The sequence below is a fragment of the Paraburkholderia sp. Ac-20342 genome (assembly GCF_017104985.1).
Lineage (GTDB): Bacteria > Pseudomonadota > Gammaproteobacteria > Burkholderiales > Burkholderiaceae > Paraburkholderia.
In genome coordinates, this window is the sequence record NZ_JAAGPQ010000001.1 from 1 (window position 1) to 199,184 (window position 199,184).

At 64.1% G+C, this 199,184-nt stretch carries 161 protein-coding genes, 1 other RNA gene, 1 pseudogene and 1 riboswitch; of the genes and pseudogenes, 89 read left to right on the forward strand and 74 right to left on the reverse strand.

What is annotated here, in order from left to right; genetic code table 11:
• Window positions 1-206: pseudogene (locus G3N58_RS33935) on the reverse strand (enoyl-CoA hydratase); the annotation flags it as partial.
• An 89-nt stretch (window positions 207-295) separates the two neighbouring features.
• Here G3N58_RS33935 and G3N58_RS00005 point away from each other — a divergent pair.
• A complete protein-coding gene (locus G3N58_RS00005; RefSeq protein WP_167036181.1) occupies window positions 296-919 on the forward strand; it encodes a hypothetical protein in 624 nt (207 codons plus the stop codon).
• Between the two features lie 93 nt (window positions 920-1,012).
• On the opposite strand, the gene G3N58_RS00010 is transcribed toward G3N58_RS00005, so the two are convergent.
• Window positions 1,013-2,011, reverse strand: a complete 999-nt coding sequence (locus G3N58_RS00010) for a 2-hydroxyacid dehydrogenase (RefSeq protein ID WP_205998191.1) — start codon at window positions 2,009-2,011, stop codon at window positions 1,013-1,015.
• A 609-nt stretch (window positions 2,012-2,620) separates the two neighbouring features.
• Here G3N58_RS00010 and G3N58_RS00015 point away from each other — a divergent pair.
• Complete coding sequence (locus G3N58_RS00015; protein ID WP_167036187.1) at window positions 2,621-3,844, forward strand: alanine--glyoxylate aminotransferase family protein; 1,224 nt, start codon at window positions 2,621-2,623, stop codon at window positions 3,842-3,844.
• 123 nt (window positions 3,845-3,967) lie between these two features.
• Here the strand turns inward: G3N58_RS00015 and G3N58_RS00020 are convergent, their stop codons facing one another.
• The 5 genes from G3N58_RS00020 to G3N58_RS00040 form a co-directional block, all read right to left on the reverse strand.
• A complete protein-coding gene (locus G3N58_RS00020; protein ID WP_167036190.1) occupies window positions 3,968-5,185 on the reverse strand; it encodes a glycosyltransferase family 4 protein in 1,218 nt (405 codons plus the stop codon).
• A gap of 51 nt (window positions 5,186-5,236) precedes the next feature.
• Window positions 5,237-6,505, reverse strand: coding sequence for a hypothetical protein (locus tag G3N58_RS00025; RefSeq protein ID WP_205998192.1), 1,269 nt, complete (start codon window positions 6,503-6,505; stop codon window positions 5,237-5,239).
• Window positions 6,502-7,455 carry a glycosyltransferase family A protein gene (locus G3N58_RS00030; RefSeq protein WP_205998193.1) on the reverse strand — a complete coding sequence of 318 codons (954 nt, stop codon included), beginning with the start codon at window positions 7,453-7,455 and terminating at the stop codon, window positions 6,502-6,504. The genes G3N58_RS00025 and G3N58_RS00030 overlap by 4 nt, the downstream gene beginning before the upstream one ends.
• Window positions 7,456-7,494: 39 nt before the next feature.
• On the reverse strand, window positions 7,495-8,628 hold the full coding sequence (locus G3N58_RS00035) for a GNAT family N-acetyltransferase (protein ID WP_167036199.1): 1,134 nt from the start codon (window positions 8,626-8,628) through the stop codon (window positions 7,495-7,497).
• 114 nt (window positions 8,629-8,742) lie between these two features.
• Entirely contained in the window at window positions 8,743-10,926 is a 2,184-nt protein-coding gene (locus G3N58_RS00040; RefSeq protein WP_205998194.1) for a polysaccharide biosynthesis tyrosine autokinase, read from the reverse strand.
• Between the two features lie 809 nt (window positions 10,927-11,735).
• Between G3N58_RS00040 and G3N58_RS00045 the strand changes: the two genes are divergently transcribed.
• A complete protein-coding gene (locus G3N58_RS00045) occupies window positions 11,736-13,019 on the forward strand; it encodes a DUF1972 domain-containing protein (RefSeq protein ID WP_240158604.1) in 1,284 nt (427 codons plus the stop codon).
• 13 nt (window positions 13,020-13,032) lie between these two features.
• Here the strand turns inward: G3N58_RS00045 and G3N58_RS00050 are convergent, their stop codons facing one another.
• Window positions 13,033-14,118: a GNAT family N-acetyltransferase gene (locus tag G3N58_RS00050; protein ID WP_167282185.1), complete on the reverse strand. Its 1,086-nt coding sequence runs from the start codon at window positions 14,116-14,118 to the stop codon at window positions 13,033-13,035.
• 466 nt (window positions 14,119-14,584) lie between these two features.
• On the opposite strand from G3N58_RS00050, the gene G3N58_RS00055 reads away from it, so the two are divergent.
• Window positions 14,585-15,355 carry a hypothetical protein gene (locus tag G3N58_RS00055; protein ID WP_167036209.1) on the forward strand — a complete coding sequence of 257 codons (771 nt, stop codon included), beginning with the start codon at window positions 14,585-14,587 and terminating at the stop codon, window positions 15,353-15,355.
• Window positions 15,356-15,377: 22 nt separating this feature from the next.
• Here G3N58_RS00055 and G3N58_RS00060 read toward each other — a convergent pair whose 3' ends face one another.
• Window positions 15,378-16,595 carry a hypothetical protein gene (locus G3N58_RS00060; RefSeq protein WP_167036212.1) on the reverse strand — a complete coding sequence of 406 codons (1,218 nt, stop codon included), beginning with the start codon at window positions 16,593-16,595 and terminating at the stop codon, window positions 15,378-15,380.
• A gap of 853 nt (window positions 16,596-17,448) precedes the next feature.
• Window positions 17,449-18,660, reverse strand: a complete 1,212-nt coding sequence (locus tag G3N58_RS00065) for an MFS transporter (protein ID WP_167036215.1) — start codon at window positions 18,658-18,660, stop codon at window positions 17,449-17,451.
• A gap of 389 nt (window positions 18,661-19,049) precedes the next feature.
• On the opposite strand from G3N58_RS00065, the gene xdhA reads away from it, so the two are divergent.
• From xdhA to xdhC, 3 genes are read left to right on the forward strand one after another with little or no spacing between them, the layout of a single operon-like run.
• Window positions 19,050-20,567 carry a xanthine dehydrogenase small subunit gene (xdhA, locus tag G3N58_RS00070; protein WP_167036218.1) on the forward strand — a complete coding sequence of 506 codons (1,518 nt, stop codon included), beginning with the start codon at window positions 19,050-19,052 and terminating at the stop codon, window positions 20,565-20,567.
• A gap of 55 nt (window positions 20,568-20,622) precedes the next feature.
• Complete coding sequence (xdhB, locus tag G3N58_RS00075; RefSeq protein ID WP_205998195.1) at window positions 20,623-22,998, forward strand: xanthine dehydrogenase molybdopterin binding subunit; 2,376 nt, start codon at window positions 20,623-20,625, stop codon at window positions 22,996-22,998.
• 23 nt (window positions 22,999-23,021) lie between these two features.
• Window positions 23,022-23,675 (forward strand): xanthine dehydrogenase accessory protein XdhC, encoded by a 654-nt coding sequence (gene xdhC, locus G3N58_RS00080; protein WP_241016478.1) that lies wholly within the window; start codon window positions 23,022-23,024, stop codon window positions 23,673-23,675.
• A gap of 89 nt (window positions 23,676-23,764) precedes the next feature.
• Here the strand turns inward: xdhC and G3N58_RS00085 are convergent, their stop codons facing one another.
• From G3N58_RS00085 to G3N58_RS00095, 3 genes are all read right to left on the reverse strand, one after another.
• Window positions 23,765-24,844 carry a LysR substrate-binding domain-containing protein gene (locus G3N58_RS00085; protein WP_240158606.1) on the reverse strand — a complete coding sequence of 360 codons (1,080 nt, stop codon included), beginning with the start codon at window positions 24,842-24,844 and terminating at the stop codon, window positions 23,765-23,767.
• Between the two features lie 335 nt (window positions 24,845-25,179).
• Window positions 25,180-25,839 carry a 2-hydroxychromene-2-carboxylate isomerase gene (locus G3N58_RS00090; protein WP_205998196.1) on the reverse strand — a complete coding sequence of 220 codons (660 nt, stop codon included), beginning with the start codon at window positions 25,837-25,839 and terminating at the stop codon, window positions 25,180-25,182.
• Between the two features lie 221 nt (window positions 25,840-26,060).
• Window positions 26,061-27,629 (reverse strand): TAXI family TRAP transporter solute-binding subunit, encoded by a 1,569-nt coding sequence (locus G3N58_RS00095; protein WP_205998197.1) that lies wholly within the window; start codon window positions 27,627-27,629, stop codon window positions 26,061-26,063.
• Window positions 27,630-28,296: 667 nt separating this feature from the next.
• Between G3N58_RS00095 and G3N58_RS00100 the strand changes: the two genes are divergently transcribed.
• A complete protein-coding gene (locus G3N58_RS00100) occupies window positions 28,297-28,647 on the forward strand; it encodes a BON domain-containing protein (RefSeq protein WP_167036230.1) in 351 nt (116 codons plus the stop codon).
• Window positions 28,648-28,996: 349 nt separating this feature from the next.
• Entirely contained in the window at window positions 28,997-29,245 is a 249-nt protein-coding gene (locus G3N58_RS00105) for a hypothetical protein (protein WP_167036233.1), read from the forward strand.
• Between the two features lie 21 nt (window positions 29,246-29,266).
• On the opposite strand, the gene G3N58_RS00110 is transcribed toward G3N58_RS00105, so the two are convergent.
• The 3 genes from G3N58_RS00110 to G3N58_RS00120 form a co-directional block, all read right to left on the reverse strand.
• Window positions 29,267-30,055 (reverse strand): sulfite exporter TauE/SafE family protein, encoded by a 789-nt coding sequence (locus G3N58_RS00110; RefSeq protein WP_205998198.1) that lies wholly within the window; start codon window positions 30,053-30,055, stop codon window positions 29,267-29,269.
• Between the two features lie 588 nt (window positions 30,056-30,643).
• On the reverse strand, window positions 30,644-31,300 hold the full coding sequence (locus G3N58_RS00115; RefSeq protein WP_167036239.1) for a LysE family transporter: 657 nt from the start codon (window positions 31,298-31,300) through the stop codon (window positions 30,644-30,646).
• A gap of 380 nt (window positions 31,301-31,680) precedes the next feature.
• Window positions 31,681-31,830, reverse strand: a complete 150-nt coding sequence (locus G3N58_RS00120; protein WP_167036242.1) for a hypothetical protein — start codon at window positions 31,828-31,830, stop codon at window positions 31,681-31,683.
• Window positions 31,831-32,675: 845 nt separating this feature from the next.
• On the opposite strand from G3N58_RS00120, the gene G3N58_RS00125 reads away from it, so the two are divergent.
• The 6 genes from G3N58_RS00125 to gmd all read left to right on the forward strand — a co-directional run bounded on the left by G3N58_RS00125 (window position 32,676) and on the right by gmd (window position 41,610).
• Entirely contained in the window at window positions 32,676-33,701 is a 1,026-nt protein-coding gene (locus G3N58_RS00125; protein WP_205998199.1) for a helix-turn-helix domain-containing protein, read from the forward strand.
• Window positions 33,702-33,788: 87 nt separating this feature from the next.
• Complete coding sequence (locus tag G3N58_RS00130; RefSeq protein ID WP_167036248.1) at window positions 33,789-35,393, forward strand: sugar phosphate nucleotidyltransferase; 1,605 nt, start codon at window positions 33,789-33,791, stop codon at window positions 35,391-35,393.
• Window positions 35,394-35,448: 55 nt separating this feature from the next.
• A complete protein-coding gene (locus G3N58_RS00135; RefSeq protein WP_167036252.1) occupies window positions 35,449-36,834 on the forward strand; it encodes an undecaprenyl-phosphate glucose phosphotransferase in 1,386 nt (461 codons plus the stop codon).
• Between the two features lie 41 nt (window positions 36,835-36,875).
• Entirely contained in the window at window positions 36,876-38,018 is a 1,143-nt protein-coding gene (locus G3N58_RS00140; RefSeq protein WP_205990310.1) for a polysaccharide biosynthesis/export family protein, read from the forward strand.
• A 53-nt stretch (window positions 38,019-38,071) separates the two neighbouring features.
• Complete coding sequence (locus G3N58_RS00145; protein ID WP_205998200.1) at window positions 38,072-40,375, forward strand: polysaccharide biosynthesis tyrosine autokinase; 2,304 nt, start codon at window positions 38,072-38,074, stop codon at window positions 40,373-40,375.
• Window positions 40,376-40,491: 116 nt separating this feature from the next.
• Window positions 40,492-41,610 carry a GDP-mannose 4,6-dehydratase gene (gene gmd / locus G3N58_RS00150; protein WP_167036258.1) on the forward strand — a complete coding sequence of 373 codons (1,119 nt, stop codon included), beginning with the start codon at window positions 40,492-40,494 and terminating at the stop codon, window positions 41,608-41,610.
• 256 nt (window positions 41,611-41,866) lie between these two features.
• On the opposite strand, the gene G3N58_RS00155 is transcribed toward gmd, so the two are convergent.
• Both G3N58_RS00155 and G3N58_RS00160 read right to left on the reverse strand, forming a co-directional pair.
• Entirely contained in the window at window positions 41,867-43,246 is a 1,380-nt protein-coding gene (locus G3N58_RS00155; RefSeq protein WP_205998201.1) for a hypothetical protein, read from the reverse strand.
• A gap of 229 nt (window positions 43,247-43,475) precedes the next feature.
• Window positions 43,476-44,153, reverse strand: a complete 678-nt coding sequence (locus G3N58_RS00160; RefSeq protein WP_205998202.1) for a hypothetical protein — start codon at window positions 44,151-44,153, stop codon at window positions 43,476-43,478.
• Between the two features lie 236 nt (window positions 44,154-44,389).
• Here G3N58_RS00160 and G3N58_RS00165 point away from each other — a divergent pair, with 236 nt between their 5' ends.
• From G3N58_RS00165 to G3N58_RS00175, 3 genes are all read left to right on the forward strand, one after another.
• Window positions 44,390-44,827: a hypothetical protein gene (locus G3N58_RS00165; RefSeq protein ID WP_346778221.1), complete on the forward strand. Its 438-nt coding sequence runs from the start codon at window positions 44,390-44,392 to the stop codon at window positions 44,825-44,827.
• A gap of 295 nt (window positions 44,828-45,122) precedes the next feature.
• Complete coding sequence (locus G3N58_RS00170; RefSeq protein ID WP_205998203.1) at window positions 45,123-48,056, forward strand: hybrid sensor histidine kinase/response regulator; 2,934 nt, start codon at window positions 45,123-45,125, stop codon at window positions 48,054-48,056.
• A 578-nt stretch (window positions 48,057-48,634) separates the two neighbouring features.
• Complete coding sequence (locus G3N58_RS00175) at window positions 48,635-49,396, forward strand: response regulator transcription factor (RefSeq protein ID WP_167036270.1); 762 nt, start codon at window positions 48,635-48,637, stop codon at window positions 49,394-49,396.
• A gap of 14 nt (window positions 49,397-49,410) precedes the next feature.
• Here G3N58_RS00175 and G3N58_RS00180 read toward each other — a convergent pair whose 3' ends face one another.
• Window positions 49,411-50,133 carry a response regulator gene (locus G3N58_RS00180; RefSeq protein ID WP_167036922.1) on the reverse strand — a complete coding sequence of 241 codons (723 nt, stop codon included), beginning with the start codon at window positions 50,131-50,133 and terminating at the stop codon, window positions 49,411-49,413.
• A gap of 1,702 nt (window positions 50,134-51,835) precedes the next feature.
• On the opposite strand from G3N58_RS00180, the gene G3N58_RS00185 reads away from it, so the two are divergent.
• From G3N58_RS00185 to groL, 3 genes are all read left to right on the forward strand, one after another.
• Window positions 51,836-58,006 (forward strand): YadA-like family protein, encoded by a 6,171-nt coding sequence (locus G3N58_RS00185; protein WP_346778222.1) that lies wholly within the window; start codon window positions 51,836-51,838, stop codon window positions 58,004-58,006.
• 385 nt (window positions 58,007-58,391) lie between these two features.
• The gene (groES, locus tag G3N58_RS00190; RefSeq protein WP_008923887.1) at window positions 58,392-58,682 is read left to right on the forward strand and encodes a co-chaperone GroES; all 291 of its coding nucleotides are present in this window, start codon (window positions 58,392-58,394) and stop codon (window positions 58,680-58,682) included.
• A gap of 53 nt (window positions 58,683-58,735) precedes the next feature.
• The gene (gene groL / locus G3N58_RS00195; protein ID WP_167036275.1) at window positions 58,736-60,376 is read left to right on the forward strand and encodes a chaperonin GroEL; all 1,641 of its coding nucleotides are present in this window, start codon (window positions 58,736-58,738) and stop codon (window positions 60,374-60,376) included.
• Window positions 60,377-60,542: 166 nt separating this feature from the next.
• Here the strand turns inward: groL and cysC are convergent, their stop codons facing one another.
• From cysC to G3N58_RS00210, 3 genes are all read right to left on the reverse strand, one after another.
• Window positions 60,543-61,181: an adenylyl-sulfate kinase gene (gene cysC, locus G3N58_RS00200; protein ID WP_205990315.1), complete on the reverse strand. Its 639-nt coding sequence runs from the start codon at window positions 61,179-61,181 to the stop codon at window positions 60,543-60,545.
• Window positions 61,182-61,209: 28 nt separating this feature from the next.
• Complete coding sequence (locus G3N58_RS00205; RefSeq protein WP_345890989.1) at window positions 61,210-62,394, reverse strand: chondroitin 4-O-sulfotransferase; 1,185 nt, start codon at window positions 62,392-62,394, stop codon at window positions 61,210-61,212.
• A gap of 351 nt (window positions 62,395-62,745) precedes the next feature.
• Complete coding sequence (locus G3N58_RS00210; RefSeq protein WP_167036283.1) at window positions 62,746-63,606, reverse strand: hydroxymethylpyrimidine/phosphomethylpyrimidine kinase; 861 nt, start codon at window positions 63,604-63,606, stop codon at window positions 62,746-62,748.
• A 374-nt stretch (window positions 63,607-63,980) separates the two neighbouring features.
• Here G3N58_RS00210 and G3N58_RS00215 point away from each other — a divergent pair, with 374 nt between their 5' ends.
• The 8 genes from G3N58_RS00215 (at window position 63,981) to G3N58_RS00250 (ending at window position 71,622) form a co-directional block, all read left to right on the forward strand.
• On the forward strand, window positions 63,981-64,151 hold the full coding sequence (locus tag G3N58_RS00215) for a rubredoxin (RefSeq protein ID WP_006047743.1): 171 nt from the start codon (window positions 63,981-63,983) through the stop codon (window positions 64,149-64,151).
• A gap of 483 nt (window positions 64,152-64,634) precedes the next feature.
• Window positions 64,635-66,068 carry a hypothetical protein gene (locus tag G3N58_RS00220; RefSeq protein ID WP_205998205.1) on the forward strand — a complete coding sequence of 478 codons (1,434 nt, stop codon included), beginning with the start codon at window positions 64,635-64,637 and terminating at the stop codon, window positions 66,066-66,068.
• Window positions 66,069-66,537: 469 nt separating this feature from the next.
• Window positions 66,538-67,116: a YqgE/AlgH family protein gene (locus G3N58_RS00225; RefSeq protein WP_167036289.1), complete on the forward strand. Its 579-nt coding sequence runs from the start codon at window positions 66,538-66,540 to the stop codon at window positions 67,114-67,116.
• Between the two features lie 10 nt (window positions 67,117-67,126).
• Window positions 67,127-67,567 carry a Holliday junction resolvase RuvX gene (gene ruvX, locus G3N58_RS00230; RefSeq protein ID WP_205990155.1) on the forward strand — a complete coding sequence of 147 codons (441 nt, stop codon included), beginning with the start codon at window positions 67,127-67,129 and terminating at the stop codon, window positions 67,565-67,567.
• Window positions 67,554-68,081, forward strand: coding sequence for a bifunctional pyr operon transcriptional regulator/uracil phosphoribosyltransferase PyrR (gene pyrR, locus G3N58_RS00235; RefSeq protein WP_167036295.1), 528 nt, complete (start codon window positions 67,554-67,556; stop codon window positions 68,079-68,081). The genes ruvX and pyrR overlap by 14 nt, the downstream gene beginning before the upstream one ends.
• Before the next feature lie 271 nt (window positions 68,082-68,352).
• The gene (locus G3N58_RS00240; protein ID WP_205998206.1) at window positions 68,353-69,378 is read left to right on the forward strand and encodes an aspartate carbamoyltransferase catalytic subunit; all 1,026 of its coding nucleotides are present in this window, start codon (window positions 68,353-68,355) and stop codon (window positions 69,376-69,378) included.
• Between the two features lie 70 nt (window positions 69,379-69,448).
• Complete coding sequence (locus G3N58_RS00245; RefSeq protein ID WP_167036301.1) at window positions 69,449-70,729, forward strand: dihydroorotase; 1,281 nt, start codon at window positions 69,449-69,451, stop codon at window positions 70,727-70,729.
• Between the two features lie 56 nt (window positions 70,730-70,785).
• Entirely contained in the window at window positions 70,786-71,622 is an 837-nt protein-coding gene (locus G3N58_RS00250; protein ID WP_205998207.1) for a lysophospholipid acyltransferase family protein, read from the forward strand.
• 87 nt (window positions 71,623-71,709) lie between these two features.
• Here G3N58_RS00250 and G3N58_RS00255 read toward each other — a convergent pair whose 3' ends face one another.
• Window positions 71,710-72,579 (reverse strand): symmetrical bis(5'-nucleosyl)-tetraphosphatase, encoded by an 870-nt coding sequence (locus tag G3N58_RS00255; RefSeq protein WP_167036307.1) that lies wholly within the window; start codon window positions 72,577-72,579, stop codon window positions 71,710-71,712.
• Window positions 72,580-72,775: 196 nt separating this feature from the next.
• On the opposite strand from G3N58_RS00255, the gene G3N58_RS00260 reads away from it, so the two are divergent.
• The 13 genes from G3N58_RS00260 to G3N58_RS00320 all read left to right on the forward strand — a co-directional run bounded on the left by G3N58_RS00260 (window position 72,776) and on the right by G3N58_RS00320 (window position 87,592).
• On the forward strand, window positions 72,776-73,687 hold the full coding sequence (locus G3N58_RS00260; protein WP_167036310.1) for a GDP-mannose 4,6-dehydratase: 912 nt from the start codon (window positions 72,776-72,778) through the stop codon (window positions 73,685-73,687).
• Window positions 73,688-74,046: 359 nt separating this feature from the next.
• On the forward strand, window positions 74,047-75,108 hold the full coding sequence (gene rfbB, locus G3N58_RS00265; RefSeq protein WP_205998208.1) for a dTDP-glucose 4,6-dehydratase: 1,062 nt from the start codon (window positions 74,047-74,049) through the stop codon (window positions 75,106-75,108).
• 20 nt (window positions 75,109-75,128) lie between these two features.
• Window positions 75,129-76,022 carry a glucose-1-phosphate thymidylyltransferase RfbA gene (gene rfbA / locus G3N58_RS00270; RefSeq protein ID WP_167282205.1) on the forward strand — a complete coding sequence of 298 codons (894 nt, stop codon included), beginning with the start codon at window positions 75,129-75,131 and terminating at the stop codon, window positions 76,020-76,022.
• Window positions 76,007-76,558 (forward strand): dTDP-4-dehydrorhamnose 3,5-epimerase, encoded by a 552-nt coding sequence (gene rfbC / locus G3N58_RS00275; RefSeq protein ID WP_167036316.1) that lies wholly within the window; start codon window positions 76,007-76,009, stop codon window positions 76,556-76,558. Before rfbA ends, rfbC begins: the two co-directional genes overlap by 16 nt.
• An 11-nt stretch (window positions 76,559-76,569) precedes the next feature.
• A complete protein-coding gene (gene rfbD, locus G3N58_RS00280; RefSeq protein ID WP_205998209.1) occupies window positions 76,570-77,496 on the forward strand; it encodes a dTDP-4-dehydrorhamnose reductase in 927 nt (308 codons plus the stop codon).
• A gap of 332 nt (window positions 77,497-77,828) precedes the next feature.
• Window positions 77,829-79,244 carry a mannose-1-phosphate guanylyltransferase/mannose-6-phosphate isomerase gene (locus G3N58_RS00285; RefSeq protein ID WP_167036322.1) on the forward strand — a complete coding sequence of 472 codons (1,416 nt, stop codon included), beginning with the start codon at window positions 77,829-77,831 and terminating at the stop codon, window positions 79,242-79,244.
• 1 nt (window position 79,245) lies between these two features.
• Window positions 79,246-80,064, forward strand: coding sequence for an ABC transporter permease (locus G3N58_RS00290; protein ID WP_167036325.1), 819 nt, complete (start codon window positions 79,246-79,248; stop codon window positions 80,062-80,064).
• Between the two features lie 4 nt (window positions 80,065-80,068).
• Window positions 80,069-80,845, forward strand: a complete 777-nt coding sequence (locus G3N58_RS00295) for an ABC transporter ATP-binding protein (RefSeq protein WP_167036328.1) — start codon at window positions 80,069-80,071, stop codon at window positions 80,843-80,845.
• A gap of 257 nt (window positions 80,846-81,102) precedes the next feature.
• The gene (locus tag G3N58_RS00300; RefSeq protein WP_167036331.1) at window positions 81,103-82,485 is read left to right on the forward strand and encodes a phenylacetate--CoA ligase family protein; all 1,383 of its coding nucleotides are present in this window, start codon (window positions 81,103-81,105) and stop codon (window positions 82,483-82,485) included.
• A complete protein-coding gene (locus tag G3N58_RS00305) occupies window positions 82,482-84,059 on the forward strand; it encodes a polysaccharide deacetylase (RefSeq protein ID WP_205998210.1) in 1,578 nt (525 codons plus the stop codon). The genes G3N58_RS00300 and G3N58_RS00305 overlap by 4 nt, the downstream gene beginning before the upstream one ends.
• Window positions 84,056-85,174 carry a UDP-N-acetylglucosamine 2-epimerase (non-hydrolyzing) gene (gene wecB / locus G3N58_RS00310; protein ID WP_205998211.1) on the forward strand — a complete coding sequence of 373 codons (1,119 nt, stop codon included), beginning with the start codon at window positions 84,056-84,058 and terminating at the stop codon, window positions 85,172-85,174. The genes G3N58_RS00305 and wecB overlap by 4 nt, the downstream gene beginning before the upstream one ends.
• Before the next feature lie 61 nt (window positions 85,175-85,235).
• Complete coding sequence (locus G3N58_RS00315) at window positions 85,236-86,456, forward strand: glycosyltransferase (protein ID WP_346778225.1); 1,221 nt, start codon at window positions 85,236-85,238, stop codon at window positions 86,454-86,456.
• Window positions 86,453-87,592, forward strand: a complete 1,140-nt coding sequence (locus G3N58_RS00320) for a glycosyltransferase (RefSeq protein ID WP_205998213.1) — start codon at window positions 86,453-86,455, stop codon at window positions 87,590-87,592. Before G3N58_RS00315 ends, G3N58_RS00320 begins: the two co-directional genes overlap by 4 nt.
• A 5-nt stretch (window positions 87,593-87,597) precedes the next feature.
• Here G3N58_RS00320 and G3N58_RS00325 read toward each other — a convergent pair whose 3' ends face one another.
• The 4 genes from G3N58_RS00325 to G3N58_RS00340 form a co-directional block, all read right to left on the reverse strand.
• The gene (locus G3N58_RS00325) at window positions 87,598-88,011 is read right to left on the reverse strand and encodes a GtrA family protein (protein ID WP_345890990.1); all 414 of its coding nucleotides are present in this window, start codon (window positions 88,009-88,011) and stop codon (window positions 87,598-87,600) included.
• Window positions 88,004-88,954 carry a glycosyltransferase family 2 protein gene (locus tag G3N58_RS00330; protein ID WP_167036341.1) on the reverse strand — a complete coding sequence of 317 codons (951 nt, stop codon included), beginning with the start codon at window positions 88,952-88,954 and terminating at the stop codon, window positions 88,004-88,006. The genes G3N58_RS00325 and G3N58_RS00330 overlap by 8 nt, the downstream gene beginning before the upstream one ends.
• Before the next feature lie 186 nt (window positions 88,955-89,140).
• Complete coding sequence (locus G3N58_RS00335) at window positions 89,141-91,378, reverse strand: hypothetical protein (protein WP_205998214.1); 2,238 nt, start codon at window positions 91,376-91,378, stop codon at window positions 89,141-89,143.
• A gap of 143 nt (window positions 91,379-91,521) precedes the next feature.
• A complete protein-coding gene (locus G3N58_RS00340) occupies window positions 91,522-91,815 on the reverse strand; it encodes a hypothetical protein (protein ID WP_241016446.1) in 294 nt (97 codons plus the stop codon).
• Window positions 91,816-92,106: 291 nt separating this feature from the next.
• Here G3N58_RS00340 and G3N58_RS00345 point away from each other — a divergent pair, with 291 nt between their 5' ends.
• Genes G3N58_RS00345 through G3N58_RS00360 form a run of 4 tightly spaced genes read left to right on the forward strand, consistent with a single transcriptional unit; the run spans window position 92,107 to window position 95,657 of the window.
• Window positions 92,107-93,096 (forward strand): glycosyltransferase family 4 protein, encoded by a 990-nt coding sequence (locus tag G3N58_RS00345; protein WP_167036347.1) that lies wholly within the window; start codon window positions 92,107-92,109, stop codon window positions 93,094-93,096.
• Window positions 93,097-93,145: 49 nt separating this feature from the next.
• Entirely contained in the window at window positions 93,146-94,174 is a 1,029-nt protein-coding gene (locus tag G3N58_RS00350; protein WP_241016937.1) for a glycosyltransferase, read from the forward strand.
• A 5-nt stretch (window positions 94,175-94,179) separates the two neighbouring features.
• Window positions 94,180-94,770: a histidine phosphatase family protein gene (locus G3N58_RS00355; RefSeq protein WP_205998216.1), complete on the forward strand. Its 591-nt coding sequence runs from the start codon at window positions 94,180-94,182 to the stop codon at window positions 94,768-94,770.
• The gene (locus tag G3N58_RS00360) at window positions 94,767-95,657 is read left to right on the forward strand and encodes a hypothetical protein (protein WP_167036356.1); all 891 of its coding nucleotides are present in this window, start codon (window positions 94,767-94,769) and stop codon (window positions 95,655-95,657) included. Before G3N58_RS00355 ends, G3N58_RS00360 begins: the two co-directional genes overlap by 4 nt.
• Window positions 95,658-95,741: 84 nt before the next feature.
• On the opposite strand, the gene G3N58_RS00365 is transcribed toward G3N58_RS00360, so the two are convergent.
• The 4 genes from G3N58_RS00365 to G3N58_RS00380 form a co-directional block, all read right to left on the reverse strand.
• Window positions 95,742-96,791 (reverse strand): glycosyltransferase family 4 protein, encoded by a 1,050-nt coding sequence (locus G3N58_RS00365; RefSeq protein WP_345890991.1) that lies wholly within the window; start codon window positions 96,789-96,791, stop codon window positions 95,742-95,744.
• A gap of 71 nt (window positions 96,792-96,862) precedes the next feature.
• Complete coding sequence (locus G3N58_RS00370) at window positions 96,863-99,553, reverse strand: glycosyltransferase family 4 protein (protein WP_241016444.1); 2,691 nt, start codon at window positions 99,551-99,553, stop codon at window positions 96,863-96,865.
• A gap of 97 nt (window positions 99,554-99,650) precedes the next feature.
• Complete coding sequence (locus G3N58_RS00375; protein ID WP_205998217.1) at window positions 99,651-101,822, reverse strand: glycosyltransferase family 2 protein; 2,172 nt, start codon at window positions 101,820-101,822, stop codon at window positions 99,651-99,653.
• Window positions 101,819-102,799, reverse strand: coding sequence for a glycosyltransferase (locus G3N58_RS00380; protein WP_205998218.1), 981 nt, complete (start codon window positions 102,797-102,799; stop codon window positions 101,819-101,821). Before G3N58_RS00380 ends, G3N58_RS00375 begins: the two co-directional genes overlap by 4 nt.
• A 537-nt stretch (window positions 102,800-103,336) precedes the next feature.
• On the opposite strand from G3N58_RS00380, the gene G3N58_RS00385 reads away from it, so the two are divergent.
• From G3N58_RS00385 to G3N58_RS00395, 3 genes are read left to right on the forward strand one after another with little or no spacing between them, the layout of a single operon-like run.
• Window positions 103,337-104,296, forward strand: coding sequence for an NAD-dependent epimerase/dehydratase family protein (locus G3N58_RS00385; protein WP_167036371.1), 960 nt, complete (start codon window positions 103,337-103,339; stop codon window positions 104,294-104,296).
• Window positions 104,297-104,344: 48 nt separating this feature from the next.
• Complete coding sequence (locus G3N58_RS00390) at window positions 104,345-105,367, forward strand: glycosyltransferase family 4 protein (protein ID WP_205998219.1); 1,023 nt, start codon at window positions 104,345-104,347, stop codon at window positions 105,365-105,367.
• Window positions 105,368-105,378: 11 nt separating this feature from the next.
• On the forward strand, window positions 105,379-107,259 hold the full coding sequence (locus tag G3N58_RS00395) for a nucleoside-diphosphate sugar epimerase/dehydratase (protein WP_167036376.1): 1,881 nt from the start codon (window positions 105,379-105,381) through the stop codon (window positions 107,257-107,259).
• 158 nt (window positions 107,260-107,417) lie between these two features.
• On the opposite strand, the gene G3N58_RS00400 is transcribed toward G3N58_RS00395, so the two are convergent.
• Window positions 107,418-108,518 (reverse strand): glycosyltransferase, encoded by a 1,101-nt coding sequence (locus G3N58_RS00400; protein ID WP_205998220.1) that lies wholly within the window; start codon window positions 108,516-108,518, stop codon window positions 107,418-107,420.
• A gap of 344 nt (window positions 108,519-108,862) precedes the next feature.
• Between G3N58_RS00400 and G3N58_RS00405 the strand changes: the two genes are divergently transcribed.
• From G3N58_RS00405 to gmhB, 6 genes are all read left to right on the forward strand, one after another.
• A complete protein-coding gene (locus tag G3N58_RS00405) occupies window positions 108,863-110,443 on the forward strand; it encodes a methyl-accepting chemotaxis protein (protein WP_167282118.1) in 1,581 nt (526 codons plus the stop codon).
• Between the two features lie 796 nt (window positions 110,444-111,239).
• The gene (locus G3N58_RS00410) at window positions 111,240-112,376 is read left to right on the forward strand and encodes a DegT/DnrJ/EryC1/StrS family aminotransferase (RefSeq protein ID WP_205192457.1); all 1,137 of its coding nucleotides are present in this window, start codon (window positions 111,240-111,242) and stop codon (window positions 112,374-112,376) included.
• Window positions 112,318-113,754 (forward strand): dehydrogenase, encoded by a 1,437-nt coding sequence (locus tag G3N58_RS00415; RefSeq protein WP_346778223.1) that lies wholly within the window; start codon window positions 112,318-112,320, stop codon window positions 113,752-113,754. Before G3N58_RS00410 ends, G3N58_RS00415 begins: the two co-directional genes overlap by 59 nt.
• Window positions 113,751-114,338, forward strand: coding sequence for an SIS domain-containing protein (locus G3N58_RS00420; protein WP_205998221.1), 588 nt, complete (start codon window positions 113,751-113,753; stop codon window positions 114,336-114,338). Before G3N58_RS00415 ends, G3N58_RS00420 begins: the two co-directional genes overlap by 4 nt.
• Window positions 114,335-115,072: a nucleotidyltransferase family protein gene (locus G3N58_RS00425; RefSeq protein ID WP_167036388.1), complete on the forward strand. Its 738-nt coding sequence runs from the start codon at window positions 114,335-114,337 to the stop codon at window positions 115,070-115,072. Before G3N58_RS00420 ends, G3N58_RS00425 begins: the two co-directional genes overlap by 4 nt.
• Window positions 115,062-115,691, forward strand: a complete 630-nt coding sequence (gmhB, locus tag G3N58_RS00430; RefSeq protein ID WP_205998222.1) for a D-glycero-beta-D-manno-heptose 1,7-bisphosphate 7-phosphatase — start codon at window positions 115,062-115,064, stop codon at window positions 115,689-115,691. Before G3N58_RS00425 ends, gmhB begins: the two co-directional genes overlap by 11 nt.
• On the opposite strand, the gene G3N58_RS00435 is transcribed toward gmhB, so the two are convergent.
• On the reverse strand, window positions 115,669-116,973 hold the full coding sequence (locus G3N58_RS00435) for a hypothetical protein (protein WP_205998223.1): 1,305 nt from the start codon (window positions 116,971-116,973) through the stop codon (window positions 115,669-115,671). The two genes, gmhB and G3N58_RS00435, sit on opposite strands and share 23 nt — an antisense overlap.
• 176 nt (window positions 116,974-117,149) lie before the next feature.
• Between G3N58_RS00435 and G3N58_RS00440 the strand changes: the two genes are divergently transcribed.
• The 5 genes from G3N58_RS00440 (at window position 117,150) to G3N58_RS00460 (ending at window position 124,914) form a co-directional block, all read left to right on the forward strand.
• Window positions 117,150-119,357 (forward strand): polysaccharide biosynthesis tyrosine autokinase, encoded by a 2,208-nt coding sequence (locus tag G3N58_RS00440; protein WP_205989461.1) that lies wholly within the window; start codon window positions 117,150-117,152, stop codon window positions 119,355-119,357.
• 93 nt (window positions 119,358-119,450) lie between these two features.
• Window positions 119,451-120,887: a DUF6418 domain-containing protein gene (locus G3N58_RS00445; RefSeq protein WP_240158617.1), complete on the forward strand. Its 1,437-nt coding sequence runs from the start codon at window positions 119,451-119,453 to the stop codon at window positions 120,885-120,887.
• Window positions 120,884-122,119, forward strand: coding sequence for a hypothetical protein (locus G3N58_RS00450; protein ID WP_167036401.1), 1,236 nt, complete (start codon window positions 120,884-120,886; stop codon window positions 122,117-122,119). The genes G3N58_RS00445 and G3N58_RS00450 overlap by 4 nt, the downstream gene beginning before the upstream one ends.
• Window positions 122,116-123,357, forward strand: coding sequence for a glycosyltransferase (locus G3N58_RS00455; RefSeq protein WP_205998224.1), 1,242 nt, complete (start codon window positions 122,116-122,118; stop codon window positions 123,355-123,357). Before G3N58_RS00450 ends, G3N58_RS00455 begins: the two co-directional genes overlap by 4 nt.
• Before the next feature lie 276 nt (window positions 123,358-123,633).
• Window positions 123,634-124,914, forward strand: a complete 1,281-nt coding sequence (locus tag G3N58_RS00460) for a glycosyltransferase (protein WP_205998225.1) — start codon at window positions 123,634-123,636, stop codon at window positions 124,912-124,914.
• A 150-nt stretch (window positions 124,915-125,064) separates the two neighbouring features.
• Here the strand turns inward: G3N58_RS00460 and G3N58_RS00465 are convergent, their stop codons facing one another.
• The 8 genes from G3N58_RS00465 to G3N58_RS00500 form a co-directional block, all read right to left on the reverse strand.
• A complete protein-coding gene (locus G3N58_RS00465) occupies window positions 125,065-125,994 on the reverse strand; it encodes a phytanoyl-CoA dioxygenase family protein (RefSeq protein ID WP_205989463.1) in 930 nt (309 codons plus the stop codon).
• Window positions 125,995-126,610: 616 nt separating this feature from the next.
• Window positions 126,611-127,819 carry a glycosyltransferase gene (locus G3N58_RS00470; RefSeq protein ID WP_205998226.1) on the reverse strand — a complete coding sequence of 403 codons (1,209 nt, stop codon included), beginning with the start codon at window positions 127,817-127,819 and terminating at the stop codon, window positions 126,611-126,613.
• Window positions 127,820-128,497: 678 nt separating this feature from the next.
• A complete protein-coding gene (locus tag G3N58_RS00475; RefSeq protein WP_167036416.1) occupies window positions 128,498-129,880 on the reverse strand; it encodes a hypothetical protein in 1,383 nt (460 codons plus the stop codon).
• 634 nt (window positions 129,881-130,514) lie between these two features.
• Window positions 130,515-131,705: a hypothetical protein gene (locus G3N58_RS00480; protein ID WP_205998227.1), complete on the reverse strand. Its 1,191-nt coding sequence runs from the start codon at window positions 131,703-131,705 to the stop codon at window positions 130,515-130,517.
• A 1,844-nt stretch (window positions 131,706-133,549) separates the two neighbouring features.
• Window positions 133,550-134,572, reverse strand: coding sequence for a UDP-glucose 4-epimerase GalE (galE, locus tag G3N58_RS00485; RefSeq protein WP_167036422.1), 1,023 nt, complete (start codon window positions 134,570-134,572; stop codon window positions 133,550-133,552).
• A gap of 12 nt (window positions 134,573-134,584) precedes the next feature.
• Entirely contained in the window at window positions 134,585-135,733 is a 1,149-nt protein-coding gene (locus G3N58_RS00490; RefSeq protein ID WP_205989467.1) for a glycosyltransferase family 4 protein, read from the reverse strand.
• An 87-nt stretch (window positions 135,734-135,820) separates the two neighbouring features.
• Window positions 135,821-136,651 carry a glycosyltransferase gene (locus G3N58_RS00495; RefSeq protein WP_205998228.1) on the reverse strand — a complete coding sequence of 277 codons (831 nt, stop codon included), beginning with the start codon at window positions 136,649-136,651 and terminating at the stop codon, window positions 135,821-135,823.
• Window positions 136,648-137,910, reverse strand: coding sequence for an oligosaccharide flippase family protein (locus tag G3N58_RS00500; protein WP_205998229.1), 1,263 nt, complete (start codon window positions 137,908-137,910; stop codon window positions 136,648-136,650). Before G3N58_RS00500 ends, G3N58_RS00495 begins: the two co-directional genes overlap by 4 nt.
• 293 nt (window positions 137,911-138,203) lie before the next feature.
• Between G3N58_RS00500 and G3N58_RS00505 the strand changes: the two genes are divergently transcribed.
• The 5 genes from G3N58_RS00505 (at window position 138,204) to G3N58_RS00525 (ending at window position 143,753) form a co-directional block, all read left to right on the forward strand.
• Window positions 138,204-139,598, forward strand: coding sequence for a phosphomannomutase/phosphoglucomutase (locus G3N58_RS00505; RefSeq protein WP_205998230.1), 1,395 nt, complete (start codon window positions 138,204-138,206; stop codon window positions 139,596-139,598).
• 266 nt (window positions 139,599-139,864) lie between these two features.
• Entirely contained in the window at window positions 139,865-140,866 is a 1,002-nt protein-coding gene (gene waaC / locus G3N58_RS00510; RefSeq protein ID WP_167036437.1) for a lipopolysaccharide heptosyltransferase I, read from the forward strand.
• 88 nt (window positions 140,867-140,954) lie between these two features.
• Window positions 140,955-141,839 carry a Kdo hydroxylase family protein gene (locus tag G3N58_RS00515; protein WP_167036439.1) on the forward strand — a complete coding sequence of 295 codons (885 nt, stop codon included), beginning with the start codon at window positions 140,955-140,957 and terminating at the stop codon, window positions 141,837-141,839.
• Window positions 141,840-142,071: 232 nt separating this feature from the next.
• Window positions 142,072-143,385: a lipid IV(A) 3-deoxy-D-manno-octulosonic acid transferase gene (gene waaA / locus G3N58_RS00520; RefSeq protein ID WP_205998231.1), complete on the forward strand. Its 1,314-nt coding sequence runs from the start codon at window positions 142,072-142,074 to the stop codon at window positions 143,383-143,385.
• Window positions 143,382-143,753: a hypothetical protein gene (locus G3N58_RS00525; protein WP_167036444.1), complete on the forward strand. Its 372-nt coding sequence runs from the start codon at window positions 143,382-143,384 to the stop codon at window positions 143,751-143,753. Before waaA ends, G3N58_RS00525 begins: the two co-directional genes overlap by 4 nt.
• A gap of 2 nt (window positions 143,754-143,755) precedes the next feature.
• Here the strand turns inward: G3N58_RS00525 and ureG are convergent, their stop codons facing one another.
• The 14 genes from ureG to G3N58_RS00595 form a co-directional block, all read right to left on the reverse strand.
• A complete protein-coding gene (gene ureG, locus G3N58_RS00530; RefSeq protein ID WP_167036447.1) occupies window positions 143,756-144,412 on the reverse strand; it encodes an urease accessory protein UreG in 657 nt (218 codons plus the stop codon).
• Between the two features lie 19 nt (window positions 144,413-144,431).
• Window positions 144,432-145,112, reverse strand: coding sequence for an urease accessory UreF family protein (locus G3N58_RS00535; RefSeq protein ID WP_205998232.1), 681 nt, complete (start codon window positions 145,110-145,112; stop codon window positions 144,432-144,434).
• Window positions 145,099-145,842, reverse strand: a complete 744-nt coding sequence (gene ureE, locus G3N58_RS00540) for an urease accessory protein UreE (protein WP_205998233.1) — start codon at window positions 145,840-145,842, stop codon at window positions 145,099-145,101. Before ureE ends, G3N58_RS00535 begins: the two co-directional genes overlap by 14 nt.
• Before the next feature lie 2 nt (window positions 145,843-145,844).
• The gene (gene ureC, locus G3N58_RS00545; protein ID WP_205998234.1) at window positions 145,845-147,551 is read right to left on the reverse strand and encodes an urease subunit alpha; all 1,707 of its coding nucleotides are present in this window, start codon (window positions 147,549-147,551) and stop codon (window positions 145,845-145,847) included.
• Between the two features lie 151 nt (window positions 147,552-147,702).
• Window positions 147,703-148,008, reverse strand: a complete 306-nt coding sequence (locus G3N58_RS00550) for an urease subunit beta (protein ID WP_167036942.1) — start codon at window positions 148,006-148,008, stop codon at window positions 147,703-147,705.
• Window positions 148,009-148,045: 37 nt separating this feature from the next.
• Window positions 148,046-148,348, reverse strand: a complete 303-nt coding sequence (gene ureA / locus G3N58_RS00555) for an urease subunit gamma (RefSeq protein WP_167036458.1) — start codon at window positions 148,346-148,348, stop codon at window positions 148,046-148,048.
• A 388-nt stretch (window positions 148,349-148,736) separates the two neighbouring features.
• The gene (locus G3N58_RS00560; protein WP_205998235.1) at window positions 148,737-149,630 is read right to left on the reverse strand and encodes an urease accessory protein UreD; all 894 of its coding nucleotides are present in this window, start codon (window positions 149,628-149,630) and stop codon (window positions 148,737-148,739) included.
• 55 nt (window positions 149,631-149,685) lie between these two features.
• Window positions 149,686-150,378: an urea ABC transporter ATP-binding subunit UrtE gene (urtE, locus tag G3N58_RS00565; RefSeq protein WP_205998236.1), complete on the reverse strand. Its 693-nt coding sequence runs from the start codon at window positions 150,376-150,378 to the stop codon at window positions 149,686-149,688.
• Window positions 150,379-150,405: 27 nt separating this feature from the next.
• Complete coding sequence (gene urtD / locus G3N58_RS00570) at window positions 150,406-151,269, reverse strand: urea ABC transporter ATP-binding protein UrtD (protein ID WP_205998262.1); 864 nt, start codon at window positions 151,267-151,269, stop codon at window positions 150,406-150,408.
• On the reverse strand, window positions 151,269-152,549 hold the full coding sequence (urtC, locus tag G3N58_RS00575) for an urea ABC transporter permease subunit UrtC (RefSeq protein ID WP_205998237.1): 1,281 nt from the start codon (window positions 152,547-152,549) through the stop codon (window positions 151,269-151,271). Before urtC ends, urtD begins: the two co-directional genes overlap by 1 nt.
• Window position 152,550: 1 nt before the next feature.
• On the reverse strand, window positions 152,551-154,230 hold the full coding sequence (gene urtB / locus G3N58_RS00580; RefSeq protein ID WP_205998263.1) for an urea ABC transporter permease subunit UrtB: 1,680 nt from the start codon (window positions 154,228-154,230) through the stop codon (window positions 152,551-152,553).
• Window positions 154,231-154,377: 147 nt separating this feature from the next.
• On the reverse strand, window positions 154,378-155,676 hold the full coding sequence (gene urtA, locus G3N58_RS00585; RefSeq protein ID WP_167282096.1) for an urea ABC transporter substrate-binding protein: 1,299 nt from the start codon (window positions 155,674-155,676) through the stop codon (window positions 154,378-154,380).
• 607 nt (window positions 155,677-156,283) lie between these two features.
• Complete coding sequence (locus G3N58_RS00590) at window positions 156,284-156,607, reverse strand: rhodanese-like domain-containing protein (RefSeq protein ID WP_013088667.1); 324 nt, start codon at window positions 156,605-156,607, stop codon at window positions 156,284-156,286.
• 75 nt (window positions 156,608-156,682) lie between these two features.
• Entirely contained in the window at window positions 156,683-157,336 is a 654-nt protein-coding gene (locus G3N58_RS00595; RefSeq protein WP_167036472.1) for a protein-L-isoaspartate O-methyltransferase, read from the reverse strand.
• Between the two features lie 359 nt (window positions 157,337-157,695).
• Between G3N58_RS00595 and G3N58_RS00600 the strand changes: the two genes are divergently transcribed.
• The 6 genes from G3N58_RS00600 (at window position 157,696) to G3N58_RS00625 (ending at window position 165,098) form a co-directional block, all read left to right on the forward strand.
• Entirely contained in the window at window positions 157,696-158,781 is a 1,086-nt protein-coding gene (locus G3N58_RS00600) for a LacI family DNA-binding transcriptional regulator (RefSeq protein ID WP_205998238.1), read from the forward strand.
• 3 nt (window positions 158,782-158,784) lie between these two features.
• On the forward strand, window positions 158,785-160,272 hold the full coding sequence (locus tag G3N58_RS00605; RefSeq protein ID WP_167036478.1) for a sugar ABC transporter ATP-binding protein: 1,488 nt from the start codon (window positions 158,785-158,787) through the stop codon (window positions 160,270-160,272).
• Window positions 160,253-161,266 (forward strand): ABC transporter permease, encoded by a 1,014-nt coding sequence (locus tag G3N58_RS00610; protein WP_205998239.1) that lies wholly within the window; start codon window positions 160,253-160,255, stop codon window positions 161,264-161,266. Before G3N58_RS00605 ends, G3N58_RS00610 begins: the two co-directional genes overlap by 20 nt.
• A 262-nt stretch (window positions 161,267-161,528) precedes the next feature.
• Window positions 161,529-162,491 (forward strand): substrate-binding domain-containing protein, encoded by a 963-nt coding sequence (locus tag G3N58_RS00615; RefSeq protein ID WP_205998240.1) that lies wholly within the window; start codon window positions 161,529-161,531, stop codon window positions 162,489-162,491.
• A 158-nt stretch (window positions 162,492-162,649) separates the two neighbouring features.
• Window positions 162,650-163,699, forward strand: coding sequence for a sugar phosphate isomerase/epimerase family protein (locus G3N58_RS00620; RefSeq protein ID WP_205998241.1), 1,050 nt, complete (start codon window positions 162,650-162,652; stop codon window positions 163,697-163,699).
• 247 nt (window positions 163,700-163,946) lie between these two features.
• Window positions 163,947-165,098 carry a Gfo/Idh/MocA family oxidoreductase gene (locus G3N58_RS00625; RefSeq protein ID WP_205998242.1) on the forward strand — a complete coding sequence of 384 codons (1,152 nt, stop codon included), beginning with the start codon at window positions 163,947-163,949 and terminating at the stop codon, window positions 165,096-165,098.
• Window positions 165,099-165,248: 150 nt separating this feature from the next.
• Here G3N58_RS00625 and G3N58_RS00630 read toward each other — a convergent pair whose 3' ends face one another.
• The 5 genes from G3N58_RS00630 to G3N58_RS00650 all read right to left on the reverse strand — a co-directional run bounded on the left by G3N58_RS00630 (window position 165,249) and on the right by G3N58_RS00650 (window position 167,609).
• Window positions 165,249-165,509 (reverse strand): hypothetical protein, encoded by a 261-nt coding sequence (locus tag G3N58_RS00630; RefSeq protein ID WP_167036493.1) that lies wholly within the window; start codon window positions 165,507-165,509, stop codon window positions 165,249-165,251.
• Window positions 165,510-165,620: 111 nt separating this feature from the next.
• Window positions 165,621-165,986 carry a hypothetical protein gene (locus G3N58_RS00635; protein ID WP_205998243.1) on the reverse strand — a complete coding sequence of 122 codons (366 nt, stop codon included), beginning with the start codon at window positions 165,984-165,986 and terminating at the stop codon, window positions 165,621-165,623.
• A 152-nt stretch (window positions 165,987-166,138) separates the two neighbouring features.
• Window positions 166,139-166,414, reverse strand: coding sequence for a hypothetical protein (locus G3N58_RS00640; RefSeq protein ID WP_205998244.1), 276 nt, complete (start codon window positions 166,412-166,414; stop codon window positions 166,139-166,141).
• Window positions 166,415-166,543: 129 nt separating this feature from the next.
• Window positions 166,544-166,861, reverse strand: a complete 318-nt coding sequence (locus G3N58_RS00645) for a hypothetical protein (protein WP_167036499.1) — start codon at window positions 166,859-166,861, stop codon at window positions 166,544-166,546.
• A 409-nt stretch (window positions 166,862-167,270) separates the two neighbouring features.
• Complete coding sequence (locus tag G3N58_RS00650; protein ID WP_205998245.1) at window positions 167,271-167,609, reverse strand: hypothetical protein; 339 nt, start codon at window positions 167,607-167,609, stop codon at window positions 167,271-167,273.
• 302 nt (window positions 167,610-167,911) lie between these two features.
• Here G3N58_RS00650 and G3N58_RS00655 point away from each other — a divergent pair, with 302 nt between their 5' ends.
• Window positions 167,912-168,595: a methyltransferase domain-containing protein gene (locus tag G3N58_RS00655; RefSeq protein WP_205998246.1), complete on the forward strand. Its 684-nt coding sequence runs from the start codon at window positions 167,912-167,914 to the stop codon at window positions 168,593-168,595.
• Window positions 168,596-168,796: 201 nt separating this feature from the next.
• Here the strand turns inward: G3N58_RS00655 and G3N58_RS00660 are convergent, their stop codons facing one another.
• Window positions 168,797-169,969, reverse strand: coding sequence for an ABC transporter substrate-binding protein (locus tag G3N58_RS00660; protein WP_205998247.1), 1,173 nt, complete (start codon window positions 169,967-169,969; stop codon window positions 168,797-168,799).
• Between the two features lie 124 nt (window positions 169,970-170,093).
• Complete coding sequence (locus tag G3N58_RS00665; protein ID WP_167036511.1) at window positions 170,094-171,035, reverse strand: CysB family HTH-type transcriptional regulator; 942 nt, start codon at window positions 171,033-171,035, stop codon at window positions 170,094-170,096.
• 228 nt (window positions 171,036-171,263) lie between these two features.
• Here G3N58_RS00665 and G3N58_RS00670 point away from each other — a divergent pair, with 228 nt between their 5' ends.
• From G3N58_RS00670 to cobA, 6 genes are all read left to right on the forward strand, one after another.
• Window positions 171,264-172,943 (forward strand): nitrite/sulfite reductase, encoded by a 1,680-nt coding sequence (locus G3N58_RS00670; protein ID WP_205998248.1) that lies wholly within the window; start codon window positions 171,264-171,266, stop codon window positions 172,941-172,943.
• A 21-nt stretch (window positions 172,944-172,964) separates the two neighbouring features.
• Window positions 172,965-173,510, forward strand: coding sequence for a DUF934 domain-containing protein (locus G3N58_RS00675; protein WP_205998249.1), 546 nt, complete (start codon window positions 172,965-172,967; stop codon window positions 173,508-173,510).
• A complete protein-coding gene (locus G3N58_RS00680; protein WP_167282071.1) occupies window positions 173,507-174,256 on the forward strand; it encodes a phosphoadenylyl-sulfate reductase in 750 nt (249 codons plus the stop codon). The genes G3N58_RS00675 and G3N58_RS00680 overlap by 4 nt, the downstream gene beginning before the upstream one ends.
• Before the next feature lie 112 nt (window positions 174,257-174,368).
• Window positions 174,369-175,331 (forward strand): sulfate adenylyltransferase subunit CysD, encoded by a 963-nt coding sequence (gene cysD, locus G3N58_RS00685; protein ID WP_167036522.1) that lies wholly within the window; start codon window positions 174,369-174,371, stop codon window positions 175,329-175,331.
• Between the two features lie 66 nt (window positions 175,332-175,397).
• A complete protein-coding gene (locus tag G3N58_RS00690; protein WP_167036525.1) occupies window positions 175,398-176,714 on the forward strand; it encodes a GTP-binding protein in 1,317 nt (438 codons plus the stop codon).
• A 114-nt stretch (window positions 176,715-176,828) separates the two neighbouring features.
• Window positions 176,829-177,590, forward strand: coding sequence for a uroporphyrinogen-III C-methyltransferase (cobA, locus tag G3N58_RS00695; protein WP_167036952.1), 762 nt, complete (start codon window positions 176,829-176,831; stop codon window positions 177,588-177,590).
• Between the two features lie 177 nt (window positions 177,591-177,767).
• Here the strand turns inward: cobA and G3N58_RS00700 are convergent, their stop codons facing one another.
• From G3N58_RS00700 to lptF, 3 genes are read right to left on the reverse strand one after another with little or no spacing between them, the layout of a single operon-like run.
• A complete protein-coding gene (locus G3N58_RS00700) occupies window positions 177,768-178,148 on the reverse strand; it encodes a CbiX/SirB N-terminal domain-containing protein (protein WP_205998250.1) in 381 nt (126 codons plus the stop codon).
• 47 nt (window positions 178,149-178,195) lie between these two features.
• A complete protein-coding gene (lptG, locus tag G3N58_RS00705) occupies window positions 178,196-179,344 on the reverse strand; it encodes an LPS export ABC transporter permease LptG (protein ID WP_167282067.1) in 1,149 nt (382 codons plus the stop codon).
• A 3-nt stretch (window positions 179,345-179,347) separates the two neighbouring features.
• Window positions 179,348-180,445, reverse strand: a complete 1,098-nt coding sequence (gene lptF, locus G3N58_RS00710; RefSeq protein ID WP_167036534.1) for an LPS export ABC transporter permease LptF — start codon at window positions 180,443-180,445, stop codon at window positions 179,348-179,350.
• 136 nt (window positions 180,446-180,581) lie between these two features.
• Here lptF and G3N58_RS00715 point away from each other — a divergent pair, with 136 nt between their 5' ends.
• The 3 genes from G3N58_RS00715 to G3N58_RS00725 all read left to right on the forward strand — a co-directional run bounded on the left by G3N58_RS00715 (window position 180,582) and on the right by G3N58_RS00725 (window position 183,074).
• Entirely contained in the window at window positions 180,582-182,093 is a 1,512-nt protein-coding gene (locus G3N58_RS00715) for a leucyl aminopeptidase (RefSeq protein WP_167036537.1), read from the forward strand.
• A gap of 52 nt (window positions 182,094-182,145) precedes the next feature.
• The gene (locus G3N58_RS00720) at window positions 182,146-182,562 is read left to right on the forward strand and encodes a DNA polymerase III subunit chi (RefSeq protein ID WP_167036539.1); all 417 of its coding nucleotides are present in this window, start codon (window positions 182,146-182,148) and stop codon (window positions 182,560-182,562) included.
• A gap of 68 nt (window positions 182,563-182,630) precedes the next feature.
• The gene (locus tag G3N58_RS00725) at window positions 182,631-183,074 is read left to right on the forward strand and encodes a DUF2486 family protein (RefSeq protein ID WP_346778224.1); all 444 of its coding nucleotides are present in this window, start codon (window positions 182,631-182,633) and stop codon (window positions 183,072-183,074) included.
• 87 nt (window positions 183,075-183,161) lie between these two features.
• Here the strand turns inward: G3N58_RS00725 and G3N58_RS00730 are convergent, their stop codons facing one another.
• Both G3N58_RS00730 and ilvD read right to left on the reverse strand, forming a co-directional pair.
• Entirely contained in the window at window positions 183,162-183,542 is a 381-nt protein-coding gene (locus G3N58_RS00730) for a c-type cytochrome (protein WP_205998251.1), read from the reverse strand.
• A gap of 243 nt (window positions 183,543-183,785) precedes the next feature.
• On the reverse strand, window positions 183,786-185,459 hold the full coding sequence (gene ilvD, locus G3N58_RS00735) for a dihydroxy-acid dehydratase (RefSeq protein ID WP_205998252.1): 1,674 nt from the start codon (window positions 185,457-185,459) through the stop codon (window positions 183,786-183,788).
• A 235-nt stretch (window positions 185,460-185,694) separates the two neighbouring features.
• Here ilvD and G3N58_RS00740 point away from each other — a divergent pair, with 235 nt between their 5' ends.
• Together G3N58_RS00740 and lgt are read left to right on the forward strand one after the other, a co-directional pair.
• The gene (locus G3N58_RS00740; RefSeq protein ID WP_205998253.1) at window positions 185,695-186,786 is read left to right on the forward strand and encodes a LysR family transcriptional regulator; all 1,092 of its coding nucleotides are present in this window, start codon (window positions 185,695-185,697) and stop codon (window positions 186,784-186,786) included.
• A 36-nt stretch (window positions 186,787-186,822) separates the two neighbouring features.
• Window positions 186,823-187,728 (forward strand): prolipoprotein diacylglyceryl transferase, encoded by a 906-nt coding sequence (gene lgt, locus G3N58_RS00745; protein ID WP_167036551.1) that lies wholly within the window; start codon window positions 186,823-186,825, stop codon window positions 187,726-187,728.
• Window positions 187,729-187,933: 205 nt separating this feature from the next.
• On the opposite strand, the gene G3N58_RS00750 is transcribed toward lgt, so the two are convergent.
• The 5 genes from G3N58_RS00750 to G3N58_RS00770 all read right to left on the reverse strand — a co-directional run bounded on the left by G3N58_RS00750 (window position 187,934) and on the right by G3N58_RS00770 (window position 190,544).
• Window positions 187,934-188,662, reverse strand: a complete 729-nt coding sequence (locus G3N58_RS00750) for an SIMPL domain-containing protein (protein ID WP_167036554.1) — start codon at window positions 188,660-188,662, stop codon at window positions 187,934-187,936.
• Window positions 188,663-188,924: 262 nt separating this feature from the next.
• Window positions 188,925-189,383: an EVE domain-containing protein gene (locus G3N58_RS00755; RefSeq protein ID WP_167036557.1), complete on the reverse strand. Its 459-nt coding sequence runs from the start codon at window positions 189,381-189,383 to the stop codon at window positions 188,925-188,927.
• Between the two features lie 131 nt (window positions 189,384-189,514).
• Window positions 189,515-189,696, reverse strand: a non-coding RNA gene (gene ssrS, locus G3N58_RS00760) — 6S RNA.
• Window positions 189,697-189,873: 177 nt separating this feature from the next.
• On the reverse strand, window positions 189,874-190,188 hold the full coding sequence (locus G3N58_RS00765) for a cell division protein ZapA (protein ID WP_167036560.1): 315 nt from the start codon (window positions 190,186-190,188) through the stop codon (window positions 189,874-189,876).
• Entirely contained in the window at window positions 190,185-190,544 is a 360-nt protein-coding gene (locus G3N58_RS00770) for an ATPase (protein WP_167036563.1), read from the reverse strand. Before G3N58_RS00770 ends, G3N58_RS00765 begins: the two co-directional genes overlap by 4 nt.
• A gap of 208 nt (window positions 190,545-190,752) precedes the next feature.
• Window positions 190,753-191,013, forward strand: a riboswitch (cobalamin riboswitch).
• An 89-nt stretch (window positions 191,014-191,102) separates the two neighbouring features.
• On the opposite strand from G3N58_RS00770, the gene G3N58_RS00775 reads away from it, so the two are divergent.
• Genes G3N58_RS00775 through cobC form a run of 6 tightly spaced genes read left to right on the forward strand, consistent with a single transcriptional unit; the run spans window position 191,103 to window position 197,554 of the window.
• Window positions 191,103-193,103 carry a TonB-dependent receptor gene (locus G3N58_RS00775; RefSeq protein ID WP_205998254.1) on the forward strand — a complete coding sequence of 667 codons (2,001 nt, stop codon included), beginning with the start codon at window positions 191,103-191,105 and terminating at the stop codon, window positions 193,101-193,103.
• Window positions 193,104-193,130: 27 nt separating this feature from the next.
• Window positions 193,131-194,201: an iron ABC transporter permease gene (locus G3N58_RS00780; RefSeq protein ID WP_205998255.1), complete on the forward strand. Its 1,071-nt coding sequence runs from the start codon at window positions 193,131-193,133 to the stop codon at window positions 194,199-194,201.
• Window positions 194,198-195,040 (forward strand): ABC transporter ATP-binding protein, encoded by an 843-nt coding sequence (locus G3N58_RS00785; protein ID WP_205998256.1) that lies wholly within the window; start codon window positions 194,198-194,200, stop codon window positions 195,038-195,040. The genes G3N58_RS00780 and G3N58_RS00785 overlap by 4 nt, the downstream gene beginning before the upstream one ends.
• A 45-nt stretch (window positions 195,041-195,085) precedes the next feature.
• Window positions 195,086-196,147 carry a nicotinate-nucleotide--dimethylbenzimidazole phosphoribosyltransferase gene (gene cobT / locus G3N58_RS00790; RefSeq protein WP_205998257.1) on the forward strand — a complete coding sequence of 354 codons (1,062 nt, stop codon included), beginning with the start codon at window positions 195,086-195,088 and terminating at the stop codon, window positions 196,145-196,147.
• A gap of 55 nt (window positions 196,148-196,202) precedes the next feature.
• Window positions 196,203-196,979, forward strand: coding sequence for an adenosylcobinamide-GDP ribazoletransferase (locus G3N58_RS00795; protein ID WP_167036578.1), 777 nt, complete (start codon window positions 196,203-196,205; stop codon window positions 196,977-196,979).
• Complete coding sequence (gene cobC, locus G3N58_RS00800) at window positions 196,964-197,554, forward strand: alpha-ribazole phosphatase (RefSeq protein WP_205998258.1); 591 nt, start codon at window positions 196,964-196,966, stop codon at window positions 197,552-197,554. Before G3N58_RS00795 ends, cobC begins: the two co-directional genes overlap by 16 nt.
• A 6-nt stretch (window positions 197,555-197,560) precedes the next feature.
• Here the strand turns inward: cobC and G3N58_RS00805 are convergent, their stop codons facing one another.
• Window positions 197,561-198,511: a cobalamin-binding protein gene (locus G3N58_RS00805; RefSeq protein ID WP_241016939.1), complete on the reverse strand. Its 951-nt coding sequence runs from the start codon at window positions 198,509-198,511 to the stop codon at window positions 197,561-197,563.
• A gap of 216 nt (window positions 198,512-198,727) precedes the next feature.
• Window positions 198,728-199,184, reverse strand: a 457-nt coding sequence (locus tag G3N58_RS00810; protein ID WP_205998260.1) for an aminotransferase class I/II-fold pyridoxal phosphate-dependent enzyme, incomplete at its 5' end; no start/stop codon positions are given.

Genomic DNA, 199,184 nt, shown 5'->3' on the forward strand with positions numbered 1-199,184 from the left:
TGTGCTGTGCCGCCCGCGCCGAACAGCACCGCCGCGCGCCATGCGGGCTCGGCCTCGAAGCACGCGAACGCGGCGCCGAGCGCCTGTGCGATCGGGCGGTCGACCGCGTTGCGCCGCGCGGGCCGGTCGAGCACGATCGTAGCGAGGCCTTTGTCCTCATTTGTCTCGATTCTCACGTGTTCATTGAAATGCCGAGTGGCTATCATCGTTATGTACCTTGTAGGTCGGGGCTTGCCCGTTGGTATGGGCGGCGTGGCGGCATGCTTATGCAGCGCGATTAATCCGGTAGGCTGTCATGTTTCTTTCACATCCGGCTCGTAGCGTGAGCGCTCTATTTATGCGCTGGCGGCCTTCCGCCAGCTTGCCGAGCCCGCCTTTGTCCTTGCCTTTGCCCACTTCATCATCAACTGATGCGCCGATCTCCGCCGAAACGGTCTGGATCGTGCCGCTAAGCGCGCATTCATGGTACGACCATGTGCGACTCAAACGCGTGTTCGTCACCGACGGCACCCGCCACCAGGTGGTGCTCGTCGATCTTCGCAAGCTGCTTGTCTGCGCCGATCGCGACAACACCGACTATGTGCTCAAGCCGGTCGCCGAATGGCATACGGGCAAGGTGCGCGGGATTCGCGAGTTTCTCGATCCCGAGAGCCCGCGTATTCCGCAGATGCCCTACGTGACGATCACCACGCGCCGCGCGCCGGGGCTGCTCGGCTGGTTCGGTCTCGAACGCGAGGGCGTGGTGGCGTTCCGCAACGGCCAGCACCGCGCGCGCTATCTGGCCGAGGCCGGGGCGCGCTGGTGTCCGGTGGAAGTGCACGAGCGCGAGGCGGCGCTGCTGCGCGAGCTGTGCGGTGCGGCCGACGACGCCCGCACCGCGATTCGCGCGACCGGGCCGGACCGCGACCAAGGCGAGTAGCCCGGACGACCGGTTCGGGCGGGCCTGAAGTTCGCGTCTGAAGTTCCCACCTGACGTTTGCACCTGAAGTTCGCGCTTGCCTCTACTTCGCTGCTACCCCGCCGCTTGCACGACATTGCACGGCGTGCCGGCCTGCCATGCCGCGATATTCGCGAGCGTGGTCTGCGCGATCTCGTTCATCGCCTCGCGCGTGAAGAACGCCTGGTGCGCGGTGACGATCACGTTCGGGAACATCAGCAGACGCGCGAGCACGTCGTCCTGCAGCGGCAGATTCGAGTGGTCCTCGAAGAAGATGCCGCCTTCCTCTTCGTAGACGTCGAGCCCGAGATGGCCGAGCTGGCCGTCCTTCAACGCGCCGACCAGCGCGTTCGCCTCGACGAGCCCGCCGCGCCCGGTGTTGATCAGCATCGCGCCGCGCTTCATCTTCGCCAGCGCGGCGCCGTCGATCAGATGGTAGGTGGCCGGCAGCAGCGGGCAATGCAGACTGACGACGTCGGATTCGGCCAGCAGCGTGTCGAGCGGCACGTAGCGCGCGCCGAGCGCGAGCAGGTCGGCAGCGGGCGTGCCCGGATCGTGCGCGAGCACCTGCATGCCGAAGCCCGCCATGATGCGCCCGAATACGCGGCCGATGATGCCCGTGCCGATCACGCCGACCGTTTTGCCGTGCAGATCGAAGCCGAGCAGCCCGTGCAGCGAGAAGTCGCCCTCGCGGGTGCGAGCGACCGCGCGCGGCAGGCGCCGGTTCAGCGCGAGGATCAGCCCGACCGCATGTTCGGCGACCGCATGCGGCGAGTAGGCCGGCACGCGCGCGACCAGCATGCCGAGCCGTTCGGCCGCCGCGAGGTCGACGTGATTGAAGCCCGCCGAGCGCAGCGCGATCATGCGCGTGCCGCCGGCATGAAGCCGTTCGAGCGTGGCGGCGTCGACCGTGTCGTTGACGAACGGGCAGACCACTTCGTAGCCCGCGGCGAGGACCGCGGTTTCGCGATCGAGATGGGATTCCTGGAAATGCAGCTCGTAGCCGTGCGCGGCATTGGCTTCGGTGAACGTGTCGCTATCGTATTGACGGCAGCTGAACAGGATCATGCGCATATCGGACTCCGAAGAAGACATGTTCAGGCGTTTGTTTTCGCGAAATCGGCCCGCGTCAACAATAAGACTGACGGGGCTGCGGAACTGCAATATTGCTTGAAAAGCATTCCGGACGAGGCCTGTTCAATCAGGCCGAAAGAACTCCGCCAATAGCGGATTATCTGTTTCACGATATTAGGCGACTTCGCGAGGAAAGAGCGACTGTCCGGCGTGCGGGAGATCGTTTCGGCTTGCCACACCGCAACGACGCTGCGCGATCTGGCAATTTTGCCGAGTCGTCGGCTATTCGCATCGCGACGACGTGCTCGACCGGCTGCTCGGCGAATTGCCGGGTGGTGTGAAGAAGGAACTGCACTAGCACGACGAGTCGGTCACGACCTAGCCCGGCAGGCTCAAGTTCATCGACCGGCTCGTCGCCGACAGCCGCATGATCGCGCTCAAGATGAAGTAACTGTACCGGCGCGCGGGCCGATACAGCACTGCCCAGGCATGCGTGCCGAAAAACTTGCGCAATCGCGCGGTTCGGTGAATGATCGGACGAACGGCCTCGCTGGCTTAACCGCCACGAGGCCGTTCGTTCCCTTGCGCCTGAATATTCACGTACCGATCATGCCGATTTCCTCATCCTCTACCGTTGCTTCGTCCGTCCCCTGTCCGGTTGTCGAATCGCTCGACGCCATCCTTCCCGAAGAACCGCTGCTGATGATGGGCGCCGGCCCCGTGCCGATTCCCGCCGCCGTCGCCAAGGCCAATGCGATCGTCATCAATCACCTCGGCGGCACGATGGCGAAGGTCGTGAACCAGGTGAAGACGATGGCGCGCTATGTGTTCCAGACGCAGTCGAAGTGGGTGCTCGGCGTCGCGGGACCGGGATCGGGCGCGATGGAGATGGCGATCTCCAATCTCGCGTGGGAAGGCACGCGCATGCTGTGCATCAAGAACGGCTTCTTCAGCGATCGCATGGCCGACATGGGCCGGCGCGTCGGCGCGCGCGTGAGCGTGCTCGAGGTCGCGGACCGCACGGTCGCGAGTCTCGAACAGGTGGCCGAGGCGATCCGCCGCGAGCGTCCCGAGGTCGTGACGGTCGTGCAGGGGGAAACCTCGAACACGGTGTGGAACCATCATCTGAAGGACATCGCCGCCATTGCGAAGGAAGCGGGCGCGCTCGTGATCGTCGACGCGGTTTGCACCTTGAGCACGATGCCGCTCGAAATGGACGCGTGGGGTATCGACGCGGTGATTACGGGCGGGCAGAAGGGGCTGTCGTCGATTCCGGGCGTCTCGCTGATCGCGTTTTCCGATGCGGCCTGGGCGCGCGTGAAAGGCCGCACGGTGCCGAATACGCACTGGTGCCTCGACGCGTCGCTCGCGGAAAACTTCTGGCACAACGCCGGTTATCACTACACGGCGCCGGTGTCGGGCGTGCTCGCCTTGCACGAGGCGTTGCGGCTCGTGTGCGCCGAGACGCTCGAAAAGCGCTTCGCGCGCCATCTGAAATGCTCGCTCGCGTTGCAGCAAGGCGTGACGGCAATGGGCCTGCAACTGTATGCGCCGGAAAATTGCCGGCTCAATTCGGTGGTCGGCATCGAGGTGCCAGACGGCCTGAGTCCCGCCGACGTGTGCGCGCATATCTCGCGGCAGCATCAGGTGGAAATCTCCGGCTCGTTCGGTTTGCCGATCGTGCGCATCGGGCAGATGGGCGAGCAGTGCCGCGAACACAATCTGTTCCGCACGGTGCATGCGCTCGGCCGCACGATGGTCGATCTCGGCGTCAAGGTCGATTTGCCGGCGGGCGTGGCGGCGTTGGAGCGGGGGGTGTCGGGGGGACGCTAGGGGGCGCTAAAGGAGCGTCACGGTCGGCCGGGTTTCTCCCGGCTGTATCGCGGGCGCTTGCCGATGCGGCGTGCGCGGCGATGGCGGCCTTCGTGTTCCGCAGGTCCTTCGCATTCGAGAGGCTTATGCGCGCCCTCTCGAAGGCAGCGACTCGTACACGTCGCGAATGCGCCGATAGTGAACGTCGGCGGAGAATTGCTGCTCGGCTTTACGGCGCGCGGCGCGGCCCATATCGTTGCGGCCGCGCTGTGCCCAGATTTTTTCCACGTAGTGCTTGAGCGACGGCACGTCGCGCGGCTCGAATACGTAGCCGTCTTCACCGTGTTCGATCAGTTCCGGTATGCCGCCGATGTTCGACCCGATGACCGGCCGGCCGCATGAAAAACTTTCGAGGATCGAGATCGGGCAATTCTCGTAGGCTTCGGCCGGCAGAATGGCCGCGGCGCTTCCGCCGACGAGCGAGTACAGTTCGCTCCCGCTTTTGAATCCGGTGAAACGGATGTTGGGGCTGGCCGCCGCGAGTGCTCGCGCGTCGGCAAGAAAACTGCCTTCCCCGACGATGACGAGAGGCACGTCCGGCAATTGCCGGAATGCTTCGATCAGCGTGCCGATGCCTTTCGAGCGCTCGATTCTGCCGAAATAAACCATATAGCGTCCGGCTTCGGACTGCGGTACGAATTGTTCGAGATGAACGAAATTCGGCACGACCGTGATCCTGTTCGCATCGATTCCGTTGGCCTGCATTTTCGCGGCGAAGAATCGGCTCACCGCGACGAAGCGATCGATCGCATCCACGCTGCCGAGCCAGCGCGAAACGTAGGCTTCGGATGTCGAGATCGCGCTGCGCAGATAGGAGCCGCGATTGCACCGATGTACCAGCGCATGCCAGTAGTCGCGCCCATGGCAAAGCTCGCATGGCTTGCCGTCGCGGCTGCACGTATAGACCGGGCAGATCAGCTTGTAGTCATGGACCGTTTGCACGATGGGAATGCCGGCGTCCTTCAACACGGGAAGAATCGATCCCGTGAGCTTTCCATAATAGATATGCAGATGGGCTACGTCGAATTGCCGCACCGAAAGAAGCGAGCGGAGATTGCGCTTCGCCGCCTGCGAATAATGGAAACGGGCGACATCCATCACCGACGGCGCTTCGAAATCCGCTGCTGCCGGAAAGAACTTCGACCACTCGGAAGGCAGGTCCTTTTCGCTACGCGCGCAGAAGGGCACAACCCCATGGCCGCGCTGCGCGAGCAGTTCGCCGAGGGACAGAAAGTAGCTGTCCGAGCCGCCTTTGATAAAGAAATTCTGCGAGACGTTCAGGATGGTCGAGGGTATCGTCATGGTCGAAGCGTTTTCTGGTGCGGGCGAGGTATTGCGGTAGCGCGCCGGTCCTCAGTCGGATAGATAGCGCTCCGAACTCTCGATATGCCGCGAAAACATGCCGGCCAGAAAGTAGAAAAGCGACATCACGAGGAAGTTGTTCACGATGTTGTCGGAAAAGAAATAGATGAACAGGAAGATCGCGGGTATGGACAGGAAGCGGATTCCCATCCGCCTGACGATCAGAACGTTCATCGCGATGAAGCAGGCCAGCATGCCCGGTCCGAGTTCGAAGAAGAACCGGATGTAGTCGTTGTGCGGAAGCAGCTTGAGATCGGTCAAACGCAAACTGCTCGTGACGCCAAAGCCGAACAGTTGCTGCGTGAGCGAGCCGTCGGCGTAGAGCGTGAACAGATTGATCCAGTGCTTGAGCCGGAAGATCAGCGAAATGTCGCTGGTGCCGACCGCTTCGTAGATCTCTTCGTAGCTCATCGCGCCGAGTCCCCAGAGTCCTCCTGCCTGATCCATCACACGGGACAGCGACGTGAAAGCGACGGTGGCGCGCGTCACGACCTCCAGCTCGCTGCCGAACAGCATCACGAACGCAGCGGCAAGCGAGCCCAGCAAGACAATCCGCAGCACGTTGAAGCCGAGATAGACCAGGTAGAGCGCGAGCAGAATCGCCAGCATCGCGCCCAGCGTCTTGAAGGCGATCGCGCAGGCGAGCAGATAGAGCGTGACGATCCAGTGGCGGGCGCCGCCTAGCATCAGCGTCCACGAACTGACGACGGCAAACAGAATGGCGTTGTTGCGATTGGCGAAGAACGAGAGCGAGATTTCGTCGAGCGGATCGAAGCTCGAACCGCCGTACAGATCCCGCAACGAGAACGCGACGGGCAGTGCGACGAACAGCACGACCATCAGCCTGCCGGGTGCGCGTTCGAGAAAGTCCGCTTCGGTCGTGGTGCCGGCGAGGAAGAACAGGAAAATCGCCAATATTTTCAGGCTTTCGCCGATGTTTTCCTGCCCCGCGTTCAACGTCAGGTTTCCTAGTGAAAAGAACGCGGTGAATCCCAGCAGAATCGTGCAGGTGCGATCGAGCTGATGGATTCTTGTCGCCAGCAGTATGCCGATGTACAGCACGAAGGCGATCGCATAAGCGTCGGAGGCGAGCTTGAGCGCGTCGCTGCCGCCCGAGAGCGACCATATCAGCAGGATGAGGATGTAGCCGAACTCCCAGCGCAGCAGCGACAGATATGAAAAACGCTGGCTCGAATGAGTCAGCCCGGCGGCCGCGTGCAGATCCATCCGGTTTTCGCTGGAATCGTAGGGCGTCGTCATGCCGGCCGGCCTGTCAGGATGTGCCGGCCGGCATTGCGCGAAAAGGCGCGCAAGGCGAACCAGAGATGATCGAGCCGGCTACGATGGCGCACATTGAGTACACAGGCGGCGACCTGGAAGAACAGCAACGTGTAGCGGCAGAGGTCGGCGCGCCGTTCGAGACGTGGCCACAGGAAGTTCCTCAGCCGCTCGGGATCGATCGCCGCCCCCGCCTCCGACCAGTTGAGAAGGGCGACGGCCAGATGGGCGCGCCGTTGCGGCTCGCGCGACGCACGACCGATCTGCGCATCGTGAATCCGGTAGCGAACGAGCGGCTGGGCGATATTGCAGAGCTTGCCGTGCTGCGCGAGCACCGACCACAGGCGGTAGTCCTCGGCGAATTGATACCGTGCGTCATAGCGCAGATCGTGATCGCGAAGCGTGCTGGCGCGCAGCATGACGCTAGGGTGTCCGAAGCAGGTGCCGAACAGCAGGGACGCTTTGCACATGGCGTCGTGGCGAGGAAATTGCAGCGATCCGGTGACGGCGCCGAACTTGAGCAGGTCGCTGCCGCAGGCGACCACCGCGGGGTCGCGCTTCAGCACGGCCAACTGGATTTCGAAGCGCCGCGGCAAGGCAATGTCGTCTGCGTCCATGCGGGCGATGAATTCCGCGCTGGCGAGTTCGAGCCCGAAGTTCAAGGCGGCAACGATGCCGCGGTTCAGCGTATTGAAGAGCGCAATGCGCGCGTCGCGTGCAGCGTAGGACTCGACGATCGCGCGGGTGCCGTCACTCGATCCGTCGTTGATGACGAGGAGTTCGAAGTCGGGCATCGATTGAGCGAGAATCGAGTCGATGGCTTCCGCAATGTGCGTTTCGCCGTTGAACACCGGCAGAACGACGGACACGGCCGGCCGCTGCGCTCTCGCCATGTTCCGGTTGCACGCCACGTCGACCATCGCGTGATTCATCTGTTTCCTCCTGGGCTCGCGCGAAACCGGAGCCGTGATTCACGTGTTCGGTGATGGCTGGGACGGCTTGCGGGATGTCTGGCCGCGAACCCATGTCCGGGTCGTGCCGAGCAGATGTTTGATACGAAACGCGAGTAATCCGAGCGGGCTCGTCGCGATTTCGAAGCTCTCGTTCGGCGAGACGTTATTGCTGCTCCAATAGACCTTGAACCGCTCGGTGCCGACGCCGAGATCGACGTCGAATCCCCGTTCGAATGCACGCTCCATTTCTATTTCCCTCACGAGCAGGCCGGGCTCGAATTTGGCGTACCGTTTGTCGAAGGCGCCGATCAGGTTGGTCTGGCTCGTTTTGCCCATGCCGATGAGGTTGGCGGCAATCGGCTCTCCGTCGAGCGTGACGATGAACAGGTGAGCTTTCGAGAGCTCGTCGGCTGAATTCAGCAACGCGATGAGATAGCGCTGATACGTGGGCGATGCGAGCCATGTCGAGGCTTTTCCCCGGCTCGATGCCCAGTCGCGCTTGGTCGTGAGGATCCACTCGATCCACTTTTCGAAAGAGTCCGAGTCTTCCATGCCGAGTTGCCGGATGACCAGATTGCCTTCTTTGGCGAGCCGGCGATAGCGTGCGCCGGGCAGTTTTTTCTCCAGTCTGCCAAGGCCGGTGCAAAAGGTATTCCAGTCCATGGAACGCGGGAAGACCACTTTCATCGAAATGTCGTTCGACATCGCCATGATCCGCGCATGCCGCGATGCATGTTCATGCAAGGGCGTGCCGGTGTCGACATAGGGCACGATGAAGAGGTCGGCGCTGCAACGCTTGCACGCTGCTTCCCAGGCGCTCGCAATCGCGCGCGATTTATGCGGGCCTTCCGTGACCAGCATGCTGGTGTGCTCGATCGTTCCAGGGGTGAGCGGATCGAGTACGTTCCAGAACAGACGCCGATGGCTGACCAGCGGCCAGACAAGCAGGAGTTTTCCGTTCTCGCGGTAGACGACGCAGTGTAACCGTCTGCCGAGCGGCTGCGCGACCTGGGTCCAGCACAGGAGGCAAACGGTGAAGGCCTGAAAGTGAAGCCCATTGGCCTCGCTCCACAATGCGTCCCATTCGGCTTGCAGCGACTGGAAGACCGCAGGATCGGTCACGACGACGATTTCAGAAGTACTTGCGCCCATGCGCTCTCCTCGCGACGACGCCAGCCTGTCGAGGCTGGCTTCATGTGTTCGTGAACCGGTTTGAGTTGCGCGTCGATCCGGGATCGAATGCCGCGCGGGAATGTCAGCGAGCGCTTATTGATGGTCCTGGCCGTAGTCCTGTACGTATGCGTGAGTGCCGTAACGGCGCGCCAGTTCATAGTTGGCCGCGTGGACCTTGACCGCATTGAGCAGAATGCCGCTGACTTTCGCACCCGATTGCGCGAGGCGCTTGACCGCCGCGTCGATCTCTCCCTTCAGCGTTTCGCCGAAACGCGCGACCAGAAAGATCGTTCCCGCGACGGGCACCATCATGCCGATGTCCGACACGGCGAGAATCGCGGGCGCGTCGATCAGCACCATGTCGTAGTGCCGCGATGCGTACTCGACCGTTTCCGCGAAGCGTCCGCTCGTCAGCAGATCCGCGGCGTTCGGCGGGTAGATGCCGGTCTGCAGCAGATCGAGATTGCGCTGGACGTTTTTGACGACGACGTCCTGCAGCGAGCAGCGGTTCGACAGCACGTCCGCGAGGCCGTCCCCGCGGGCGACGCCCAGATGCTGTTCGAGGCGGCCCTTGCGCAGGTCGCCGTCGATCAGCAGCACGCGCTTGCCGCCTGCGCCAAGCACCGTCGCCAGGTTGACGGACAGGAAGGACTTGCCGATGCCGGGCAGCGGGCCGGCCAGCATGACGACGTTGTTGCGCGCGCCGACGGCGGCGAACTGCAACGCGGAGCGCAACATGCGCAGACTTTCGATCGCGGGATCGTGCGGGTGGCAAGTCGCGAGGGGCAACTGCTGCGGCAAGCCGGCTGCGGCGCGCCGCATGATCGCCGCCTGTTTTTCGCTGAACGGAATTGTCGCGTAGACGCTCAAGCCGGTGGACGATTCGATGTCCTCCGTATCGGTCACACCGCGAAACAGCCGGTCGCGAGCCAAGGCCACACCGGCGCCGAGCAGCAGCCCGCCCATCAGTCCGGCCGCGAGAACGAGCAGTTTCACGGGCTTGACCGGGCGCAGCGGCACCTCGGCTGAATCGACGAGTTGCACGGAGCCCGCGGTGCCCGCGCTGAGCACCTGCATCTCCTGAATCTTGCTGCGCATCGCGGAGTAGAGTTCCTCGCTGATGCGCAGGTCCCGCAGCCGCCGGAGCGCATCCTGCTCGGTGAGCGGCATCTGTCTGATCTTGCCGTTCAGCCGGTTGATGGCCTGCTGCGTCGTAGTGATCTGCTGGTCGATTGCGGTGACGTCGGCGGACGAGGCCGAAAACGTCGCGAGTTTCTGTTCGCGCGTGCGCTGCAGTCCCACGAGTTGCGCCGTTTCGTCCGCGAGCTGTTTGGCGAGCAGATGGCTTTCCTCGCTGATGTCGATGATGCCGTGCTGATTGCGATAGGTGTTATAGGCCGTCTCGGCCTCGTTGACCTGTGCCTTCATCTGCGGCAGTTGTTCGTTCAGACGGGTGAGCGATGCCTTGGCGATATCCGACTTGAGCTTGATGTTCCATTGCAGGTATTGCTCGCCGATTTCGCCGATGGTCTGCGCGATCCTTTGCGGATCGTTGCCTCTGAGCGAGGCCATCAGAATGCCTGATTTATTGCCTTGCTCCGTGACCTTGACAGCTTTCTGCAATTCGTCGACCACCAGTTGCTCCGGCCGGCGCTGAATCATGAACTCTCCACCCGGCGCGCTATGGATTGCCTCGACGAGCAGGGTGATCGGTCCCGCATGCGAGACGAACTGCTCAGCTACGCCGATTTTGCCTGTTACCGCCGCGGGCAGGCCCGGGCCTGTCAGTTCGTACTGGTTGTTTGCGAGCGTCCGCAGACGGAACGTTTTTCCCCGGAATTGCTCGGGCACCTCGAAATTGCTTACCTCGATGGTTTCGTTGCCCCATACGAAACCGCCCAGACCCAATATTCCCGGCGTCGAAAGATCATTGGCCTGCCGTGCGATGGCCGCTCCGATAAGAGGGAAATAGTGGGGTGACGCCTCGATATAGAGCTTCGACTGCGTGACCGCCTTCCATAGAATATTTCGCGAATCGAGTAGTTGAGCTTCGCGTTCGGCGGAGGATTTTTCGTTGAAAGGTCGCGACACATAATTGAGCAGATCTTTTTGAGCGGCCGATGCGGTGTCGCCGGTTTCGTCGATCTTGACCAGAATGTGTGACTCGTACACCGGAGGACTCAGGAACGCGTAGCCGCAGGCGAGCAAAAACACGATGGCCGCGATGGCGCCAATCATGGTTTTGTGACGAAGCAGCGTTTCGAGCAGCGTCGTCATATTTATTTCATCCGGACGCGCGCGAGGTTTGCCGCGTGTCTGCTCTGCCTGCCTCATAGTCACCTCATGGAGAAATGCTGTGCCGCTTCCTGCGGGAAATACACGCGAGGCCCAGCGGATTGAACCGGCGATTGCGCCGGGACTGGCCTCGCAGCATGGATACGGCGTAGTGGGAAGAGCGGATTCCACCACGGCGCAACACTAGCATTGGTATCCGGCCCGCTGTGCGTGCCAAGCCACATTGAACCATCGTTTATGTCGAGCCTGAATCCTTTTAATCCGACAAATTATCTGGCTTTATACGCCATGGCGGAATTTAATATCCTGGATTATTCGTGTGAAAATATGAATGATTTTCCGGGTGGAATGATGATTTGTAATGAAAAATTGACACCTTAATTTTGAGATATAAATTTCATATGAATCAAGGTTAACCCGCCGGGTTGAAATTTGCCGAGGGAAAAGTTCGCTAGCGCACATAGCCGGAAAATGCCGAGGTTCTATGATCGTTCCCGTTTGTTTTGAAGCGGACCGGATAGTAAAAATTAAATCGGCGAGCGGATATCAACGAATGGGTGGCGTAATTCGCATAAGAGTATGAAAATCCCCGGTCTTCCGGTGTTGGGTCCGCCGTATATGGAGTAACGCCGTCTGAAATATCTCTTAAATCAGTCTTCATAATTCCGTGCGGCATATTTCGATTCGCACACGCCGTTCACGAATCGACGCAGGCGCAAATCAAAACTGAAAACGAGACGATCTATCGATCGGGTCGACGCACGTCTGTCGATCCGCTCGGGAAGAAGCAGATGCCGCTCTTCGCTGCTTCCGGCGAACTCGATTCGAGCCGCGCCGGTAGGCGCGCGAGTGGGATCGTCTGCGTGAAAAACAGACGTTGCGCCGCCGCGCGGTCATTTGCGCCCGGAGCTAAATGTATGACAGGCAACAAAACGATCGCCATTCTTGGTACGCGTGGAATACCGGCACGTCATGGAGGATTCGAAACGTTTGCGGAACGGCTTGCGTTTCATTTGCGCGATCATGGCTGGACCGTGACTGTGTATTGTCAGGGCACGAGAGGAATGCGGCAGCCTGTCGACGACACATGGCAGGGCATTCACCGCATCACGTTTCCGGTGAGCCGCGAGGGCGCGGCCGCGACGCTGGAGTTCGACTGGACCTGTGTTCGCGACGTGGTCAGGAGCCGGCCCGGTGTTGCATTGACGCTCGGCTATAACACCGCGCTCTTCTGCTTATGGATGCGGCTGCGCGGCGTAAAAAATATCATCAACATGGACGGCCTCGAATGGCGGCGCGACAAGTGGCGCAAACACGAGCGTGCGTGGCTATGGCTCAATGAGCGCATTGGTTGCTGGGTCGGGGATCATCTGGTCGCCGATCACCCGGTGATTGCAGATCATCTGTCGACGCGCGTGTCTCGCAGCAAGATCACGACCATTACTTATGGCGCGGATCGTATCGAGCATGCCAGTCCGGACCGGCTGAGGGAGTTATCCCTGACTGCGGACAGGTACGGCATTCTGATCGGCAGACCCGAGCCCGAGAACTCCATACTCGAAGTAGTCCGGGCGTTTTCGCACAAACGGCGCGGCGCCAAACTGGTGGTGCTCGGCAATTATGAGCCGGGCAAGCGGCCTTATCACCGTCGCGTGATGGAGGCGGCAAGCGACGAAGTGGTCTTTCCCGGCGCGGTTTATGAAACCGAGATGATACGGTCACTCAGGTATTACGCGAGGTTCTATCTTCACGGACACAAGGTGGGGGGAACCAACCCGTCGCTGGTCGAGGCGTTGGGTGCCGGAAGTGCCATCATCGCGCACGATAACCCGTTCAACAGATGGGTCGCGGGCTCGGAGAACCGCTACTTTTCATCGACGAGCCAGTGCGAACGTCATATCGAAGATCTGTTGCGGGACGATTCGGCGGTCGCGAAAATGCGCGCGGTCAGCCGGGAACGCTTCGCGAGCATGTTTCAATGGTCCGGCATTCTCGACGAGTACGAGACGTTACTGGAGCGCTATTGCGACAATGCCAGCGAGCCGCTGGCATTCAAGCCGCAGAAGCGGCTTTGATTGACGCCGGGTGTCAGTTCTCGGGCGCCGCGCCGGCGCCTTTTGCCCGTTGCAGCCGGTTTGCCGTCGTTTCGACCATTGACTGCGTGTTTCGATAAAGGCGGCGAAACGTCGCGTAGCCGGGTTGCAGCCGGCGTATCTCGAAGCGGCGCACCAGCTTTCCGCCAAATCCGGACAGGAAGGTGAGGATTCCCTGGCTTGAGACCCCATCGAAATCGAATACCAGCTGCCGTTCATGCGCCAGCCGGATGGCTGACCAGATGAGAAGGCTGACCGCACCGCCATGCGTATCCTGTCTGCGGGAGCACAGCAAATAATAGAGCGCGGTGTCGTCGAACACGACGGCAATCGCGGCCTGCAATACGCCGTCCTTGCTGTAGCAGCCCAGCATCTTGCCCGCGTCGCGCCCGACGGCCTGAGCAAGCAGCGCTCTCATGACCGCCGAGCCGTAAATATTGCGTTGTTGACGCGCCGCGAGATTGGCGTCGTAGAAGCGGACGAATTCATCGGCGTCGAGTATTTCCTTGACGCTCAACTGTTCCGAAGCGCGGCGAATCACATTACGCGTATTCGCGCGCATGCGAGCCCAAACCTCCGGCTCGGTTTGTTGCGGAAAAATTCTCAGCGTGAAGTTGACGAGTACCGTGAAGCGGTTAAAGGTAAAGGCAATCGCTTCCGCTTCCGAAACATCCGGGTCCAGCAACTGCTCGAACAGATCGCAGCCAGGTAGCTGCCGTATCAGCTTGTCGCAGACGTTGAAGCGGTGCCGCCATTCATCTTCGGCATGACCGGTTGACGATCTGATGACGGGGCCGAGGCAGCGAGTGAGCGGTGGCATTTCGGAGACTTTCCAGAACCCCTTTTTAACGAGCGTATAGGGCATTTCGCCGATGACCTCGTTATTCTCCACGACTTTGACGAGATGCCAATTGCCGCCTGTGGCGATGTCGAGCCACCACGGTTCGTGAAAGATCGAGTGTCCAATGAAGCTGGGCCGGGATTTCTGAGCGGGCCGGACGATATCGGCTCCGCTTTGCGCGATCCCGGGGTTCATGAAATGCTCAGTTGAGTTGATTAGCGGAAAGCGATCGATAGCCATTGGGTGCTGTGCTCACTTGTGCGGTTTACGAACAGCGAATCCAATACATGTCTGGAAGTTCACACGCGCCACGCCAGGCTTCGGACATGGATTCTATTTGTCGTGCTCCTCATTTCTTCTTGTCGGAGACGTAGCGGAATGACTGCGTGAATTCTATTACGTTTGCCTGTCATAAAGAGTGCGGAATCGCACGATGGAATGGAGGAATAGCGCACTGGGAAGCGACACCTTATTTAAGCATTCCAGATGGAAATGCGGCGCGTGGATTCATTTCACGCGTACACCTCAGCTAGTTCGCCTGCGAGCGGGCAGGCGCCGTGCAACAACCCAATAAAAGGTGGCGGTCCGGTAGTTATTGATCTAACGTCTGATCGAGGCAGGTTGGCCGTACGCTCATGCGGCGGTGGAGGGCGTCCTTGTGAGTTCGCGTTGGAAGATGTCTGCTGTTCGATTCGGGTAAATCGACATGAAAAAGAGTCTGAAGTTTGCCGCCTGTGTGCTTCTGCTCGTCGTGGTGAGAGCATCGGGGCAGTCGGCAGTTGCGTTGCAGTCGAGCATTGTCGACGCGGTCCAGCAGATGCACATGCCGAACGAGGGTAGGCCAAGCGGTGTGCCGCCGTCGTACAGCTGGCAGACTCAACCGGTCGTCCAGGCCGGTAACAGCCCTCCGGCCGGATTCCATGCGATCACAGGATGGGGGCAGATATTTCTCGTTGCCGGAGCCGCGCCGGTGTCGCTAAACGTGTCGCTGAGAAATTTTCGCACCTATCTGCTCAGCACATCCGGCAAGCTGCAGTTGATTCAGTCCACCAATACGCTGGATGGCGCGCAATTCAATCCGGACTACCAGGGCAACATCAATATCCCGGCGGATATCCGTCTGGATTCGGGCGGTTACACGTCGGTCATGACGAATCCCAAGGCGGCATTCCATTTCTGGCCAACGGCCGGCAAGGTGAATTTCGATTCGAGCAATCTCGCGGGCATCCTGGTGGCGGTCGAGGCTCGAATCAATCCGGCGACAGGACAAACCGCCGCGGAGGTCGACAATCGATACGTGCTGTCGGTCGGCGCGGATTACTGGGCGGGCGTCAATTCCGTGTGGGACAACTATCGCAGCAGTGCCGGCGTTGCCGTGGGACGGTTCCAGTTTCTGACCACCGAATGGCAATGCTTCACGATGACGACGATTTTCGCGCGCAATCGGACGGCACAGACAACGCTTTTCTCGTGTTAGCAGGCCTCGAAGCCGGGCCGCATCAAAGGTTCGGGCCGGAGAGCGAATTCGACGAGGACGTCTTGCCTATTTTGCCGGTGCGATAGGCGTTCTGGCCATAAATGACACACCAGAAGACGAGAAGCGCCACCGCGTTTGCCGTGAACGGCGCATACATGATCCAGATTCTGGGCATGATGAATGGCGACACCGCAATGGCAAGCAGCGTCATGGCCTGCTTGATCAGAATCAGCCGATACCGGCGCGCGGCAATGAACCAGGTGTTCAGCCCGTCGTCGGCGAACATCACGATCGAGCAACCGGCGGCGTAGATCATCACAGGCGCGCCGGCCACGAATTTCGGGCCGTAGATCAGAAGAAACACCGCCGGTCCCACGAACAGGCTGCATACGAAAGCGACGGCCGCGAGCGCGCTCAGATAAACCCCGAGCCGGAGCGCTTTCTGGCGAAGCTGTGCTTCATTTCTCGCGATGAACACCATGCTGGGTGCGAGCGCGAGAGAGAGCGCCGCGCCGACGGAATTCCACTGCTCGACGAGCGAGGCTGCTGCCGCGTAGATACCCAGATCGGCTTTCGACATCAGCATGCCGAGCAGAACGCGGTCTATTCTCAGGATCAGGATGCCCGCGGCGACGGCCGGCCAGAATTTGAGCCCGCGCGTTACCAATGTTTTCGTCACGACTGTATCGCCGAGAAGCGACTTCGGTGTACTGAGCGCTAACTTGCGATAGCGGCGAAATGGCCCGGCCGCGGCCACGATGGCCTCGATGGGCCACGCGATCGAGGCAAACAGCGCGCCGGCCGAAAGGTGAGCGGCGAGAAACAGCCACAGTACCCGGACGCCGCTTGCCAGCGTCTTGGCGCGGGTGATGATCCATGGGCTTTTTTCGGCGTAGGCCATCAGCGAGCCGAGTGCGATCGGTTCCACGATGAGCAGGAAGCTTGCCACGATGGCGAGTTCGGCGCCGGCCCGCGCCATCAGGAACCATGCGCCCACGCAAAAGATCAGCATGACGCCGAGTGTCGAAAAGAGGCGCAGACGGAACGCGCGATAAAACACGATATGGCGCAGCCGCGGATGTTTGCCGAAGATCGGCGCGACGGATTGCGCGCTGAACAGAAGGGCGGTGCTTCCGACCACCGCCGCTAGCGACAACGCGAATTGCAATTCGCCGAACAGGCGCGCGCCGTAGATATTGGCAAAAAGATGATTGCTGGCGATCGCCGCGAGTGTTCCCACGACTTTTTCGCACAATACGCCTGTAAGCGACGAGAAAAGGAGGCGACCTAATGGTTTCACGATACCTCTTCAACCTGTACGTCGTGAAAGCGTGTTGCGTGAAATGAGCCGGACGCGATCGGAGGGAATCCGGCGCAAGGAAGCGAAATCACGTCATCCGTTTTCATTCTTCGTACCGGTTGAGTTTGACCTTCGCGCTCTGTGTATCGGAGGAGCGGGGGTGTGTTAAATCCGATGAGTCGGTCTTCTGACTGGTGAGTGCTCGTGTTGCTCGATACTTCCTTTCAGGAAGCGAGTAGAGATAGGCCGCCAATGAAATGTGGTCCTGTCCGAATTGCGCGATTGTTCCGGACAGGCAAGCGGATTGCGCAACGTTGAATGTGTCTCGTGTTTCAGTCAGTTTCGTGCGGGAACCGGTGCGCAATAGTTCATGACGGTCCGGGCAGGGCCCGTGTCACGCAAACGCAATCGGGAGATACAGACAGCCAGGGGAACTGCCCGTTCGATCCTGCACGGGCAGATACGCGAGACCTATGGCTTTATAGCGTGAGAGTTTGAACGGGAACGTGTCCTGTCGCACATTCCGCCATGACATTCAAAATCTCTAAATTACGCTGTATTGGGCAGACCTGAGAAATGACGCGAATCGGCAGATCGACCGGAGCTTTGACTCTTATGTCGTGGTAACGCGTCGGTCTGGAAATTTCTGCTGGTTTGCGCTGCGGGCGCTATGAGCGGGTTGGAGGTGCTGTGCGAAGCCGGGAGGAACTACTGATCCTGGAGCGCCGGCGGGACGAATACGAACGTCCTGGCCGGCTCGATCGAAACGCATCGATAGCGGGGGAGCGAGGACTCACTGCACTGCGGACAGATTCCCCACCTTCGCATTCCGCAAATACAGCACCGTCGACAACACCACCGCCGCGGCCGCGGCCGCCGCCGCGAACAGAAATACCGAGCCATAGCCGAACTCGCCCGCGATATACCCGGCCAACGGCCCGGTAATGCCGAGCGACAGATCGAGAAACACCGAATACGCCGACAGCGCCGCGCCGCGGCTCGCGGGCGGCACGAGTCCGACCGCCTCGACGCCGAGCGCCGGGAACACGAGCGCGAAGCCGAAGCCGGTCAGCGCGGCGCCCGCGAGCGCGACGTGCGGCTCGGGCGCGAGCCACAGCATCAGGAGACCCGCGCACTCGAACACGAACGACGCAATCGCGACGCGGAACCCGCCGTAGGTCTTGATCGTGTTCGCGAACAGCAGGCGCGCGCCGATAAACAGCGTGCCGAACAGCGTCAGCGAGAGTGCCGCATTCGGCCAGTGCCGCGCCGCATAGAACAGCGTGATGAAAGTCGCGATCGAGCCGAAGCCGGCCGAGCCGAGCGCGAGGCCGATGCCGTGCGGCAGCACGCGCGTGAACACGCTGCGGTACGACATCCGCTCGCCGTGGACCAGCGGCACCGGCGCGATCAGCCGCGCGACGTAGTAGCCGAGCGCCGCGAGCGCGATCACCAGAATGCCGAGCGTGGTAAAGCCGATGGCATGCGAAATCGCCACGCCGAGCGGCGCGCCGATCGCGAGCGCGCCGTAGGTCGCAATGCCGTTCCACGAAATCACGCGCGCGTTGTTGGCCGTGCCCACCCGGCCGATGCCCCACAGAATCGCGCCGGTGCCGCACAGGCTCTCGCCGAAACCGAGCACGAGGCGGCCGCAGACGAGCAGCGCGAGGCTCAGCACCGGCCAGTGGCTCGTCAGCGCCGCGAGCAGCAGGAACACGCCGCTTGCGCCACAGCCGAGCAGCCCGATCGACACCGTGCGCTTCGGCCCGAGCGTGTCGGCCGAGCGGCCCGCGAGCGGCCGCGAGGCGAGCGTCGCGATGTATTGCACGCTGATCGCCGCGCCCGCCAGCACCGCGCTATAGCCGAGGTCGTCGTGCACGTAGCCGGGCAGCACCGCGAGCGGAATGCCGATCGTCAGATAGCAAAGGAAGGTGAAAAAAACGACCGGAATGATCTGCAGGGTCGTCGCAAATTCGCTGCGGTTGGGCGCGGAGTCGGTGGACATCGGGAAAACGAGACTTGAAATCGGCGGGAAGGCGTGATTCTCCCATGGAACCGATCCCCTTGCAGAGTTTGCTCAAAAATCGGTCAGATCGACCGGCCTGCCGGATTCATATAAAGGTCCGTTTTGCCGTGCCGGCGTGGGCTTGCAGGGGCTGGGAGCCGGCACCTGTCGTTGCCCTGAGTGGCAATAAATCAATAAAAAATATACAAAAGTGGCAAAAATACATTGCCAACATAAGCACGGTACCACGCAAATTCATCCCGATATCGTCTTGCGGATATGTCCCGCATGCGAATCGCGCTATGGGTTGCCTTTATTGACGGTGATAGTTTTCGAATCATCGCCGTGGCGCGTGCGCGCGGGCACCCAACAGAAGAGAGCAACGAGACATGACTGAGCCGATCCGCTTCTATCACCGCAACGCGATCCGCGAGATCAAAGACGCGCCCGTCACCCGCACGGTGTTGCAGTATCTGCGCGAGGACGCGCATTGCACCGGCACCAAGGAAGGCTGCGCGGAGGGCGACTGCGGCGCCTGCACGGTCGTGATCGGCGAGCGCAACGCGGCGGGCGGCGTCGACTTCAAGGCGGTCAACGCCTGCATCCAGTTCGTGCCGACGCTCGACGGCCGCGCGCTTTTCACGGTCGAAGACCTGCGTCAGCCGGACGGCGCGCTGCATCCGGTCCAGCAGGCGATGGTCGATTGCCACGGCTCGCAGTGCGGCTTCTGCACGCCGGGCTTCATCATGTCGATGTGGGCGCTCTACGAGAAGCACGGCCACGAACAGGGCTGCGCGAATCGCTCCGTGCCGTCGCGCGAGGCGATCGGCAATGCGCTCACGGGCAATCTGTGCCGCTGCACCGGCTACCGGCCGATCGTCGATGCGGCCGAGCGCATGTTCGAGGCGCCTGCGCCGAAAGCGCCGGTCGACGTGAAGGCGCTGGCCGCCGCGCTGGCATCGATCGAGCGCAGCGAGACGTTCCGCTACGAGCACGCCGGCCAGCAATTCGCCGCGCCGCGCACGGTTGCGGCGCTCGCGCAGATCAAGGAACAGGCGCCGGCCGCGCGCATTCTCGCGGGCAGCACCGACATCGGCCTGTGGGTCACCAAGCAGATGCGCGAGCTCGGCAACCTCGTCTATGTCGGGCAGATCGCCGAGCTGCAAAAGCTCGCAACCGGCGACGACTGGATCGAAATCGGCGCGGGTGTCAGCGTCGAAAAAGCGTATGCGGAGATCGCGAAGCAGTATCCGGAGCTGACCGAAATGTGGCAGCGCTTCGCCTCGCTGCCGATCCGCAATGCCGGCACGCTCGGCGGCAATATCGCCAACGGCTCGCCGATCGGCGATTCGATGCCGGGCCTGATCGCGCTCGGCGCACGCGTGATCGTGCGCGGCGGCGAGATCGAGCGCGAGATGCCGCTCGAAGACCTGTACCTCGCCTATCAGAAGAAGGACATGGCCGAGCACGAGTTCGTGGTCGGCCTGAAGGTGCCGACGCGCGGCGGCGCGCGCGCGAACCTGCGCTTTCGCACCTACAAGCTCTCGAAGCGTTTCGATTCGGATATCTCGGCTGTCTGCGCGGCGTTCTCGTTCATCGCCGATGGCGACGTGATCCGCGAGCCGCGCATCGCGTTCGGCGGCATGGCCGCGACGCCGAAGCGCGCGCTCCATGCCGAAGCCGTGCTGCGCGATGCCGAATGGCACGAGGCGACCGCGCAGGCCGCGATGCTCGCGCTCGGCAACGACTATGCGCCGCTCACCGATATGCGCGCGACCAGCGACTATCGCCTCGAAGCGGCGAAGAACACGCTGTACCGCTTCTGGCTCGAAACGCGCACGAATCGTCCGCTGCCGAAGAACGCGCTCGACGTGCGCGCGGTCGCGCCGGCCGGCGCGAGCGCTTGAGCCCGGCGAGCCCCGCGAGCCCAACGCGCGCTTAAGAAATACGGAGAACACCACAATGAACCAGCAAGCCGAACCGTTCCTGAACGAGCTTCAGGACCTCGACGACTTCACCCAGGTCCACGTCTCGCGTCCGCATGAATCGGCGCATCTGCACGTGAGCGGCCGCGCGACCTATACCGACGATATCCCCGAACTGGCCGGCACGCTGCACGCGGCGCTCGGGCTCTCGGCGAAGGCGCACGCGAAGCTCGTATCGATCTCGCTCGACAAGGTGCGCGCGACGCCCGGCGTGGTCGCGGTCTTTACCGCCGACGACATCCCCGGCGTCAACGACGTCGGCCCGATCGTCCATGGCGACGATCCGATTCTCGCCAACGGTGTCGTGCAATACGTCGGCCAGCCGATCTTTATCGTGGTCGCGACCTCGCACGAGGCGGCGCGGCTCGGCGCGCGCCGCGCCGAGGTGGTCTACGAGGAGCTGCCGGCGGTGCTGACCGCGCAGCAGGCGCGTGCCGCGAACCAGTTCGTGCTGCCGCCGATGAAGCTCGCGCGCGGCGATGCCGGCACGAGGATCGCGCGCGCCGCGCGTCGCGAGGCCGGCGAGATGCTGCTCGGCGGCCAGGAGCAGTTCTATCTCGAAGGGCAGATTTCGTACGCGGTGCCGAAGGACGACGACGGCATGCACGTCTACTGCTCGACGCAGCATCCGACCGAAATGCAGCACCTCGTCGCGCATGCGCTCGGCGTTGCTTCGCATAACGTATTGATCGAATGCCGGCGCATGGGCGGCGGCTTCGGCGGCAAGGAATCGCAGTCGGCGCTGTTCGCCTGCTGCGCGGCACTCGCCGCGTGGAAGCTGCTGTGCCCGGTCAAACTGCGCCCGGACCGCGACGACGACATGATGGTCACCGGCAAGCGCCACGATTTCCACTACACATACGAAGTGGGCTACGACGAAGAAGGCGTGATCGACGGCGTCGCGGTCGACATGACTTCGCGCTGCGGCTTTTCCGCCGATCTGTCCGGCCCGGTGATGACGCGCGCGCTGTGCCACTTCGACAATGCGTACTGGCTCTCCGACGTGTCGATCGACGGCTTCTGCGGCAAGACCAACACGCAGTCGAACACGGCGTTTCGCGGCTTCGGCGGCCCGCAGGGCGCGTTCGCGATCGAGTACATCATCGACAACGTCGCGCGCTCGGTCGGCCTCGATGCGCTCGACGTGCGCCGCCGCAATCTGTACGGCAAGACCGAGCGCAACCAGACGCCGTACGGCCAGGTGGTCGAAGACAACGTGATTCACGAGTTGATCGACGAGCTCGAAGCGACGAGCGATTACCGCGCGCGCCGCAAGGAGATCGACGAGTTCAACGCGAACAACGAGGTCCTGAAGAAAGGGCTTGCGCTGACGCCGGTCAAGTTCGGCATCGCGTTCAACGTCACGCACTTCAACCAGGCCGGCGCACTCGTACACATCTATACCGATGGCTCGGTGCTCGTGAATCACGGCGGCACCGAAATGGGCCAGGGACTCAACACGAAGGTCGCGCAGGTCGTCGCGCATGAACTAGGCGTGGGCTTCAACCGCATTCGCGTGACCGCGACCGATACGAGCAAGGTCGCCAATACGTCGGCGACGGCGGCTTCGACCGGTTCCGATCTGAACGGCAAGGCCGCCCAGGACGCCGCGCGCCAGCTGCGCGAACGGCTTGCTGCGTTCGCCGCCGACCGCTACGGCGCGGGCCGCGTCAACGCATCGGACGTGCGCTTCGTGCACGACCGCCTGGTGGTGGGCGACGTGGCCGTGCCGTTCGAGGAAGTGGTCGCGAAGGCTTACCTCGCGCGCATTCAGTTGTGGTCCGACGGTTTCTACGCGACGCCCAAGCTCTACTGGGATCAGTCGAAACTGCAGGGCCGGCCGTTCTATTACTACTCGTACGGCGCGGCGGTGTCGGAAGTCGTGATCGACACGCTGACCGGCGAGATGCGTGTGCTGCGCGCCGATGCGCTGCACGACGTGGGCGCGTCGCTGAATCCGGCGCTCGACGTGGGCCAGGTGGAAGGCGCGTTCATTCAGGGCATGGGCTGGCTCACCACTGAGGAGTTGTGGTGGAACGCGGGCGGCAAGCTGATGACGCATGCGCCGTCGACCTACAAGATTCCGACCGTCAACGACGTGCCGCCGGTTTTCAACGTTCGGCTCTTCAAGAACCGTAATGTCGAGGACAGCATCCATCGTTCGAAGGCGACCGGCGAGCCCCCGTTGCTGCTGCCGTTCTCGGTGTTCTTCGCGGTGCGCGACGCGGTCTCGGCGGTCGGCGGCCACCAGGTCAATCCGCCGCTCAACGCGCCCGCGACCAGCGAGGAAATCCTCAAGGCGGTCGGCGCGGTGCGTGCCGCCACCACGGCCGCGCGGCAGGTGTCACGGTGAGTGTCGAGTTGCGGGAGCGCAGTATGGAAGCATGCCTCACTCATCTCGTGCGCGGCACGAGCGCACCGGGCGACGGCTCGGCAGTGCGGATCGGCCGCCGCCGCGTCGCGTCAGAGCTTGAACCGCGACCGGCGCCGATGCATATCGTGCTGTTCGGCGCGGGGCACGTCGGGCATGCGCTCGTGAAGCTGCTCGGCAGTCTGCCGTGCGTGGTGCAGTGGGTCGATGAACGCGACGAACTGTTCCCCGACGAAACGCCGCCCAACGTGCAGATCGAGGCGACCGACACGCCCGAGGCGATCGTCGACGCGGCGCCGCCCGGTGCCTGGTTTCTCGTGATGACGCACAACCATGCGCTCGATTTTTCGCTCGCGGCGCGCATCATGCGGCGGCGCGATTTCAGCTACTTCGGCATGATCGGCTCGAAGACGAAGCGCGTGAAATTCGAGCGGCGTCTGCTCGATCGCGGCGTCGAGCTCGAGCGGCTCGTGGAGATGACGTGTCCGATCGGCGTCGAGGGGATCGTCGATAAAGCGCCGGCGGCGATTGCGATTGCCGTGTGCGCGCAGTTGCTGCGGTTGAGGACGCAGCGGGCTACCGCGGCACCGGTTGACGGGCAGGTGCGGATTCGCGACGCGGATGTTAGCGAGCGGGCCGTCGTGCCGGCCACGGCGTAACGCAGGGCACCGTTACGGCAAGACCACGGCACAGTAGCGGCACGATGACGGCGCAAGGAGTTTGCGCGAGCGTTCGACGAGGCCGGCGTTTATGCGCCGGCCTCATCGCTTTTTTGCGGCGGCGTTTTCGCCTGGGCTGTGGCGCGGCCTTTCGTCTCGGCTTCCGTGCGTGCTTCTGTCCGCACTTCCGTCGCCACGGCCGTGCGCACCCTCGGCGACCCCGGCTTCGCGCGCGGCATTTTCCGCGCGACCAGTTCATCCGATACCCCGGACATCAACGTTCTCAGCCAGCCGACGTCGCTCGGCCGATCCGGCTGCGGATGCCAGAGCTGATAGCACCGGATGCGCGGAAACGCGATCGGCACCTCGACGACCGCGAGCGGCAGCATGCTCGCGTAGTGCATCGCGAAGCGGCGCGTCGTCGTGAAGATCAGGTCCGATTGCAGCAGCGTTTGCGGCACGAGCCCGAAGTAGGGCAGCGTCGCGACGATGCGCCGCTCGGCGCGTGCTCGCGCGAAGCCGGTGTCGATCGCGCCGCCGCGCGCGCCGCTATACGGCGTCGGCGCGAGATGCGGCGCGGCCAGATACGCTTCGCGCGTGAGCGGCGCGCGCGTCAACGGATGATCGGCGCGCATCATGCACACGACGGTATCGGCGAACAGGTCGCTGCGCTCGAAGCGCGGATCGGGCTTCGGCCAGTTGCCGATCACGAGATCGAGTTCGCCGGCGTCGAGCGCGGCCGCATGATCGAGCAGCGGTCCCAGCGATTCGATTTCGAGCCGCGCGTGCGGGGCCGCTTCGCGAAACCGCGCGATCACGGTCGGCATGAAGAAGTCGTTCAGATAATCGGGCGCGGCGACGCGAAAGGTGCGGCGCGAGCGGCCCGGATCGAAGTCGCCGTGCGGCGTGGCGACGAAATCGACATCGCGCAGCACGCGTTGCGCGGCCGCGAGCAGCGACTCCCCGTATTCGGTCGGCACCATGCCCGACTTGCCGCGCACCAGAATCGGATCGCCGAGCGTTTCGCGCAGCTTGCGCAGCGCGGTGCTGATCGCGGGCTGGGTCTGGTTCAGACGCTGCGCGGTCTGCGTGACGCTGCGCTCGACGAGCAGCGTGCGCAGCACGCGCACGAGCCAGATATCGAGTGAGGCGGCGGCGGTGTCGTCCATGATGAAAGCGTGGCGCGGGCGGTCCGGGGCGGCGTGAAGCATGATGCGGGGGCCGTCCGCCGCGCGGCGCGTGCGTGAATGCGAAGGTTATAACCTTAGGCCCGTTTGCGGGTGAGCGGCATAGCGGGCGCGGTATGGCGGGCATCAGCGCGGCGGGTTGCCGTGGTGGCTTCGCGGGAGCGGAGGCAGGCAGCGCAGCCGCGATGCCGCGACGCCGGCGGGAAAGCGGAAAGCCGGCACTCGAACCGCCCACCGCGTGCAACGCGACTCACCCCATGCCGCCCGCCGGCCGCGCACATGCGTTCATGCCGGCTCATAGGCACACTCGTGCTCGTCTACGTCTTCTCGACCGGCTTGTCCGGCAGCCCCCACGGTAGCGAACTGATCCGCTTCACCTCGCGCGACTCGAGCCAGTTCGGCGTGCGCGCGCAGTACAGCACCATCGGCAGCGCGTCCTCGCCCCAGAACAACTGATCGTTCAGACGAAACGTCGGCACGCCGTACACGCCGAGGCTGATCGCGTCGGCGGTATTGCGCTGCAACTGCGCCTTCGCGGCCTCGCTCCGGATCAGTTCGGGGCCGTCCGGCTGGCCGACGCGTGCGCATAGTTCGGCGAAGGCTTCGTCGCTCGACGGATCGCGTCCCTCGCGCCAGATGAAGCGGAAAATCTCGCGCACGAACTGGACGTCGCCGTTCGCGGCCGTGGCGAGCAGCAGCGGTTTCATCGAATCGAACGGATGCGCGGGCGGCATCCTGTACGGAATGCCGAGCTGTTCCGCGCGAAACAGCGCGTGCCGGTACATGAACGTGCGCTTGGCGGGCACGCTGTACGCCGAGCGCTGGCCCCAGTGGCGATACAGATCGTTCAGCACGACCGGCGTGAACGCGAAGTCGAAGCCGGGCCATTTGTCGTGTTGCTCGAGCAACAGGTAGGTGAACGGCGAGACGAAATCGTAGAACCACAGCGGCTGTTGGGCGTCGATGCCAACGCTCATAAATGTCTCCCGGGTACCTGCTTCAGGACGGCGCGGACGGTGCGTCTGCTATTCCGTCGAAATCGTAACGATCTTACGCGGTGCGGCCCGCGCTTGCACCGGTCGATATCCCCTGGTGCAAGCGGGGCGCCGGTTTGCGCGGCTGCGTGCGGTGAACGAGGGGCAAGCCGCGCTGGTGCGAAAGGCATTCGAGGCGCGGGTGGCGCCGGCCTGCCGTGTGTTCAGTCTTTAAGGTCGCCGTCCGCTTCGCCGCTGCCGCGCGGATCTGCGCCGCTCTCCGCGTTCCGGCTCGTGCGGCCGCTGGTGTCGCCGCTGGTGTCGCCGTTTGCGGCACGGCTTGCGCGCTCGTCCGCGGCAACCGTCGGTCCCGTCGCCGGCTCCGTCGCGGCTTGCGCTGTCCGGCCGTCCGCTTCATCCGTGTCGTCGACCTCGTCCAGCACGCCTTGCGTGTCGCGGCTCGCCATGAGCCGCCGCCGCACGAAGCCGATGTGCTCGCGCAGCACGTAGAACTGGTCCGCGTAGGCGAGCGGCATTTTCATGCCGTTGACCGAGTCCTCGATCGTGTCGAGCCGCTCGATCAGCGAGGTGCGCTCGGCGGCCGAATGCTCGCTGAGCGCGCTGCGCTCGATCGCGATCAGCGAGCCGTACCAGCGATAGATGCGCGACTTGACCCGCCATGCGTAAAGCCCCGGCACGACGCGCAGCGCCGGCACGAGCAGCACGATCAGCGGCACCACGACCACGAGCAGCCGGTCGGCGAGGCTTGCGATCCAGAACGGCAGCGTCCGGTACAGGAAGCTCTTGCCCGACTTGTAGTAGCGCGCGGCGTCGTCGGAGAGCGGGAAGTCGTGCGCGATCGGCGCGGGGAATTCGCCGGCGTGCTGCATGACCGTCGCGTGGCCGTGCACCTCGCGCGCGGCTTCGATCAGCAGATCGGAGAGAGCGGGATGCAGCGAGTCGCGCGCGACGAGCTCGGCGGTCGGCGCGACGATGTTGATCGAGTTCGCCGGCAGGTTTTGGCCGAGGTCCAGCGAACCCATCGGTATCTTCAGCTGGGTCAGATACGGAAAGCGGCGTGTGTACGCGTCGGCCTGCGTGAAATCGTAGAAGCGGATGTTCTGCGTGCGGTAAAGCTTGCCCATCACGGCGGGCTGTGCCGAGTCGCCGGCGAGAAAGGCCGCGTCGATCTTGCCGTCGATCAGCGCGTTGGCGGCTTCGTCGCCCGAGAGCGGCAGCAGCCTGGTCGCCCCGCCCGGCACGATGCCGTTGGCCTTGAGCAGCGCGAGCGCGAGTTCGCGCGTGCCACTGCCTTCGGCGCCGATCGCGAGCCGCTGGCCCTTGAACTCGGAGAGCCACTGCACGGGCGCGCCGCGATAGAAGATCGCGAGCGGCACGTAGGCGACGCTGCCGAGCGACATCAGATCCTTGCCCGCCGTGCCGGGCGTGACGCCGCTCTGCACGAAGCCGACGTCGACGTTCGAATTCGGGTCCGAGAGCCGCTTGAGGTTTTCGAGCGAGCCCTGCGAGTCCAGCACGTTCAGCGTGATGCGGTTGCGCGCGAGGATCGTCTTGTACTTCTGCGCGGCGTTCCAGAACGTGCTGCCGACGGGGCCGGCGCTGATCGTCAGCGTGCTCGGCGGTGCGGGCTGGATGAGCCGCACGGCGGCCCAGATCGCGACGATGGCGAGCAGCACGAGTGGCCCGAACGACACCGCGAGGTCGCGCCACGAGATCGCGACGAAACGGGCGACGAGACGAGGGGGACGGGTGCGGCCGGTGGCTGGCTTCATCGGATCAGGTGGCGGCGGTGGTCGTGAGGGCGAACGTGCGACGGTGTTGCGAAACGGCGAAACGGTGCGGCATCCGGAGGCCGGAGCGGGCGGGCTGCGGGTCGCCGTCACCACGCGTCGCGCCGATGGTACCTGAGATTCGCGCGACGGCGAAACACGCGGCGCGGCGGTGCGCGGACAAAGGCGTAACAAATCGTGAACTCCACATGCGCTGGATGTGAGCGGCGTCTGAATCGCAATTGAGCCGCAAATCAGCCGCCTGCGGGCCGTCCGCGCATGGCCTCGCCCGTTCACTTTGCATTCCGGCATCCGCTGTCGCCGCGCCACGCCCGCCACTAAACCCTTTGCGCTTCTGTCCCGGCTAGATTAAATTGTGGATCGCTACCGCGAGCCAACGTTTGCGCGGCGCGATCCCGGCATGGCGGACAAGAACCGGGGGCGCCGGCGAATTTCGCGGTTTGCGGGTTCCCGTTCCGGGTCCGCGCGCCGTCCTGACCGGGCGGCACACGACGGACAGGGCGGCAACTGGCCTCTCTCGCCTCTTGCGCACCGTGTCGTAGCCTTAACCGGTCGTCGCCGAAGCTCGCTTCGCGCCACGCCGGTTGCCCGTAGTCGTAACGAAACCGCTTGAGATGCGGTCCAATGTGAAATCAAGGAGAAGAGAGCTATGAAAACGGTCGGTGTTCTGAAAACGCTGGGTTCGGTGGTGGCAATGGTGGTGGCGTGCAACGTGTACGCTCAGGCAAGCGCTCCGGCAACGGATTCGACCGCGGCCACAGCCGCCAGCGTCAAGGCCGGCAAGCGCGCGAACCACCAGCTCGGCCGCAAGGTGCGTGCCGCGCTCACGAAGACCCAGGGTCTCGACGTGTCGAACATCGCCGTGCGCGCACGCGGCGGCGCGGTGACGCTGACCGGCTCGGTACCGAGCCAGGGCCAGATCGATGCGGCCGGTACGGCCGCGAAGGGTGTCGCCGGCGTGACGTCGGTCTCGAACAAGCTGACCGTCATGCAGCAGTAAGATGCAGCAGTAAGCGCCACGGCGCACGCGCGGCGGCTCGCAAGGCCGCGCGTCGCCGGGGGCGGATTCGCGGACTGCCGCGAACGATCAACGCAGAACATGGCTCCGGCTCATCGCCGGAGCTTTTTTTTCGCCTGCGCCTTTGCCTGCACCCTCGCTTTTGCCCTCGTCGTGACCGGCCGGTTGCCGATTGTGCGGAAGCGTCGCGAGAACCGGGCGACCGGGCTGCCGACCCCGGCGAGCCGCGCGCTCGCGCCGCCGTTCTGGCAGCGTTCCGGATTGGTGCGCTGCGACACAGTGCTGACGCACGCCGAGGCGTACTGTGACGTCTGGAACGGGAGCCGACGTCATGAAAACCACGCTGTTTCGCTATATCGATCTGCCGATCGGCGATCGGGCCGCTTTCGAGCTCGTGTGCGCGCGCCATGGCTTCGCACCCGCGCATTTCGACATCAGCGCCAGCGTGAGCGCGGACGAGCCCGCGCCCGAGCGTCTCGTCACCGTGCGGCGCGGCGGCTGGGCGCAGTCGTATCCCGATCGTCACGGGCAGTGGATCAGGCAGTTCGACGCCGATCTGACCTGCCGCTATTTCAAGTAGACGCCGCGCCGGCGCCCGCCGTCAGGACAGCACGAGCCTGACGCCGACCAGCGTCAGCGTGGCCGCCAGCAGATTGCGCAGCAGCGCATCCGGCGCCCGCGACGACAGATAGCTGCCGATCGCGATCCCCGGCAGCGAACCCACCAGCAGCGACAGCAGCATCGACCAGTCGACCGAGCCGAGCAGCCAATGGCCCGCGCCCGCGAGCAGCGTCAGCGGCACCGCGTGCGCGATGTCCGAGCCGACGATGCGCGTGGTCGGCAGCAGCGGATACAGCAGCAGCAACACCGTCACGCCGATCGCGCCCGCGCCGACCGAGGTCAGCGACACCAGCACGCCGAGAACCGCGCCCGTTAGCATCGTCAACGCGAGCGTGCGCCCCTGGCTCGGGGCGCGCTGCTTGCGTGCGCCGAGTGCCGCGAGCTGCGGGCGGAACACGAGCGCGATCGCCGTGATCAGCAGCGCCGCGCCGAGCACGACCTGAATCAGCCGGCTCGCGCCGGGCGTGTCCATGCCGTGCCGATGCAGCAGGATCAGCGTGATCGTGGCCGCCGGCACGCTGCCGGCGGCGAGGCGCAGCGTGATCTGCCAGTCGACGGAGCCCTTCAGTCCGTGCACGAGCGTGCCGGTTGCCTTGGTGGCGGCCGCGTAAAGCAGGTCGGTGCCGACGGCGGTGGCCGGATGCACGTTGAACAGCAGGACGAGGATCGGCGTCATCAGCGAGCCGCCGCCGACGCCCGTCAGCCCGACCAGGAAGCCGACGAACAGGCCGGAGAAAGAGTACAGCAGATCGATGTGGGGAAGTGCCATTGAACGGACAGCTGACTGATCGGTGGTGAAGGGTTGGGCGGCAAGGCCGGCGGGTTCGCCGGGGCGGGGGGGCGCGGCTTGCCGCATGGCCGCTGCCGGATGCGGTCGCGCTGGCGGTCCCGCCGCCGGCTGATGGCCGGCCGGTGGCTGCCGCACGGCGCCGCGGACCGTGAAGTCGAGGGGGCCGTACCGGTTGCCCGGGCCGCCGCCTGCGCGACGAAAGGCGCTATTGTCGCAAAACTGCCGCTCCCGCGTGCGGGATGTGAGTCCGGGTGTGGGCGGCATGCTGGAGCGGGCGCTGTGCGGCGTGCGGCATGAGGGCGTTGCGAGTTGCGTTCGATGGCGCGCGCAGCGTGCAACGCAGGGGTGTTGCATGCTGCATTGGGTCTGCCCGGAGTGCGGCGCCAAGCGAGTGCGCCTCATGTCGAGCCGGGACCCGCTACCTGCTCGGAGCGCAAGGCGGGTGCCGCGTTGTTGCATGGCGCGCTGCGTGGAGCGGTAAAGCGAGAGCACCGGGCACACCGGGCGCACCGAGAGCGTGCCCAGCGCGGGCAGTCCGATTTTCCCACATGCCGCCTCAGCCGCCGCTCAAAGCGCCCGGCGAATCTCGACCACGCCGAACACCGCGAGCATCAAGCCGACCATCCGGTCGATTGCGCCGCGCAGCTTCGTGCCGATCGCATGGCGCGCGAGCGATACCACGGTCACGAGAAAACACCACCACGCGATCGAACCGGCGAATACGCCGCCGACCGTCGTCAGCGCGATGGCCGGCGAGAACGCACCGCGTGGCGCGAGCGTCGTGAACAGCGCGGCGAACATGATGACGGTCTGCGGGTTGGTCAGCGTCAGCAGCAAGGCGCTCGCGTATGCGCGCAGCGCGCCGGCGCGGCCGATCTGGGCGAGCCGGCCGTCGCCATGGCCATGGCCGGCGGCGCCGTTGGCGAGGGCGGCGGAAGGCTTCTGCAGCAGCGCGCGCACGCCGAGGTACAACAGAAACAGGCCCGCGAGCAGATGCAGCGGACGGTCGTAGGCGAGCATGAATTGCGAAATGCCGACGAGGCCGAGTGCCGCGATCAGCCCGTAGGCGGCGTCGCCGCTCGCGATACCGAAGCCGATCGCGAGCCCGGCGCGCGGGCCGCCAGTCAGCGTGCGGCGGATACACAGCATGCCCATCGGACCGATCGGCGCGGCGATCGCGAGGCCGACGCCCGCGGCGGTGAAGAAGAGACTCGTGGTGGACATGGACGGGTTCCCGGACGGTTGTTCTGATGGGGCGTGTCGATTGCGCCGACGAGGGGGCTCGTCGTTGCGTGCCGATATCGAGGTGGTTCCTTGAGCTCGGCGCCGCTCGTGTCGTCAACGGTGTTTGTACGTTCTACGGCTTGTGCGGCGGTTCGACGAGCGGCGCGAGACGACTTGCCGCCGGCCGCGCGCCTCGCAGTCGGCGCATTCGCGAGCATAGCGACACCGAAAATAGCGGGCAAGCGCGACGAACGCGATGTGCGGGCTCATCGCGTGTATTGAGCCCGTCATGGGAGACGCGGCGAAACAGCCTCGGCGGCGTGCGTTCCATTCAGCGTTGCACGGTTCCGCCAGGCTCGTGCGGACGCCGCGAAAAAAAGCTAGGCGTCGCGACGGGTTTCATCGGCGTGCTCGAGCCGTCCCGATACGTTCGCGAGCAGCAGCGCGAACAGTACCGCGCCGATCGTCGCGAACAGGAGCGCGCCAATCAACGCGGCCAGTATCAGCATGGTCCATGTCAGGCCACTCATCTATACGGCTCCAGCGTGTCTTTGCGGCATCGTAACCCGTACTCGCCTGACGCTTATGTGCGCTTGCCCGCTGGAAAACCGTGGTCGCACGTATGCCGTGCTCACGGAAAGCCGCAAGACCGCGGCGGTTTGCCTTGACTTGCCGCGCCGGCGCGTGCGGAAAAGACCTAGTCCGTTTCCGCAATTCCATGGCGGAATCGAACCGGGTTCCGCTCGACACAATCCGCCACCGGTCCTTCGATTGTCGGCGGGCTAACGCCATCCGATTTTAATGTTTCATGTCTGAAACATTAATTGTTGTTTTGTGTATTCAAGGCTTTCATTGGAGAATAATTAAATAATCTATTCACCTTCCAATGCATTTAAATTGGATGAGGAATTGGCTTCGTTGCGCCGCCTGGCCGGTATCTTCAGGAGAACGCAGGCGTTCCGGCGGCACGGCGGCTTCGGAAGCCGGTCGAGGGAATTGCACTCTCAGACAATGTTTTCCGGCAAGGATAAACCTGGATAAGACGAAATAAAGGTCGGATAAAATTAAAATAGGCCTCTTTTCGAGCAGGCGCGCAGTGTGCGCTGGCGTACGCAATCAATTTTCGAATTGCCCTAACATTTGCGAATGCATATTCGGCCATATGCAGAATTCCGCATTAATTCATTGATATGGCGGTTGCTTCGGCAAGGTGCTGAATCGCACAGACCGGCCACCCATTAATGCGCCAACATGTCCGCATTTTCGGTCATGGCGGCTAAATGCTGGAAGCCGTCGCTATGATCCAGTGCACCGAGTGGGTATTCCCGGTGGCGATAGAAGATGAAGTCGATCGTTTTCCGTTGAGAGGATGGCTATGACCTGCGCAAGTCTCGAGTCCGCAATGCTGCGCTGGGTGCATGCGCCGAACAAAGGCGTGCGCCGCATTGCAATTCTGCTGTTCAACGATTGCTCGCTGCAAGGCGCGGGTGTCATTGCCGAGGTTTTCCAGGCCGCGAACGAACTCTCCACGTCGGGCTCGGGTGCGTGGCTCTACGACGTGTCGTTTCTGTCCGTCGACGGCGGCATGGTGGCCGCGTCGTCCGGCTTGCGGGTGTGGACCGACGGGCTCGATGCGCGTCATTACCGCGGCTTCGATGCGCTGTATGTCGCGGGCGGCAAGGGCGCGGCGATGGCGGCGCGCGACGAGCGGCTGATCGGCTGGCTGCGCCGCGTACGCCGCAACACGTCGATGATGCGCTCGATCGCCGAAGGACGCGCGGTGCTCGACGCGGCTTACGTGCCCGACGGCGCGGAGGCGGGCGAGCCGCATCAGCCGGCCCATGACGCGGGCGAACCGAACGGCGTGAACGGCGCGAGCGCGGCAAGCCCGGAGAGCGCCACGCATGGCACGGCGGAACTCGGCGACCGGCTGGAGTCGATGCGTAGCGCGCTCGCGCTGATCAAGCGCGACCTCGGCAACGCGACCGCGCGCATGGCGGCCGAGCGGCTGCTGGCGGATTCGTCGAACCTCGCGCCGCTGCTCGGCGAGGACGGCGCGCTGAGTCCCGGCGACAAGGTGCGCGCGGCCGCGCGCTGGCTCCAGGAAAACTGCCAGCAGTCGATTTCGATTGCCGACGCCGCGCAGTTCGCGGCCATGAGCGAACGCAATTTCCTGCGCCGCTTCAAGATGGAAATGGGTATTACGCCCTCGAGTTTTCTGCTGCATGAGCGCCTCGCGGTGACATGCAGCCTGCTGACCGAATCCGAATTGCCGGTCGACAAGATTGCGCGCCGCACCGGCATGGGCAATGGCGACCGTCTCGCGAAGGTGTTCCGCAAGCGCATGCGGATTTCCCCGACCGAGTTCAGGATTCAGAGCCGTCGCATGAGCGGCGAGTAGCAGCGCAGGACGCAACCCGGCGAGCGCGCGAAACGGCGCACAGGAGTCTTCTCCTTCGTACCTTGCAGGACTATAAGGAATCCGAATATGTTGAGGCATGGCATCGTGAGCGCAGGATCTGTCGAGCCGGCTGGCGCCGGCGCGCATTGCGCGCATATCGTGCCGGTCATTCTGGCGGGCGGCTCGGGCACCCGGCTGTGGCCGGTGTCGCGAGAAAACTTTCCGAAGCAACTGATCGACGTGGTCGGCTCCGACTCGCTGCTGCAGGCGACCGCGCGGCGCCTCGACGGCTTTCCCGCGAGCTGGCATGTCGATGCCTCGCCGATCGTCGTGTGCGGCGACGAGCATCGCTTCGTGATTGCCGAGCAGTTGCGCGAGAACGGTATCGACGCGCGGCTGATCGTCGAGCCCGCGCGGCGCGACACGGCCCCCGCGCTGACGCTGGCGGCATCGCTCGCGTGCGCGGAGGACCGCGACGCGATCCTGATCGTGATGCCGGCCGATCATGCGATTGCCGACGTGGCCGCATTGCAGCGCGCGCTCGATTGCGCGGCGCGCCACGCGGCAGCGGGCGCGATCGCGACGCTCGGGGTGCCGCCGACGCGGCCCGACACCGGCTTCGGCTATATCCGCATCGGCGCGGCGCTGGCCGAGGGCGGTCATGCGATCGACGGTTTCGTCGAGAAGCCCGCCGAGGAACTCGCAGCCCAATACCTCGCGGCCGGCACGTACTGGTGGAACAGCGGCATCTTCATCATGCGCGCGAGCGTGTGGCTCGATACGCTCGCGCGTTTGCGCCCCGACATGCATGCGCCCTGCGAAAGCGCGTTCGCGAACGGCCGCCAGGACGGCGCGGTGTTCCGGCCGGCGCCGGAGGCCTTCCTCGAAGTGCCCGCCGATTCGATCGACTACGCAGTGATGGAGCGTCTGACGGAGTCGCCGGCGGGCGCGCCGCGCGGCGCCAGCACGATCGATGCGGGCCAGGCCGGCAACGCAGGCCGCGGTCCGATCGACAACACCGCAAGCACAGCCGCAACCACCGGCATTCCCGCCGGCGTCGTGATTCCGCTCGAAGCCGGCTGGTCCGACCTCGGCTCGTGGGACGCGGTATGGGCCGCGATGGAAAAGGATGCGAACGGCAACGCCGGGCGCGGCCGCGTCACCTTCGAAGGCGCGGTGTCGTGCTACGCGCATTCGGAAGGGCGGCTCGTCGCCTGCGTCGGCACCGCCAACGTGGTGGTGGTCGAGACGGCCGACGCGGTGCTGGTGGTGGACCGCTCGCACGTGCAGGACGTGAAGGGTCTCGTGTCGCGCATCAAGGCGCAGAACGCGCCCGAAGCCGACGCGCATCGCAAGGTGCGGCGCCCGTGGGGCTTTTACGATTCGATCGATCACGGCGAGCGCTTTCAGGTCAAGCGCATCGTCGTCACGCCCGGCGCGCAGTTGTCGCTGCAACTGCATCATCACCGCGCCGAACACTGGGTGGTGGTGCGCGGCACCGCGCTCGTCACGCGCGGCGAAGAGCAGTTCCTGCTCACCGAAAACCAGTCGACCTACATTCCGCTCGGCACGCGTCACCGGCTCGAAAACCCCGGCAAGGTGCCGCTCGAAATCATCGAAATCCAGTCCGGCACCTATCTCGGCGAGGACGACATCGTGAGGTTCAACGACAACTACGGCCGCTGCCCGTAAGCAGCATGGATACGCCCCGTTGGCGAACATAAAAGGCAATACGAGGGAAGCAAACATGCGCAAGTTTCAGGATCTGCTCGCGCGAATTTTCGATGTCGCGCTGGTGTTGGCGGGTGCGGCCGTGGCGTCGCAAATCCGCTTCGACTATCTCGGCCAGTCGGGCTTCTACTGGGCGCTGGCGATGTTTTCCGCCGCCTTCGCGCTGGCGATCTTTCCCGCCTTCGGCGTGTACGAATCGTGGCGCGGCCGCTCGAAGCTCGGGCTCGCGGGCCAGGTGTCGCTCGCGTGGCTGATCGTGCAGGCCTGCGCGCTGGCGCTGATGTATTCGCTGCATCGGATCGACATCGTCTCGCGGCTGTGGTTTTCGTACTGGACCGCGACGACCGGCGGCCTGCTGATCGCCTACCGGCTCGTCACGCATGCGGTGCTCGCGCGGGCGCGCGGCGCCGGCATGAACCTGCATCAGGTCGCGATTGTCGGCAGCGGTTCGCAGTGCGATGCGATCCTGCGCCGTATCGAGTCGGCGCCGACCGCGGGCTTTCGTGCCACGGCCGTCTACAACACGCGGCCGGACGATTCCGCGGTGACGAATTCGCGCGTGCCGGTGTTCGAGCGCGTCGACGCGCTCGCCGACTACATCCGCACCAACGACGTCCACGAACTCTGGCTGATGCTGTCGCTCTCCGAGGAGCCGCTCATCTGCGCGCTGATCGACGAGTTCCGCGACGACCTCGTCAACATCCGCTTCATGCCGGACGTGCGCAGTCACGCGTTGTTCGAAGGCAGCGGCGTCGTCGATCTGCTCGGCGTGCCGGCGATCAACCTGGTCGCCTCGCCGCTGTCGGCCAACGCGATGCTGAAGAAAGAGATTTTCGACCGGCTGTTCGCGGCGAGCGCGCTGCTCGGGCTCATGCCGCTGCTGCTCGGCATCGCGATCGCGGTGAAGCTGTCCTCGCGCGGGCCGGTGCTGTTCAAACAGAAGCGCAAGGGCGCGGACGGGCGCGTGTTCACGATCTACAAGTTTCGCTCGATGCGGCTGCATACCGAAGCGAAAGGCACCTTGAGCCAGGCGACGCGCAACGACAAGCGCGTGACGAAAGTGGGCGCGTTCCTGCGCCGCACGAGCCTCGACGAGCTGCCGCAATTTTTCAACGTGCTGCGTGGCGACATGTCGGTCGTAGGACCGCGCCCCCATGCGCTCGAGCACGACGACCTCTACCAGAAGGTGGTCGCGGGCTACATCAATCGCTACCGGATCAAACCGGGAATCACGGGCTGGGCGCAGATCAACGGCTTCCGTGGCGAAACCGACCGCATCGAGAAGATGGAACGTCGCGTCGAACATGACCTGTACTACCTCGGTCACTGGTCGTTCGCGCTCGACATGCGGATCATCGGCGCGACGATCGTCGCAGGACTGGTTCATCGAAACGCTTACTAAGCAGTCGATAAAAAACGCCTCGGGGCGAAGGAGGAAGGATCATGAACTCACTGGGTTTTCGTGCGGGAACGATGGTGGTTTTCGCGAGTGCCGCACTGCTCGCCGGCTGCGGCAGTGTACCGGGCCAACGGATGATTACGCCGGCCACGGTGCAGGACACGGGAGGGGATTTCAGTCCCACCGAAGCTTCGCAGCAGCAGCAGATTCCGATCACCGACATTAACCTGGCGCTGCTGAAGAAGATGAACGCCGACCAGCAGGCCATGACGATGCCGCCCGATATCGCAGCGCTGTTCGGCAAGCCGACCGCGTACAAGGTCGGCCCCGGCGACGTGCTGCAGATCGTCGTGTGGGATCACCCGGAACTCGCGGCCGCGCTCGGGCAGCCGACGCAGACCTCGCGGCCCTCGGATGCGATTCCGGGCTTTCTGATCGACGAAAGCGGCGACGTGCAGTTTCCGTATGCGGGCACCCTGCACGTGGCGGGCAGGGACGTCGCGTCGATCCAGCGCGAACTGCATCAGCGTCTGAGCAAGGTGTACCAGAAGCCCGAAGTGACGGTGCGGGTCGCGTCGTTCCGTAACGCGCAGGTGATGATCGACGGCGAAGTGCGCACGCCCGGCAGCCAGTCGGTCAACGACATTCCGATGTCGCTGACCAACGCGATCGGCCTGAGCGGCGGCTTCACGACGACCGCGGACCGCAGCCGCGTCGACCTGATCCGCAACGGCCATACGTATTCGCTGAACATCGACGACCTCATCAAGCACGGCCACAATCCGTCGGACATCTATCTGCAGGCGGGCGACATGGTGCGGGTCAACGCGCGCGAGGACAGCGGCGTGTACGTGATGGGCGAGGTCAACAAGCCGGCCACGGTGCTGCCGCTGCGCAACGGCTCGCTGACGCTCTCGCAGGCGATCTCCGACGGCGGCAGCTTCGACTCGAACACGGCCGCCGCGCAACAGCTGTTCGTGATCCGCAATTCGACCAGCGACTCGCCGCAGATCTATCACCTCGACGCTCGCTCGCCGGTGGCGATGCTGCTCGCGAACCAGTTCCAATTGCAGCCGAAGGACATCGTGTACGTCGGCCAGGGCGGCCTGGTTCGCTTCAACCGCGTGCTGAACCTGCTGTTGCCGGCGATCAACGCGGCGGTGACGGGGGTCATCGTCGGGAAGTGACGTAAGAGCGGTGCGCGTAACGCGCACCGCCAGGTCTTGTCGGGGTGAACAACATGGCAATCCACTTTGACGGCCGTTATGAAGGCCGCTACGAGAACCGCTTTGAGAACCGGTTCGAAGCCCGCTTCGAACCCGGTTACGCGGACGTGCCCGGTCCGGGCCGTCTGCGTCCGTCGGACTACCTGCGCACGATCGTGCGCGGTCGGCGCACGATTCTCACGGTGACGCTGATCGCGCTCGCGCTCGGCAGTGCCTACGCGTTGCTCGCGCCGCCGACGTACCGCGCGGATGTGCTGTTTCACGTCGAGGACCGGACGGCCAACCCGACCGGCGTCGCTAACGGCGCGTCGCCGCCGGTCGGCGGCGGCGCCGATTCGAAGCCGTCGACAGCCGCGCAGATCGAGTTGTTGAAGTCGCGGCTCGTCGTCGAGGAGGCGGTGCGCACGCTGCACCTCGACATCACGGCGACGCCGCGTTATCTGCCGCTCGTCGGTGCGAGGATCGCGGGTCTCGCGAATGGACGATGGGGCCGATGGGGTCTCAGGCTGCCGTCGTTCATGAAGCTGTCGGGCTTCGCGTGGGGCAACGAGAGCATCGCGGTGTCGCGTTTCGATACCGCGAAGCCGATGTACGACGCGAGCTTCACGCTGGTGGCGGGGGCCGACAACACCTTTGTGCTGCGCGACCCGAACGGCAGCGCGATCCTGTCGGGCCGGGTCGGCGAGACGGTGCAGACCGATACCGCCGACGGCCCGATCGTGCTGCACGTCGACCGGCTCGTCGGCGCGCCCGGCACGCGCTTCACGCTCGCGCGCGCCTCGACGCTCGGCACGGTCGACCGCCTGCAGAACACCATGCTCGTGCAGGAGACCGCGCCGCAATCCGGCGTGATCCGGATGAGCCTCGAAGGCGGCGATCCGGCGTTGGCCGCGGCGATCGTCAACAACATGGCGCAGCAGTTCGTGCGTCAGGACATGGCGAGCCGCTCGACCGAAACGCGCCACACGCTCGCATTTCTTGAGCAGCAACTGCCCGCCCTGCGCAAGGATCTGGACGACGCCGAGCAGCGCTACAGCAAGTTCCGCAACGAGCACGGCACGGTCGATCCCGGCGAGGAGAGCCGGCTGATGCTGCAACAGTCCGCCGACAACAAGGCGCGCCTGCTCGACCTGCAGCAGCAGCGCGTGGAGCTGTTGCAGCGCTTCACGCCGAGCCATCCGTCGGTGGCCGCGCTCGACGCGCAGATCGCCGCGTTGCAGGGCGCGCAGGCCACCATGAAGCGCAGTGCGACGGCGATGCCCGACACCGAGCAGACCGCGCAGCGGCTCAAGCACGACGTGGACGAGAAGACCACGCAATACAACAGTCTGCTGAACAACGTGCAGCAACTGCGCACGACGCAGGCGGGGCAGGTGGCCGGCGTGCGGGTCGTCGACTTCGCCGAAACGCCCGACGATCCGGTGCGGCCGAGGCGCATGCTGGCGGTCCTGGTTTCGCTCGGCGGCGGCCTCGGGCTCGGCATCCTGCTGATTCTGCTCAAACGTGCGATGTACGGCGGCGTCGAGCGGCCCGACGACCTCGAAGGCATGCTCGGCGTGCCGGTGTTCGCGGCCGTGCCGCGCAGTCAGACCCAGCTGCGCCTGCAGCAAAGCGTGGCGCAGCGCCGCCGCGGCCAGCATGTGCTCGCGCACCAGGCACCCGGGGATCTCGCGGTGGAAGGCGTGCGCAACCTGCGCACGTCGCTGCAGCTGTCGCTCGATCACGCGGCCAACAACGTCGTGATGATTACCGGCTCGCGGCCCGACGCGGGCAAGTCGTTCCTGTCGGTGAACCTGTCGGCGCTGGTCGCGTCGGCGAACAAACGGGTGCTGATCATCGACGCCGACATGCGGCGCGGGGACGTGCATTCGCACTTCGGCATCTCCCATCAGCCGGGCCTGTCCGATGTGCTGAGCGGCGGCGATCTGCACTCGATGATCCAGCGCGAGGTGCTGCCCGGTCTGGACGTGCTCGCCAAGGGCTCGTTGCCCACGCATCCGGCCGAGCTGCTGATGAGCAAACGCTTCGAAATGTTGCTTGACGAACTGAAGCCGCAGTACGACCTCGTTATTGTCGATACACCGCCGGTGCTGGCGGTGACTGACTCGACGCTGATCGGCCGATATGCGGGCACCACGCTGCTGGTGGTGCGCCATGGCCGCCAGCCGCTGCACGAGATCATCGAAACCGCGAAACGGTTGCGCAACGGCGGTGTGGCCATGCGCGGCGTGCTGCTGACCGATGTGCCGCAGGAAGCCGCGTTTCTCGGTTCGGGATATCAGGGCGGCTATTACGGCTACGACAGCATTGCCGGTTGACGGCGCGGCCCGCGGCGCAATGCCGTGTGCCGCGGCCGTGTGCGGTTTCGCCTTGGGATCAGCGCGGGCTCGAGGTTCGGATAGGCATCGCCAAACACTATTTGGGGGAAGGTTCCATGAAACGCAAGGTTGCGCTGATCACCGGCATTACTGGACAGGACGGCTCATACCTGGCTGAGTTGCTGCTCGCCAAGGATTACATCGTACACGGCATCAAACGCAGGGTGTCCCTGTTCAACACGGACCGGATCGATCATCTCTACCGCGATCCTCACGAACCGGAGCAACGGCTCTTTCTACACCATGCCGATCTGACCGACTCGACCAGCCTGCTGCGCGTGATCCAGCGCGTCGAGCCGGACGAAATCTACAACCTCGCCGCGCAGAGCCATGTCGCGGTGTCGTTCGAGGAACCGGAATACACGGCCAATGCCGACGGTCTCGGTACGTTGCGCATTCTCGAAGCCATCCGCATTCTCGGCATGCAGGAGAAAACGCGCTTTTATCAGGCATCCACGTCGGAACTCTACGGGCTCGTGCAGCAGGTGCCGCAAAGCGAGACCACGCCGTTCTATCCGCGCAGCCCGTATGCGGTCGCCAAGCTGTTCGCCTACTGGACCACGGTCAATTATCGCGAGGCCTATGGGTTCTTCGCGTGCAACGGGATTCTGTTCAATCACGAATCGCCGGTGCGCGGCGAGACCTTCGTGACGCGCAAGATCACGCGCGCGATCGCGCGCATCGCAGTGGGCACGCAGAAGATGCTGTATCTCGGCAATCTGGCAGCGCTGCGCGACTGGGGCCACGCCCGCGATTACGTGGAAATGCAGTGGATGATGCTGCAGCAGGACCAGCCTGAAGATTTCGTGATCGCGACCGGCGAGCAATACAGCGTGCGTCAGTTCGTGCAGAATGCGGCCGCTGAGCTGGGCATTACCGTGCGTTTCGAGGGCACGGGCGTGGATGAGGTCGGCATCGTCGAAAAGGTGGAAGGACGCGAGATCAAGGTGTCGCCCGGCGATGTGATCGTGCGGGTCGATCCGCGCTATTTCCGGCCGGCCGAAGTCGAAACGCTGCTCGGCGATCCGTCGAAGGCGCACGCGCGGCTCGGCTGGAAGCCGACCACGTCGTTTGCGCAACTGGTCAAGGAAATGGTGCGCTCGGACTACCAGATCGCACGCCGCGACGCGCTTGTCACGCTGGCGGGCTTTACGGCATTGGAGCATCACGAATAGTCATGACGCGTGTGCCGGTCACGGTGTGCGAGTTATCGTGATGGGTTAGCGATCCGCAGTTTCCTGGCGGATCGACGTGCTGTTGATGTGCTTCGTTTCGCGCCCGTAGTGATCGGCTCGCTGCCGATGGCTGCGGGCGCTTGTCTTTTATGGGCCGTTGGTGAGCGGGTGAGTTGGTGAACCGAACCGGTGCCGCGGCTCGGGGCGTTGCGAGGCGCGGTTTCGCGCGTTGCAACGCCCCTGCGCTAGCGCAACGTCAATGATGCGTGTTGACGTTGCGCACGTCGGGCAGCGGTTCGGTCGCGGTGTCGGCTGACGGCGCGATCTGCAGTTCGGATTCGCGCGTGGCCTGTGTCGACAGACGCCGTGCCGTCTTGCTGCTCGAATCGATTTGCAGCGCGATGCCGGCGTCGCGCGACGCACAAGCCAGGTGTCCGATAGAACCGCAGCTGCGCGCGAGGCTGAGCAGCGCATCGCGTTGCTGTTCGAGCGTATGCACCGTCGCGCGCAGGCGCTGTGCCTCGCGGTTGTCGGGCTGCGCGGCGAGGGCCGCGGCAATGCGCGATTTCGTCGCTGACAGATTGTTCGCCTTCAGATTGATACGTGCCGCTCGCAGATATCGCGCGGCTTCGGCGCGACGTTTCTCTTCCGCGCTGATTGGCGGATTTGCGGCGAGGCGTGTGAGATCTGGCTTCGCCAACGAAACGCGGTGCTGTTGAGGCTGCGATGCGGTGGGTGGTGTGGCTGTTGAGGGGTGGACTGATGCCAGATGTTGCGCGGCGACGGCGGGTTGCGGCTGTTGTTGCTGTTGTGCGGTGACGCGGCTCGGCGCAGCATCGGTGCGTGGTTTATCTTTCGCGGCAATCGGCTGAGCGGCAATGGTGTGCGTGGCATCCGGCGTTGCCGATACGACCTGGCGTTGCTCGGGTGTCGCCGCGACCTGTGGTGTGACCGCTGCGGGCTGGGCCGATGCGAGGTGTTGCGCAGCGATGGCGGGCTGTGGCCGTTGTTGCTGTTGCAGCGCGATGACGCTCGGCGAAGCATCGGCATGCGGTTTATCTTTCGCGGCAATCGGCTGAGCGGCCGTGACGTGCGTGGCATCCGACGTTGCCGACACGACCTGGTGCTGCTCGGGTGTCGATGCGATGGGCTGAGCGGCAGCGACGCGCGCGGCGTCCGGCGCTGCCGGCGCGACACGGCGCGGTTCGGGCAGCGACGCCGCCGCCGGTGTGACCGCCGAAGGCCGGGCCGCGGCGACGCGTTGCGCGTCACTCCCAGGCTGCAACGATCCGGCATTCGCCTTGGCTTTCCCGGCACCATCGACAGCAACGGACGCCTTGCCGTTCTGCGCGGACACCGTGGACACATTGCCGCTCGCCACAACCGGCGGCGCCACGCGCAAGTCGCCGTCATGGATGCAGATCAGGTACACGGCGGAACTCACCGCCAGCACCGACGCAGCCAGCACGATGCGGTTGCGCGTGCGCCGTCCTGCTTGCGCGGCTAACTCGGCTTCGTCGATTGAATCGTAGGGGTAGACGAGCGTGTCCGGCGAACGGTGCCAGATGCTGCGCGCCGGCAGCCTGGCGGGCCCCGTCCGCGGCGGATTCTCCGGCTCGACGTACAAACCCGGCACTGAGGCAGCATGCGCACCAGACCCCTCCAGCGCGAGCGAATGACACGAAAGACAAGGCGAGAAGCGGCCGACGATCGGTGCACCGCAGTTGTTGCAGCGTCGGGGCTCTGGCTGATTGGCAGCGGGATATGTAGACATGGCCGGTCGCTCGCGGGCGTTCAATTACGACGCCTCTGTCAAAGGAACACGTAACGGCAACGAGGCTCGCAAGCCTCACCGATCACTGCGATTACTGCACCACGTAGCCGCGCGCCTGCATGCATGCGCCGTAGGCGGCCCAATAGCGCGTCATCGGCGGCTCGGGCGCGGGTAGCGGCGGCAGTTTGACGTCCGATGCCGCGCTCGCTTGCAACGATGCGTCCGCTGTGCCCAATGCGCCTGATGCGCCCAACGGGCCGATTCCCGCTGCCGATGCCCCGATTCCCTCGCCTAACGTGCCGATTCCCGCGCTCGTGCCCGCAGCCGCCGTGGTCGTAGTCGCGGTGGCCGAAGCACCCGCGGCCGCGGCGGCGCCGCCGGGTGCACCGCCGGCACCTGTCAAGGCATCGTTGGCCGGTTTCGCCGACGATGCCCCACCAGGCGCGGCCGCGATCGGCAAGCTCGCGGCGTCCGGCATGCTGGCGGCATACGGCAGCGGCGTGGCGGAGAAGGAACTGGGCGGCAGCGGCGGCTTGGCCGGCGCGCCCGTCGACGAGCCCTTTGCGACCGGTGCCGGGCGCGGTGGAATCTGCGACTCGTGGACGATGTTGACCTTGCTCACGCGGGTTGCTTCCGCGTAACACAGCGCGGTGTCGACGCCGCGCGCATAGGGACTCTGACTGCGGATCGGATAGGTAAGCGGCTGCCATGCAAATGCAGCGCTGCTGGTCGCAATTAGCGTCAGTACGGTATATGTTCTAAATTTCATCGCAATGACTCCCCCCAGCGATGTTTGGCGTTTTTATCGGAAAAAGCGCTTCGCACGGTGATCTGTTGGCTTCGGGTTCCGTCGTGGCATGACGGCGCACGTTGCGAAGACTGCTTTTCCGAGCGTAGCACCGGATGGCGCCAATGCAATGCTTCGGATAGCGCGCGAAAACGCCAAGCTGCTGTCCAATCAGGACACATCCGTGTAACGCGGCAGGCGAGCTTTGCGAAAGCCCGGTGAATTCTCTGAACATGATGACGAGCCGTCAGGAGACGATGATGCAAAAACTGCGGGACTGTTCTGGCGTGCTGATCGTCGCCGTATCGGTTCTGACGCTGTCGCTGGCCGCGCCTGTGGCGGGCAGGGCGAGCGAGGAAAGCGACAACATGAAAGTCGAGACGGCGGGCGAGCGCGCGAATTTCGCGCAGACGTTCTGCCAGATATCGCCGCAGCGCGTCGATGCGTATAAGGAAAAGCTCAGAAAGAGGCTGCCCGAAGCCGATCACTTCGATCAGCACTGGCAGACGGGTTGGCAGCGCGCGCAGAGCAACATCGGCAGCATGAACGGACTGCGCGAGCGCGATCCTCAGGAGTTCGACGCACGAATCAAAGTGAATTGTGAACGGCTCAAATGGCTCGCCGGAAATTCGCTGCGGACGCCGGCGCAGAAGTGAGAAGAGCGGTGGGTCTATCGAAGGCGCGGCACTAACGTAGTGTCACGCGTTGTCGTTGTGCTCTTGTACGGCTCGTTCGTTTCGACGGCATGGCAAGCGATATCTATCGCCGCTCAGGTGCAGGACGCCGTAAATGGTCATATGATTCCGACGTCACTTCGAATCCGCAGACTGGGGCGCGATGCAAGCACGGAACAAAGATTTCGACGACGGTGAGGAAGGCCAAATATCGCATCGCGTGCCAGCCGTCCTGAAACGCTATCAGCGAGCGTTGCTGTACGGGGCCGGCGTTGCGATGACGGTCGTTCTATTGGTGCTGGGCGGCACCGTGATCTACCTGATGGTGCGTGACTACATCGACAATCGCTATATCGGTTTCGCTGTCAGGAAGACGCAGCTCGAATTGGAACTGCTCCAGTTCGAGAGCATTCTGCGGTACACCGTTCTGCACGAAGAGTCGGCATGGGAGCGCCGCGAGCCGCTGCCATCCAGTGTCGTTGAGCAGTTTGCGGCGCAGCACGGGCATATTCTTCTGCAGCAGCATCCCGACTTTCCACCCGTGCTGGCGTTGGGCGACGTCACGAACGAGCGGCCAGCCCAGACATTCGCGCCGTATCTGGCGATGACCCGTGAATTCGACTATCGCGTCGGCCCTTATGCTGTGTTGAAAGGTCCTGATGCGGTGACGGGATATTTCTACACGCCCGACTACAGTTTCATGTCGATTTATCCGGCACCCGCATCGGGCAACCCGCTCGATGCAGGCGATGCCCCAAGCGTGCGGGCGCTGCTCGATCAGATCAGGCCGGATATCGGCGACCTGAGCAAGAAAAAAACGCTGAGGCGTCTGGAAACCGAGCGGGAGTTGATCCTGCTGCCGCCGATTACCGACCGGCTTACCGGAGAGCAGGTCATTCGCATGGTGCTGCCCGCGTTTGCCGACGGTACGCCGTTCCTTATCTTTGTCCGCACCATTCCAGTCAGACTGCTGTTCGATCATCCGGCGCAGGAGCCGCTCGACGACGAAATCTCGCTGATCGTCGACGCATCCGGCAAGGTGGTGCTCGATGCCGGGCCGGCAGGCCGCGATAGTGCGCTGAAGGCTCGCGTACTGCGGACGAAGCCTTGGGCGCCGGGCCGGCAGGGAATCGAGCGGCGTCGTCTTGGCGGTCTCTTTATCGCGAGTGCGCCGGTTTCGCATGTCGGCTGGACACTGGTCTATGCATTTACGTGGCGTACGGTTCTCGCCGAGTTCTGGCCGCGCATCACGCTTCTGACGTTGGCCGTCCTGCTGGTGATCGGATTTCTCTGGACGATCCTGCTGTTGCTCGACCGCAAGATATTCAAGCCGGGTTTCGAGTACTCGCGGCGGATTTTCGAAAGCGAGCGCCTGAATCGCATGATGGTCGCGGCGGCTCCCGAGGGATTCGCGCTGTTGCTATTCGAAAGCGGAGACATTCTGCTCGAGAGCGACGCGATGCGCAGCTATGGAGCAAACGCTCATCCCGATGAGCGGCCATTGCGTTTTCAGCTACTCGAGCTTTACGACCGTTCGCCCGATGCCCCTGCGTGGCAATCGGGCTTGCAACTGCCGTGCAGACTCGCGAATGGCGGCGTTGAAGATCTGCTCGTGAGTCTCGTCCGCACGCAGTATCGGAGCGTAGACGTATTGCTGTGCAGCTTCTCGAATGTGACGAAGCTCAAGAACACCGAGCGCAAACTCGAAGAGGCGCGGGCGGCGGCCGATGCGGCCAACCATGCGAAGTCCGCGTTTCTCGCGATGATGAGCCACGAGATACGCACGCCGCTCAATGCGATTCTCGGCAATCTCGAACTACTCGGCCGTTCGTCGTTGTCGCCCGCGCAAAGCGAGCGGCTCCATGTCGTGACATCGTCGTCGACGGCGCTGCTCGACATCATCAACGACATTCTCGACTTTTCGAAGGTCGAGTCCGGACAGATGACGATCGAGGCGATCCGTTTCGATCTTGCAGAAACGATTCGCCAGGTCGGTGCGATCTTCGCGCCGATGGCGCATGCGAAGGGGCTCGAATTCGAATGCATGATCGACGATTCGATCGCGCCGTACTATCTCGGCGACCCGACCAGGATTCGGCAGATTGTGGCGAACTTCGTCAGTAATGCGATCAAGTTCACCGAGACCGGCAACGTGCTGCTCGAGGTGTATCACAAGGACGAGACCGTCGAAGGCTCGCCGGTCATGATCGGCGTGATCGATTCCGGCATTGGCATGATGCCCGCCCAGCAGGAGACGCTATTTCAGGCATTCGTGCAGGCGGATTCGTCGATCGCGCGCCGCTATGGCGGTACCGGACTCGGGTTGGCGCTGTGCTCGCGCCTCACGCGGCTGATGAATGGCTCGATCATCGTCAAGAGCTCGCCCGAACTCGGCAGTACGTTCGTGGTGTCGCTGCCGCTGCGGGTCGATACGAGCGCCTCCGCGCCGGCCGCCGACAGCGGGGAGAAGCGTGTCGAACGGGACGCAGCGCCTGCCGGTACGGCGGCTCTGCGCATCCTCGTCGTCGACGATCAACCCGCCAACCGTGAACTGATCGTTGCGCAACTCGATCTGCTCGGATACCGGGCCGACATGGCCGACAGCGGCGCAACCGCACTGCGGTGCTTTAACGAGCAGCACTACGACGTGGTAATGACGGATCTGAACATGCCTGGCATGGATGGCTACACGCTGGCGCGATGTCTGCGCGGGCAGGGCGCGACGACGCCGATCATCGCGGCGACGGCGCATGTCGGTGCCGAAGAGCAGAGACGATGCGAGGACGCGGGAATCGATGCCACGCTGCTCAAGCCGATTTTGCTCGACGCGATGGAGCAGGTTCTGCGTCGCTCGATCGGAGCGGAGGCGTCCGGGACGCTTCCGCCCGGCGACAGGACGGCGAAGCGCGACATTTCGCAGGGACCACTGCCGCCGGGCGTGCATGCGGCATTGAAGCAGTCGCTGGGGGAGTCGCTGGCAAAGCTGCAGAAGGCTATGAGCACGCATGACACGCAAGCGGCGCTCGATACGCTTCATGCCATGCGCGGTTCGTTTGCGTTGATCCACGAGGCGGCGTTGGCGAATGCGTGCGCGCAGATGGAGCAACTCGCACGCGACGACGACCTCGCCGGGGTCGAAGAGATGCTGGGCCGTTTCGAGACGCTTGCCTATGAGACGCTGGTGCTCCGCCAAGGGGCGGTGAGTGCGTAGCCACGATGTCCTGATGCGGCAGATTGCGGAAGTGGCATGGCTGCCGGGTGGGCCTGGGCGGTGGCTATGTTGAGCGGTTTGTGTGCGGCCGATGGTTCCAGATATGAAGCGTGATCTCACAAAAATGAGACAAGTCCTATTTGTCACAATTTAATGGTTTCTAGGACTGAGCCTATTATCGGGTCTGGCTGCATTCAATAAAGTGCTTATACCGAAATCTTTGGATAGACATCCATTCCGAAATGTAGATCCTCCGATGCCGCCGCGGTCAACCAGATATCCCCACAGTCAGTATGCGGTGACAAAAAGCGGCGGGTAAGCATTTCGACCCGTTTTTATCGAATCTATCCATGCGTTCAGGGCCGTCTGGGAGGGCGGACTACGACGCCTGGTACTGAAGTTCTCGCGTATCTCCCATCGATGCCCGGTCGTATCCCCTGACCCGGATGCGTCATTCCTCCACGGAAGAGGGAGAAGAATCCGGTCACGCAATTGCAAACCGATATACCTGCACTTTTCAGGCGTATTCGGTGTTGTCAGCCCGCTCCTTGTTGCATCACCATGTTAGGAAAACAATCATGAATCCAAACGCGATTCGCGTCGTAATTGCAGACGATCACCCCGTGATTCTCGAAGGTATTCGGCATGAACTGACGAAGAGCGCGACCGTTTCGGTGGTCGGGACCGCTCGCAGTTCGAGCGAGCTGATTCCGCTTTTGAGCCGCACCGCCTGCGACGTGCTGGTATCCGATTACGTGATGCCGGGCGGTGAATATGGCGATGGCATTACGCTGTTTTCCCTCATTCGCCGACGGTATCCGAAAGTGCAGACGGTGATACTGACCATGATGGAAAGCGCGATTCTGCTCCGTTCGCTCATCGACATCGGCAATCGCTGTCTGTTGAGCAAGGTGGACAAAATGGAACATCTGCATCTGGCCGTGCGCGCTGCCTATGTGAATGGCCGTTACCTCTCGCCGCGCATATCGGAAATCATCATGCCGTCGGAACGACCCACGCGAGGCGTGTGGGCGAATGCGCCGTTGAGCAGCCGCGAGCTGGAAGTGGTGCGCTTTTATGTTTCCGGGCTGACCGTCAACGAAATCGCCGATCGTTTGAGCCGCAGTAAAAAGACCATCAGTTCGCAAAAAGTATCGGCAATGACAAAGCTTGGAATCAAACGGGACGCTGATCTTGTGCGCTATGGACTCGAGAACGGCCTCGTGCCGCCGACGAAATCAGAAGGCATCCGAAATAGTATCGCGAACTTCGAGTCTGGCGCCGCAAGCCCGGAGGTGGGCCTCGAACGCGCCGGGCCTCCCGGAATGCTTGATTCCTGAGCGCGCTCACTCTTTCAATCGGATGGGCGGCCGTTGTTCTGCCGTGGACTGTCGGACGGTTCGAGGCCCGATGCTCCCTGAGACGATGCCACCATGCCATTTTCCATGGCATACCGCAGTAGATCGACGTCGCGATCTATACCGAGCTTTTCCATCGCCTTCGACTTCTGTGTGCTGATGGTCTTCTTGCTGCGGCTGACCCGCTCGGCAATTTCATCGACGGTCAGGCCTGTTGCAAACAGGCGCACGACTTCGCATTCGCGCTGGCTAAGAAGATCGGTCGAGCCGCGGCCACGGCGGTTCCAGTCGATCGACTGGACGATTTCATTGATAGTCGGCGAATAGTAAGCCGAACCGTTATGAGCGGCATGGACGGCGGGAACGAGATGCGCCACCGCATCCGATTTGCTGACGATGCATCGCACTTCTTGCGTCACGAGGGCGCGTACGACGGCCGGGTTGTCGAGCATCGTGAGCACAACGAGTTTGATGCCGGGATAGCGGCGGCCGATCAGGGAGAAGAGTGCGATGCCGTCGCCGTAGTCGCCTGCGGGCATGGCGTAGTCGGAGACGAGAACGTCACAGGGCCGGGTATTTAAAAGCTCGATCAGTTCTGTCGAATTGCGGGCGGAACCTGTCACTTCGATGGCACTCATTTCCGACAACTCATGCTCGATGCCTTTGAGCATGACCGGATGATCGTCGGCAAGGATGACACGAATCGGCTGGTTAGCCATGGTGATCTCCTGTTTATCGCGCAGGCAAGGCATGTCGTGAAGGACACTGAAGTGGCCGGCGACTTTATTGTTCACAAGTTATTTACATCGTCACGTGGACCTTCGGTGTCGAAGATCGGATGCGGCGCTCGTTTAACTAAGCATTACTCAGCTATTGGCTTGAAGATGGTCCGATGCACAGGTCTCATCCTACATCATAGTGGTCGGATGAAACGGCCTAACGATGAGGTGTACTGCTATCGGGTCGTAAAAGTGACCCGTATGCGATTCCCGCTTGTGCGTATTGCATCCCGATAGAACCATGGGTCATTGCGGACTCTGGAATTGCTGCCGGAAATAAGCAGGACGCATCGTGGTGGCGCCGCGATCGCGCTAGTCGGTGTGCTTGTTTTTGTTGCGTGACCTGCCTCGCAGGGGGCCGAGGTTTCATGGGCAGCCGTTACATGTGAATTCGACGACAACGTTTTCCCGTCGAAGGTATGCGAGGCGCTGCGGTGTTCGTTAATTCCAGCGCAAAAAGGCGGCGTTTGGAACTGACCGGTTTATCGACCCGGCGGCACATATCCTTATTGCTGCGCGGCGAGAAGCAGTTCGCTCTCCGGTCGAGGTCGATTTGTATCTTTTTGAACATTTGTAGGACTGAGCCTATTACCTGCGCTTTATTGCTTCAATAACATGGCTGTCGATGAATGGGGCTTCAATAGAGGCGAGATAAGCGGTTCTCCATTTTTAATCAATTCTCTTCTGATGTATTTGATCGTGACATTTTCGAGATTAGGGGGTCCCGAGAAGTTCAGGCTTCTTGCGTATGGCGAAAAGGGTTGTACATCGTGAAAAGCGTGGGGCCTGGCGGTCGAGTCATGTTTCGCTGTCAGCGGGGTAGATAGCGTTCTTATCAGTTCATCTTGTTGATCCAGATTGTTCCGATTTTCTTTCGGATGTTTTGTCGCGGCTGTTTCAAGGTGGAGAACTTCGAATGTCTCCCTATCAGACTGCGCCTATTTTAACGGCGATTGAAAAATATAAACTGAAATAAATTTGGATAATTTCTCGTTTTTATAAGTGATAAATCGATATTGATGGATTTCCGAGTATCGATTTTGTGAATTTGTGCGGCGGTTTGTTGCGAAAAACTGGCTGGATTTCGGGTTTGCGGAAATAACGTTTTTTAAATTAAATCTATAAGGGTCGTGCTATGAACAAGTCATATAAAAGTGTGTGGAACGAAGCGCTTGGGGCATGGGTCGCGGCATCGGAGCATACCGTTGCGCGGGGTAAGCGAAGCAAGTCGACAGTTTCGTCGGTTCTGGCGAGCGCCGTTGTGGCAGTTGCAGGGGTGAGCGCGGCGAGTGGTGTCTTTGCAGCCCCTTACACGGTGGGCGGCGGCGTGACGGATCAGAATACCATTGGTGGCGCTGTTGCAATCGGCACCGGGGCCGCCACAAAGCTTGAGGCCTCAGCCGGAACCACAGGTTTAGGTGGATGGGATCTGAGCGGAGCAGGGGCTCGTCGCATCGACGGCCTGGGTGTCGACGTCAGTCAGTTCGCGGGTAGCGCCAAGGCCTTACAAGCCGTGGCGGTGGGCAGCAATTCTCTCGCCTCCACCGTCGGTGGTACGGCACTGGGCGGCAATGCATCGGCCGCCGTTACTGGTGCAACCGCGGTGGGCGCTGCTGCGACAGCCACAGCCCGTGAAGCCTCCGTGTTCGGAGCGGCAGCCTACGCCGGCGCCATTCAGGCCATGGCGCTCGGCACGTTCTCCGCAGCCACCCAGGCGCGCGCCAATGCGATCGGCACTAACTCGACTGCTACCGGCGTGGACTCGAATGCAATCGGTACCTCGGCCGCGGCGAGCGGGCAGCGTGCCATCGCGCTTGGTTCGTCGGCTTCGCAAAGCAGCAATACCACCACCGACGCGACTCAGGATACGACGACCAACACCCGGGCCTCGGGCACGGATTCGATCGCCATCGGCACCGCCTCGTCCGCTACACAAGCGAGCTCTGTTGCGATTGGCACCAGCGCGGTTTCTTCGGGTTCGGGCGCGGTCGCACTCGGCCAGACAACGAAGGCGAGCGGCACGAACAGCATCGCGCTCGGCCAGAACGCGGCGGCTTCGGCGAACAACTCGGTCGCGCTGGGCGCGGGGGCGACCACGACGGCGAATCTGGGCGCGGCGGCGTACAACCCGGGCAGTAGCTCGCTTTCCGGAACTGCTTCGGCGGCGAACGGCGAAGTGTCGGTGGGTTCGGTCGGCTACGAGCGCCGCGTGACGAATGTAGCGGCGGGTGCCGCCGCGACCGATGCGGTGAACGTGAGCCAGTTGCAGTCCGAGGCGGTGAAGTCGAACGAGATCGGCAACTCCGTCGCGGCGAGCCTGGGCGGTGGTGCGGCCTATAACTCGACGACGGGTACGGTGTCGGCGCCGAGCTACAGCGTGGGCGGTACCACGGTGGGTAGCATCGGCGACGCGCTTGGCAACATCGATGGGCGCACGACGCAGAACGCGGCGGACATTGCAAAGAACGCGGATGACATCGCGAAGAATGCGGACGACATTGCGCAGAACTCGACCAGTATCACGAACGTGCAGAACCAGCTCGCCAGCGGCACGGTGGGACTGGTGCAGCAGGATGAAACCACGCGTGATCTGACGGTAGGCAAGGATACGGACGGCACGGTGGTGAACATGGCGGGTACGGCAGGCAGCCGCACGGTGACGGGTGTGGCAGCAGGCGTAGTGAACGCATCAAGCGTGGATGCGATCAACGGCAGCCAGCTGTATGCGAACTCGGCGAGCGTTGCTTCGGCACTGGGTGGTGGCTCAATCGTGAACGAGGACGGCACGATCTCGGCGCCGAGCTACAGCGTGGGCGGTACCACGGTGGGCAGCATCGGTGATGCGCTTGGCAACATCGATGGGCGCACGACACAGAACACGGCGGACATTGCAAAGAACGCGGATGACATCGCGAAGAATGCGGATGACATTGCACAGAACTCGACCAGTATCACGAACGTGCAGAACCAGCTCGCCAGCGGCACGGTGGGTCTGGTGCAGCAGGATGAAACCTCGCGTGATCTGACGGTGGGCAAGGACACGGACGGCACGGTGGTGAACATGGCGGGTACGGCGGGCAACCGCACGGTGACGGGTGTTGCAGCAGGTGCAGTGAACGCATCGAGCGTGGACGCGATCAACGGCAGCCAGCTGTATGCAAATTCGGCGAGCGTTGCTTCGGCACTGGGCGGTGGCTCGACCGTGAGCGAGGACGGCACGGTGTCGGCGCCGAGCTACAGCGTGGACGGCACCACGGTGAACAGCATCGGTGATGCGCTTGGCAACATCGATGGCCGCACGACGCAGAACACGGCGGACATCACCAGGAACGCAGACGACATCGCGAAGAACGCAACGGATCTGACGAACGTACAAAACTCGGTGACGGATCTGTCGACGCAACTTGCCAGCGGCACAGTGGGACTCGTGCAACAGGATGAAACCTCGCGTGATCTGACGGTGGGCAAGGACACGGACGGCACGGTGGTGAACATGGCGGGTACGGCGGGCAACCGTACGGTGACGGGTGTTGCAGCAGGTGCAGTGAACGCATCGAGTGTGGACGCAATCAATGGCAGCCAGCTGTATGCCAACTCGGCGAGCGTTGCCGAGGCACTGGGTGGCGGCTCGACCGTGAGCGAGGACGGCACGATCTCGGCTCCGAGCTATAGCGTGGGCGGTACCACGGTGGGCAACATCGGTGATGCGCTTGGCAACATCGATGGCCGCACGACGCAGAACGCTGCGGACATTGCATCTGTCCAGGACAAGCTCGCTGATGGTTCGTTCGGTCTTGTTCAGCAGGACGCCACAACGCGTGATCTGACGGTGGGCAAGGATACGGACGGCACGGTGGTGAACATGGCCGGCACGGCAGGCAACCGCACGGTGACGGGAGTGGCCGCAGGCGTAGTGAACGCATCGAGCGTGGATGCGATCAACGGCAGCCAGCTGTATGCGAACTCGGCGAGCGTTGCCGAGGCACTGGGCGGTGGCTCGACCGTGAGCGAGGACGGCACGGTGTCGGCGCCGAGCTACAGCGTGGGCGGCACCACGGTGAACAGCATCGGCGACGCGCTCGGCAACATCGACGGTCGCACGACGCAGAACACCGCGGACATCACCAGGAACGCAGACGACATCGCGAAGAACGCAACGGATCTGACGAACGTACAAAACTCGGTGACGGATCTGTCGACGCAACTTGCCAGCGGCACAGCGGGACTCGTGCAACAGGACGCAACCACACGTGATCTGACGGTGGGCAAGGACACGGACGGCACGGTGGTGAACATGGCGGGTACGGCGGGCAACCGTACGGTGACGGGAGTGGCAGCAGGCGTAGTGAACGCATCGAGCGTGGACGCGATCAACGGCAGCCAGCTGTATGCAAATTCGGTGAGCGTTGCCGAGGCACTGGGTGGTGGCTCGACCGTGAGTGAGGACGGCACGGTGTCGGCGCCGAGCTACAGCGTGGACGGCACCACGGTGAACAGCATCGGCGACGCGCTCGGCAACATCGACGGTCGCACGACGCAGAACACCGCGGACATTGCCAAGAACGCAGACGATATCGCGAAGAACACAACGGACCTGACGAACGTGCAGAACTCGGTTACGGATCTGTCGACGCAACTTGCCAGCGGCACGGTGGGTCTGGTGCAGCAGGATGCTACGACGCGTGAGCTGACGGTAGGTAAGGACACGGACGGCACGGTGGTGAACGTGGCCGGAACGGCGGGCAACCGCACGGTGACGGGTGTCGCAGCAGGCGTAGTGAACGCATCGAGCGTGGATGCGATCAACGGCAGCCAGCTGTACGCCAACTCGGCGAGCGTTGCCGAGGCACTGGGTGGCGGCTCGACCGTGAGCGAGGACGGCACGATCTCGGCGCCGAGCTACAGCGTGGGCGGTACCACGGTGGGCAGCATCGGCGATGCACTCGGCAACATCGATGGCCGCACGACACAGAACGCTGCGGACATTGCAAAGAATGCGGACGACATTGCACAGAACTCGACCAGTATCACGAACGTGCAGAACCAGCTTGCCAGCGGCACGGTGGGTCTGGTGCAGCAGGATGAAACCACGCGTGAGCTGACGGTGGGCAAGGACACGGACGGTGCGGTGGTGAACATGGCGGGTACGGCAGGCAACCGCACGGTGACAGGTGTGGCCGCAGGCGTAGTGAACGCATCGAGCGTGGACGCGATCAACGGCAGCCAGCTGTATGCGAACTCGGCGAGCGTTGCCGAGGCACTGGGTGGGGGCTCAACCGTGAACGATGACGGCACGGTGTCGGCGCCGAGCTACAGCGTGGGCGGTACCACGGTGGGCAGCATCGGCGACGCGCTCGGCAACATCGATGGCCGCACGACGCAGAACACGGCGGACATCGCCAGGAACGCAGACGACATCACGAAGAATGCGGACGACATCGCCAGGAACGCAACGGACCTGACGAACGTGCAGAACTCGGTGACGGATCTGTCGACGCAACTGAACAGCGGCACGGTGGGGCTTGTTCAGCAGGACGCAACCACACGCGACCTGACGGTAGGCAAGGATACGGACGGCACGGTGGTGAACATGGCCGGTGCGGCAGGCAACCGCACGGTGACGGGTGTGGCAGCCGGCGTAGTGAACGCATCGAGCACGGATGCGATCAACGGCAGCCAGCTGTACGCAAATTCGGCAAGCGTTGCCTCGGCACTGGGTGGGGGCTCAACCGTGAACGATGACGGCACGGTGTCGGCGCCGAGCTACAGCGTAGGTGGTACCACGGTGGGCAGCATCGGCGACGCCCTCGGCAACATCGATGGCCGCACGACGCAGAACACGGCGGACATCGCCAGGAACGCAGACGACATCACGAAGAATGCGGACGACATCGCCAGGAACGCAACGGACCTGACGAACGTGCAGAACTCGGTGACGGATCTGTCGACGCAACTGAACAGCGGCACGGTGGGGCTTGTTCAGCAGGACGCAACCACACGCGACCTGACGGTAGGCAAGGATACGGACGGCACGGTGGTGAACATGGCCGGTGCGGCAGGCAACCGCACGGTGACGGGTGTGGCAGCCGGCGTAGTGAACGCATCGAGCACGGATGCGATCAACGGCAGCCAGCTGTACGCAAATTCGGCAAGCGTTGCCTCGGCACTGGGTGGGGGCTCAACCGTGAACGATGACGGCACGGTGTCGGCGCCGAGCTACAGCGTAGGTGGTACCACGGTGGGCAGCATCGGCGACGCCCTCGGCAACATCGATGGCCGCACGACGCAGAACACCGCGGACATTGCCAAGAACGCAACGGAGCTGACGAACGTACAAAACTCGGTGACGGACCTGTCGACACAACTGAACAGCGGCACGGTGGGTCTGGTGCAGCAGGACGCAACCACACGTGATCTGACGGTAGGCAAGGACACGGACGGTACGGTGGTGAACATGGCCGGTACGGCAGGCGACCGCACGGTGACGGGCGTAGCAGCCGGCACAGTGAACGCATCGAGCACGGATGCGATCAACGGCAGCCAGCTGTACGCCAACTCGGCAAGCGTTGCCGAAGCACTGGGCGGCGGCTCGACCGTGAACACAGACGGCACGGTATCGGCCCCGACCTACAGCGTGGACGGTACGACGATGAGCAACATCGGTGACGCACTCACCAACATCGACGGCCGCACGACGCAGAACGCGGACCAGATCAGCGCGCTCAACACGATGCTGGGTGGTATCAACAGCGGTAGCGGCATCATGTACTTCCACTCGAATTCGTCGCTGCCGGATTCGGTGGCGAGCGGTGCGAACTCGGTGGCGATCGGCGGCAATGCGCAGTCGTCCGCGGCCGGCTCGGTTGCGCTGGGTGCGAACTCGGTGGCCGATCGGGACAACACGGTGTCGGTGGGCTCGGCGGGCAACGAGCGCCAGATCACCAACGTCGCGGCGGGTACGGCCGACACGGACGCGGTGAACGTCGCCCAGCTGAAGAGCGCGGGGATCGTCGATGCCAACGGCAACGTGAACGCGGCGGCGACGTACGACCACAATGCCGACGGCTCGACGAACTACAACAGCATGACGCTGGGTAACGGCTCGGACGACGGCACGGTGATCCACAACGTGGCCGACGGCGTGGCGCCGACCGATGCGGTGAACGTCAGCCAGCTCAATGCGGTGGTCAACAATGCGGCGGCCGCGGCGAACAACCCGATGTTCAGCGCGGACGGCGATCGTACGACGCAGAGCGCGACGGCAAGCGGCACGCTGTCGGTGGCGGCGGGCGCGGGTGCCTCGGCATCGGGCTCGCAGGCTGTGGCGATGGGCGCGAACGCGAGTGCGACGGGCCAGAACTCGGTCGCTCTGGGTTCGGGTTCGGTGGCGGACCGCGACAATTCCGTGTCGATGGGCTCGGCGGGCAACGAACGCCAGGTCACCAACGTCGCGGCGGGGACTGCGCCGACCGATGCGGTCAACGTGAGCCAGATGAACAACTCGGTGGCACAAGGCGTGCAGCAGGCCAAGGGCTACACCGATCAGCGCATCAACGACACGAACAACGCGATCAACGGCGTTGCGCGTGGGGCTTATTCGGGCATCGCCGCGGCGACGGCACTGACGATGATTCCGGAAGTCGATCCGGGCAAGACACTGTCGTTCGGCATCGGCGCGGGAACCTACAAGGGTTACCAGGCTGTGGCGCTGGGCGGTACCGCACGCATCACCGAGAACATCAAGGTGAAGGCGGGCGTCGGTCTGAGCCCGGGCGGCACCACCGCCGGCATCGGCGCCTCGATGCAGTGGTAAGCGATGTGGCGGATGCAACTCCGGTTGCGTCCGTTACGCCGGTCTGAGTCGTATCGACGAAGCCCCCGACGGATCGAAAGGTCCCGAGGGGGCTTCGTCGTTGTGAGCGCGGGGGCGGCGGAAATATACCTGGACCAGGAGTTTCCCTGGTCAGTGTTGGCAGTCGCGCTGCGTGAAGCTGCTCCCGCTGCGATCCGTCCCCGGTAGCCGGGGGTTCCGCGCCGAGCGGCGGCCGACGACGCCCATTCCCCCCACTTCTTGAATTTGTCACCACCCATCCATATAATTAGCACTCACTGCACGAGAGTGCTAACAACATCGCCGGTTGGCTCGGCCAGCCGGGTTTTCTCAGCGTTCTTCAGTCTCAATCAAGAGAGGAGTATGTATGAACCTTCGTCCTTTGCATGATCGCGTGATCGTCAAGCGTCTGGATCAGGAAACCAAGACCGCGTCGGGCATCGTGATCCCCGAAGCCGCAGCGGAAAAGCCGGATCAAGGCGAAATCCTCGCAGTCGGCCCGGGCAAGCGCGACGACAAGGGTGCAGCCATTGCGCTCGACGTGAAAGTGGGCGACCGCGTCCTGTTCGGCAAGTACGCAGGCCAGACCGTCAAGGTCGACGGCAACGAACTGCTCGTGATGCGCGAAGAAGACATCATGGCCGTGGTGCAGAAGTAAGCGCAAGGTCGCTACTTCCCCGGTTATATCCAAAGAATTCAAGGAGTTAGAAGATGGCAGCTAAAGAGGTCGTATTCGGTGATTCCGCCCGTGCCAAGATGGTCGAAGGCGTGAACATTCTCGCCAACGCCGTGAAGGTCACGCTGGGTCCGAAGGGCCGCAACGTGGTCCTCGAGCGCAGCTTCGGCGGCCCGACGGTCACCAAGGACGGTGTGTCGGTCGCTAAAGAGATCGAACTGAAAGACAAGCTCCAGAACATGGGCGCGCAAATGGTCAAGGAAGTCGCTTCCAAGACCAGCGACAACGCCGGCGACGGCACGACGACCGCTACGGTTCTCGCGCAATCGATCGTCCGCGAAGGCATGAAGTACGTTGCATCGGGCATGAACCCGATGGACCTGAAGCGCGGCATCGACAAGGCTGTTGCAGCCGCAATCGAAGAACTGCGCAAGATCAGCAAGCCGTGCACGACCAACAAGGAAATCGCCCAGGTCGGCGCGATCTCGGCAAACAGCGACACGTCGATCGGCGAGCGCATCGCTGAAGCGATGGACAAGGTCGGCAAGGAAGGCGTCATCACCGTCGAAGACGGCAAGTCGCTGCAAGACGAGCTGGACGTCGTCGAAGGTATGCAATTCGACCGCGGCTACCTGTCGCCGTACTTCATCAACAACCCGGACAAGCAGGTTGCCGTGCTCGACAACCCGTTCGTGCTGCTGCACGACAAGAAGGTGTCGAACATCCGTGATCTGCTGCCGGTGCTCGAGCAGGTCGCGAAGGCTGGCCGTCCGCTGCTCATCATCGCTGAAGACGTCGAAGGCGAAGCGCTCGCAACGCTGGTCGTCAACAACATCCGCGGCATCCTGAAGACCGTCGCCGTCAAGGCTCCGGGCTTCGGCGACCGTCGTAAGGCCATGCTGGAAGACATCGCGATCCTGACCGGCGGCCAGGTCATCGCTGAAGAAACCGGCCTCACGCTCGAGAAGGCAACGTTGGCTGAACTGGGCCAGGCGAAGCGCATCGAAGTGGGCAAGGAAAACACCACGATCATCGACGGCGCTGGCGAAGCAGCGAACATCGAAGCTCGCGTCAAGCAAGTGCGCAAGCAGATCGAAGAAGCGACCTCGGACTACGACCGTGAAAAGCTGCAAGAGCGCGTTGCCAAGCTGGCAGGCGGTGTTGCTGTGATCAAGGTCGGCGCTGCGACCGAAGTCGAAATGAAGGAAAAGAAGGCACGTGTCGAAGACGCACTGCACGCAACGCGCGCAGCTGTGGAAGAAGGCATCGTTGCTGGCGGCGGCGTCGCGCTGATCCGTGCACGTACGGCAATCACCGGCCTGAAGGGCGCTAACGCCGATCAGGACGCAGGTATCAAGATCGTCCTGCGCGCCATGGAAGAGCCGCTGCGCCAGATCGTCACCAACGGTGGCGAAGAAGCGAGCGTCGTCGTGGCAGCGGTTGCTGCCGGCAAGGGCAACTACGGCTACAACGCAGCAACCGGCGAGTACGTCGACCTGGTTGACGCAGGTGTCGTGGACCCGACGAAGGTGACGCGCACGGCGCTGCAAAACGCAGCTTCGGTTGCGGGTCTCCTGCTGACGACCGATGCAGCTGTCTGCGAACTGCCGAAGGAAGACGCACCGATGCCTGGCGGCATGCCCGGCGGCATGGGCGGCATGGGCATGGACATGTAATACCGCTCGGGTCTCGTGGTTCGGCATCATGCCCGGACCACGTTATGAGACCCGGTTGGTGTTCATGGGGGAAGCATGTCGTGAGACGTGCTTCCCAAAAGACAAAACCCGCATTTTTGCGGGTTTTGTCTTTTGGGGAAGAGGATTTTGGCGCGATGTACCGGAATCACGCTCCTGTTTCGTGAGCCGCACGGCGGCTAGCCGTTTCGAGACATTTCTCGCGCAGGTGACTGAAGATCTGCGCGACGCTTTCGGCCGGCGACAACGTTCCCGTGTCGACGTGAAGCTCGGGCTTGGCGGGCGGTTCATAGGGCGCCGATACGCCGGTGAACGAAGTGATTTCGCCGGATCGCGCTTTCGCATAGAGGCCTTTCGGGTCGCGGCTCGCGCAGGTGGCAAGCGGTGCGCACACATAGGTCTCGACGAATTTGTCGCTCCCGATGATCTCGCGCGCCATCGCCCGGTCTTCGCGCATCGGCGAGATCAGCGCGGTAATCACGATGAGGCCCGCGTCGTTCATCAATTGGGCGACGTGTGCAACGCGGCGGATATTTTCGCGCCGGTCCTTGCGCTCGAAGCCGAGATCGTTGGCAAGGCCATGGCGCACGTTGTCGCCGTCGAGCACGTAGCATGCATGGCCCAGCGCGATCAGTTGCTGTTCGAGCGCGAATGCGAGCGTCGATTTTCCCGCGCCGGACAGCCCGGTCAGCCAGATCGTGGCTGGCCTCTGGCGGAACATGCGCATGCGGTCCTGAGCCGTGATCGTGCCGTGAAAGCGTTGCAGGAAATTCGGGGGTTCTTCCATAAGTGTTTTCTCCTGATTCTCCTGGCGCCTACTCGCAGTGCCAGCCTTGCCGCCAGGTGCCGGCGTGGTGCAGGCTTTCCGGCGAATTCGCAATCGCGATGTGAAAGCCTTCCGGGACGCCGTCCGGCAGCGCAATCGAAAATCCGCTGCGCTCGCTCGGATAGCCGGCGCTGGCTACGTCGGGCCGGTGCTCGCCGCTCCAGCCGGTTGCGACGACATGCGTGCCGACCCGCACTTCGAGCGGCACGCGTTCTTCCGGCCGGCTCAGATTGATGGCCCAGCCGGACACCACGCCGTCGTGAACCGCGTCGACGAATCCGTCGAACAGGTCGGCGGGAGTGTACTGCCGGCTTCGCGCAAATTCGAGATAATCCTCGATGGGCGAAAGATCGAAACGCCGCACAACGTCGCGGACTTGTGAAAGAAATGAACCGTCAAAGCCGAAAACCGTCGAGCTATAGACATGCGGATTTTCGAGCTTATTTATTTCGGCCTGAATAATCTTAATCAGCTCCAGTGCATTCGAAAAGACGCTGCCCATCTCTTTCGCATAGGCATCGACCATTCGAGTCGCACTGCGGAATATTTCGTAATCGAGACGGTTCTCCTCGATAAATTTCTGTTTCGTTGCCTCGCTTAAATGGTTTCGCGTTTTCGGCGCGCCGGAGGTTCGATTTGTCTCGAAATGAAACGGTAATTGCAGGCCGCTCGTGCTGCAAAGCTGTAGCAGGAATTCGCTCATCTTCCCGCATATGCCGACTGTGCCGATACTCCTGCGCAGATGAGCCTGCGCGGCGTCGAGGCTGGTTTCATTTACCACGGCATGGCCGCTCAGCATCTGGACGAAGAGATTCTTCCCGCCCAGCGATTCGCCGACCCACTCGTCGAGCGACAGCACGCCTTGCTGTGCGAGTGCCTCGGGCGTCGACACGCTCACGCCTCGCGTTACCTCGCCGTTCTTGCCGCTCGACGCGTACCAGTAGTGCGAAATCTGCCGCTCGAGCGGATCGCGCAGGATCGTGCAGTAGTTGACGGGGTGTTTGATAATCCGATGAATACCGTATGGCTGATGCCCCCCGCCGATCTGGCTGGCGAGCAGCTTTGCGCGGCAGTTTCCCCAACCGGTTCGATCCCACACGAAGTTGATGAACTGGTCTTTGCCTTTATTCAAATCAAAAAACGAAATAACGGTCGAGCCGCCGCATTTCGGCAAATGGATGAAAAAGGTAGGAAAAGGCATATTGGGCGTATGACAGAACGATGACCCTGAAAGTCTAGCCTGATGATGTCGGCGCCGTTGTAACGGTTAATTACGCGATACAACGTCCCGTTACATACGACACGGCGATTCGTTAGATTTTATGCGAAATACGTGTGTGATGCGCCCACAGTATGGGTTTTGCGCCGCAACATGGCCGGCTTATGGCGTCGGTATTTTATTAATTCCAATTTTTTGTAAAACGGAAAATGTTACGGATCTTGAAAAAAGCGTGTTTCGAAATGAAAAACCCGCACGCGTGCGGGTTTTTCATTTTGACTGCCGTTGGGTAAAAAACGGGAGTGCCTAGTGCCGCGCTTCGCCCGGCGTAGCGCTCCTGTCCGGTGCGGGCGGCGTTTCGTCGTCGCTGCTGCGCGCCCAGAAGAAGCGGTCGGGCATATACGCGCCCATGCCGGGCCGGAATGCGTTGCGCACGGCCTGATACAGATATTCCTGGCCCTCGCGGACCGCCTCGGCGGGCTCCTGGCCATTGGCCAGCAACGCGGCGATCGCCGCGCCGAGCGTGTCGGTCAGGCCCGTCAGCCGATGGGTGCCGCGGTCCCACATGTCCTGGCGCAACTGGCCGTCTTCGCTGAAGAGCGTATTGACGAGCCGGTGCGTGCCGGTTTCCGTCGACAGAATGTACTCGCAGCCCTGCGACAGCAGATGCGAAATCGCCGCGTCGAGGCTCGGCGCTTCCGCGTCGCCGTCGGGCTGGGCGAGCGCCAGCAGCGTGGACGAATCGGCGACGAGCAGCGTGGTTTGCGGCGCGAGCAGATCGGCGATCGCCTCGCGCAGCTCGTCAGCGGCGAGCACGTGTTCGTCGTCGAGCGTGAAGTCGGGCGCGAGAATCAGCGGAACGTCGTCGTAATCGGCGACGACCTCGGCAATCGCGCTGACCACTTCGGCGCGCGTGCAGGCGCCGACCTTGAACGCGGCGATCGGCATGTCTTCGAGCAGCATGCGCGCCTGCGTCGCGACGACGTCGGGATCGAGCCCGGTGACTTCGTCGCAACTGGCCGAGTCGCGCACGGTGTAGCCCGTCAGCACGGAAACGCCGTGGCAGCCCATGCTGGCAAGGGTCATCAGGTCGGCCTGCAGGCCGGAGCCGCCGGTGGGGTCGGAAAGGCCGAAGGTGAGAACGATCGGAGGCGTATCGCTGGGCATGAAATGGATAAAAAGAGGCAGGATTCCGGCGCGCAGTGCGCAACTGGCTCAATTATGCGGCCTAAACCGGCGCGGGAGCTTTTTTTCGCACGTCGCGCGAGGTTCGTGGCGGCAAGCAGCACGGCGGCGTACGGTTTGTGCGCGTCGCGCAATCCTGGGCATGAACGGGCTGCTCTCAAACACGGGCGGGCTCGCGAGCCCGCCCGTCATCCGCTGCCGCCGATGTTCACGCACCCGCGCGCGGCACCGCCACGGCCGCCCGGCCACAGGCCGGCGCACGCTACGGTTGCGCGTTTTCGATTGCTAGGCATGGGGGCGGCAACACGGTACCATCATGGCTCCCGTTTCCACGGACTCAACGACGCGACACAAGAATGGAATATCAAAGCTGGATGTGCCTGATTTGCGGCTGGATTTACGACGAGGAAGCCGGGTTGCCGGACGAGGGCATTGCGCCGGGCACGCGCTGGGAAGACGTTCCCATTAACTGGACCTGTCCCGAGTGCGGAGCGCGCAAGGAAGACTTCGAGATGGTCCAGATCTGAGATTTGGGAAACCGCCGGCCTGGGCCGGCGGTGTCGTCTGGATTCGCTGGATCGTGCGGTTTCACGGGCTTCACTCACCGGTTTCGTTGAACGCCGGGGAGCCGTTGGAGCAGGGAGCCTGCCACGCTTCCTGCTGAAATTGCCTTGCCGAGGCCGGCTCCGCAAACCGGCTTCGGACATGGGCCACTGGGGCCCGCGGTCTGGAGCCGCTGTGCCGGCGACGTCCGCGGGAGCAAGTCCCGAAAAGTCCGGTCATGCCGGTCGCGAAATCGGGCAGCGCGCCTGTTCCTGATTTTTTGCGGGCTTCTTCCGGGCGCAATTGTCCGCGGCACCCGGCATCCCATTCGCCGCGCCGGTGGGGAGCATCGCCGGAATGCCGTGCCGGTAGAGAGTTTGTCCTTGTCCTGTCGCCCGTTTGCGCGTTGGCCGATCACTCTGCATGCGGCGCGCAGCGACAGCCCGTCAGCTTCGTGCCGTCTGCCCATGACTCTTCGATCCGCTGCATCCGTTTCCATCGACGCCCTGCCGAATCCGCGCGGCGGCGCGGTCCGTCCCGCGGAACTGGCGCTCGCCGAGGCGTCGCTCGCGTTCGAGCAGCGCGAGGAAAGCGGTGCGGCGCTGCTGCGCGCAGCGCAGGCGTTGCGCACGGCCGGCTGGCTGAGCGCGCAGCGTTTCGCCGATGCGCTCGTGCGGCTCTCGCCGCTCGCGAGCGAAGAACCCGCCGAGGCGCCGGCCGGCGCGCAACGCGTGCGGCCGCTGTTCGGTGCCGCGCTGCGCGACTTCCGCGCGGCGCTCGAACGTCACAATCTGCGCGAGCTGTCCTGCTCGCCGACGCTCTTCAATCACTACCACGCACTGTGTTCGCAACTGGCCGAGCACGCGCCCGGCACGACCGTCGCTTTCGAAGACCTCGCGTTGTGTGCGCGGCCCGTGCCGCCGGCGTCGCTGCACGCGCAATCCGCCGCTCAGCTTGCGCATCTGCGGGCGCGCTACGAGCGCGCGCTGCTGCCGGTCCTGCGCTCGCAGGTCGACACGGGCAGCGCGGTCGCGCTCGCCGTCACGAATGCCGCGCTCGACGAGCTCGATGCCGTCTTCGTCGAACTTGCCGGCCCCGACCCCTACGACTTCTGGCGTCTCGCGCGGGCCTGTGCGAAGGCGCTGCGCGCAGGCGGCCATGCGGCTCGCGATACCGACGCGCGGCGCTTCTACGCGCGCTGCAACCTCGCGCTCGCCGATCACGCGCGCGGCATCGAGCGCGCGCCGCGTTCGCTCGTGCGCGCGACGCTCGCGCTCTTGTGGCGCGACTATGCGCTGTTCGGCGCGGCTGCCGAAGATGCGGAGCAGGTCGAGGTGCTGCGCGACTATGGCCTGAGCGTCGACTGGCATGTCGCGGGCACGCAGGCGTCGGAAATGCTTTGGGAAGCGGGCGCGCTCGAAGCGCACTCGCGCGGCGCGCTGCACGGTTCGCTGTCGCGCGATCTGGGCGTGCTGAGCGTCAACGCGAACGCCTACGAAGACTTCCTGCAGACCGCCGACGCATCGATCCAGGCGCTTAGCGCACATGCGCGCGCGGCCGATCAGCCGGAGAAGGCCGATCCCAGCGAGGCGCTGCAGGCGGGCGATGCCGCCTATCGGCTCGGCTCGGCGGCGTGCGCGCTCGGCCTCGGCCATGTGGCGCTACTGGCCGATGCACTCGGTCTCGCGTGGCGCCGTCGCGCGCACGCGGGCGTGGCGACGCCGGCGGTGCGCGCGCATGTGATCGTCGGCGCGCCGGCCGCGGATACGCTCGAACAGGCCGCCGAAGCCTTGCGCGCGACGCTGCACAAAGTCGCGGCCGGCGTCGGGCCGGCCGGCGGCAGTCTTACGCAGGCAGCGCTTACTGCACTGACGCGCGCGATCGAGCAGGGCGGCGCGTGAACCGTGTCGTCGCGGCAGCTGATCGGTGCCGCAATCGATGCTGCAATCGATCCAGCCCGCGCACGGCGCATGCCGCGTTGCCGGAACACAAAAGTCGCCCCGCGATAAAAGCAGCATGAACCGCGACGCGTCCGTTGCGATAAGACACAATCCCTCAACATCGAGCAATGTCCGGCGATCTGCGCGCGGGCACGCCTGCCGCGACCGCAGCTGCGCTGCCCCCGAGCGGTACATGAGCCCTCCATAAGCCATCCCTAAGCGGCTTCATGAAACGATCCATGCGCGGGCGCATGAACGGCGCATAAACGCTGTGCTGGCGCGCTCCAGGCCCCGCCCGATTGGCACGTCGCCGGGGCCGCGCATGATAGAGTGCAACCTGATCCGGCGTCGATGGCAGGCGGCACGGCGCGCATCGCGCGACCTTGCTCAAAGCCCGCCATCCCGCATCGTCTTTGCTAAAATCCCAACTATGTCCAAGAGTACCGATCGCATCAATCTGACCAACCAGTTCCTGATCGCCATGCCCAACATGGCCGATCCGACGTTTTCAGGAACGGTGGTCTACCTTTGCGATCACAGTGAGCGCGGCGCGCTCGGCCTCGTCATCAACCGGCCGACCGATATCGACCTGCAGGCGCTCTTCAATCGCATCGATCTGAAGCTCGAGATCGAACCTCTTCTCCATGTTCCCGTGTACTTCGGCGGCCCGGTGCAAACCGAGCGCGGCTTCGTGCTGCACGACCCGAAAACCGGCGGCGCGTATACGTCGTCGATGTCCGTGCCGGGCGGCCTCGAAATGACCACCTCGAAAGACGTGCTCGAAGCGGTCGCGAGCGGCAACGGCCCGGAACGTTTTCTGCTGACGCTCGGCCACGCCGGCTGGGGCGCGGGCCAGCTCGAAGACGAAATCTCGAAGAACGGCTGGCTCACGGTCGAAGCCGATCCGAAGATCGTTTTCGACGTGCCCGCCGAAGAGCGTCTCGAAGCGGCGCTCGCGCTGCTCGGCGTGTCGCTCTCCATGCTTTCGGGCGAGGCCGGGCACGCATGAGAGGCCGCGCATGAGCCTGTCGCACGGACGCGAGGCGACGCTGCTCGCGTTCGACTACGGTGAAAAACGCATCGGCGTGGCGGTCGGCAATTCGTTGACGCGCCGCGCGCGGCCGCTCGTCGTCGTGCAGAACCGCAGCAAGGACTATCGCTTCGAAGCGCTCGGCAAGCTGATCGCCGAGTGGAAGCCCAATGCGCTCGTGGTCGGTTTGCCGATGCATCCGGACGGCACGCCGCACGAACGCACCCAGCTCGCGAAGCGCTTCGGCAACCAGCTGAACGGCCGCTTCAATCTGCCGGTGACATGGGTCGACGAGCGCTATTCGTCGGTCGAGGCCGAGGCGGAAATCCGCGCCGGCAACGGCCGTGCCGACATGCTCGACGCCGAGGCCGCCAGCATCATCCTTCAGCAATATCTAGACGGACTTTCCGACGATCATGAGTTCCATTGACGCCGAAGTGCTGTATCGCGCGTTGCTCGACCAGATTCGCGCGGCCTATGGCGACCAGCTGGGCGGTGCGGAAGGCGCGGTGCTGGCCGGTATCCATAGCGGCGGCGCGTGGCTCGCCGAGCGGCTCGCGCGCGACCTGAAGCTCGCGAGCTTCGGCGTGGTGAACGTCGCGCTGCATCGCGACGACTATGCGAAGAAAGGGCTGCACTCGCAGGCGAGCCCGACCTCGCTGCCATTCGCGGTCGACGGCCGCCGCATCGTGCTCGTCGACGACGTGCTGTACACGGGCCGCACGATTCGCGCGGCGCTCAACGAGCTGTACGACTACGGCCGTCCGGCCTCGGTCGAACTCGCGGTGCTCGCCGATCGCGGCGGACGCGAGTTGCCGGTGGCGGCGCGCTGCGTCGGCGGAATGGTCGACGTGCCCGCCGACGCGACGCTCGTGTTGGCCCGCGAAGACGACGGCGCGGGCCGCACGCGCTTTGTTTTTCACACCGAAGCACGCGCCGATTGAAACTCGCGCGGGCGGCGCGACGGCGAAGCGTAGAGCGCGAGCCATGAATGAGCATGCACCAGCATGCCGTTCGAACGCCGCAGCCCGAGCCGGCTCGCTCAGGCTCGGGCCGGCTTGAGCTCGATTCGCGCCGCGCAAAAACCGCGCAGCCTTTCGCCGCGCCGTGACGCGCGCGGACGGCACGGAAATTGTCACCGAGCATCACAGAACGTCACACGCAGTGCGCATCGACATCGATCACGTTGAAGCCCGTATTTGAAGCAGGTACACCATGAACACCGCCACCCAGGCTCCGCAGGATTCCTTCGCTAGCGCGTCCGAGCGCTTTCGCTACGGCTTCCTGAAGGGCAACCCGCAGCTCACGAAAAACGGCGAGCTCAAACATCTGTTGTCGATCGAGGGCTTGCCGAAGTCGATCGTCAATCACATTCTCGATACCGCCGACCAGTTCGTCAGCGTGACCGATCGCGAAGTGAAGAAGGTGCCGCTCCTGCGCGGCAAGTCGGTGTTCAACCTGTTCTTCGAGAATTCGACGCGCACGCGCACGACCTTCGAGATCGCGGCGACGCGGCTGTCGGCCGACGTGCTGAACCTGAACATCAACGCGTCGTCGACGAGCAAGGGCGAATCGCTGCTCGATACGATCAACAACCTCTCGGCGATGCACGCGGACCTGTTCGTCGTGCGTCATGCGTCGAGCGGCGCGCCGTATCTGATCGCGCAGCATTGCGCGCCGCACGTGCACGTGATTAACGCCGGCGACGGCCGTCATGCGCACCCGACGCAGGGCCTGCTCGACATGTACACGATCCGCCACTACAAGAAGGACTTCACGAAGCTGCGTGTGGCGATCGTCGGCGACATCCTGCATTCGCGCGTCGCGCGCTCCGACATTCACGCGCTGACCACGCTCGGCGTGCCCGAAGTGCGCGCGATCGGTCCGCGCACGCTGTTGCCGGGCGGGCTCGAACAGATGGGTGTGCGCGTGTTCCACAACCTCGACGAAGGTTTGAGGGGCGTCGACGTCATCATCATGCTGCGCCTGCAGAACGAGCGCATGAGCGGCGCGCTGCTGCCGTCGTCGCAGGAGTACTTCAAGAGCTGGGGGCTCACGCCCGAGCGTCTCGCGCTCGCCGCGCCCGATGCGATCGTGATGCACCCGGGACCGATGAACCGTGGCGTCGAGATCGACTCGCAGGTCGCGGACGGTCCGCAGTCGGTGATCCTGAACCAGGTCACGTTCGGCATCGCGGTGCGCATGGCGGTGATGGGCATCGTCGCGGGCAACAACGATTAAGCAGCAATTAAGCCGCGACCGGGCAACGGCCGGGCATCAGGCTGAACCACGGGTTTAACAAAGGCAGCGCATGAAGATTCATATTCAAGGCGGCACGCTGATCGATCCGGTCGCGGGCACCGAACAGCAGCAGGACATTTTTATCGACGCGGGCAGGATCGCCGCGATCGGCCACGCGCCGGCCGGCTTCCAGGCCACGCAGACGGTCGACGCAACCGGCCTCATGGTCGCGCCGGGTCTCGTCGATCTGTGCGCGCGTCTGCGCGAGCCGGGCTACGAGCACAAGGCGACGCTCAAGTCGGAAATGGCCGCGGCGCTCGCGGGCGGCGTGACGAGCCTCGTGTGTCCGCCGGACACCGATCCGACGCTCGACGAGCCGGGCCTCGTCGAAATGCTGCGGTTCCGCGCGCGCAACCTGAACCAGGCGCACGTGTATCCGCTCGGCGCGCTGACGGTCGGCCTCAAGGGGCAGGTCATTACCGAGATGGTCGAGCTGACCGAGGCGGGCTGCGTCGGCTTTTCGCAGGCCGACACGCCGATCGTCGATACCCAGGTGCTGATGCGCGCGCTGCAATACGCGAAGACCTACGGCTACACCGCATGGCTGCGTCCGGTCGATGCGTATCTCGGCAAGGGCGGCGTCGCCGCGAGCGGCGCGGTGGCGTCGCGGCTCGGTTTGTCGGGCGTGCCGGTGGCCGCCGAAACGATCGCGCTGCATACGATCTTCGAACTCGTGCGCGTGACCGGCGCGCGCGTGCACATCCCGCACGTGTCGTCGGCGGCGGGCGTCGAGCTCGTGCGCGCGGCGAAGGCCGAGGGCCTGCCGGTGTCGTGCGACGTCACCGTGAACCATCTGCATCTGATCGATCTCGACATCGGCTATTTCGACGCGCAGTTCCGGCTCGATCCGCCGCTGCGCCAGCAGCGCGATCGCGAGGCGATCCGCGCGGGCGTCGTCGACGGCACGATCGACGCGATCTGCTCGGCCCACACGCCGGTCGACGACGACGAAAAGCTGCTGCCGTTCGGCGAGGCGACGCCGGGCGCGACCGGGCTCGAACTGTTCCTCTCTCTGACCGTGAAATGGGCCGACGAAGCGGGCGTGCCGCTCGCCACCGCGCTCAACCGCATCACGACGGCGCCCGCGCGCGTGCTCGGGCTCGCAGCGGCCGGCAGCGTCGCGGTCGGTGCGGCGGCCGATCTGTGCGTGTTCGACCGTCGCGCGCACTGGTTCGTCGAGCCGCGCGCGCTGAAGAGCCAGGGGCACAACACGCCGTTCCTCGGATACGAACTGCCGGCGCGCGTGCGCGCGACGATCGTCTCCGGCCAGCTCGCGTACGAGCAGCGCTGAGCGGTTCCGTTCAGTACGCCGCCGCGCCCGCCGTCCAGTCAAGGAAAGCTCCGACAATGAAGCTCGCGTTACGCAAGATCCGACTCATCGCGCATCTGCTGCACGGCATGTGGACCGTCGCCACGCGCTTTCCGAAGGCGAGCGCGGAACGGCGCCACGCACTCAACCGCGCGTGGTCGCTGAAGATGCTGCGCTTGTGCGGCATGCGCCTCGTGGTCCATAACGACGCGGCGCGGCTCGATCGCGGCGCGCTCGTGGTCGCCAATCACGTGTCGTGGATCGACATCTACGTCATCAATGCGTGGCGGCCGACGCCGTTCGTCTCGAAGGCGGAGATCCGCCAATGGCCGGTGGTCGGCTGGCTCGCGCAGCAACTGGACACGGTGTTCATCCAGCGCGAGAAGCGCAGCGACGCGAAGCGGATCATGCACGAACTCGCGGATCGCCTGAGCACCGGCGAGCTGATGTGCGTGTTTCCCGAGGGCACCACCTCGAACGGGCTCGCGCTGCTGCCGTTTCACTCGAACATGTTCCAGGCGGCGGTGTCGGCCGGCGTGCCGGTGCAGCCGGTGTGCCTCATGTACGAGGATGCGCAGGGCCGGCAGTCGACGGCGCCCGCGTATATCGACGATCTGTCGCTGGCCGATTCGCTCGACATGCTGTTGCGCGGCGGCCCGCTGACCGCGCATGTGTACGTGGGCGAGCCGCTGGCGGCGGGCGCGGACCGGCGCACGCTGGCCGCGCAGGCGCAGGAGTCGATCGCCGGTGCGTTGCGGCAGATGCAGCACGGCACTGCGAATGCAGGGGCGGCCGTGGCGGAAGAGGCCGTTTCGTCGGACGATTCGGCGGGCACGCTGATCGAGCCGGTCGACCGTTCGGGCCATTCGGCCTGAGGGCCGGTTTCGACGCTCCGGCGTCGTGCGGGTCGGGCTGGTCGGGCGGGAGCGTAGGGCGCGGACTTCAGCGCCTCTAGTGCGCCTCTAGTTGCCGCCGGCCACCCGGCACGATTCGCAATCGACCTGCGTCAGCGTGCGTTCCGCGGGATTGCTCGCGAGCCGCACGGCGGACAACTGCTCGCCCCATACGCAACCCGAGTCGAGGCCGATCAGGTTGTCGCGCAGGATCAACCCGAGCGCGGCCCAATGGCCGAACACCACGGTCACGTCCTCGGTCTTGCGCGACGGCGCTTCGAACCATGGAATGCAGCCGGCCGGCGCCGAACCGAGGGTGCCGCTGCTGCTGAAATCCATCGTGCCGTTCGCGGTGCAGAAGCGGATGCGCGTCAATGCGCTACAGGTCACGCGCAGCCGGTCGATGCCTTTCAGGTCAGGCTTCCAGCGGTTCGGCTCGTTGCCGTACAGGCCCGCCAGCGTTTCCTTCCAGTTTGGCGCGCGCAGCGCGCGCTGCAACTCGTCGGCCAGCTCCATCGTCATGCTCGCGTCCCATTGCGGCAGCACGCCGGCATGCACCATCAGCATGCCGTTTTCGAAGTGCGCGAGCGGACGGTGGCGAATCCAGTCGAGCAGATCGGCGGCATCGGGCGCGGCGAGGATGTCGTCTATCGTGTCGCCTTTTTTCGATTTGCGAATGCCCGCCGACACCGACAACAGATGCAGATCGTGATTGCCTAGCACCGGCACCGCACGATCGCCTAGCGCGATGACGTCGCGCAGCGTGGCCAGCGACTCGGCGCCACGGTTGATCAGATCGCCCGCGAACCAGAGCGGCGTGCCGTCCGGCGGCGCGGCCTTGGCCAGCAGTTGCTGGAACGGTTTGCGGCAGCCCTGCAGATCGCCGAACGCGAGCGGTACCAGGGGAGGCGAGATGCCGGAAGTGGTGGAGGGGGTCATCGGATGAATCGGCGCGGTTCGAAATTTGTGGTAATAGACATGCATGCTGCATTTGGCGGTGCAACATGTCGGCCTGACATAATATCCGGTTTGAATTGCCGGTATCGTCATTGCCGGTATCGTCGAGGGCCCGCACTCGGCGCGAGTTCGCAACCCCGGCGGGATATTGGCGCGACGAACAGGAGCAGAAGAAGGCATGCCGTTTTCGCAGTCGACGCAGCCCGTGCGCACGCTCGTGACCGGTGCGAGCGGTTTCACCGGCCGATATCTGGTCAGGAAGCTGCGCGCCCGTGGCCACACCGTGATCGAGACGGTGGGCGACCCCGGCGCGACGGCAACGCCGACCCGGCTGCCGCTCGACATCGCCTCGCCCGATGCGTGCCAGCGCGTGATCGAGCGCGTGCGGCCCGACTACATCGTGCATCTGGCCGCGATCAGCTTCGTCGGGCATGACGATCCTCTGGACTTCTATCGCGTGAACGTGGTGGGCACGCTGAATCTGCTGGAAGCGTGCGCGCACGCCGGCCATACGCCGCGCAAGCTGCTGATCGCGAGCAGCGCGCACGTCTACGGCAACGTGACCAGCGACGCGATCGACGAAAGCTTCCCGCTGCACCCCGTCAATCACTACGCGGCCAGCAAGGCGGCGATGGAAACGATGGTGCGCACCTGGTTCGACCGGCTGCCGATCCTGATGGTGCGGCCGTTCAACTACACCGGCCGCGGGCAGGCCTCGAACTTCCTCGTGCCGAAGATCGTCGAGCACTTCGCGCGCCGCGAGTCGTCCATCGAACTCGGCAATATCGACGTGGCGCGCGATTTTTCCGACGTGCGCTACGTGGCGAGCGTGTACGAAGCACTGCTCGATTCCCCGGCCGTGTCCGAAACCGTCAACGTCTGCACGGGCACGCCTTATACGCTGCGCGACATCCTCTCGGCGGCGAGCGAGCTGACGGGGCACGAGCTGGAAATCCGCGCCAACCCCGCGTTCGTGCGGAAAACCGACGTGAAGATGCTCGTCGGATCGCCGGCCAGGCTGCGCGCGCTGGTGCCGGCCATCGCGTCCATCCCATTTATCGAGACCCTGGGCTGGATGCTCGCAGCCTGACTGGCTCGTTTGCGTCCTCCCGCCGCCACCCTCGGCAACCACCCTCGGCAACCACCCTCGGCAACCACCCTCGGCAACCACCCTCGGCAACCACCCTCGGCAACCACCCTCGGGCGCCCTCAAAAAAATAATCCGGTTAGCCCGATACCAATTTTGTCAAGCTGTTTCAAGTTGTTAGGGTTCTAGTTTTTGCACCGGGCGGCTTTATAATTGTGCCTTCATAAAATCGGCGTCTGAGTGTCTATCGGTTGTACGGAAAGGCGCGACGGGCGGCGGCAGAAGCGGACTCCACCACTACGCGGGGTGCACGGGCCGGCACAGTCACAATGGCCTGTCACTAACATCTAGAAGGGAATTTCATGATCCTGGTAACGGGCGGCGCCGGCTTTATCGGTGCCAATTTCGTGCTCGACTGGCTCGATGCGTCGGACGAAGCGGTGCTCAACGTCGACAAGCTCACCTACGCCGGCAATCTCGGCACGCTCAAATCGCTACAGGGCAATCCCAATCACGTTTTCGCGCGCGTCGACATCTGCGAGCGCGCCGCGCTCGACGCGCTGTTCGCCGAGCACAAGCCGCGCGCCGTGCTGCATTTCGCGGCCGAAAGCCACGTCGACCGCTCGATTCACGGCCCGGCCGATTTCGTGCAGACCAACGTGGTTGGCACCTTCACGCTGCTCGAAGCCGCGCGCAGCTACTGGAACACGCTGGGCGAAGCCGAGCGGGCCGCCTTCCGCTTCCTGCACGTATCGACCGACGAAGTGTTCGGCTCGCTGTCCGCCACCGACCCGCAATTCTCCGAAACCACGCCGTACGCGCCGAATAGCCCCTATTCGGCCACCAAGGCCGGCTCCGATCACCTCGTGCGCGCCTACCATCACACGTACGGCCTGCCGGTGCTCACCACCAACTGCTCGAACAACTACGGCCCGTACCAGTTCCCCGAAAAGCTGATCCCGCTGATGATCGCCAACGCGCTCGCGGGCAAGCCGCTGCCGGTGTACGGCGACGGCCAGAACGTGCGCGACTGGCTGTACGTCGGCGACCATTGCAGCGCGATCCGCGAAGTGCTCGCGCGCGGCACGCCCGGCGAAACGTACAACGTCGGCGGCTGGAACGAGAAAAAGAATCTCGAAGTCGTGCATACGCTGTGCGATCTGCTCGACAGGCTGCGCCCGAAAGCGGCCGGCTCGTATCGCGACCAGATCACCTATGTGAAGGACCGTCCGGGCCACGACCGCCGTTACGCGATCGATGCCCGCAAGCTCGAACGCGAACTCGGCTGGAAGCCGGCGGAAACGTTCGAAACGGGTCTTGCCAAAACGGTCCAGTGGTATCTGGACAATCAGGCATGGTCCGACGAAGTCGCTTCGGGTGAATACCGGAAGTGGGTCGAAACCAACTACGCGCAACGCGCGTGACGGCACATAAGGGCACGGCCATGGCGCGCAAAGGCATCATTCTCGCGGGCGGTTCGGGCACCCGCCTGTATCCGATCACACATGTCGTCTCGAAGCAGCTGCTGCCGGTCTACGACAAGCCGATGATCTACTACCCGCTTTCCACGCTGATGGTGGCGGGCATTCGCGACGTGCTGATCATCTCCACGCCGCAGGACACGCCGCGCTTCGAGGCGATGCTCGGCGACGGCAGCCAGTGGGGCATGAACATCCAGTACGCGGTGCAGCCGTCGCCGGACGGGCTCGCGCAGGCGTTCATCATCGGCCGCGAGTTCGTCGGCAACGATCCGTCGGCGCTGATTCTCGGCGACAACATTTTCTACGGCCACGATCTTGCGAAGCAGCTCGAGCGCGCCAACGACCAGACCGACGGCGCGACCGTGTTCGCGTATCACGTGCACGATCCGGAGCGCTACGGCGTGGTCGAATTCGACGAGCAGTTCCGTGCGCTGTCGATCGAGGAGAAGCCCGCGAAGCCGCGCTCGCACTACGCGGTCACGGGCCTTTACTTCTACGACAAACAGGTCTGCGACATCGCCGCGGACATCAAGCCGTCGCCGCGCGGCGAACTCGAAATCACCGACGTCAACTCGCGCTATCTCGCGAACGCGGCGCTCAACGTCGAGATCATGGGCCGCGGCTATGCGTGGCTCGACACCGGCACGCACGATTCGCTGATCGAGGCCGCGACCTTCATCGCGACGCTGCAAAAGCGCCAGGGTCTCGTGGTGGCGTGTCCGGAAGAGATCGCGTACCGCCGCAAGTGGATCGACGGCGAACAGCTGCTCGCGCTTGCCAAGCCGCTCGCGAAGAACGCCTACGGGAAGTACCTGCAAAACATTCTTACGGATCACGTCGCATGGCCATCCAGGTAACCGCTACGGCACTGCCCGAAGTCAAGATCATCGAGCCGAAGGTGTTCGGCGATGCGCGTGGTTTTTTCTTCGAGAGCTTCAATGCGCTCGAATTTGCTGAGAAGGTCGAGGCGGGCGTCGAGTTCGTGCAGGACAACCACTCGCGCTCGGCCAGGGGCGTGCTGCGCGGTCTGCATTATCAGATCCAGCATGCGCAGGGCAAGCTCGTGCGCGTCGTCGAAGGCGAGGTGTTCGACGTGGCCGTCGACATCCGCAAGAGCTCGCCGAATTTCGGCAAGTGGGTCGGCGTGACGCTGTCGGTCGAGAATCACCGGCAACTGTGGGTGCCGCCTGGCTTCGCGCACGGCTTCGTCGTGCTGTCGGAGTCCGCGCAGTTCCTCTACAAGACCACCGACTACTGGTTCCCCGAGCACGAGCGCAGCATCGTGTGGAACGATCCGGCCATCGGCATCGAATGGCCGATCGGCGTCGAACCGCTGCTCGCGGCGAAGGACGCGGCAGGCAAGCGCCTCGCCGAGGCCGAAGTTTACGCATAAGGGACAGCCGCATGAGCGCACAGGATGCGAAGCGCACGATTCTCGTCACGGGCGTGAACGGCCAGGTCGGCTACGAACTCGCGCGCACGCTGCAGGGCCTCGGCAAGGTGGTGGCAGTCGACCGCTCGCGGCTCGATCTGTCGAACCTCGATCAGATCCGCGCGGTGGTGCGCGAGGTACGTCCCGCGCTGATCGTCAACCCGGCGGCCTATACGGCGGTCGACAAGGCGGAGCAGGAAGCCGATCTCGCGATGCGCATCAACGGCGAGGCGCCGGGCGTGCTTGCCGAGGAAGCGAAAAAGCTCGGCGCGGCGCTGATCCACTATTCGACCGACTACGTGTTCGACGGCACGAAGCAAGGCGCCTACGTCGAGGACGATCCGACCGATCCGCAGAACGCCTACGGCCGCACCAAGCTCGCGGGCGAGCAGGCGATCGCGGCGACGGGCGTCGATCACCTCGTGCTGCGCACGAGCTGGGTGTACGGCACACGCGGCAAGAACTTTCTGCTGACGATGCTGCGGCTCGGCGCCGAGCGTCCCGAACTGAAGGTCGTCGCCGACCAGTTCGGCGCGCCCACCTGGTGCAACACGATCGCGACGCTGACCGCGCATCTGTGCGCGCAGGCCTTCGCCGCCGAACACGGCGCGACATGGTGGCACGAGCGCTCGGGCATCTATCACCTGTGCGCGGGCGATTCGACTTCGTGGCACGGCTTCGCGTCGGCGATCTTCGAGCTCGCAGGCCTGCCGAACCGGCCGAACACCCTGCCGATTCCCGCCGCGGATTACCCCACGCCGGCGCAGCGTCCAGCCAATTCCAGAATGTCGAACGAGAAGCTGGCGCGCGTGTTCGGGCTTGCCGCGCCGCATTGGCGCGACGCGTTGCGGCTGTGTCTGACGGACGGTTTTCCGAAGTCGCCCGCGGCCTGTTCCTGAGGCTGTTTTTGCGGCAGCCCGCGCGTGCTCTCATGGCGCCCAGACGGTACACGGACGCATCGGGAGACGCAGCGCGCTGCCCGTCCGCGCACGGCTTCCCCGAACTAACGAAGCCTGACAGTGGTGAAAGGGGGCGGCGGTAGAATGTCGCGATACGAACGTGCCACCGGGCGCTTCTCCGGTGCGGCGCATGATAGCGGCGCCGCGCGGGCAAAGCGCACGCAGGGTGGCGCAATTCGTGCCGGACGTGCCGAACGGATCGTGCCGATGAATTCGCCTCAGTGCGCCGCCGTCGCGCGGTCACGTAATAAGTACGAAATCGAGAGGAAGCTGTGAGTTTGTTACCGATCATTCTGTGCGGCGGAGCGGGATCGCGGCTTTGGCCGGTGTCCCGCGAATTGCATCCGAAGCCGTTCATCCGTCTCGCGGACGGCGAAAGCCTGCTGCAGAAAGCCTTTCTGCGCGCGGTGGCGCTGCCCGGCGTGCAGGAAGTGCTGACGGTGACGAACCGCGAGCTGTTCTTCAAGACCGAAGACGATTTCCGCGAGGTCAACGAGAAGGGCGTGGCGACCTCGTTCATTCTCGAACCGTTCGGCCGCAATACGGCCGCGGCGGTCGCCACGGCGGCTTTGCATACCGCGAAGGCGCACGGCGAAGACACGGTGATGCTGATACTCGCCGCCGATCATCTGATCGCCGATCAGGCCGCGTTCGCGGCGGCGGTCGAGCGGGCGCGCACGCTCGCGCAGGCCGGCAAGGTCGTGACCTTCGGCATGCATCCGGAGACGCCCGAAACCGGCTACGGCTATATCGAAGCCGATGGCGAGCGGGTCGTGCGCTTCGTCGAGAAGCCGTCGCTCGACAAGGCCCGCGAATATCTCGCCTCGGGCAAGTTCGTGTGGAACTCGGGCATGTTCTGCTTCACCGCGGGCACGATCCTGAAGGAAATGCGCGAGCATTGTCCGGACATTCTCGATGCCGCGGCCGCGTGCATGGAGAAGTCGCCCTCGGCCGAGGGCGCGACCGGCGCGCAGGTGCGGCTCGAACCGGGCAGTTTCGGCGCGGTGCCGGAGTTGTCGATCGACTACGCGGTGATGGAGAAGTGTGCGCACGCGGCGGTCGTGCGTTGCGACATCGGCTGGACCGACGTCGGTTCGTGGACCGCGCTGTCCGACCTGTCGCCGGCCGACGCGAGCGGCAACCGCGTCGAAGGCGAGGCGCTGCTCGTCGACGTGAAGAACTCGTATCTGCGCAGCGGCGGCCGTCTGATCGGCGCGGTCGGCATCGACAATCTGATCGTGATCGACACGCCCGACGCGCTGCTCGTCGCGAACAAGGCGCGCGCGCAGGACGTGAAGCAGATTTTCGCGGAACTGAAGTTGCGCGGCCACGAGACGTACAAGGTGCATCGCACCGTGCATCGGCCGTGGGGCACGTACTCGGTGCTCGAAGAGGGGCCGCGCTTCAAGATCAAGCGCATCGAGGTGAAGCCGGGCGCGAGCCTGAGCCTGCAGATGCATCATCACCGCAACGAGCATTGGGTCGTGGTGAGCGGCATGGCGAAGGTCGTCAACGGCGAGCAGGAATTTTTCGTGTCGACCAACGAGTCGACCTACATCCCGGCCGGTCACAAGCACCGCCTCGAAAATCCGGGCGTCGTCGAGCTCGTGATGATCGAAGTGCAAAGCGGCGAATATCTCGGCGAAGACGATATCGTCCGCTTCGAGGACATTTACGGACGTACTTGAGATGGATATCAGTTTTACCAACGACTCCGAAGACCTGACGCGCCACAACGAGCGCGACGATCTGTTTATCGGCATGAAGGCGCTGCGCGTGTGGGGCACGCTCGGCTGGCACGACATCCGCCAGCGTTATCGCCGCTCGGTGCTCGGGCCGTTCTGGTTCACGCTCAGCACGATCATCATGGTGGTCGTGCTCGGCGCGCTGTACTCGACGCTGCTGCACCAGGAAATCGCGAACTACCTGCCGTATCTCGCGGTCGGGCTCGTCGTGTGGGCGTACCTGGCGTCGGTCGCCAACGAGGGCTGCCTCGCCTTCATCGGCTCCGCCTATCTGATCAAGCAGATCAGGCTGCCGCTCACCGTACATGTGTGCCGCATCGCGTGGCGCAACTTCGTGATCCTGCTGCATAGCCTGCCGGTGGTGGTCGTGCTGCTGATCGTGTTCGGCCACTGGCCGGGCTGGGAAATCGCGCTGGTGCCGTTCGCGCTCGTGATCCTGCTGCTGCACGGCGTGTGGCTCGGCGTCACGCTCGGCGTGCTGTGCGCGCGCTTTCGCGACATCCCGCCGATCGTCACGAACCTGATCCAGGTCGTGTTCTTCTTCACGCCCGTCATGTGGTCGCCGGAAATTCTCAAGGACCGCGCGTGGGTCGCCGAATACAACCCGCTCTATCACCTGATCGAAACCGTGCGCGCGCCGCTCACCGGCCGCCCGACCCATTGGGAGTCGTGGGCCTGGTCGATCGGTCTCCTGATCGTCGGCTTTGCGTTCGCGCAGATCCTGATGAAGCGTTTCCGTAATCGCGTTCCTTACTGGCTTTGATATTGTGAGTTCCTCATCGATTGTCGCTCGTAACATCTCCGTCGAATTTCCGATTTACGAGAACTCGCATCGTTCGCTGAAAAAGGCGGTGCTCAATCTGACGACGGGCGGCCGGATCGGCCAGGACGCGGGTCGCCATGCGATCGTCCGCGCGATCGACGACCTCAGCTTCACGTTCGGCGAAGGCGAGCGCATCGGCCTGATCGGCCATAACGGCTCGGGCAAGACGACGCTGCTGCGCACGCTGTCGGGTGTCTATGCGCCGGTGCGCGGCGAGCTGAAGGTGCAGGGCAAGATCGCCTCGCTGCTCGACGTGTCGATGGGCCTCGACCCCGACGCGACCGGCTTCGAAAACATCTATCTGCGCGGCATTCTCGACGGGCTGAAGCCCGCGCGCATCCGCAGCAAGATCGACGAGATCGCCGACTTCAGCGAACTCGGCGACTACCTGAATCTGCCGGTGCGCACCTATTCGAGCGGGATGATGCTGCGCCTCGCGTTCGCGATCTCGACGAGCGTCGAAGCCGACATCCTCATCATGGACGAATGGCTTAGCGTCGGCGACGCCGAATTCAGCGTGAAGGCGGCCGAGCGGCTGGAAAGCCTCGTCGGCAAGGCGGCGCTGCTGGTGGTGGCGTCGCATGATCCGAAGCTCGTCGCGCGCGTGTGCAACCGCAAGATCTCGATGGAGCACGGCAAGATGATCGCCGACGAAGCCGTGCTGCCGCCGGAAGAAACCGACGAGCCGCCCGTCAGCCACACCGCGCAGTTGCCGCACTGAGCGTGCGCGGGCGGCCGTCGCGCCGCGCGTGCATGACCGTCGGGCGTCGCGACGTGAGCCGCATTGGCGCGGCGTAATGCCTGGCGTAGTGTGGCCGGCCTGTCGCGGCGTGGCGCGGTGCCGTGCATGGCGCACGGCGCGCCGTCGAGCGTGACGACACCGCGAGACACCGCGACCCGGCGGCGCAATCATCCGGACGCGCGGTTCAGTAACACCGCTCGGGGCTCGTCCCCGAGGCGCAACAAGGTTCGAATTTCATGCGAGCTAATCACCCATTCCTGCGCTACTCCGAATCCCTGCTCGTGCGTCAGCCGTTTCGCACGTTGAAGGGTTTTGCGGGCGGCTATATCGCCTATCCGATTGCCGAGAGCGCCGAAAAACGCAGCGTGCGGCCGAAAATCCGCGAACTGCGCGAGCACTACACGCTGCCGATGCCGCATCGCCGCCGCATCGCGCTCGAACGGCTCGCCAACATGCTCGAATTCGCCGGCGCGAAGGTGCCTTACTACCGCGATCTGTTTCTTGCGAGGCAGTTCGAGCCGGCCAGGGTCAAGGACGACCCGCGCTATCTGGAAGAGCTGCCGTACCTGACCAAGGACATCATCCGCGAGCAGGGGCCGCGTCTGCTGTCGGGGCCGCTCGTGGCGGGCCAGCACCATGCCTGCAAGACCGGCGGCTCGACCGGGCTTTCGACGACGATCTACTACGACCAGCAAGGCGCCGATTATTCGTCGGCGGTCACGAACTATTGCCGCGAGCGGATCGGCAAGCTGCGCCATCGCTCGGAGCTGCACTTCGCATGCCGTTTCCCCGATCAGGCCGTGCCCGAGTGGCCGTCGCGCGAAGATTTCAAATGCTTCGCGATGAATCGCAGCAACATCTTCTTCGACCGCATCGACGACCAGGGCCTCGAGGAAATGTGGCGCACGCTCAAGCGCCGCCGGCCGTATCTCGCGCACTCGCATCCCTCGACGATGTACGCGCTCGCCTGCTACGTGCAGCGCAAGTACGGCGGCGGCAAGGCGTTCCAGGTGTTCGAATCGAGCGGCGAGCTGCTCGAACCGCAGGCGCGCGAGATGATCGCGAAGGCGCTGCGCTGCCGCGTGATCGACCGCTACGGTCTCGCCGAACTCGGCGTGATGGCCTACGAACTCGACGGTCATGAAGGCGGCTTCCAGATTCTCGAATCGGAAGGCTGGCCGGAAAGCCGCGTCGCGCCCGATAACCCCGACGGCGCGCACGAACTCGTGTTCACGGGTTTTCGCAACCGGCTGATGCCGCTGATCCGCTACACGACCGGCGACCTCGCGCGCGTGCAGGAAACGGAAAAGGGCTTCTTCCTGACCGACGTGGTCGGCCGGATTCACGACGTCGTGCCGATCAACGGCGTCGCGCATCCGACGCACCATATCCAGGACATGCTCGATCACCGCGTCGGCGGCATTCAGGAGTTCCAGATCGACTTGCGCACGACGCCGCCCACGCTGCGCATCGTGCTCGAACCGCACGCGAACGCGGAAGAAACGACCGCGAAGCTGCGCCACTTCTGGCAGGACGCGTTCACGATCGCCTACGTCGGTCACGACGACTTCGTGCGCGTGGGCAGCCGCGCCAAATTCCGTCACGTGGTGGGCGCATGATCGGCGTCGCGTGTCCCGAGGCGCGCGCCGAGGCCGGCCAGTATGTGCTGGCGGCGCTGCGGCGCTCGGTCAGCACGACCCAGGCGCAGGCGATCACGCGCAACGTGCTGCACGAGATCGCGCCCGACGTCGTGGTCGCCGTCGACGCGCCCGATGCCTGGAGTGCCGACCTGATCGCTTATGTGAATGCGCGGCCGCGCAAGCTGATCGTGTTCGGCCATATGCCGATCGCGCTCGCGGACTATCTGCGCTATCGGCCCACGGCTTTGCCGTCCGGGCTCGGCGCGGCGAGCCGCAGTGCCTCGGCGCCTGCGGGCGAGTCGCGCGAAAGCGCGGCGGCGGTGCGCTATGGCGCGTTGGCACAAACACTCGGCGGCGCGCAGTGGCATCGCCCGTTCGAACGCTTCGACTTCACTGACGAGTGGAACAACCTCGGCTACGGCGCGATTCGCGCCGACGGCTCGATCTGGGCGCTCGCGGAAGCTCCTCAAGTGCCGGCCGAAGCGGAGCTGGCGTCGGTCGTCGTGAACGGCGAGCGGCAGTTCGCCTACGCGGCGTTGTGGGAGGCGGGTGCCTCGGCCGTGCTGTGGTTCAACCGGCCGGCCGGCCCGTGCGATTCGTTCGAATGGCGCCTCGTCGAGCAGTTCCTGTCGGGCTACCGGGCCGATGCGCTGCCGTGTCAGCCGGTGCTGAGCGAACTGCCGTGGGGCTATGACGCGGCAATCACGTCGCGGCTCGATTGCGACGAGGACGTCGAATCGGCGCGTCCGTTGTGGCAGGCGTACCAGCGGCTCGGCGTGCCGTTCTCGCTCGCCGTGCATACGCAGAACCTGCAACGCGGCGGTCAGCACGAAATCCTGCGCGAACTGCTCGCCGACCGGCAGCAGGGCGCGGTGCTGTCGCATACGGCGACGCACTCGCCGAACTGGGGCGGCAGCTACGACACCGCGCTCGCCGAAGGCGCGCAATCGGCCGAACTGCTCGAACGCGCGACCGGCGTGCCGGTGCGCTACGCGGTGTCGCCGTTTCACCAGTCGCCGCCGTATGCGATTCGCGGCCTCGTCGACGCGGGCTACGCGGGCTGCGTCGGCGGCATCATCCGCAACGATCCCGAGTTTCTGACGGCGCGCGGCGGCGCGCTGGCCGGCTTGCCGGCGGGTTTCGTCGGCCATAGCCAGCAATGCATGCTGCACGGCGACTGCATGCGCAAGGACGGCGATCCGCTCGCGATCTTCAAGCAGGCCTTCGACATCGCCTACGCCACCCACACGCTGTTCGGCTACCTCGATCATCCGTTCTCCGAGCGCTACGCCTACGGCTGGTCCGACGAGGCCGCGCGCATCGACACGCACGAGCAGTTCATCGCCTATATGCGCGGCAAGGCGCAGCGGCCGCTGTTCCTGCACGAGGAAGCCGCGCTCGACTTCCTGCGCTTCAGGTCGCTCACGCACATCATCGAAGAGGACGGCGCGTTTCGCGTCGTGACGCCGTCCACGCACACGCTGCCCCTGACGCTCGGCGTCGAGTTCAAGGGCACTCACCAGCAGGTCAAGGCGGGGAACGCATTGCAATGAAAGTCATGGTCGTGATGGGCACCCGGCCCGAGGTCATCAAGCTCGCGCCGGTCGTGCGCGCGTTGCGCGGCGAGTTCGAAACGATCGTCTGCGCGAGCGGACAGCATAAGGACATGGCCGCGCAGGCGCTCGAATTCTTCGGCATCGAACCGGACATCACGCTCGATACGATGAGCCCGGGGCAATCGCTGAACGCGTTGTCGTCGCGGCTCATTGCGGCGCTCGATCGCGCGCTCGACGAAACGCGCCCCGACTGGGTGATCGTGCAGGGCGATACGACGACGGCGTTTTGCGCGGGCTTCGCCGCGTTTCATCGCGGCATTCGCGTCGGCCACGTCGAAGCGGGGCTGCGCACCGGCGATCTCGCGAGCCCGTTTCCCGAGGAAGCGAACCGCAGCCTGCTCGGCCGCATCGCGACGCTGCATTTCGCGCCGACCGAACGCGCGCGGGAGAGCCTGCTGGCCGAAGGCATCGCGGCGCAGAAGATCGTCGTGACCGGCAACACGGTCGTCGATGCGATCGCCGAAGTGCGCGCGAGCTGGAACGTCGCGCCGCCCGCGAGCCCGCTGCCCGAATGGCACGGCGCGCAGCAGCATGTGCTCGTGACGTGCCACCGGCGCGAGAATTTCGGCGACGTGCTGCAGGACATCTGCCGCGTGCTGCGCGATCTGTGCCAACGCTATCGCGATTACCGCTGGGTGTTTCCGGTACATCTGAACCCGGCTGTGCGCGGCCCCGTGCATCGCGAGCTCGACGACATCGCGAATCTCACGCTGATCGAGCCGGTCGACTATCCGACGAGCCTCTATCTGATCAGCGGCAGCGCGGTCGTGGTCAGCGACTCGGGTGGCATTCAGGAAGAAGCGCCGAGCTTCGGCGTGCCGGTGGTCGTGATGCGCAATCACACCGAGCGCCGCGAGGGTGTCGATGCCGGCTTTGCGACGCTCGCGGGCCAGAGCGCGGCCAGCATCGAGAGCGCGGTGATCGGCTGGCTCGACGACCCGGCGCGGCGCGCGGCGCTGCGCAATCGCGCGAATCCGTACGGCGACGGGCTGGCTTCGCGGCGCATTGTCGAGAGCCTGCAGGGTAGGCCGGTCGAGGTGTTCGTTGGTTGACGGTACACGGGGTACGCAGGGTACGCACGGCCAGAACGGCGCGCTCGCCGCGCACGACTGCGTGCTGTTCTCGACCGCGGACTGGGACGAACCGTACTGGACCAACAAGCAGCACACGGCGAGCATTCTCGCCGCGCGCGGCTGGCGGATTCTGTACGTGGAGAGCGTCGGTTTCCGGGCCCCGAAAGTCGGCAGCGGACGCGACTGGTCGCGGCTATGGCGACGCCTGTGGCGCGGCGTGCAATCGCTCGTGCTCGGGCCGCCACAACGCGCGGACAACCTCTGGGTGCTCTCGCCGCTGCTGGTGCCGGCCGGTCATCACCTGCCGTTCGTGCGTTCGCTGAACCAGGCGCTGCTGCGCTTTTCGGTGAACCGTTTCGCGAAGTCGCATCGCTATGACAAGCCGGTCGTCTGGACCTACCACCCGTACATGCTCGATGCGATCGCGACGCTGCCGCGCGGGCCGCTGGTGTATCACTGCGTCGACGACATCGCGGCGATTCCCGGCGTCGACGTCGAGGCGTTCCGCAACGCGCAGCACGATCTGCTCGGGCGCTGCGAGGCGGTGTTCACAACCGCGATGTCGTTGAAGGAAGTGTGCGAGCCGTTCAACCGCAACACGCATTTCTTCGGCAACGTCGTCGACGATACGCACTTCGGCACGGCGCTCGACGACGCTCCGCTGTCCGCTGAATTACCTGCCGAACTGGCCGCGATCGCCGAGCCGCGGCTCGTCTATCACGGCGTGCTGTCGGACTTCAAGGTCGACTTTCCGCTGCTCCTGCAAACGGCGCAGGCGCGGCCGCAATGGCAGTGGGTCATCATCGGCGAGGAACGCGAAGGGCAGCGCAGCGAACTGCTCGCGCAGCTCGCGCGCCTGCCGAACGTGCACCTGCTCGGCTATCGCCCGTACGGCGTGCTGCCGCAGTATCTGCGCGGCATGCGGGTGGGCGTGCTGCCGACGCTGCTCAACGAATACACGCGCTCGATGTTTCCGATGAAGTTCTACGAATATCTCGCGGCGGGTCTGCCGGTCGTGTCGACGCCGCTCGATTTCGCGAAGGAGCCGCGCGCCGGTCTCGAAGTGGGCGGCGACGCGCACGCGTTTATCGCGGCAATCGAAACGCAGCTCGCGCGCGGCAAGCTGAGCGCCGACGAAGCGCGCGCGGCGGTCGGCGAGAACACCTGGGAGACGCGGCTCGACAAGATGCTGGCGATCATGTTCGCCGGCGAGCCGGCTGGCGGCGGCGCGCGGGAACCTCGCGCGGAGGTGCGCGCGTGAGGGTCGTTCATGTCTACCGCACGTATTTCCCGGACCCGCCGGGTGGCCTGCAGGAAGCGATCCGCCAGATCGCGCTGTCGACGCGCGAGCGCGGCGTCGAAGCGCGCATCCTGACCTTGTCGCCGAACCCGGTGCCGGACATCGTCGACTATCCGGAAGGGCAGGTGATTCGCGAGAAGTCGTGGGCTGCGCCGGCGTCGTGCGATCTCGGCGGACCGTGCGCGGTGATGAAGTATCGCGAGATGGCCGCGTGGGCCGACGTCGTGCATTTTCATTTTCCGTGGCCGTTCGCGGACGTGCTGCATCTGCTCGGCCGCACGCGCAAGCCGACCGTGATGACCTATCACTCCGACATCGTGCGGCAGAAAGCGCTCGGCGCGATCTACGGGCCGCTGATGCGACGCACGCTGCGCAGCATGTCGGCCGTGGTCGCGACGTCGCCAGCCTATGCGCAAACCAGCGAGACGCTGGCCGCGTGCGTGTCGAAGGCGCGTCTGAAGACGATTCCGCTCGGCATCATCGATTACCGCGACGCGCCGCTGCCCGATAGCGTGCAGCGCGACGTCGAAAGCCGGCTCGGTCTCGCGGATGGTGAGCCGTATTTTCTCGCGCTCGGCGTGCTGCGCTACTACAAGGGGCTGCATACGCTCGTCGAGGCCGCGCCGGGTATCGGCGCGAAGCTCGTGATCGCCGGCTCGGGCCCGGAGCGTGAGCGTCTTGAGGCTCTCGCGCGGCAGCACGGCGCGCGCAACGTCGTGTTCGCGGGGCAGATCACGCATGAGGAAAAGGTCGCGCTGCTCAAGGGCTGCCGCGCGATGGTGCTGCCGTCGCATCTGCGCTCGGAAGCGTTCGGCATGGTGCTCGTCGAGGCCGCGATGTTCGGCAAGCCGATGGTGTGCTGCGAGGTCGGATCGGGGACTTCGTTTGTGAACGAGGATGGGGTGACGGGGTTCGTGGTGCCGCCCGAGTCGCCCGCGCGGCTGGCTGCCGCGATCAACCGCTTCGCGCTCGACGAAGCGTTGGCGCGCACGATGGGCGCGGCGGCGCGGGAGCGGTATGAGCGGCTCTTTTCCGGGGCGGCGTTGGGGAGGGCGTATCGGGCGCTGTATGAGGACGTGATGCGCGGCGGTGTTTGAGCCACCTACTTCGTGCCTTTTTGCGGCGCGGTTCTGAAGACCCACAGCTTGGCCGTCGCGAAGTTCACGAACATGCCGGCGACAGAGCCGGCCGCGACCGCCAGCAAGGGGCTCGCCGGACCGTGCGGCAGCAGATGCAACGCGAGCACGTAAGCGCCGTAATTGCATGCGCCGCCGAGCGACATCGCGGCCAGATACTGACACCATTCGCGCCACAGCGACGTGCCCGCCGCCGCGGTGAACGTGATGCGCCGATTGATCTGCCAGGTGACGAAGGCGGCGCACAGGAACGAAATCGCGCGCCCCGCATAGGGACCGCAACCGACGGCCAGGGCGGCATAGAGCACGCCGGCATCGACGGCAAAGCCGACCGCGCCGGCAACCGCGAACCAGATGAATTCGCGGTGCAGCTTAGCCACCTTGGCTCCGCGACTTCAGGGCGGGGATCGCGAGATAGGCGATGCGCTTCAGTTCGTTCCGGCCGCGCGTGACTGTGTCGAGAACGATGCCGCAAATCAGCAGGATCGCACCGAGCAGCATCAGCACCGTGCTGAGAATGAACGTCGGGATGCGCGGCACGAGGCCGGTTTCGACATAAGTCGTGAGGACAGGGATCGCCAGCACGATCGACAGCAGCGTGCAGATCGCGAAGCCCGTCGTGAAAAACGCGAACGGCCGCTCCGACTTGAAGAGCTTCAGGATCATCATCAGAATCCTGAAGCCGTCGCGGTAAGTGTTGAGCTTGCTTTCCGAGCCTTCGGGGCGCGACGAATAGCGCGTTTCGACTTCCGCTACGGGCATGCGCATGCCGAGCGCGTGGACCGCGAGTTCGGTTTCGATCTCGAAGCCCTTCGAGTGGGCCGGGAAGGTCTTCGCATAGCGGCGCGAAAACACGCGATAGCCCGACAGCATGTCCTTGAAGGTCTTGCCGAAAATCGTCGCCGCGCATTGCGTGAGCAGCACGTTGCCGAAGCGGTGGCCGAGCCGGTACGCGGTTTGCTCGTCGCTCAGACGCGAGCCGACGACCATGTCGAGCTTGTTTTCGATCAGCAGATCGACGAGGGCCGGAGCGGCGGCCGCGTCGTAGGTCGCGTCGCCGTCGACCATCACGAAGACGTCCGCGTCCACGTCCGCGAACATGCGGCGCACGACGTTGCCCTTGCCTTGCAGCGGCACGGAAATGACCTGGGCGCCCGCCGCGCGGGCGACGTCGGCCGTGTTGTCCTTCGAGTTATTGTCGAATACGACAATGTCGGCGTCGGGCAGGCTTTTGCGGAAGTCGCCGACGACGGTGCCGATTGCAGCCGCCTCGTTGTAGCAGGGAATGACGACGGCAATTCGAACAGCAGGGGTGTCAACCATATTCTTGAGGTCTTTTGCGGTAGCGTCTCGTCGCATGCAAGACGGCTTGCCAGTGATTAAAAGGCGCCAGAGAGATCGCCCCTCTTTGGGCAATTTTACCTGAAGCCGTATGACCTCCCTCGGGCCGCCCTGGGCCGCATGCCGCGCGCGAGGTGCGCGGCATGCGCAGACGGATGGCACACGGGATCAGCGGGGCTTGCCGCTCCGGTAGCCGCGCAGCGCATCGAACGCGAACACGAGGCAGCCGAGCAGCAGCGCGAGATAGGCCCACTTCATATGCGGCGGCAGGAAGCGGAACTGGATGTCGGCGTGACCGGCGGGCAGCTCGACTTCCTGGAAGATCTCGCCGCTGCGCGCGATCGGCGCCTCGTTGCCGTTGACCGTGGCGCGCCAGCCGGGCATGAACAGTTCGAGACGCGACAGCTTCGAGGGCGCGTCGCATTGCACGTGGGCCGCGTCGCGATCCTGCGGCGTGATCGTGCAGCCGGGCGCGCTGAAATAAGGTGCCGGTGCGGACAGTTCGAGAATCCGCATCACTTCGTCGCGGTAGACCTCCTTCAGGTCCTGATTCGGCGGTCCGGCGAGGTAGTCGCGCAGCTTCCTGAAATCCGGCGCATCGATATTGCTCGGTACGAGCGCATAGCGCACGCCGATGCGCGCGTAGGCCTCCCGGTTCGCGATGAGGCTATCGGCCGCGGACGGTCCGTTGGGATCATGCCGCGTGACCCCGGGAATCGGGTCCTGGTTGCTGTCGAGATGCGCGTTGACGTAGTGCGTCCAGTCGGACGGCGCCGGCAGATCGTTGTAGTTGATCGAGGCAATGCCGAAATACGAGCCGTAGTTCGGTGCGATGGGGCCGAACGTCGCGAAACGGTTCAGGCCCAGGTTGTCCTGCAGATAGCGCACGCCGGTGAGATGAACGGTCGAGTGGCGCGGGTGGCTGAGCGTGGGCACGAGGAAATTGACCACGCTTTCGACGATCAGCACGGTGGCGAGCGCCGTGGCGGGCGACCGGAGCACATCCATGCGCCACGCGACGACGGCGAGAGCCAGGAGGACCGCGAGGCCGAAAACGGCGCCGCCATGCGCGATCATGCCCGTGGGCACGATGTGATGCTGGATCATCGGGATGAGGCTGAGCAAACAGGCGAGCGCCGTGGCGGCGACCGCGAGCTTCAACCGCGCCGGGCGAGGCTGCGAGCCGATATCCGTCAACGCAAGCGCCGACAGAACGCACAGCGCGAGTTCCCACGACGGCGGGAAATAGCGGAAAAACGCGGCGTACTTGACGCCCGGGATGATGCGCGCGAGCGCATGAATGCCCGGTACGCCATACGTCATGCCGAGCGTCACGAGCACCCAGACGGCGAGCGCGATGCGCAGGCCGCGCAGCCGCTTGCCGCACATGCCGTACAGCGCCAGCACCGACAGGGCGATGCCGGCATAGCCCCCAATGGCGCCCCAGAAGCCCTCGATTCCCCGAAGCTGGAAGATGCCGCCGAACGCATAGGGCATCCAGGTGCCGAGCAGGGTCGAGCGTTGCATGACCACGCCCGCGAAGCCGTCCCCCGCGTGACCGCCCGTGTCCGAGAGCGGCAGGTAGTCGAAGAACGCGAGCACGATCGGAGCGGCAATCGCAAGCCCGACCAGCCCCCCCACCGCGACGTGCATGACGAAGCGCCCACGCGTCGCGCCCGGCACCGAGGCCGCGCGCACCAGCGTCCAGACGACGATCAGCAGGCCGTTCAGATACGCGACCTCGGGAAAGCCGGCATAGAGCGAACCAGCGATGCCGATGGCGATCCATGCCGCATTGCCACGTCGTCCTTCGGCGATATGCTCGCGGAGATTTTCGACGCCGAGCAGCACCATCGGCAGGAACGGCACCGGGTTGACGATCGCGTTGGCGAGCCAGGCAAACGTGCCGTTGAATTCGAAGGCTAGCGCACCCGCCAGAGCCGCGAGCGGGACACAGCCGAGTTTGCGCAGCAACGCCCATGTCGACAGCCCGGCGATGATCTGCAAGGACAGATGCATGTACAGCTGGCCGTTCGGCAGCGCGAGCAGAACGTTGAGCGGCGACAGCGCCGCCGCCTGCATTTCGCCGGCCAGCGGCACGCCCACGCCTTCGTAGTGATTCCACCATGGCAGATGGCCCGACAGAATGTCGAGCGCCGCGCGATGGCCGAGCGTATGGCTCGTAAACGCGATATTCGGATCGATGGTCGGCATCGGCGGGAAGCCGCCGAACGGACCCGGCAACACGTTGGTGGCGATGCCGCTATAAAGCGCGAGCGGGTCGGAAATCAGAATGCCGAGCAATAGTGGCGCCTTGACCAGCAGGGGGGCGAGTATGACGATCGCGACGCAGATCGCGAGCTGCCGGCGTTGCGATGGTTGCTCGGCAGGTTCAATAGGGGGCATGTGCTGCGCTCGAATGGGTGGTAATAGCGCGCCATCCTAGCATTTCAAAGTCTTGACGGCAGCATCGGCCCCACCTTCCTTCCCTTTCCGGCGGCCTTCCTCGCGTGTTGCCGATATGCCGTAAAACGCGGTCCGATGCGGGCTTAACGCGCCTTCCTGATCCGGAAACTCGCGCCGGGGTTGCGCATGAAAAGCGGTATGCGCGCGTTCATCAGGTCGGTGTGGAAGTGGCCCATGAACGTATGCGTGCGTGCGACGTTGCCGAAGAGACGTGCTTCGTTCTGCTGGATATCCGGAATCGACGGAATTGGCGAATAGTCGTGGCCGGGCGGCACGTCGCCGAGATTCGAAAAATGCGGCATGCCGGTTGGCAGCGAGTTGCGATATCCGTCACGTTCGGCAATGAGTGCTGCGACTTCGGGATGTTGCGCCGCCATTTACGGTTGCTTACAAAATATTCGTCGTCGCCAAGGGCAGCGCGCGAAGCCGGTGCGGCCACTGCGGCAAGGTGCGGCGCCCGCTATCGCGAGGCGCTTCGATAAACGTGACGGACGGCCTCGCGGCGAGAGCGCTGGCGCGCCGCGACAGCGGCCGTTTGCACGATGTTTTGGCGTAAAATCGAGCCCCTGCCGACAACGGTCCGAGCCTCTCCCGCTGACGACCGGCGCCGGGACTGCGCAGCGTCCCGCGGAAGGCCAAAGCCCACGATTCGGGACGGAGCCCGCAATATGCATTTCAAGATTCTCCTGACCACTCACAGTACCGCGTTCATGACGAGCGGTGGTGGTGAGTCGGAGCTCGTGCAGGTCGCCGAACTCCTCAACGATTCGGATGTACAGGCCGACATTTACGGCATCCGCAGCCGCCCGCTGCGCTTTTACGACGCGGTCATGCACTTCTCCGTTCATGCGGACGGCGAGGCGATCGTTCGCGAGACGGTCAATCACGGCAAGAAGCTCTTTCTCTGGCCCAACGTCTGGTGGCTGAGCCCGCCCGACGCCGCCGAAATCAGCCGGATCGGGGCGTTCGTGCGGCGTGCCGACCGGCTGCTCTTCAAGTCCGCGACCGAACTCGCTCATTTCAACGCGCATATCGCCGTCGATGCCGACAAATGCGTGGTGGTCGGCTCCGGTATCTCCGACCGGTTCCTTGCGCCAGCCGACAAGGATTTGTTGCCCACGGTCTGCGATGTCTCGGACTACGTGCTGTGTCTCGGCCTGATCGAGCCGGTCAAGAACCAGCTCGAACTGATTCGCGCGCTGAACCGCCTCGAACTGAACGGGCTCATGGTCGGCGGCTTCCGCGACGAGGAATACAACCGGCAATGCATGAGCGAGGCGCATCGCGGCATCCACTTTCTGCCGTTCATCCAGCCATGCAGCGCGTTGCTGCGCTCCGCGCTCGCCAACGCGCTCGTGGTCGCGGAGCCGAGCTTCGATCCGCCGGGCCGCTCGTGTCTCGAGGGCGCATTCGTGAAGAAGCCGCTCGTCATGGTCGATGGGGAGTGGCAGCGCGAGCACTTCGGCGGCAATGTCTGGTACGCGGCTTCCACCCGCGCGACGGACATCGTTCCCGCGCTTCAGGCAGCCCTTTCCGACACGGAGCGGGATGCGAAGATTGAAAGCAATTACGAACGGGTCTATGCACGGCATTCGTCGAGCACGGTAGCCGCAGACCTCATCAGACACCTGATCGATGCCGGCCTCACACACTCCTAAGATTCCTCGCCTGCTGGTGGTCCAGCGGCGCTCCATGACCGATGGGCGGATGAGTTCGCGCACGATCGGCGCGCGGTTCGCGCCTTTGCTGTCGTATATGCAGCGGCATCAGATGATCGAGTGGGAGCAGATTTCGGAAGCGGACGTCGGCGTGAGCCATCTGCATCGCTTCGACGTCGTGCTGTTCAACAAGCACGTCTCGAACCTGTCGCTGCAGATCATGCGGATGGCGAACGAACTCGGTCTTCATACGATCTACGATCTCGACGACTGGCTGCTCGATCTGCCGTCGTGGAGCGTCCTCGAAATGAACGAGGACGTGCTCTACAACGTGCTCGCGATGATTCGCGAGGCGAGCGCGGCGACCGCGTCGAACCCGCTGCTGCAGGAGCGCATGCGCAAGGTGCGGCGTTCCGACGACGTGCTCATTATCCCCAACGGTTTCGATCATCAGGCTTTCGATCTTTCGCCCGAATTGTGGACGGAAGCGCAGCCGCCGAAGATCATCTTCTCGAACCTCGACGGCATCAAGCTCGTTCATTTCCGCAAGGATTTCTTCGCGACGCTGAGAAGCTTTCTCACGCGCAACGAACACGTCCTGATCGATTTCTGGGGCGATCCGTTTCCCGAGCTTCATTCGATTCCGCGGGTGACGCATCGCGGCAGCCGCAGCAATATCGAGTACAAGAAGGCGATTCGCGACGAAGGCTATACGTTCGCGATCGTTCCGCTCGGCGCGGAAGAAGACCCCGAGACGCTGTTCTTCAACTCGTGCAAGTCGCCGATCAAATACGCGGATTACGGCAGCCTCGGCATTCCGAGCATCTATTCCGATTGCCCGACCTATCGCGAGAACGTCAGGCATCGCGTGACCGGCTATATCGCGCCGAATACGGCAGAGGGCTGGGCCCAGGCGCTCGAAGACATGCTGCGCGACGCGCCGCTGCGCCAGGCGATCCGCGAGCATGCCTATGCCGACGTGTTCGACCGCTTCAGCGTGCGGCGCATTTCGGCGATGTTCCTGAAGGCATTGCCCGACCCCGCCTCCAACCCGTCTTCCAGGTCTTTGCGTAACTAACTTTTATGGATCTTCTTCTGATTCGCCACGGCCAGTCGTTCGCCAACGTGGCCGGGCTGCTGAACTCGACCGAGCAGGACGAGTTGACCGAACACGGCCTCGACCAGGCCGCGAAGCTGCGCGCGCTGATGGAAGGCCGCGGCCTCGTGCCCGATCGCGTGTTTTCGAGCCCGTGGCGCCGCGCGCTGCAAACCACCGAAGTGCTGTTCAAGGACCGGAGCGACTGGACCGTCGACGCGCGTCTCGGCGAAACCAATGCGGGTCGCTTCGCGACCTGGAAGGCCGAGGATTTTCGCGTGGCGTTTCCCGACTGGGGCAAGCATCTGTCGGACCGTTACGAAGGCGGCGAGTCGCATCTCGAACTGGCCGCGCGCTCGGTGAACTGGGTCGAGGAAGAAGTGCTGCGCCATGCGGACAAGCCCGGCCTGATTGCCGCCGTCTGCCATGCCGGACCGATCTCGGTGATCTCGCAGTACCTGCTGAACGTTCCGCTGTCCCGATTCCCCAACGTGCTGGTGCCGAACGCTTCGATCACGCTGTTCCGGCAGAACCCGCATAACGGAAACTTCTATCTGCAGATCGCGGGGTTGTCATGAGTGCATCGATCCGGATTTTCGAGCCGCTATACGCGCCGGGGCAGGTGCTGTCCGAACCGGCTTTTCATCCGCTCGTGCTGCGCAACAACGAGCACGCGGCCTGGCGCGAGTTCTACATTCTCGTCGACATGTACCGCAAGGGCGTGCATTTGCAGCAGGACTTCACGGCGCTCTTTTCGCCGAAGTTCGCGTTGAAGGCGCGCATCGACGGCAGCCGTTTTCTCGAGTTCGTGCAGGCCAATCTCGATGCCGACGTCTGCATGCTTAACCCGTTTCCGCAGCTCGCCTATTTCTCGTACACCGCGTGGATGCAGGGCGAGCATGCGCACCCGGGGCTCGTCGAGCGCAGCCAGGCGTTGCTCGACGCATGCGGGATCGGCTGGAATCTGCGCGAGGCGCCGCGGCAGTCGGCGGATACGCTGTGCTATTGCAATTTCTGGGTCGGCTCGCAGTCGTTCTGGGAGAACTATGTCGGCAAGGTGCTCGAACCGATTGCGACCTTCCTCGAAACGCAAAGCGACACGGAAGCTGCGCGCGGCGTGCTCGAACCCACGATTCATTCGGATGACGCACCATTCCTGCCGTTCGTGGCCGAGCGGCTTTTCAGCACGTATCTGTCGCTGCATCGCGACGTGAAGGTCGCCGCGTATCCGATCGAGGGCGATGCGGTGCTCGACTATTGCGTCAGCGATTTCGAAAAGGACATCGTGCGCTATATGCAAAAGCCGATCGAGGCCGCCGACCGGGAGGCCGTTTTTCCGGCCGGGCAGATCGAGTTGATGAACCTGCTGTGCACGCTGTCGCAGAAGTACGTGCGCGCGCACTTTTCGTTCACGCCGCATCCGCATACGGGGCAGCCGATCGACTTCGAGCGGCGCGGCAAGTAACGCCGCGCGGGAGCGGGGCGGGGTGCCTGGGTTTGCCTCGACTCGGCCTCGGCTCCGCCTCGATCGATAACGCGCCGTTGCCGCTTATTTCTTCGCGACGTGCAGCGCGGCCGCAACCGCCGCGTGCGGCCGCGCCGGCGAACGCGCAGCCGCGCTCGCCACACCGATAGCAGCGAAAATCGTGCTCCAGACCTCGTCGCTGGCACGTTGCAGCACGCCGTCGGCGTGCTTCACATAGTCCATGTCGACGGAACAGCGCCCGCCCGCCTGGCCGAGGCGCTGCATCAGCGGCGCGACCCACGTTGCGAGTTCGGCCTCGGCGTCGAACACGCAGTCGGGCGGACAGATCTCGTGGGCGGCCGTGCCGCCGCGTACGAACACGGGCTTGCCGTAGTGCATCGCTTCGAGCACCGGTACGCAGAAGCCCTCATGGCGGCTCATCGCGAGCAGGCCGTTGGTGCTTTCGTAGCATTCGAACAGATCGGCGTCGTCGAGCATGCCCTTGAAGTCGACCTGTTCGAGCACGCCGAGGCTGCGCGCGTGATTGATCAGGAACTTCAGATAATCGTAGTTCGGCGTGCTGCCGACGATACTGAGCGTCGCGTTGAACTCGCACTGCTTGAGCAGCGCGAGAATGCCGATGCCGTCCTCGATGCGCTTGTGCGGCACCACCCGGCCGACCATCAGCAGATTCGGCGCGGGCCTTTTGCGGCTCTTGTGCGGCGGCTCGCGCCGGAACACGTACATGTCGGGAAAGACCGGCGGCACGATCCTGATTGCGCTCGCCGCGACGTTGCCGGCGAGGCTTTGCGCGGTGTTGAGCGAATTCGCGACCACCATGTCGAAGCGCGCGAGCAGTGGCAGCTGCGCGAGCGCCTGCTCGCACAGCTGCGCGGTGCGCGGTTCGAGCGCGCGCAGCAGTTGCGGATCGGTCACGCCGTGGAAGTAGCAGATTTTCCGGCAGTCGAGCGCGAGAATCCGTTCGAGATACGGATCGAAGATCGAGTAGCTGAGCAGGACCACGTCGTCCCGGGCGACTTCGTCGAATAACGCGTCGAGCGGGCGTACTCCGTGGGTTCCCTCGTCGAACCCGCTGGCATACATCTCGGCCGGCATGCCGAGACGTTCAGCCATTCGAACGAATCCGATGCAGTGGTTGCCCACCGCATCGCCCGAGAAAATGTCCGGAGCACACACTCGTAGCGTCATTTCGCTGTTACCTCGACAATGTCGGCCAATCGTCGGGCATAGGCGCGCGCAACTGCTTCGACCGAGTAATCGCGCTCGATCCGCGCCTTGCCCGCCTGTGCGATGCGCTCGCGGAGCGGCGCATCGTCGATCATACGTTTGAGCTGTTCGGCCGCGATCGATACATCCGGATCGCACCAGTACTGGCCTTCGGCGAACAGATAGTCGCCCGGGCGCAGCGGAACGAGTTCGCCGTCCACGAGAAAAGCGGTGTCGGGCTCGCAGAAGTCGACGTTGCCCGAGAAGTTCGTGACCACGACCGGCTGGCCGAGCACCATTGCTTCGGCGATCACGCGGCCGAAGCCCTCGCTGCGATGCAGGGAAATATAGGCGTCGCAGCAGGCCATGAAGTCGGTCGAATCCTGCCGGCTCAGACGCTCCGAGACGATGTGGATGCGGCTGTCGCCCGCGGCCAGATCGAGCACCGCGCGCCACACGGGATCGTCGTCGCGCACGTTCATCGCCTTGACCACGAGCCCGACGCCCGGCGAGCGCTCGCCGAAGGCCTGCTTGAACGCCTGCACGCCCGCGAGCGGGTTCTTGCGGCTCAACCAAGAGTTGCCGTCGAACATCAGGTAGAACAGGAACTCGTCGCCCGGCAGGCCGAAGCGTTCGCGTTGCGCGGCCAGCGGCGCGGGCACCTCGACCGCCATCGGCATGTGATAGACCGGCGTGTTGCCGAGCCGGCTGTACACGCTCTGCACGAAGCGGCTCTGCGCCCAGATTTCGTCGACCATGTGATGCACGTTGCCGAACGCGTCCGGCCAGTGGGGCAGTTCCCACGGCCACGCGCCGATCTTGTGGGTCGGCGCGTCGATCAGCTTGCGGCCGCCTTCCAGCGCGAGACGCACCATCTCCGGCGCGGGCAGGCAGATCAGGCTCACGTTGTACTTCAGTTCCTCGCTGATCAGATGATCGACCGAGTTGTCGAGCCGTGCCGGTCCCGCCATCGGCGCATTGACCAGCGTAACCGGCGTGGACGAGAGCTGCAGCACGCGCGCGGCCATGCGCGCGTCTTCGCCGAGGCCGAGCACGCCTTGCGGAAAGCCGATCACGTTGACGCCGAACTCGTAGGCCCCGGCGACGCGCGCGTGATAGCGGGCCGGTTCGGGCCTGCCGTCAGCGCTGTCGTCGTCCTCGTCGGAACCGTCGGCGCTGTCGGCCCACTGCACCTTCAGCGAACCGACGAGCGGGTATTCGGCCGATCCGCACTTGTTCCACCAGTGCACGAGCTGATCGCGGCCCTGCGCGGTGTTCAGGTCGTACACCTCGCGCAGATCGGGGCGGTCGCTCGCGATCATCGTGAGGAAGCGCGGCAGCAGCGTATCGTCGGCCGGCTGCTCGTCGTCGATTCGCGCGAGTTCTTCGGCGAGATGGGTCGGCGACCATTGAAGCGCGTAATACTCGTCGTGGCCGTGCTTGTCCCACCACGTAATGAAGCCGAGCCTCGCGCTGAAGCTGTGCAGATCGAACGATCCCTGCAGGTCGGGACGCTCGTTCCAGATCAGCAGCAGGAAGCGCGGCAGCAGCGGCAACGCGCCCTGCGCGCCGGCTTCGAGGCTGAACAGGGCGTCCGGCAGCGGCGGGATGGTCCAGCGCAGCACCGGATATTGCTGCTGGCCGTGCTTGGCCCACCACGACAGGCACTTCAGGCGTCCGGTGAAGCTGTCGAGCGAGCAGAGCGCCTGCAGGTCCTCGCGCTCGCCTTGCAGAAGCCGCAGGAAGTGCGGCACCGGCAGCCAGTCGGGGTGCGCGCCCCATTCGGGATCGAACATCCGCGCGGGCGTCGTGGGCGGCACCCAGCGGGCCGCGCCGTACTGCCGCTGGCCATCTTCGATCCACCACGACAGGCAGTTGAGCCGCCCCTTGAGCGAATCCAGGTCGAAGGACGCCTGCAGGTCCGGCCGTTCCCGATAGATTTCGGCGAGGAAGTGCGGCACGTAGGGACCGCCGTCGGCGGGAATCCGCTCGGGCTCGAGCATCGCGCCGCCGATCGGCGGCAGCGACCACTTGATGCGCGGATATTCGCGCTGGCCGTGGTCTTCCCACCAGCTCAGGCACGCGAGCCGCGACGTGAAGCTGTTCAGGTCGAAGGCGGCGCGCAGATCGGGTCGCTCGGTCGTGACGAGCGCGAGAAAGCGGGGCAGCGGCATCGCGCCGGAACCGGGCGCGTCGATCGGCGCGAGCAGCGCGGGCCACTCGACCGGCGGGCGCCACGTGACGCGCGGACAGTCGCGCTGGCCGTACTCGTCCCACCAGTTGAGGGCGTTCAGATAGCCGGTCAGCGTATCGAGCCTGAACGCCTGCGAAAGATCGCCGCGATTGCGCACGATCATCGTCACGAGCTTCGGCAATTGCAGGCCGGCTTCCGCGAGCACGGTTTCCGGCTCGAGCAGCGTTTCGCTCAGGTGCTTGGTGTCGAGCACGCTCGGCCTCGTCGAGCCGAGCCAGTACGCGACGGCGCTCGGGTGACGCTCGATCAGCGTGTCGTTGTCAAGCTGACGCAGATATTCGAGGTCTTCGTGCCGCAGCACCCAGTTGAAGTCCGGATACGTTTCCCGTGCCGACATTTCCCACCAGAAGTACAGCGTGATCCGGTCGTCGAGCGCTTTGGAATTGAAGCGCGCGAGATCGCCTCTGAATTTCATCAGAAAGTAGATCGCGCTCGGCAGGCAGAAAAGTTCCCCCGGCGACGGGTGGCGATATTCCGCCAGCCATCCGGTCTTATTTTTTTTTGGTCCCAGATTAGTCAAAATTTGCAACCCTTGAAGGCCAGGCGAAGGAAAAGTCGTCGGCAGTCAGTGTCAGATTGGGCGAGTAGCACGGATCGTTCATCAGCAGATGCCCCCAGCGCTGTCTGACCAACTCGGATTCCTGGTTAAAGCGGCTGATTTTTTCGGGTGTGTCTTCGGCGCCGCGAGTTGCCGATTCGTGATGATAAAGCTCGGCGTAGGGCGTCCACACATTGCGGTAGCCCGCCTGCCTCACGCGTAGGCAAAAATCGATGTCGTTGTAGGCGACGTGTAATTGTTCGTCGAGGCCGCCGACCTCCTGGTAGATCGACTGGCGGATCAGCAGGCACGCGGCGGTCACGGCGCTCATCGTGTTGCGCAGGCGCGCGCGCGCGAAATAGCCCGGGTTCGAATTGGGGAAATGCTTGTGCGCGTGGCTCGCAATGCCGCCGACGCCGAGCACGACGCCGCCGTGCTGGATCGTGTCGTCCGGATACAGCAGCTTCGCGCCGACCGCGCCGACGTTCGGCTGCAGCGCGAGCGCCACCATTTCCTCCAGCCAGTCGCCGTTGATCACTTCGATGTCGTTGTTCATCAGGCAGACGAAGTCCGCCGTGCTCGCGAGCGCGACGCGATTGTTCAGCGCCGAGTAGTTGAACGGCGAATCGTCGCGCACGATGCCGATGCGCCCGTCTTCCCGCAGGCGCGCGAACAGGTCGTGCGTTTCCTGCTTGACCGAGCCGTTGTCGATGATCGTGATGCGGAAGTTCGGGTAGCTCGATTTGCGCCGCACCGATTCCACGCATTGCTCGACGAGCCCTGCGGAATCGCGCGTCGGAATGATGATCTCGACCGACGGCAGCGTGTCCGGCAGGTCGTAGGCGACCTTGTTGAACGCGTCGGTGCCCGGCGCGTGCTCGGTGTGCGCCTTGATGCCGTTGCGCGCGAGGTGTTCGTCGAGCGCGCGCATCGCCGCGATGTGCGCATACGGCTTGGCTTCGTGGCCGGCCGCCGTGCTTTCGGGAATCATGCGCCAGTGATAGAGCGCGCGCGGCACGTGGTGCACGCTGTGATGACCGGCGCGGTCGATCACGCGCAACGCGAGGTCGTAGTCCTGCGAGCCCTCGAAGCCGGTGCGAAAGCCGCCGACTTCCTTCATGACCGACGTGCGGTACACGCCGAAGTGCGAAATCATGTTCTGGCTCAGAAACAGATCGTAGTTGAAGTCGCACTTGAAGTACGGGTCCGAGCGCACGCCGTCGATCGAGATCTTGTCTTCGTCGCTATAGATCACCGCCGCGTCGGGATGCGCGTTGACGACCTCGGCGATGCAGTAGAGCGCGAGCGGATGCAGTTCGTCGTCGTGATCGAGCAGGCCGACGAATTCGCCTACCGCCAGTTCGAGCGCCGTATTGCTCGAGGTGCTGATATGGCCGTTCGTCGCGCGGTACGCGACCTTGATGCGCGGGTCTTGCGCGACGTAGCTGTCCAGCACCTGCTTCACTTCGGGGTTCGTCGAGCAGTCGTCCGCGATACAGAACTCCCAGTTCTCGTAGACCTGGTCGATGACCGAATCGATCGCCTTGCGCAGCCACTTCGCCGGCGTGTTGTAGGTCGGCATGACGATGCTGATGAGCGGTTGCCGCGCCCACGTTTTCGAGCGCGCGCGCAACTCCGGGTAGAGCGAGGCGGGCGGCTCGTGCCGCTCGATCCACTCCTGATACGTATGGCCGACGCTCGGCGGCGGCGCCGGCTGCGCGCCGCCGCCCCACGCGGCCATCCGGCGCGCGCGTTCGAGCAGTTCGGCCGGGCAGTCGCCGTCCGCCACGGGTTCGAGCCTGAAGTTTTTCAGCGAGAACAGTCCCGAGCGCGCGATCGGGTCGAGCCGCAGCGGGCCGGCGAGCGGCGGGAACGCCACGACCTGGTCGACCTTGCCGTCGGCGCCGACCGCGAGGCTGATCGTCGTATGTTCCGACATGCCCGCGCCCGCGTCGAAATAGATCAGGCACGGCGAGGCCGGCATGTCTTCTTTAACGAGTTCGAACGAGATGCGCGCGGCGCGCCCCGACAGTTCTTCCCAGCCCGTCAGTTCGAACTGCGGATCGCCATTGGTCGCCTTCCATGCGAACCCGGGATTCGGGGAGGTCTCGACGTTATTCAGAGGACGAAGTTCGAAATTATTCATTTTGTCAGCAGGGAATCATAGAGAGCTTTCAGGGGCGACAGCACGGCCTGCCAGGTCAGATCGCGCACCGTGCCGCCCGGGCGAGGCGCGCCGCCGCGCGGTTGCGCGAGCGCCGCGCGCAGCGCCGCCGCGATGCTGTCGACGTCGGACGGATCGAGATAGGCGACGTGCTGCGCGAAGTATTCCTCGGTCGAGCCGACTTTCGTCACAGCAATGCGCGCGCCCGCCGCATGCGCTTCGAGCGCGGCCAGCCCCGGCGTTTCGAGCGTGCTCGGCAGCACGAACGCTTCGCAGGCCGCGTAGGCCGAGCGCAGCACCGGCGAATCGTGCGCGAGCGTGCCCGCGTAGACGAGCTGGGCGCCGCCTTCGGCGAAGCACGCCCGCGCATATTCGGGGTCGCGCTGATGGCCGATCAGCACGAGCTTCAGTTCGGGGAACGATTTCATCGCGCGGATCAGCGCGAGCTGGTTCTTGCGCGGCTCGATGTTGCCGACGTTGAGAACGAAGCGGCCGTCGATGCCGGTTTCGCGGCGGAACAGTTCGGGCGCGACCGGCTCGTAAAAGCTCTGCTCGACGCCGTTGAGCACGCTGACGAATTTCTCGCGCGGCAGATCGAAGATGCGGGCGAGCGTGTCGCACTCGATTTCCGAGTTGGCGACCACGCGGTCCGCGAGAAGAAACTGCTGATGGATTTCGCCGATCGGATAGAGATGCTTCGTTTCTGCCGTCACCCAGAGGCTCGACGACACGACGAGCGGCAAGCCGATCTGTTTGACGAAGTTGCAGAAGTGCACCGAGCCGCCGACGCACGAGAAGAAATGCACGACGTCGTGCTCGAGAAAACGCGGATTCCACGGATCGAACAGCGTGACGTCCACGCCGTGCGCGGGCAGATGCTTGCGATACGCCAGCAACTGGATCTCTCCGCCGCCTGGGGTATGGAAAGCCATCGGGTAAGTGGCGAACAGCACTTTCATAGGTGGCGCTCTTTTGGCTCAAACAGGTTCTTGTCTTCAGACGCGCGCGTGGTGCCGCGCATGTCCTGGGTTGCGGCCGCCCCGCGCGGGTGGCCTCATGCCGGCGCTCGCTCCGGCGTGCGGGCGGTTGTCCGCTCACGCGGCCCGGCGGCGGGCCTGCTTGTGCTGTTGTCGAGCACGTTGGATCGATACCACGAATTCCACATGCGCGAATATGTTTGAGTTGTTACGAAGTGTACGAACGGGGCGCCAGCGGGTACACGTCCGTTTTATCATCACGGCCCGAAGCGTCGGCCTCGCGTCGGATGCTACCGGTAGCGCGGCCATTCTAGCGCCTCGTGCCCGCGCGCCGGAGCCGTGGCGGGCGTGGCCCGCATACCGCATACAATACGTTCCCAACCCGACTTCCGAGAAAGCCCCGTCGATGCCAGATTGTATCGTGTCTGATCCGCGTTTCCTGCCGCATGCGGCAGGGGCGAGCCTTGATGGCGCGCACTCGCGCGCGCGGTGCGGGCCGGATGCGAGCGGAGCTCGCCGATGAGCCTGCTCGTTCTCGTGACCGGTGCCAACGGCTTTGTCGGCAAGGCGGTGTCGCGCGCGCTGCTGCGGCGCGGCGACCGGGTCGTCGGCGCGGTGCGCCGCGCGCAGACGGCGGCCGTCGGTGTCGACGAATGGCTGCTCGATACGCACGACTTCGAGGGCATCGAGCAGCGCTGGCCGGTCGCTCTGCATTGCGATGCGGTGGTCCATCTCGCCGCGCGCGTGCATGTGATGAACGAGACCGTGGTCGATCCGCTCGCGGCCTATCGTGCGACCAACGTCGAAGGCTCGCTGCGCGTCGCGGCCGCGGCGCGGCGCGCGGGCGCGCGGCGCTTCGTGTTCGTGAGCAGCGTCAAGGCGATCGGGGAAGCCAGCCCGGGCCGGCCGCTTGGCGAAACGGACGAGGCCGCGCCATCCGACCCGTACGGCATCTCGAAACTGGAAGCCGAGCGCGCGCTCGTCGACTATGGCCGCGCCTCGGGTCTCGAGATCGTGATCGTGCGGCCGCCGCTCGTCTACGGACCGGGCGTGCGCGCGAACTTCCTGCAACTGATGAACGCGCTCGCCAAAGGCATTCCGCTGCCGCTCGGCGCGATCACCGCGCGCCGCAGCCTCGTGTTCGTCGACAACCTCGCGGACGCGCTCGTGCACTGCGTGACCGATCCGCGCGCGGCCGGCGAGACCTTCCACGTGACCGACGGGCGCGACCTCAGCGTGCCGGAACTCGCGCGCGCGCTCGCGACGCCGCTGCATGCGCCCGCGCGGCTCGTGCCGGTGCCGGCGGGCGTGCTGCGCCTCGCGGGCCGCATGACCGGACGCTCGGCGCAGATCGACCGGCTGATCGGCGAATTGCGCCTCGACAGCTCGCATATCCGCGAGCGTCTGAACTGGTATCCGCCGCATACGGTCGAGCATGGGCTGCTCGAGACCGCCGCGTGGTATCGCTCCACGCACTGAGCGCGCCTCGCATTCGCACCGAGCCCGCGCCGAACTCATTCACTATCGATGCCGACCGCTTCGCACTTCGTTTCTGCTCTCGTCCCGCTGCTGCCCTGGGGCCTCGCCGCGTTCGGCGCCTGCGCCGCGATCCTCTGGGCGCTGCTGCGCACCGGCTTCGCGTGGCGGCTTGCCACCGACATCCCCAACGACCGCTCGCTGCACACGCGGCCGACGCCGCGCGTCGGCGGCTGGGGCATCGTGCCGGTGGCGGTGTTGCTGATCGCCGTCGCGGCTCCGGCGCTATGGCTGCCCGCGCTGGTCGCCGCACTGCTCGCCGCGCTCTCGCAGATCGACGATCGCCGCGGCCTGCCCGCGCGCGTGCGTTTCGGCGGCCATGCGGCGGCGGTGGCGGTGCTGGTCGCGCTCTATCCGGCCGACGTGCCGTGGTGGGCGCTCGCGGGCATGGCGGTGCTGCTCGTGTGGCTCGTCAATCTGTACAACTTCATGGACGGCTCCGACGGCCTCGCGGGCGGCATGGCGCTGTTCGGCTTCGGCGGCTATGCGGTGGCGGCGTCGCTGGCGGCGCATCCGGACGCCGCGCTCGCGGCGGCGAGCGTGATCGTGGCGGGCGCGGCGCTGGGCTTTCTGCTGTTCAACTTCCACCCGGCGCGCATCTTTCTCGGCGATGCCGGTTCGATCCCGCTCGGCTTTCTGGCCGGCGCATTCGGCTACTGGGGCTGGCGCGAGGGCGCGTGGCCTGTGTGGTTTCCGGCGCTGTGCTTCGCGCCGTTTATCGGCGATGCCTCGGTCACGCTCCTTAAGCGTTTGCTGCGTGGCGAAAAATTTTGGCAGGCGCACCGCGAACACTACTATCAAAGACTGGTGCAGTCGGGTTTAGGCCACGCGTCGACCGCCTGGATTTGGTATTTGTTTATGGCGGCGGGCATAATGCTTGCTGTTTGGACGCTACAGTTCGATCTGCTGCATCAATGGCTGGTTGTCGTCGCATGGGCTGCCGTGCTCGTCGTCGCGGGGCTGTGGATTGATTGCCGCTGGCGGCGCCATGTGTCCGGTTCCGGGCAAATCTGAGGTTCTGCGCAATGAAAACATTCAAAGCCCGATGGCTTTCGTTCAGTGCGTTTGCGTTCGACCTGTGCGCGGTGGCCATGGCCTGGCTGCTCGCTTATGTGATCCGCTTCAACGGTCCGGTGCCCGCGCCGTTCTGGTCGAGCGGGCTGCATGCGCTCGTGTGGGTACTGCTGATCTACGCGGTGATGTTTCGCAGCTACGGGCTCTATCGCGGCATGTGGGTGTTCGCGAGCCTGCCCGATCTCGTGCGGATCGCCAAGGCGATCGGCGTCGGCGCGCTCGTCGTGATGATCGGCTCGGCGCTGCTGCAGCCGGTGCCGATCGTGCCGCGCTCGGTGCTGGTCGTCTCGCCGATGCTGCTGTTCCTGACGATGGGCGGCTCGCGCGCGCTCTATCGCGCGGCCAAGGAGTTCTACCGCTACGGCGGCCTCGTCGGCCAGGGCAAGCCGGTGCTCGTGCTCGGCGCCGGCAATGCCGGCGCGAACCTCGTGCGCGAGCTGAAGCGCTCGGGCGAATGGCGCCTCGTCGGCCTGCTCGACGACGATCCGGTCAAGCAGGGCCGTGAAATCTACGGCTACCGCGTGCTCGGCACGATGAGCGATCTGCAGAAAATCAGCGCCGACCTGAAGGTCGAGCACGTCATCATCGCGGTGCCGTCGGCCTCGGTGGAAGCGCACCGGCGCATCGCGACGCTGTGCGTGCGCGCCGGCGTGCGGGCCATGACGCTGCCCGCGCTGACCTCGCTCACGCAAGGCCAGGCCTTCCTCTCGCGGGTGCGCCAGATCGATCTCGAAGACCTGCTCGGCCGCGATCCGGTGATGATCGACACCGAGCACGTCGAAGCGCTGCTGAAGAACCGCGTCGTCATGGTGACGGGCGCGGGCGGCTCGATCGGCTCGGAACTGTGCCGGCAGATCCTGCGTTTCGGCCCGGTGCAGCTGGTCGCGTTCGACATCTCCGAGTTCTCGATCTATCGCCTGAACGAGGAGCTGCGCGACAAGTATCCGGAAGTCTCGGTGGTGCCGCTCATCGGCGACGTGAAGGACTCGCTGCTGCTCGACCAGGTGATGGGGCGCTACTGCCCGCACATCGTGTTCCATGCGGCCGCCTACAAACACGTGCCGCTGATGGAAGAGGTCAACACCTGGCAGGCCGTGCGCAACAACGTGCTCGGCACGTATCGCGTGGCGCGCGCGGCGATCCGCCACGACGTCGCGCATTTCGTGCTGATTTCGACCGACAAGGCCGTCAACCCGACCAATGTGATGGGCGCGAGCAAGCGGCTCGCCGAGATGGCGTGCTCGGCGCTGCAGCACCAGGGCGCGCGGCGCACGCAATTCGAAACCGTGCGCTTCGGCAACGTGCTCGGCAGCGCCGGCAGCGTGATTCCGAAGTTCCAGGAGCAGATCGCGCGCGGCGGGCCGGTCACGGTCACACATCCGGAGATCACGCGTTTCTTCATGACGATTCCCGAGGCGTCGCAACTCGTGCTGCAGGCATCGAGCATGGGGCGCGGCGGCGAAATCTTTATTCTCGACATGGGCAAGCCGGTGCGTATCGCCGATCTCGCGCACGATCTGATCCGCCTGTACGGCTTTACCGAGGAGCAGATTCGCGTCGTGTTCACGGGCCTGCGGCCCGGCGAAAAGCTCTACGAGGAACTGCTCGCGGACGACGAAACGACCACGCGCACGCCGCATCCGAAGCTGCGCATCGCGCAGGCGCGCGAGGTGCCGGACAGCCTGATCGACAATCTGCTGCCGTGGCTCATGCAGCACCGCGTGCCGTCCGACGACGAGGTGCGGCGCGATCTGCGCCGCTGGGTGCCCGAGTATCAGCCGGCGACGGCGGCGACGCTGCGCAGCGTGGCGCCGGCGACGCGGGTGTCGTAGCGCGGGCGCGGGCATCGGCATTTCGCCGGTGGTTTGTTTCGCGCCGGATAAAGCCGGTCGTTCGCGCCGAATCGGCGAAGCCGGAATCAGCGAAGCCCGCAGAATCGAAGCCAGAAGAAAAGGCGCCCTCGGGCGCCTTTGTCGTTTCCGCTTTCCGCTCAGTGCTTCGTCTTCCTCACCACCATCCACCTTGGCGACTTGAAACGCACGATGCTCACATAAAGCCACACATACGTCGCCGCGAACACCACGACGAAGCAGAACAGATGCAGCGTGTGCCGCCAGAACAGCGTCGCCGGCACGACCGCGATCAGGCACAGCAGCCACAGGTACGGCGAGGTCAGCGAGTTGCGCCGGGTCAGCTCGCGCGCGGTGCGCGCGCCGACGGCCCAGCGCATCAGGCGCTTGTAGACCAGCATGTGCAGATGCACGCCGTCGGGGATGCCCGGCGACATGCCGCGAATGAACTTCTTGCGGTAGATCGAGAAGCAGGTCTCGAAGATCGGGTACATGAAGAGCAGCACCGGATACCACGCGGACACGTCGCGATTGCGCATCACGAGCAGGATCGACAGTTCGGCGAGCATGAAGCCGATGAAGTAGGCGCCGCCGTCGCCGAGAAAGATCAGCCCCGCCGGGAAGTTCCAGATGAAGAAGCCGAGCACCGCGCCCATCATCATGAACGAGGCCGACAGCACGACCGGATCGGACACCTGGAACGCGACGTAGGCGAGCGAGGCGAACATCATGAACGCGACCATCGAGGCGAGGCCGTTGAAGCCGTCGATGATGTTGATCGCGTTGGCGAGCGCGGCGACCGCGAGTACCGTGACCGCGAACGAGATCGCCACGTACGAGAGCAGGAAGTCGAGTGGCGGCACGCTGATGCGCGTGACCGCGATGTCGAGCAGCAGGAACGCGAGCGCGGCGGCCGCCATCGTGCAGACGAGACGCGCGAGCGGCGAGACGCGCTTGGTCAGGTCCTCGACGAGGCCCGAGCCGAACGCGGGCATGCCGCAGGCGATCAGGCCGAGGATGCCGCCCGAGACGGCCGGATACGCGTGATGCAATTGCACGGCCGAGACGATCAGCCCGATCAGGATGCCGGTCCCGCCGATGCGCGGCACCGGGCGCGCATGGAATTTCTGCACGCCGGCGAGATCGCTATCGGTCGAGAATTTTTCATGCAGATGCGCATAGCGCACGATCAACAGCGTGATCAGCAGAGAAACGAGAAAGCCGAGCGCAAAACTGAGCATGAAAGTGGGCCTGAGCGAAGACGCGGAATTATACAAACGAAACCACGGCCGACCCGCGTGCGACGCGGCCGCGAAGCTTTCAGCGGTGGCGCGAAAAAATCCCGGATAGTGAGGGGAAAACGCCCGAAAACGGGCCGCTGAGCCTCGTCAGTGCTCGCTTCTCATGGATTCCCCTAATGCGCCGCACGCGCCGCGCGACCGTAAACCTTGGATGCGGCGAAGTGTAAGTCGCGCGCAACAACCGGTGGCCGGCTGGCGTTCGACGCTCCTCGACCGGTCGCGCGGCGGCGCGTGCGCTGGCCAACCTGGCTCGCCGCGATGAAGCAAGACGTTCCGGAGATTCCATGCTAAACAACATCACCATTCGTGGCGGCCTGACGCTCGTCATTAGCGTATTCGTCGCTTTTCTGCTGACGGTGATCGCCGTCGGCTACGGCGCGCTCAAGCTCGCCAACAACAGCCTCGACGACACCCAGCGCAGCGAGATCGCGCTCTCGCATCTGAAGGCGAGCTCGGAAAAGCTTCTGCAGGTGCAGCTCGCATTGGGCACCTATCAGACGCTCTTTAGCGTCGGCAAGCAGACCGACGATCTGCTGCCCGCCGCGCACACGCTGCTGGTCGAGTCGAACAACGACTTCCGCAACTACATGGCGGGACCGTTCGCGAGCGACGCCGAGCGCAAGCTCGCGCAAAGCGTCGGCGAGACGCGCGCCGCGCTCGTCGACAAGGCGATCGAACCCGAGTTCAAGGCGCTCACCGACTTCGACTTCAACACGTTCCGCAACATTCAGGGCGATACCGCGAACAGCTACTACACGACCTACTCGAAGGCGATCGACGCGCTCGAAAACGCGCAGGTCGGCAATCAGCATCGGCAGGCCGCGACCGGCACGCAGCGTTTCCGGCTGGCGACGGCGCTGTTCGTCGCGATCGGCGCGCTCGCGCTGGTGATCGCCGTGGGCGCGCGCATCGCGCTGTCGGCGGCGCTGATCAAGCCGGTCAACGTGACGGTCAAGCACTTCGAGCGTATCGCGGCCGGCGATCTGAGCAGCACGATCAAGGTGCGTTCGCGCAACGAGATGGGCCAGTTGCTCGGCGCGTTGACGCGGATGCGCGACGGCCTCGTCGACACCGTCGCGAAGGTGCGCGGCAGCACGAGCGCGATCACCCAGGGCGCGAACGAGATCGCCTCGGGCAACGCGGACCTGTCCGCGCGCACCGAGCAGCAGGCGGCTGCATTGCAGCAGACCGCGGCGAGCATGGAGCAGCTTTCTGCAACCGTGAAGCAGAACGCCGACAACGCGAGGCAGGCGAACCGTCTCGCGCACGGCGCGCTCGATACGGTGACGCGCGGCGGCAAGGTGGTGTCGCGCGTGACGGAGACGATGGACGGCATCAGCGCATCGTCGCGCAAGGTCACGGAGATCATCGGCATGATCGAGGGCATCGCGTTCCAGACCAATATCCTCGCGCTGAATGCGGCCGTGGAAGCCGCGCGCGCGGGCGAGCAGGGGCGCGGTTTCGCGGTGGTGGCCTCCGAGGTGCGCAGTCTCGCGCAGCGCTCGGGCGCTGCGGCCAAGGAGATCAAGGATCTGATCGGCGAATCGGCGGCCAAGGTCGGCGAGGGCGCGACGCTGGTATCGGATGCGCAGAAGACGATTCATGAGGCGATGAGCGCGGTCGAGCGCGTGACCGGCGTGATGAACGAGATCGAAGCGTCGGCGCTCGAACAGAGCGATGGCATCGAGCAGGTCAACAAGGCGGTCTCGCAGATCGACGAAGTCACGCAGCACAACGCGGCGCTCGTCGAGCAGGCGGCGGCCGCGGCGAAGTCGCTGGAAGAGCAGGCGATCATCCTGAAGGACGCGATCGCGGTGTTCCGCCTCGAGGCAGACGAAGCGACGAGCCATGACGCGATGGTCTAGCCGGCCCTGGCTCTGAGCGCGGGGCGGCAAAGCGGTCAAATATCCGACGATTCCACGGGACTGTTCTCGCCGGGTTCAGGCAGACCCGAGCGTGGGTTCAAGCGAGTTCAAGCGCGGGCTCCGCGAGACAGTCACTGCTTTGCCGCGCCATTTTTCTTTATTGCCGGGACTGGATGTTCGCAGTGTATAGCGCACCTATCGCGCACCTATAGCGCGGCCACGGTCCCGTTTGCATTAATTGCCTGAGCGGCATTAAGCCAATCGGCTTCCCGCCCGCCACTGTCGGCTTTTCCCGAATGCATGCCGATTATGTTCGGTAATGCCGCATCGATTTCTTCTCCATAGCCGCATCGAAATACATGCCGATTTAATTCGCGGCGGTAATTCATATTGTGTTGTACAGCGCACGGATCGCGCGGAGATCGAACCTTAATCTAGCTGCTAACGGAAGCGCGGGCGCGAGCGGTCGGGAGCGACCCGACGCATGCATCAGGCTTGTCGTCATTCGACCCGGATTTCGCGGGGACCGGGTGAAACGCAGAACCCATCTCTTCTGCCTGAGGCTGACCGATCGGTGCGGGCGCATGCCAGATTCGAGCATGCATTCGCGACCCATCTTCCAGCCGCCGCAGTGGAGATAACGACAATAACGTCAGTCCGTCAAGACGAACACGATGCTCGAAGTCCGGACAGACGGGGCGGCGGGCGTTGAGAGAGCGGTCATGATAGCGGGCTTCTGGCTGCTCGGGCATGTCTTCCTATCGTTGGTTTCAGCCGTTGATAATAGGAAACAACTATGAACATCCGATATCCCGTCTACGCTCCGTACCTCAATGGTCGGGAGAAGGCGCTGGTGATGGACTGTCTCGACTCGACGTGGATTTCGTCGAAGGGCAAATACGTCGGGCAGTTCGAGGAGACATTTGGCGCGTGGCTCGGTGCGCGGCACGCGATTACCGTCAGCAATGGCACCGTCGCGCTGCATGTTGCGCTGGCCGCCTTGGGTATCGGTCCGGGCGACGAGGTCCTGGTTCCGACCTTGACCTACATCGCGTCGGCGAATGCGGTGAAGTACACCGGTGCGGACGTGGTGTTCGTCGACAGCGAGCGCGCGTACTGGCAGATCGACATCGAAGATGCCGAGCGCAAGATCACCAGCCGCACCAGGGCGATCATGGTGGTGCATCTCTATGGCCAGACGACCGACATGGATGCGGTCATGGCGCTCGCGAAAAAGCACTCGCTGTATGTGATCGAAGATTGCGCCGAAGCCATCGGCACGCGGTTCGACGGCAGGCACGTGGGCACCATCGGCGACATCGGCAGCTTCAGCTTTTTCGGCAACAAGACGATTACGACCGGCGAAGGCGGCATGGTGGTGACCAATAACGCCGAACTCGACCGGAAGATCCGCCATCTGCGCGGCCAGGGCGTGAGCAGCGAGCGCGAGTACTGGCACGACGCGATCGGCTTCAACTATCGGATGACGAATCTGGCTGCGGCGATCGGCTGCGCACAGATGGAATCCATCGACGACCTGATCGCGAAGAAGCGGCAAATCGCCGAATGGTATCGGCAGGGCCTTGCCGGCTTGCCGTTGCAGGTGCATGGCGTCCATCCGCGTACGCTGCACAGCTACTGGATGGTCTCCATCCTCCTCGACGACGCCGGCGACCGCGACCCGTTGCGCGATGCGCTTCGGGCCGACGGTATCGAAACCCGGCCGGTCTTCTATCCGGTCCATCAAATGCCGATGTATGCGGCGCCGGGCCAGCATTTCCCGATTGCCGACGAGATCGGGAGCCGCGGCATCAACTTGCCGAGCTATCCGGCGCTGATGCGCGACGACATCACGTTCATCTGCGAGCGCGTGCGTGACTTCCTCGTCAGGCAGGACTCGAAATTGGAGATTTCGATGGAAACAAAAGTCTGAAAACCCGCTCGCGGGCGACGGTTCCGGTTGCGGCTCGGGTTATGACATTCACGTATCGAGGCAGCCAGGCCGCACGCCCGCGCGGATTCCGTATCGATCAGGCCATCGAAGTGGCGGTGCCACGAGTTCGATGTCATTCGTTTTACTAATGCATTTGATTGCGGTCTGGTTTCGAAGAAGTGGCTTCAAATCAGTATTGGACAGACAGATAAGCGGGTTGCGAGGCGGCGCATGCGAATCGATTGCCAAGCATTCCTTATCTATTGGCCGATTGCTGACTGAATGGCGCTGTCTTTTTGTAACTGGTTCACATGGCCGCTCTATTGCCGAGAAAGGACAAATCATGGCGCACTTTATCGCCCGCTCCCGTGCACCCCTGCGGCTTGGACTGGCGGGAGGCGGAACCGACGTCTCCCCTTACTCCGACCGGTTCGGCGGACTGACGCTCAACGTAACCATCGACCGGTTTGCCTACGCGTCGATCGTGCCGCGCGACGACGCGCGCATCGAGCTGACCGCCGCGGATACGCAGGTGCGCTGGATCGGAGAAATCTCTCCCGAACTGCCGCCCATCAAGGGCCTCGGTTTGCATGTCGGCGTGTACAACCGGATCGTCAAGCAATTCAATGGCGGGCATCCGCTGGCCGTATCGATCACTACGCATTCCGAAGCGCCCCCGGGGTCCGGCTTGGGTTCGTCGTCGACCGTGGTGGTGGCGCTCGTGGAGGCGTTCTGCGAGCTGCTTTCGCTGCCGCTCGGCGAATACGACGTCGCGAAACTCGCTCACGACATCGAGCGGGTCGATCTGGCGCTCGCGGGCGGCAAGCAGGACCAGTATGCGGCGACCTTCGGCGGCCTGAACTTCATGGAGTTTTACGGCGACAAGGTCATCGTGAATCCGCTGCGCATCAAGCAGGATACGAAGGCCGAACTGGAAGCGTCGCTCGTGCTGTTTTACACCGGCGTATCGCGCGAATCGGCCAATATCATCAAGGAGCAGAGCAACAACGTCACCGAAAATCTGACCGATCCGCTGGCCGCGCTTCACGAAGTCAAGGCGGAAGCGACACGGATGAAGGAGGCGGTGTTGCGCGCCGACTTCGCCGGCATCGCCGCCTCGATGAGCGACTCGTGGGAGGCGAAAAAGCGCATGGCCAAAGGCATTTCCAATCCGTCGATCGACGAGTTGTGGCGCGTCGCCACCAATGCGGGCGCCAAAGCCGGCAAGGTTTCGGGCGCGGGCGGCGGCGGCTTCATGATGTTCATCGTCGACCCGATCGATCGTCCGGCCGTGACGCGTGCGCTGGCCAGCCGCGAGGGTCAGGTCATGTCCTGCACGTTCACCGAAAGCGGTGCCCAATCCTGGAGAGTATCGTGAGCATTTCCGTCACCAACGAGATCGAAAAGACCGTCGCGGTTCTGAGCGCGCTTGCCAACAGTCCGCAGGTGATCGGGAACGTCGAAGCGCTCGCGCAGCAGGTCACGAAAGCGCTGCGCGCCGGCAACAAGGTCTTGCTCGCCGGCAACGGCGGCAGCGCGGCCGACGCGCAGCATATTGCCGGCGAATTCGTCAGCCGATTCAATTTCGACCGGCCGGGATTGGCGGCGTTCGCGCTGACCGTCGATACTTCCGTGATGACGGCGATCGGCAACGACTACGGCTACGAGAAGCTGTTTGCGCGGCAGATCGAAGCGGTGGCCCGCCCCGGCGACATCTTCTGGGCGTACTCGACCTCCGGCCGCTCGCCGAACATTCTGCATGCGCTCGATGTCGCGAAGGAGCGCGGCATGTTCCGCGTCGGCTTCACGGGCAGCCATCCCGAGGGCGTGGCCATGATGCGCGCCCGCACCGAGCTGTGCATCGAGATTCCGTCGACGTCCACGCCGAAGATCCAGGAAGGCCATCTGGTGTGCGGCCATATCGTGTGCGGCATCGTCGAAGAGAATATCTTCGCGTCATGAGCACGATGCTGCCGTGCATGATTCTGGCGGGCGGCTTGGGTACGCGATTGCGGCCGGTGCTCGGCGAAGGCCTGCCTAAAGCGATGGCCAGCGTGGACGGCCAGCCGTTTCTCGCGTGGCTGCTGCGCTGGCTCGAGCAGCAGCGGGTGACCGACGTCGTGCTGTCGCTCGGTTATGGGTGCGGCGAGATCACCGGCTGGCTCGCGCGGCAGTCGCTGGGATTGTCCGTGACGGTCATCGAAGAGGACAAGCCGCTCGGCACGGGCGGCGCGATCATGCATGCGCTGCGCCGCTGCGGCGCACCCCGGATGATCGTGCTGAACGGCGACACGATCACGGACCTGGACCTGTCCGGCTTCGCGGAATTTTTCAACGCGGCGGGTGCCGATCTCGCCATTGCCGCGACCCGCGTGTCCGATGCGTCGCGATATGGCGCGCTCGAATTCGACGCCGGCTCGAAGCGCCTGATCGCATTCGAAGAAAAGCGGCCCGTGCAGGCGCCGGGGTTCATCAATGCCGGCGTGTACGCGGTCGATGCCGCGCGCCTGCTCGGTTTCGAGCTGCCCGAACGGTTTTCATTCGAAGACGATTTCCTGCGCCGCCAGATCGACGCGCTCGACATCCGGGTCTTTCCCGAGATCACCGAGTTCATCGATATCGGCATTCCGTCGGACTATGCGCGAGCCCAGCGCGTGGTGCCGCTGATGTGCGAACAATCCGCCCATGACTCGTAAAGCGCTGTTTCTCGATCGGGACGGCGTCGTCAATATCGACGTCGGCTATCTGCACAAGCCGGACGAATGCGTGTTCCTCGCAGACATCTTCGAACTCGTGAGGATGGCGAATCACGCGGGCTATGTCGTGGTGCTCGTGACGAATCAGGCGGGCATCGGGCGCGGCTATTACTCAGTCGATCAGTTTCAGGCGTTCACCGACTGGATGCTCGGCGAATTCCAGAGCAGAGGAGCGCGCATCGACCGGGTCTATTACTGCCCGCACCATCCGGAGTTCGGCATCGGCGAGTACCGGCAGGCCTGCGCGTGCCGCAAGCCGCAACCCGGCATGTTCGACCAGGCGCGCGCGGACTTCGATCTGGACATGGCCGGATCGCTGATGATCGGCGATAAACCGTCGGATTTGCAGGCCGCGTCGCGCGCCGGCGTCGCGCATCGTTTCCTGCTGGCGCCGGCGGGCGAGTACGAGCACGAACTGACCGCATCGCTTTGCTCGCGCATCGACAGCTTGTCCGAACTGTTCGACCGGTTCGGGCAGACGCGCTCAAGCGAGCCGCGGCGTCGGCCGGACGTCATTGCGGACGTTGTTGCGGACGTCACTCCGCCCGCCCGGGCGTGATCGGCGCGGAGACGACATTCTTGAAGAAAGGCTTGCCGACCGCTTTCAGATAGAGCGTGCCGGAAGTGCCCGCGGGCAGCGCGATCGTGGACGTTGCCGCTGCGTACCGGTTGATCAGACGAAAGCCGCCGTCCGCCAGCGCCTGATAAAGCTCGAGATGATCGACGGTCGCGGCATGGGTCAGTTCGACGGCGAGCGTAGTGCCGGAAAGATGTGTCTGCAGCGTGACGCAGTTGTCGATCCCGGGCTCCAGCGCCGTGCCTTCCTCGTAGTCGTTCCAGGTGATCAGCTGAAGAAACGGCAACTGGTTCGTCGCGCTGTACTCCTCGTTGACGAGAGCGAAGGTTTCGAGCCAGGTATCGCCACAGGCTTGCGGCATGTAATGCTTTTCGTTGGGCTTCGCCCATGCGGCCAGCAGATCGTCGAAGCCCTTGAAAACGCCGCCGGTTGCGATCTTCGCGGGCTCCGTGCGCGCATATCGATAGAACTCCTTCAGTTGCGATAGATCCGCGCTGCCGGTTTTCCGCGACGCGAGGCCAGGGGCGACCCACACGAAGGCGCCCGCGCTGTCGTCCCGGTCGAAACCCTGCTTGTGGATGTGAACCCAGGCTATCTCGGGATGCGCGGCGTGAATACGCGACCAGTCGACTTTGCCGGCCCAGTCGAGGCCGAATTCGTAGACCACCGGATGGCCGTCATACCTTAGATATTGTCGGGAGGAAAAGTAGGCGCGGGACAAATAATCAAGCTGGGAAAGGACGGTCTGAGTTACGTCGCAGCCCTTGCAATGATTGAAGTTGTAAGTCCCGGCGTCGACCATGATCGAGAACGACATGTCGGGGAATTTTTCCAGTTCCGGCATCGACTTGCGCCACGCGACGTCGATCGGTTCGGGTTGGCCGTTTGCATCGTGCTGACCGTACCAGTCGACGATCACGCCATCGACGCCGCGCGCGTGCATGTCCTTGAAGGTGCGCAACGCCTGCGCCGGATCGTCCGAGCGATAGCCGACCGCGACACCGCGCGATTCGGGGTTGAACCACCACGGCAAATAGTGCGCAAGCACCTTGGTCGTGTGCCCCGGATAAAGCAGCGTATGAATATTGACGTCGGAAACCGAGGTCGAGCCGCCGAGATTGCCGTTGCGCGTCGCCTCGAAAGTACGGCTCGCCGACGTATTAGGCGGGGCCAGATTCGGCGGCGGCTCTTCGCAATGTGCTGTGAGGGCTACCGCACTGAAACAGAGGGTTAACGCGGGCAGTATCCGTTTAACTGTTCTCATAACCGATCGCGTGGACACGAAGTCTGTATTGATGAGTTATCCGCTGACGTTGGCATTCTAGTCCAGTAGGACCTCTTACTGTCAGTTCTATCTTCCGGACGCATCGGCACGCAAGCCCTGGTGTCCCGGGCACCACCAGGCGCCAGAACAGCGTCTTCAATCTTTGGAGTTTGCATATGCGTAACGATGTCGGTCGCGAACAAAGCCCCGCTATTGTTCAGGATGTGTCGGCACTCCCGGTGTTCGATCTGCTCGAAAACGTCCTGAATTATCGCCGTCTATTTTTCAGCGTCCTGTTATCGGGTTTGCTGCTGGGATGCCTCTACGTGCTGATTGCCACGCCGATGTACTCGGCCAACGCATTTATCCAGATCGAAGACAAAAAGAGCAGTGCGCTCGGTTCGTTGTCCACGGTGACGCGCGCGCTCGATGTCAATGGCTCTCCGATTCTCGGCGAGATCGACGTCGCGCGTTCGCGCACGGTCGTCGCCGAGGCGGTCGATGCGGCGGCCGCGCAGACGAGCGTCACGGTCAAGAACACCTTCCCGGTATTGGGCCGCTGGCTTGCCACGGTTCTGCCGCGGAATCCGGATGGACTCGCCGGCGCGCCGCTCGGCCTCACGCACTGGGCATGGGGCGGCGAGAACCTGACGGTCGGCTCGTTCGATGTGCCCGCGGCCCAGATGGGCAAGCGGCACGTGCTGGTGTACGAGGCCGACGGCAAATGGACGCTGCAGGATCGTAACGGCAACGAAGTGCTGAGCGGGAAGGTTGGCGAACTCGCCGTCTCGGGCGACTACCGGCTGCTGCTGAAAGCCGTGGCGGCGCGCCCGGGCACCGAGTTTGTCCTCGTCAGGCACGCGACGCAGGCGACCGTCGACCAGATTATCAAGAAGCTCAACGTGGCCGAAACCAAGCGGGACTCGGGCGTCTTCGAACTGGAATACAACGAAAGCAATCCGTTCTATGCCGCACGCCTCGTCAATGCGATTGCCGACGCGTATCTGACGAACAACGTCACGCGCCGCGCGCAGGAGTCGGAACGCAGTCTCAGCTTCCTGAATTCGCAGATCCCGACTGTGCGCGCGCGGCTGCAAAAAGCGGAAGAAGCGCTCAACACGTTTCGTCTGCGTGAAGGCAGCATCGATGTGAACGGCGAAATCAAGGTCCTGCTCGACCAGTCCGCCGCGATCGAGAAAGCCCGGCTGGAAACCAACCTGACTTACCAGGACATGCGCTCCAAGTTTCAGCTCGGTCAGCCGCCGCTGGATGCCGTGCTGGGAAAACTCAAGCAGCTCGACGTCGCATCGCATCAGCTGTCTGAGCGCATCGCGCAACTGCCCGGCTTGCAGCAGGAATACCTGCGGCTCTCGCGCGATGTCGATGTCGAGAACCAGCTGTATGTGGGCCTGATGAACAACGCACAGCAGTTGCAGATCGCGACTGCGAGCAATGGCGGCAACGCGTCGATCGTGGATTACGCGGAAGTGGCGGAAAAGCCGAGCCGTCCGAATGCGATGCTCGCCATCGTGCTGGGTGGCGTGGCGGGTGCGCTGTTCGGCTTTATCGCCACGCAGCTCAAGGCACTCGGTGCGGGCCGGATTCGCGACCCGAAGCGGCTGGAGGCGGTCGTCGGCATCGATACGCTCGGCATCCTGCCGATCTCGCCGGCCCAGCAAATTGCGGCGGGCAAGCCGGAACATACCTTCCTGATCAGCGCGGAGGAAACGGAAACGCCGATCATCGAAGCGATGGAAAGCCTTGCGCTAGCCGTGCAATGCTCGCTGGCCGAGAAGGGCGACGGCAAGGTCGTGCTGATTACCTCGGCGGTGCCCAACCAGGGCAAGTCGTTGATCTCGGCCAACCTCGCGTATCTGCTGGCCGAAAAGGGACTCAAGACCCTGCTGCTGGATGCCGATATGCGCAAGTCCAAGGTTCATCGCTATCTTTCCGGCGATACCAGCGACGGCTTGTCCGGCGTTCTCGAGGGCGCGTTCGAGCCGGCCGATGTGATCTCTCGCCCGACCGACAATTTCCACGCGCTGCCGGCCGGCAAGAAAACGAGCAAGGCGGCCAAGCTGCTGAGCGCCGACAACTTCGGACCGGTGATCGCGTCGCTGCGGGAAGAATACGACGTCGTGATCGTCGATTCGCCGCCAGTGCTGCCGGTACTCGATGCGGCCGCGCTGTCGAGATTCGCGGACATGACGCTGTTCGTCGCGCGCCACGGAGAAGTGAGTTACGCCGAGGTCGCCGAATCGATGTCGCGGCTCGGGAAGGTCGGCACGACGGTCGATGGCCTCGTATTCAATGGCTTCGTCCCCTCGCCGCTGCGTTACGGGTATTACTCGAATGCTTACCGGTACATGTCTGAGCAGAGCTGAATAGTTTCCACTGGCCGTGCCTGATCGCGAGGACCGCGCGTTCAGGCTACGGACGGCCAGCACACATCTGCGGAATCAAACAACGGACAGGCCATGCAAATGCAACAGGCTAGCGAGCCGACCATTTCCCTGACCCACCTGATCGTTCCGGTCGTGGCCCTCGTCGCCTTGCTGTTCAATACGGCGCTGCCATCGCTCGGCTACGCACAGGCGAGCGCGACATGGACCTTCGTGCTGGCAGCGATCGCGGTTATTTATCTGGTGGCGACGCGACCGCTGTTTTCGGTGTCGATGCTCTATTTCATGATGATCGGCATGACCGCGTTCGTCGCCGGCATCGGCATCGAGGCGGGCGGTCTGATGATCGAAACGGCGGTCCGGGGCGAACCGAACGGCGCGTTTAGCCGGCTCCTGCTGTTCTATGTCGTATTCGTCAGCTGTGCGCTCTACGGCTTCGATCGTTTCCTGAACATTCGCGCGCCGAGCGTGCCGGTCGCACTGATTACCGCCGACTCGCGCAGCGTGATGCTCGGATTTTCATTGGCACTCGCGATCATCGGCGCCGGTGTGGCGGCGGGCCTGACGCAAGGTTTCGCGCTGATCAACGGCGTGAACCGGTACACGATCCGGAACGACAGTACCGGGACCGATAGCGTGCTGTTCAACACGTTCCTCAACAACCAGACCTTTCTCGCCCTGATTCTCGGCGCGCTTGCCACCAGCAGGAACCCGCTCGTCAGATGGTTTTCGGTCGCACTGATCGTCCTGACGACAGGTCTCTACATTCTTCACGGCGAGCAGTTCATGTCCGTGCTGCACTTCGGTCTCTCGGTGCTCGCTCCGGTGATCGCGGTGCTGCTGATGAGAGGCAAGCCGGTGCTGCGATATATGGCGATCGGGGGCGGCGTCGCGTTGATCATCGGAATTGCCTCGGTATTTTCCGCCTATCAGGGGCAGGGGCTCGACGTCAAAAACACGATAACGGACCGCTCGCTATTGCAAGGGCAGGTCTGGTACGTGGTCGACTACGACGCGCATCTGTTCAGCGCGCCCGCGTTGGGCGGCGCACCGGCTTTCCGGCGCTTCGCCGAATCGCTGCTGTCGCTGACCCAGCCGGGTTTCGACGACGCCATTGGCGTGAGCGGCCTGCGCGACGTCATGGTCGCCTACGGCGAGCCGCATCTGATTTCGACCTATATCAAAGACGACGTCACCTTCACGATGGGACAGATGGCGGTCCCCGTGTTCTGGTTCGGCCTCGTCGGCGGCGCGTTGTTCGTTGCCTTTACGGGCGTGATATACGGGGCGCTTTGCGCATTGCAGATCGTGTTCGCGCTGCGTGGCGGCGTCATCATGCTCTGGCTGATCGTCAAGCTGCTGAGCTATGCGAACTCCGGAATCCAGCAAGGCGACTATTGGTCTTTCTTCAGCGTCCGCACGTTGCTGTACGTGGCGATGACGTTCCTCTGGTGGAGGCTGGTTGATTCGCGGGCCGCGCCGATCAAACTGAAACGGCTGGTGGCACAGTGAAATCTTTTCGAACCCTGCTGTTTTCCTCGCTGTCCGGCGTCGTATGCGAAAAGGCGATCGGCGCGCTCGCGGCGGTCGCGAGCAACCACCTGTTCGCCACGCTGTACGGTGCGCGGTTTTTCGGCGAATTGCAGTTTGCCTTATCGCTCGCCTATGTCGTCAGTAGTGCTGCATTGATCTTCAGCGCCCAGGCCGTGTCGCCGATCTTCGGCCGACATCCGCGGCTGCGGCACCTCGTGTTCTATCGCGCGTTCCGTTTGCGTCTGGGCTCCACGCTCAGCGTGACGCTGCTGTTTCTGGTTGTTGTCGCCTTGCTGACGCAGTCCTCGAACAACGCGCTGATGCTGGTCGCCGGACTCGTGATGCTATGCGAGCCCATCGCGCTCGGCTCGCTGATGGCCTACGCGGAAACCAAGCCGTGGGTCATCACGCGGGCGAAAGCCTACGCGAGCGGCGTGCGGGTACTGTGGCTGCTGGGCGCCGCTCACGCGTCGGTCGGCGCGGTTATCGCCTCGTTCGCCTGGCCGCTCGAAGCCTACGTGGCGGCGGCCGCGCCGTTCACCCGTTACCGGACGCTCGCGTTCAACCGGCCGCCGTCCCTGCACGGCTCGGAAACGGTCAAGCGAACGCTGATCGTTCGCGGACTCCGGATGTGGCCCGCGATTGCCGCGAGCGTGCTGGTGCTGCGCATGGACCGGCTGTTGCTCGGCACGCTGATGTCGAAGACGGACCTCGGTATCTATGCGGCCGCGGCGTCGCTCGTCGAGCAGTGGAATTCCGTGGGCACGACGCTCGCGCTGGCGCTTGCCCCGGCCATGGTGTTCGTCGCGCGCGGCGAAGACCAGCTGCGCAGCAAGGCGATCAAGCTCAGCGCGTATCTGGCGGTAATCGCCGCGGTGGCGCTCGTCGGAAGCCTGTTCGTCGGGCGCGCGGTGTTCCTCGTGATCTATGGCCCCGCGTTCGAAGCCGGCATTCCCGTGATGATCTTCGGCACGGCCTGCTCGATCGCGACGTTCGTGGACGCGGGGCTGACGACCTGGCTTATCGCCGCGCGCCGTTACCGGCTGATGACGATCAAGCTGCTCGTGACCATCGCCGCGATCGGCGTGGCGCCATTCGTCATGCCGACGGCGCTCATGATGTATGCGCCGGCGGTAGGGACGGCCTTGTCGATCGTCCTGTTCTGGGCTGCCGTCTTCGGACAGGGGCAACGTTTAAAGGTGGCGCAATGAAACTCTGCCTCTGCAATAACCGCTTTCCGCCGCATGTCGTCGGCGGCACCGAAGTGGTCGTCTACGATCTCGCGGTTCAGCTTCGCGACCGCGGGCATGACGTGTCGATCTTTACCCTGTCGGATTCGCGCTCGGCAGAAACCGTGGTTGTCGATGGTCTGCACGTGCACAGCATGCCGAATACGAACATCTACAACCAGTTTTCGCACGCCGAGCGCAGCGGGCTGAAAAAGGCCTTGTTCGGCGCATTGGATACGTTCAACCCGCTCGTATTCTTCTACGCGCTGCGCCATTTGCGGCGCCTCGGTATCGACGTGCTGTGCACGAACAACCTCAAGGGCATGGGGCCGGCCATCTGGCTCGCTGCTTGGTGTTTGCGGATTCCCGTCGTGCATGTGCTGCATGACTATTGGCTGATCTGTCCGACCTCGACGATGTTCCGCAATGGCCGCGCATGCGAACAGGCCTGCAAGGGGTGCCGGAGCGTTTCGGCGCCCAAGGCGTGGTTCTCGCGGCTGGTCGGGCATGTGGTGGGCGTCAGCGAATTCGTGCTGAAACGCCATCGACAGCAAAACTTCTTCGGCGCCGCGCAGCCCTGCGTCATTCATAACGCGCGGCAGCCGTTCAGCGCTGTTCCTGCCATACCCGTCGAACCGCGCAAGCCTTTTCGAATTGGCTTCATTGGACGCACCGACGCGACGAAAGGTATTCGCGAGTTCTTTGCGGGCGCGGCTGCGGCGCGAACAGGCAACCTCGAGTTGCATATTGCCGGCCGGGACAACGAACGGATTCTGGATCAACTGATCGCGGAGTACCCCGATCTGCGGGTCGTGCGTTATGGCTTTATGCCAGCTAAAGATTTTTATCCGCTTGTCGATCTGGTGGTCGTGACGTCGATGTGGAACGAACCGTTCGGCATGGTCGCGTTCGAGCCGTGGGAATTCTTCAAGCCATCCATTGCGTTTACGTCCGGCGGATTGCCCGAAGTATTCAGTGCTTTTCCCGAATTGACGGTCCCGCGAGGCGACGTCGCGGCGCTCGGTGCGCTGATTCGCCGCTTTATCGACGATCCGGCTTTCTATCGCGACATGGCTCGCCGTTGCCACGAACGGCGCAGTCACTTCTTGCCGCCGCGACAACTGCAGCAATTCGAAGCGGTCCTGCGAGCTGCCGCGAGACGGGATCGGCGCGCAGCGAGTGTGAGCGTAATCGAAGCCGACCGGGACGCTCGCAGCTAATCCGGTGTGCGGACGGGATGGACGCGCCAGCCGCCCCGGACGCATACGTATTGCAAATTCGGCGACGCAGCGGATTTGCGAAGCATTGAGGTTGACGGAAGTTTAACGGTCAGCCTGGTGTTCTGATTAATTAGTATGGCGAATAGTATAAAGAGAAAGGTGGATTTCTGTGAATATCGGTAAAGAGATTCCATTGATATTGCGGCACTTCGGATCTGAACTTGCTTCCGTAGCCCAGCGGAACGATTCAGGAACTATTTCCGCTCGGGAGGCATCATGAGAAAACGCGTACTGATGGTAATGACCCGGGAGATTCCCCGGGCCGCGTCCAATGGACGCGAGCGCACGTTGTGTTTTATTCGCAAAGCGATCGGCATGGATGCTGATGTGCGCGAACTCAAGATTCACTCCGTATTCGAAACGGGTACGCTTGCCTCGAAGCTGCGCGCCGGACTCAGGGTCGCCGAAGGTCTGGTGACGGGCCGGCCTTGCGCACTGCAAGTCGCCATGTTCGCCAGTGCCGACGGAAAGAAGCGGCTGGTCGAGGCGATCGAAGACTATCAGCCCGACGTCATCTATTTCGACGGCATCCGGATGGTCGACTATGCTGCCTTCGTGCGCCGGCGCTATCCGTCGAGCCATATCATCAGCGACCTGGACGATCTGATGTCGCGGCGCGCCCATATCCTGAGAACCGGCAATTTCGCGTTGTCCGTCGGCTACCTTGCCAAGTCGATTCCCCCTGCCATCGTTTCGCTGATCAATTCGCGATTCGCCCGCAATCTGCTGCTCAGATACGAGGAGTCTGCACTGAAAGGCCATGAGCGGCGGGCGACGACGGTGTCGAATGCCATCACGCTGGTGTCGACGACGGATGCCGACGCGTTGACGCGCATCCTTCCCGGTGCGTTGAAAAGGCGGGTGTATGTGATCGCGCCGCCGGTCGACTCGGTCAAGCCGGCGGTGCGGCCCGCCGATCCGGTTCGGTTCGTATTCGTTGGTGCGGACAGCCAGTTGCAGAACCGGCTTGCAATCGAATATCTGGTGGCATCCTGGAAGAAGCTCGAATTGAGCTTGCCACTCGTTATATACGGGCGCATGTCCCGTCAATACGAAGCGGTGCCGAACGTCGTGTTCGCCGGCTTTGCCAGGACGCTCGACGAAGTCTATACGCCTAACTCGATTGCCCTATGTCCGACATTTTTGCGCGGCGGCATCAAGTCGAAGGTACTCGAGGCTGTCTCGTTCGGTTGCGTTCCGGTTGGCAACGACGCTGCTTACGAGGGGCTGAATTTCGAAGATGCCGCGCTGGCGATGGATGAGGCGCGACTGCATCGTTTCCTCGGCGATCCTTCTGGCGATCTGGATGAAGTCATGGAGGCCGCGACGCGGTTTGCGGCTTTCTGCGAGCGCAATTTCAGCATGCCGGTGTTTGCACGGCGTTGGGGCGATCTGCTGCGGCCGGTGTACGTTCCGGAGACCGAGACAAGTGGTGTTGTCGGCGAAGGGAAAATGTCCACCATCGCGCAGCGTAGTAGTCCGGCAAAGCTGCCGTGAGCGTGGCGCGGTGACTCACGCCTTGCCGTGAGTCACCGCGAGGCGTGTACGGCGCCAGATGGATTCGTTCCAGAAGGATTGCGTTGCCTGAGCAGGAGAGGGGCGCGCAATAGAAGTCCCTGGAAGTTCCGGCGCGCCCCGCTTGACGTGCTATATGCGCTTCCGCTTGTGCATCAACGTCCACCAGCGGCGTTTGAATCCATAATAAAGACGATACGGATCGATATTGTTCCGTCGCATCACGCGCCGATACAGAGCGGTAATTTTCCCCTTGCCCCGCAGCCAATTGACTTCGATCTCGTCTCGCGTCGTGGTCTGATTGAGCCAGTTGAACTCGCGGTATTCCGTCGAAACGGTAGCGGGAACATCGAAGACGACGACATAGGCAAAGCGCGCCGTTGCGGTGACATTCGGCCCGGCACCATGCAACGTGCGGCCCAGATGAACCGTACATCCGCCAACCGGCACAGGACAGAAGATTGCGTCGTCGGGATCGAATCCTTCATAGCATTCAATTCCGTGCGAACGTTCCTTGCCCGGGAGTTTTCTATGAGGCTGAACGCTCCACCGATGCGAACCCGGAATAAAACGAAGACAGCCGTTTTCGATAGTCGCCGGTTGCAGAGGTAGCCAGAAGCTCACTTCCTGGTAGTTGAACCGCGGGTCGTGAAATGCTTCGTCCTGATGCCAGGGGGTTTCAGGGCCGGCCACCGGCGGCTTGTAGAAGAGGTGATCTCCCGCGAAGCGCGCCTTGGGACCGAGAACCTGCCTCGCGAGGACTTCGAGCCGCTTGTGATAATTGGTTCGGCGCAGCCGCGGATTGAAGTTGCTCGGCATACTGAGCTGCGTCAATGCCGTCGAGGCGAGAGGATTGTCGCCAATGAAGTCGAACAAAGCCCCCTCCTGGGCACCCGCGCCGGCGAATATCAGTCGCTCACAGATGCCTTTCAGTTCGGCTATTTCTTCCAGCGAGGCAATGTTCTCAAACGAACCGAAGCCACGCTCTCGAAGCGTGGCAATCTGATCAGTGAGTAAACTGTTCTGCGTGAGACGATCGGGGAGCACAAAGTTTGTTTGCATGTCTTCTCCAATGCGTTCCGACCTTGATGGAATAATCTTAAAAGTTGTTAATTGTTAAATATGTTCGATACCGCCTATATCGGCACTTTCATGTTGTTGTCATATAGGGCTGTCATCGAATGTCTATTTCTCGATATAGGTACTCTTACTATTTCTCGGCAGGCTCTCTCGCATTTTGCGAGTTTTTCTATTGAGACCTATAGGTATTAGACGATTGAGCGATGAATGGATTGAATAGCACGGTGTCGTGTTGCGATCGACAAAGAGTTATCCGTGAATAATTTGTGACGACTCATGCAGTCATGCAAAGTGAGCGATAAGTCGATATGGAGTCGGCACGCGCGTGCCGACCGATCTCGACGGTTGCGCTGGTTACGCATTGCATCAATGCAATGGTGATGCAGGAGAGAGAAATAGCTGTGTCACGGCCCGATGCATGGCGAACACGAACAGGGCGGCCGCTACGAACGTGCTACGTGGTGTTGCATGGCAAGCGACCGCGCCGAGTGTCGTAACCATCGGAGGCGCTGCAAATGCAGGGCGCTTCAAGCGAGGGAGTATCGGCGTTAAAGGTCCGGCACCGTGATTTGGAAAAGCGCAACGACCTGCCGTACGCCTAGCCGCGAAACGCCCGAAGCAGAATGCGATGCAACCCGGCGCACACGACGTGTGTCGAGTATTGCTGTGCATTGGTTGTACCGCGCTCCCGCAGTTCGTCCATCCGGGAAGGGGAGTCGATCAGGCTGCCGATTGCCGCCGCCCATTCGTTCGGATGCGTCGGGTTTGCAACGGCAAGGAACGAGTCCTTCATGGAGCCGCGAAAGACCGGGATGTCCGACGCGATCACGGGCGTTCCCGCCATCTGTGCTTCGATCACGGTGCGGCCGAAGCCTTCGTGCAATGTCGCCGAAACATAGATGTCCGCGGCTTGATAAAAGTACCCGAGATCTTCCTCGCTGACGGAGTCGGCGAAGTGAGCATGGAGCCCGGACGTTTCGGCGAGCGTTTTGCATTCCATGCGATTAGCGGCATTGAACGCTTTGCCTGCCCGAACGATCATCAGGTCCTTGCGCGCCAGTTTGGCCAGCGCCTGGAACAGGGTGAGGTTGTTCTTACGCGTCTCATCGGAGCCGACATTGAGCAGCACCAGCGCGTCGCCCATGTCCAGACCAAGGCGTTGCTTCAGAATCGCCCGCGCCTGAGCGCGAGTCTCACTCCGTGTCGCCGCGGCGAGCGGCGAATATTTGTCTTCGAACGGGCAGGGCACGATCTGCACGAGCTCGGGCTTCACCGGGGCAGCGTGTATCAGATCCTTGGCCGCCGAGTCGGCTTCGACGAGCACGAGATCCGCTTTCGGCGCCAGCGGAAGAAGTGTCTTGACATAAAGTGACTTGAGCTTTTCCACGATGCCGCGAGCATGGCCTGGAATCTGGACGTGATGGAACATCAGACAGACCCGACCACCGGCGAGATGGATGATCGGGATCATGAAACTGAGGTCTTCCTGATAAAGGATGATCATGTCGCATGAACGTGCCACGCGAATTGCGTGCAGCGGGTACAGCACCAATTGCGTCCAGTAACGCTTGAGCGAGCGAGGCTGTGCATCGATATCGACTGTTTCGACGCGGAAGTTCGTGTACTTCCTCAAACCCGCAGCCAATGCAAGACTATGCTGACCTACTCCGGTCAGGCTGCTTGGCCGCGGCCCCATGAACCACACGATCCGTGCACCGTCGGCCGCATTCGGTACGGCGCTTTCTTGCGAGACCGGTTTATGCAGTTCTGCTGCATCGCGTCCGGACAGCATGGAAAATAATTTCATGGATAGTTCTGGCGAAAACAAGGTTGACGGGCCGCTGAGCGAATATCGGCGTATAGCTGCCTGAATCTTCGTTCGGCCGGCGTTTATCTGGAGGTGTTCGAGCGGCGTCCTGAATGGAGAAACGCGAGCCGGTCCGTTGAACGGGATGCTGTCGAACTTCTCGTATTTTCCTGAAACACGAGGCCGTCCGTTCGAGGCCATTCGGTCCGCTTGCGACGGCACTCGACGGATTCCTCGCATGCAGGCTTCGTGTTGCTCGATGGAGCCATCATGTGAACCCTCAGACATATACTGAGCGCCGTTGCCGTCATTCTCAGTGCGCTAGACCACAATGATTTGCGCGAAGCATGAATCCGGAACGTGTTGCTGGCGGGGGGGCTCGAGGCCGATTGAGGCCGAAACAGGGATACGCCGTCGGGTTCGTGGAGCCGTTGCGGTTTCAGATTTGCCGCAACGCGAGACGCGACCTGTTGGCGCGACGTCGGGCGAATTGAACAGGAATGTAATGACGCTGAGGAGGGCGGCGAGTCCGGTTCCCCGGTTAAACAATGCGTCGTCGAATGCGAATGTGCCACGGACCCTTGCCATCTGTTTGGCAACAAGGGCGGCGTGGCACATTCATCGATCAACAACAGAGGCAACTCCCCGCTTTACGACGAGATGACGGGGTCGGTCCCGTCACAGACTGCTGGCGGATGACGTATCCGGAATCACCTCGTTCTCGTCCAGCGCAATGTCCGTATCGCGTTCGAACGGCACGGTCGATAGCGCTTCGAGGACGCCATTCATGACCCGTCCGCCGAAGTCATGGTGAAACGCCCACACGCCGTAAATGCGTCCACGGAACGCGGCTTCGAATCCGGTCTCGCGGCGGATCTGTTCGTCGGGACGGAACCCCGAGCCGAGTCCGAACGAGAACAGCCCTTGCACCAGATTGCCGTTGACATCGAAGGGGCATCCATACCTGTCGGAGACCACTCCGCCCTGGCCGAGTTGCAGCGAAATCGGCAGGTCCCAACGATCGACGAGTATCGACATGTTGGGCCCGTATCCGGCGCCGTGAACGACCGCGATCGACTCTTCCAGACACTCGCGCGCGCGCGACCGGGCCGCGTCGCTCGAATCCGCCTCGATCAGCTCGATGCGTGGTTTTGCGCCGGGTATATAGCCGCTTGCCATGATCGAGCGCGCAATGTCGAAAGCCCGATAACGCAGACCGCCCGCCCGGTTGACCCGCTTGGTGACGGGGCAGACGTCATTCTCTTCGTCGACCTCGTAACTATTGGCGTGCGCTTCGTCGACCGTTTCGAAGAACAGGCGAACCTGGGAGCGGTGAATCACGGCAATTTCATCGAGGCCTTCGCTGCCCAGTTCCATGGCAAGTCGATCGACAACGGTGAATGCACTATGCGATCCGCCGATAACCGTAATCCGTTTCGGGTGGCGCGTTTCTCGTTGCGAGAGGTCGCGCGCGAACTCGTCGATCAATTGCGGAGTCGTCAGGCTGAGCAGATCATCGGACACATAGCTGCGCAGATTCTCGTCCGGCGGCGGCAACCGCAACCCGCGACACAGCTCGTCGATTTCGCTCACGTGCTGCTGTCCGCCGAGATTCATCACAACGGTGTCGCTCGATACCGTGCAGACCTCGGTCGGATCGCTGACATCGTGATAATCGATTTCGAAACCACCGCTGTCGAGGTATCGGATCTTGTCGATCTCGCGGCCACGCAATACCGTCACGTCGTAGCGCGCGGTCAGGTAAGCGAGCAGCTGCTCGGTTGCCAGCGCGAGCAACGCGCCTGCGTCGGTGAGGCTCGGCGGCCCATCGGCCACCTCGACCATCCGTTTGTGCAGCGGCGAGTTTTCCCTAAGGTCGGCAAACACCTCTTCGAAGTTGGCGTGTTCGAGGCAGGCGAGAAACGTGTTTCCCACGGTATTCCCGGTGACATTCACGTACTCGCCCAGCCTGCCAGCACCGAGTTCGGTGCGTTTGTCGATAATCAACAGACCATTTCTCGCGATCTCCGGCAGATTGCCCGTTTTGAAAGCATGGAACAAAAATCCCATCCCCGACGGACCAGCTCCGCAAATGGCGCAAGAGAATTTTGTCCGTGCAATCCGCCCGACGGATGGCACGTGTAATGTGTGATTCACGTTTGTTTTCTCCTTAGCGCGGGCATTACGACGCTAATGTCGTATGAAAGGAGATTTCCGCTCTGTTCGCTGCCGCACCGAACTGCGATGTAGGCGACCGAGATGTATTCAACGAGCTAGATCACCTCGGCTGGTTTGACAATCTCGCCCGGTGGATCGGGTGCTGCGGAGGGGATGCGGCCGAATCGGACAAAGAAGAGCGGATTTGGCGATTTTTTTCTGTGAGTACTGACTGAGGCAATTGCCTGCAGCGCGCGTGATCGGGTTCGATCTGCTATGGGCGGGGACGAGGCGCGATCAAACAGGTGGCGAGGAACACGTGCTGAGTGTGTTGGCGAGTTGAATGGCCGCGCCGTGAGTCAGGGATCGCTATGAAGTGATGAGCGCGCGCATTGGCTGGGGTACGAATGCTTTGCCGCTCATTGAATGATCGAAGAGGAGAACAAGGAAGTACGCCGTATCGCACAGCGTACTTCCTGCTCTGAACGCGAGGCGCCACGTGACATCATTCGATGTCACGCGACGCGGACGCGACCGCTTAATTGACCGTGATGGCCGAAGAAAGCGTGTTCTTGATAAACGGCTTGCCCACCGCCTTGACGTAGTATGTGCCCGCGGCGGTTACCGGGATCGTGGTCGTGTTGGCCGGGTAGCTCACCTGGCTCCACGCGGAATTGTTGAAGCTCCACAACTCCAGATGGTCGAGGGTACTCGTATTCGACGGGGAAACCGTAATCGTGCGGCCGCTCGCCGACGTATTCAGCGTCAGACAGTTATCGACACCCGTTTCCAGCGGCGTGCCTTCGTAGTAGTCATCCCATGTCACCAGTTGCAGGAAAGGAAGCTGCTTCGCCGAGTTGTAGTACTGGTTGATCTTGGTGAAGCTGTTGAGCCACGTCTGACCGCACTGCTGATCGACGTACTGCTGACCATCCCACGACGCATATTGCGAGTTGAAGCCCTTGTAGGCGCCTCCCATCGTGATTTCCGTCGGGTGCAGATTGGCGCGGGTGTAGAAGTCGTCCATGCTCGACAGATCCGGCGGCACCACGTCTTGAGCGGTCGGGTTGACCCAGAGGAACGAGCCGCCGCTCTTGGGGATGTTGAATCCATCCGGCGACGTCGCGTTGTCCAGGTGCACGAACTGGACATTCGGATACGCGTTCTGAATCGCTGTCCAGTCGATACCGCTTGCTGCCGTCAGGCCGAAATCGCCGACGACGGGCTTGCCGTTATAGGTCAGATACGACGGGTCTTTGAGGTACTGCGCATTGATGTAGTTCATCGCCGCCAGCACCTTGGCCTGGTTGGTGCCGCTCGCGTTGTTCAGCAGGTTCGCGTCGAGCATGATTGCAAACGTCAGCTTGTCGCCCGACAGCGTCGTGTAATTGTGAATGAGCGGCTGCGAAACGAGCCAGTCCTTGTCGCTGATATCGGTCTGACCTTGCCAGTCCACCATCACGCCGTCGACACCGCGACTGACGATATCGGCGAAGAATGAGTTGATATAAGTCGGATTGGCGTTCGAGTAGTTGACGTTGATACCCGTGTCCATGCCGCCGTCGAACCACGGCAGATAGTGCACCAGCACCTTCGTGGTGTTACCCGGGTAGAGCAGCGAGTGAACGTTGATCTTCGAGACGTCGGTCGCGCCCGACAGCGTGCCGTTCGACAGACCTGCAAAGGACACGCTTGCCGAGGTGTCGGCCGGCATCAGTGTCGATTGCACGGCTGCCGATGCGGTCGATGCGGCCGAACTGGTCGAGCCGGTCGAAGCCGCTGGAGTTGCCGGAGTTGCGGGTGACGATGCACTCGATGTCGACGGTTGGGTGCTTTGCGAGTGCGAATAATGTCCGTGTGCTTGCGCCGAACACGCGACAAAAGAAGTCGTACAAGCCGCGAGCATGGCGCGGGAAAGAACGTTTTTTAATTTCGATGACACTAGCAGGATCCTCTCGAATTTTATTTGAAGACTCAAAGCCCTGTACCTCGGACTTCACGAAAAAAAGGGGCTGCCTGCGCCGAAGGCGCCTCGGCTGTGCCCCAGGCGTCGACAAAAGATGACGAGGCCATGACGCCGATCGCAGCGGCAGTGCCCTGCGGATCAGGCTGGAGAAAGCGGATTCGTTCTTACCAGGTCACTTCATAGGAGTGACATATTGATAAGCATGACTGATTAACTCAGGCTGTTCGATATCAAGTATTGCGATTCCTCCTCTTATCGGTTGGTCACCTCGCGGCAACATCATCTCGACGCGACTCGCCATCCACACGCCATCCGACGGTGGGTGAATCAGGACTGGAGAAGGGAACGAACTTTCGTCCAGAAAGACAACTAGAGCGAAGTCTGTGTCGATTGAAGTGTTTTCGAGAAAGTGGCGCTATAACATAAAATGACCAGAATAGTTAATTTGTAATGCGAATTAAAATGTATAAAAATGTAACTAACTTGCATCTCACGCACGACCGCTTTCGTGGCACGCACACTGGCAAATTCGCTCGATCGTGGAGGACTCATACCCACGCTCTGATCGGGAAAAATAAGGACCGTTACGTACTGACAGGGTCATAACATCAGAACAGAGCCGCTCGATATGAATGGCACGGCCCTTCCTGATCGAGGATGTATGCGTCGATTCCGTTGATTGCAGCGGTGCGAGCGTCTTGATCGCGATAGCCACTTGCAGTCCACCACCCGCGAAGCGAAATCTTTCGAATTCGCCGGGCGCGAAGTATTGCTGCTGGCAGATGCAAATGGAGCGAGAGAGAATTGCGCGATAGGGTTTTCCCGCGCAACTCAAGTGCACGAATTATCCCCCAAAAAACGTTTCAGTTTTGTAACGCAGGCAAAGTTCAGGCAAAAAAAGCGATAGCTCCCCGCTCCCGTTTTCGAGGAGTTGGTTTTTCCTTGAATTTCGCATCATATGCAACAACTCTTCTTCCGGAATCGAAAAGGAACAATGAAATACTTGGCCTCCTTACTTCATTCATACCAAAGAGAGCGCGTCGGTATTTTGAAATTCTTCATATAAATAGTATTCCGAATAAAATACCTGAGGAGGGAATCTAGATATTTTCCGCCAATGTGGTTTTGGACTGGAAAATAGCAGCGAAATGCGAAGTGTCCCTTACTGTGGTTTACGGTATTCGTTAGTCGAATACATGCCGGGAATTATTCGCGTATCGTGAATTCAATGAAAGAAAAGTGCTGCTGAAGTGGTCTTATCCGATGGTGTTTTTTTGAATTATTTATTGAATTCGCGAGTGCATGAAACGCGAATTATCGGGGAATAAAGGGGCGCGAGAAAACCGAAAGTACTCTTGTGGGAATGTGGGGGTGCGAGAAAGCAAGCGTACTCGTCGCCATGCTTTCCATGGGGAACCGAAGGGAAGTACTCGCTTACAAAGAGGGAAGGACGTTGCCGTGCGGCTACGTCGACTGTCGTAATCGAGGTATCTGCCTCACAAAGACCAACCGCGGCGGAGCCCGTGCGTCGCGACTCACCGGGTTCGCGGTCGATCTTCAGCGGCCCTCAGGCCGCTTCTGCCGTTATTGAACCGGCCTCGGCCGCTTCAGGCAAACCCTCGCGGATTCATCGACTGCCAGCGCCAATGATCGGCGCACATGCGCTCGATGCCGAACTGCGCGCGCCAGCCGAGAATCCGCTCGGCCGCCGCCGGATCTGCGAAACATTGCGCAACATCGCCGGGCCGGCGCGCGACGATCTCATACGGCACCGGCTTGCCGGACGCCTTCTCGAACGCGCGCACGACGTCGAGCACGCTATAGCCCTGACCCGTGCCGAGATTGACGACGAAGCTCGCATCGCGTTTGACGAGCGCATCGAGTGCCGCGAGATGCCCGCGCGCCAGATCGACCACGTGGATGTAGTCGCGCACGCCGGTGCCGTCGGGCGTTTCATAATCGCCGCCGAACACGCGCAGTTTCTCGAGCTTGCCGACCGCGACCTGCGCGACGTACGGCATCAGGTTGTTGGGAATGCCGGCCGGGTCTTCGCCGATCAGGCCGCTCTCGTGCGCGCCGACCGGGTTGAAATAGCGCAGCGTCGCGATGCGCCACGACGGGTCAGACACTTCGAGATCGCGCAGCACCTGCTCGGCGATCAGCTTCGATTGACCATACGGGTTGGTTGCGGAGAGCGGGAACGATTCGTCGATCGGCGAGCTTTTCGGCACGCCGTACACGGTCGCCGACGAGCTGAACACGAACTGCTTCACGTTGCGATCGCGCATCACGCCGAGCAGCGCGAGCAGACTGCCGACGTTATTGCGGTAGTACTCGATCGGCTTCGCGACCGATTCGCCGACCGCTTTCAGCGCCGCGAAGTGGATCGCGCCGGTGATCGGGTGCGCGTCGAAAATCCGCCGCAGTGCCGTTTCGTCGCAGGCGTCGTCGTCGTAGAAGGTCACGGCGCGGCCGGTGATCTGCTCCACGCGCCGCAGCGATTCGCGCCTGCTGTTCACGAGGTTGTCGATCACCACGACGTCGTAGCCGCCGTTCAGCAGTTCGACGCAGGTGTGCGAGCCGATGAAGCCCGCGCCGCCCGTTACCAGAATCGTGCCCTTCGTGGTCATGCTGTTGCTCCCTTAAAGTAAAACGCCTGTGATTTTCTGCACCAGGTCTTTATAGGTTTCGACGACCATGCGTTCGTCGAATTCGGTTGCGACTTTCTGCCGGCCGCGTTCGGCCATCGCGCGACGCCCGGCGGCGCTCATGTCGAGCATGCGCGCGAGGCTCGCGGCGAGGCTCGCGGCATTGCGCACTTCGCACAGCAAGCCGTTGACACCGTCGGCCACCACTTCGCGGCAGCCGGGCACGTCGGTCGTGACGATCGGCCGGCCCATCGCCGACGCTTCCATCAGCGTGCGCGGCACGCCTTCGCGATACGACGGCAGCACGACGCAATCGGCCGCAGCGATAAACGGCCGCACGTCGTGCGCTTCGCCCAGATACTCGATCACGCCTTCCTGTTCCCACGCGGCGACCTCGGCGCGCGTGATCGCACTCGGATTGTCGACACCGACCGGCCCGAGCAACTGGAAGCGCGCATGCGGGTAGCGTTCGCGCAACTGCCGCGCGGCCTCGACGAATTCGCCGACACCCTTGTCCCACAGCAGCCGTCCGATCAGCACGAAGCGAAACTCCGCGCCTTCGGGCAGCGGGCTCAGCGCGAACTGTTCGAGATCGACGCCTTCGCCATGCAGCAGCCGCGCGCGTTCGGGATGCACGAGCAGCTTGCCGTCGATGAACGCGGCTTGATCGTCGCGATTGAGGAACCACACTTCGCGCGGGAAACGGAACGCAAAGCGATACAGCTTTTTGGCGATTTGCGCGGCACGGCTCTGCTGGATGAACACGTAGCCGAGCCCCGTCGTGACCGCGATCGACTGCACGCCGGCGAGCTTCGCCGCGATCGAGCCGTAGATGTTTGGCTTGATCGTGTAGTGAAACACGACGTGCGGACGAATTGTCCGGTATTGCCGGTACAGCGCCAGCAGCATGCGCAGATCCTCGCGCGGACTCGTGCCTTTCGAGGCGACCGGCAGCTCGATGCAGCGGCAGCCCATCGCCGTGAGCAATTCGAACGTGCGGTCGCGCGGCGCGAGCACCGTGACGTCGACGCCGCGTCCGATCAGCATGCGGATCAGCCCTTGCCGATACGTATAGATTGCCCAGGCCGTGTTGCAGACGAGTGTAATGCGCAGCGCGGGCGTCGACTTGAAAGAGGGCTTCATGCGTATAAGGCGGGGCGTGGGGTTATCTGATGAGCGAGGTAGCGAATAAAATCGCGAACAAAACCGCGACCCTCGCGCGCAACATGTTCAACGACTCACGCGCGGCGCGAGCAGCGCGCGCTTGACCCGCTGCAGCGTGCGATAAGGCAGCGCGAGATGCAGCAGATTCTTCGCGAGACCGAGCCAGTCGTACGGATTGCCCGCGTTGAAATAGCGTAACTGCAAACGCAGCGTCGAGCCGATCTGGCGGCGCCGCTTCGTCGCGCTGATGCCACCTTCGTTCAGTTCGTAGTAGAGACCGAGTTCGGGCAGGTTCGCGCAGTCGTAGCGATCCATCAGACGTACGAACAGATCGAGGTCTTCCGCCGAACGATACTCGGCGCGATAGTTGCCGGCCGTGCGCACGGCATCGATGCGCAGCATCATCGACGGATGCGCGAGGCACGAGCGGAAAAAGCGCTGACGCCGGATCGCGTCCGGCTCGGCGGGCGGCGTCAGCATGAAGAGTGGTTCGCCCGCGCGCGTGACGACCTGGGTCCACATGCCGAGGCCCGCCACGTTCGGATGCCGTTCCATGAACGCGCGCTGCTTCGCGAGCCGTTGCGGCACCGCGCGGTCGCCCGTGTCGATACGCGCGGCGTAGCGAAAGCCGCGCTGCGCGAGCGCGTCGATGCCGGTTTGCAACGCGCGTTCGATGCCGCCGTTCTGCGCCATGCGCAGCACTTCGATATGCAGGTTCGGCAGTGTCGGCGCGACGATCGGCGGCGTGCTGCCGTCGTCGACGATCAGCACGTGCACCGGCGCATTTTCCTCGAACGAGGCGAGCGTGGCATCGAGGTCCGCCTGGCCGTTGTACGCGGGGATCAGCACCGCGACGTCGTCGAGCGGGATTTGCGCGGTGCCGGATGAATTCGTCATGGGCGCAGTTTGAAACGGATGTAATAAAGATTGACCGACGCGGCCGCGAGATAACCGGCCGCGAGACCCACGAGCGCGCCATGCGCGCCGAGCCGCGCAATCGCGAGCAGATTGACCGCGAACGCCACTGCGAGCGCGAGCAGCCATTTCGCGAGCAGTACGAACTTGGCCTGATACTTGAGCACGACCAGATTGCCGATCGCCTCGATACCGGCCGGCACGGACAACCACACGGCCCAGCGGAAGATCCCGATTGCGCCTTCGAAGTCCGGCCCGAACACGCGGCGAATGATAAAGCCCGCGAGCAGGTCGAGCACGAGCGCGCCCGCCACCATCAGCACCGCGGTCAAGGCGGTCAGGCGCAGCATGTTGCGGCGCAGTTGCGCGATGCCCTGCACGCGATAGACGAAGGCCGGCGCGATGGTCTGCGCGAGCATCAGCGCGAGTGTGATCCAGTTTTCGTTCAACTGCTGCGCGGCCGAATAGCGTCCGAGGTCGGCGAACGAAATCGCGCGCTCGAGCATGAGCCGGTCCAGTTTCAGGAACAGATACATACAGATGAGCCCGAGCCAGAACACCGTGCCCGCGCTCGCGAAGTGTTTGAACAAGGCCCGGTCGACCTGCCAGCCGAGCTTGCCGCCATGCCGGCGCATGAAGTAGAGCACCAGCACCGCGCCGATCGCCGCGGATTCGAGCGCCCACAGCCAGCCGAAGCGCGCGGGCGCGGCCATCGCGCGCACCAGCAGATAGACGAGGCCGGCCTTGAGCACCGCCGTGCTCATGCTGGTCAGCAACTGCGGCTTGCTGTAGGTCATGCTTTGCAGCCACGCGTTGATGATGCCGACGAACGGCTCGCGAAACAGCATCGTCACCGCGAGGCCCGCGAGCATCGCGCCGACGAGCGGTTCGAACAGATGCAGCGCGATGCCGAGCCACGTGAGCAGCAGCGCGATGGCCGACACGGAAAAGCGCAACGCAAAGGCGCTGCCGAGCACGGTGCCGAGTTGTGCGGGCGCGCGATTGACGATGGTCGGCACGAGGATTTCCGCGCCGCACACCCAGGTGATCGGCGAGAGCACGAGCAGCAGCGTGTTCGCGTATTGCCACTTGCCGAACGTGTCGGGCCCGAAGTAACGCGCGAGCATGCCGCTGATCGCGATCGCGACGCCGATCTGCGTGAGCCGTTCGAGGCCGAGCCAGATGATGTTCGTGAACGCGCGCGTGACGTCGGGATTGGTGAAACGTTTGAGCGTCAGCATCCGTTGGCCGCCCGCCGTTGCGCGCCGGCGCGGCCGCATTGCGAGGCGCCCTGCATGTTCGCCCGCCCGGCCGGCAGCCGCGGCAACTTTACAAAAGGAGGGCGTCTAAGCATTAGAATGGCGTTATTCAGGCTGGTCAGAAGAACGCAATTATAAGTTGGAACCGGATCGCTTCCGGCAAGGGCGCGTCGCGGCGAGGCAAGGCCCGGTTTTAGCGTGGTTTTTACCGCGATTTTTACCGGTCACCGACGGTGCGCAGGTCAAAATTTTCCATTGCACGCAAGTGAGCCAACATGATCTCCAAATCCATTTTCAAGGCGTATGACATTCGTGGCGTCGTCGGCAAGACGCTCGATGCCGAGACCGCGCGTTCCATCGGCCGCGCGTTCGGCAGCGAAGTGCGTGCGCAGGGCGGCGACGCGGTCGTGGTCGCGCGCGACGGCCGCCTGTCGGGTCCCGAACTGATCCAGGCGTTGTCCGACGGTTTGCGCGCGGCAGGTGTCGACGTCGTCAACGTCGGCATGGTGCCCACGCCGGTCGGCTACTTCGCGGCAAGCGTGCCGCTCAAGCTCGCGGGCGGCGAGCGCCGCGTCGATTCGTGCATCGTCGTGACCGGCAGCCACAATCCGCCCGACTACAACGGCTTCAAGATGGTCCTGCGCGGCGCGGCCATTTACGGCGAGCAGATTCTCGCGCTGCATCAGCGCATCGTCGACGAAAACTTCGCGCAAGGCAGTGGCTCGTACGCCGAGTACGACATCGCCGACGAGTATCTCGAGCGCATCGCGAGCGACGTGAAGCTCGCGCGCCCGATCAAGATCGTCGTCGATACCGGCAACGGCGTGGCCGGCGGCCTCGCGCCGAAGCTGTTCAAAAAGCTCGGCTGCGAACTCGTCGAACTCTTCACCGAAGTCGACGGCAACTTCCCGAACCATCACCCGGACCCGGCTCACCCTGAAAATCTCGAAGACGTGATTCGCGCGCTGAAGGAAACCGATGCGGAAATCGGCTTCGCGTTCGACGGCGACGGCGACCGCCTCGGCGTCGTCACGAAAGACGGCCAGATCATTTATCCGGACCGTCAGCTGATGCTGTTCGCCGAAGAGGTGCTGTCGCGCAACAAGGGCGCGCAGATCATCTACGACGTGAAGTGCACGCGCAATCTCGCGAAGTGGGTCAAGGAGAAGGGCGGCGAGCCGCTCATGTGGAAGACCGGCCACTCGCTCGTGAAGGCGAAGCTGCGCGAAACCGGCGCGCCGCTCGCGGGCGAAATGAGCGGCCACGTGTTCTTCAAGGACCGCTGGTACGGTTTCGACGACGGCCTGTACACGGGCGCGCGTCTGCTCGAAATCCTCACGCGCGTCGCCGATCCGAGCCAGCTGCTGAACTCGCTGCCGAACTCGCACGCCACGCCCGAGCTGCAACTGAAGCTCGAAGAGGGCGAGAACTTCGAACTGATCGCGCGCTTGCAGAAGAACGCGCAGTTCACCGGCGCGGACGACGTCGTGAAGATCGACGGTCTGCGCGTCGAGTATCCGGACGGCTTCGGTCTCGCGCGTTCGTCGAACACGACGCCGGTCGTCGTGATGCGTTTCGAGGCCGACAACGACGCGGCGTTGAAGCGTATCCAGGACGATTTCCGCCGCGTGATTCTCGCGGAGAAGGCCGACGCGAAACTGCCGTTCTGACGGCGGCGCGGCGGTGCCGCGGTCCTGGTCGCAACAGGTCGAAGCACCGCCGCCATCGAACGCGGCGCGGGCGGTATTGTCCGCGCCGCGTTTTTCATGTCGCGCCAAGGCGAGGCCTCTTTCGCATTCTTATGTGACGTTTTGATGCGCGGCCCACGCGGCGCGCTAGAATTGCCGTCCTCTGCCCTGTCGGGGGCTTGGCGCGCGGCGCCGGGTTCGGGGCTTTATCAACGCATCTTCGAGCCGGACAGCCGGTTTTCCCACTCTTGAGCGCGCAAAAGATACTGATCGTGAGGGTGTCGTCGCTGGGCGACGTCGTTCACAACATGCCGGTGATCGCCGACATCCGGCGCCGCCATCCCGATGCGCAGATCGACTGGCTCGTCGAAGAGAGCTTCGTCGGGCTCGTGGAACTCGTCGGCGGCGTGCGGCGCGCGATTCCGGTGTCGCTGCGGCGCTGGCGCAAGCGCATCCTGTCGGTCGGCAACTGGCGCGAGATCGGCGCGTTTCGCCGCGCGCTCGCGGCCGAGCACTACGATCTCGTGATCGACTGCCAGGGCCTCATCAAGACCGCCTGGGTGTCGAGCATGGCGCGCGGACCGGTGACCGGTCTCGCGAACCGCACCGAGGGCGCGGGCTTCGAATGGCCGGTGCGCTTCTTCTACGACCGGCGCGTGCCGATCGAGCCGCGCACGCACGTAGTCGAGCGCACGCGGCAACTGGTGGCGGCGGCGCTCGGCGACCCCGCGCCGCAACCGACCGACGAGATCGACTTCGGCCTCGATACGCGCCGTGCGGCGCTCGCGCTGTCGCAGGCGAATCTGAACCTGCCGGTGCCGTACGTCGTGTTCGTGCACGCGACCTCGCGCGCCGACAAGCAGTGGCCCGATACCGCGTGGATCGAGCTCGGGCAGTCGCTTGTGCGGCGCGGCGCGTCGCTCGTGCTGCCATGGGGCAGCGAGGCCGAGCGCGCGACCAGCGAGCGGCTCGCGAAGGAATTCGGCGCGGCCGCGATCGTGCCGCCGAAGCTGTCGCTGCCGGCGGTGGTCGGCCTGATCGAGGGCGCGGCTGCGACGGTCGGGGTCGACACGGGGCTGGTGCACATCGCCGCGGCGCTGAAGCGGCCCACGGTCGAGTTGTACAATTTCTCCACTGCGTGGCGCACCGGTGGCTACTGGTCGCCGAACGTCGTCAATCTCGGCGCGGCCGGGCAGCCGCCGACGCTGCAACAGGTCAAGTCGGCGCTGGCGGGCTTCGGTCTTCTATAGCCGGGGCCGCCATCCCCCGCGTCCGCTGCAATCCGCCGGTGCGCTGCGCCTTGAACACCTTCCGCACCTTCCGTTCCCAAGGGCGACCATGAACGAAACCCAGATCATCGAAGTAGCGAGCGCCGATTGGCACGGTCGCAACCTGTCCGTGCCGCGCGAGACGCTGCTCGCCGGCGTCGAGCGCGGCAAGGTGCTGTACTTCCCGAACCTGCGCTTCGCGATCGAAGGCGGCGAGCAGGCGCTGCTCGACCCGGCGCTCGCCGATCCGAACCGCAAGAACATCAGCCTCGAACCGAACGGCGGCGCGCTGCACGGCGTGGCCGGCGACGCGGTCACGCAGTCGGCCGTGCGCGCGCTGGTGGCGCGCTATCAGGCCAATGCGCGCACGCTCGTCGACGGGCTGTTCCCCGAATACGACGGCAAGCTGCGCGTCGCGCCCACGAGCCTGCGGCTGCATCAGGTTGCCACGCGCCAAAGCTCGTGGCGCAAGGACGATAGCCGTCTGCACATCGACGCGTTTCCGTCGCGGCCCAATTACGGCGAGCGCATCCTGCGCGTGTTTACGAACGTCAATCCGCATGGCGAGCCGCGCGTGTGGCGCGTCGGCGAACCGTTCGAGGACATCGCGCAACGCTTCCTGCCGCGCATCAAGCCGCAGATGCCGGGCTCGGCATGGCTGCTGAATCTGCTGCACGTCACCAAGTCGCCGCGCAGCGAGTACGACCATCTGATGCTCAATCTGCACGACGGCATGAAGGCCGACCTCGACTATCAGAAGACGAGCCCGCAGGAGACCATGCGGTTTCCGCCGGGCTGCGTGTGGGTGTGCTTCTCCGATCAGGCCTCGCATGCGGTGATGTCCGGCCAGTTCATGCTCGAACAGACGTTCTTCCTGCCGGTGAAGGCGATGGCGCAGCCCGAGTGCGCGCCGCTCGGCATTCTCGAGCGCCTGAAGGGCAGGGCGCTGGTTTGAGCGCCGCGGTTGGCCTGATGGCCTGGCGGGGCGCGCCGGCCGCTTGTTTGTCGTGGGGTGAGATCGATGCGAGTCGCGCGAGTTGCGTGGGCGGTGTGATTCGCGCGGGCGCGGCGATCGGCGCGATTCACCTAAAGCGTCCGAACCACACGAACTACGTGCATCCCGTGCACCCCACGCGCCGCGCGGATCATTCGAGCCGCCCGAGCCATGCGAACGATGCGGAGCGCCGATGCTAAGAGCGATTTATCGCGCGCTCTGGTGGCTCGTCGCGCCGCTGGCCGTGCTGCGTCTGTTGATCCGTTCGCGCAAGGAGCGCGGATATCGCGAGCATATCGGCGAGCGCTTCGGCTATGCGCGCGGCCTCCTGCCCGAGGACAGCGCGCCGTTGATCTGGGTGCATGCGGTGTCGGTCGGCGAAACGCGCGCTGCGCAGCCGCTCATCGATGCATTGATGAAGGCGCGTCCCGACGCACGCATTCTGCTCACGCACATGACGCCGAGCGGCCGCGCGACCGGCACCGGGATTTTCGGCGACCGCGTGCTGCGCTGTTATCTGCCCTACGACATGCCGCACGCGGTGCGGCGTTTTCTGCGCGCGTGGCGGCCGTCGCTCGGTCTCGTGATGGAGACCGAAGTGTGGCCGACGCTGATCGACGAATGCCGCCGCGCCGACGTGCCGCTCATATTGACCAATGCGCGGATGTCGGCGCGTTCGTACAAGCGCGCGGCGAAGTTCGGCAGCGCGACGAAGGACGTGTTCGGTGGTTTCGCGCGCGTGCTCGCGCAGAGCCCGTCCGACGCCGAACGGCTGACCGCGCTCGGCGCGCGCAACGTCGCGGTGCTCGGCAATCTGAAGTTCGATATGAGCACGCCGCCCGAACTCGTGGCGCGCGGTCATGCGTGGCGCGCCGCGATCGGCACGCGGCCCGTGTGGGTCGCGGCCAGCACGCGCGAGGGCGAAGAGGCGCTCGTGCTCGAAGCGTTTGCGGCGCTTGGCGTCGACGATGCGCTGCTGATTCTGGTGCCGCGCCATCCGCAGCGCTTCAACGAGGTCGCGGGGCTCGTCGGGAAGGCGGGCTTGCGGCTCGAACGCCGCTCGAACTGGGCGCCCGATGCGAAGCTCGCGTCGGCGGCGCGAAGCGTGGACGACGGCGTGCCGCCGTTGTCTGCGGACGTGAAGGTGCTGCTCGGCGATTCGATGGGCGAACTGGGTGCTTACTATGCGGCGTCGGACCTTGCGTTTATCGGCGGCAGTCTGTTGCCGCTCGGCGGACAGAATCTGATCGAAGCGTGCGCGGTCGGCGTGCCGGTGCTGATCGGCCCGCACGTGTTCAACTTCACCCAGGCCACTGCCGACGCGGTCGCGGCCGGCGCCGCCGTGCAGGTGCAGGACCCGGCCGATCTGGCGCGCGCGTTGCGCGAGCTGTTTGGCGACAAGGCGCGGCGGCTGGCGATGGGTGGCGCGGCGGCGGCGTTCGCCGCACGGCACAGCGGAGCGACGGCGCGAACGGTGGATGTGTTGACGGCGGTGTTGCCGGGATGAGGAAAAAAGCCGATGGGCGGTTAATTCTTCTTCGGACTTTAATCAATCGATGGGGGCCGCCGTTGATCGTGATGGGGACCGTCTTGGGTATGTATCACGCAGTGGTGGACCATTTTTACGGTGGCCGGATTTCTCTGCTTCAGGAGCAAGTTGCATTGCTCAAGCAGCAAAATGAAAGTCTGATGCAAAGCAATACGGAATTGCATCACACGCAATGTGATGTTCAGTATTCGCAGATCGATTCCGCCAGAAAACTGGCCGATATGCGAATGGCTCAGCTCACGTCGTCTATCCAGCTGGTTGGTGGGGGAGCTGTTAATCCAGATGACGTTGCTTATCGCTACATGTGTCTTCGCTTGAAGCGGTAGTCTCACACCCTCAACAACCCCTTCTTTTCAATAAACGCGACCACCTCGTCCAGGCCCGCGAGCGCCTTCAGATTGCACATCACAAATGGCCGCTCGCCGCGCATCCTGGTCGCATCGGACGCCATCACGTCGAGGTTCGCGCCGACCAGCGGCGCGAGGTCCGTCTTGTTGATGACGAGCAGATCCGACTTGGTGATACCGGGGCCGCCCTTGCGCGGAATCTTCTCGCCGCCCGCGACGTCGATTACGTAGATCGTCAGGTCCGACAGTTCCGGGCTGAAGGTCGCCGCGAGATTGTCGCCGCCCGATTCGATGAACACGATGTCCGCGTCGGGAAAACGTGTGAGCATGCGCTCGACCGCTTCGAGGTTGATCGACGCATCCTCGCGGATCGCCGTATGCGGGCAGCCGCCCGTCTCGACGCCCATGATTCGCTCGGCCGGCAACGCGCCCGCCACCGTCAGCAGACGCTGGTCCTCTTTCGTGTAGATGTCGTTCGTGATCGCGACGAGGTCGTACCGGTCGCGCATCGCCTTGCACAGCATTTCGAGCAACGTGGTCTTGCCCGAGCCGACCGGACCGCCGACGCCCACGCGCAGCGGCGGCAGTTTCTTCGTGCGGGGTCGGGCGGGGAAAGCGGAATGATGAGGTGCGTTCATGATGGATCGTGTGAGCGTGTTACGAGCGGAAGAGCCGCGAATACTGCGACTCGTGGCGCGCCGAGAGAATGCCGAGCTGCGGCGCGAACGTGTTGATGTCCTCGCGCGAGGTCGCGAGCGCCCGCGCGACGGCCGCATCGATCGGCCCGCGCAGCGCGACGATGATGCGCTGGCCCGCGAGCTGTCCGAGCGGCACCGCCTTCAGGGCGGCGGCGGCCTGGTTCTCGACCCAGCTGAACGCGTAGGCGGCCAGCGCGGCATCGGCGGCGGCGTCGTGCGCATAGGCGGCGAAGGCGAACGCGGTCGGCTGCGCGAGCGGCGTGAGCGTGGCGAGCGTCGCGCGTCGTGACGCATCGCCCCATTCGAGCGACACGCACAACTGCCGCAGCGACCAGCCCATCTGCTCCGTTTCGCGCCGCAGTTCGGCCGATTCGCGGCTCGCGAGAAATTCGCCGTTGGCATCGGCGAGGCTGGCCGCGTCGTGCGTGCGCCAGCGCTCCATTTGCTGCGCGAGAAACGGCAGCTCGCAGCGTGCGAGCACGTCGGTCAGGCCGCTTGCGATCCAGTCGCGCGCGGAATCTGCGTCGGTGATCAATTGCGCTTCGATGGCTGCTTCGAGGCCCTGCGAATAGCTGAACGCGCCGATCGGCAGCGCCGGCGACGCGAGATGCAGCAGTGCGGTGAGTTCAGCGATGCGCATGCGGGTGCGGGTGATGCGAGTGGCCGCATGTGTCGTCGTACGCATGGTCATGGTCACATGCCTGGCCATGCTGATGATCGTGATCGTGGCCACGCTCATGGCCGTGCTCGTGCTCACGCGCTTGCGAGTGCGCATGTGGGTGCTCATGCAAGTGCCCATGCGAATGCGCGCAACCCTCATGAGCATGAGCATGAGCATGCGCATGCCCCGGCCCATGATGCTCACCGAACACCTGCTGCGCGAGCGCATAGTCTTCGGCGAAGGTCTCGTCGTGACCATGCTTGTGTCCGCCGCCATACGCACCCGCTTCGGGCTGGAACGGCAGCGATACCTGCTCGACCGTCGCGCCGATGCGCACGAGCATATCGGCGAGCACCGGATCGTATTCGAGCTTCAGATAATCGGCGCCGACTTCCACCGGCGTATGACGATTGCCGAGGTGATACGCGGCGCGCGTGAGCGTCAGCGCATCCGAAGCGCGTACGTAAAGCACGGCTTCATGCGCGGCAACGACACGCACGAGACCGCCATCGTCGGCGATGAGCACGTCGCCGTCGTGCAGCACGGTGCCGCGCGGTAACAGCAAGGCGACTTCCTCGCCGTTGTCGAGCGTCGCCGCCAGACGGCTCTTGCGGCGCTCGTCGAAGGCGAGCGTCAATGTCGGGGCGCGCCGGATCAAGACGGGCGCGAGTTTCAGATGCGGTGCGAGAAGTTTGTCGAGAGTACGCATGTCTAGAACAGGAAATAACGTTGCGCCATCGGCAGCACGGCGGCCGGCTCGCAGGTGAGCAACTGGCCGTCGGCGATCACCTGATACGTTTCGGGATCGACGCTGATGTTCGGGCGCCACGCGTTGTGAATCATGTCGGCCTTCGTGATGTTGCGGCAGTTCTGCACCGCGACGATGCGCTTCTCCAAACCATAGCGTTCGGCGACGTTCGCCTCGGCGGCCATCCGCGAGACGAAGGTCAGCGACGTGCGGCCGAGTGCGCCGCCGCGCGTCGCGAACATCTCGCGATAGTGCACGGGCTGCGGTGTCGGAATCGATGCGTTGGGGTCGCCCATCTGCGCCATCGCGATCATGCCGCCCTTGAGGATCAGCGACGGCTTGATGCCGAAAAACGCCGGCTCCCAGAACACGAGGTCGGCCCACTTGCCCGGTTCGATCGAACCGACTTCATGCGCGATGCCGTGCGTGATCGCCGGGTTGATCGTGTACTTCGCGACGTAGCGCTTCGCACGGAAATTGTCGTGACGCGCGTTGTCCTCGGGCAGCGCGCCGCGTTGCACCTTCATCTTGTGCGCGGTCTGCCACGTGCGAATGATGACCTCGCCGACACGCCCCATCGCCTGCGAATCGGAAGACAGCATCGACAGCGCGCCGAGGTCGTGCAGGATGTCCTCGGCCGCGATCGTCTCGCGGCGAATCCGCGATTCGGCAAAGGCGATGTCTTCGGCAATCGACGGGTCGAGGTGATGACACACCATCAGCATGTCGAGATGTTCTTCGAGCGTGTTGACCGTATAGGGGCGCGTCGGATTCGTCGACGAGGGCAGCACGTTCGCTTCGCCGCATACCTTGATGATGTCGGGCGCGTGGCCACCGCCCGCGCCTTCGGTGTGATACGTGTGGATCGTGCGGCCCCTGAACGCGGCCACGGTCGCTTCGACGAAGCCCGCTTCGTTGAGCGTGTCGGTGTGGATCGCGACCTGCGTGTCGGTGTCGTCGGCGACGGCAAGGCAGGTGTCGATCGCGGCCGGCGTCGTGCCCCAGTCCTCGTGCAGCTTCAGGCCGATCGCGCCGGCGGCGATCTGCTCGACGAGCGGCTGCGGTCGGCTCGCGTTGCCCTTGCCGAGAAAGCCGAGGTTCATCGGATACCCGTCGGCCGCCTGCAGCATGCGTTCGAGATGCCACGGCCCCGGCGTGCAGGTCGTCGCATTGGTGCCGGTCGCGGGGCCGGTGCCGCCGCCGAGCATCGTCGTCACGCCGCTCGCGAGGGCTTCCTCGATCTGCTGCGGGCTGATGAAGTGGATATGCGTGTCGATGCCGCCCGCCGTCACGATCAGCCCTTCGCCCGCGATCACTTCGGTGGACGCACCGATCGCGATCGTCACGTTCGGCTGGATGTCGGGGTTGCCGGCCTTGCCGATCGCCGCGATGCGCCCGTCCTTGATGCCGATGTCGGCCTTCACGATGCCCCAGTGATCGAGAATCACCGCGTTCGTCACGACCGTATCGACGACCTCGGCATGCACGCGCTGCGACTGGCCCATGCCGTCGCGAATCACCTTGCCGCCGCCGAACTTGACCTCTTCGCCGTAGGTCGTGAAGTCGCGTTCGATCTCGATCAGCAGGTCGGTGTCGGCGAGGCGCACGCGGTCGCCGGTGGTGGGGCCGAACATCTCCGCGTATGCGCGGCGGCCAATGCGTAGTGTCATGGTGTGGGTCCGGAATGGGCGGCTAAGCGAAGCGAGGCTGCGGAGCGTGGTTGCGATGGGAAGCTATAAAGCAAGGCCGTGAAGCAAGGCTATGAAGCAAGACCAGAAGCGGCACAGCGCGGCCGAAGCGAACGGGCGCGGCTGGCGTACCTCACAGCTTGCCCATCACCTTGCCGTTGAAGCCGTAGACGACCCGCTCGCCCGCCAGTTCGACGAGCTCGACCGTGCGCTCCTGGCCGGGCTCGAAGCGCACGGCGGTGCCGGCCGCGATGTTCAGGCGAAAGCCGCGCGCCGCGTCGCGATCGAACGACAGCGCTTCGTTCACCTCGTAGAAGTGGTAGTGCGAGCCGATCTGCACCGGCCGATCGCCGGTATTCGACACGACCACCGTGAGCGTCGCGCGGCCTGCGTTCAGTTCGTGCTCGCCGTCGTCGATGAGGAGTTCGCCGGGAATCATGGAACCTGCCATGGAGCCTGTCTTGACGGTAAGAAGTTCAGGGAATCGGATGATGCACCGTGACGAGCTTGGTGCCGTCGGGGAACGTCGCCTCGACCTGGATGTCGGGGATCATCTCGGGCACGCCTTCCATCACGTCGGCGCGCGTAAGCAGCGTGGTGCCGTAGTGCATGACCTCGGCGACGCTCCTGCCGTCGCGCGCCGCTTCCATCAGCGCCGCGCTGATGAAGGCGACCGCTTCCGGATAGTTCAGTTTGAGGCCGCGCGCGCGGCGCCGTTCGGCGAGCAGCGCGGCGGTGAAGATCAGCAGCTTGTCCTTCTCGCGAGGTGTCAGCTTCATCGGATATGGGCTTGCAAATAGGGCTTGCGGTGAGGTCGGTCGTGGTGGCGTGGCCTGTCGCGTTGCGGACAATGCGGCCATGCCGGATCAACTGGTCACGGTATCAAGTCCTGCTAACGGTGGGCTTACAGACAGGGGCGGCCGTCGGGTCGTGGTGCCACGCGGCAGCACAGTGTGCGGCGGCGCAATGCAACGCAAGCCGTATGCCATCGCGTCGCGGCCTCGGTGCACAGCGCGCGCGACGCGCTTGCGCACGGGTTTGGGGCATGCGTGCGCGCCACGTTGGTGCGCGTTCGGCGTTCTGAAGGTGAAAACCGAGGCGGGCGGCTTGCCGGGTCGGCCAGGTGCAAGCGTGCGGGTCTTCCGCGCTGCTCAGGTGCTTAGGCGCTCAGGTCGACCAGATTCGCAACGGCACCGCCGCGACGCCATGCACGACCGGCCGCAATTGCAGCCAGCAGCGCGTGAGCGCCTGTTGCAGCGTCTCCATCGAGCGCGACACCGCGCGCACGATCAGCACGCCGTTCGTCACGCACGAGGCGGCGGCGCGCAGCGTATCGTCGAACGGCAGTTGCGCCGAGAGCGACTCGGCGAGCGCGTCGTCGCACGCGGCGCCGACGGCCCATAGCGCGCCGTAGGCGGGAAAGCCGGCGAGCCCTTGCGGGGCATCGCGCAGCGGATCGTTCGCGGCGAGGCTCGCGCGCTCGAACCACAGCAATTCGCCGCGCGCGCCGACGATGCGCGACACCGCACTCAGGCTGCCCGCCGACCAGCGTTCGCCGGCCGCCTGGCGTCCGAGCTGCGTCGCGTCCCAGCCGATCGCGCTCGCGCCGTCGGCGAGCGTCAGCGAAAAATCGAGTTGCGCATGCGCATGATCGAACACGATGTTGTTCTGCGGCAGCCAGTCGAGCTTCGCGTGTTCGCCGACGCGCACCGCAATGCGCTGCCGCGCCGCGCGGCCGTTCGACTTGTACCACTTGGTCGCGCCCGGCGTCGTCAGCACGGCATGGCTGTGCATGCCGAGCGCGACGTCGATGTCGAGCCGGTCGCCGCCCGCGATGCCGCCGGGCGGATGCACGATCACCGCATGGCAGATCGCCTGGCCTTCGGGGTAGAGCGGGCGTTGCACGCGCAATGGCCCATCGTGCAGCCGGTGCGCGAGCGTCGTGCGTGCGTCGCCGTGGGTGAAGCCGAGTTCGAGGCGCGCGTGCCACGGCGCATGGGTGGCGTCATGAGCAGCCGGTTGCGCGGTGACGAGCGTGGCGCGGTTTTCGTGAAGCGACATGCGAGTGGATGGGTGGGCGACGGCGTGGAACGGAGCGGGTCAAACGAGTGCCATGTTAAACCGCAATCAACCCGCGCACGCCATCCGCTTCCATATTCGCGCCTGCGCCGCCCGCGACGATCTCCCCTCGGCTCATCACCCAGTAATGATCGGCGATCGCTTTGGCGAAGTCGTAATACTGCTCGACGAGCAGCACCGTCAGGCCCATGTCCTCGACCAGTTGCCGCAGCGTGCGGCCGATGTCCTGAATGATCGACGGCTGGATGCCTTCGGTCGGCTCGTCGAGAATCAGCAGTTGCGGCTCGCTCATCAGCGCGCGGCCGATCGCGAGCTGTTGCTGCTGACCGCCCGAGAGATCGCCGCCGCGCCGCCCGCGCATGTCCTTGAGCACCGGAAACAGTTCGTAGATGCGCGCGGGGATCTGCTTCGGCGCCTTGCGGCTCGCCGCGCCCACCAGCAGATTTTCCTCGACGGTCAAACGCGGAAAGATATCGCGGCCCTGCGGCACGTAAGCGAGACCCTGCGCGACGCGCGCATGGGTCGGCAGCTTCGTGAGCGGCATGCCGCGCCATGCGATCGCACCACTCTTCGCGGGCACGACGCCCATCAGGCAGCGCAGCAGCGTGGTCTTGCCCACGCCGTTGCGGCCGAGCAGCACCGTGAGCTTGCCCTCGGGCACGCTGAGCTGCACGTCGCGCAGAATGTGGCTGCCGCCGTAGTACTGGTTCAGTCGGTCTACTTCGAGCATGTTCCTGATGTCCTGTCGAATCGTCGTTCAGCGGCCCAGATAAGACTCGATGACGGTCTCGTTCTGCTGCACCTCGTCGAGCGTGCCGTGCGCGAGCACGCGCCCCTCGGCCATGACCGTCACCTTGCCGGTTTCTCCCGCGAGCGCCGCGACGAACTCCATGTCGTGCTCGACGACCATCATCGAGCAGGTGCCGCGCAGCCGGTCGAGCAGTTCGGCGAGCTGCATGGTTTCGTCGTCGGTCATGCCGGCCGCGGGTTCGTCGAGCAGCAGCAGTGCCGGGCGTTGCATCAGCAGCATGCCGATTTCGAGGCGCTGTTTCTGTCCATGCGAAAGCTCGCCCGCGAGCCGCCGCGCTTCGCTTTCGAGCCCGATCAGCGCGAGCGTTTGCTCGATGCGCGCCTGCGCCTCGCGATCGAGCCGTGCGCGCAGCGAGGCCCACCAGCCCTTGTCGGCCTGCATCGCGAGTTCGAGGTTTTCCCATACGGGATGCTGTTCGAACACGGTCGGCTTCTGGAACTTGCGGCCGATGCCTGCGCGCGCGATCGCGGGCTCGTTCATGCGCGTGAGGTCGATCGACTGGCCGAGAAACACCTTGCCGTCGTCGGGCGCGGTCTTGCCGGTGATGACGTCCATCATCGTGGTCTTGCCCGCGCCGTTCGGGCCGATGACGCAGCGCAGTTCGCCCGCGTCGATCGCGAGCGACAATGCGTTGAGTGCGCGAAAGCCCTCGAAGCTCACGGTCACGTCTTCGAGGTAGAGGATCGTGCCGTGCGAGACGTCGATCTCGCCCGGTACGACCGCGTGCCCCATGTTCGCGACGCCGCTCAGCGACGTTTCGGCGGGTGCTTCAGGCAAGGCCAGATCGGCCACCAGCGGGTTTTCGTTCATCATGCGCGGTTCCTTTTGCGCGTCAGCAGCTCGGCGAGCCCCATGATGCCGTTCGGCAACAACAGCGGCACCAGCACGAAAATCAGGCCGAGAAAGAACAGCCAGTACTCCGGAAAGTTCGCCGTGAAAAAGCTCTTCGCGCCGTTCACCGCGAACGCGCCGATGATCGGTCCGATCAGCGTGCCGCGTCCGCCGACCGCGACCCAGATCGCCATTTCGATCGAGTTGCCCGGCGACATTTCGCCCGGATTGATGATGCCGACCTGCGGCACGTAGAGCGCGCCCGCGATGCCGCACAGCACGGCCGACACGGTCCACACGAACAGCTTGTAGGCAAGCGGGCTATAGCCGAGGAACATCAGCCTCGTTTCGCCGTCGCGCACCGCGGTGACGACGCGGCCGAGCTTCGAGGTGACGATCGCGCGCGCGCCGAGGAACGCCGCGATCAGCACCGCGAACGTGATCAGCAGCAAGGCGGCGCGCGTGCCCGGATGCGTGATCGGAAAACCGCCGATGCGCTTGAAGTCGGTGAAGCCGTTGTTGCCACCGAAGCCCGTTTCGTTGCGATAGAACAGCAGCATCGCGGCGAAGGTCATGGCCTGCGTGATGATCGACAGGTACACGCCTTTCACGCGCGAGCGGAACGTGAAGAAGCCGAACACCCACGCGACCACGGCCGGCACCAGCACGACGAGCAGCAGCGCATAGCCGAGATGCTGCGTGCCCTGCCAGTACCACGGCAACCGGTGCCAGTCGAGAAACACCATGAAGTCGGGCAGATCGCTGCCGTACTTGCCGTCGTGGCCGATCGCGCGCATCAGGTACATGCCGATCGCGTAGCCGCCGAGCGCGAAGAACAGCGCATGGCCGAGGCTCAGGATGCCGCAGTAGCCCCAGACGAGATCGAGCGCGAGCGCCGCGATCGCGTAGCACATGAACTTGCCGGTCAGCGTCATCGCGTAGGCGGACAGATGCAGCGCGCTCGTTTCGGGAATCACGAGCGCGGCGAACGGCACGCCGAGGCCGAACACGATGACGAGCGCGATCAGCGCGAGCCACGCGCGGCGCGACAGCAAGGCGGGATGCGGCGGCAGGCCGAGCGCGAAGCCGGCGTTGGCATCGCGTGCGTTGCCCGCGCCGCTGCCTGCCGTGGCGCCGGGCGCATGACCGTCGCGACCGACGCGCGACGGTGCGACGGAAGATGGACTTGCCGGCGAATGCGTCGCTGAGGTCGCCTCCGAGGCGGCCGACGACGTAGTAGAGGAAATTGCCGATGTCATCTCAAGCCTCCGCGCTGCGGCCCTTCAAGGCGAACATGCCCTGCGGACGCTTCTGGATGAACAGCACGATCAGCACGAGCACCGCGATCTTCGCGAGCACCGCGCCCCAGAACGGCTCGATCGCCTTGCTGACGAGCCCGAGGCCGAAGCCGCCGAGCACGGTGCCCGCAAGCTGGCCGACGCCGCCGAGCACGACCGCCATGAACGAATCGATGATGTAGCTCTGGCCGAGGTCGGGCCCGACATTGCCGATCTGCGACAGCGCGCAGCCGCCGAGCCCCGCGATGCCCGCGCCGAACGCGAACGCATACGAATCGACGCGCGCGGTTTTCACGCCGACGCAGGCGGCCATGCGGCGGTTCTGCGTGACCGCGCGCACGAACAGGCCGAGCCGCGTGCGCGTGAGCACGGCCCACGCGATTGCGACGACGACCAGCGAGAACGCGAGAATCGCGAGCCGGTTGTACGGCAGGATCAGGTTCGGCAGCACGGTCACGCCGCCGCTCATCCACGACGGATTGACGACCTGCACGTTCTGCGCGCCGAACAGCATGCGGGTTGCCTGAATCAGGATCAGGCTCACGCCGAAGGTGGTCAGCAGCGTTTCGAGCGGCCGCCCATACAAATGCCTGAGCACGAGCCGTTCGAGCACAATGCCGACGAGCCCCGCCGCGACGAACGCGGCCGGTATCGCGAAGAGCGGATACCAGTCGAACGCGCCGGGCGCGAAGCGCTGAAACAGGTTCTGCACGACATAGCTCGCATACGCGCCGATCATCAGGAATTCGCCATGCGCCATGTTGATGACGCCGATCAGCCCGTACGTGATCGCGAGGCCGAGTGCCGCGAGCAGCAGCACGCTGCCGAGCGACAGCCCCGCGAACAGCGTGCCCGCGATCTGGCTGCGGCGCTGGATCGCCTCGAGTTCGTCGATGCCGCTTTGCGCGGCCGCGCGCACGCGTTCGTCGCTTTCCGCGAACGAGCCGTCCGCTTTCTTCGCGACGAGCGGGCGCAGCAGTTCGTTCATGTCGAGGTCATGGCGCGCGGCAACCAGCCGCACCGCTTCAAGGCGCCTGGCGGGATCGGCGTCGTGCAGCGCGCTCATCGCCCACAGCGTGTCGAGGCGTTGTTTCAGCACCGGGTCGGTTTCCTTCGCGCGGGCCGCGTCGACGAGCGGCTTGAGCGACGGGTCGGGGTTTTGCAGCAGCGCGTCGATGGCCGCCGCGCGCGTGGCCTGGTCGGGCGAGGCGAGTTGCAGGCCCGAGAGCGCGCCCGAGACTTTCGCGCGCAGCAGGTTGTTCAGCGTGACCGGCTGCGCGTCGTTCGCGGCGACGGCCTGGCCCGTCAGTGCGTCGCGTGCGGTGTCGCCGTCCTGCAGCAGCAGGGCGCCCGCGTCGGTGGCGAGCGCGCTGTCGTCGGCGAGTGCCTTGAGCACCGCGAGCGAGGCGGTATCGTGCGTTGCGATCAGCTTGTCGATCGCGGCGGACTTCGCTTCGAAGTCGTCGCCGGCAAGCGGCGCGAGGTCGGCTTGCGTCAACGCGAATGCGGCGGACGGTGCGCCGGTGAGGCACAGCACGAGCAGCAATGCGAGCGAGGCATTGCCGATCGTACGGAATGCGACGCAACGTACGATGCGTGGCGTGAAGCGTCGTCGTGGGAAAGTCGGAAAGGAAAACGCCATGATGGCCTTTTGCACGAGGGGGATTCGATAAGCCGATAAAGCCGGCGAGGGCGGCGCGGTAGCAACCGCGCTTTTAGACGCAAGGCGTTGCGACGCATCGACGCGCGCCGCAACGTCACACACTCGCTTCTGCGGATACGCCACGCGTCACGCAACCCGCGAGCGCCGCAAAAACGCCGGGATCGAGCTGACCACATCCGGCTTGCCCGCATTGCCGGCGATGAACGGGCTCCACGGCTGCGCGCGAACCGGTCCCTTGGTGTGCCACACGACGTTGAACTGGCCGTCCGCGCGTACCTCGCCGATCATCACCGGCTTGTGCAGATGGTGGTTGCCGTCCATCTCGAGCGTGAAGCCCGAGGGCGCGGCGAAGGTCTGCCCGACCATCGCGACGCGCACCTTGTCGACCTCGGTGCTCTTCGCTTTCTCGACCGCCTGCTTCCACATATGAATGCCGACGAAGGTCGCTTCCATCGGATCGTTGGTCACGCGCTTCGTGCCGCCCGGCAGGTTGTTGTCCTTGACCCACGCGGCCCATTGCTTCTTGAACTTCTCGTTGGCCGGATTGCGCAGCGACATGAAGTAGTTCCACGCCGCCAGATTGCCGACGAGCGGCTTCGTATCGATGCCGCGCAACTCTTCCTCGCCGACCGAGAACGCGACGACCGGCACGTCCGAGGCCTTGAGCCCCTGGTTGCCGAGTTCCTTGTAGAACGGCACGTTCGAATCGCCGTTGACGGTCGAGATCACCGCGGTCTTGCCGCCCTGTGAGAAGGTCTTGATGTTCGCGACGATGGTCTGATAGTCGCTATGGCCGAACGGCGTATAGACCTCCTGAATATCGGCTTCCTGCACGCCTTTCGACTTGAGGAACGCGCGCAGGATCTTGTTGGTCGTGCGCGGATAGACGTAGTCGGTGCCGAGCAGGAAGAAGCGCTTCGCGCCGCCGCCTTCGGCGCTCATCAGATACTCGGTCGCGGGAATCGCCTGCTGATTCGGCGCCGCGCCCGTATAGAACACGTTGCGCGACATCTCCTCGCCTTCGTACTGCACGGGATAGAACAGCAGGCCGTTCAATTCCTCGAACACCGGCAGCACCGATTTGCGCGACACCGAGGTCCAGCAGCCGAACACGGCCGCGCACTTCTCCTGCGTCAGAAGCTGGCGCGCTTTCTCGGCGAAGAGCGGCCAGTTCGATGCCGGGTCCACCACCACGGGCTGAATCTGCCGGCCCATCACGCCTCCGTTCCGGTTGATGTCCGCGATCGTCATCAGCGCGGTGTCCTTCAGCGAGGTTTCGGAGATCGCCATCGTGCCCGACAGCGAATGCAGGATGCCGACCTTGATCGGACCGCCATCGGACTGCGCGTGTGCGAACGGCACGCGGCCCGCAAGCGCGAGCGCGCCGGCCATGGAGCCATACTTCAACAGACTGCGACGTTTCATGTGCTTTCCCCTTGCCATTGATGGTCACTGCTTATAAGCGTCGGTTTCAGCCAGCGGGACCTGGACCGTACGACTAGCCGCTCGTCTACTGCAAGGCATATGCCATGTGACGCATCGGGTGCGGGGCGCGCGCGATGCTTGTGGTGGCGCGGCCGGCGGCGGCGCGGGTATCGCGCATTCGCGGGCGGATAGCGGCGCGAATCTGGTGCAGGCGCACGCGCTGTGCCTCGTTCGAGTGCGCGCCGCGCTGTAACGAAGCGTGGATAAGCGTCAGTGGCCGGGAGCGGGCGCAAGCGGCGTGTGTGCGGGTGCATGCGCAGCCGGCGTGTGTGGGGGATGTGTGTTCGGTGAGGGGCGACGATCGCATCGTGCGAGCGCGAGTCGCTATTCGCAAGCAGCTATTCAAGCGAGCTGCGCGCATGGCGCCGCTGTTCGAGCGCGCGCTTCACAAGCTGCGCGACGTGATGTGAGGCGAGGTGACGGACGGGCAGAGGCGGAAGAGTAACGACAACAGCAAAGGTACAAAAAACAAACGGCGCAAGGACTGCCCGCCCTTGCGCCGTTGCAACGCGCTGGTTACCGCGCGTTCAAACTCAATAGCTCCGCCTCAATACGTGGGAACCGACGGATCGACCTGGCGCGACCACGCATCGATGCCGCCTTGCAGATTGAACACGTTCGTATGGCCGCGCGATTCGAGGAACATCGCGACCTGGGCACTGCGCGCGCCGTGATGGCAGATGCAGACGATCTGCGCGTCGTCGTCGAGTTCTTCGCTGCGCGCGGGAATCTCGCGCATCGGAATCGACACGATGCCGGCCATCGACGCCGTTTGCAGTTCCCACGGCTCGCGCACGTCGAGCAGCACGGGCGCGGGACGCGAGGTGTCGGCGAGCCATTCGGCGAGTGCCGGAGCGGTCAGGTTTTGCATCAGCGGGACATCCAGTTCAGGGGACGGCGGCATGTGCGCCGTCCGTCCGGTAAAAAAATGCAGCTAAAAGCCGCTTCAGAACTTGAAGCGCGGCGGTTGCACCGCGTTGGCGAGCGGCTCGATGTAGGTTTCGAACACGTCGGCGATGCGGTACTGCTTCTCGTCGATGCGCGTGATGATTTGCGCCTTCATGACGGGGGCGGTGCCGACGAACGCGGCGAGACGGCCGCCCACCTTCAACTGTTCGAGGATTTCCTGCGGCAGCACCGGCAGGCCGCCCGACACGCAGATCACGTCGTACGGCGCCGCGCCGGCCCAGCCGCGCGCGGCGTCGCCGGTTGCGACTTCGGCGTTCAGCACGCCGTTGGCGATCAGGTTGCTCTTCGCGAGTTCGGCCAGTTCCGGCTCGATCTCGACGCTCAGCACGTGCTGCGCGCGATGCGCGAGCAGCGCCGCCATGTAACCCGAGCCCGCGCCGATTTCGAGCACGCTTTCGTGCTTCTTCACCGCCAGTTCCTGCAGCACGCGCGCCTCGACGCGCGGCGCCAGCATGTGCTGACCGGCCGGCAGCGGCACTTCGAGGTCGGCGAAAGCGAGGTCGCGGTAGGCGGCGGGGACGAAATTCTCACGTTTGACGATCGAGAGCAGATTCAGCACGTCCTGGTCGAGCACTTCCCAGGGGCGGATCTGCTGTTCGATCATGTTGAAACGCGCTTGCTCGATGTTCATGGTGGATTCGGCGGTTTTGGTTTGGCGAGCGGGCGGGGAGCCGCGGACTGTTGACCTGACTGTGCCGCGGCTTGGTTGCCGGCGGGCGCGGCTTCGCGGGAAAGCCTTCGGAGTTGCGGGCCGCGTCAGGGTAGCGGCGCGATTGTACCAAATGGCGGCAGTTCGCCGGACTTCGGCGGCTAATCGGCAGCCAATCGGCGAGCAGGCGGCACGCGGGCGGCCGGTAAGCGGTCAGTCGTCCGCCCGCCCGGGGCCGGCCGTGCGCGGCGCCCCCCGTGTTAATCCCTAGCGATCGGTTCTTGCGATTCGCCGCGTCATCGCGCAAAAATGTAATCGATTACATTTTTGCGCGAGCCCCTGTGTCCAGAACTTCGTCGAAGTCGTCTCCGGCCGCGCCGGCCACCGCGAGCGGGACGGCTTCCGAGGTCGCCGGCGCGTCGCTGCGCGCGGCCGGCGACATCTCGATTGCGGGCGTCGCGCAGCAGGCGGGCGTCTCGGTCGCGACGGTCTCGCGCGTCTTGAACGGCCACGAGAACGTGCGGGCCGCGACGCGCGACAAGGTGCTCGCCGCGATCGACGCGAGCGGCTATCGCGTCAACGAACTCGCGCGCAATCTGCGCACGGCGGAAAGCCGCCTGCTGCTGACGATGGTCCCCGACTTCGGCAATCCGTTCTACGCCGAGATCGTGCGCGGCATCGACAGCGTCGCGCGTCAGCACGGCTACTTCATGCTGTTGTGCGACACCGGCGCGGACCCGGGCCGCGAGCGCAGCTATTTCGACATGCTGCGCCGCCGCCGCGCCGACGGCGCGATCTGCCTCGATCCGGACACGATCCAGCAGGCGCTCGGCGAGGCCTCGCAGGCGCTGCCGTGGGTCGCCTGCTGCGAGTTCGACCCGGCGGTGGGCGTGCCGTATGCCGGCATCGACAACTACCGCGCGGCCGGCGACGCGGTTCGGCATCTGCTCGCGCGCGGCCATCGGCGCATCGGGCTCATCAATTCCGACGTCGGCTATCTGTATGCGCGGCAGCGCCAGCAGGGCTATCTCGATGCGCTCGCCGAGGCCGGCATCGCGCCGGACCCGCGCTGGCGCATGAACCTGAACAGCCTCGACTACGAAGCGGGCGCCTCGGCCGCGGTCACGCTGATGCAGCAGCCCGCCGCGCCGAGCGCGATCTTCGCGGTGTCGGATACGCTCGCGATCGGCGTGATCCACGGTTTGCGCAGCGTCGGCAAGCGCGTGCCCGACGACGTCGCCGTGGTCGGCTTCGACGATATTTCGCTCGCCGCGCAGATCGATCCGCCGCTCACGACGATCGCGCAGCCGATGCGCGAACTCGGCGAAACGGCCGCGCGCCTGCTGCTGCAACGACTCGCGAATCCGCAGGCCAGCGTGCCGGGCGTGCTGCTGCCGCATCGCCTCGTGATTCGCGGGAGTGCCTGAGCCATGAGCCTCGCGATCCGCTTCGACGACATCCGCAAGGACTTCGGCCCCGTGCGCGTGCTGCACGGCGTGAGCTTCGAGATCGCACCGGGGCGCATCTACGGCTTGCTCGGCGAGAACGGCGCGGGCAAGTCGACGCTGATGAAAATCCTCGCCGGTTACGAAACGGCCACGTCGGGCAGCGTGCTCATCGACGGTCACGCGCGGCGCTTTAGCGGTTCGCGCGACGCCGAGGCGCAAGGCATCGTGCTGATCCACCAGGAGTTCAACCTCGCCGAGCATCTGACGATCGCGCAGAACATGTACCTCGGCCACGAGAAGCGGCGCGGCTGGTTCGTCGACGATGCCGCGATGCGCGCCGACGCCGCGCGCTATCTCGCGCAGGTCGGGCTCGAGCGCGCGCCCGACACGAAGGTGCGCGAGCTGATCGTCGCGGAAAAGCAGATGGTCGAGATCGCGAAGGCGCTGTCGCGGCGCGCGCGTCTGCTCATCATGGACGAGCCGACCGCGACATTGACGCCCGCCGAAACCGAACGGCTCTTCGCGCTGATGGCGAAGCTCAAGGCCGACGGCGTGACGATCGTCTACATCTCGCACAAGCTCGACGAAGTCGAGCGCATCACCGACGAGGTGATCGTGATGCGCGACGGCCGCTTCGTCGCGCGCGGCGAGACCGCAGGGCTTGCGCGCCAGCAGATGGCGAACCTGATGGTCGGGCGCGAGCTGTCCGATATGTTCCCCGACAAGGCGACCGCGCCCGCCGATGCGCCGGTTGCGTTGCGCGTGAACGGCCTCACGGTGCCCGACTGGGTCGAGGACCTGAGCTTCGAGGTGCGCGCCGGCGAAGTGCTCGGCTTCGCGGGGCTGGTCGGCGCAGGCCGCACCGAGGCGTTCGAGGCGCTCATCGGCTTGCGCAAACGCACGGGCGGCCGCCTCGACATCGCGGGCCGGCCCGTCGATCTGAAAAGCCCGCGCGAGGCGATGCGCCACGGCCTCACGTATCTGAGCGAGGACCGCAAGGGCAAAGGCCTGCACGTCGATCTGAACCTGCAGGACAACCTCACGCTGATGACGCTCGAACGCTACGCGCATCCGCTGCTCGACCTGAAGGCGGGCCGCGCGGCCTTGCAGAAAGCGGTCGGCGAATTCGGCATTCGCACGGGCGACCTGTCGAGCCGCGCGCGCATGCTCTCGGGCGGCAACCAGCAGAAGCTCGCGCTCGCGAAGTTTCTGCAACCGGACCCGAGCGTGATCGTGCTCGACGAGCCGACGCGCGGCGTCGACGTCGGCGCGAAGCGTGACATCTACTTTCTGATTCATCGTCTCGCCGCGCAGGGCCGCGCGGTGATCGTCATTTCATCCGAACTGATCGAGCTGATCGGCTTGTGCCATCGCGTCGCCGTGATGCGCGCGGGACGCCTGCAAGCGACGCTCGCGCTCGACCATCTGACCGAAGAGGAGTTGATCGCCCATGCGACCGGCACCCACTGAAGCCGTGCCATCACGCCGCGCGCTGCGCGTCGCGCAGCGGCTCTATACGCTCGGGCCGCTCGTCGGGCTGATCGCGCTGTGCATCGTCGGCACGCTGCTCAATCGCGATTTCGCGACGCTCGACAACCTCATGAACGTGCTCACGCGCACGTCGTTCATCGGCATCATCGCGGTCGGCATGACCTTTGTGATCATTTCGGGCGGCATCGATCTGTCGGTCGGCTCGATGGCCGCGCTGATCGCGGGCAGCATGATCTGGCTCATGAACGCGCTGGCGGCGGGCACGGCAGGCCATGCGTTGCCGCCGTTGCTGATCGTGACGATCGGCATCGTCGCGGCGCTCGTGCTTGGTGCGCTGTTCGGCTGCGCGCACGGATTGCTGATTACAAAAGGGCGCATCGAGCCGTTCATCGTTACGCTCGGCACGCTCGGGATTTTTCGCGCGGTGCTGACATGGCTCGCCGACGGCGGCGCGTTGACACTCAATGATTCGTTATCCGATCTGTATGGCCCGGTCTATTACGCGAGCCTGTTCGGCGTGCCGGTGCCGATCTGGGTGTTTCTCGTGGTCGCGGCGGGCGGCGCGCTGATCCTCAATCGCACCGCGTTCGGCCGCCATGTGCAGGCGATCGGCTCGAACGAACAGGTTGCGCGCTATGCGGCGATTCGCGTCGATACCGTGAAGATCGTCACGTATGTGCTGCTCGGGATGTGCGTGGGCGTGGCGACGGTGCTGTATGTGCCGCGCCTCGGCTCCGCGACGCCGACCACCGGCCTGTTGTGGGAGCTCGAAGCGATTGCTTCGGTGGTGGTCGGCGGCACCGCGCTCAAGGGCGGCGAGGGGCGCGTGATCGGCACCGTGATCGGCGCGATCCTGCTTTCGGTGATCGCGAACATCCTGAACCTGACCAGCATCATCAGCGTGTATCTGAATGCGGCAGTGCAGGGCGTCGTGATTATTTTCGTCGCGTTCGTGCAGCGTGGAAGGCGGTAGTGGGGCGCTGCCGGTTGGAAGCGCGGCGGGTAGGGGCCGTAGTGAAGCAACCATGAAGCAGCAATGAAGCCGTAGCCAGGCAACCGCCAAGCAACCGCAGTGCGGCCACGGTGATGAAGCAACGGCAGTGCGGACGCAGCGAAAAGCAGCAAAAGAAAGCAGCAAAAAAAGCGGCAAAAAAAGCAGCAAACGCAACGACGGCAATCTGAACGCAGGTCCGAAAAACGGGGCGCCCCGAGCGCCTCAACATTGGAGACACACCATGAAGCAGGTCATTCGAGCGATCGGCGCCGGCATGCTGGCGTTGGGAATACTGGGCACGGCGGGCGCGGCGCGCGCCGACGACAAGGTCACGCTAGGCGTCGCGATTCCGACGGCCGATCACGGCTTCACGGGCGGCATCGTCTGGTGGGCCAACAAGGCGAAGGCCGATCTCGAGAAAGCGCATCCCGATCTGAAGGTGATCGTGAAGACCGCGGCCAACTCGCCCGAGCAGGCGAACCAGTTGCAGGACCTCGTGACCGTCAACAAGATCAACGCGCTAGTGATCTTTCCGTATGAATCGGCTTCGCTCACGCAACCGGTCGAGCAGGTCAAGAAGAAAGGCGTGTACGTGACCGTGGTCGATCGCGGCCTCACGAACACGAGCGCACAGGATGCCTATGTGGCCGGCGACAACACCGCGTTCGGCCGGATTCCCGCCGAGTATCTGGCGAAGTCGCTCGGCGGCAAGGGCAATATCGTTGCGCTGCGCGGCATTCCGACCACGCTCGACAACGAGCGCTGGACCGCGTTCACGAATGTGATCAAGAACTATCCGGACCTGAAGATTCTCGACGCGAAGTACGCGAACTGGAATCGCGACGATGCGTTCAAGGTGATGCAGGACTACCTGACGCGCTTCAAGCATATCGACGCCGTGTGGGCCGCCGACGACGACATGGCGGTCGGCGTCGTCAAGGCGATCGATCAGGCGAAGCGCAACGACATCAAGATCGTGTTCGGCGGCGCGGGCTCGAAAGGCATGGTGAAGAACGTGATGGATGGTGCGCCGATGATCCAGGCCGACGTGTCGTACTCGCCGAAATTCATCTACGACGCGATCAAGCTCACGGCCGAAGCGCGGTTAAAGGGCGAGAAGCTGTCGGCCACGACGATCATTCCGTCGGTGCTGATTACGAAGGAAAACGCGCAGCAGTTCTATTTCCCGGACTCGCCGTTTTAAGTTAGGCGGCGCTCGGGCGACGCTGCGAGCGGCACGTTGGGTGCCATCTTGCGTTCCGCCCGGAGCATCGCGGCGCTGATCGTTTAACGCGCGCGGGAGCGTCCCGTTCATCCTGAAGGGAACGCGACCCGCGCGCGCCAGGTTCGAGGAACCGTACGATGAAAACCATCAAAGGTCCGGCGATCTTTCTCGCGCAGTTCATGGGCGACGAAGTGCCGTTCGACAATCTCGCGCATCTTGCGAACTGGGCGGCCGGTCTCGGCTTCAAGGGCGTGCAGGTGCCGTGCGATCCGCGCCTGATCGATCTCGAGAAAGCGGCCACGAGCGACGCGTATTGCGACGAGTTGCGCGAGACCGTCGATGACGTGGGCGTGGAGATTACCGAGCTGTCGACGCATCTGCAAGGACAACTGGTCGCCGTGCATCCCGCCTACGACGCGCTGTTCGACGGCTTTGCCGCGCCGCACGTGCGCGGCGATCCGGCCGCGCGCACGCAATGGGCGATCGCGCAGATGAAGCTCGCCGCGCAAGCATCGCGCCGCCTGGGATTGAGCACGCACGTGTCGTTTTCCGGCGCGCTCGCGTGGCCGTATCTGTATCCGTGGCCGCAGCGTCCGGCCGGTCTCGTCGAGGCCGCATTCGACGAACTCGCGCGCCGCTGGACGCCGATTCTCGATGCGTTCGATGCAGCCGGCGTCGACGTCTGCTACGAACTGCATCCGGGCGAGGACCTGCACGACGGCGTGAGCTTCGAGCGCTTTCTCGACGCGGTGAAGCAGCACGCGCGCGCGAACATTCTCTACGACCCGAGCCACTTCATGCTGCAACAGCTCGATTACCTTGCGTTCATCGACATCTATCACGAGCGCATCAAGGCGTTTCATGTGAAGGACGCCGAGTTCCGGCCGACCGGCAGGCAGGGCGTGTACGGCGGCTATAGCGGCTGGGTCGAGCGCGCGGGACGCTTCCGCTCTCTCGGCGATGGACAGATCGACTTCGGCGCGATCTTCTCGAAGATGGCGCAATACGATTTTCCGGGCTGGGCGGTGCTCGAATGGGAGTGCGCGCTGAAGCATCCGCACGACGGCGCGCGCGAGGGCGCGGAGTTTATCCGGCGGCACGTCATCCGCGTGGCCGAGCATGCGTTCGACGATTTCGCGGGCAGTGGCGTCGATGCCGTGCGGTTGAAAAGCGTGCTTGGGATTTGAGGGTGGGTTGTGCCGCGCGGGTTGCACGGTAGGGCTATTCGTAGATTGGCAGGCGCGGCGGCGGTCCGTGAGCGCGGTGATAGAGAGCGGGTGACAAGGAGCGGGTGACAGCAGCGCGCGGTGACAGAGGGCCCGCGCGAAGGAAGGACAGAAGGCGCGGTGGCGCGCACTGTGGCCGCGTGCCACACCTACCTACGCACGCGTCGCGCCGTCCAAACACAAAGACAAAGGAAGGAGAGGAAATCCGATGCCACAAAAAAAGCTCAGGCTCGGCATGGTCGGCGGCGGGCAGGGCGCGTTCATCGGCGCGGTGCACCGGATCGCCGCGCGGCTCGACGATCGCTTCGAACTCGTTGCGGGCGCGTTGTCGTCCGATCCCGAGCGCGCGCGGACGAGCGCACTCGAAGCCGGCATCGCGCGCAGCTATGCGGACTGGCGCGAGATGGCGCGCGCCGAAGCCGCGCGCGATGACGGCATTGACGCGGTGGCGATCGTCACGCCGAATCATCTACATGCGCCAGTCGCGACGGCGTTTCTCGAAGCGGGCATCCACGTGATATGCGACAAGCCGCTCGCGGTGTCGCTCGCCGAAGGCGAGGCCCTCGCGCAACTCGCGCGCGCGAGGCAGCTGCTGTTCGCGCTCACGCATACGTATTCGGGCTATCCGCTCGTGCGCCATGCGCGCGAACTGGTCGAGCGCGGCGAGTTGGGCGAGATCCGCGTCGTGCAGGTCGAATACGCGCAGGACTGGCTCGCCGAACCGATCGAAGCGACCGGCGCGAACAGGCAGGCCGGCTGGCGCACGGACCCGGCGCTCGCGGGACCGGCGGGCTGTCTCGGCGACATCGGCACGCACGCGTATCACCTCGCCGTCTTCGTCACGGGGATGCTGCCGCGCGAACTTTCCGCCGAGCTGCATACCTTCGTGCCGGGGCGCCGCCTCGACGATCATGTGCAGGCGCTGCTGCGCTATGCGAACGGCGCGCGCGGCATGCTGTGGGCGAGCCAGGTGGCGAGCGGCGCGGAGAACGCGTTGCGGCTGCGCGTCTACGGCACGAAGGCGGGTCTTGCGTTCGATCAGGAGCAGCCCAACGAATTGTGGTTCACGCCGCTCGGCGGCACGGCCGAGCGATTGACGCGCGGGCGCGTGAACAGCGCGGTGGCCGCGCATGCGACGCGCGTGCCGCAGGGGCATCCGGAAGGGTATCTCGAAGCGTTCGCGCAGTTGTACAAGGACGCGGCCTTGCAGATCGACGCGTTGAACGAGGGCCGCGAGCCGCCGCCCGAAAGCCGGCTGCTGACGACGGTCGACGATGGCGTGGACGGCCTGCGCTTTATCGAGGCCGTGCTCGCGAGCAGCGCGGCGGATGGGCAGTGGCAGGAGATCGCGGCGGGGTGAGTGGGGTGGTGGTTGGGGGCGAGTGGGTTGGCTTGCCTTGCCTCGTCGTTGGCGATGGCGCTGGCATTGAGCCGTAAGGCCGCGATGTGGCGCGATGCTTTGTGATGTCGCCAATGCGTTGCGCGGCGCCTGCGTGACACCGCTGCCGCGTTACTCGCCCTTGCTCTTTTTGATCTGCGCTTCGAACGCGACGTCGAGCTTGCTGGCCTTGCGCGGTTTCTGCGGACCGAACGCGTCGACGAATTTGACGAAGTCGTCGAGCGCGAGCGGCTCGGAGACCTTTTTATCGACGCCGCTCGCTTTATCGACCAGATAGAACAGGCCGCCAGACAGGCTGATCGCGGCAAAGCGGGGATTGCCGCTGCGCGTTTTCAGCCGCTCGACGGCATGGATGGCTCGGGTGGTGCGCATGATGGACTGCTGAGTGGGAAAAGACTGCTACTTTAACAATTTCGCGGACGTTCCGCGTTTGTGCGCGTTTGTGCGGATAGGGCGCTGGGTGGCTGCGTGAAGGTGACGATGTCAATCTAACGATTCCGAAGGGGTCTCAATTTCAAGCGAGTCAAACTCGACGATAAGCTCCGCCACGCATGTCGAGAAAAGTTGCGCGAGTTTGCCGGGTTGGTTATCGGTCCATCGTTCGGCTGTGGCTAACCTTCGTTGTGCTTTCTCGTAACGCTCTGTTCCCTCTTCCAGCATGTCGATTGCGTAAACGATGTTTTGAAGACCGAGATTCTCGACAATGCACCGACTCATTCCGACGAATGAAAGCGACGCACGCCGATTCTGCAAATACAGGCTCAGTGTGAGCGTTTCGCGCTCCGTCGACACATGGAGGGTGTCCATATACCAGTCGTGGAAGTGATTGAAGGCGTTCAGCTTGTCCATGCGTTGTCACCACGGAAGGATCGGTACAGGGTTGCCGAGGTCTCGGACCTTGCCGTCCCGGCATGGCGATGGTTCCATCGGGCAGCACGTCGCAGAGGCGGACGGGTGACCCCATCATCATGGGCCATGACGCGCGGTGCGTGAGCGGCAGGTTATGTCTGTAACGGCTTGTCGATGGGCTCTTGCATAACCGGGATGTACTGCCTGACGTCGGGTTGCCCGAGAGCAATCAGGTTGAGCATGGCGACGCCAAGCCGGCGAGCAAATTCATCATCGAGCCGGTAATCGAAACTGTCCAGAAGGATGGGCATTTCGAGTTGACCGGCAGTTACCGTGGCGATCCTGGTTTGATCGACGGCATGAACGATGAATCTTTGTTGATCTTCGGCGCAAGTCAATATCACTGAATATGGCGTGTGGCTGGCCATCAATATCCCCTGCATTGTTGGTAACGATCAAACGCATTCTGCTCGCACAGAACCTGGCCGCGAGCGTTGCCTATGGCACGGCGCAACGCGGGAACGATGATGGCATTTCTGAGCATTCCCCTTGGACGCTTACTCCCCGGTCCTGGTTGCTAAGCCATCGTTTTTCCAGTTGACGGGCTCTGCTGTCGTTATCTGCAAACGCTCACGCAATTCCGGGTGGACGCCAGCCTGTACGAGTATCGCCAGGCCGCCGAGCTTACGCGCGTCTTCGTCGGTGAGTGGGCGCATGCTGTGATCGGCTTCGTCGGGAGGAACTCGCATCCCGCCTGTGCGTGCCAGTGCGTTATCAATGACACCTTGCACTTCCCGCCGGAACACGTTGCATATCATGAGTTGCTGCGCGTCTTCGTCATAAAAAATGATGCTGGCGCGTGGTGGTTTTTTCATGTTAATAGCCTCTGCAAGTTTGATAGTTGACGAAAGGTCGCTGAGAGCAAAGGGCATAGGTTCGGTTGTCCCGGTACATGGCGCGAGCAAAAGAGCATTCTTCCATTTCGGTTTCGTATATCACGTGACACTCTTCTTCGTCGGCCTCACTGACGCCACGCGCAGCTAACTCCTGTAGATCGCCGAGCGAAGCATCCTCTTTGTATTCGAACGGCTGCGCATTGCCGAGTGGCGTCGATACCGGTACGGCGATGGTTCCATCGGGCCGTACGTCGCCGGGGCGGGAAAACCAGATCGCGAGGTCATCATCGGATGCTAGCCGTGGCAATCGCGGGCGCTCGAATGCACGAGCGGTACGCGCCAGGCGTTGCTCGGGCCGGAATAGTTGCGACGGCGAGAAGGTTTCATGCTATGGCCGGGGCGGCTGTTCGATACGCACACTCCGTCCACCCGAGGCATGCGGCTTCGCCGCGACGGCAATCACATCGCCGCACTCGACGGCGGTCCGCAGCATCCGGGCGAGTTGAGCCGGTGCAGCACCGCTCACGTATGCGCAGCCGGGCGCTTTGCGCATGAACGCGACGAGCCGTGCCAATTGGTGCGTGTCGTGCGTCAGTTCCCCTGAGCTTGCCGAAGTAATGAGCTGGCGGCCGGCACGTGCCTCATCGCTGAAAGTATTGCCGCGATATTCGTGCCGCGTATAAAGCGTGCAGCTCCGATGAGTTCCAACCTTGAATTCGATCGCCATCCGCCGTCCATACCCAAGTCAGATCAGCGGGCAAACCTATCATGGCGTCGAATCACGTATGACAAAAGAATGAATCCCTGAAACCACTGCGCACCCCGCAATACTGGCTGGCAGCCGCAGGAACACGCTATGCCGCGAGTGAGAGCATCTCGCAACATCGTGGACAACTGTCAACGAAAGCAGACCGAGATCAGCCCGCCGCGCTCGACCGGAAGGTTCGAATCGCCGACAATCGGCGGCATTGCCGACGACCGAGGCCCGAGACGCCCGAGGTCGCGGCGCACCATGGAGCGAAACCGGCGATGAACCTCGACCCTCTCAGCGACGACAAGATCATCGCTTCCTGGCAGCGCAACGCGTCGCCGTGGATGAATGCGGTGCGCGCGGGCGAAATCGAAAGCCGGCGCCTTGTCACCGATCAGGCCGTGCTCGATGCCGTATTGGCGTGCGAACCGGCCACCGTCCTCGATCTGGGCTGCGGCGAAGGCTGGCTCGCGCTTACGCTGCAACGCCGCGGAATCGGCGTGACGGCGGTGGATGCGATCGCCGGACTGGTGCATGCCGCGACCGCCGCCGGCGTGCTCGACGGCAGAATCCTGTCGTACGAAGAGATCGCGGCGGGCCGGCTCGCCATGCGTGCCGACGTCGTGGTCTGCAATTTTTCGCTGCTCGGCAAGGAATCGGTCGACGGGCTGCTGCGCGCCGTGCCGATGCTGCTCGCTCCCGGCGCAAGCCTGATCGTGCAGACGCTGCATCCGCTCGTCGCATGCGGCGACTTGCCGTACGTCGACGGCTGGCGGCCGGGTTCGTGGGCGGGGTTCGGCGACGCATTCACCGACGCGCCGCCGTGGTATTTCCGGACCTTGCAGACGTGGCTCGAACTGATGGCGGCGAGCGGGCTGTTGCTGCGGGAGATGCGGGAGCCGGTGCATCCGCACACCGGCAAGCCGGCCTCGGTGATTTTTCGCGCTCAGGTGCGGGAATAGCTGGCGAGTGCCGGGCGTAGGGTAGGGCGCGGCTGCAAGGCGCTCCCGCTTGCGAGCAAGCCCGGGCCGTTCGATGTCTTCACGTTTGACGATGGCGGGAAGCGCACCCAATAGCACCGAACAGTACCAGGCGGGGCGGCGGCATCCGGACAGACCATAGCCCCCATCAACCGCACACCCCTCAACACATAAGCCGCGCGGTCACTGGCTCAGATAAACGAACTTGCCGTCCCTGATGATGCCCATCACGCTCGCGCGCTGATCGAGCCCGACGTGGTCCTGCGGGCTCGTATTGACGACGCCGTTCGGCACCACGAGTTCATGCGCGTGTTCGAGTTCCTCGCGCAGCGCGACGCGAAACGCCGGCGTGCCCGGCTGCGCGGTTTTCAACGCGCGCGCGACCGCATCCTGCAAGCGCGGATACACACCGGCCGCATCGCCGGCGAACTGCGTCACGCTGCCCGGGCCGTACTTCGCCTCGTACGCGTCGACGAACGCGAGCGCCGCTTTCTTCGACGGATGATCGGCCGGCAGCGAGCGCGCGACCACGACCGGCTGCGTCGGGAACAGCGTGCCTTCCACGTCCTTGCCGCCGAGCTTGATGAATTCGGGCGTGGCGATGCCGTGCGTCTGATAGATCGGCCCCTTGTAGCCGCGCTCGATCAGCGTGCGCTGCGGCAGCACGGTCGGCGTGCCCGCGCCGGCGATCAGGATCGCGTCGGGCTTCGCGGCCATCAGCTTGAGAATCTGGCCGGTCACACTCGCGTCGGTACGGTTGTAGCGCTCGGTCGCGACCAGTTGAATATGGCGCAGCGCCGCGAACTTGCTGAACTCGTTGAGCCAGCTTTCGCCGTAGGCATCGGCGAACCCGATGAAGCCGACCGTCTTCACGTTGTGGTTCGACATGTAGCGCGTCATCACGTCGGCCATCGCGCTGTCGGTCTGCGCCATCTTGTAGGCCCAGACCTTCTTGCCTTCCTGCGGCTCGACCACGCTGGCCGAGCCGATCAGCGTAATCATCGGCGTCTGGCTTTCGGCGACCGGATCGAGCGCGGCCATCGCGGCCGGCGTGATGTTCGGCCCGACGATCACGTCGACGTGGTCCTCGTTGATGAGCTTGCGGATGTTGCGCACGGCGACGCCGGGGTCGGAGGCGTCGTCGAGGAAGATGTAGTCGGCTTTCTGGCCGGCGATCGTCTGCGGCCACATCAGCATCGCGTCCTTGCTCGTGATGCCGATCACGGCGGCCGGCCCCGTGTTCGACAGGTCGATGCCGACCTTGAGGTCGGCGTGCGCGGCGCTCGCGGCGAGCAGCGCACCGGCGGCGGCGAGGCCGCGCAAGGTGTTTCGAAGCGTGTTGTTATGCAACGTCATGAGAAAGGTCTCCGTAGCGGAAAGCGGGATTCAAACGGAATCGGGAAGCGGGAATCAGATAGAAGCGGAAATTAGAAAGCGGGAACCGGAAAGCAGGGCGCAATCAGCGCGGTTCCCGCCGCCATCAAAGTTCGTAGGTTTCGTGCTCGCCCTTGAGCGCCTGCTCGATCAGCTTGCGGTTCAGGCTCGGCGACAGCAGTTCGACGAGCGTGTACACGTAGCTGCGCAGATACGCGCCCTGTTTCAGCGCGACGCGCGTCACGTTGCTGCCGAACAGATGGCCGACCGGCATCGCGCGCAGATGGCGGTCGCGCTCGGCGTTGAACGCGATGTCGGCCATGATGCCGACGCCGAGCCCGAGTTCGACGTAGGTCTTGATCACGTCGGCGTCGATCGCTTCGAGCACGATGTCGGGATGCAGCCCGCGCAGGCGGAACGCCTCGTTGATCTTCGAGCGGCCGGCGAACGCGTTGTCGTAGGTAATCAGCGGGTACTGGGTCAGATCGTCGAGCGAGAGCAGCTTGCGCTCGATCAGCGGATGGTCCGGCTGCATCACCGCGAGGTGGTGCCACTGGAAGCACGGCAGCGAGACCAGATCCTTGTAGTTGGAGATCGCCTCGGTGGCGATCGCGAGGTCGGCCTGGTCGTGCAGCACCATCTCGGCGACCTGGGTCGGGCTGCCTTGCAGAATCGAAAGGTGGACCTTCGGGAAGCGCCGCTTGAACTCGGCGATCGCGCCCGGCAGCGAGTAGCGCGCCTGGGTGTGGGTCGCGGCGATCGTCAGGTTGCCCTGGTCCTGCGCCGCGTAATCCTTGCCGACGCGCTTGAGGCTTTCCACTTCCTGGAGGATTTTTTCGATCGATTGCAATATGATGCGGCCCGGCTCGGTCAACGAGCGCACGCGTTTGCCGTGGCGCGTGAAGATTTCGACGCCGAGCTCGTCTTCGAGCTCGATGATTGCCTTCGAGACGCCCGGCTGGCTTGTGAACAGCGCCTTGGCGGCTTCGGTGAGGTTGAAGTTCTGCCGCACTGCCTCGCGGACGAAGCGGAATTGGTGCAGATTCATATATAACCTCTGCGCATATAAAAAGAATTTTTTAGTCGTTTGAAATATAAGGCGAGTTTATTACGATCTGTCCAACTTTTTCAATATGGATATCTGTATTTGTCATAAGCAAATAAGCGATGGGTCTAAACCCTTGCTTGCGGCAGCTGACAAACACCGGTATTCGAGCCGCGGCGGAAACCGGACCGCCGTGTGTCACGCAAAGTTTCGAAAAATTGGGGTCCCCGAATGTACCAATACGATCAGTACGACCAGACCATCGTCGATGAACGGGTCGCGCAATACGCCGATCAGGTTCGCCGCCGCTTGTCGGGCGAATTGAGCGAAGAGGAGTTCCGTCCGCTGCGCCTGCAGAACGGCCTGTACTATCAGCGCCACGCGTACATGCACCGCATCGCGATTCCGTACGGCAACCTGCGCAGCGACCAGATGCGCGTGCTCGCGCAGATCGCGCGCGAACACGACCGCGGCTACGGCCATTTCTCGACGCGCTCGAACATCCAGTACAACTGGATCAAGCTCGAGGAAACGCCGGAAATCCTGCGCAAGCTCGCCAGCGTGCAGATGCACGGCATCCAGACCTCGGGCAACTGCATCCGCAACATCACCGCCGATCAATTCGCCGGCGTCGCGCCCGACGAAGTGATCGACCCGCGTCCGTGGGCCGAAATCCTGCGTCAATGGTCGACGTTCCACCCCGAATTCGCGTGGCTGCCGCGCAAGTTCAAGATCGCCGTGTCGGGTTCGAAGGAAGACCGCGCGGCCGTGCAGATTCACGACATGGGCGTGTATCTGAAGAAGAACGAGCAGGGCGACGTGGTGGCCGATATTCTGGCCGGTGGCGGCCTGGGCCGCACGCCGATCGTCGGCGCGATCATCCGCCGCGACCTGCCGTGGCAGCATCTGCTGACCTACTGCGAAGCCGTGCTGCGCGTCTACAACCGCTACGGCCGCCGCGACAACATGTACAAGGCGCGCATCAAGATTCTCGTGAAGGCGCTCTCGCCGGAGAAATTCTCGGCGCAGGTCGAGGAAGAATGGCAGCACCTGAAGGACGGTCCGTCGACGCTGACGCAGGCCGAAGTGGATCGCGTGGCGCAATACTTCGTACCGCCCGCCTACGAGAAGCTGGCCGACACCGACGCATCGTTCGAGAAGCATCTGCTCGAAAACCGCGCGTTCGCGCGCTGGGTCGAGCGTAACGTGCGTCCGCACAAGGTGGCGGGCTACGCCTCGGTGACGCTGTCGCTGAAGCCGACCACGATCGCCCCGGGCGACGCGACCGACGCGCAGATGGAAGCGGTCGCCGATTGGGCCGACGAATACTCGTTCGGCAAGATTCGCGTGTCGCACGAACAGAACCTGATTCTCGCCGACGTCAAGAAGCGCGACCTGTTCGCGGTCTGGGAAAAGGCCAAGGCGCAAGGCTTCGCGACGCCGAACGTCGGTCTCTTGACCGACATCATCGCGTGCCCGGGCGGTGACTTCTGCTCGCTCGCGAATGCGAAGTCGATCCCGATCGCGCTCGCGATCCAGGAACGCTTCAGCGATCTCGACTACGTGTACGACCTCGGCGACGTGTCGCTGAACATCTCGGGCTGCATCAACGCGTGCGGGCATCACCACGTCGGCAACATCGGCATTCTGGGCGTCGACAAGGACGGCTCGGAGTGGTACCAGGTGACGCTCGGCGGCGAGCAGGGCACGGGCGCGACCGGCGCTCACCTCGGCCGCGTGATCGGCCCGTCGTTCTCGGCTGAGGAAATGCCGGACGTGATGACAAAGGTGATCGACACCTTCGTGGAAAACCGCCAGGAAGGCGAGCGTTTCATCGATACCTACAACCGTATCGGCATCACCCCGTTCAAGGAGCGCGTGTACGCCGCGCGTCAACCGGCTCACGCGTAACCGCGAAAGGATACTGAACAGATGGCTTCTATCATCAAGAACCGCGCGATCGTCAACGACGACTGGACGGTCGTGCGCCCCGCGGAAGACGGCGCTTTGCCGGCGGCGAGCGAACTGCCGGCCGGCAAGGTGATCGTGCCGCTGGCGCTGTGGCAGGCCGAGCGCGACGCGCTCGTCGCCGCGCGCGGCATGGCGGAACTCGGCGTGTGGCTCGCGCCGGACAGCGAACCGGCGGATATCGTCGGCGATTTCGACAAGCTGGCATTGATCGCGGTGGACTTCCCGGTGTTCCGCGACGGCCGCGGCTACAGCATCGGCCGCCTGCTGCGCGAGCGCTATGGCTACAAGGGCGAGCTGCGCGCGATCGGCGACGTGCTGCGCGACCAGATTACGTTCATGTTTCGCTGCGGCTTCGACGCCTACGCGCTGCGCGCCGACAAGGACTTCGACGACGCGCTAAAGGCGTTCGACGAATTCAGCGTGCAGTACCAGGGCGCCGTCGATAACCCGTCGCCGCTGTTCCGCCGCCGCGCGGCACAGGCCGGCGCCGGCAAGGTGCCGGCATGAACACCGCCGCGCAAACGCTGGGCCCGGAGCTTGCCGCGAAAGTTGAGCGCCTCGACACGCTGCTCGATTCGATCGCCGCGCGTCACGCCAACGTGAAGCTCGCGAGCAGCCTCGCGGCCGAAGACATGCTGCTCACGCACGCGATCCTCTCGCGCGGCGTGAAGATCGGCATCTTCTCGCTGAACACGGGCCGTCTGCACGCGGAAACGCTCGGCATGCTCGAGCGCGTGAAAGAGCGCTACGGCTACGACATCGAGCAGTTTCATCCGCAGGTGGCCGCGGTCGAGCAGTACGCGAGCGAGCACGGCCTGAACGCGTTTTACGAAAGCGTCGAGCTGCGCAAGCGCTGCTGCGAGATCCGCAAGGTCGAGCCGCTCAATCGCGCGCTCGCCGACGTCAGCGCCTGGGTGACCGGGCAGCGCCGCGAGCAGTCGGTCACGCGGGCCGAGCTGCACGAGGAAGAGCACGACGGCGCGCGCGGCATCGCCAAGTTCAATCCGCTCGCGGACTGGAGCGAGGCCGAAGTGTGGGATTACCTGAAGGCGTTCGACGTGCCGGTCAATCCGCTGCACGCGCGCGGGTATCCGAGCATCGGCTGCGAGCCCTGTACGCGCGCGATCCGCCCCGGCGAGGACAGCCGGGCGGGGCGCTGGTGGTGGGAGTCGCGCGACACGAAGGAATGCGGCTTGCACATCACGGCGATTACGCCGATCGCGGTCGAGCCGAGCGAAAACGCATCGGCCTGATATCTCGCTACACTGGGAGCCTGGCTCCCGGTCCGAGCGCCGCATCAATCGAACTGAATACTTGTGCTCGGGCGGGCGACCGCTCGCCGGGCCAATCAACGAAGGACCCAACATGAGCACCACGCTCGATTCCACTGTGAACGCTCCGCTTATCAACACGGCGAACCGTATGGATCACCTCGATTGGCTCGAAGCCGAGTCGATCCACATCCTGCGCGAACTGGTCGCCGAATGCAGCAAGCCGGCGCTGCTGTTTTCGGGCGGCAAGGATTCCGTCGTGGTGCTCGCGCTCGCCCTGAAGGCCTTTGGCCTCGGTGCGAACCGCAAGACGCAGTTGCCGTTCCCGCTCGTGCATATCGACACGGGACACAACTACGACGAAGTGATCGACTTCCGCGATCGCCGCGCACAGGAGATCGGCGCCGAACTCGTGGTTGGCCACGTTGAAGATTCGATCAAGCGCGGCACCGTGCGTCTGCGCCGCGAAACGGATTCGCGCAACGCCGCGCAGGCGGTCACGCTGCTTGAAACCATCGAGCAATACGGCTATACCGCGATGATCGGCGGCGCGCGCCGCGACGAAGAAAAGGCCCGCGCGAAAGAGCGCATCTTCTCGTTCCGCGACGAATTCGGCCAGTGGGACCCGAAGGCGCAGCGCCCGGAACTGTGGAGCCTCTACAACGCGCGTCTGCACAACGGAGAACACCTGCGCGTGTTCCCGATCTCGAACTGGACCGAACTCGATGTGTGGCAGTACATCGCGCGCGAACAGCTCGAACTGCCGTCGATCTATTACGCGCACCAGCGCGAGATCGTGCGCCGCAACGGCTTGCTCGTGCCGGTCACGCCGCTCACGCCGATGCGCGAGGGCGAGACCAGCGAACAGACGCTCGTGCGCTTCCGTACCGTGGGCGACATCAGCTGCACGTGCCCGGTCGAAAGCGATGCGGACGATATCGAGAAGATCATCGCCGAGACGGCCGTGACCGAAATCACGGAGCGCGGCGCGACGCGGATGGACGATCAGGTGTCGGAAGCCGCGATGGAACAGCGCAAGAAGCAGGGTTATTTCTAAGCACACATGGGACCGGCGTAGCGCGCTAAAGCGCGAACTCCGGTCGACAGAGGGACAAGGAAAATCATGAGCAGTATTCATCAACCAGAAGACCTCGGCGTGCTGCGTTTCATCACCGCGGGCAGCGTCGACGACGGCAAGAGCACGCTGATCGGCCGCCTGCTGTACGACAGCAAGGCGGTCTTGAGCGACCAGCTTTCGGCGCTGTCGCGCGCGAAAAACAAGCGCACCGTGGGCGACGAAATCGATCTGTCGCTCCTGACCGACGGCCTCGAAGCCGAACGCGAACAGGGCATCACGATCGACGTCGCGTACCGCTACTTCGCGACCGCCAAGCGCAAGTTCATCATCGCCGATACGCCGGGCCACGAGCAGTACACGCGCAACATGGTGACGGGTGCCTCGACCGCGCACGCGGCGATCATCCTCGTCGACGCGACGCGCGTCACGTTCGAGAACGGCGTTGCGCAACTGCTGCCGCAAACCAAGCGCCATAGCGCGATCGTCAAGCTGCTCGGCCTGCAGCACGCGATCGTCGCGATCAACAAGATGGACCTCGTCGACTACAGCGAAGCGCGCTTCAACGAGATTCGCGACGCCTACGTCGAACTCGCGCGCCACCTCGGTCTCGAAGACGTGCGCTTCGTGCCGGTGTCGGCGCTGAAGGGCGACAACATCGTCACGGCAAGCGAGCGCATGCCGTGGTACGCGGGCGAGCCGCTGCTCGACGTGCTCGAAGCGCTGCCCGTCGAAACCGCGAGCGGCGAGGCGCTGCGCTTCCCGGTGCAGTGGGTCGCGCGCCAGGACGGCAGCCAGGCCGACGATTTCCGCGGCTACATGGGCCGTATCGAATCGGGCGAAGTGAAGCTCGGCGACACGATCGTCGTGCTGCCGGCCAATCGCGAAGCGACCGTGGCCGAGATCATTGCGCCGGTGGTCGGCGGCACCGCGCAGGTGGATCGCGCGTTCGCGGGTCAAACGGTCACGATCCGTCTCGCGGAAGACGTCGACGTGTCGCGCGGCGATACCTTCGTGCTGCGCGCAGCGGCGCCGGAGCCGGCGAAGAAGCTCGAAGCGGACCTTTGCTGGTTCGACGACACGCCGCTCTCGACGCAGCGCAAGTATCTGCTCAAGCAAACCACCAACACGGTGTTCGCGAAGATCGGCGCGATCCAGGAAGTGCTCGACGTGCATACGCTGTCGCAGGCCATCGATCGCAAGGAACTCGCGATGAACGACATCGGCCGTGTCGCACTGACCTTGCAGAAGCCGCTCGTGTGCGACGCGTACGATTCGCATCAAGGCACGGGCGCGTTCGTGCTGATCGACGAAGCGACGAACCATACCGTCGCGGCTGGTATGATCCGGGCATTTTCGGCCTGAGCGAGACGCCTGAACGCGCGATATGCGCGATGACGCGGCAGGAGCGACGCAAAAGGGCTACGCGGGCGGTGCACGGCGCCGCCTGCCTACGCTGCAACGAACAGGTTGATGTCCATGGGTAAGGTTTATCTGATCGGCGCGGGACCCGGTGCCGCGGACCTGATTACGGTGCGCGGCGCGCGGCTGCTCGGCACCGCCGACGTGGTGCTGCACGACGCGCTCGTCGAGCCGGCGATGCTCGACTACGCACCCGCCAGCGCGAAGCGCATTGCGGTCGGCAAGCGCTGCGGACAGCTCTCGACGGCCCAGCAGTTCATCAACAAGCAGATCGTCGACGCGGCTTTGGAGCACGACGTGGTCGTGCGTCTGAAGGGCGGCGATCCGATGCTGTTCGGCCGCGCGGACGAGGAAATGCGCGCGCTCGAAGCGGCCGGCATCGAGTATGAGGTGGTGCCGGGCATTACCGCCGCGCTCGCGAGCGCGGCATCGCTGCAACGCTCGCTGACCTTGCGCGGCGTATCGCGCAGTGTCGCGCTGGCGACGTTCAGCCGCGCGCCGGGCTCCGAGGAAATCCGCGAGCAGGTCAATGCCGATTCGCTCGTGTTCTACATGGGGCGCGACAGCGGCGTCGAGATCGCGCAGCAGTTGATCGATGCAGGCAAGCCGGCGACGACGCCGGTTGCGATCGTCGAAGCATGCAGCACGCCGCGCGAGCGCATGCTGACGCTGACTCTCGAGGAGTTGGCCGCCGGTGACGCGCAGCGCTGGGTCGATGCTTCGCAGCCGAGTCTGTTGATGATCGGCGAGGCGTTCGCGGAGCGGGAGCGGCAAACCGATGCGGGGCAGTCTGCGAAGGGTATTCGGGTCGCCGCCTGAGGTTTTCGGTCTTCGCTGCGAGGTTTTTCCGGTCGGCCGTCGCGTGATGCGTCGGCCGATTTCATTTTCTGGCCAGGTTCAGATCAGGCTCGCGTCATGGGCCCGAATCATGCACTCGAATCATGGCCCCGAGTCAGGCCCATCTACGCCAGCGCAGCGCACGCTACCGGGCGAGCCTCAAATCTGCTGCAAACAGTACTGCGCGAGCGCATCCAGTACCGATTCATCCTCGCCGACCGCGACCGCGCAGCGAATCTCGACGGCCGGATGAGCGGCGCGGCACCGGTCGATCAGCGCGGGCAGGTCCTGTCTGACGTGGCCGCCCTGGCCGAAGAACACCGGCACGACCGTGATCGCGTCGCACCCCTCGCCGACGAGTTGCGTCACCGCCGTCGGCAGATCGGGCTCCATCAATTCCAGAAACGCGAGCGTGACGGCCTGTGCGCCGCCCGTTGCGGCACGCGCCGCGCGCAGCTTGCCGGCGAGCCGTTCGAACGGCTCGCGCCAGCGCGCATCGCGCGCGCCGTGGCCAAACAGAATCAGTCCATGCATCGCCATCGCGTCGACTCCCGACGATGTCTCTCAGCGCACCGGTCGCACCGGCGCTAGTGCCGGTCGACCCACTTCAGGCCGACGAGGCCGAGCACGAGGTACACGAGCCCCGGCGTCGCCGCCGTGAGCGGCGCGGGCCACGTATTGAGCGTGCCGATATGCGAGAACAGCGTGTTGAACAACTGGAAGCTCATGCCGAGCATGATGCCGCCGAACACCTTCACGCCGACCACGCCGGCGCGCGTATGCAGATACGCGAACGGCAGCGACAGCACGAGCATCACGAACACCGCGAACGGGTACAGAATCTTGCGCCACAGCGCGATTTCATAACGTTGCGTGTCCTGATGATTCTCGGTCAGATGCTGGATATAACGGAACAGATTGAACATCGACATGCGGTCGGGCGACACCAGCAGCACCGACAGAATCTGCGGCGTCAGCTCCGAGCGCAGCGAGTACTCGGGCAGCGAGACCTGGTTCGCGCGATAGACCGGATTGAGCGCATCGGCCGGCGTGCCCGGCGCGGGCGGCACGTCGATCAGCTGCGTGTCGGTCACGCCGGTCAGCAGCCAGTGGCCGGGCGGCTGATAGCGGCCGCTTTGCGCGATACGCACGTTCGAGAGCCGGAACTTCGAATCGAACTCGTAGATGCGCACGTTGCTGATCGTCGCGTCGGGCATCAGCTCGCCGACGTTGACGAAGCGCGTGACCTGCTCGCCGTCGGCGCGCTCGGTGAGCGTGTCCTTGACCCACACGCCCGACTGGAAGTTGCTCGACACCGAGGAGCCGAGCGCTTCGAGCCGCACGCGCTCGGAGAGCTGATCCGTGTACGGGCCGACCACTTCGCCGATCAGATAGGTGACGATCACGAGCGGAATGCCGATCTTCAGCAGCGAGCGCAGCGCCCGGTTGGTCGCGAGACCCGACACGCGGAAGATCGTGTATTCGGAATTCGCGGCCATCTGCGCGAACACGTAGATCGCGCTGATCAGCGCCGCGACCGGAATGATTTCGTAGAAGCGCGACGGCGTTTGCAGCGCGACGCGCAGCACCGCGTACTGGAATTTGTAGTTGCCGTGGCCGACCGAATTCAGTTCGTTGATCAGGTCGAAAAAGAAGAACAGACCCGAAAACGCAAACAGGATGAAGACGAACGTGAGATAGATCTGACGCGCGAAATACCGTTCATAGATGCGCATCGGTCAGGCTCCCTTCGAACGGCTGAACATCGCCCACGTGAAGAGCGGCCGGTTGCGCACGCGCAGCCAGAAGATGAACGCGACGATTGCCGCTACGATGACATGCAGGATCACGAGTCCCACGCCGAACGACATCTTGCCCTGCTCGATCCACGACTGCACCACGTTCAGCAGATTCGAGTACGTGAGATAGATCAGCACGGCCATCACGAGGTTGATCGTGCGGCTGCGCCGCGGGTTCTGGTGCGCGAGAGGGATCGCGAGCAGCATCAGGTTGATCGCGATCAGCGGCAGCCCCGCGCGCCATGCGAATTCGGCGAGGTTGTCGTTGCTCGGATTGCGCAGCAGCGTAAGCGTCGGCAAGCCGGTGGTGGTCGGCGTATTGACGACCGGCTGGCTCTGGATCTTCACGCCGTAGCGCTCGAACTCCATGATGCGGAAATCGGGGTGGCCCGGCTCGCCGTCGTAGCGGCGGCCGTTTTCGAGCACGACGAAGCGGTCGCCGTTCTTGTGCGTCTCGACGTGGCCGTTCTTCGACACCACCACGTTGACCTTGCCGCCTTCGGTGCTTGTCACGAACACGTTTTCGACATGACCCTGGTCGGGCGACATCTTCTCGATGAAGAACACGCGGTGCGTGGTCGGCGATTCGCGGAACTGGCCCGGCGCAAGCAGCGAGACTTCGTCGCGCTGCTGGAAGCGCGCGCGGATCAGCTTGCTCTGCTGGTTCGACCACGGCCAGCCGACGAACACGAAGAACATGATGAGAATGATGATCGGCGTGGCGAACAGGCCGATCGGCTTGATGAACTGCGTGAGGCTCACGCCCGAGGACAGCCACACGACCATCTCGGAGTCCTTGTACCAGCGCGTGAGCACGAACAGGATCGAGACGAACAGCGTGGCGACGAGCATGATGGCCAGATAGCCGATCACGGTGAGGCCGATCAGGACCAGCACGTCGCGCGGGTCGATCTCGCCCGACGCCGCGAAGCCGACGATGCGGATCATCATCGTCGTCAGCACGAGCGTGAGGAGAACCATGAACACGGCACCCGCCGTGTACGCGAGTTCGCGCTGAAGGGAGCGTTCGAAGATCATTAGTGATGACGAGAGGGGGCGCTCACGGCAACGCGCGGGTTCGTTCCGTCACGCCTCCGGTGCAGCCGCCGCGGGAAAAATAGCGGATAATTGCGGCTTTCATCCTAAGCCCAGATTTTATCCGAGGACAAGCGCGATGGACTTTAGCATAAAAGCCTGTGATTGGACCAAAGGCTCGTCAAACGGTTTCCTGACCGGGAAATCCGACTGCATCGTAATCGGCGTGTTCGAGTCGCAAACGCTCTCGGGCGCTGCGCTTGAGATCGATGAAGCCACGCGGGGCCTGCTGACGCGCATCATCAAGGCCGGCGACATGGACGGCAAGGCGGGCACGACGCTGTTTCTGCACGAAGTATCGGGCATCGGCGCCTCGCGTGTCCTGCTCGTCGGACTCGGCAAGCAGGACGCTTTCGGCCAGAAGGCCTACGGCGAAGCCGTGCGCGCCGCGTGGCGCGCACTGCTCGGCACGAAGATCGTGCAGGTAACGTTCACGCTCGCACAACTGCCGGTGCTCGAACGCACGTCCGACTGGTGCGTGCGCGCCGCGATCCTCGCGCTGCGCGAGCTGACCTACCGCTTCACGCAGATGAAGAGCAAGCCGGACAACACGCCGCGCGCGCTGAAACGCATCGTCTTCAGCGTCGCTACCGGCGACGAGAAGGCCACCAAGCTTGCCGCGAAGCAGGGCGCCGCGCTCGCCAACGGCATGGACCTCACGCGCGACCTCGGCAATCTGCCGAGCAACGTCTGCACGCCGACCTATCTCGCCAACACCGCGAAGAAGCTCGCGAAAGACTGGAAGCTGAAGGTCGAAGTGCTCGGCGAGAAGCAGTGCGAGGCGCTCAAGATGGGCTCGTTCCTGTCGGTCACGGCGGGCGCGGTCGAACCGGCACAGTTCATCGTGCTGCAGTACCAGGGCGGCGGCGCCAAGGCCGCGCCGGTGGTGCTGGTCGGCAAGGGCGTCACGTTCGACACGGGCGGCATCTCGCTGAAGCCGGGCGAGGGCATGGACGAGATGAAGTACGACATGTGCGGCGCGGGCTCGGTATTGGGCACGCTGCGCGCGGTCGCCGAGATGGGCCTGAAGATCAACGTGGTCGGCATTATCCCGGCCGTCGAGAACATGCCGTCGGGCACGGCCACCAAGCCGGGCGACATCGTCACGAGCATGAAGGGCCTCACGATCGAGGTGCTCAACACCGACGCCGAGGGCCGCCTGATCCTGTGCGACGCGCTCACCTACGCCGAGCGCTTCAAGCCGGCCGCCGTGATCGACATCGCTACGCTGACGGGCGCCTGCATCATCGCGCTCGGCCATCACAACAGCGGCCTGTTCTCGAAGGACGACGCGCTCGCGGGTGAACTGCTCGACGCCTCGCGCGAAGCCTCCGACCCGGCATGGCGCCTGCCGCTCGACGACGAGTATCAGGACCAGCTGAAGTCGAATTTCGCCGACGTCGCGAACATCGGCGGACGTCCGGCCGGCAGCGTGACGGCTGCGTGCTTCCTGTCGCGCTTCACCGACGCCTATCCGTGGGCGCATCTCGACATCGCGGGCACCGCATGGAAGAGCGGCGCGGCGAAGGGCGCAACGGGCCGTCCGGTGCCGCTGCTCGCGCAGTTCCTGATCGACCGCGCCGCGCAATGACGCATTGCGGCAAGCGCACGGCGGCCGCGCCGCGAGCAGGGCGGAGCGGCCGATGACGAGAATCGACTTTCACTCGAACGTCGGCGATTCGCTGCTGTACGCATGCCGGCTCGTGCGCAAGGCGTATCTGGCCGGCCAGCCGCTCGTGGTGCTGGCCGAGCCCGCGCGCCTGCGGGCCTTCGACGAAAAGCTCTGGACGTTCTCGCCGCTCGACTTCGTGCCGCACTGCATGGCGGGCACGCCGCTTGCGGCCCAGACGCCTGTCGTGCTGGCCGCGAATCTCGACGACGCGCCGCATCACCAGGTGCTGCTCAATCTCGGCGCGACGGTGCCTGCCCAGTTCGCGCGCTTCGAAAGATTGCTCGAAGTGGTCGGTAACGCACACGACGAACTCGTTGCCGGCCGCGAACGCTATCGTTTCTATCGCGATCGCGGCTATGCTTTGAATAACTACAAGCAAGGCAGCTAGGTTTCATTCCGTCCGCTTCGCGCGCATGGCGCGCGTCGCTTCCCGGGCGTTCAACGCGGAGAGTGCACGTGTCCGATCCCAACGACAATTCGATTCCGGTCCTGCACGAAATACTGATGCCGGGCCGCGCGCCGCGGCCGCACGAGGCGCCGGCCGTCGAGCCGGCGTCTGAATCCGCGGCGCCGGGCGTGTTCGACCGCGTCGAACCGCTGCCGCCTGCCGAGGCCGGCGCGACCGTGCCGCCGGATCTCGGGCACGAAGCCGCCGCACAGTCTTCGCAACCCGATGCCGATCTGATCGCCGAGCGTCTGCGCGGACGCTTCGCGGGCTTTCTGTCGGGAGAGGGGCGCAGCGTGATCGAGGCGCGTTGCCGCGATGCGTTGCAGCAGCACGCGAGTCTGCTCGTCACTCAGATCACGCGCGAAGTCGCGCGGACGCTCGAAGCCGAAATGACCGGCTGGGTACGCGAGGCGGTGCAAGAGGAGCTGGCGCGGCGCTCGGGCCGCGCGTGAGGCTACGGCGTCACGTCTATTGCGATGGCGTGAGGCGATAGTGCGCCGTATTCAGATCAGGCGCCACGCATAGCGGGCATGTTTCGTTCATGGCGTCGAATGAGGTGCCGGCTTGAGCGGCGGCTCATCTTTGAGCGTCAGCACCCAGGTCGCGAGCGCGGCGGCCTGATCGGGCGTGAGCTGGGTGTTCGCGGGCATCGGCACCGATCCCCATACGCCGGTGCTGCCGTCGAGAATCTTGTGCTTCAGATAGGTCGCCGCGTCGGCGCGTTCCGCATACTTTGCCGCGACGTCGCGCAGCGCCGGGCCCATGAAGGTGCGCGTGACCGAGTGACAGCTCATGCAGTTCTGCTGTTGGGCCAGCGCGAGGCCCGTCGCAGCTTCGGCATGCGCGGCCGGACTGGCGCTGCTCAATGTGACGGCGAGCGCAACAGCGGCTGCTACGGCTGCATACGACATTGATTTCATGGTGGTCTCCGCCGGTTCGGATGCCCGGCTTGTGGTGCACGCATTATAAGAGCAAGGGGCGCACGATTTTCCGTGCGCCCCTTGGCATTTTTTGCGCCGTGCGGCGGCGGGCTAGGCCTGTCGTGTGCGGCATGGCGAAGCGGGCGGCAGCGCGTGGCTTGGGCGTCGAGTTGCGCCCTTCATACGCACTTATACGTGCTCACGCGCGCGGCCGCTCAGCAACGCGCGGCCATCGTTACTTCGTCACCCCGTCACCGCACCGCGATTCGCCGGCTGTGCCAGCGCGAAATACTTCGCCATCACGCCGCGTGTGTAGCGCGGCTTCGGTGCCTGCCATGCGGCGCGGCGGCGCGCCAGTTCGGCGTCGTCGATGTTCAGTTGCAGCAGCAGCTGGTGCGCGTCGATCGTGATCGAATCGCCTTCCCGCACGAGCGCGATCGTGCCGCCGACGAACGCTTCTGGCGCAACGTGCCCGACTACCATGCCCCACGTGCCGCCCGAGAAGCGGCCGTCGGTGATGAGCCCGACCGATTCGCCGAGCCCCTTGCCGATGATCGCCGAGGTCGGCGCGAGCATCTCCGGCATGCCGGGGCCGCCCTTCGGGCCGAGGTAGCGCAGCACCACGACGTCGCCGGCGACGATCCTGTCCGCGAGGATCGCTTCGAGCGCGCTTTGCTCGTCGTCGAACACGCGCGCCGGGCCCGTGATGACCGGATTCTTCAAGCCCGTGATCTTGGCGACCGCGCCGTCTTCGGCCAGATTGCCTTTGAGGATCGCGAGGTGGCCCTCGGCGTAGAGCGCCTGGTCGATCGGGAAGATCACCCGCTGATCGCCGCGCGGTTTGGCTGGCACGTCCTTCAGTTCCTCGGCGATCGTCCTGCCGGTGATCGTGATGCAGTCGCCGTGCAGCAGGCCGGCGTCGAGCAGGATCTTCAGCACCTGCGGGATGCCGCCCGCCTTGTGCAGATCGGTCGCCACATACTGGCCCGACGGCTTCAGGTTGCAGATCACCGGCACTTTCTTGCGCATGCGCTCGAAGTCTTCGATCGTCCATTCGACCTCGGCCGCGTGCGCGATCGCGAGGTAGTGCAGCACCGCGTTGGTCGAGCCGCCGGTCGCCATGATGAGCGCGACCGCGTTTTCGATCGACTGCTTCGTGATGATGTCGCGCGGTTTCAGATCCCGCTTGACCGCTTCGACGAGCACGCGCGCCGACTCGGCGGCCGAGTCGACCTTTTCCTCGTCGGGGTTCGCCATCGTCGACGAATACATCAGCGACATGCCGAGTGCCTCGAACGACGAGCTCATCGTGTTGGCCGTGTACATGCCGCCGCACGAACCGGTCGACGGGCACGCGTTTTTCTCGATGCCGTCGAAGTCTTCCTGCGACATGCGGCCCGCCGTGAATTCGCCGACCGCCTCGAACGACGACACGATCGTCAGATCGGTGCCTTTCCAGTTGCCGGGGCGGATCGTGCCGCCGTACACGTAGATGCCCGGCACGTTCATGCGCGCGAGGCCGATCATGCCGCCCGGCATGTTCTTGTCGCAGCCGCCGATCACGACCACGCCGTCCATCCATTGCCCCTGCACGCAGGTCTCGATGCAATCGGCGATCACCTCGCGCGACACGAGCGAGTACTTCATGCCCTCGGTGCCCATCGACATGCCGTCCGAGATCGTCGGCGTGCCGAAAGTCTGCGGGTTCGCGTCGGCCAGTTTGATCGCGGCCACGGCCGCGTCGGCGAGACGCTGCAGGCCGGCGTTGCACGGCGTGATGGTCGAGTGGCCGTTGGCGACGCCGATCATCGGCTTGTCGAAGTCCTCTTTCTGGTAGCCGAGCGCGTAGTACATCGAGCGATTCGGCGAGCGCGCTACACCTTGCGTGATGTTTTTCGAACGACGGTTGTATGCCATAGGGACGCTCCAGTCTGTCTGTTCTGTTCGTGATCCGGGCCGCGAGGGCGGGGCGCCGGCGCGGCTCGCGCCCCGCTCGGGGGCAGCCGCCGGGGCATGCGCCAGCGGGCGCGCCGGCACATCCGTTCAGTGTAGTGCCGCCGCGCCGGGCAGACAGGCGGTTTTGCGTATCATGCGTCGCGTGTATTATTTGCGCGTGTTCAGGTCGTAAAACATATTAATCCGGGTCTTCATCATGCTGCCGACGATTCCCGATCTGCGCCAGTTGCGCTACTTCGTCGCCGTGGCCGAGGAAAAGCACTTCGGCCGCGCGGCCGCGCGTCTGTCGATGACGCAGCCGCCGCTCTCGCAGGCGATCCGTGCGCTCGAGGAGACGCTCGGCGTCGAGCTGTTCGCGCGTACCAAGCGCTCGGTCGAACTGACGGCGGTCGGCGCCGACCTCCTGCCCGAGGTGCAGCGCCTGCTTGCGGCGGCCGAGGGGCTGCGCCCGCTCGCGCAGAGCCTCGCGCGCGGCGAGGCGGGCGTGCTGTCGCTCGCGTTCGTTTCCACCGCCGATTACGGCTTGCTGCCGCTGCTCCTGCGCGATTTCGGCGCGCGCCATCCGCGCGTGCGGCTCGAACTGACCGAGGCCACCAGCGACGTGCAGGTCGAGGAACTGGCGGCGGGGCGCATCGACGCTGGGCTCGTGATCGCGCCGCTGCCGCCGCGCCATGCCGCGCAGCTGTCGTGGCTGCCGATCGCGCGCGAGCCGCTCGTGATCGCGATGTCGACGGAGATGGCGGCGCGTGTGCCAGGCGCGGGCGGCGTGAATGGCGGGGTGGAAGACGGTCTGAAGGACGGTGGGCGTGGCCGCGAGAAGGGCGAGGCTGGAGAGATAGGAAAGGCACGAGGCAAGCCCGGCGCCGACCCCGGCGCGGAATGGCTCGACACGCCGGTGAGCCTGCGCGATCTCGCCGACGCGCCGCTCGTGATCTTCCCAAGACGTCTGGCGCCAGGCTTTTATGACATCATTATGGATTGCTACGGCGTCGCGGGTCTCGCTCCCCGGATCGGCCAGGAGGCGATCCAGATGCAGACCATCGTCAGCCTCGTGTCGGCCGGCATGGGCGTCGCACTGGTGCCGCAATCGTTGCGTAACCTGCGGCGCACGGGCGTCGTGTACCGGCCGCTGTCCGAGTCGGTGCCCGCAATCGAAACGGGTCTCGTCTGGCGTACGGACGAGGTGAGTCCGGTGCTCGCGGGCTTCATCGAGATCGTGCGCGCGCATGCCGCGACGGTCGCGCCGCGCGCCGAGCGCGGCGACGCTGCTGTAAAACCTCTGCTGTAGAAGCATTCCTGAACCTGAACTGCCCATAACCACACGATGCTTATTCACCCCAATTTCGACCCCGTCGCCATTCATCTGGGGCCGCTCGCCGTGCGCTGGTATGGCCTGATGTACCTCGTCGCGTTCATCGCGGCGATCGTCGTCGGCCGGCTGCGGCTGCGTTTGCCGTACGTCGCCGCGCAGGGCTGGAGCGCGAAGGATATCGACGACATGCTGTTCTACGGCGTGCTCGGTACGATCCTCGGCGGCCGGCTCGGCTACGTGCTGTTCTACAAGGCGAGCTTCTACTTCGCGCATCCGCTCGACATCTTCAAGGTGTGGGAAGGCGGCATGTCGTTTCACGGCGGCTTTCTCGGCGTCACGCTCGCGATGATCCTGTTCGCGTATCAGCGCAAGCGCTCGTGGCTGCAAGTCACCGACTTCGTTGCGCCGATGGTGCCCACGGGCCTCGCGGCGGGGCGCCTCGGCAACTTCATCAACGGCGAGCTGTGGGGCCGCGTGACCGATCCGGCTTCGCCGTGGGCAATGCTGTTTCCGGGCGCCGCGCCCGACGATGCCGCATGGCTCACCGCGCATCCGCAACTGGCCGCGCAATGGCATCTGAACGAAGTGTTCGCGCAATATCACATGCTGCCGCGGCATCCGTCGGAACTGTACGAGATCGCGCTCGAAGGCGTGGCGCTGTTCTTCGTGCTGATCTTCTTCTCGCGCAAGCCGAAGCCGCTCGGCGCGATTTCCGCGATGTTCCTGATCGGCTATGGCCTCGCACGCTTTACGGTCGAGTTCGCACGCGAGCCGGACGATTTCCTTGGCCTGCTCGCAATGGGTCTGTCGATGGGGCAATGGCTGTCGCTGCCGATGATTCTCGCGGGCATCGGCCTGATGGTGTGGGCCTATCGACGCGGGCGCCGCGAGTCGGCGCAGGCGGTGAGCGCGAGCTGAGCCTTGGGTCGATGCGGTTGATCCGTCGAGCCGCGCGCCACGGTTTGCCTTGTCTTGTCGGGCAGCGTGGCGGTTGGCGCGGTGGGTCTTTAGAACCTTTAGAGTTTTCAGGACCTGCAAATAGAAACGCCACGGCATGAAGACATGCCGTGGCGTTTCTATTTGCAGGTATGTGTGTTTGCGCGTTTGCGTTCCCGCGCGCGCGTTACTTCATCTGCACCGATCCCGACACGTTGACCGTCACCGTCGACGTGCCGCCTTCGAGCGGCATCGGCGCCACGCTCTTCGCTTCGGCGCCCATGGCACGCGCGCTCATCATCATGACCGGGCGCGGCATGACGCCGCCGTGATTCACATTGACCTCGCGGATCGAATAGCCATTAAAGCCGAATGCCTGCGCCGACGAAGCGGCCTGTTCGCGGAACGATCGGATCGCCTCGCCGGTGAGCTTCTGCTCGGCGGCACGCTGCGCTTCCGGCGACAGCGAGAAACTCACGTTGCCGACCTGCATGATCGATGCCATCTGTCCCGCGAGCTTCGATGCCGAACCGAAGTCGCGGGATTCGAGCACGACTTCGGCGCGGCCGCGCCACGTCGAAATGTGGCCATCGCGATCGGTGGACGGGAAGATCGAGAATGCGCCCGTGCGCGCCGTTACGCCGCTGACGCCGCGCGCCTTCTGCAAGGCGGCGTCGGCGCGCTCGTTCAGCGTGGCCGTGAGCGAGGACGGATCGCTCGCTTCCTGCTCGTAAAACAATGTGATGTCGACGACGTCCTGCGGGACTTCCGCGCTCGCCTGCGCATTGAGCGACAGCACGCCCGCGGGCTGCGGCATGACGCTTTGCGCGCGCGCGAGGGTCGGGGTCAGCGCGAGCGCGACAGGCGCGGTGCAGGCGAGAGCGAGTGCGAGGGCCCGTGCGGCTTGTTTCGTCATTGTTGAACTCCTTGTATGAACAGGTTGTGCACGTGTGACACAAGTGACATGTGATGGCGTAGGGGTTGCGGGTTCGCTTTCGCGACGGGCTGGCTCGCCGGCCAGGCGAAGCCCTTCAATGAGCCCTGCAACACGCGTGTCCGATCATTAGGCGCGGCTCGCGTTGTCTTGGTTCCCTAATTCGGCGTTATCCGCCATGCGGAGAACAACACGGTGCGTTCACCCGTTCGTCATAAGTCACGAACGAACGCCGGATATGCCCTTAAACAAGCTGTTTTGTGATGAAACGCCATTCGGCTTCGGTCACCGGCGTGATCGACAGACGGTTGCCTTTGGCGAGCACACGCATGTCCTGCAACTCGGCATGCTCGCGCAGCGCAGCAAGCGGAATCAGCGGAATCTTCTTTTTGAACACGACGTCGACGAGCATCCAGCGCGGCGTTTCCTGCGACGACTTCGCGTCGTAGTACGGACTCTTGTTATCGAACTGGGTCGGGTCCGGATACGCGGTGGACGACACTTCCGCGATGCCCGCGATGCCGGGCTCGGGGCAGCTCGAATGATAGAAGAGCACGCCGTCGCCGATCTGCATGGTGTCGCGCATGAAATTGCGTGCCTGATAGTTGCGCACGCCGGTCCACGGCAACGTGCGATGCGGTGCGTTGGCGAGATCGTCGATGCTTGCTTCGTCCGGTTCGGACTTCATCAGCCAGTAGCGCATGAATCGAATTGAACGTGAGGGATTGAACGACGCGCGCGAACCGGCGCCTGCAAAAAGCACCTGAAAGCAGCACCGGAAAACGCAGCCCAAAGAAAAACGGCATCGAACCGAAGTACGATGCCGTTCCAGATAAGGTCCCCGCCTTAGCCGCTAGGCCGGCATCCTGAACCGGGGGTTCAGAATTGGTCGCAGTTAGCAACACTTCGGGTACATCAGACAGAGTGACGCGCACGCCCGTGCTACAAATTTCCGCAACCGTGCACATGGCATTGGTTCAAGGAATATATGACCTTGGCGAACCAGGCAGGGAAGCTAAACCGATGAAGCTACAGCAGTTCAAACTTTAACAGAAGAACTCAAACGCTTGCGAGAGGTGCTCATGTGCTTCACCGACACCGCACACCCGCTTTGCAAAAAAGTACTGCGTTTCAAGCTACTTCGTTGAATTCACGACCGGTTCGACATTGGGTTCGAAGCCGGCTGTGACCGCTTACTGCAAGCTGTACTGTTCAATCACAGTACCGAGCTGTTCGTTCATTTGCTGCATTGTACGCCGGATTTCTTCAGCGGGAAATGCTTCTCCGTGTCGCACGCTGTTTTGCAGCTTAAGCAGTTCCGATGCCAGCGACAGCGCGGCCATGACGGCAATGCGATCCGTGCCGCGCACGTTGCTGCCGTTGCGGATTTTCTTCATTTCCGCATCGACGCGTGCGACCGCTTCGAGCAGGGCGGCTTCGGTTTCCGGCGAGCAGGCGAGACGATACGGTACGTCGAGAATCGATACTTCGATCTGCTTGGTGGTCATGCGTTTTCTCCGTGGCGGCTCACGTCGCTTTCCGCTTCCTCGGGTTCGGGTTGAGCGGAGTCGAGCAGATCGAGCTGGTTATCCGGTTCGCTGCTCGCGCGGGCACGCGGCAATTTCTCGAGAATCGCATTCAGGCGCACCTGAGCGTCGTCGATCTTGGCGGAGAGCGCATCGCGTTCCGCCTGCAGGGCATCGCGCTCCCCGCGCAATTGCGCGAGTTCCGCATGCGTGGCTTCGACTTCGGCACGCGTGTGCGCGAGTTGTTCTTCGAGCGCGAGCCGCGCTTCGTGGTGGCGCTGGCTGATCGCAATCAGCTTGCCGATGTTCTGGGAGAGTGATTCGAGTTCGGTGAGCATGTGCTGCGTCCTCTAAAGACCTCGCATTTTAGCGCGGAATGTTACAGGTTCCGACAATTGTCTCGTTTCGAGACGTAACAACTTGGCTTTATGCAAGCATTTTCCCGACCATAAGATGAAAAACCGCTCGTCGATCGGACAATAACCTGCACTCAACGGCACGGCTCGCGCAGGGATTGACCTTTCTTGACGCTCGCCGGGGGCGCTCCTAAACTGGCCGCACTCTGGTGCCCGCGCACGCTTTTCGGCGCGCGCAGTTAAACGGGAAGCAGGGCGCGCGCGGGGTTCGACACCGGCACGCGCGAACCTGCGCTGCCCCCGCAACGGTAAGCGACCGCATCTCGTCATGCAGGTCGGTCCTGATTGCAGGTCGAAGCTGAACCTGCAAGTGTGTCACTGCGCGTCACGCGTGGGAAGGCGGGGCCGATGTGTCGCAGCCCGGATACCGGCCAGAGGGAGAGGACGTCCCCCGCGAAAACGTTAAACATCGGGGGCGCCTCGTTACGCGGCGGCCTGCGGGGAAGCGGGCTGCGCACGCTATCCACAGGACTCTCACCCATGCTGTCCCCCTTCGCCCGCGCGGCGCTGCTCGCGTTCGCGGGTCTGCCGCCCGTCGTGCATGCGCAGACTGCCGGGACCACGGCTGCCGCGTCGGCGGCGTCTTCCGTGCCGGCCGATGTTGCATCGCCCGTTGCTTCGCCGGCTGCTTCGTCGGCCGCATCATCGGCTTCAGCTTCGAGCGCGTCCGCCGATGCGAATACCGATGCCGATGCGAACCCCCGCGCGAACCCGCCGGCCACCGTACTCTCGCCAGTCGTCGTGACCGCCGAACGCGGACCGCAGGCACTCGCCGATACGATCCCGCCGACCACGCTGTTCGATCAGCAGGACATTGCCGACACGACCGCGACCGATCTGCCCGGCCTGCTGCAACTCGCGCCCGGCGCGCAAATCTCGCGTACAGGTGGCCCCGGTTCGACGACGAGCCTCTTTTTGCGCGGCGCGTCGTCGACGCAATCGCTGGTGCTGATCGACGGCGTGCGCGTCGATTCGGTGAGCCTCGGTTCCGCGCAACTCGCGCAGATTCCGCTCGACCAGGTCGATCACGTCGAGGTCGTGAACGGCAATGTCTCGGCGTTGTACGGCTCGGGTGCGATTGGCGGCGTCGTGCAGGTGTTCACGAAAGATGGCGGCGATCATCCGCCGCGCTTCAATTTTTCGCTGGGCTACGGCAGTTATCACACGCAGACGCAAACCGTCGGCGTCAATGGCGCGCTCGATCAGGACGGCCGCACGACCTTCAGCATCTCGCTCGCGCGCACCAAAACCGATGGCTTTTCCTCGCTCGATCCGCTGCAAGCGCCCGGCGCGAATCCGAACGCGAACGGCAATCTGAACGAGAGCCTCTCGGCATCGCTGCGTCACAAGTTCAGCGACAGGTGGGACGCCGGCGTCACCTATTTCCAGTCGAACGGCAACAACAGCTACGACAACGCCTATGGCGAGCCGACCGATCTGAACAACCTCTATAGCAAGGTGCGCCAGCTCTCGGTGTTCGCGAACGGCAAGCTGACCGACTGGTGGACCACGCATTTCACGGTTGCCGAGGGCGACGACCGCAGCGTGTCGAATACCAACGGCATCGACAACGGCCGCTTCGATACCGACAATCGCCAGTACACCTGGCAGAACGATTTCGCGCTGGCCGCAAACCAGAAGCTGCAACTCGGCTACGAGCATCTCGATCAGAGCCTCGATTCCGATACGTTCGCGGCGCCCAACCGTCACGTCGATTCGGTATTCGCGGGCTATACCGCGCGCTTCGGCCGCAATCAGATTCAAGCTAACGTGCGGCGCGACCAGTACTCCGATTTCGGCGGGGCGAACAGTTACTATCTCGGCTATGGCTTCGACATCACCTCGCACTGGAAGGCAACCGCAAGCTATTCGGACGCGTTCCGCGCGCTGAGCTTCGACGATCTGTACTATCCGTTGAGCGGTAATCCGTCGATCCGGCCCGAGCGCAGTCATTCGGTCGAAGCGGGTTTGCAGTACGCATCGAACCTGCTCGGCGTGGTGCGTGTCAGTGCCTTTCAGACGCGCTATACGAATCTGATCGATTACGTGCAGACGATCCCCGGCATCTATCTGGCCGAGAACGTCGGGCACGCGAAAGTGCAGGGGCTCGAAGGATCGTGGAGCGGGCATGTCGGCAAGACCGACGTGCGCGCCTCGCTGACGCTGCAGAATCCCGTCGATCTCGACAACGACGTCGACCTCGTGCGGCGCGCGCGACGCTTCGGCTCGCTCGCGATCAATCGCAGCATCGGCGGCTGGCGCGTGGGCGGCGAGTGGATCGTGAGCGGTCCGCGCGCGGATAGCACCGGCAATCTGGGCGGCTACGGCATCGTGAATCTGTCGGCGCGCTACAACATCACGAAAGCGTGGTACGTGAGCGCGCAAATCGAGAATCTGCTGAACAAGGACTATGAAACGGCCTACTCGTATAACTCGCCGCGACGCGGTGCCTACGTCACGCTTGGCTGGCAGCAGCAGTAACGCACGCACCGGCGTGAGCGCGCGCGCATGAATCGCGCGCCGGGCTCGCTGCCGGCTGCCGGCCACGTCACGCCTACCATGCGCACGATGAACGCAAGGCGCGCGGCCGCGATCTGGCTCGGACTCGCGGTCATCGCCCTGGCCGTGCTGGTCGCGTCGCTCGCGCTCGGCAGCGTGCCGCTCGCGCCATCGCGCGTGCTGGCCGCGTTGATGCCGTGGCATGCCGGACCCGCGCGCGCCGACGACCTCGCCGGCGAGATCGTGCGTACGTTGCGCTTGCCGCGCGCGCTCGCGGGCTTCGCGTGCGGGGCGTTGCTCGCGCTCGCCGGCGCGCTGCTGCAGGTGCTGTTGCGCAATCCGCTGGCCGAGCCGTATGTGCTCGGCGTATCGGGCGGCGCGGCGACGTTCGCGCTCGTGGCGATGATCGCGGGCGGCGCATGGTGGATCGTCGATGCGAGTGCGTTCGCCGGTGCGTTGGTGTCGATCCTGCTCGTGCTTGGCCTCGCGCGGCGCGAGTTATGGCGCGGCGAACCGCAGGACACGTCGCCGCGGGTGCTCCTGACCGGTGCGGTGATCGCGGCGGGGTGGGGCGCGCTGATTACGCTGCTGCTCAATCTCGCGCCCGACAGCCGCTTGCGCGGCATGCTGTTCTGGCTGACCGGCGACCTCAACGGCGGCGCGCCGCCGTGGACCGCGCTCGTCGCGCTGCTGCTCGCGCTGCTTGTGATCGTGCCCGCCGCGCCGCGCCTGAACGTGCTGCTGCGCGGCGATGCGGCCGCGCAGGCGTTGGGTGTTGCGGTCATGCCCTTGCGTCTGCGCGTGTACCTGGTGGCCTCGCTTGCGGCTGCCGCCGCCGTGACGACGGCGGGCACGATCGGCTTCGTCGGCCTCGTGGTGCCGCACATGCTGCGGCTCGCGTTCGGCAACGATCAGCGCATGCTGTTGCCGGCGGCCGCGCTCGGCGGCGGCGTCGCGGTGATGGGCGCGGATCTCGTCGCGCGCACTGTGATTGCGCCCGCGCAGTTGCCGGTCGGCGTGATGACGTCGCTGGTCGGCGTGCCGGTGTTTCTCTGGATGCTGCTGAAGAGGCGTCCATGACACGCGCCCACGATACCGTCCCGGCTTCGGCGCTGAGCGCGCAACGCGTGACGTTGCGCGCCGGCGCGCGCACCTTGCTCGATGCGTTCACGCAGACCTTCCATGCCGGCGAAATCTGGTGCGTCGCCGGGCCGAACGGCGCGGGCAAGACAACGCTGCTGTCCACGCTCGCGGGGCTGCGGCCGGCGTCGGCGGGGCACGTCGAACTCGACGGCAGGCGTCTTGCCGACTGGCCGCCGTTGCCGCTCGCACGGCACCGCGCGTTGATGCCGCAAAGCGCGCACGATGCGTTCAGCGCCAGCGTGCTCGACATCGTGATGCTGAACCGCTTTCCGCATCTCGGCGGCTGGGGGTGGGAGCGCGACGCGGATCGCGCGGCCGCGCAGGCGGCGCTCGAACGGCTCGGCCTGGGCAGTTTCGCCGCGCGCGATGTGCTGTCGTTATCGGGCGGCGAGCGCCAACGTGTCGCGCTGGCGGCCGTGTTGTGCCAGGATGCGCCGCTTCTGCTGCTCGACGAACCGCTGTCGCATCTCGACCTGCATCATCAGATCGATTGCCTCGAAGCGCTCGTTGCATGGACGCAGGAACCGCGGCGCTGTGTGCTGTTTTCGTGTCACGATCTGAATCTCGCGCGCCGCTTCGCGACGCACGCATTGCTGCTCGATGGAGCAGGCGGCGCATGCGCCGGCCTGGTGCGCGACGTGTTGACGCCCGAATTGACGAGCCGCGCGTTCGGCTATCCGCTGATTCTGATTCGCGACGGTGAGCACGAGGCGCTGATTCCCGCGCCGCGCATGCGTCATGAATTGCGTGCCGATCATGACATTGCATCAGGCTGACTTTTTTATTCCGACATTCTTTTGCGGCGATTTCCGCTTATACCTATGACTCGCTTTCCACGCCCGGCCGGTTTGCCCAACGTCGCTCCGCTCGATCAGACGCTGCGCGCCGAGCTGCAACACATCATCGATACGCGGACCAAGCCGCCCGGCAGCCTCGGCCGTCTGGAAACGCTCGCGCGGCAGATGGGGCTGATTCAACGCAGCACGCATCCGACGGTCGAGCGCCCGGCCATGATCGTCTTCGCCGGCGATCACGGCATTGCCGCCGAAGGCGTGAGCCCGTATCCGCAAGCGGTGACCGCGCAGATGGTTGCCAATTTTCTCGCGGGCGGCGCGGCGATCAATGCGCTGAGCCGCGTCGCGGGCATCGAGCTCGAAGTGGTCAATGCGGGCATCGCGACGCCGTTGCCGTCGACGCAAGGGCTCGTCGACATTCCGGTCGCGCCGGGCACGCGCAACTTCGCGCACGAACCGGCGATGACCCAGGCCGAGGCGCTGGCCGCCTTGCAGGCGGGCGCGGCGCGCGTGCGTCATCACGCGGCGCTCGGCACCAATGTGATCGGCTTCGGCGAGATGGGGATCGCGAACACCTCGTCGGCCGCGTGTCTGATGAGCCGTTTATGCGATGTGCCGATCGACGAATGCGTCGGGCGCGGCACCGGTCTCGACAACGCGGGGCTCGCGCGCAAGCGCAACGTGCTCGCGGCGGCGCTTGCGCATCACGCGCCAACGCCGGCGCCGCTCGACGTGCTCGCGACGTTCGGCGGCTTCGAGATCGCGATGATGGCGGGCGCGTATCTCGCAGCCGCCGAAGCTCGCATGACGATTCTCGTCGACGGCTTCATCGCGACGTCGGCGCTGCTCGTTGCCGATGCGTTCGCACCCGAGGTGCGCGAGTACTGCGTGTTCGCGCATGCGTCGAACGAGGCCGGGCATCGGCGCATGCTCGATCATTTCGGCGCGCAGCCGCTGCTGTCGCTCGACATGCGGCTCGGCGAGGGCACCGGCGCGGCACTCGCGGTGCCGCTGCTGCGCGCGGCGACGGCCTTCGTCAACGAGATGGCGAGTTTCGACTCGGCCGGCGTGGCCGATCGCGAGGGATGATGTGTGACCTAAGGTGTGACCCAAGGCGTGACGTGACGCGAACCTCGCCCCGCTCATGAACCCGCTCGCGGAATTGCGCTACTTCTTCACGGCGCTCGGTTATTTCACGCGCGTGCCCGTGCCGCGCTGGGTCGGCTACGAGCCGCATTATCTGAATGCGGCGGCGCGCTACTTTCCGCTCGTCGGCGTATTGATCGGCGGCTTGAGCGCGCTCGTCTATCTCGCCGCGTTGCGCGTATTTCCGGCGGGCGTCGCGGTGCTGCTGTCGATGGCCGCGTCGCTGCTCGTCACGGGCGCGTTTCACGAAGACGGTCTCGCCGATTGCGTCGATGCGTTCGGTGGCGCCTATTCGCGCGAGGACGTGTTGCGCATCATGCACGACTCGCGCGTCGGCGCATTCGGTGCGATCGCGCTCGTCGTTGCGCTCGCGTTGAAGTGGCAAACGCTCGCGGCCTTGCCGCCGTCACGCGCGGCCGGTCTGATGATCGCGGCGCACGGCGCGAGCCGCGCGATGGCGATCAGCTATCTGGCCACGCTCGACTACGTGCGCGCCGAGGGCAAGGCGAAGCCGGTCGCACAGCGCCTGAGCGGCCCCGCGCTGATGTGCGCGGCGCTGTTCGGTCTGCCGTGGCTGCTGTGGCCGAACGGACGCGGCGCGCCCGACTGGCGTTTCGCGCTTGCGACATGCTGTGTGCTGCTCGTGCTGCGCGTGGCGATCGGCCGTTATTTCGTGAGACGCATCGGCGGCTATACCGGCGATTGCCTCGGCTTCGCGCAGCAGGTTTTCGAATTGAGCATCTATCTGGTGGGGCTCGCATGGATATCGTCCTGATTCGTCATCCCGCCGTCGCGCTCGATGCGGGCATCTGTTACGGACACAGCGATGTCGCGTTGGCCGAAAGCGCCGAGGTGTCGGCGAGCGCGCTCGCGCTGCGGCTCGCGACCTTGCAGGTGCCGGCGCCGCGCGTGCTGATCTCGAGTCCGCTCACGCGCTGCGCGGCGCTCGCCACCGAGATCGCCAACGACTTCGGCTGCGTGGTCAGCCATGACGAACGTCTGAAGGAAATGAATTTCGGCGCCTGGGAAACGCAGCGCTGGGACGCGATCGATCGCGCGCAGCTCGACGACTGGGCCGCCGATTTCGAGCATGCATGCGCGCATGGCGGCGAGAGCGTCGCGCAGTTCGCGCAGCGCGTGCATGCGTGGTTCGATGCGTTCGCGCAGACGCGCGAGTTGTCGCCGGCCTATGTGGTCACGCACGCGGGCGTGATTCGCGCGATCGCCTCGCAGGTGCTCGACGTGCCGCTCGCGCGTTGTCTGCACTGGGCGCTCGATATGACCGGCATCGTCTGGCTGCGGCGCAACGAGGCCGCGCAGCAGTGGGTGCTGGTGCGCTGGAATGCGTGAGGGGATTTACGGCGCGCGCGGTTTTCTGCGTGAGCGCGCGAGGTCGAGGTCCTCGCAGAGTTCTCGCGCGCCTTGCGCGATGCGCGGCGCCGGACGGTTGATCAGATCGCCGTCGATCGCGAAGAGGTTGTTGTTCGCGACCGCGGCAAGGCCCGGCCATGCGCGCCACGTGTCGAGTTGCGGCAGCGTCGTGTCGGGACGCGTCGCGCCCGGCGCGGCGGTGACGATCGCCTCGGGATTCGCCGCGAGCACCGCTTCGGTCGACACGGTCGGCACGAGCGGCTGCAATTGCGCGAAGACATTGCGTCCGCCGCACAGCGCGATCACGTCGCTGATCATGTGCTCGCCGTTGAGCGTCATCAACGGTTTGTCCCAGACCTGGTAGAACACGCTGACGACCGGCCGGCTCGCGTACTGCGCGCGCAGTCGCGCGATGTCGTCGCGATACGCGGCCGCCGCCGCATCGGCCGTCGCCGACGTGCCGAGCAATTGACCGAGCTTCGTCAGCGATACGGCGACGTCGTCGAGATGGCGCGGCTCGCTGAAAAAGAGCGGGATATGCAGTTCGCGCAGCCGGTCGAGCTGACGCTGCGCATTGCCGTGCCGCCACACGACGATCAGATCGGGCTTCAACGCGACGATGCGTTCGAGGTCGAGCGCTTTGTTGTCGCCGACGCGCGGCAGCTGCTTCGCCTCGGGCGGATAGTCGCTGTACGAAACCGCGCCGACCATTTTCGCGCCGCCGCCCGCCGCATACAGCAACTCGGTGACGTGCGGCGCGAGGCTGATGACGCGCTGCGCGGGCGCGGCGAGCGTGACGGTCGCGCCGCTATCGTCGGTGACGGTGATCGCCGCGTGCGCGGTCAGCGCGGCGAGGCCGAGCGATACGGCGGTGAGGAAACGAGCCACGTGGCGCGGGTGCGTAGAGCGGTGCAGCGGGCAAGCGAAGCGGATCATCGGGCGAGGACCTGGACGAGGCGTTGAGCGTGTGGCGCGTGTAGGGCGATAAGCGAGGCGCAGTGAGTGAAGGGCGGCATGAGGCTCGGTATGAAGCGCCGCATAAAGCTCGACATGAGGTACGACATGACGCTCGATTCAAAGCGCAGCACGCGTAGCGCGATGCGCGAAGGACGGCAGCAGGTTCGCGCGGCATCACCGTCTCCCATTTCCGTGTTACCCCGTTTGCGCTGCCCCGATGGCGCGCATCGCTTCATGCAACTGCTGTTCGAAGCGAGCCCACTCGGCTTCCGTTCCCGGCAGTCCGAAACGCACGCTGCCCTTGGGTGCAACGAGCGACGGCGCGAACCGCCGCGTCCACACACCGCGTTGCGCGAGCGCTTCGTGCAACGCGGCGGCACGCGCATCGTCGGTCCATGCGAAGAGCGGCGTGCCGCGCGTGGCGAAACCGTGCGAATGCAATAGCGCGCCGAGCCGCGCGCTTTCGCCGGCGAGCCGCGCACGCATCTGCGCCTGCCATGCGGTATCGGCGAACGCGGCGCTCACCGCATGACGCGCCGGACCGCTGACCGTCCACGCGCCGAGCCTGTCGCGCAGCGTGGCGAGCCACGCGGGCGCGGCGAGCACGAAACCGGCGCGCACGCCCGCGAGACCGAAGAACTTGCCGGGCGAG

Coding starts and splice junctions, on each gene's coding strand:
- G3N58_RS00220 (WP_205998205.1), top strand. CDS start 64,635: ATGACTCTTCGATCCGCTGCATCCGTTTCCATCGACGCCCTGCCGAAT.
- xdhB (WP_205998195.1), top strand. CDS start 20,623: ATGAACCAGCAAGCCGAACCGTTCCTGAACGAGCTTCAGGACCTCGAC.
- G3N58_RS00500 (WP_205998229.1), bottom strand. CDS start 137,910: ATGCTGACGCTCAAACGTTTCACCAATCCCGACGTCACGCGCGCGTTC.
- G3N58_RS00715 (WP_167036537.1), top strand. CDS start 180,582: ATGGACTTTAGCATAAAAGCCTGTGATTGGACCAAAGGCTCGTCAAAC.
- G3N58_RS00440 (WP_205989461.1), top strand. CDS start 117,150: ATGCGTAACGATGTCGGTCGCGAACAAAGCCCCGCTATTGTTCAGGAT.
- G3N58_RS00505 (WP_205998230.1), top strand. CDS start 138,204: ATGATCTCCAAATCCATTTTCAAGGCGTATGACATTCGTGGCGTCGTC.
- G3N58_RS00610 (WP_205998239.1), top strand. CDS start 160,253: ATGCGACCGGCACCCACTGAAGCCGTGCCATCACGCCGCGCGCTGCGC.
- G3N58_RS00215 (WP_006047743.1), top strand. CDS start 63,981: ATGGAATATCAAAGCTGGATGTGCCTGATTTGCGGCTGGATTTACGAC.
- G3N58_RS00290 (WP_167036325.1), top strand. CDS start 79,246: ATGGATATCAGTTTTACCAACGACTCCGAAGACCTGACGCGCCACAAC.
- G3N58_RS00625 (WP_205998242.1), top strand. CDS start 163,947: ATGCCACAAAAAAAGCTCAGGCTCGGCATGGTCGGCGGCGGGCAGGGC.
- G3N58_RS00240 (WP_205998206.1), top strand. CDS start 68,353: ATGAACACCGCCACCCAGGCTCCGCAGGATTCCTTCGCTAGCGCGTCC.
- ureA (WP_167036458.1), bottom strand. CDS start 148,348: ATGAAGCTGACACCTCGCGAGAAGGACAAGCTGCTGATCTTCACCGCC.
- G3N58_RS00035 (WP_167036199.1), bottom strand. CDS start 8,628: ATGGGCGCAAGTACTTCTGAAATCGTCGTCGTGACCGATCCTGCGGTC.
- G3N58_RS00805 (WP_241016939.1), bottom strand. CDS start 198,511: ATGATCCGCTTCGCTTGCCCGCTGCACCGCTCTACGCACCCGCGCCAC.
- G3N58_RS00345 (WP_167036347.1), top strand. CDS start 92,107: ATGCATTTCAAGATTCTCCTGACCACTCACAGTACCGCGTTCATGACG.
- G3N58_RS00100 (WP_167036230.1), top strand. CDS start 28,297: ATGAAAACGGTCGGTGTTCTGAAAACGCTGGGTTCGGTGGTGGCAATG.
- G3N58_RS00380 (WP_205998218.1), bottom strand. CDS start 102,799: ATGAAAGTGCTGTTCGCCACTTACCCGATGGCTTTCCATACCCCAGGC.
- G3N58_RS00390 (WP_205998219.1), top strand. CDS start 104,345: ATGCCGACCGCTTCGCACTTCGTTTCTGCTCTCGTCCCGCTGCTGCCC.
- G3N58_RS00690 (WP_167036525.1), top strand. CDS start 175,398: ATGAGCAGTATTCATCAACCAGAAGACCTCGGCGTGCTGCGTTTCATC.
- G3N58_RS00400 (WP_205998220.1), bottom strand. CDS start 108,518: ATGCTCAGTTTTGCGCTCGGCTTTCTCGTTTCTCTGCTGATCACGCTG.
- G3N58_RS00750 (WP_167036554.1), bottom strand. CDS start 188,662: ATGACGAAACAAGCCGCACGGGCCCTCGCACTCGCTCTCGCCTGCACC.
- G3N58_RS00445 (WP_240158617.1), top strand. CDS start 119,451: ATGCAAATGCAACAGGCTAGCGAGCCGACCATTTCCCTGACCCACCTG.
- G3N58_RS00410 (WP_205192457.1), top strand. CDS start 111,240: ATGAACATCCGATATCCCGTCTACGCTCCGTACCTCAATGGTCGGGAG.
- G3N58_RS00180 (WP_167036922.1), bottom strand. CDS start 50,133: ATGGCTAACCAGCCGATTCGTGTCATCCTTGCCGACGATCATCCGGTC.
- G3N58_RS00125 (WP_205998199.1), top strand. CDS start 32,676: ATGACCTGCGCAAGTCTCGAGTCCGCAATGCTGCGCTGGGTGCATGCG.
- G3N58_RS00550 (WP_167036942.1), bottom strand. CDS start 148,008: ATGATTCCCGGCGAACTCCTCATCGACGACGGCGAGCACGAACTGAAC.
- G3N58_RS00130 (WP_167036248.1), top strand. CDS start 33,789: ATGTTGAGGCATGGCATCGTGAGCGCAGGATCTGTCGAGCCGGCTGGC.
- G3N58_RS00525 (WP_167036444.1), top strand. CDS start 143,382: ATGAGGAAAAAAGCCGATGGGCGGTTAATTCTTCTTCGGACTTTAATC.
- ruvX (WP_205990155.1), top strand. CDS start 67,127: ATGAGCCTGTCGCACGGACGCGAGGCGACGCTGCTCGCGTTCGACTAC.
- G3N58_RS00020 (WP_167036190.1), bottom strand. CDS start 5,185: ATGACGATACCCTCGACCATCCTGAACGTCTCGCAGAATTTCTTTATC.
- G3N58_RS00065 (WP_167036215.1), bottom strand. CDS start 18,660: ATGTCCACCGACTCCGCGCCCAACCGCAGCGAATTTGCGACGACCCTG.
- G3N58_RS00595 (WP_167036472.1), bottom strand. CDS start 157,336: ATGAACATCGAGCAAGCGCGTTTCAACATGATCGAACAGCAGATCCGC.
- G3N58_RS00145 (WP_205998200.1), top strand. CDS start 38,072: ATGGCAATCCACTTTGACGGCCGTTATGAAGGCCGCTACGAGAACCGC.
- G3N58_RS00515 (WP_167036439.1), top strand. CDS start 140,955: ATGAACGAAACCCAGATCATCGAAGTAGCGAGCGCCGATTGGCACGGT.
- G3N58_RS00535 (WP_205998232.1), bottom strand. CDS start 145,112: ATGCGCATCGCTGAACTCACCGCACTGCTGCATCTCGCGTCGCCGGCG.
- G3N58_RS00085 (WP_240158606.1), bottom strand. CDS start 24,844: ATGGACGACACCGCCGCCGCCTCACTCGATATCTGGCTCGTGCGCGTG.
- pyrR (WP_167036295.1), top strand. CDS start 67,554: ATGAGTTCCATTGACGCCGAAGTGCTGTATCGCGCGTTGCTCGACCAG.
- G3N58_RS00355 (WP_205998216.1), top strand. CDS start 94,180: ATGGATCTTCTTCTGATTCGCCACGGCCAGTCGTTCGCCAACGTGGCC.
- G3N58_RS00560 (WP_205998235.1), bottom strand. CDS start 149,630: ATGTCGCTTCACGAAAACCGCGCCACGCTCGTCACCGCGCAACCGGCT.
- G3N58_RS00250 (WP_205998207.1), top strand. CDS start 70,786: ATGAAGCTCGCGTTACGCAAGATCCGACTCATCGCGCATCTGCTGCAC.
- G3N58_RS00770 (WP_167036563.1), bottom strand. CDS start 190,544: ATGCTCACCGAACTCGAATCACTCTCCCAGAACATCGGCAAGCTGATT.
- urtB (WP_205998263.1), bottom strand. CDS start 154,230: ATGGCGTTTTCCTTTCCGACTTTCCCACGACGACGCTTCACGCCACGC.
- G3N58_RS00135 (WP_167036252.1), top strand. CDS start 35,449: ATGCGCAAGTTTCAGGATCTGCTCGCGCGAATTTTCGATGTCGCGCTG.
- cysD (WP_167036522.1), top strand. CDS start 174,369: ATGAGCACCACGCTCGATTCCACTGTGAACGCTCCGCTTATCAACACG.
- G3N58_RS00260 (WP_167036310.1), top strand. CDS start 72,776: ATGCCGTTTTCGCAGTCGACGCAGCCCGTGCGCACGCTCGTGACCGGT.
- G3N58_RS00255 (WP_167036307.1), bottom strand. CDS start 72,579: ATGACCCCCTCCACCACTTCCGGCATCTCGCCTCCCCTGGTACCGCTC.
- rfbA (WP_167282205.1), top strand. CDS start 75,129: ATGGCGCGCAAAGGCATCATTCTCGCGGGCGGTTCGGGCACCCGCCTG.
- G3N58_RS00465 (WP_205989463.1), bottom strand. CDS start 125,994: ATGCAAACAAACTTTGTGCTCCCCGATCGTCTCACGCAGAACAGTTTA.
- G3N58_RS00330 (WP_167036341.1), bottom strand. CDS start 88,954: ATGGTTGACACCCCTGCTGTTCGAATTGCCGTCGTCATTCCCTGCTAC.
- G3N58_RS00780 (WP_205998255.1), top strand. CDS start 193,131: ATGAATCGCGCGCCGGGCTCGCTGCCGGCTGCCGGCCACGTCACGCCT.
- G3N58_RS00650 (WP_205998245.1), bottom strand. CDS start 167,609: ATGGCGATCGAATTCAAGGTTGGAACTCATCGGAGCTGCACGCTTTAT.
- groL (WP_167036275.1), top strand. CDS start 58,736: ATGGCAGCTAAAGAGGTCGTATTCGGTGATTCCGCCCGTGCCAAGATG.
- G3N58_RS00340 (WP_241016446.1), bottom strand. CDS start 91,815: ATGGCGGCGCAACATCCCGAAGTCGCAGCACTCATTGCCGAACGTGAC.
- G3N58_RS00160 (WP_205998202.1), bottom strand. CDS start 44,153: ATGAAATTTAGAACATATACCGTACTGACGCTAATTGCGACCAGCAGC.
- lptG (WP_167282067.1), bottom strand. CDS start 179,344: ATGCGCATCTATGAACGGTATTTCGCGCGTCAGATCTATCTCACGTTC.
- cobA (WP_167036952.1), top strand. CDS start 176,829: ATGGGTAAGGTTTATCTGATCGGCGCGGGACCCGGTGCCGCGGACCTG.
- G3N58_RS00635 (WP_205998243.1), bottom strand. CDS start 165,986: ATGGACAAGCTGAACGCCTTCAATCACTTCCACGACTGGTATATGGAC.
- G3N58_RS00470 (WP_205998226.1), bottom strand. CDS start 127,819: ATGAAATTATTTTCCATGCTGTCCGGACGCGATGCAGCAGAACTGCAT.
- G3N58_RS00765 (WP_167036560.1), bottom strand. CDS start 190,188: ATGACCACCAAGCAGATCGAAGTATCGATTCTCGACGTACCGTATCGT.
- G3N58_RS00110 (WP_205998198.1), bottom strand. CDS start 30,055: ATGGCACTTCCCCACATCGATCTGCTGTACTCTTTCTCCGGCCTGTTC.
- G3N58_RS00670 (WP_205998248.1), top strand. CDS start 171,264: ATGTACCAATACGATCAGTACGACCAGACCATCGTCGATGAACGGGTC.
- gmd (WP_167036258.1), top strand. CDS start 40,492: ATGAAACGCAAGGTTGCGCTGATCACCGGCATTACTGGACAGGACGGC.
- wecB (WP_205998211.1), top strand. CDS start 84,056: ATGAAAGTCATGGTCGTGATGGGCACCCGGCCCGAGGTCATCAAGCTC.
- G3N58_RS00640 (WP_205998244.1), bottom strand. CDS start 166,414: ATGGCCAGCCACACGCCATATTCAGTGATATTGACTTGCGCCGAAGAT.
- G3N58_RS00405 (WP_167282118.1), top strand. CDS start 108,863: ATGCTAAACAACATCACCATTCGTGGCGGCCTGACGCTCGTCATTAGC.
- G3N58_RS00115 (WP_167036239.1), bottom strand. CDS start 31,300: ATGTCCACCACGAGTCTCTTCTTCACCGCCGCGGGCGTCGGCCTCGCG.
- G3N58_RS00660 (WP_205998247.1), bottom strand. CDS start 169,969: ATGACGTTGCATAACAACACGCTTCGAAACACCTTGCGCGGCCTCGCC.
- G3N58_RS00645 (WP_167036499.1), bottom strand. CDS start 166,861: ATGAAAAAACCACCACGCGCCAGCATCATTTTTTATGACGAAGACGCG.
- G3N58_RS00740 (WP_205998253.1), top strand. CDS start 185,695: ATGCTGCCGACGATTCCCGATCTGCGCCAGTTGCGCTACTTCGTCGCC.
- G3N58_RS00460 (WP_205998225.1), top strand. CDS start 123,634: ATGAGAAAACGCGTACTGATGGTAATGACCCGGGAGATTCCCCGGGCC.
- G3N58_RS00680 (WP_167282071.1), top strand. CDS start 173,507: ATGAACACCGCCGCGCAAACGCTGGGCCCGGAGCTTGCCGCGAAAGTT.
- lptF (WP_167036534.1), bottom strand. CDS start 180,445: ATGATCTTCGAACGCTCCCTTCAGCGCGAACTCGCGTACACGGCGGGT.
- rfbB (WP_205998208.1), top strand. CDS start 74,047: ATGATCCTGGTAACGGGCGGCGCCGGCTTTATCGGTGCCAATTTCGTG.
- waaA (WP_205998231.1), top strand. CDS start 142,072: ATGCTAAGAGCGATTTATCGCGCGCTCTGGTGGCTCGTCGCGCCGCTG.
- G3N58_RS00170 (WP_205998203.1), top strand. CDS start 45,123: ATGACGGTCGTTCTATTGGTGCTGGGCGGCACCGTGATCTACCTGATG.
- G3N58_RS00630 (WP_167036493.1), bottom strand. CDS start 165,509: ATGCGCACCACCCGAGCCATCCATGCCGTCGAGCGGCTGAAAACGCGC.
- G3N58_RS00795 (WP_167036578.1), top strand. CDS start 196,203: ATGAACCCGCTCGCGGAATTGCGCTACTTCTTCACGGCGCTCGGTTAT.
- ureC (WP_205998234.1), bottom strand. CDS start 147,551: ATGACACTACGCATTGGCCGCCGCGCATACGCGGAGATGTTCGGCCCC.
- G3N58_RS00395 (WP_167036376.1), top strand. CDS start 105,379: ATGAAAACATTCAAAGCCCGATGGCTTTCGTTCAGTGCGTTTGCGTTC.
- G3N58_RS00335 (WP_205998214.1), bottom strand. CDS start 91,378: ATGCCCCCTATTGAACCTGCCGAGCAACCATCGCAACGCCGGCAGCTC.
- G3N58_RS00175 (WP_167036270.1), top strand. CDS start 48,635: ATGAATCCAAACGCGATTCGCGTCGTAATTGCAGACGATCACCCCGTG.
- G3N58_RS00305 (WP_205998210.1), top strand. CDS start 82,482: ATGATCGGCGTCGCGTGTCCCGAGGCGCGCGCCGAGGCCGGCCAGTAT.
- urtD (WP_205998262.1), bottom strand. CDS start 151,269: ATGAACGAAAACCCGCTGGTGGCCGATCTGGCCTTGCCTGAAGCACCC.
- gmhB (WP_205998222.1), top strand. CDS start 115,062: ATGACTCGTAAAGCGCTGTTTCTCGATCGGGACGGCGTCGTCAATATC.
- G3N58_RS00025 (WP_205998192.1), bottom strand. CDS start 6,505: ATGACGACGCCCTACGATTCCAGCGAAAACCGGATGGATCTGCACGCG.
- G3N58_RS00655 (WP_205998246.1), top strand. CDS start 167,912: ATGAACCTCGACCCTCTCAGCGACGACAAGATCATCGCTTCCTGGCAG.
- rfbC (WP_167036316.1), top strand. CDS start 76,007: ATGGCCATCCAGGTAACCGCTACGGCACTGCCCGAAGTCAAGATCATC.
- G3N58_RS00300 (WP_167036331.1), top strand. CDS start 81,103: ATGCGAGCTAATCACCCATTCCTGCGCTACTCCGAATCCCTGCTCGTG.
- G3N58_RS00120 (WP_167036242.1), bottom strand. CDS start 31,830: ATGAGTGGCCTGACATGGACCATGCTGATACTGGCCGCGTTGATTGGC.
- galE (WP_167036422.1), bottom strand. CDS start 134,572: ATGACCACGAAGGGCACGATTCTGGTAACGGGCGGCGCGGGCTTCATC.
- G3N58_RS00050 (WP_167282185.1), bottom strand. CDS start 14,118: ATGGCTATCGATCGCTTTCCGCTAATCAACTCAACTGAGCATTTCATG.
- G3N58_RS00350 (WP_241016937.1), top strand. CDS start 93,146: ATGAGTTCGCGCACGATCGGCGCGCGGTTCGCGCCTTTGCTGTCGTAT.
- G3N58_RS00370 (WP_241016444.1), bottom strand. CDS start 99,553: ATGAAATTCAGAGGCGATCTCGCGCGCTTCAATTCCAAAGCGCTCGAC.
- G3N58_RS00775 (WP_205998254.1), top strand. CDS start 191,103: ATGCTGTCCCCCTTCGCCCGCGCGGCGCTGCTCGCGTTCGCGGGTCTG.
- G3N58_RS00090 (WP_205998196.1), bottom strand. CDS start 25,839: ATGAGCGTTGGCATCGACGCCCAACAGCCGCTGTGGTTCTACGATTTC.
- G3N58_RS00045 (WP_240158604.1), top strand. CDS start 11,736: ATGCCGCTCTTCGCTGCTTCCGGCGAACTCGATTCGAGCCGCGCCGGT.
- G3N58_RS00495 (WP_205998228.1), bottom strand. CDS start 136,651: ATGACGAATTCATCCGGCACCGCGCAAATCCCGCTCGACGACGTCGCG.
- G3N58_RS00055 (WP_167036209.1), top strand. CDS start 14,585: ATGAAAAAGAGTCTGAAGTTTGCCGCCTGTGTGCTTCTGCTCGTCGTG.
- G3N58_RS00010 (WP_205998191.1), bottom strand. CDS start 2,011: ATGCGCATGATCCTGTTCAGCTGCCGTCAATACGATAGCGACACGTTC.
- G3N58_RS00040 (WP_205998194.1), bottom strand. CDS start 10,926: ATGACGACGCTGCTCGAAACGCTGCTTCGTCACAAAACCATGATTGGC.
- cobC (WP_205998258.1), top strand. CDS start 196,964: ATGGATATCGTCCTGATTCGTCATCCCGCCGTCGCGCTCGATGCGGGC.
- lgt (WP_167036551.1), top strand. CDS start 186,823: ATGCTTATTCACCCCAATTTCGACCCCGTCGCCATTCATCTGGGGCCG.
- G3N58_RS00615 (WP_205998240.1), top strand. CDS start 161,529: ATGAAGCAGGTCATTCGAGCGATCGGCGCCGGCATGCTGGCGTTGGGA.
- G3N58_RS00365 (WP_345890991.1), bottom strand. CDS start 96,791: ATGGCTGAACGTCTCGGCATGCCGGCCGAGATGTATGCCAGCGGGTTC.
- G3N58_RS00360 (WP_167036356.1), top strand. CDS start 94,767: ATGAGTGCATCGATCCGGATTTTCGAGCCGCTATACGCGCCGGGGCAG.
- G3N58_RS00590 (WP_013088667.1), bottom strand. CDS start 156,607: ATGCAAAACCTGACCGCTCCGGCACTCGCCGAATGGCTCGCCGACACC.
- G3N58_RS00210 (WP_167036283.1), bottom strand. CDS start 63,606: ATGCCCAGCGATACGCCTCCGATCGTTCTCACCTTCGGCCTTTCCGAC.
- G3N58_RS00490 (WP_205989467.1), bottom strand. CDS start 135,733: ATGAAGCCCTCTTTCAAGTCGACGCCCGCGCTGCGCATTACACTCGTC.
- urtA (WP_167282096.1), bottom strand. CDS start 155,676: ATGAAACGTCGCAGTCTGTTGAAGTATGGCTCCATGGCCGGCGCGCTC.
- ureE (WP_205998233.1), bottom strand. CDS start 145,842: ATGCGTACTCTCGACAAACTTCTCGCACCGCATCTGAAACTCGCGCCC.
- G3N58_RS00005 (WP_167036181.1), top strand. CDS start 296: ATGTTTCTTTCACATCCGGCTCGTAGCGTGAGCGCTCTATTTATGCGC.
- G3N58_RS00700 (WP_205998250.1), bottom strand. CDS start 178,148: ATGGCGATGCATGGACTGATTCTGTTTGGCCACGGCGCGCGCGATGCG.
- G3N58_RS00015 (WP_167036187.1), top strand. CDS start 2,621: ATGCCGATTTCCTCATCCTCTACCGTTGCTTCGTCCGTCCCCTGTCCG.
- G3N58_RS00730 (WP_205998251.1), bottom strand. CDS start 183,542: ATGAAATCAATGTCGTATGCAGCCGTAGCAGCCGCTGTTGCGCTCGCC.
- G3N58_RS00225 (WP_167036289.1), top strand. CDS start 66,538: ATGTCCAAGAGTACCGATCGCATCAATCTGACCAACCAGTTCCTGATC.
- G3N58_RS00385 (WP_167036371.1), top strand. CDS start 103,337: ATGAGCCTGCTCGTTCTCGTGACCGGTGCCAACGGCTTTGTCGGCAAG.
- G3N58_RS00720 (WP_167036539.1), top strand. CDS start 182,146: ATGACGAGAATCGACTTTCACTCGAACGTCGGCGATTCGCTGCTGTAC.
- ilvD (WP_205998252.1), bottom strand. CDS start 185,459: ATGGCATACAACCGTCGTTCGAAAAACATCACGCAAGGTGTAGCGCGC.
- G3N58_RS00375 (WP_205998217.1), bottom strand. CDS start 101,822: ATGAATAATTTCGAACTTCGTCCTCTGAATAACGTCGAGACCTCCCCG.
- xdhA (WP_167036218.1), top strand. CDS start 19,050: ATGACTGAGCCGATCCGCTTCTATCACCGCAACGCGATCCGCGAGATC.
- G3N58_RS00665 (WP_167036511.1), bottom strand. CDS start 171,035: ATGAATCTGCACCAATTCCGCTTCGTCCGCGAGGCAGTGCGGCAGAAC.
- G3N58_RS00095 (WP_205998197.1), bottom strand. CDS start 27,629: ATGAAGCCAGCCACCGGCCGCACCCGTCCCCCTCGTCTCGTCGCCCGT.
- urtE (WP_205998236.1), bottom strand. CDS start 150,378: ATGCTCGAAGTAGACCGACTGAACCAGTACTACGGCGGCAGCCACATT.
- G3N58_RS00620 (WP_205998241.1), top strand. CDS start 162,650: ATGAAAACCATCAAAGGTCCGGCGATCTTTCTCGCGCAGTTCATGGGC.
- G3N58_RS00755 (WP_167036557.1), bottom strand. CDS start 189,383: ATGCGCTACTGGCTGATGAAGTCCGAACCGGACGAAGCAAGCATCGAC.
- urtC (WP_205998237.1), bottom strand. CDS start 152,549: ATGACATCGGCAATTTCCTCTACTACGTCGTCGGCCGCCTCGGAGGCG.
- G3N58_RS00455 (WP_205998224.1), top strand. CDS start 122,116: ATGAAACTCTGCCTCTGCAATAACCGCTTTCCGCCGCATGTCGTCGGC.
- cysC (WP_205990315.1), bottom strand. CDS start 61,181: ATGGAAGAACCCCCGAATTTCCTGCAACGCTTTCACGGCACGATCACG.
- G3N58_RS00605 (WP_167036478.1), top strand. CDS start 158,785: ATGAGCCTCGCGATCCGCTTCGACGACATCCGCAAGGACTTCGGCCCC.
- cobT (WP_205998257.1), top strand. CDS start 195,086: ATGACTCGCTTTCCACGCCCGGCCGGTTTGCCCAACGTCGCTCCGCTC.
- xdhC (WP_241016478.1), top strand. CDS start 23,022: ATGGAAGCATGCCTCACTCATCTCGTGCGCGGCACGAGCGCACCGGGC.
- G3N58_RS00435 (WP_205998223.1), bottom strand. CDS start 116,973: ATGAGAACAGTTAAACGGATACTGCCCGCGTTAACCCTCTGTTTCAGT.
- G3N58_RS00030 (WP_205998193.1), bottom strand. CDS start 7,455: ATGAATCACGCGATGGTCGACGTGGCGTGCAACCGGAACATGGCGAGA.
- G3N58_RS00425 (WP_167036388.1), top strand. CDS start 114,335: ATGAGCACGATGCTGCCGTGCATGATTCTGGCGGGCGGCTTGGGTACG.
- G3N58_RS00245 (WP_167036301.1), top strand. CDS start 69,449: ATGAAGATTCATATTCAAGGCGGCACGCTGATCGATCCGGTCGCGGGC.
- groES (WP_008923887.1), top strand. CDS start 58,392: ATGAACCTTCGTCCTTTGCATGATCGCGTGATCGTCAAGCGTCTGGAT.
- G3N58_RS00105 (WP_167036233.1), top strand. CDS start 28,997: ATGAAAACCACGCTGTTTCGCTATATCGATCTGCCGATCGGCGATCGG.
- G3N58_RS00140 (WP_205990310.1), top strand. CDS start 36,876: ATGAACTCACTGGGTTTTCGTGCGGGAACGATGGTGGTTTTCGCGAGT.
- G3N58_RS00675 (WP_205998249.1), top strand. CDS start 172,965: ATGGCTTCTATCATCAAGAACCGCGCGATCGTCAACGACGACTGGACG.
- rfbD (WP_205998209.1), top strand. CDS start 76,570: ATGAGCGCACAGGATGCGAAGCGCACGATTCTCGTCACGGGCGTGAAC.
- ureG (WP_167036447.1), bottom strand. CDS start 144,412: ATGAACGCACCTCATCATTCCGCTTTCCCCGCCCGACCCCGCACGAAG.
- G3N58_RS00785 (WP_205998256.1), top strand. CDS start 194,198: ATGACACGCGCCCACGATACCGTCCCGGCTTCGGCGCTGAGCGCGCAA.